Source organism: Myxococcales bacterium (assembly GCA_023898405.1).
In the GTDB taxonomy this organism is placed as follows: domain Bacteria; phylum Myxococcota; class UBA727; order UBA727; family JABDBI01.
In genome coordinates this window covers 1,605,857-1,836,542 of record CP060221.1, presented here as the reverse complement: position 1 = coordinate 1,836,542, position 230,686 = coordinate 1,605,857, and the positions used below count along the sequence as shown (strand labels likewise).

The window sequence follows — 230,686 nt, the reverse complement described above, 5'->3', positions numbered from 1 at the left end:
CTCAATGAGTTTTCATCCTTATCTCTAGAGCATTCCACTTCTCCTTCTTCTTTACTCATAAACGGAGGCTCGCTAAGGGCGGGAGCGATGATTAACCTTGGTGATGGAGCTCTTGTGATGCACAGCGGTGAGTTGAGTATGTCTCAAGAATTGCCTCAGCAAACCCTGGTGCTCAATGGCAACTATGAGCAATCTGGTGGAACATTAAAGCTCATGATTAAAAAAACCTTGGTTGAGATTCAGGATGAAAAAGAATACATCGTTAATCCTGATGGAAGCTTGATTTTGGCCGAAGATGTGCCATTTGATGAGGATAAAAAGAGGGTCGTACAAAAAATTGGCAATCCAGAATTTGTATGGACTACAGATAATATAAAAGTGAGCGGTACAGCAATACTTGGTGGGCACTTAGAAATTAGATTTGAAAGTGACGAATTATTGGTAAAAGAAGGTACCGAAGTGAGCGTAGTGAAGGCTCATAAAATTGAGGGTGCTTTTGCTTCTGTCACAAAACTACCAGGTATGATTCAGCCAAAGCTCGTCTATACACCTCAAGAGGTGATACTACGTTTTGAAAAACAAGGAAGTTTATCCGAACTTAACTTTAAGTCTGAGGAGGCGAAAACCGCAGCTCTCATTCTTGAACAACAACGTGATAATAAAAAATATTCATCACTTTTTCTTAAGTTAGGAACCATGAACGAGGATGACATAGAAGTTTACTTGCTCAATATGGTGATTAAAACTCCTGGCTATCAAAGATTATTAGGAGAATACACAAAGTCGCACATATGATTAAAGATTAGTATTCTCAATACATCGATGGTCTTTGGGATTACATATTCTTAAAGACCATCAGGATAAAAATTTCCTCGAGGTTTAATGGGCTGCGTCAAACCAGATTTTTTTGATTAGAGATCAAAGTTCTTGATAAAATATCTTGATCTTATCAAAAGCTTCGTAAGCAATACTTTGGTGAAATCTCTTGCAGCTCTTCTTATCCCTTGCCTCATACCAGTCGCTGCTATGTATTTCACCTGTTGATTTAGTTGCCTCAAATTTAAACTTGCAAAGATAGTAAATACAATCATGGGGACTAATCTGATATTCGCATTCTGGGCATTCCGCTAAAGTATCTTCGTCATAAGAAGAAAAACCAATTGGCCAGGCTACTTTATCCAGATGGGCCTTACAGCCCTTGTTTTGACAATATCCAGTAAGATTCAGGCTTGAATAGATGCTCCGCCAAGAAGGTGTGTACTCAGTATGCCATACGAATTTCCTTCTTTTTTGTTATCTAAACTCTATGCGTGCTAACTTCTCCGAAGAGAATCAAAGCGCTCTCAAAAAATACTTTTTTCGTGGTGAAATTAAAGAGGCTATAGAAAAAATATTTTCCTAAAAAGAAGACAAATAATTTCAAAAAATAATAAGAGCATCATGAAGTTAATCATGCATCCTCAAAAAGACCTTTAGTAATATCTTTGAAAAAACTCTGCCCATAAAGACAAAAACTCACTTACATTCCCCTGCTCTTGCCTTATTTTTTATAAAAGTTCATCACGTATTTTTGGTAGTGGCTAGCACATAAGATTTATTCATCTTTGTTCAACATAAATCTGACTTCCATCTTATAAAGTTCATTTTTTTCTTCTTTTTCTAGAGTGTCTTCTGAAGAATTTTTTGGACAGGGCTCTTTAGCATAGTATGCTCGAAATGACTCTGGGGTGGCGCAATGATACAATCTTTGCCCCTTGCTCGAACGTTTACCATCCATATGCTTAAAAGGACTTGTTTTTTTGGAAGCATAGGGATGAAAACGAAGCTTTCCTTTTGGCCTCATTGGCCTTTGCTTCTCAAAAATGTAGCTAGTAGGAACGTTAAAACTTTCCCACGGCTGGCTCTCAGAAGTTAAAGTATAAACTCTCTGATCTTCATTGGAAGCAAATACATAATTAGCAAACAAAAAATAACCTCTGTCAACAATCACAAAAAATAATCAATTAAGCTGGTAAATAATCTTCATAATCAAAAAAAAACTCTGGTTATTATCGCCAATAATTGTTTCTATTTGATTTATACAATTGACTAAACACATGCGCTCTTCTATGTGCCCTCCCAATGTTTCAGGCTTACTTATTTGTTCTAAAGCGTCATTAAGCGCGCTTTGTTCTTGGGTGCTAAGAGCACTTTTATTCTCCCGTAAAACATGGCTATCCATAAAACACTGGTTGATAAATTCAGCAATGCCCCCAGAGCACTTTGCATAAATTTCTTGAGCTTGCATTTTTGTCACTAACGGTGAATTTTTATATTGTTTATGCAATATATCAGTATATGCCAAAACCAAGTTTCGCGCCTCGTTTTCTATCAGGCTTAGTTCAATTGAAATATCCTGCCGCTGTTCCGCATGCAAAGAAAAAAGATAAGAACAAGAGGACGTTATAAAGGCACATAAGTAAAATATTTTTGGCATGGAAATCCTATGGTAAAAAGCATCCATGCCCATAACCCAAACTTCACTTTGTTTATTTTTAATGTTTTATTTTTTTAAGTATCTTGAGGTTTGCACTAATCTGTTGCTCGCAGGAAAATTATCGAAATTAAGAAGCTTAAAATCTCACGGTGCGGCTTTCAAAAATATTATTGTGAATATTTTTTTCTCACTAGGTCCTAGCCGCGACTACGGAGTTGCTCAAAAAAACATCCAAAAAATTTGGAAATAGTTTTAAAACAGTTTTTTATATTAGGTCTGAGGTAAGCTAAATTCTTCTTCAGCGCTGATATCTTCATCCCCCTCAGCCCTGTTATTAGCTAAACAGCATTTCTTTTTCAAATCTTGGTAAACAGCTGGGCCCACGCTCATTCCCATAGCACCGCAAATAATTGCCCCGCCAGCTAATCCCAAAACCGTAATTCCTCCAGCAATTCCTCCACCAACCTCAAAAACGAGAGGCCAACTAAAATCAGTAGAAAAAGCTTGACATAGTCCCGTGAGAGCCCCGCCAATAAATCCTCCAGCTAAACCGACTAAAGCCCCTGCTCCACCTCCTAAAGTCCCCCCAACAACACTACCCACAGAGCCGCCTGCAGCACCGCCAATAATTACTTCTGAATAACTAAAGCTATTATCACCGCAGTGTAGTGTGCCGTTCTCATGATCGAGATAACAGATTGTGCACTCATTAGTTTCTTCATTGTCTATTAAAACTTCAGTTGGATGAGTATCTATTTTGTCATATGGAGTAGCCCACGACATAAGGCTCAGTAAAAAAGTCAAGGAAAACAAATATGAGCATGTTGTTTTAGTAATCATCATTGTAGAATCCTTCGTGATTTTTTTTACAGTATGGATGGGCTGTTATCTTTAAGAATTTAAAAAATCAATATTTAGAAAAATTATTTAATTAATTTTTTTATTTTAAGTATCGATGGTAATCATATTTTTTACTGTAATTGTTCTGCTGTTTCCCTGTCATGAAGGCATTTGCCTTAATAGAATCTAGACCATCCTTGCGCATGGAATATCGATAATATTGCTCGCAAATTTTTGAGAATTCCAAGATATTTTTTTACAGCAGAAATATCCTAAAGACGTAGCCGGCAACTGTTTACAAAACAATCTCTAAGAGCCGCTTTGAAAATAATTTTTCGCTAACCAAAGAAATCATTTTTGTCCACGATCTCGTATCATTCACGTTTTGACCACCATTATTTTGATTTTAAAAATAGTTTCTAAATTTATATCTTTTAAAAAGTTAATGTGAGCGTACCATCTATCACCTCGACATGAACTTTTCCCCCCTCAGACAGATTTCCGAATAAAAGCTCTTTGGCAAGGGGTTTTTTAATTTGTTCTTGAATAATGCGAGCAAGTGGTCTTGCTCCCATTGCTGGGTCGTATCCCTTTTGAGCCAAATAATCAGTTGCATTTTCACTTAAAGTGATGGTCACATTTTTCTCTTTTAGTTGCTGCTCAAGCTCGCTGATAAATTTGCCAACGATTCTTTTTACGGTTGCAACAGAAAGCTTGGCAAAAGGAATAGTTGCATCGAGACGATTTCGAAACTCAGGAGAGAACAGAAGCTTGATCGCTTTATCATCTTGTTTTTTGGCATCTTCTTCAAAAAAACCAATGGAATGCTGTTCTCTTTGACGAGCTCCTACATTGCTCGTCATAATCAAAATCACGTGCCGAAAATCGGATGAACGCCCATTGTTATCGGTTAATTTTCCATAATCCATTACTTGCAAGAGCATATTAAAAACATCAGGATGAGCTTTTTCGATTTCATCCAACAACAAAACTGCATAAGGAGTTTTATTAATAGCATCAGTCAATAAACCGCCTTGCTCATATCCTACATAGCCAGGAGGTGCTCCCACCAAACGTGAAGCAGTATGGCGTTCCATATATTCACTCATGTCAAAGCGGATTAAACTCACCCCCAAAGATTGCGCAAGCTGCTTTGCAACTTCAGTTTTCCCTACGCCAGATGGGCCGGAAAAAAGAAAACTGCCTATGGGTTTATCCCTTTCACGCAAGCCCGCTCGTGACATTAAAATAGCATCACTAATTTTTTCGATCGCCTCATCCTGCCCATAAACATTGGATTTTAAACTTGCCTCCAAGCGCTTTAGGAGATCTTTATCATCCTGATTGACCGTACGAGAAGGAATCTGAGCAATACTCGCTACAGCATCCTCGATAGCTTTTAGATCAATATTTATCAGCTTTTTTTTCGATTGGTTTTGACTGTTAGCTAAGCGTAAACGTGCACATGCTTCATCGATCAAGTCAATCGCCTTATCGGGAAGCTTGCGTTCATGCAAAAAACGAGCCGAAAGGGCAACTGCAGCTCCCAAAGCTTCGTCAGTAATTTTGACCTGGTGAAACTCCTCATAGCGTTTTTTGATGCCGTGTAGAATTTGTTCACATTCCTGATGTGTTGGTTCATCAATATCGATCTTTTGAAAACGCCGTGCCAATGCTCGATCTTTTTCAAAATAACTTCGGTATTCCCTATAGGTAGTCGAACCAATGCAGCGCAGGTGCCCTTTAGAAAGAATTGGTTTCAAAAGATTTGATGCATCCATGCTACTTCCAGTAGTGGAACCTGCACCTATTACCGTATGAATTTCATCGATAACCATTATGGCATTTGGCTTCTTTTCCAGCGCCTTAAGCACCGCCTTCATGCGATTCTCAAAGTCCCCTCGATAACGTGCTCCTGCCAACAAAGCGCCCATGTCGAGTAAATATACTTCAGCTCCCTTCAAATATTCAGGAACCTTAGCCTCAACGATTTTACTTGCTAAACCTTCAGCAAGCGCAGTTTTTCCAACACCAGGGTCGCCCACCAAAAGGGGATTATTTTTTTTCCTGCGAGAAAGCACCTGAATTACCCGCTCGAGTTCTTTTTCTCTGCCGATAAGCTGATCAAGCTTACCTCTGCGTGCTTCTTCGGTCAGGCATAAGGTATAAAGTGAAAGCTTGGTTTTCTTTTGCCCTTGGATATCGTCATCTGAATTTTCTTCATCGATTTCATCAAGGTCTTCCCCTGGCTCTATATCTACGGCACCATGAGAAATAACCGACACCAAATCGAGACGAGAAATTCCTGCTTGCTGCATCAAAAAAACAGCATAGCTTTCATCTTCATCAAAAGCAGCTATTAATAAGTGTTCAACACTTACTTCACTCTTTCCAGCTCCAGCAATATTGACAGCGGCTCGTTGCAAAACTCTTTGCAATCCCAAGCTTGGCAGTGTTTCTACTTCAGAATTTTCAGGAAGAATATCTATCTGATGTTCCAAAAATTCCAAAAAACCAGCCCTTAAATCTTTTTTACTCACGCCAATTTGCTGCAACAGAACTTTTATCTTGGGGCTTTCAAACAATACAAAACAAAGATGCTCTACTGTAGCAAACTCATGATGACGCATTTTTGCTTCTTTCAGAGCTTTTTCAACTATTTTTTCTACTTCATGGCTTAGCATCCCACTCTCCCCTTTGTTATCCTAGCGACTAACTTCTATGCGGGCTAGCCGAGATCATCACCTTCTAACTACTTAAAAAATCTATATTTTAAAAAAGACTTATTCCTGCTCAATAGTAAGAAGCAATGGCATACCATTTTGCCGACAGTAGGATGTAACCACGTAAACTTTTGATTCTGCTATATCTTTTGTATAAATGCCGACTTTTGCTTTACCTTCTAGATGAACTTTCAACATCAATCGGTGAGCGTCTTGTGAATTTTTATGAAAAAAATTAACGAGCACATGAATAACAAATTCTTGGGTAGTAAAATCATCATTATGAAACACTATGCAATATTTTTTTGGTTCTTTGACCTCTCTCTTTTCAGCCACTAAGGTATCGCCAGAATATTCTGGTTCTTTTCTTGTTTTTTTATCATTCATAATCGATTATTTCCCTAAAGCTTTTACGATGCGAACATCATGCTAAAGCACGAACAAAGAATTTACCACCACACATTTCGAGGCCTGAACATTAACGTTAAGAGGCTGTAAAAAAAATCAATTTGGCAATTCTGGTTCAATAAATGTCGCTGTGACGAAAGTATGACGTGAAAACCTTTTTGAAAGGAAATATCATGTCGTGCTTGTATGAGACCTGTTTGTCAGATTGTGCCTGGGAGGTGATTGAGCCACTTTTTCCTGCTAACGCCAAACGAGGCAGACGTCGTGTCTATAGCTTTCGGAGCATAGTTGATGCCATATTCTATGTTTTAAAGAACGGCTGTGTGTGGCGTTGTTTACCCAATGACTTTCCTCCTCACGGTATTGTCTATCACTATTTTCGCACCTGGTCTGTTTCTGGTTTGTGGGCGGTCTTAAACTGCATTCTCGTGGCAATAGTCAGAACCTGTGCTGGCAGAGATGCAAGCCCCTCACTTGTTTCCATCGACTCCCAATCACAGACAGCGGAACCAGGAGTAGATGAGCGTGGTTTGGATGGGGGAAAGAAGATTAATGGAAGAAAGCGCCACATCGTTGTTGATACGATGGGATTGATGCTCCTATGCATTTGTACCGCAGCAAATGTATCTGATAGGGTTGCCGGCGAGGAATTGGTTACTGAGCTCAATAAGCGCGAGAAGTTTCCCAGATTAGCGAAGATTCTTGGAGATAACGCATATAAGAATTTGTCTTCAGACTTGAGAGTAGGCGTAAGCACAGAAACTGCGGAACGTTTAAAAGGGCAAAAGGGGTTTGTACCACAAATATTTCGTTGGGCCGTAGAACGAACTTTTGCTTGGCTGAATCGAAATAGGCGTCTGGTGCGTAACTATGAGAAGAATACAAAGCATCAGGAATCAATGAACTACATCGCTAATGCAAGATTATGTATCAGACGATTGGAAAATTGGCTTACCACCTGAGATTTGATTTTTTTTACAGCCTCTAAGAATTGTCATAATTTTCATTATGGACTTTCAAATTGCATGACAAATTAGAAAAACGGTCACTGGATAAGTGACCTTTTTTTATTGCTTGGTTACCGCTAATTCAAAATTTCAAGTTGTGTCACCTTTAAACGGCTTGTTCTTCGTAGACACTCTCCATCATCATTAATTGGACAATTATCCAAGCGAGAGTTGCTGGCCGGCGGAGAAAAAAATTCCCCTTGAATACGAACATTTTTATCTTTGGCATTGATCAATCTCTGATGATCGACCGACTCAGATTCTTCCAGTGGCCTAATATAACCATTGTCCTCAATTAGCCAAAACTCAAGGCCATCATAAGCCTCGAAAGACATTTCTCTGGATAACTCGCTGAAATGGAGTTGACCAGAATAAATTGGTGGAGCCCAAGGATCCTGACTACCGGGAACTGGGATGGGAAGAACATCGTCAGCTTCACCATATGTGTGTAAAGCTAAAGAGATTGAAGAAACAAAAACCAAAACTACAAAACTTAAAAGATTTTTCACGAAATCCCCCTCTGGTTACTTAAAATTTACCATCAGAACCATCAAACCTCTTCAAAAATTTTAACCTTAAAAAAAAGATCTGTTCGTTTGGAGTATACCCCAACGAGGCAGTTGAAGGTGGCCCAAAAAGTGTCACATTAGACTCAAAAATTTCCTTGTTTAACAATTGTGTTCACCACTTCTTAGAGTTAACTAAGACAATTGTTTTCAGGCTATGAGCAAATCAAAGTTTAGATTTGGGAATATTGACTTTATTGAGGCGATGGTCATAAGAGAGGGGTTTGCTGTCTTGCTGTTTTCCAAGCGCTGATAACTATACGGATTTTTCAGCCCCAACTTCTTTGCCACCTGGCCTTGAGTCATATGATTTTTGATACGTTCTTGTCGCAAAGCCATAGCAAAAGCAATTTTTGGATTGACTGGAACATCAAAAACCTCTTTTCCTCGGACGAATTTTTTGGGTTCTGGAAATATCTCTTTTGACGATTCAGGCTCGTCAAGATAAAGGTTTAAGGCTTCTTCCGCGTTTTGTTGAAGTTCTTTTTTTGTATCAGCTTGGGTAATACAACCCTTGAGCTCAACACATTCCGCCCAGTATCCTTTATTTTCTTTGTGAACTTTAAAATGGTATCGCATATTACTCACCTAACCTCTTGAGAAGGTATTTTTCTAAGCCCTTGCTTAGCTCTTTGTGCATGGGAATAGTTTCTCGCTCCTCGCCCTTTTTCATGAACACATGAGAACCTCTTTGGCGAAGTTTTTCCCAGCCAGCCTTCTCATATTTCTTCTGCATTTCTTTGCCGCTTAAAGGCATGGCAAACCCTGAATGTTTTATAACAACTCAACACCAACTATACTTGGTGATCTATTTGGTGTCAATAATCATAAAAAAGTGTAATAGTTCGATAACTTATATTGCACCCTTCATAGAGCATAGATTATATTACGGTATATGGAGCGGTAATTTGCTTGAATTTTGGTCATTTCTTGGTTGTTCTATAAACGATGGTTTAGGTGACAGATATGTTGATAGGTTATATGAGGGTTTCGAAAGCAGATGGTTCGCAAAAACTAGATCTTCAGCGCGATGCGTTGATTAATGCTGGTGTCGAAGAAAAAAATATTTATAGCGATGAAGCATCAGGCAAGCTTGATGAACGATTGGGGCTCAATGGCGCATTAAAGGCTTTGCGTAAAGGCGACGTATTGGTTGTTTGGCGACTTGATAGACTGGGTCGTTCCTTAAAGCATCTGGTTAATACGGTGCACGAGCTAACCGAGCAAGGTATAGGTTTTAAAGTGTTATCAGGCCATGGATCAGCTGTTGATACGACGACTTCTTCAGGAAAATTGGTCTTTGGTATTTTTGCCGCGTTGGCAGAATTTGAACGAGAGCTAATCTCTGAACGTACCAAAGCGGGTCTTGAGTCAGCCCGAGTCCGGGGGCGAAAGGGTGGAGCCCCGTTTAGGATGACATCCGCAAAGCTTCGTCTAGCTCAGGCAGCTATGGGTAAGGTTGAAACAAAGGTTGGCGAACTTTGTAAAGAGCTATCTATCAGCCGTCAGACGCTTTATAGGCATGTTTCTCCCCAGGGCGAACTTAGAAGTGATGGAATAAAACTAATTGAGCAACAGAATTAGGGTCATGTTACGCTTTTCCTCAAATTCGCTGAAAACCTCATTAACTGCTTAAAAATACAACGAAAATTATTGTAATATCAATGATTTTCGGTGAAATTTATTTTTAATTTAAACGATCGTTTTTTAAATAATTATTTGCCATGGTTGGATGAGTTATGACCAGTTAATCCTCGGTCAAATGACCGATAGCGGTTGTTTTTGCTAGACCGTCCAGGTAATCGTATGGGAAAGCTCTTAAATGAGCACATGTCCGCGATCGATCAATAACTCTAAAACGTATGAAAGGCATCGGCCTGAAAATACTCTTCTGTATCAAGTTATCGCCGCCAATCAAGATATTTTTTGGCTTTGCACCTGGTTTTTGAGCAGGCCCAAGAACTCATAAAAGAAATTATGAAAACTCTTAAGATTAGTAATGCTGTTTTTGCTTCAAATTACTGGTTTCGTTAGATGGGTATTTTCAAAAAAAGCGGTTTATACTACTTATAAGCACTTGCCAGGAATTTTTGTGCAACGTATTTTTTTAGGGCAGCGACATAAAAATATTATTGAGCATAAAAAAGCACATAATACAAACACCTTTTAACTGCTTTATATTTTTAGATTAATTATTTTTTAAACAGGAATTAAGCATGAAAAAAATACTTACTTTTTTCTTTTTAATAACTATCCACCTGACAAGCTTTTGTTTTAACCACAATAATCAACCACTAAAATACACCAAAGAAATACCACAAAAAGAAGTAGGAATTGCTATAAAAAAATTCAATGAAATACTGTTAGACGAATCACTGCTATTGCAAGCAAAGAAAAACCATATCAAACTCGAAAAAAATAGTTTTTTTTACTGTAAAAAAAAATTAAATATAAATAACTACATTAAAAACACACTAAACATCAACGGTCACTCGCTAAATCAGTCATCAAGTAAAACAGGATTAATACTTAAAAATAACATTGTTTTTTTGCACAAATATTTGCTAAGAAAAAAAGATACAAGCTTCCCGGAAAGCTTCTTCTTAAAAATATGGGAATTAAGGTTCGATGACTCATCATCTTCTTTATGGTTTGTACATAAAGGTATCGAAGAAAAAACAACTAATAAAACTCATACAACAAATTTTAGTATTCCTATTACTCCCGTGACATTAGAAGATTTAACATTTTTAAAAGAGTTTATGAGTCAGGAAAGTGCTCAAAAAATATTTGGTGATGATAAGCCTCCTTCATACCAGGCTCCAGAATTACTCAAGGTCTTAACTTCTGAACATTCGCAGCAAAGCGATGGCTAAAAAATAAATTAAGAGCCGTAGTGCAGTATAGGATAGGCTTAGCGAGCGATAGCCTTATTCAAATGCCGCCAATCAAGATATTTTTTGGCTTTGCACCTGGTTTTTGAGCAGGCCCAAGAACTCATAAAAGAAATTATGAAAACTCTTAAGATTAGTAATGCTGTTTTGGCTCCAAATTCCTGGGTTTCGTTAGATGGGTGTTTTCAAAAAAAGCGGTTTATACTACTTATAAGCTCCCCACCAGGCCTGCATCCTTGGCAATGTCTAAAAATAAGTGTTGACCTAGCATAGCCCGGATGGGCCTGCATAAAAGTAATAACCCCTTGTATGAACGACTTAACAACAACCGATCATGCAAGAGGTTTTTTCATGACAAAGAGAAGTAACAAGAAATATCCAAAATCTCAACCCTCATCTGCTTTTAGGCTAACACCCATGAATCCATGTGTTGCTGGCATAGACATTGGCTCTAGGTCTGTATTTATTTGTATTGGTTTTGCCGACGGTCACCAAGAGATACGCGAATATCTGACTTTCACAGAAGATCTCAAAAATATGCTGAGGTGGATCCAACAAAATGGTATCCAGAGCGTAGCGATGGAGTCCACAGGTGTGTACTGGATCCCGGTTTATGATATTTTGGCCCAAGCTGGCATAGACGTCATGCTAGTAAATGCATACTACCTCAAAACGGTGCCAGGTAGAAAAACAGACGTGAAGGATTGCCAATGGATTCAACAGTTACACGCCTATGGGTTACTGCGAGGTTCGTTTCGCCCTGATGACGAAGGGGTGATATTCCGTGGGTATGTAAGACAGAGAAGCCGTTTATTTGAGTTGGCATCGCAGCAAGTACAATTGATGCATAAAGCTCTGGTGCAAATGAATCTTCAACTCAACCACGTGGTAACAGACATTACCGGTGTTACAGGGATGAGCATCATTCGGGCGATAGTCTCTGGCGAGCGAAATCCAGTAGCCTTGGCCAAATATCGAGATTGCCGATGCAAAAAAGAAGAAAAGGAAATAGCCAAAGCTCTCGATGGCAACTATCGGCAAGAGCATCTACTAGCCTTGAAACACGCACTTGAGGCTTATGATTTTTTCCACCAGCAGGCTTTAGAATGTGAAGATGCTGTAGAGCAAATGCTGAAGAAATGGCAAGTTTCTGAACGAGCAAAAGAAGCCCTAGCTGAGATTCCAAGTTCGATGGAGGAATCTCCAACAAACCGGCGAACAGCGCGGAGGAAAACAAAATCCAATCCCAGCCCCTATCACTTTGAAGCGGATATCACTTTGGAAAAGATTCTTCACGTCAATCTCACAGATATTCCTGGTTTGGAAGCCAATAGCATTATAAAAATCCTGGCTGAAACCGGTACCGATATGTCAAAATGGCCAAGCTCGAAACACTTTGCTTCCTGGCTTGGCCTTTGCCCTGGCAATAAAATCTCCGGTGGAAAGGTTTTGAGCAGTAGGAGCAAGCCAACTGCCAATCGAGCATCACAAGCCCTGCGCCTGGCAGCCAATTCTCTCTACCGCTCTAAAACGGCCCTTGGCGCCTATTTCCGTCGAATGCGGGCAAGACTTGGTGCTCCAAAAGCAATTACAGCAACTGCCCACAAGCTTGCCAAGATCCTGTATACGATGCTGAGGGAGCGCAAGAGTTTTAACGAAGCTGGCCAACTCGCCTACGAACAGGCGTATAAAGCGAAACAATTGCTATCCTTGGAGAGGCGAGCCCAAGAACTTGGATATAAACTGATGGCCTGCTAATAATTGAAGTAATTTTACAATAACAAAACAAATTTCTCTCAACTTTAAAGGCCGGCGTAGCATTGGTGCTAAATGCCCGATTATAAGCTTGGTCAGCATAACTACCGATAATATCATTGGTGAGATTGTTTGTCAGAAGACGAATAATCATCCCGTTTTAGAAGAGTGTTCAATTTTAAAGTAGTGTGTAAGTTTTATAGAAGTTTGAATAAGAATGACATAAATCGGAAATCATCAATGTGAACTTATTTAGAAGTAGTGTGTAAGTTTTATAGAAGTTTGAATAAGAATGACATAAATCGGAAATCATCAATGTGAACTTATTTAGAAGTAGTGTGTAAGTTTTATAGAAGTTTGAATAAGAATGACATAAATCGGAAATCATCAATGTGAACTTATTTAGAAGAAGCCAACCGGTTATTTGAATTTTGCTTCATAAACTAATTTATAATCTTCTTTTAACTCATTAATTTTTATCAGAACTTGTTCAACATTTGAATCATAATCACGTTTATCTAAACTTTGTAAAAGTAATAAGATAACATTATCGTTTTTAAACAGTTCATCACGTCCATCTTGATCAGTTAGACTATTATAAATTTCATCTTTAAATGATAATTCGTGAACATAATTTTCACCATCAAAAAATGCTTGATTTTCTGCTTGCCCGTTATATTGATTGCCATCTTTTTGAAATTCATATAATGATAATGTTATCCGCTTATCATTGCTGTCTTTGATTTCATTAAATAATTTATCGTCACCAAAAACAGAACCAGCTTGAAATACACATTCTATGAACTTCTTACTTTTTTCAACTTTTATCAGAATATCAATGCCTGCTTTTTTGGCGTAAATATTAACTGGATTTTCTTCGCAATCCATTAGCATTCCAATTATTTTAGCTTGACTAGATAAACTTATAAATAATAAAAAAACAAGAACCATAAAGTTTTTACATGTCTTCATTGTGACCTCACTTTGTTAAAGTATGCCAAAAAAACAGTTGCCAATAGCCTTTTATTCTCATGCAAGGGTTAGGAAGCATAACTTTCATTTTTTAGACTTTTTACTTTTTCTTGTTTGTGAGATGGCCTTTTCAACATCATCTTTTTTTTAAACCAGCACTTTTAGCTGCTTTTTCAGCTTTTGCCAAAAGACTTTTAAATTTGCTTACTGGAGGTAATGTTATACTTTTTAAAATAATCGTATCTTCGGTAGTGCGGCAAATTTGTTGAATTCTAAATTGCGATCCCAAATTCATATCTATTTATAAACAAGCCAAGCACAATGTCATGCATGGTTTCAGACTTAGAAAAACAAATAGTTTTGCGCCCCAGTCGCTTTATCCTTGTTCGCAGAGTTAAATGTTTTCGTTCGATCTTTTGGGTGTTTTCTTTCCCAATAGAAAGATGTCGATGAGATGTGTCTTTCGTACCCGCCCCAGCCGTCAGTGAAGTAATGTTCGATTCCAAATGGTTTCAGGAGTTGTTTTAATTTCAGCAATCCGTCGTCATGATGCCTATCAATTACATAAGCCAAGACTTCACCAGTTTCATGGGAAATGGCATGCCACAGCCATCTTTGATTGCTCTTATTCTGCACAAAACTCCACATTTCGTCCGCTTCTACCTCGTCAACTTTGATGATGTCTACAGAATCAAAAGCCAAGTCATTTCGAAACAAGACAGCCGTGTTAATTTGGGTGAGCGCACAGCCTTTTTTTTAATGTGGACATCACAGTTTTCTGGGAGACGCAGAGCACTCGCGATGTATCTCTAATTCCTGCCCCATTCATAGCCATATCAAGGATCTTTTCTCTAATTTCTGCAAGCCATCCCTTATTGTCATAGCGGACAATGAAAGTTTTCCTATCGCATTTATCATTTTGACAGCAGTAGCGTTGCTTGCTGTTAGAGCTCTTGCCAAATTTAACAACGGATTTTGTGTCTTTACAGCTCGGGCATTCCAGTGGCAGGTAAACAGTCATGGCCTTCTTTCAAATCTTGTTTAAGAACAAACTCAATTTATTAAAGAAAGGAGAGAAGAAAAATAGTTCAACAAATTTGCAGCACTACCCCTTCTGCTCCACATATGCAAGCTGACAAAGTAGTTAATAATATTTAAGATATTGTGTAGAGCGGTTTCTATTAGAACGAGGATCTTTTAAGTCCTTAAAAAAATCTAAAAAACTTTCTTCTAAATTTACTGACATTTTCTTTCCTATATATAAAGAAAGAAAAATAACTATTTAACAAATTTGCGCAATTGAACTTTTTTCATGAGGTGGCCCTGTATGCTGTATTGACTATTGTTGTGTTTGTATTAGTTTAAATTTTTAATTATTTATTTCAAAACTATTTTAATTTTAGGATAATATATGCCTTATAGTAAATTTTTTTTAAATATTTTAAAATGTTTATTAATCGTAACTCAATGTAATGCTTCAGAATTTTTTCATTTACCTAATAAAAGCAATCTAAGTTTTAGCAATATAACTTCATCTTGCACAAGGGATAATTTAGAAGAGATGTTTAATGTTTTTATTGAGGAATCTTCACAACGAGTTGAACAGATTAAAAATCAGCAAATAAGGTCAATAGCTGATAAAATTATATCTTTTGCCAAACTTGATGGACATTATTACGAATCAAATGAAGATTCTTCTAATGATGGATACGAAAAAATTTTAAAAACAGAGTATTACCCATTTTTAGATAACCTACAACGCTTTGATGAAGGTTTCATTACTTCAAATGATTTTTTTACTTTTACTTTAAGTAGATATATTGATCATTTAGATGCTAGGGTTAAACAAGCAAAATTATCTCATAAAGAAGACGAACAATTTTATTTATGTATGGGTTCAGGTGGATTTTATACATCAGGTTATAAGTTAAATTTTTTCCGCGATGATAAAATTATACCTCACTATGAAGAAGCATTAAAAATGAGCTCTTTGCAATTTTTTAATAAATATACATCCTCTTGTAAAGATACAGAGCTTAAAAAATATATACAAATTTCAACTTTTAAAACTAAAATTACGAAACAATTTATAGCTGAAAAAGCTAAAATCAAGTCTTTAAAAGATAGGGTTTTGCCTTACATTGATCAAATTGATAATTTTTATATTGATATTATTTATCAATCATGGAGAATGATAGAAGATCCTTCTGAGTTAAATAATAGGACAAAAAAAATTTTGAATAATTTTAAATACCTATGGCCTGTTTTAGAAAAAGGTAAATTAGAAGAAAATAATATAGATACACTTATTAAAATTTGTGCGATAGATAAAAAAGATAATGATGAACTAAGTACGGTTTTTAATATTAGCAATACCACTAAGAAACTAAGAAAAGTTAATTTAAATAAAGAGTTAATAAATTTTCTTAAAAATAAAAAAGATGAGAGTTTGACAAAAGAATTTTCTCCTGAATCAAAAGAATTAATTGATTTATCTTCTGATATGAAAGAAGAAAACATTGTTAAAGAAGAAAAAATAGAGTCAAATATTTCTTTTTTGTCAGTTCAAGAAGTAATAAAAAATGACAGTGTTGTAAAAGAAGAGATAATATCTTTAAAAACAAGTACTAAAAATCCACAACTTTCTAGAAATATTTTAGATCCTAAATCTGATTTTAGAAGTGTATTATTAAATTCTATTGATAAAATAAAAAGTGTTAAACATATTAAATATAATAAAATTAATAATATATTTAAAAGACTGAAAGGGGAAATAAAAAATATTAATGGTTCTCATGAAACATGGGTTTTTAAAGATTATCATAATAAAGAACAAACCTTTGGCTTTTGGAGACTACATGGAAAAGATCATTACGGTCCTTGGACAAAGGCAAGCATTTTAGAGTTTTTGAATAAGCTAAATAACTAGTATTTAGATTAAGGGGCTGTAGTAGCTAAGCCCAATTAAGGGTAAGCTACTTCAATGTATAAGAGACGCAGCCGTTTAACAGTGCGCCAGCAGAGCGAACTGATAAAATTATTTGTTGCTGGTGTAACCGCCAGAGCAGCATCAGAACTGGTTATTATTCAATCTAATACAGCCAGTAATTTCTTCTTAAGGTTAAGAAAATTAATAGCCAGCAAACTTCCAAGCTATGACTTAAGCGGAGAAATTGAAGTAGATGAAAGTTATTTTGGCGGAGTTCGAAAAGGCAAGAGAGGACGTGGAGCTGGAGGTAAAGTAGCTGTTTTTGGCCTTCTTAAGCGAGGTGGCAAGGTTTACACAGCCATCATTCCTAATGCAAAAACAGAAACTCTTCTGCCTATTGTAGAAGAGAAAGTTCTTCCGGACAGCATAGTTTATACAGATACCTTTAAATCATATAATGCCTTAGATGTATCTGCATTTCACCATATGCGCATTAATCATTCCAAGCTGTTTGCTGATAAGCAAAACCATATCAATGGGATTGAGAACTTCTGGAACCAAGCCAAACGCAATCTGCGTAAGTTTAATGGGATAAAACAGGATAATTTTTATTGGTTTCTTAAGGAATGTGAATGGCGCTTCAACGGAGGCAATCACCAACAGCTTCTAAAACAGCTAAAATACTGGTATAAACACACTAAACATTAACGCTTAGCTACTACAGCCCCTTTATTATTAAATCAAAAATTAAAATTTTTTTAATAATATCTAGAAACTTATTTTAGGGAATAGCAAAATGGATCTTGGCATTGTGGCAATAACCAGCAAAAAAAATAAGCTTATTAGAGTATTATACAACATCCAAAGATCTAGATATATTTTAATCTTGATCTACAAAATGTATAATATTAAATCACTCAGCTATGAGTAACTTTAAATTAAATTTTTTTTTCGCATTGGCATACATCTTAACAATATTTAGTTGTAGCTCGGGCCAATCAAATTCTGAAACGAGTCGGCTTCAGTTAAATAGGCCGGCTCAAAAAGAACCTTCGGACGTGAGCACAACAACAAGGAAAAACATCCTAGATGATGCTATTAAACCTAAAGCCCAGCCTTCTCATAGTCCAGTTTTAAATAGCGAAAAAGACCGCACAACAACTCATGAACAAAAACCAAGTGAACAATTAAAAACTCCTTTTCTCGTTCCTAATCAGACCACCCAATCAAGCAATCCCACTGTTCACTTGAGCTACCAACAAATGTGCCAATCTTTGGTTGATGATACGCCCGCCAATGCACCCTCATTTCAGTTGGGCGAATTGCAAAATCGTTTTTTGCTGGCCCATAACAAAGACCGATCCCGCTTTGGCCAACAGCCTTTAGTTTGGAGCAATGAGCTTGCCCAACATGCGCAACGATGGGCTGATTATTTAAAAACTAACTACGCTTGTGCGATGCACCATCGTTCTGCTTTAAATCAAAGAGAAGGCAAAGAGTGGGGAGAAAATCTTGCATGGAATCAGACCAGCAAAACTATAAGCATAGGTTATTTCGCCTCCAATCCAGAAAAGCAAGTTTATGGTTGGAATAGCGAGTGCATTGATTATAATTTGGATAGCAATACGTGTCAGCCAGGAAAACAGTGCAGACATTTTACTCAAGCTTTGTGGGATAGCACTACTGAAGTGGGTTGCGGTGTTGCAGTGTGTAATGCTGGTGATGCTGGTTTTAGCAAAGGCGGCAGAGCTGAAATTTGGGTCTGCAATTATAATCCTCAAGGCAACATCACCATAACTGATCAAAATAAAATAACTACAAAACTCAGGCCTTTTAAGTTAAACCCGCCGGAGCAAGGCAAAAGATAACTCAAACTCACTTCCTACTCGGCAAACAACTTCAGACAACTCCCACAGCAGTCTAGAGGTAATCTTGTATGATAATCCTGGCTGTGGATTTTGTGTTGCTTCAGAAAATCTGCCCAGAGAGCACAACATAAATTTTCAATTTGTGAATATCCATAATGATCCAGTGCTGGCTCAAAAATATCGTCCCAACATAAACGGTATTCGTTAGCCCTTCATTTATATCGATGATACCTATCGTGGAGGCTATCCTGAACTTCAAAAGGCCATCAACAATAAAATTAATTTAAGACAAATGCACGAGCTGAAAGGTGACTAAAGATTGTTCTGTTTAAAGAAGTAGTGATTTTGGCATCTAAGAAATATTAGCAGTGTTTAGAAAGAAAAAAATTTATTTACTCCATATAATGCTTTATATTTAACAAAAAATAAGACAGATAAAATATTTTCTAAACCACTTTTTCATAAAAAAAATGAATTACTTTTAGTTTAATTTTAACATACAAAGTTTTTTGGTTTTGAGCATCCAGTGACAACAACTTATTTTTTAAGCAAAGGTCGTCATTTCTACTTGAGCAAACTAATTTAGTTTCTATCATTTTTGATGCACTATCACTGTAGTTATGCTATTGCTCTAAAAACTATTGAGCAGGGATGAGAGTATGAAATTTTTACACGCATTGATATTTTTAGGCTTTGCGAGCACTGCCTTCGTGCAAACAGCAACCGATCCTGAAAACCTCAAAAATAATGGTACTGGCCACAGCATTGGTGTTGGTGGTGCAGTATTTGATACATGGGGTTTTACCTACCGACATCACTTTAATTCAGATTTTGGTATAGTAAGCAATCTTGGTGGTTGGCTAGGTTCCTATACTGGAAGAATAGGTCTCGCCATAGGACCAAGCTATACTTTTGCCCACCATGTTTTTCCCAAATCTATCTTGCCCCACTCATCGATCAGAATTTATGCTCTCGCCTATGGGGCAGCTATTCTCTATCATGAAAAAAAGAATGCGAATGTTGGAAACCTGAATATCGGCAGTAACTCTTTTTCACTTGGTCTTGGCCTGGGTGCGGGTATTGGGGCTGAATATTTTTTCAACAAAAATTTCTCCATTCACTTAGAGCTCCCCTGGATGACAAATATGAAAATAGAATCACAAAATGGACTTGTTTTTGATAGTTCTCATCCACACTTTGGTGGTGGTATCAACTACTATTTTTAGGAGCGCATAAAACATGAAACAAAATAATATTCTTGTTGCTGTTGCTGACGGGTGTGAAGAACTGGAAACTATCAGCATTATCGACATACTCCGCAGGGCTGATTTTGGGGTCAGAGTATGCAGCATTATGGACAGACAGATCACTTGTGCACTCGGCACTAAACTTATAGCTGATTCTGTTTTTATCGACGAAGAAATCGATGATTATGATGCAATCGTTTTACCTGGTGGAACCAATGGAGCTGAAAATTTCGCGCAATATACTCCACTGCTTGAAGAGCTCAATAATTTTTTTAACAAGAAAAAAATTATTGCCGCTATCTGTGCCTCTCCTGCCATTGTATTTGCAAAACGAGGTTGGTTAGAAAACAAAAAAGCTACGTGCTACCCTGCTCTTAGGGATATGCTTCCGCACTACGTTGACAAACCAGTAGTTGTAGATGCCAATATCATCACAGGGCAAGGACCAGCAAGCGCAATGGAATTTGCTTTTGCAATTGCTCAACACTTATCCAGCCCTGAGCAAGTTTTGCAAGTTAAAAAAAATATGCTCGTAAGATAAATTTAGTATGCGGCGATTAAATCTTGCTATTTTCGTCGCATTTTTTTGCTAACCGCAGCCCTAAATATGCGGCAGGAAAATAAGCACAACACAAATCAGATACGATAAACCATAAGGGTATCGGAAGCATCAGGCTATTTATGATGCCTCCAATAAAAAATATCAGCCCAATACCCATTGCATAAATCGTGGTTCTACTACCAAGCAATCGTGCCGCAACATATGCACCTATCGTTACGGCAATAAAATGCGCCAACAAGGGAAAAATAAAATGTTTTGCAGAAAATAGAGTTATGCTTTGTTTTAGAGCCTCTAAGTTCGAAATATCAACTCCTTCAGGCAGAGGAATAAGCATAGTACCTATCAATACGACAGAACCATTTACAAAGCTTGCCAAAAGCCAGGCTAAAATCATCGAAAATATATTGATAAAAATTTTTTTCATCAAACTCCCCAAAGACTCATCTATTTTAGTAATAATTGACCTTGTTTAACAAAAAATTACATAAGACCAACGAATAAAAAGATAAAGCTTAAAAAAATCAAACAAAAAACTCTTTAACAATCATAGAACCAACACTAATAACAAATAAAAAACATCATAAATAATTTTATTGCATCAATTTCTATAAAATTTTAAATCATATACAAAGGAATATAATAACGATATCGCGCTTTTTTTAGATTTCAAAAAGCAAATAGTTTTCACCTTCAGGCGCTTGATTCTTGTGCACATAGTCAGAAGCTTCCTCTCTATTTTTGAGTGTTCACCTTTCCTATTGATAACTGCTCTGCACTAATATGACGCTCATACTATCCACAGCCATTGGTTAAAAAATGCCTTACGCTGAAAGGTTCAAGTAAGATTTTCAACTTAAGCAAGACAGCATCTTGATATTGACCAATGATATATGCCAGGGCCTCACCAGTTTCATGCTCAATGGTATGCCAAAGCCAGCGCTCATTTTGCTTGTTGCACATAAAATTCCACATCAGCTTCAACTTCTTCTATTTTGATTGGATTTACCGTACGTGAAGAAATACCATTGGTGTTATGACTTTAAATTTTTGATATTTAAGAGACCTTAAAAATACCTAAAAAATCTTAGAGACTATTTTGAAATTATTAAGCTAATGATTTTTGAGGATTTTTTTTTGATGAACAAATTAACCAAAAAGCTTTCGTTAAATACTTTAAAAACCGTTTCTAAGCTCGACTTTGGCCGAAATTGAAACGAATCGGCAGCTTCAAGAGAACATAAGATTGGAATAAGCTGATCTACCCTCAAGAGCTGCCGAGAAATGCAAAGAGCACTTCTTAAAAGATTTCATGAACAATTTTGCCGAATGCCTCAGTTCTCCTAGTCTGAGTTGGCTGAGTGAACTTCTTGCTGCAAGAATTATCACCACACGAACTTATCAAGGGTATTCGGCTTCGATCCCTACAACAGTCCCTGGCATCACCTATTTCAAAACAACCCAGGCACCATGCGGCTGTTGAATAATAGCAATAAGAATGACAACCTTATTCTTCAAGCACTTTGCCAGGCCGCATAACGTGGATGATGAAAAATTAAATCATCAAATTTCGGCCAAAGTCGAGCTAAGAAACTGTCTTGAAAATAATTTTTCACTAAGCTGAGAAAGTATTTTCAAAGCAGTTTCTTATTGCTTTATCGCCTAAAAATTATCTATGGGCGAAAAAAAGAGCGTTATAAACGCTCTTTTGTGTGCTTAATGGACTTCTAGCTATTTATGGTCAATTTCAGTGTTGCCCTGGTTTAATAAAGATTAACTTGTCCTTATGCTCTTCTTGCAGCCCAGGACCCAAAGGCAAATCGTCAGGTTTATCCAGATGGTGTTTGTAGACCTTTTCATCTCGAGGAAGGAAATTAGCTCTCTCTGAATCGATATCTGCTCGTGAGCCGACATCGAGTATCGGAAACAATATAAAAAGTGCCAAAAACAAAAATGATGAACCGGCAATTACCGCGAGAAATTTATTATCAAAAGCAAGATGCATAAATACGCCCATGACCAGCAAGGATTTAGTACCCGCAATCAATAGGGTGACCACAATGCTAAACTTGCCAAAATCATAATGCGCCAACTCAACCGTCGCTATGGTGAGAAGAACCAAAGCAAAAAATACGCCCCAATAAATCCAAACCGAATGGGCATGAGGTTTAGGTCCTTGAACCATTGAAGTGTGTGACATGAGTGACCTCTAAGCAATCAAATACAAAAGCGGAAATAAGAAAATCCAAATTACATCCACCAAGTGCCAATAAAGCCCGCCAAGCTCGATAGGCATATAGTATTGCGATGAAAAATCTCCCTTGACCGAACGAAGCAAAAGCCACGTAAGAATAATAATACCGATCAAAACGTGAATACCGTGAAGCCCGGTCATAAGAAAGTATATGCCAAAGAAGATATGAATCTGATCAGGATTTGACAGATTTCCATTAACAAAAAAATTTCCGGGCAATAAGCCAGCATGGAATTTATGAGAGTACTCAAAATATTTGATTACCAAAAATACAACAGCACATGCAATAGTTATGGCAAGATTCAATATAATGAAGTGCCGTTTATTTCTCTGTGCTGCATGGATGGCCAACACGACAGTGAGACTTGAAAACAAAAGCACGATAGTATTTATTGCCCCAAGCTTCACGTCTAATAATTTATGAGCCTCTCTAAATAAATCACCATGCATGTAGTGAAATATAGAATATGCAACAAAGAGTCCACCAAACAGCAGTATTTCCGTAGCCAAAAAAAGCCACATGCCAAGTTTGCCTGCTTCAAGCTGCTGCTGAGGCTCTGCATAATGGTCGGCCAAAGGAAATAGCGCCGCCTTTTCATTTTGTGCCATAAAAAACTCCCGCTCTTACTTTAAGCTTTCTGAAGGTTTCCGTGAATTGAATGCAGCTCATCTTCATAAATATAGGGTTCATGATTATAGATAGGTTGTTCGTCAAAGTTATGGCTGATCGGTGGAGATTGGGTATGAGTCCACTCCAAGGTCGTTGCATGAAAGGGATTGGCTGGAGCTTTCTTGCCCTTGAAAAGCGAATGCAACAGATTAAAGAGAACTACAAAAAATCCGATTCCTAATAAAAATGATCCAAACGTAGAAACTTGATGCAGTGTCTGGAATTGCTCTAGATAGCTATAATATCGACGAGGCATTCCTTGGGATCCCATAAAAAATTGAACGAAGAATGTGGTATTAAATCCTAAGAAAACTAGCCATGCTCCTAATGCACCAACTTTTTCGTTGTACATTCTTCCAAACATCTTGGGCCACCAATAGTAAATGCCGCCGATAAAAGCCATGAAAGTTCCGCCTACCATCACGTAGTGAAAGTGTGCAACAACAAAATAAGTATCATGTAAATGTATGTCTACCGAGAGCACTCCCAAAAATACTCCGGTCAATCCACCGATACAAAACAAAAACAAAAATGACAGAGCATAAAGCATAGGCGTATTAAATGAGATCGAGCCTTTATACATGGTGGCTATCCAATTATACATTTTAATCCCAGATGGAATAGCAACTAAAAATGTAAGTGCTGAAAATATCATTCCTACTAAAGCTGATTGACCTGAAGCAAACATGTGGTGCCCCCATACCAAAAAGCTAATAACGGCAATTGCTATTGATGAGTAAGCAATCAAACGATAACCAAAAATCTTTTTTTGGCTAAATGTTGTTACAAGCTCAGAGATAATAGCCATTCCCGGTAGAATCATAATGTATACAGCAGGGTGAGAATAAAACCAAAAGAAGTGCTGAAATAACACTGGATCCCCACCTAAATCAGGTGTAAAAATTCCTATACCTATCAGTCGCTCCACAATAATGAGAGCAAGGGTGATTCCCAAAACAGGCGTTGCCATAATTTGGATGATACTGGTGGCATACATTCCCCACACAAAAAGCGGCATACGAAACCAAGTCATTCCTGGTGCACGCAGCTTATGAATAGTGGCAATAAAGTTGACACCGGTAAAAATGGATGAGAAGCCCAAAATAAAAGCTCCAGTTACCATCAGTACAACTTTACCTTCCGCTGAGGTTGAATAGGGCGCATAAAAAGTCCACCCCGTATCAATTGCACCGAAGACAATCGAACAAACAGCAAATAATGAGCCTATAACATAGATGTAATAACTCATGAGATTAAGCCGAGGAAAAGCGACGTCTTTAGCACCAAGTTGCAATGGTAAAACAAAATTTCCCAGTGATGCAGGAATACCGGGGATAATAACCAAAAACACCATAATCGCACCGTGAAGCGTGAAAAATTGATTATAGGTTTTTGCATCAACGAAATTCTTGCCTGGAGTCAACAGTTCTGCTCGAAGAGCCAAAGCAAATAATCCACCTATCAAGAAGAAAAATAGAATGGAGACTAAGTACATCACCCCTATCCGCTTGTGATCGAGCGTAAGGGCCCATGATAAAAATCCTTTTTTACTATTTAAATAGTTCATCCTATGGGCATGACTATGAGTACTCATGTTATTCCTCGTTTATCTCAAAATTTATAATGTTTAATTACTCAATGATTTTATGTAGGCAATTATCCCCGAGATTTCGCGTTCATTAACTCGCCCCTGGAATGTCGGCATGATTGGTGGAAAACCTTTGGTAATCTGTTTTTGCGGGGTTAAAATTGATTGGCGAATATACTCATCGTTCACCGTAACAAAAGCCCCAGTGCTGAGTTCTTCTTTCCTGCCATATAAATCCTTAAAACTAGGCGCAAGCTTAATACTTCCATCGATCGAGTGACAAGCGACACAGCCGAGCTTGGTATAAAGTTTTTTACCAAGTTCAGGAAGTGGCATATCTAAGTTGGCAGCTTTTTGCTGTTCAACCCAATTGCTGTAAACATTTGCAGGAACAACCACAAGTTTCGCTAACATTTGGCTGTGTAAATCTCCGCAATATTCAGCACACAGTATGGGATATGTGCCTGGTTTATGAGCATTGAACCACAAAGTGGTGTAACTTCCAGGAACAACATCTTGCTTTATTCTTAAATTGGGAATGAAGAAACTATGAATCACATCTTGCGATGACATCACAAGTTTAACTGGGGTGTTCACCGGAACATAGACTTCAGTCCCAACACCTGCTACCGAGATTTCATCCTTAGGATAATCTATAGACCACTGCCACTTTTGCCCAACAACTCTAAGTTCCATAGCATCATGTGGTGGAACATATATATCGATATACTGTTTAAAGCCCCATACAAAAAGTACAGTCAGGTAGATAAACGGCAGGAATGTCCATGCAGACTCTAACCAAAAATTATGATCTTTTTGTGACTCCGCCCGTTGATGAGGTTTTTTTCTTCGATACCTGAAAATAATCAGCACCATCGGCACAATTACAGAAAGAAATAAAATGCTGCATGTGATAACCAAAAACCAAAACAGTGAATCAAGAGCCGCTGCGTGATCAGAAACAGGCTCGGGCATTACACTAAAAAGCCATTCTACTGGCACCACCATTTTGAGCAGTTCGCTTAGATTTTCCATCACTAATCCTGCACCTTTAGATCGAGGAGATCACGCGTCTTTTTTCACCGCGAAAAAATAAAATTAAGACCACACCTAAGATTAAAATCGTAACAACTCCGCACAGTCTCATCACTCCAAAAATATAAACACCATAGCGATGAGAATCAGGGTCATAATGAAAACAACTTAAAAGAACCCTATCGACAAAAGAACCTATTTTTCCATCAACTGCTTCACTAAGAGCAAGTTTTATATCTTTTGGTTCGTAGCTAATTCCAAATAATGTGCGTGAAAGAACTCCTTGCGGGGACAACACAAAAAAACCAGCGCCGTGTGCAAACTGATCAATTTTTTTGTCGTAGTAATAATTGAAACCTACGGCAGAAGCTAATCTTTGAGCTTCTGCACTTGTCGTCACATGAAAAGTCCATACTTCTTTTTCTTCTTGCGATACATCAAGAGCTGCTAAATAGGATGCTTGCTTTTTTTTAGCTAAGTCAGATTTTTCTCTCTCATCGATACTTACCGATACGATGAGATATTCTTTTCCCAGTTTATAATTTACTTTTTTGAGCCCTTCGACCAGTCCATTGAGAACCAAGGAACAAAGCATTGGACAGCCATAATATCCGAGAGTCAAAATAACTGGACGAGGATCTTTTTTTGAAAAATACTGTCCCAAGGTAACGGGTTCTCCATCTTGATTAGTCATGGCAATATCGAGCGGTATTTGTGCACCTGCCTTATCCTCGATCTGTGCATTGCGAAGTTCCTTAGGAACTAAAAGAGATCCTTCTTGTTGTGGTTCATGAACTGAATCAGCAACGGTACCTGCTGGAGTTTGCCAAAAGTTTAATATGCCAAACAACAGCGCTCCAATGCCTAAGGCCACAATACCGATTAATAAATAAAATTTAGCCATGACCTAACTACTATTCTTTACGAAGCGAACTTAGAAATCTGGCCATCGCTTCTTCTACAGGAATGTGGTTCTTATCAGGAAAAATACCTTGTTTTCCCGACAGATAAGCCTCAGACAAAGCCCTTTGATCCATAGCTTCGTGGGTCATAACTTGACCAATTTTCTGTTCCTTTTCTTCGTCAAGCTGAAAACGGAACATGATTATCAGGGCATATATGGTAACAAACAACAACACACATAAGACGAGCAGATAATATACTATGTGTCTACTCGCCTTTGGCTTCATATCGCCTTCAGCCGCTATATGATACTGATCAGACACACATCACCTCTAAATATTTTCAAACGCAAGAGATTCCTTAAGACGAGGGTCGCCCAAGGCCAAAAGCTTACGACGGCACAGCACCAATAAATAAGCGCCCAAGAAAATCAAACCGATTCCCAAAAAAGCAAGAATATCTACCATTGCTACTTGGAAATGAGTTGGCCCTTCGTGCATAGCCGGGTCGTTGTAAGCTGGAATAATCAACCAATAAAGATCGATCAAGTGCACAAAAATTACCCACAAACAATTTATGGCAAGCACCAATTTTACCCGTTTTAATACTCGTGACATGAGAGCCAAAAAGGGAATAAAGAAATTTATCACAGGAATGGCCCATGAGAGACTATCCCAGCCATTGTGCATACGGTGGGTATAAAACTCCATTTCCTCTGGGATATTTCCGTACCAATAAAGCATAAATTGACTGAACGAGATATACGCCCAGAAAATTGTAAAGCCAAACATCAGCTTACCAAGATCATGATAATGATCTTTGCTAATCGCTGTCTTGAGTACACCTATTTTTTGTAGCAGCATTGCTACCAAGGTAATAAAGGACAGACCAAAAAGGAGGCAGCCTGCAAAAAAGTAAACGCCAAAAATAGTGGAATACCAATGAGGTTGAAGCGACATCACCCAATCAAATGAAGCAAAGGTTACACTAAGACCAAAAATTATTACTGATGGCGCGCTGATAGCTTGCATTGTGGCCGTAAGTTTAAAATTATTTTTAGCATCTTGGCTTAGAGATAATCTATAAAAAATTACTCCCATCACGGCCCAAATCAACAAATACCCAAAGGACCGCATCATAAAAAAATTCTCATTGAGATAAGGCAATTTTGCTGCCAAAATTTCATCGATGTGCTCTTTATGAGTCCAGGGGAAAAGATCATGTATCGATAAAGCGATAGGGATGAAAAAAATAATGAACAAAGGAAGCAAGGCTACTGCCACCTCGGCAATACGCCGCACTGTCACTGACCAGCCAGCTCGTGTAACGTGTTGAATCAGTACAAATACGAGGCATCCTAAAGCAAGTGATAAAACAGCAATAAAGGCAAAAAGATAGCCATACATCGCTCGAGCATGATCCATTTGATATTGGACCGCCCAATAGATTAAAGACGCGATGCCAAGTCCAATAAAAACCAAAGGTAGGCGCCTTAAAAGGGATCCCTTAGGAAGCTCGGTATCAGTTAAATTTAAGGTTGTTTCCACCACGATGCACTCCTTTCTATCCATTGGCCATTTACATCCTGGCTGATTTGCAAGCTCCTTATATAGGTCACCACTGCCCAACGATCATTTTCATTGATCATGTGCTTATACGACTGCATCGTACGAATACCATTGGTAATGACATCAAAATAATGACCAGGAGCAAGTCCGTACATGTAATCACTGTGCAGAGATGTTGGCTTAACGGTCAAACGTCTTCCGACAAGCCCATCACCGTCACCGATATCAGCGTGACAGGCCGCACAGGTACGGTTAAATACTCTCTGTCCACGCTGGAGAAATTTTTCATCTATCACCAAATTTTTCGGTAGCGATCGTGCAAATTGACCATTTATTTTTCCAAAATAAAAATGCTCATCTTCTTTTAGAGCTCCTCGTGCAACTGTTCCCTCAATGGGAGCACGCATATAGGTTCCATCCTGGAAAAAATCGCTTTCTCGATATGGACGCCCTTTTTCTTGAGTATCCATATTGGGATTAACGTGGATTGGCGGTTTATCAGTAGTGTATCCTCGACAACCAACTTCGAGAAGAATCAGTAACAATAATGGCGCAAAGACTAAAAACTTTTTCATCACTTAGTTCTCCACCACTACAACCGATTTAGCACCTGTTTTACTTAAAAATTCACTCATTTTTTGTCGGTCGTACTTTTTATCTCTCGATTCGATCATGACAAAAAATGCGTCATCAGTCACTCGGGCAAAATCTTTGATATTAAAAAGCGGATGATTAAACGTCGGCAGCTTATTTAATGCAAACATTCCAAAAACCGCCGTCAATCCGCTAAATAAAACTGTTACCTCGAAGGTGATTGGTATAAAAGCAGGTATACTAAATACCGGCTTTCCTCCAATATTAAGAGGATAATCATATACCGAGCACCAAATCATGAAAAACATAGCCAAACATGCACCAGTAGTTCCAGCAACTAGTACCAGCCATGGCAAATAACTTGGTCCCAAGCCCATTGCTTTATCCAATCCATGAACAGGAAAGGGCGTGTATGAGTCAAAATTGCGAACACCTGCGTCGCGTATTTTTTCACATGCTTGATAGATGGCGTGTGGTGAATCATATTCCGCCAGTAAACCAATCTCTTTTTTCGCTCGAGTCATAACAGTATGCCTTCCTTATTATTTCTCTCAATTTCTTAATGGTGATGAGGATTTGCCGACTTCATAATAGATTTAACCTCAGCCATGGCTATCACCGGAACACGCCAAATAAACAACAAAAATAAGGTAAAGAACAAACCAAATGAACCAACCAAAAACAGCAAATCAAATTTTGTAGGAACATAGTAATGCCAGGAACTTGGCAAGAAATCCCGATTTAGCGAAGTAACTGTAATAACAAAACGCTCAAACCACATACCAATGTTCACAAATATCGAAATGATGAAACTTGCAGTAATGTTGGTACGTATCGACTTTGACCAAAACAACTGTGGTGTTATCACATTGCAGGAAACCATAATCCAATACGACCATGCATAGGGCCCAAATGCCCTGTTGATAAAAGCAAATGACTCATACTCATTTCCGCTGTACCAAGCAATAAAAAATTCCATTGCATAGGCGTAACCAACCATAGTGCCCGTAACCAAAATAATCTTGTTCATATTTTCAATGTGCTTCATAGTCACAAGATCTTTGAGCCCAAGCCACTTTCTTGCAGGCAACATAAGTGTTTGCACCATAGCAAAGCCACTAAACACCGCACCAGCAACAAAGTAAGGAGGAAAAATAGTTGTATGCCAACCAGGAAGCTGTGAAACCGCAAAGTCAAATGACACAACACTATGAACGGATAGCACAAGAGGCGCTGAAAGCGCGGCAAGTAACAAATACGCGCGTTCATAATTTACCCATGCCCTGGTAGACCCAGTCCAACCCATGGAAAAAATACCATAACCTATTTGAGCAATTTTGCTTTTTGCTCTATCTCGCAAAGTAGCGAGGTCAGGAACTAAACCTACCCACCAAAAAAGTAGAGAAATAGTAAAATAGGTACCCACAGCAAAAACGTCCCACAAAAGTGGAGAGCGAAAATTTGGCCACATGGACATCTGATTGGGTAACGGAAACATCCAATACACAGTCCAAACACGACCTACGTGCACTGCAGGAAATACAAGCGCGCAAATAACCGCAAACACCGTCATCGCTTCGGCATAACGGTTAATACTCGTTCGCCATTTTTGCCTAAACAAAAATAGAATGGCAGAAATCAGTGTTCCAGCATGCCCAATACCCACCCAAAAAACGAAGTTGACAATATCCCATGCCCAATAGACAGGTGCGGTGTTTCCCCAAATCCCCACACCTTCCCAAATCAAATAGCCTATGCCCGACAAAAACATAGTGCATAAGGCTGCTGCCACGGCAAAGCCGATCTTCCAACCAATATGCATCTGAGCAAAAGTTTTTTCCGCCGGACTACACACGATATTGGTAATATCACCGAATTTATGAGGACCACGTACCAGATCTTCACGGTGCTCTACACTTTCGGGAATCACCACGTCGCCTCTGGCGATTGTACCTGTCTTTATCTCAATTGTTTTGGATACCATCTATGCCACCAACTCAGGATGAGGATTACGAAGCTTGGACAAGTAGGACGTTCTCGGACGCACATTCAACACGTCGATCAAAGTATAATTTCTATCGACTTTTTTCAAAGCTGCCACTTTTGATTTAGGATCGTTAATATTACCGAAAACAATGGCATCGCTTGGGCACGTTTGTGCGCATGCCGGAGTCACAAGTCCATCGGTCAAGTTTTCTTGATCTCGCCCATCTCTTCTGGCAGCCATTTTAGCTTCCTGAATGCGTTGAGTACAATAAGTACATTTTTCCATCACACCGCGATAACGAACAGTCACATCAGGATTTCGTTGCAACTTCAAAGTTTTTTGTCGTTCAACAATATCCTTTTCGACATACAAATTACCCGAATGGGAAAAATCAAAATAGTTAAATCGTCGTACTTTATAAGGGCAGTTATTTGCACAATAACGCGTACCAATGCAGCGATTATAAGTCATAACGTTCAGCCCAGAACTATCATGAGAAGTTGCTGCCACCGGACACACTGGTTCACATGGAGCATTTTCACAATGCTGACAAGGAATTGGCTGAGAGATCGCCTGAGGTGCTTTCACATCACCAACAAAATAGCGATCAATTCGTATCCAGTGCATAATCCTTCCGCGGATAACCTGCTCTTTTCCTACCACCGGAATATTATTTTCACTTTGGCAGGCAATGACACAGGCATTGCACCCTGTGCATTTCGCTAAATCGATTACCATTCCCCACTGATTTCCTTTGGAATATTCCCATGGGTCGGTAATCTGCAGTGGAACTTTCTCTTTCTTCCCATGCTCCTTTACCAAAAGATTTTGAGGAATTCCCTTCTCTTTGGCATGAAGCGGTTTCTTTAAGTAATCACCTATATCAGTGACTCGAGCAGGATCTCTATTTTGCAAATGCAAAACATCCGTTTCCTGCACCACATCGGCATTCATGGCGAACTGCTCTTGTGTGGTGGCAATTCTATGAGTCTTTAAAGTTTTGTTTATTTTTGCGCCGTGAAACACCATGTTTGAATAGTCTGATAAGAGCGGATAAAGATCTACTCCCACTCCAGTACCTATGACTCCAGCATTTCTTCTACCATAGCCAAGCGTAGCAAGAACTGAGTAATCATTTAAACCTGGAACAACAAAAACTGGTAACTCAATTTTTTGCTCTCCAACGATCAGCTCAACAACATCTGCGACATAGGTATTTTTTTGTACGCCGCTTTTTATCTTATATTCACGCGCTGCCATTGGGCTCATCAGCAAAGCATTATCCCAATTTATTTTTGTCACAGGCTCTGGCAGTTCTTGTACCCAGCTGTGATTTGCCATGCGGCCATCAAGAACTTTGCGATCAAACGAAATAATAAATTCCAGATTTTCTTTATTTGGGGCTCTCGAGCTTTGAGCTTTGAATCCCTCGTAGATCTTTTGGCAATCTAATCTCAATGGACCTTGAGGAAAGGTAGAGTTGGCGACAATACCTTCGTGTATTACCTTATCGAACTGTTTAGCAAAAAGTACTGCGTCAAATTTATTTTTATAAGTCTCTTTAACCAATTCCAATGGTTTGAAAGCATTCTGTCCCACCACCTGAGCCATCAACTCAATTTTTGATCGTGCTTTGTGCAGAGGCATGATCAGTGGCTGAATAATAGTAACGCTACCATCATAAGCACGAGTATCAGAAAATTCCTCGAGGAAATGTGTTTGTGGAAGATGCCACGTACTTTCTACGGCTGTCTCATCACGATAATTTCCCAAATGGATGACAGTTTTTACTTTAGCCAAACTGGCTTTAAAGGCAAGTTTTCCAGGAGCATCGTAGACAGGATTTACTCCAAGCATGACCAAGGTATCGGTTTGACCTGATTTAAGCTCTTCGATAAGAGCTTCAGTTGAACCAGCCGCTAAATGCTGCTGAGCATCTTGGTCGTTAATATCAAGTGTATCAAAAACTTTATTAAATCCTTGGAGAGTAACATTTATGGCATGTATCATGGCGAGAATTTCAGGAGCTAAATGATCTCCACCAACAACCAAAGCTTGTCCACGATTTTGCGCAAGATCTTTAGCCATCACTAACAAAAATTTCTTATCGATACCCTTAAGCGTTGGTGGACGACTCACTATACTTGATAAACTTTTTGCCCCAGGAATGGAACTTGCAATATCCAGCCCATGGGTTGCGTGAAGTTCGTAAGCGAGCCCTTCAACTAGAGTTTTTGCTAAACCTATAGGCAAACGCAATCGATGATCGGCATTTGTTCCGGCAAGGCTGTAATCTGCCTCCACAGCGTATAGACGATTCATATTTTTTGCATCGCCAGTTTTATGAACGACTCTATTCTCTCCGTAGCCTCGCATATGACGAATACTTTGAGGAGCCAGGACAAATGGATCAGCAAATATGCTTGAAATTACTTTTGCCTTCTCAAAATGGTAACGAACTCTTTTATTTTTGCCAAACGCAATTGTTTGTGCGTTCTCAACATTTTTTTGACGCATTGGTTCATGCACAAAAAATTTAGCTTGAGGATAGATCTTTAATGTTTCTTCTTTAAGACGCAAAAATGTCGGTGATAAATCGCTATCCGAAACAAAAACAAGACCTTTTCCACCCTTTCTTTTAAGCTCCAAAAAATGCTGTGATTGAAACGAATCCCAATCGGTCCATTCAGCAGGAAGATGATCACCTGCTTTAAGGCGCACAGGGTAGCGTGATCTGTCAGGGTCATATATTTCTAATACCGATGCTTGCGCATGAGTCGTAGCTCTACCTTTACTCTCAGGGTGGGAAGGGTTCCCTTCAACTTTGGTTGGTCTTCCTTCGTGCGACTCTACCAAAATCCCCGATGCTCCAAAAGGGCCAGGTTGGGCGGTTGCAAAAAATTGCGCTATCCCTGCAGTAAAACCTTCGGGCTCTTTCACGTAAGGAAGAATTTTTTCTTCAGGCCTACGACAAGCCACTCCTCCCAAACCAGAAAGCGCAATTGAAGCTCCCATGACTTTCAGCATTGATCTTCGATCCATCGCTGAAATGTCAGTCATATCAGGAGCAAATTCATCTTCAACCGATTTCAGATATTCAGCAGTTCTTCGACGGCTATCAACTGAACGCCAGTAAGTAATTTTCTCGCCATTTTGTTCGTTCACTAATTGTTTCATCGGTGACATCCTGAACAACTTTCAACTGGCGCATTGAGCATTTTCTCTCGCTCTTGTGCCATTTTTTTATAATTTTCTGACTGATGATAATTCATGTTGGTAACTTCATTCACAGGACGAAGATTCGGAGCAGGATTGCGATGGCATTCCAAGCACCATCCCATGCTCAGCGGCTTTTCCTGACGAACTATTTGCATATGGTCAATATTTCCGTGACAACTTATGCAACCAACTCCTGCACTGATATGAGCGCTGTGATCAAAATATGCATATCCACCTATTTTGTGTACGCGTTTCCATTCGATGGGTGTGCCATTGATTCCACCACTCTGCCATGAACGCATTAATCCCGATAAAGGCAATGAATTCTTGTTGGCTTGATGCTCATGGCAATTCATGCAGGTTTGAGTAGAAGGAACACCTGCGTATGCAGATTTTTCTGCTTGAGTGTGACAATACATACAGTCAATTCCCAAGTCAGAAACATGAAGTTTATGGCTAAAAGGGATCGGCTGATGAGGTTCATAGCCCACCTCCAAATTTAGAGGCGAAAACCAATACCAAAATACAAAAACGCTAAAACCAACACCAATCACTAAAACGACAGGCAGCAGCTTTGCAACGGTATTGCTCCATTTTGGAAATATCTGCGGCATGGCAACAACCACTCTTTTTTAGCTAATGAAAACCTAAACTACTTTCTGATATACAGGTAACTAACAAATAGCAAGCCAGTATATTTCTAAAATAGCGACGATTTTGTTTACTAATTTAATGAAGAAGCAGAATATAAATACCACTTTTTCTTAAACAGCGCATGCAACGCAGGAGCAAAATCATCTGTTCATGTTAGAAAAATTTCACCACATGAAATTGAGTTCAAGCGAAAGTAGGTGAAGCTTTTCAGCATGATGACCTAAGCTGCTGTCAAAATTTTGTCGATAGGCCAGCCCAATATCGCTCTTAATTCTACCAGGCTCTACTCTCAGTGCCAAACGTGCTCCCCATAATGGAATTATTTCCCAATTTTTTAATGGGCTAAAAGGAAAGTAAAGAAAATTATTTCCTTCGCTATTAAAGAGAAAATTGATTCCCGATACAAAAAGCAATGAAAGAGAATTGTACACGGGAAACAATACTTGAGAATTAAAAAATAATTCTCCTCGCAGCTGATTCATTAAATCACTATTTTGTCCGATCAAATACAAATTCGTACCTGGCTCAATAGAGATGTTCGCATGTTTTAGTAACCAATTTTTCTGATAGACCAACGTTGGCCCTGATCGAATTGTTATACGACTACTGACAGCGCCATCTGTACCATGACTACAACGATGCCGATAACCAAATCTAAAAGACTGATCTCCCAAATTCCAATCAAAAGCAGTCAAAACCTGATAGTAAACCTGCACTAGTCTAAAGTTGATATCATTTTGATTGTCGACCAAAGTCTCCATTGTAAGCCCAGTGTGCCATAGCACTGATGGAGAAAAGTTAATGAGACCAACATCTGACATTACACGTGCTCGCCACACATGATGTTGGTTGGCGATCAGATAACGAGTAATATTTGCTTCAGATGCAAATGAATTTAAAAAGGAAACACCCTTCTTTTCTACAGCCGGAAAATGCCCTCGAAAAATAAGCGAATTGTCATCTTGAGCAGCAATAATAATCTGAGCACAACACATCAGTAGTAAATTTATCGAAATATTTTGAAACAATTTACCGCCGCTCATAAGCATTTTGCTCCTCCTTAGATGAAGCCGCTCATCATCAACTAACTTAGGAATACCAAAAAAGCTGCACAATGCAGCTTTATGGGAAAATTAATTTGCCCAACTCATTCAACAATAATCAACTTTATTTTCTTGCATCCATTTTTCTTTGGCTTGTTTTATTTCTTCTTCGTTCATTAGCAACTTATAAGTCGCGATCGCCCAACAATGCCCAAATGGATCCCGTACTTTGGCAAAACGATCACCCCAAAAAGCATCCATCAGAGGCATAACTACCTTGCAGCCTTGACCTACTGCTTGCTTAAATAAAGCATCACAATCCTCAACATAGAGCCATATGCCAACGCTCGTAGTTTTAACAGGGCCCTGTTCTGAAGTGTCTGGCCAAGCATCCGCCATCATTAAATATGAATCACCTATTTTAAGCATCGCATGCATAACTGTTTGTGGTTTATCTTCGGAATATACCAAAGATACCTCTTCGGCATCAAAAGCTCTTTGGTAAAATTGAATTGCCTTTTGGCAATCACCATTAAACCACAAGTGCGGAGTAATAGTGTGCATTCCGTGAGGTATAAAGCTTGGTGCGGGCTTTGGCATGAGGTACTCCTAAAAAATTTCTACCACTAGCTAAGAAACTATTTCAAAACAGTTTCTTAACCTATTCATAAGGCTATGAAGAAACTAAAACTCACTATTAAAACATATTGACTTCGCTCAAGCGTTCAAAAATCTTTCCTGCTGCTCTTTGAATACTCGCAGACACATCAAGCAGATCATCCCAAAGGGGAATGAGAACCTTAAGATTTTTTTCCTCTAAGCTAAGGTATGATTCACCAACCGATCCTTTCTCAAATCGAACATTTTTTAACGGTGGGGGTTCAGGCACTACATGGTAGCCCACCGGCAAAATATCCAATACACGATCTGCATTTGCAGGAAGAGGATGTGGACCAACAATATTTTGTGCGAAAAGCATTAGCCGCTCATACTCCCCAATAATTTTTGTTCTTATTGTGTGCATAGTTGGCGCAATACCTTCAAATTCAGGATAGAATGCATAATGATTATCTATGGCTACAATTAAAGCCGGATCATTAGCCGGGGTTCCGTTAAATCTATTTTGAAAAACAGCCTTGGTCGCCGCAGCAAAATAAACCCAAGGATGCCACGAGGGATACTGATCGAGCATTGTTAAAATTTCAGGTGGCAAATATAATTCAGCATCATTGCGAAGCGTCATTTGATTTACCTGAAGATTTTTAAGGTTTTCTAAAAAATCTCTCTTCAAACATATTTGTTCAATTTTATTAAAAAATCGTACGAAATCATTTTCTTGATTTTCAAAAAATTTTTCTCTTTTGTTGATCTTAAGTTCATAACTCATATCAATCAATTGTTCATAAAGCACAAATAAATTCTGAATTTCATTGATAAGCATTTCTCGCTCAATCCTCACTGGATGAAGTGCAGGATCTCTATCTAGATCATTTTTAATTTCTTGAAGTTTAGCTTGCGTAATTTTTATCCGCGTTTTTATTTTTTTATGCTGATCGCTAATAATTTTTTGTTTTAAATTTTGCGTTGTTTGTTTTTCAAGTTTTTTTAAAAAATAAAGTTTGTCAGATTCCAGGGTTCTCAAACTAGGGCTCAATCCTCGAGCTTCTTTGAAATAATACATCTGATCATTTTCAATATTTTTTGACAGATTCTTGATAGAGTCAACGATTGCCCTTGAGTTACGTATGAGACTGAGATCGTAATTGTGCTCGTGTGCACCTAGAGCTTCAAAAATTGCTTTATTTATTGCAAGCGTACTCGGATTATTATTCTTCTCAATTCTGGCATATGCATCTTTTAGAACTCTTTCGACGCTCGTCAAATTAAATTGTTCTGGAGTTTTTTTGAAAGCGAACATAACTTTCACCAAGGTTTCAGCAAATCTATCGCCATTAAAATGAGGTTCTAATTTATTCAATATCGACAAAGCAACCAAATAAGCTGAAGCCACATCAACTCCTTTTGAGCGATAGGCTTCTTTTATTGCAAAATCTTGAGGTTGCTTTGCTACCACCAATACTTTATTTTTTCCTTGACTAAAAATGTTGATCAAATCATTCACAGGTGCACCCTGGGCAAGAGCGTCAGCAAAAATCACAAAGAGATTAGCCTCATAACCATCACGAGACTTAACTGCCACTATTTTTTTACTGACCCCTCTCAAATAATTTTTCCATCCAGCAGCAGACATAGAAAAAGATACTTTTGTGTCATTTAATTTAACGTGATTGAGAGCATAGACATTATCGCTGACAAGCCCATAATTTCTTGCCAGTCCTTGTTCAACAGCTACTGATAGCGACTTGATGAAATCATCGTTTGAGTCATGAGCATAAAGTCCCATCACACGATGTTGACTCAACTGACGAATAAACGATAATAAATCACTCTCTTCGTTTACCTCTACAGGCTCAATCACTGCCGATAACTGCCCGCTAAATGCTTGCTCAATCTGAGCTTTGATTCTCGTATCATTGTTTTTTTTAGGACTTTCGTCATAGTTGCTTATTAAAACTTCTAGAGCAGTAAAAGAATCTTTTATCAGCTTAAAAATATTTTTGGTTGGTAGTGCATAGAGTTCATCAACTTTATCAACAAAACGATTTTTAAGTCCTTTAAAACCAAAAAGTGAGCTCTTTAGTTCCGATAACAGCTCAAGCAATTCTTTTTTGATTAGTTTGAGCGAGCTTATTTCATCTACCATTTGGCTGATGACACTGCTTTTAATTTTTGCTGTAGCAAGAGCCAAAACAGCACTATTCAATACATCTTCGTTTGCAAACATCACCTGTTCATTAACAGCATTGTTCAGATCATCTAAGGATTTTCTGAGCTGATGTAGATGCTCCTGGGCTTGTTTTTGCACCGTCAATTGAGAATAAAAAACACTCAGCTGATAAATTTTTTCCAAAGATATTTTTAATGTCATACCCAAGCGTTCATAATCATTCATAGCTGTTTGGGGAACATCTTTCTTAAGAGTTTCTATAGCGCCACTGACTCCATCGTCCTTAATAATTCTTTCCATTTCTATTGCAAACTTTTTGCCAGAAGCTGCACTGATCAAGGCATCGTGAATTTTTGGCTTAATATCTTTCGCTACAATATTTTCTGTTTCATCCACAAATTTATTGAGTTTGCTAAATTGCGATGTATCAAATGTGTTTTTTTGGGGTAGATTTTTAATTTCACTTAAACTTTGATTTATTTTCTCAAGTTCTTGTTCAATTTGAAAACTACCACCTACTTTAGCACTAAGACATAAGTGACCATAACTGAGGGGACCTGGCTCTATTTCCTTGTTTCTCACCTGAGCGCCATAATCGATGAGATTATTGTGGTCAAAAGCTAAATCGGCATAATCAATGCCAGGACTACAGCTATTCAAATAATAAACAACAATCAAAAAAATAGATTTCTTTATCATCTTTGCCATAATTCGCTCAATAAAAAAGGAAAAACTAAACCATAACGGTCAGTTTTTCCCTCGTCAAAGAAAAAACTCTGAGAGTTAAATAGCTAGCCCGAGGCCAAACAATACCAAAGGCTCCGCCACCTCCTTTATGAGGTTTGGCTCACCAAAGTCAAAGGGGATTTCGAATCCTACCTTCGCCGACATTGATAGACCTGAATCAAAAACTGTGTCAACTGCAGCAAAAAGTCCAGGCCGAATTCTAAAGTGACCTGTATCTTGTTCCACAAGAGTCTGCCACATATAGCCAGTCATCAGTGATGGTTCTAAAAATACTGCTGAGTGCAAATACCATTCAGTCAGACGAAAACGAGCCGCTATACCGCCAATGACTGAAAATTGTTGTGGCGCAGGTACCGTTAAGTGATCGCGAAAACGGCTATAAAGAGAAAGACTTGTCCAATCTATACCTGCCTTCAATGCAAAGGATACATATTCAAAAAATCTAAAATCATATGAAAGCATCGCGCGGCCACGGAATATAAGATCAAAATCCATAGCCAAAGCCATACGATAATTTCTTTGACGAAACCCATAATTTTTGGGATCAAGCTCTATGACAGCTTCTACCGAGCCAGGATCGAGCGTATATTCTGTAACGGTGGGTAGAGCGTCCCTTTGGGCTTCCATTTTTTTTCTTTCTTTATTTAATTTTTTCTCTTCGTTTTTCAATGCTATTTTTTGTTCATCTTCTTTTTCGGCATTTTGGCTGGCTTGCTTTATTTCGTCTTCACCTTGAGGCATGACATCTGCTTGTGTTTGAGCAAACAGCACTTCTGAATTTTCTTCGGGACTGGATGTAGCGTCTTTTGCGACCAAGCCAGAGGCCCCAACAAGCCAGATAATAAACATATTAAAAATTTTTCTTTTCATTGTCTTTTTTCCGCAAAAGCTAAAGCGCGCTTGATATCGGCGTGTTTTACTATAACAGTAATCAAGTTGAGCAACAACAATTCATCTGTCCGCTATCATATGTTAGTATTCCACATATAAAGCACGTTTATTTTACACATTTATCACGACTTATATTTTGCCTTATATTATAATGAGAATATATTAGGGCAACGTCAGCCAGAGCATTATAGTCGCTGAGTTAAAAATGCAATTCGGGCTTGTAAAAAGTGATTTTTTAACCCTGCAACACTGCCTGGCACATTGAGCTGAGGTTTATGGTGTCACCTTTTCTAGAATTTCTGAGTTGGTGACATTCCTCAAAACATAAGAAAAAAGCGGCTAAAATCCTGCAAAAAAAGCTAAACGGGGTTAAGCTCAATCGCATAAGGCGGGGTCTGTAACAGGTTTAGGGAAATTTCATGGTAAAACACACGTTACTATTTATTGTGGGCATGTTTTTATTATTCTTCGTTTCATCATGCAAAACTCCTTCAAACTATGCGAAGCGTTACCCTCTACATGAGGCAGCTAAAAATGGGGATGAAAATGAAGTCGAGCGACTATTGGCTATGGGCATAGATCCTAATACGCAAGATGAGAGAAAAGTAACTCCTTTGGATGCTGCTTCTGAAAATGGCAATATCAAAATTATTAAAATGCTTCTTAAGGCTGGTGCGAAAGTTGATATACGACAGCAAGCTGGTGAAACTCCACTTTATGGCGCTTCTGAGTACGGTAGAACAGATGCGGTTCAAATTCTTATCAAAGCTGGCGCAAAAGTTAATCAAGGTGACTACCTTGGTGCAACACCACTTCACGCTGCTGTGAGCAATAGTGAAGCAGACACAGCTCTTTTACTGCTTATTAATGGGGCAAAAGTCGATGCAAGGGACTATTTTGGACAAACTCCCTTGCATATTGCTGCGCGAGAAAATCAACTTAAGGAAATGCAAATTCTCATTAATGCCAAAGCAGACCTCAACGCAACTCGCTTGGGCACGCTTGACACTCCACTTCACCTGGCAGCGCAAAATGGTAAAAAAGGAGCGGCTGAGTTATTAGCTAAAAGCGGGGCAAAAGTTGACGCACTAGATTCAATGGGGAGAACACCTCTGCACTACGCTGCCGTGAGAGGGCACGCTGACATCATCAAAACTTTGCTTAATTTTAAAGCAGATATTAATAAGGCAGCTCAAAATGGAGACACTCCTCTTCACCTGGCAGCACAATCAGATAAAGCCAACGCAATTGCAGCTCTTATTGCGGGAGGCGCAGTGATTGATGCAAAAAATTCCAAAGGTGAAACTCCTCTTTTATTGGCAACTCGTGGACGCTACATCGACTGCATGGCAATTCTAACGAGATATGGTGCCTTGATCTCGAGCGTGGCAAAAAATAAGGACACACCCATCGGAATCGCACAAAAATTAAAAGACAAAAAATTGATCGACGTGCTCACTAAACCTCAGCCTCCCACCTTCTTTGAAAAGGTGATTGATGTGCTCCCAAAGGTTCAGGTTGATTAAAATTCACGCATCAGGCTTTTCGAGCAAAAAGTTTGCAGCGCGCACCAAAGCCGCCATTTCAACCGGCTCTGTTTTAAACAACCCTCTTAGTGCTCCTCTTTGATCAAACAATGCCAGGTGCGCCATATGCGGAATATCATAAACCCCCGGCGCATTCGGCAAATACTCACGCTCACCTAGGTGAACACGCATTTTTTCCACCACCACATCGTAAATTTCTTTTTTGCTGCCGGTAAGACAATGCCAGTTTGGGTAATCGATCCCGCTCCTCTCCATAAACTTTTTTAACACTTCAGGAGAATCTGTTTCCGGATCAACAGTGATGCTTAAAAATTCTACCTGTTCGTTTTTATCCTCAAACCGAGCATAAACCTCTTTCATAGCTTCAGTAAGCTTAGGGCAGATAGTTGGACACGAAGTAAAAAAGAAATCAGCAATAACAACTTTACCTAAACTGTCTTTTTGCCCTCTTGCTTGTCCATTTTGATCAATGAGCTGCCAAGTAGGAACCAAAACCATTGGATCTGGAGCATTGCGCCTTCTCATTGCCATTTCACGAACAATATGAAGGGAAAATATGCCGATGATAAATGCCCATAGATATGGGCTCTTCAATACTTTTTTTATTTTCATAAAAACTACTCAAGCGGACGTTTCATTACCGCCAAAATTAAAAGCATAGTAATCAAAAATGAAAAGAAGACGAGGTAAATTACTTGGAGAAAAAAATCCGGCTCTTCAACAAAAATCCCTCTAAGGGCTGATACCAAATAGCTCATCGGATTGATCCAGCCTATCTTCTCAAACCATGTTCCATCAATGGGAAACATTGCCCCTGATAAAAGCCACATGGGAATCAAAAAAACGCTCATAAAACCATGAAACGCGGCTGAAGAAGGGCTTAGCCATGCAAGTAAAACCCCCAAAAGTGCGCATGTTAATGAACCCAATAGTAAAAGTATAAGAACCCAAAAGAGTGAGATAAAAGGAATGTGGATATCAAGAAAGATCATAAGTGGTAAAAACAAGCAACTTTGCCCAAAGCCTATTAAGGTTGTCGCCAGCACTTTTCCTATAATGGCCCCCTCGAGCCCGCTGGGTGAAATGCTCACTAAGCGAAACAACCCACATTTCTTGTCTTCCACCAAGGTCAATGTGGCGTAGATTGAAGAAAAAAGAACCACTAACGCCAAAATTCCCGGGAAAAAAAACTTTACATAGCTTATTGAACTTGATTCCTTCCAAAAAAAACTACGGTGGAACCCCGCCCCGAAGACAACCAAAAATAGCAGAGGTTGCATAAGAATTCCTAACAGGCGTGATGGCTCTTTGCTCATCCTGTTGAATTCACGAACAACCAGTAAAAAAACCGTATTCTTTAGGCTGGCTTTTGTCGAACTGATCTCACAAGAGAGCATTATCTTGCTCCTTAACTAAACGTTCATATACATCTGCCATATTTGCTTCGCGCAGCGAAAACGCTTTGATAGCAGGTGAACTCAGAGCCTGCGTATCGAAACATTGCTGTAACTCATGGGGAGCAAGCCAGGTTTTAATTTTTTGATCTTCTACTTTTGTTTTTTGCCACAAAAATGAAATGCCTGAGCTTTGTTTTAAATTTTCAAGCCCATTGGCTTTAAGCTCAATTTCCACATATGAAGTGCGACATTTATCCAGAAATTGTTTGGGAGTATGAGCTGCAATAACGCATCCTTGGTGCATCATAATCAGATAATCACAGTGCAAAAAATCATCAGGATTATGACTAGAAAATAAAGCCAAAGCCTTATTGTCTTCGACATATGATTTAAGAAAATTAAAGAAACGAGTGTTCTCTTGAAAATCAAGTCCTGTTGTAGGTTCATCGAGAAATAACAAACGGGGATTATGCAAAAAGGTGCGATAAAGCTCACATCGGCGTCTCATCCCTCCCGATAATTTTTTGACGCTTATTTGTGACTCTTGGGTTAAATTAGCCTTTTGTATGAGATATTTTATCCTCTCATTGCACAGCGTAGGAGAAAGGTTCATTAATCGCGCAAAAAATTGCATATTTTCCAACACGCTCAATTTTTCATCACTGCTGGATTCTTGCAACAAAGCACCTGTGATATTTCTGACTGTTCTCTTAAGACGCCCTCGCTTATCGAGAATTGTCTGCCCACTAAGTTCTATCTTTCCACTTTGACACGGTAGTAATCCACTCAATATTTTTAATAATGTAGACTTCCCTGAACCATTGGCGCCCAAAATTCCAACGATACCAAAGTCAGCAGTGCTAAAACTTAACTCATTCAGCGCATATCTCTTTCCAAAACGATGAATGATTTTAGATAGGTGCAACATAAAAAACTCAAACAAAAGCTGAAATAATGATCAACACAAACAAAATAGTTTGATATATCAGTGAACCCTTAAATGCTCTTCTAGCCCATATATCAGTGTCCATAGTTTTATAGCCTTGATGGCAGAGCAACAAAAACCAGCCTCCTACCGTGAGTGCTCCTATGCACAAAAAATTGCCGAAAACATCAGCCCAATAAAGCACAAAGGTAGAAAAAACGAGAAGCCAGCTGGTTAATAAAATGGAGCATTTAGTCAAATCTCTACCGATAACGCGAGAGAGCACCGGAAAGCCAGCCTTTGTGTATTCCGATTCACGAAATAGACTGATGGCAAGAAAATGAGGTATCTGCCATAAAAAAGCCCATAAAAATAATGCCAGCGCTTTTTTATCGATCACCCCGGTTATGGCTATATAGCCGAGCATAACAGGCATTGCTCCAGGAACAGAGCCCACCAATAATGCTGTCCAGGAATATTGTTTTAAAGGAGTGTAACACCAAACGTAGAGCACTAAGGACGTAAGCCCCGCTACTAGAGTAAGCACATTAGTGCTTTGCCATAAGATGAAACTCGAGCTAATGGTACATAAGATACCGATAAAAACTGCCCATCGTGCATTGAGGCGCCCTGCTGGCAAGGGACGTGTCCGAGTTCTTGTCATCTTTTGGTCGTGCTCTCTTTCTAAATACATATTGAGAGCGCTTGAGCCACTTACTAAAAAAGCAATTCCTACAAGGCTAAACAAGGCTGGCCACAAGGACTGCTGAGGCCTTGCATGAAGAAGTCCACCTGCAGCCACCAATAGCGCCATAATTGTGATCTTGGGTTTGGTAAGCGCCAATAAATCACGCGCCATCAAACTATGAGCGAGAATATTATGCGAACTCATCACAGACAAAGTAATTCCCTTTTTTAGTTCCTCTAAGTTCAGTCACAAATGGGCCACCTTAAGCTCAAAAGGGGAGTTTGGCATTTTACATTGGCAACCATTGTTTTTCACCGTGCTTATATTTCTTGCTCCGACTCTGATCGCAGAAAACAAAAAATTAAACTTTATAAAAAACAATTTTTTAGACTTTACTTAGCAACTTGTTGAACATTGCTGATGTATTCCTTGCAGGAAGAGCTCGCAAGTGGGCATAAAAAAACCGCAACAAAAATGCGGTCTTATGCTTCCAAATCAATACTTTTTTAACTGGCCGATTCAAACACAAATGTCTTGCGTACCGGTACGATTCCTTTGGTTGCTCCAGGGAAACGTATGCGCTTGATAATATCAGAAATACAATTAGCAACATTGCTATCACCAAGAGTATTTTCTATCACCCTAATTTTCACCACGCGACCTTCTTCGTTAATACTCCACTCTAAGATGACTTTGCCGCGAAGTTTTGTATTAGTTTTGAGTGCACGTTCATAACATTGTTGTATTCCGCGCTCACGCCGCCTGAGTGCTAATCTAACACCTTTTTCATCAATACCACCTTTAGGTAGCACTGCCTCAGAGCCTTTAACAAAAGCCTTTGGCGCAACTGATTCTCGAGCTCCAACCTCTCCGGCAGAACCACCAGCACCAGCATCAACTTCGCCAATATCTCCGCTTACTCCTGCACCTAAAGCACCTTTCTTTCCAATTCTGGTACCTCCGCTTACACGAACGCCTCCTCGCTCAGAAAGTGCTGCTCCTAAATCCTTGCTAACAACCTCACCAGATTCAAAAACATTGGCGAGCTCACCTCCCTCAGATGCCTCTCCTATAACTCCAAGCACCCCAGCGCCAGAAAGCTGTTTTCTGACCGTAGCTCTTCTTGCCTGCTCACCTGGTTTGCCAGCCGCTGCTTTAGCTCTTGCTGCAGGTGGCGCAGCTTTAGCCGGAGCTTTTTCTTCTACAACTTGTTCTTCCTCTTTCATCTCCGGTTTAGGTTCTTCCTTTGGAGGTACTTCTTCCACGACCTTTGGCGGTGTCACCTTCTTTAGCCATGTCGCATACTCTTCTTGGCTCGGTGGCGGTGGAGGTTCCACAGTCATAACCAAAAAATAAACGCCAAGATGTAAAAGCAAGGAACCCAATAATACTTTATTAAAGAGTTGATCTAATGACCCTTCGGGCCTCGTACGTGATGCCATCTTTGCCCTCATCAAGCTTCCTTCTTGACAATCGCGAATTTGAAGTCGGCATAACCGGCTGCTGTAGCGCTCACCATAACCTTGGACAAAGTACGATAAGGCACTTTCTTATCTACAACAAAAACGATTTTCCCATCAAAACCGCCTTCCCCTTCAGTCACTTCAGCCGTTACACCTTGAAGCTTGCGCACTTCGAGCAATTTCTGTTTCAAGGCACGAATAACAAATTGACCTTCTAAGCTCCCTGTGGGCACTTCAAAATTCTGAGTTAATTCTAACACTAAGTCATCATCGACGCTGATGGTCGGCACATCAGCCACCATCATCATTTTACCATCTGGTCCAGGTTCTTTTCGTTCAGCCCCAGTGATCATAATTACGACGAGTTCTTCAACAGGCTCCTGCGCTGTTGAAATTGGCAACTGCACAGAAGGGCTTTCTACTGCCAAAGGGCTCGTAGAAAAATTCTTAATCAAGTAAACAAGTATGATGGTAATAATATCCATCAGGGAGTTTAAGGAAGGAGCTGCGGCAGCAGCAAGGCTTGATCTCCCTCTTTTTCTCCTGCGCTTAATAGCCATTTGTTCCCTATCTCCTCATATCGATAACTTAGCCAACCATTCCAGCAGCAAAGGACACCTTAGGAAATAAAATTTCCTTTTGCGCATCGAAGCGGACAGCATCCATACTTTGAACAATGGTATCAAATTTGATTTCAGGATCAGCCGTGATAGTCATCGACTGTTCATCGCGTTTATATTTTGCCGAATCAGCTTTTTTATATTCATAGAGCTTGCTCTGGAGCGTAACAAAATCAAATTCAGTTGTTCCATCAGGCAGTGTGATAACAGGGATCAACGCAAGCTTACGGCCTGGATTTTTTGGGTCATTGGCCCCCATCTTCACATCACCGTAGATGGAAATATTGAAACCTGCTTCGGTAATAAAAACGATAGCATTGAGAGGTTTTTCTTCCGTGCTCGAAGGAGCAGGACCACCTTTGGAAAGCTTCTGGGATTCCGAAGATATAAGTCCCAATGGCAATAACGCTGCCATGGTGATCAAGGCCAAAATCAGCATTAAGATGATATTCATCAGAGGAAGCATGTCCGGTTCAGGGAAAGCTTCTGAATCTCGCGAGCCGCGCTCTCTCGCCATAGTTTACTCCTTCAAATGTGGCTTTTTATTAATCCTGCTACCGTTTGCGCAAGCGCAAGACATTCTCAAGCTTTAGGGAGTAAACATCCATGTCGTCGGTAATTTTTTTGGTTGCTCCCACCAAAAGTAGATATACCATGGTCACGGGAATCGCCACAATCAAACCAAAGGCCGTTGTGTTCATCGCCACAGCAATAGATTTAGTCATCAGCACAGCCTTTTGATCAGCTGGCGCTTCGGCAACTACTCTAAATGCTTCGATCAAACCCATCACAGTACCAAGAAGACCAAGCAAAGTCGCCAGCGAAGCCAATCCACCCAAAGAGTTAGTTCTTTTCAAAAGCTGCGGAGTCACCTCAAGCGTTGCTTCTTCCACCGCGGTGGCTACAGCTTCCTCGCCTCCGTGAGCAAAGCTAATGCCATTTTTCAAGACATGGGCAAGTGCTGATTTTCCAGCTTTATCGCACAAAGCAATGGCTTCCGCATCTTGATTGTTCTTGACAGCACTGAGCACAGCCTGTCCCAATTTTTTGCCATTAGCATTAAAGACTACGTAGAGTGCGTAAATACGCTCGATGCACACAGCCAACGCAACAACGGAAACCGCTGCTATTGGCGTCATCCAGATTCCACCTTCTGTAAAAAAACTTGCAAAGCCAGCCATTGTTTTTCCCTCTTAATAAAACCAATTTTTCTCAAACAATGCGAGAATTATGTAAATGCTTGTTCTTCAAACTTCAAAAACAACAGTTGAACAACTCAACCACATAATAACAAATTTTTTTCATTTCTCTTTATTTTTTACCTAATTTAATCAATTTACAAATCAAATAAAAAATCCAATTAAAATGAAAACCTAACTTTCTTTCAAAAGTCTCCACGATCTACTTCAAAAAGCCTGCTTGTTCTAATATCTTGTTTTATTTTGGCGCTTGCATCAAATTTACTCACTTGAGTTTCAACATCAACCGAAGCTCTAGAGAGCAGTATCATTTCTCCTGGCTCATCTTTTGTACCTTGAACCTGAGAGGTTCCAAGCTCTACTACTGGAGCACTAAATAAGGTTGATGCAACAAGCAGCGCAATAAAATTTAATAAAAGCATATACTTTAACTTCATGTTTTTTCTCCGCTAACTAAACAGACAAACTATGTCAATGGAGACTTTATTTTTAAAAAGCCTTTTTGTTTTTTTAGTTAAATTTTGATGATCATTTTCAATTGTATTTTCCTATTTCGCTAACAAAGTGTATTTTTTCTCAAACTTAAGGTGTTTTCTCTTCGAGCTTGTCGTTTTCACTATCAGTCTCTTTGACTGGCTCCTTAGAATTTTGTTCTTCAACTTCGTCTGAAGTACCTTGTTCAGATTGCTCAGCCTCTGCTTGTATACTGTCTTTTTGGGTTTCTATTTTTTGTTCTAAATCTTTTAGATAGCCTTCAACTTCTTTACGTCTCTCTTTACTGATATTTGCACCCTCAAGATACTTTTTAAAATAGCTTTGTGATTGCTCTAATCTTTCCAACTCATTCAATCCATCATGCTTTAGATCATAAAAAAGTAGACCGAGATTTAAGTTAATATCTTCATCATTGGGGTTAAGCTCTCGAGCTTTGTCATAGGCTGATTTGGCTTTTTCAAATTGTTTGGCTGCCGCATAAGCATTAGCTAAATGCATAAAATTTCTGTATTCGGAAGAGAAAAGCTCAACGAGACGCTCAAGTTCCGCTATGCTTTCCTGCACTCGCCCTCGTTTAAGCAATAACAATCCATAACTTTCTAGTGATTCTTGCGTTGGTCGAAACTTTACTGCCAAACGATAAGATTCCAGGGCGTCGTGAGTTTGTTCTAAACGTGCATAGGTGTGCCCCTGCCACAGATAAAGCTCTCCATAGGAAGGCGCCAATTCTATAGCATTCTTCAAAACCCATCGAGCTGCAGCATATTCCTTTCGTTCAAAAAAAATCCTAGCCATGATAAAGAGCGCTTCAATATTTTCTGCTTGATATTCAAGTACCAATCGTGCTTGTTTTTCAGCGCTGGTAAAATCTCTTTCTAAAAAAGCTAACAGGGCAGCTGCCGAATGAGCAAAAGCTTCTTTGGGGAACTCATCGAGATAATTTTTTACCAATGCTTGAGCACTTTCCTGATCGTTTTGCTTGATCTTGCTGACTATCGCATTTTCTAAACAGGCTGGCTGAGTTTTGTTGATCTTTAGACAGGCTAAATAATTTTCTTCAGCCTGCCGTAAATCCCCCAAAGCCTCAAATGCTACTCCCCGGTTATAGTACGCTTCATAAAATCCCGGATCTATTTGCACAGCCTTGGCGAATTTATTTTCTGCATTCTTATTTTGGCCTCGTTCGAGCTCTTCTGCTCCTTCCTTAAAATAAAGGAAAGCTTGAGCTCTTTTTCCTTCTGAAATCTCAGTCAAATTATCTGGTTTAACTTGGGGCTTGCTCGAAACACAAGCCATCTCGCATAAAGCAATCATGCCTATCAATGATAAAAAGGTTATTTTTTTCACTCTGCATTCTCCTCTTTCACTGTTTCCTGAGTAACTGGAGAAATTTCTTCCACCTTTTCTTCATTGTTCTGCGGCTGCGGTATTTCTACTGCTTTTTCAACATCCGGATCCTTCTCTGCCTGATGCAATTCAAAGGCCATTCTTCCCGTGCTCAACATACGCCCTTTGCCAATAATCTCACCCCAAACAGGCTTTTCAATCACATCACCTATGCGCGGATATTTCCCAGGTTTCAAGCGATTAAGCGCTACTTGAATTTTATTGATCATCTGAGATGGCGCATCATAGGCTTCAAGAGCAATCTCATAGGCCTGAGCATCAGCCGATACGGCTTTATCCTCCAATATTACTGCTCTATCCTCAAGCAACACAATATATTCGTCGCAGGCAAAATCATCAATAACAGCTACATCTCGTGGGCATGGAGCTTTAAGCATTGACTTAGCGAGATGTTCATAAAGGGCTCCTACACGATAAAGGCTTTCAGCATTGGATAGCGGTTGCGCATATTTTTTAATGATTGCTTCATTTTTTGCTGTCAGTTGAGTCAGTTTTTTCATCATGCCTGTAAGCTGAGAGGCTTGCGCCTTACCACTACGAGCATTGATGGAAAGTCTTTTGAAGGCATCTTGTTCGGGTTTTTCCAAAAACAGCTGAGCTTGCGATGCAAAATGCGCAGCTATAGGAGATTGAAGCTTATCTGAATAGAGTTTCACGCATGATTGATAATGAGTTTTTTGTAAATTTTGGTAGCGTGTACGCTCGACCGGAGATTTTGTTTTCACAATAAGATCGCCGTAACTATCGCCGATTTGAGCATGCGCCTCAATTATAGCCGGAATTTTATCATTTTGTTTTTCATACTGCTTAATGAACTGACTCAAAATAGTAATCTGTTGCTTAATATCGCCCTGTTTTTTGTACATCAGAGCAGCGCTCAGAAGAGCATCAGGTGCTTCTGAACGAGCAGGGTATTTTTTAGCAAAAGCAACAAAGGCCGCTGTCGCATTCTTTAAATTTCCCGCAGCTTCAAAGAGAAGTGCCTTGTTGAGCATTGCATCTCCCGCAGCTTCTGACTGAGGATCTGCTTTAACAATGCCGTCGTAGGCACGAGCGGCTTCATCGAATTTGAGCATTTTCTCAAGCGCGAATGCTTCTTGAAAGCGGGCACTCTTTGCATATTGGCTCTTAGGATATTTGCTATAAAGCTCGCGATAAAGCGGAAGAGCTTCAGTGATAACTCCTGACTCTGTGACAGCACGAGCAGAATTAAAAAGCATGATGTCTGCATAGGGGTTGTTGGGATCTTCTTTAAGCAGCGTTGCAAATAATTGTGCTGACTCACGATATTTAGCTTTGGATTCTGTCAACTGATTATTTTTTTGCAGTTCATGCGCTTCTTCAAAAACCGAGCGAGCAATTTTAAATTGGGCATTTTTTTCGATCCGGGTAAATTCTTTTTCACTTCCCCCAAGCTTTTGCTCTTTGAAGTGCCTGGATAGCTCAATCACGCGACTCCATTCATTTTTTGCAATAGCATCATCGAGCACTAAGCGAGCTGCAACCGAAGCTGCTTTTGATTGTGGATAGCTATCAATAATAAAAGCAAATCTCGATAAAGCTTCATCGTCATGACCATAGACATAATAAAGAGCTGCAGCATGAAACAAAAACACTGGAACTTGTGGGTCATCAGGCGCAAGCTTTAGAAATTCATCAATGGCTGCTAAATATTCTAGACCAACTTCAGGAATTTCTTCCTTTTTCTCTCCACGTTGCTTTGAAGTAAGAGCATCAAAATCTATGCTTTTAAATCTTTTTTCCAAAGCTTCAGATTGCAAAACATGCCGATAGGTAAAAACAATGTTATAAATCGCATCGCGCCTATAATTTTCAGGCATGGGCAAAGGATAGTTGATCAAGAGCCTGTATGCATCAAGAGCAAGCCTAAAGCCTTCAGCCTCTGCCATTGATTCGGCAAAATAAAACAGGGCTTTGTGAGTATCATCCCGTTCGGGGTACTGCTCGATATAGCGAGCATATAAAATCGCTGCCTGCTTAAAATTTTCTCGGCTTTTTTCAGGGTTACTTTTCTTAAGCTCTTTTCCTTGCCTGTGGTGATAAACAGCTAAGGACAACATAGCATCACGCACAGCCTCACGAGAAAATCTCTGGGCTTCAATATTGTCTGCCATGGCATTATACCAAACGCTGCCCTTGCCATAGCGTTGGATCAAAGCTTCATTTTCACTACGAGCCTCTTGATAGCGGTGCGCGTCGTTTAGAATATCTACAATTTGAATGGCGAGCCTGGGATTATCTTTGTCATTTGTATTTAAATCGATAATGGTTCTAAGCGCTAAAATGGCGCCATCACTTTTAGACTCATCGAGCAGCTGAGATGCAAGCTCCACTAGTATATCGCGAAAATACTCGGGAGGCTTGCTTAGTCCGCCGTAGTAAGAAATGACCCGTTTGGCTAATTTTAACCCTTCCCGTTCAGCAAACTCACGTTCTGCTTTGGCTTGAACATTTTTTTGCTTAGATATTTTTAGACTGCCTTCGGCATACATTTTTTCAGAAAATGATTTAACGATGTAGCGGATGGCTTCGGCCCGAATCGAAGCAAGTCGATTATTTTTATTGAGTTCAACTATTTTGCTAAATTGAGCGATAGCCTGATCATAGCGATTAGATTGGAAATAAGCCCAAGCAGATTTATAAACGGCCTTTTCATAAAGAAGTGACTGAGTATTTTTTAATACTCGTGCATATGCATTAAGCGCGTCATCGTATTCGTCTAGATCATAAAAATATTCCCCTAAACGAAACCATACTTCATCAACATATTTGCTTTTGGGAAAGCGAGCAATAAGTTCCTGAAAACGATCCGATGCCTGATAGAAATCTCCCTCATACCACAGAGCAAGACCAAGCAAATAATAAACACTGTCCATAAAACGAAAATCTGGATATTCTTTGAGCAAGCGTTCATAGACACTAATGGTGCGAGAAAAATTTTCTTCGGGATATTCTACGTCTTTCCTGCCCTGCTCGCGCGCTGCACTGTAAGCTGCAAGTTTTTCAAAATAACTTTTTTCATCTACCTCGAAATAGCTCAAACCCAAAAAATACAATGCATCTTGTACCCGAGCGCTGTGAGGATGATATTTCAAAGCCTGTTCATAGCTTTGGATAGAATCATTCAAAGCGTGCTGAAACTTAATATCTGTATCTCCCAACTTTTGCTCGCCATAAGATTGCAAGTTATCTCGAAATTTCTTGCTGAAAAGCATACGTACTTTTAAGGCAAGTTCTTTTTTATCTTTTATGGCTTTTTCATTTTCGCCCGCTGCTTTTTGCAACATAAAAAGTTGAATTGCGCGCTCATCTTTGGGAACAAAATTGGGCTCTATCTCCTGCATGAGTTTAATTTCAGCAGTTTGTTGCTCCATTTGTGCCGGGAAATTTTTATCAGCTTCGGATTTTTCTGGACTACCTACAATTTCTGTGGGCTTTTCTACATTTTGTCGCGCCATCAAAAATGAGGGACTCAACAACAGCCCAATGCAGCAACTTAATTTTTTCAGCGACGACCTATGCTTCATAAAGCCCCACCTTCATCAAGCAAAGAGAGATCACGCTCGAACTCATTAATTTTTTTGGTTTGATATTCACTATTAGATTTTATTTGCGTTTTTAGATCGTGCATTTCTTCCTGCGCCAATTCAGCACGTTGAAATTCAGCTTGAGCCAAAACTTTATTGATAAGCTGAGCAACTCTCAGGTTGATATGACTTTGCTGGTTTTTTACCATCAATTGGTATTCTTGCTCGAGCATGCCCTGCTCTCTTTGAGCGCGCACAAGCTCAGAAATATTTTCTCGATTTTTTTTGGCGAGTGCCACAAGTTCATTTAAGCGCGCATGGCTTTCCTCTATGGATAACTTCAATGCACGAATTTCAAAAATCTCAGGTACTCCTTTCAGCAATGATTCAGGAACCCCAGGAAAAATTTCATTAACTAAACTTTTTTGAGATGAAAAATTGAGCATTAACGATGGCCATATCAGGCCTTGCCCCTTTTGAGACACTAAATTTTGATACACAGGTCGAAAATGTTCGATAAGTTGCGCATAAGCGAGGCGCCCTTCATCATAGCGTTTGCTCTTAACGTATAAAAAAGCCATCCAGGTATGAAGTTTTGGTTTTCGCCAATCGATGACGGTAGTTTTTTGATAACGCTCAAGAGCACTCAGAGCTCTTCCTATAGCCTGCTGCGCTATTTTATATCGTTCTTTTTGATTCATCTGAGCATAGATTCCCTTCCCTAAAGACGCCATCTCAGATCGCAAAACCAAGGTCCGGATAAGTTCAGAAATAGCCGTCTCTCCTACGGGACCTATGAGGGGAACCTTTTCATAAGTATCAAGAGCTAAATTAATTTGATCGCTGCTTACATAAACGCGCGCTAGAGCAATAAGAGCCATCGGTTTTATAGAATAATCCTCTGTGCTTATGGCTGGCTGATTTCCAATTTGACTAAATATTTCGATGGATTTTTGAAAATCTTTTTTATCAACATAACTAGCCCCTATCAGGTATTGGGCGCGGATATAAAATTCATTTCCTTTGGGAATTAGATTTAAAAGCTCAATAGCTTTGTTTTCATAATTTTCATCATAGAGAGCTTTGCCCAATGCATAATCCATAACGGCAGGAGTTCTTTTATGATTTTTTTTATATTCGTTATATTGATGAATCGCGTTCTTCGTATCGCCCTGTAACAACTTAATCTGGAAAAATCTTAGGTGAATCGTGGAGGCTTCTTGCGCAAACATACCAACAAGTTTTTTATAAATTGATTCAGCTTCGGCATAACGCCCAAGATAAAATAACGACTCAGCCAAGATAAATTGTTCATTAAGACTATAGTTAGTTTTTTTTTCTAACAGCAAAACTGTCGAAAAATAATCTCCTCTAGAAAACAATATTTGCGCATAAGCGCTATCTCTTGCCACTGTTTTATTGACAGGCTGCGAAAACCCAATGCTTGAAGCTAAGGCAACAAAACTAAAAGCCTTAAGATAGTTTGATCTTTTTGACTGGGGCAATAAACTTAACACCGCTTACTCCCCCGCTTTTTTTGCTTCTTCAGAATTATCCAAAGTTTGAGGACTTTCCATCACTTGATCAGAATTCTTGGGTTGCTCAGACTGTACCTGGGGCTGAGATATTTTTTTGTTTTTTTCTGCCGCAACTTCGATAGCCTTAAGCTCTCTGCAGCTTTTCTCAGGAAATATGGCGGAATCATTGGTGCCTTTAATGACCGAGCTTACTCGTGCGTAACGAGCGTTATAGGGATTGCGGCGATTGCCCCCATCAGGCATAGCAATCAAATTAACCAAGCTTGTCTGACCACTGCGAACAAAAAACTCTCTCTCAAATGAGAGACGAAATTTATAGGTTGGCCCACCCTGAACGCGCGTCTTTTCACCAAAGAGCAATGCTACATTGAGTTTGTGCCGCCCTTGAGCCAAAGGAGCTTTATAAACAATATTTTTCTCCTGCTCTTCATTGTGTTCTTGTTGAGACAAAATAGGAAGTCCATCAATGCTCAGATTTTTCGAAAGCAAATGATAATGGGAATTATCATCGTTCACATAATCAATAAGCAGTTGTCCCTGGTTGAGCACTTCCTCTTTGGATACAAGTGGCGCACCAGGCAAAAATATTGGCTTGGCCACAGGATTGAAACGTATACTTGGACTACGATAATCTTTCACTGAGAATTTTTGCGATTCAAAAAGCTCAATGTCAAGGCCAACTTCATAACCATCCCGAGTACTGATAGTAAGCTGGTTTTCGATATTTTCTATTTTATTCAACCCTTTAAATTTATTCAGCACATCATTTCTTAAACGTTGAACTTTTGCTTTTACTATTACTTCATGACAGCCCGAAGAAAGCGGCGAAAAATAAATTCGTTGATTATTGCGAGGGAGCCCGTAGTTATTTTTTCCCCCCTGAGAAACAAGTTTTTTATCCACCCATATTTCAGTAGATATGAGCTTGTATTGGGCTTGCGGCATTGCATTGAACATAGACATGCTCAGATAAAAAGCCTCATCAAAAACTTGTTTTTCTCTCTCTTGCTCCTTTGCCAAAGCAAGATCAATCTTTGCCAAAAGAATGTCTTGCTCATTCAGCCGGTTTTTTAGTGCCCCAATCTTCGCTTTGATCAAATCAGATAGATTTGGCAGCTGAATTTTTTCACCAGAAGCCGTGATGATTTCTTTATCATCAGCAACCATTTGCTTTTGGGAGGCTCGATTCTCTTGCGCCTGTAAAACCTGTGTAACCAAGAATACAGAGGCGGCTGCTATCAAGCTCAGCTTTGAATTTAGCCTATTTTGACTGTGACTAACGTCCATAGATCTGCCCCTTGTCACTTGCTTGATAATATACCTGCGGGAATAGTATTTCCTCTTATTTTCATCATATGAAATCAATTAATTTAACGAAACATAAAACATCAAACTAAAACACTTAGATATGATGACCAATTTCAATCTTTTTATGTCGCACAATTCACCATAAAATAAAAATATAAAATATATCCCACACTATTTTTTCAGTGGATAATCGGCCTCAATCTAAAAGACAGATAAAAAAGCGCAAGACAGCACGATCTTAAAATCTTGTACGGCAAAAATATAAAAGCCTCTTAAAACGTTTGAAATTTGCTTAGCTGCTGACTTCTTGACGCATCATAAGTGCACGAGCCAGGCTTAATCGATCAGCAAATTGCAGATCTCCACCCACAGGGACTCCACTGGCAATGCGTGAAATTTTTATATCGAAAGATTGCGCCTGCTCACCAATAAACAGCGCAGTAGCTTCCCCTTCTACCGAAGAAGGTGTGGCAAGAATTAGTTCTTTAATATTATTTTGAGCAAGCCTTAAGGATAGTTCATTTATTCTCAACTCTTTTGGACCAATACCATTGATAGGAGTGAGGACTCCATGAAGCACATGATAAAGTCCTTTAAAACTTGCGCATGACTCAATGGCCATAAGATCTTGAATACATGAAACCACACAAACAATGCTATCGTCGCGCCCTGGCTTTGAGCATATACTGCACTGTTCAGAATAAGCTGTGAGATTACAGCATGTACGACATTCCGTTACATTTTGCGCAACCTCAACCAAACTTTCTGCTAGATTTAAAACCCGCTCTTTTTTTTGGCCTAAAAGATGAAGAGCCAACCTTAAGGCTGTGCGTTCACCAATTCCAGGCAACAATGTCAATTCCTTGATCAAGCGGGCTACGGGATCATGCGCCACTTTACAGCCCCAAACCACCAGTGAGAGCTTTCAAATGATCAGTCATCTGAGCTAGGATTTGAGTTGAGGCATCATTGATAGCTGATTTGATTACATCTTGAATAAAATTTTTATCTTCGCTCATCAGGGCATTATCGATATCAATCGACTCAATTTCGAAATGTCCATTCATTACCACCTTCACCATTCCTGCTCCTGCTTCGCCGGTGGCCTTGTTAGTTTTTAGTTTTTCGGACATATTCTTTTGCATCTCACCAGCATTTTTAAGCATGTCAAAGATTTTTTTGGGATCAAACATCATAGACTCCATTTGTTCATTCTAAATAATCACCTAATGGTATATTGGCTCATGGAAAAGGGATTTCAATACGTCAAAGAAAAACTAAGGCAGCTAAGCACAGATGCTGGCTGCTATCTCATGAAGGATTACGATAATCGTATCTTTTATATTGGCAAGGCAAAAAATCTTCGGGCCCGCCTTAAAAGTTATTTTTCGGGTCAGGATACCCGCATTTTCGTACAATTTTTAGAGCAGATGCTGGCTGATATCGATATCATTGTCGTTCGCAATGATATTGAGGCACTTGTACTTGAGCGAGAGCTGATTAGGAAACATAAGCCGCGTTTTAATATCATGCTTAAAGATGATAAAAATTACGCTCTATTAAAAATTAAGCGAGCTAAAGACAAAGGTCGCAAGCGTGATGTGTTTCCTAAATTAGAAATTGTACGAAAAAGTTCAAAAGATCAGGCTCGCTACTTTGGCCCTTATCCTTCTGCCTCAAGCTTGCGCACAACAGTTGAACTCATCAATAAATATTTTTTGCTTAGAACCTGTCCTGATCAAGTTTTAGAAAACCGCATTCGTCCTTGTATTCAATATCAAATTGGCCGTTGTATGGCCCCATGCATTTATCAAACAGAAAGCTATCAACAAGAAATTGAAAACGTGGCCCTATTTTTGAGTGGCAATATCAAAGACATCACTGAACGCCTCAGCAAAAAAATGTGGCAATTCGCCAAAGAAGATCAATATGAAGCTGCGGCAAAGGTTCGGGATCAGCTCAGCGCCATTAAAACTGCTATGACGAGCCAAGTGGTAAGCAACGTCAACCAAAAAAAGCATCAAGATATTATTGGGCTGAGCAGAATGGGGCCCCAAGTCAGCATCGTACGAATAAAAATTCGAAATGGTACATGGCACCACAGTGACAACTATAATTTCAGCGATCAGGCTTTTCCTAGCGAAGAGATCTTGCAAAGTTTTCTAGAGCAAAGCTACGAAAAAGATCCCGACATTCCTCACGAAATTGTAGTGCCTTTGGCCATCAATGATGAACTGATAGGGCTTAGTGAAATTTTAGAAAAGCAAGCAGGACGTTTGGTACATTTTATTTATCCTCAAAAAGGAAAATTTTTAAGACTGGTTGAGATAGCCAACAAAAATGCCCAGCAAATCTTAAATGATCAAATTGCAAGCAATAACGCCAATGATCGAGCTTTACTCGCATTGCAGCAGCGATTGAATTTATCCTTGAAACCGGTTCGTATTGAGTGCATTGATATTTCTTTGATTCAGGGAAGCGAGCCCTATGGTTCCTGCGTCGTTTTTATAAATGGTCAGCCTGATAAAGCGAGCTATCGCACTTTTAGCATTAAATCGGTAAGCGGCATGGATGATTTCGCCATGATTCACGAAGTTGTTTCACGCAGAATCAAACGAGGAATTGCTGATAATAATTTGCCGGATCTTTTGTTGATCGATGGAGGCAAAGGTCAACTTAAATCCGCTATCAAGGCTATCGAAGAAGCAAATATCATTGTTAGTAAAGATTCATTGTTCGTTGCAGGTATTGCTAAAGCACGAACTCAAAAAGACTCTCAAGACTCAAACTCTATAAATGTCGAACACAGCGATGAAAGACTATTCGTGCCAAATGAAAGCGAACCCATTATCTTGGAAGCTCATACTTTTGAACGCTATCTTGTTGAACGCATTCGAGATGAAGCTCATCGCTTTGCCCTAGGCGCTCACCGAAAAAGCCGTAGCAAACGCACCCTGCACAGCGAATTGCTCGATATACCAGGAATCGGGAAAAAGCGTGCTGTCACGCTATTGCGGCACTTTGGCAGCGTAAAAAATATCAAACAAGCGCAAGCATCGGAAATTGCTCGCCTTATTCACATAAGCGAAGAAAAAGCACACAACATGCTTAAGCTTTTAAACTAAAACCATTTTTGCTTTGGCTTTTTTAGCTGTTCTTTCATAATCTTTTATGATGCTTATTAACTTTTTCTATCGTTTTATTTTTCTACATAGTTTTTACAGAAAAAAATTCAGGCGCGCTGCAGATGATGTAAGTGTATTAACATCATCTCCGGCATAAATGCTGGGAAATTCCCCGCCCCACTCAGACAAGACTATTTCAGCCTGCAGGCTTAGAGCTGCTACCCCACCGCCAAGATGTTTATGTAATCCCTGAAATAACTTAACTATTCCATTACCTCCCCAAGTAGCAAATCTAAAATAAAGCAAGCTTTTTTAACTAACCAGTAGAAAACGGTTAAAATTACCCGTAAATTCTCCAAAGAAATAGCTTAAAATTCAAAACTATAGCCCTCATTAACATAAGCTATTTAATACATCATAGTTAACGAAATCCTTCATCAAATAATGAGTAAAATATGAATTTAAAAAACATTAATTTTCAACTAATTTTATCTGTTTGCATCAACTTAATATCTACTCAGTCTTTTGCCATGAATTATTTCTCCAGTTGGTTTTCTGATAACTCTGGGCCAAAAGCAGAAGAAAATAATGCAGATGAACAGAGTATATCGGCCAAATTCATCGATGATAATAGTGACTATGCCTTTGAAGGTAAGAATCGAATATTTGAAAATTACTCGACAATAATTGAAGATTACAACCCAGATTCTAATCCTGAAGATATACATGTCAGCATGACTCCTGAGGAAATCGATGATAGACTAAATGAAGCTTTCAGTAATTTTGAGTTCAATGAACTTAGCAAAGTTAATTCTGAAGAGGAAAATAACAACGCTGAAGAGAAAAATAATAACGACGATTTTATATCAAAAAGTTTTTTTAGTGTGCCTAAGTTTAATTCTCAAGTACAAAGTTCTCACTTGGAAGACTCCAACTTGAACCAAGATTTTATGGGCGAAACTTCAGAAGACATAAATGTTCTAAAACAAAGTTTTTGTTTTAAAAATATTTCATTAAATATTGAGCACGATGTAAATAATGAAATCGAAAACAATCATAATCTAGATCTTTTTGATGAAAAATTAGATAACGATTTTGAACTTGGGATGGAAAACGGTTTTTCTAACTCAATTTTTGAAAATCCCTTAGAACAAAGTCTTACTGATAAAGAATTCGCATCGTTAATTTCAAAAGAATATTTTCCTGAAGAAGATTCTTCTGATGAAGAATTTCATAGTCAACAGGATGCTCTTTCTGCTGAGGTTAAAATAGAATCTTTGTCTTCATTTTTGCCAACTTTTGAGCCTAGCGAAAGCAATAATGATTCTTTAATATCATTTCCAACAGCCAAGGAGTTGAGTAAATCTGCTCTAAAAAGAATCGCTTTTTTTCAAACTGCGGTCTATGACGCAAGAAGAGAAAGCATTATCGGCAGCATTAACAATGCAAATAATAATTTGAATGTTCATGAAAAAATATTTTTTAGAGTATTTAAAGGTATGCGAGGTGGAAAACCCCATGAAGCCGGAATCGTTTTTCTCAAAGAAAACCGCATTTACATAGTTTATAAAGGGACCGAGAACAGTTCAGATTGGATGAAAAATTTGAGTGCTTTAAATGTTAAGCTAACTGTAAATAAATATGGCGAAAAATCATCAAAAAATGCCCTGATTAATGTGGAGCTCCATCAAGGTTTTACCGAAGCATTTTTGACCTCGTGGATTAATGTGCAAAAAGCCATAATTCAGGTAACCAAAGAATCGGGTAAAAACTTAAATGATTTATCATTTATTTTTGCCGGCCACAGTCTAGGCGGAGCGCAAGCTACCATCGGTGCTTTAGCAATAATGGGGTACAGTATTTTAGGGCAACCGATTGGGCAGCTCAACCGTATTACTAACCAGGTAAAGTTAGTGACTTTCGGTGCCCCAAAAGTATTCCTTACTAACTCAAGCAAACAAGTTGAAGAGCTGATTGGCCGCGACAATATCATTAGATTTGTTGAAAAAAATGACCCAGTTACCAAAGTTCCTACTGGAGTAATCTTGCCCTATTTGCACATGGGTATAGAGCATGTTTTTAGCGCTGATAATATAAAATCTAAAGATAACAATTGGAATAATCAAAATAAGAATATTTTTGGGAAAATGATTAATAAAGTTGGTCAGGCCGTGTCTAGCCCTCTAATTTCCCATAGCAACCAAACTTACTTTAAATATATGAACCATTATTTTAGAGGCCTAGAGACCTCTAAAACTGAACCAATATCACATGAATACAACCCAAAAATTTACAAACATAACAAAATTGAAGATCATAATTTTATGTTTATGCAATCACAAATGCTTAACTATTAATTTTTCACACATTTTCATATAAAAAAGGCCTGTTCTTTTAACAGGTCTTTTATTTTAATTTATCCTGCCCAAATCACACTTATTGTTCATTATAAATTAGCCTGAGTTTCCCTAAAAATAATTTTATAAAGCAAACAGACTTAACATAAAAATTTTGCTCTCCAGTTTTACTCTTTCCTTTATCTGTCATGCCGCGACCTGCTCCCGATACCCACTAATGACTTTAGTTCAGGACTGCCCCAGGTAAAAATTTTTAATCTTTATTTGCTGTTCTGTGACCAATTTTAAAAAATATGAATCGTTCGTTCGTATTTTTTAGTCTTAGAGGTCGCAATGAATACCTTTATTCTACGAAAGTTTTGGTATGGAGATTTTATAAAAGAAACCAAAAACATATTTGGGATTTCATTTCCAATAATGTTTTGCAAAGTAGGCTTTATGAGTATGGGCATTGTAGATGCCGCAATGCTTGGAAAATTGGGTATCAACGAACTTGCTGCAAGTGGAGTAGCACGATCTTTTTTCTTACCGCTATCAGTTTTTTTTATGGGGATTTTATTTTCTATCGATGTTTTTTCATCTCATGCCTTAGGAGCAAACAGAAAAAAAGATATAGAAAAAATATTTTTTTCCGGCATGCAAATGGCTCTTTTTTTATCGGCACTATTTTTTCTACTAACGCTTATTCTCTCGTTTGCCATTCCTTTTTTAGACTTTGAGCAACACATTATAGAATGCGCAAAAAAATACTTATTTTATCTTTCCTTCGGCACTCCTTTTTTAATTTTTAATTTAGCTATTCAAAGATTCTTACTTGCGCAGAAAATAATTACCCCGTTTATCGTGATAATCGTTGCATCAAATATTGTTAACTACTATTTAAACAAAGCGCTCATCTTTGGCGAATATGGTTTTAGTGCCTCCGGAATTATAGGGGCCGCTCATGCAACAAATATTTCAAGAATATTTGTATTCGCTGCATGTGTGGGTTTATGCGCTTATTACTTTTTGGTTATCGAAAAAGGCCTCCTTCACATTAAAAATTTATTTGCCTTTGATAAAAAAGCTATTTTAAAAATGTTTTGCTTTGGCATTCCTGGGGGAGGACAAAGAGTTTTAGAGATTGCACTGTTTTCTCTACTCACTCTCTTCTCTGCCCAGCTGACGGTCTCTGAGACCGCAGCTCATCACGTTGCCATGATCATTTTAAATTTTTGCCATAATTTCCCATTGGCACTTTCCAGCACTGCCATTTTGCGCATCGGTGGATTAATCGGCAACGGACAAAATGAGAAAGCCAAATACTCAGGCTACTGCACCATATTTTGGGGCACAACATTCATGATTGCTATTTCAAGCACTCTATTTTTTATGCCTGTCTCTGTGCTCAGTATTTTCACAACAGACCCTATGGCAATTATTTCAGGCGAAAAAATTGCATGGCTATTAGGCTGCTGTCTTATTCTGGATGGTTTCCAGGGCTGTGCTATAGGAGCATTGCGAGGAGCAGGCGATAATAAGCTTTCATTTTACGCCAGTATTATCGGCTATTACCCTATAGCTTTGGTGCTCGCCTACCTACTATGCTTTTACTTGAAGCTTGGAATAAGCGGCCTTTGGTGCGGACTTTTGTTTGGCTTTGCAGCAGTTTCTTTCATAGTCATTTCGCACTGGATAACTTTTAAACCAAAGTTGATTTTAATTTCTAACGAAGGAGATCAGGAATAAAACTGTTTCTTACTCTTTCCACTTAATAGAACATCCCATGGAAGGATGTTGTTTTTGAGGAGCCTCTTTGCCGTCAAGCAATTGTTCGATGGCATGGGCAAGTTCCCGCTGGCTAACCTGGCTCTCATCATCCCACGAATCATCCAAGCGACCGTGATAATAAAGCACGCGCTTTTGATCAAAGAGATAAAACTCAGGTGTGCACAGGGCTGAGAATGCTCGTGCAACGTCTTGCTTTTCATCTACCAAATAAGGAAAGGTGTAATTTTTTTGCTGCCAACGATCTAAGAGTTTTTCTTTGCTGTCTTCGGGATAAGCATCGGCGTTATTTGAACATATAGCAACCACTTGAATCGATCGGTTTTCAAACTCGCGAGCAAGGGCAAGCAGACGATCTTCAATGGCTTTGACGTAAGGGCAGTGATTACAAATAAAAGTAATCAACAATGCTTTGGCATCCCTAAATTCGTCTCGAGAATAATTTTTTCCATCAACACTTTCAAGATGAAAATCAGGGCAGGACATTCCTAAGAGGCTTGCAGCAGACTTGAGTAACACCATAATTATTCCCTCCTTACCATAGATAAACTCTCTTCGGATCATTAAGATCAAACCCGTTATTCGACTGGATAAAATCACAGATATTAAGCAATGGATAGGCACCAAAGATGACAGGATGATCACTCCGATGAGTCGCCACCTTAGGAGGATAGAGTTTTATATCGTGATTGCTGACACGAATATCTGTCCCCAAAGAATTATCACCAGCACCATTCAGCTGATAATCTTTGAGTTTATTATTTAAAATCAACTGCGCTTTGCTATTTTTTTTATTGTTAAAAGAAACAAAGAGGGCTCCTCCTCCAGCAATCTGCCCTGAGCGATTTTCAATAAAAGTGTTAGTACTCTCTATGCTATAGAGCGACGATGAAAATGATTTGGCATCAAGAGCCAAGGCTCCTCCAAAAATATTGGCATAATTTTTTTTGAAATGAGTATTTTCAATAACAACTTTTCCTTGAACATTGCCAAAAAATGCAGCTCCTCCATGGACGCGGGCTCTATTTTCTAAAAATTCTAAAGCGTTCAAAGTGACAAGTGAATTTTCTTTTTGAGAAATTATGGCAAGCGCGCCACCGTGCAGGCCGGTGCTTTGATTCTTTTTAAATTGCAAATCATTGAGTGAAAGCTTTGCTTTAGTATCAGCAAAATAGAGAGCTCCTCCATAGGAGAGAGATTTATTTTCACTCAGTTTCGAACTTTCAATAAAAATATCTTCTCCTTGTTTACTAAAAATTGCTCCTCCCACCTGATAGGCCTTGTTATCACTAAAATTTCCATTTTTTATCAGAATATTTTTGGAGTTTATTAGAGCAACAGCTCCTCCAAAATAAGCCTCGTTGCTTAAAATATCCGCATCAAAAAAATCCACTTTCAGCTCACTGCTTCTCACAATACTCAAAGCCCCACCGCTAGAGTTTGGCACATTTTTTCCCCCATTTTTCACTAAAGACAACTTAAGCAATTCTATGTTTTTACTGTCTTCGACATAAAGCCCTGCACCACTCGGCCGCTCACAATCGGATGAGAAACTATTATTTTCAAATCGCACATCAGACACCACACTATCAGAAACTTTTTTAAGAAATACTGCACCTCCCAATTGTGATTCTCCTCGATAAATTAATACATTTTTTAATGAAAGCTGCTTAAGGTTTTGGCCAAATAATGCTCCTCCTTGAGCAGTAGAGCCACCACTCAAAGCTTTGTTATCAAACCATCCACCACCACTGATAAAGAGATTTTCTACGGCAGCAGCATAAATGAATCCACCACTTTGAGATTGATTTCTTTGGGCTATCAAATCATTTAGATAAATATTTTTGGCATTATTAATAAAAATACCGGCTCCTTGCCCCAAAGCACATCTATTATCGACAAATCTGCAATTGTAAAAATAAATATTTTCGATCCTATCATCAAAATTGCCAGAAATTTTCACGGCGCTCGCACCTGTGACATTTCTAAAAATAATGTGGCCAGAAAAACTTATATCATTAGAGTTTCCACTGATAGTAAGCAAAGGCTTTGCTTGATGTTCGCCGTCAAGAATAACCCAATCTTTTTCCAAGAATTGATGTGGCTCTTTTTCTTGCTCTTCACCCGCCTTATAACCTCCCACAAAATGCAGGTTTTGTTTATTTTTTATGCTGAGGTTTGGGCTCTTGTACACACCAGATGCAATTATTATCGGCTCACCTTGTGAAATATTGATAGCCTGCTGAACAGTTTTAAATGCTGTCTTCCAGCTTTTTCCATCAGCCTGCCTTGCTGTGCTTGCTTGATCAACAAAAATTCCTCTCAACTGCGCTTTATTTTTCTTGAGCAATTTTTTTTGCTTAATTTCGATAGGAGTTTTAAGTTCCTGTTCATTTTTTTTACACGCTCCACCACAAAAAGATATCGCAAGCACAGAGACTTTCAGTAAAATCAAATAGTTATTGGGGCAAAACCAGCTCATCACTTTCTTCCTAAATTAAAAATATTTGTGCTCAAGAAAATTTATGTTGTTTTCTGACAGCTTAGAAAATGAGCGGCAAGAGGTTTATGCCTAGGACTATAATTTTCTATTAACTATCAAAGTATTAGCCCTGATTGACACCTATTAGTTTATAGATAGCATAGGACCACTATGAAAAAGATACTATTACTACCAACCATCTATTTAGCATCAGTAACTTTTATATCTTTTACTGTTTTAATAAAGCCATTTCTAAAAAAAACAAAAAACAAAAACCAAGATTCATATAAAAATCTTCAAAAATTTTTCTACCTTTCTAAAAGATAAAAATAGCTTTACTGCCCTTTTGTCATCCTAAAAAGTCCGTGCTAGCTCGGCTTTGTCTTTTACTTTTTGGGATAAAATTGTGACTAAAGCAAAACTCGACGATAATACCGTCTATTTGATTGATGGTTCAGGCTATATTTTTAGAGCCTATTTTGCCGTGCGCTCACTTCACTCGAAAAAAGGTATTCCTACCAACGCTGTTTATGGTTTTACCACTATGCTCTTAAAATTATTGCGGGAGCATCAACCAAAACTGCTGGCCATTGCTTTTGATCGCAAAGAGCCTACTTTTCGTCATAAAATTTATGATGGCTATAAAGCCAATCGTCCTGAACCGCCAAAGGATCTTGTCCCTCAGTTTGATTTAATTCACCAAGTTGTCGATGCCTTTAATATCAAACGCCTGAGCATGGCTGGATTTGAAGCAGACGATCTGATTGGAACAGTAGCAAAAAAATATCGCGATTTAGGGCACGAAGTAGTCATTGTGACAGGAGATAAAGATCTCATGCAGCTGGTGGGCGATAATATTTTCTTGCTCGACGAGCTAAGAGCCAGTCGCAACGGCACTGAAGAACTTATCAACAGCCAAGAAGTTAAAAATCAGCTCGGGGTTTCACCTGAACAAGTGATAGACCTACTCGCTTTGGCTGGGGATACGTCAGACAATATTCCTGGTGTTGCCGGAATCGGTAAAAAAACTGCTGTTGAACTCATCAATGAGTTTGGCCCCTTGGAAAAAATTCTCGAGATGGCTCCTCTCATAAAACAAAAATCACGTCGAGAAAAAATAATTGATGGCCATAATATGGCACTTTTATCAAAAAAACTTGTACAGATTGACTGCGACGTCGATATTGATTGTTCACTATCAGATCTCAAATACGATGGCATCGATCAAAAAAGAGCCAAAGAGCTTTTCACCGAACTTGATTTTAGTCGTTTGCTTCATGATAAGTATCTTTTTAGCCATGCAAGCGAGCATGCTTCTGCATCGTCAAAAGATGCCAACGTGGATCGCTCACTTTACCGTTCGGTATGTAGAACTGAAGAGCTCGATAAACTTCTGCGCGATATTGCGCCCGTGAAAAAAATAGCTATCGATACAGAAACCGATAATATCAATGCGATCAATGCGCACTTGATTGGGATTTCTCTTGCTTGGGGAGATAACAATGCTGCCTATATTCCTGTGAATCACGAGCCACAGGCAATACCATCACAAATTGATGAAGCCTATGTAAAAGAAAAAATATCCCTTCTTCTTTCAGATCCAAATAAAATTTTTGTGGCGCAAAATGCCAAATACGACTACACAGTGCTTTTGCTCAACGGTTATGGAAATCTTGCTATTGGCGGTGATCCAATGTTGCAAAGCTATTTGCTTCACCAAGACAATGAGCGCCACAATCTTGATGACTTGAGCCAAAAATATCTGGAACATAAAACCATAAAATACCAAGACATCACCAAGAGTGATAAGACAAGCATTTCTTTTGCCCAAGTGGATTTAAAAAATGCCACTGAATATGCGGCAGAAGATGCAGACTTAGCGCTTAGACTAGAAAAAACTTTGCTTTCTGATGTTGAAAAAGAAAAACTTTCAAAACTTTATTTTGACGTTGAGCTTCCCCTCGAGCATGTACTCGCTCACATGGAAATTCAAGGCGTTAAGATTGACACACACAAACTAGAAATTTTGGATCGTGAGCTTAATGAGCAACTCGTCTCACTTGAAGAAAAAGCATATTCACTGGCCGAAAAACCTTTTAATTTGGCAAGCCCCAAACAGGTTGGGGAAATTTTATTTGATCATCTTAAACTTCCTGTGGTCAAAAAAACCAAGACAGGATTTTCTACCGATGTTTCTGTGTTGGAAAAATTATCGGAAGCTCATGAACTGCCAAAAATTTTGCTTGAACATCGCACCTGCTCCAAACTTATCAATACCTATGTCAACACTCTTCCCAAACTTATCAATGAACGCACTGGAAGAATTCACACTTCTTACAATCAATTTGTAACTGCTACTGGTCGGCTTTCATCGAGCGACCCTAACTTGCAAAACATTCCTGCTCGCACTGCGGAAGGAAGACGCATTCGCCAAGCTTTTATTGCCGAGCCTGGTAAGGTAATTATTTCGCTCGATTATTCTCAGGTAGAACTCAGGCTCTTGGCCTTGGTAAGTCAGGATCCAGTACTGCTTGATTCTTTTGCCAAAGATGAAGACGTCCATCGACGTACCGCAAGCGAAATATTTGACGTCCCCACTGATGAGATAACAAAAGAGCAAAGAAGCGCCGCTAAAACTATCAACTTTGGTTTACTTTATGGTATGGGTGTTCATAAACTAGCAAGCACACTGTCAATCTCTCGAGAAAAAGCTAAAAGCTATTTGGAAAAATATTTCATCAAATATGCAGGCATTTTGCGTTGGAAAGAACAAGCTTTGGCCCAAGCTCATAAAGAAAAAATGGTGCGCACATTGTTTGGCAGAAAACGTTCCTTAGAGGAACTTGCTTCGAGCAACAAAATGCTCATTGCTCGAGGAGAACGTTTAGCTATCAATACTCCTATCCAAGGAACTGCTGCTGATATTATTAAGAAAGCTATGATCGATACCGATAAATTTTTACAAACCTACCCTGATGTTCATCTCATCATGCAGGTTCACGATGAGCTGGTGATAGAGGCTCCCAAAAAAGATGCGCCTATCATCGCAGAAAAAGTTGCTCAAATTATGCGACACGGACATGGATTAGATGTGGATCTTAAAGTCGACTTTGCTATTGGAGACAACTGGGAGGCAGCCCACTAAGTGAGCTGCGCCCAACTGCAGCATATATTTTTTTGCAAGCAATTTATTTACTTTATCGCTTCCATCAAACGCTTAAACACCAAATCACTGATGTCTGGATAACGAAGCTCTTTATCAATATCTTTTATTCTTTCATCAATTTTTTTGTACTTCTCAGCCAAATCCTTTTTATCTGTGGTCAACAGCTTTTGAAATTCTTCCCTAAGCGTAGCGTAATCTCTTACTTTGGAAAGATAAGGATTGTCTAAGATGTCTTTCACTCTTTTTACTTTATCTTTTGCAAGCTTTAAAATGGTTTCGTAATCCCACTTAACATCAGGATTGCCTCCGGGTTGATAGTCCCCAAGAAATTCATCATATAATTGGCGATGCGGATGTGTTTTTTTCGATGGATCTGTTATCAATTTCACCCAATCAGCATTGGTTTTTGGAAAATCTGCATTACTTACTGCGCTCTCCAGCGTCACAACAAAATTTTCGGTCTTTCCTATATTTTGTAATATCTCATTTTTTTTACGGCCATTGGCACTTTCCGCATCAGCTTTAAAAAAAATTTCATGCTTTTTGGCCCAATCGTATGCTATTTTGTTAGCTTCTAACTTACTAAGTTCTTCTTTAAGCTTTTCTTGAAAAGCTTTGAGTTCATTTTTTCTCTGTTCAGATTTTTGTTTTTCTAAGTTTGGCTTAGGCACAACAGGCTTGGTGATTGACTGAGGATCTTTATCGACATTTTTGAATATATCTTCTTCGATTCTAGCTCCATCTTCCAAAGATATATCTTTTGTTTCAGTAAATTCATGATCTTGGCCACAAGCTACAAACACAAATGGCAAAACAAGAACTAATGCTAATTTGTTCATAGTCTTCCTTTATAATTTTTTATGACAAACCAGCCTGAGGCTGGTTTTGTTCATAAAAACTATATCGCCACTACATATTTTTCTTTACAGCATCGATAGCCCTATCAAAAAGTTGTTTTATAGATCCACTAACACTTTGATCGACCATCTGCTCTGCATCGGCCCAGTGCTTGTCACTTTGATCAAATATCCAACTATCAAATTGGGCTCTTGTCACATTCATGTCCAATAAATAGATATTGATCACAACGCCACCGCTTTTAATTTGTGCATAACCATTTTTAATTCCGATATCATCACGAAATTTTTGATTTTTATAATCAGCGATTGATCCAGAACCATTATCAAAAACCACAATATTATGTTCGCTATTATTTTGATTTTTAAATTGCAAAAGATAATCAATCACCAAAGGCAAAGGTGAGTTACCATCGCTCAGATCTTTGCGAATAAGAAATCCGTCAACGATAGGTACTTGCTTAGCAGCTACTGTTAGTGCTTGGCGTTTAAAGAGGCTTAGAGATGTAATATCTCGTGGTATTAAATTGGCAAATCCACCTAACAAACTGCTTACGGATAACTGAAAATTTGAGCTATTTACTATGCCATCTATCACACGCGCTCCTGCAGGATTTCTATGGGAGCATATTTGGGGAAGTTTAATGCTTGGAGCGCCATAACAATAAGGATTAGCATCAACACTAGCAACAAAAACAAAGCGATCCTGTCCTTGATCAGAAAATTTCTTTTCTCCTATATTTGCTTTTAATGCTTTTTCAAATGCTTGTCTTCGTTGACCATCTTCATCCAGCGCTAACCTTTTCAAAGCATCAATCTGTCCCTGGTCGCCAAAGAGCAAAGGCATGGCGTTAGTTATAAGTGAATCTTTGGTCGGAAAGGCTTTGTCGACATCTCTTTTAAAATTTTCTAAAGCCTTATCACCTTGGCCAGTCATATATAAACTTGCCGCTAAAGCACCGCCAGAGAGCCCCCAATAAAGGTCAAAAAGCTCAGGGATTTTTTTTCCTGCTGCCTGTTCAAATTTTTTGCTTAAATACAAAGAGGTATAAGCATTAAGCCCTCCTCCTGGTGCAACAGCGATATTATAGGAGCCGGCCTGAGATTGCCGATTATTTTTGCTATTCTTTTGGTTTTCAGAATTTTTTTGTTCATTGCCTGTACTGCTGTCACCACTGGACTTAGAGCTTCCTAAGGGCCAATCCCCACAAGCTGATAGTCCTACAATAAAGAACATACTAAAAAAAATTTTTTTAAACATTGGTTTTATCCTGTCATTACCATACTCCTGCTGAGTTTAGAGTATGCAAGCTATTTTTCAATAGCTGTTTTAACATTTTATAAACTAAGGGACTGCTCGCTCATACTCTTTTGTTTTTTTATAAAAAATTCGGCCAGTTGAACGGGAAAGGTCGATTTCTTTAATAAAATTAGCCCGAGAATCAAGTGCAGCATCAATACTGTCTAGTAGTAAAAGTCGCAATGATTCAGGACCTTCCTTGAGGGTCTCATAGTATTGCTGCCGATCACTTCCATGAATAATCGCTAGCTCATAGCCGCCTTGCATGAGAAAACTATTCATAAAAAGACGCCCAACCTTGCCACATCCATCTAGAAAGGGAAAAATTTGCATAAAATAAAAATGAAAGAGCACCGCCTGATTAATGGGATGCTGTGTACGAAATTCAGGATCTCTGGTTTTTTCACATAGCTCTAAAAGACGATCTTTAATCTTTTCTGGCTCACAGAGTTCATGAAAATAAGCGATATGAAGAGGAGTTTGACAACGCAGTTGGCCAGGCTCTTTTCTTGGTACGCTCGCAAATAAAGCTTCGTGAGTTGCCAAAATATTCTCTATGGTAACCTCAGCTGAACGATAGACTGCACTGTTATGCCTTACTCTGGCCGCATGATTAATAAATTCCTGCAGTTTTTTTCGATGATTACGGATTTCCTGCAGTACCCTGCTGCGAATATACTGAGCATCGGTATCGGTGCTAAAAACAGAACTTATTTCATCACCGCTCACCACTAAACCTTCAAGCGCTGAATCGTGAAAAATATATGCTTGAGCACAAATTTCATTAAATGCATGTTGTTCTTCGGGCTTGAGTGTATCCAACTCCATTCGCAATTGTTCGGTTTTTTCTTCTATTGAGTAGAAACGCTCCCTCACATCAAAATCATCAAAATCGAAAACCATTTGCCCCCCGAGCAAAAAGTGAGCGTATTTATTTTACGCTGTACACTAATGGTTTTGTTGAGTTTGAAACGAACTTGTTTTAAAAAAAAATTTAATTCTTTATCAGGCTTTCTTTAAGCCAACTTGGATCTGGGATAGGACCAACCATTTTACGAATAAAAGGGAGATGAGCCGAAAATTCCCTATGGCCATGATCAATGGCGTACTGAAAAGTTTTCTTTGTAGGTACCAAATTTATAGGAGAAAGTACTTCCCGAAAAAAAATAGTTAAGTCTGAAGCTTCATGCCCTACTCTGCTATTTTCTGTTGCAAAACGCATCAGGGGATAAAAAAGAATATGCCGATTAAATCCTGGACTAAAACTATCGAGCGCCAAAGCAAATGGATCGTAGCCATCGCATATCCCCTCGGCCACAGCATTGATAGCTTCCTGCATAGGCAAATTGTCGACAAAACCACCATCAATTAAGCGAAAAATACCTTCTTTAGCAAAAAGATTGCTCACCAAAGCAATCATACGAGGGTCGTTTCTCATAATGTCATAATGAAAGATACCTGGAATAGCGGCCGAAAAACCTATGGCATCAAGTACATCAAACTCCGCTGTCAGTTCATCTCCTCCAAGATAAACAGCTTTGAGAGGTTTTTGAGCGAAATCCAAAATTAGAGAAATAACAGATTTACTTTTCCTACTTTTTTCTTTGGGGTTTTCATCAAACGCATGCGCATAAGCAGCCAACTCTTCATCATATTCTTTTGACTGAGAGCAAAGACCTGCTACACATACCCTTAAAGGTATTTCAAGATCCTTAAGACGCATGAACCTGTCTTCGTATTCAAATTCGTGCCCCACTACATCCCGCAAATATAACCTGAAGGTGGCAGGTACGCCAAACCGGCTTGGCCCCGAATAACTCTGTGCAATTTTTCCCCATGAAGTTTTCTCTACTAGCGCATCAACACCATCAAAAGAAAAGTGCTTGGTTCGAGCTCGGTATGCTCCCAATATTGCTCCCATCGATGAGCCACTGATGACACTTGGAGTAATGCCGCTTTCTTCAAGAGCGTAAAGAGCACCAACAAAAACAAATGCAGTTCCTCCTCCACCGCTCATAGTCAATGCCAAAGGCCGTCTTCGTACTGCTTCGTCCAAAATTTCCGGAGTGAGCAGTGAAAACAACGACAATAAATCTCTGCGCTCTTTTTTAGCCAATACGGTAATACTCGGAAGAAGCTCTTTAATTTTTTCTTTGTTGATCCCGTTAAGCAATGCTTCAGAAAGTAAGGCATACAATTCAGCTCGATAACGATCGCTGGCATGCCCTAAAGAAATGTCAGGATTTTTAATTCGTGTTAAACGGGCAAGCGACAACGCCCACCGCAAAGACGCGCTATCATGAGTATCAAGCCAATCAGGTTCATCGCAGAGTAGGCGCACAATTTCACATTCAATTTGTTGGATTCTTCGACGTAATTGCCTACTAGCTCCATCGTTTAGATGTCCCATAAGCTATCCTTACTTATCAATTCGATTTGATAAAACTGATCTTCTTCCACCAAAACACAGGCCTTCGGTCTAGTATAGGCTCAGTTTTTCTAAGTTGCTAGAAGATGTACTCTTTCGAAAAGGTCAAATATTTTAACCAATAACCTGGTCTACAAGAATCCATCAATATTTTATCGTAGATTGACTGGACAAGGGATATATCCAAGGCTTTAGCAATGTAGTATAGGGCTTCTTTAAATTTTCATTGAGGAGAATAAAATGGGCGTTCACGGCCAATTAGGTTTATTTTCAACTGAATCAGCACAGCAGACATCGGTCATGGAAAATGCTCCTGTAACAAGCGCTTTATCTCTCGAAGTCACTTTTAATAACTCTCCCTCAGAAAATAAGCTCAGTCCAATTTTGGAATCTATTCGAAAGGAAATAGCTAAAATCAATGGAGAGTTAAAAAATTTTTCTCTTGTGGAAGAAAAACCTTGGTTTAAAAAAACATTCATTGCTCTTGATGTAGAGACTACAGGCCTCGATGCTGCCTCCTGCCGTGTAATTGAGCTCGCTATGGTTCCATTCAATGCATCATCAAATAATAACTTTTCTCAATTATTTTCTACTGGCGAGCCTCTTCCGCCCGAAATAACACGAATCACTGGTATAAGTGATGAAATGCTTGATGGACAACCTCATTTTGGTGCAAAAGCACAACAGATTTTAGAACTTCTCAAAGATGCAGATTTTATCGTAGCCTACAATGCAAAGTTTGATCGCCCCTTTTTAGAGTCTGAACTAGCGCGTGTAGATATGGCTTTGCCGGATATCCCCTGGGTAGATCCATATATTTTTATTTGCGAACTGGATCGCTATAAGAAAGGCAAGAAACTAGTTGATGCTGCTCAAAGATGGGGCGTCACACTCAACAATGCTCACAGAGCACAGGCTGATGCCCAGGCCGCTGGAGAGTTGTTGCAAAAGATAAGCAATAAAATTGAAGCTGTTACTTTAGCCAATCTTCTTGAACAGCAAAAAATACTGAGCTGGAAACAAGCCCACAGCATGGCCGAATACAAAAAAGCCAGTGCTTGGTCTATAAATCGATAACAGAATTCAGAGCTAGTAAATCGCACAGCCAAACATGGGAGATGTTGGCACGCTGATGGGTTTAGCGCCTATAAATTGCTCGAGGGCATCTTCCAAATAAGCAATACGCCCAGATTCACCAACATCACGCTCGTTATCGATCCATCCCATGAATTGAACACGCCCTCTTTGATCAATAAGAATTGCTGTGGGTGTTCCCTTAGCTCCCAAGGCTTTTGCTATCACAGCATTATTATCACGCATCAAAGTAAGGGGAATTTGACGTTTGTTGTATTCATTCTTTACCCTTTCAAAGGATTCATTAGTATTGCTCGAAAGGTGTAGAAATTTTATTCCATGAACCCGATAACGCTCGTTTAGATCGATGACTCGCTTTTGATATCTTTTTACGCACGGACATGCTGTTTGCCAAAAAACCAAAACAGTTCCACGGTTTTTTTTATAGAGCTTAGAAAGACGATGAAACGAACCATCCGCTGCCTCTAAAGCAAGCGATGGAGTGTCGAGCTCAACAGAGCGCACACGATCAAGTTTTACATGATAGGCAGCTTGACATCCGGTCAAAAAAATTAGCAAGAGCAAAGATATCTTTTGCATTAAAACACTCCAACGCGCATACCTAAGCGCATAAAAATTTCGCTATTGGTGTTTTTTCCTAAACCATAAATCGGCATGTCAGCCCCCAGAGAACAGTTAAGTGTCATATGACTATGAAATTTCCATGCATAGACACTACTAAGACTTATCTTACGATTGGAAGAATTGCGCACTCGTTTAGCATCGTAACGAAAGGGTTCATTAAAGACAGCGCTCAAGCCAAAGCTCAGCTGGTGCATTTCAATTAACGGAAAAGATACATTTATCGACGGAGCATGCGTAGGACCGTGAGCATAACCATGCTTTTTAAAGAGTCGTGTTTCAAAGCTGTAGGTATAAGCAAATGTCCATAAAAATTTCCCAAGACTTTTTTCTACGTTGGCCCCCAAACTCAAAAGCCAAACGCCCGCCCCTGTGGACCCATTTGCTGAAAACTCAGCATTTTTTTCGCTACTCGTTCCTGTAGGCATCTGTAATGTCGAAAATAAGTTTAATCCAGGCCAATGCAAAAAATAGTTTTCCTTCACAATGGGCCAGCGTGCCCCCAGACTGAGATCTGCTAAGGCAGAAATAGTCTCTTTCGAACTTATTTTTGTACGGACAGGCAGCTTAATGAAAGGAAGGAAAAATGGAGCGAGGCGAGTCATCACTTGAAGCTCATGATTGAATTGCCACACAGGCAATGGCTCAGCTACTCCCGCCCTAAAACGAGTACTTTCGTTAAACTGACCAACAATATAGTGCGCGTCATGCGAAAGCTCTATCAGTGCTCTTTCATAAGGCAACAAACGGCCAATGCCACCGCTCGATCCCGATGCACAGCATGAGGCTTTCACGGAAGCATTCCACAACAAAACAAATAAAATAGCGCTTAGCCTTAAGATTAACATCTAGATATGAGACTTAATGAGAGCGTCAATCCGATCTTTTGATACCGCTCCAACCATCTGCTCTACCACTTGGCCATTTTTAAATAGCAATAAGGTTGGTAGCGCTCTGATACCCAAATTACCTGCAGTTTGAGGTTGTTCGTCAACATTAAGCTTGGCCACAACCGCCTGACCATTATATTTGCTTGCAAGATCTTCTAAGTGTGGAGCTATTGCGCGACATGGAGCACACCATGCAGCCCAAAAATCCACCAAAACAGGCACGTTTTGTTGTTTTACTTCTGCATCAAAATTTGAATCGGTAAGTGTTTTTATATGGGGATTATCAGACATAATGACCTCGGGTTAACTGCTGCAAAAGTAGGTGGGAAAAATATGCTCTGCAAGCCCCCCTTAATCGATTTATGATGGGCATTGACCAAAAAATTATAAACTATACAAAAAATAACTAAATGGGATTATGCCAATGACTATCAATCAAAATATCATACTCGCTATCGACACTGCATTTGAGCACGGGAGAGTAGTGGTCTTCACCCAAGACGGCCTTATTTTAAGCGACCACTCTCTTGAGCATAAAATGTCACACAGCACAGCCTTGTGCGGCACCTTAGAAACAGTTCTAAGAAATTTAAATGGCTACTCATTAAAACTTGTGATGACAGGTTTGGGGCCAGGATCTTTTGTGGGCCTTAGAATAAGTCTAGCTACGGCCTTGGGTTTCGCCTTTGGACGCTCGATCCCTATCATGGGCTTTTCTTCATCTTTGGCCTTAGCCTACTCCTGCGATAAATTGCATGACAGCTCTTCAGTCATCACTAAAGCAAGCGGCAATCTTGTGTACTTCAGTGGCTTTAGCAAAAAAGATTCACAATTGTATCAATATTCTCAAACTTTGGTTGTGGACAAAAACGAAGCCCTCAAGCATGCTGCCTCGTCATCACTTGTCATTTCTGATCAGGATAGTGGCCCGCAATCTCTCACTCTTCTTGGACCCAGCTCAAGCGGTGTGGTGCATGCCTGTCTCGATCGAGTAAACGAGTTTGGCATCATTGATGAAAGTGAAACCATCAAACCCAACTATATAAAACCCCCAAGCGTATCGACTTCTAAAAAATCTCCCGTCTGCGTGCAATTTGAGATCTAATCCTGCAGGCATTTTAGTAGATAGTACGGGTGCATAGGCTGAATAAATTCAATAAAAAAATTTTTTCAGATATTCTCAGACGTTATATTTTTTTTAGGCAATAATTTCCATTTAAAATCACTGTGTTAGGCATTTTTTTTAAATTCATGGCAGATAGGAATTGGATTTTAGAAAAAACCTGGCATAGCTTAGGAATTGCCGTAGAAAAAGAGGTGGACGCTGAGTGCATTTGCACTTGGAGGAAAGTCCGGGCACCATAGGGCGCGGTGCCGGCTAACAGCCGGTCAAGGCGACTTGAAGGATAGTGTCACAGAAAATAAACCTCCGCTATGCCGATACTTGCGACCGATGTTTCGTCTCCTCTGGGTATCGGATCACCAAGCGGAAAGGGTGAAACGGTGTGGTAAGAGCACACCGCGCATTTGGAGACAAATGCGGCACGGTAAACCCCACCCGGTGAAAGGTCATGGGGAAATCTGGGACGAAAGTTCCACACGCTGCCCGCGTGATAGATTTCTAAGGAGACCGCTCGAGGGCATTGGCAACAATGCTCCCAGATGAATGTCCATCCATCGCTGTTCAGCAATGACAGCGCGGACAGAACCCGGCTTATTACTTTTCTACGACAATGTGATGCCTCGGAGTATGCGAATACCGCCGAGGTTTTTTATTTATTTCCAATAAATTCGCACTACGAACTTGGACTGATTGCACGTTCGTTATAATTTTTAACCGCCATAATAAATCGTTTTAAGCTTGCTCGCTTCATTGGTCCCCGATAAATATGACCTCCCACAAAAATTTCACCTACTTTGGCAACATTTCTCACCTTGCGCATTGTAGTAGCATCACTCCTCAATAGGTGCATAAATTTGCTTTCGTTTTCAAGCATATCTTGGCTAAAGCGCTGGCTATCGAGTCCTATTTCTTGTGCTGCTTTGATGTAAATGGAGTCATCTATTTCGCCATCAGCATCAAACAATTTTTGTGACATGCGCCAAAAAAAATGTTTGCCTTGCAAACCTGACGCTAGGGCTGCCTTGGCCGCTTTGATACTCTCTTGTCCTCTAGGATAATGGCGAAACGAAATACGTATAATAAGCTTAAGTTGCTGATCGGCTAACAACTCCTTTAAAACACGAAAACTACGTGCACTATGGGCACTTAAGTAGTCAATAAAAACCACTACGGGAACACGAGCATTGGGATCACCATGCACATGCTTTCCCTCATCAATGGAAAAAAGCATGCGACGTTGAGTCTTTTGAGCATCTACCTTTGTTGTATCAGCCTGAGAAGGAATTTTTTGATTTACTGGTAGTTGCTGCCTGCAAGATGAAAATATTAGTCCGTATAAAATCAAAGCCAAAAATAATCGCATAATTTTACCTTATTTAACAACAGCACTGATACTACTAAAGCATTCGCTGTTTTCAAGGCGTGTAGAGTTGCTATACCACCCCCAGAAATTAACCAAGCCTTTAATCTATTCCTAGGCCTTGCTGTGCTGCGGGTGTTCAGAAATTAAAAGCTTGGTTAATTTCTAAGAGTGGTATCACCTTGAGGTCTATTTTTAGTAAATATCTTGGGCAGTTGTAGCAAAATTCATTTCTCCTATTCTTTAAAAAATAAAAATAAAACGAAATTAAAATTAAAATACACCATCATTAAATTCAAATTTTCCCCCACTTATTTCAAATGATTTCAATCCAACTTTCTCATATAAAGTATAGTTACAAAAAGAAACCATATTAAATAGGACCTAAATATATGAGTCTTTTGCGAACAAAACCTATTGGTTCCACCGACGGTGAAGGATCATTAAAACGCTGTCTCGGTGCAATGGATGTAACATTTTTAGGAGTAGGGGCAATTATTGGCGCTGGTATCTTTGTGATAACCGGTGTTGTAGCCGCAACCAGCGCAGGCCCTGCAATTATTTTAAGCTATATTGTGGCTGGTCTTGCCTGTGTTTTTGTAGCACTTTCTTATGCGGAATTGGCCGCAAGCATTGGTGGATGCGGAAGTGCATATGGCTATGCCTATGCTGGACTCGGCGAATTTATCGCTTGGATCATCGGGTGGGATTTGTTGCTTGAATATGGGCTTGGTATTTCTACTGTTGCTATCGGCTGGTCGGGCTATGTTTCAAATGCCTTAGCTTCCATGGGAATATCGCTTCCCGTAGCTCTTAGTAAAAACTTTTTTGAAGGTGGCATCATCGATTTACCAGCTTCTCTCATTATATTGCTACTTGCTGTTTTATTAAGCATTGGTACCCGTGAAAGTACGCGCTTTAACACCGTGATTGTATTCGTCAAACTTTTAGCTATTGCAACATTTATTGGTGTTTCTTTTACTCACGTCGATGGACAACACTGGCAAAGTTTTATGCCTTTTGGCTGGCATGGAGTAATGCAGGGTGCAGCTTTGGTATTTTTTGCTTACATTGGGTTTGATGCTGTTTCAACCGCCGCAGAAGAAACCATTAACCCACAAAAAAATCTTCCCATAGGAATTATTGTATCTCTCTTTGTCTGCACAGCAATTTACATGATGGTATCGGCCCTACTCACCCTGATAGTTCCTTACACATCATTGAATGTTAAATCTCCGGTAGCGGAAGTTTTACTTAACCTCGATCACCCGATTGCTGCAGGCTTTATTTCTGCAGGAGCCATTGCAGGTCTCACTACAGTGATGCTGGTTCTCTACTATGGATTCTCGCGAATATTCTTAGCTATTTCTCGGGATGGATTGCTCTCGCAGCGCTTTGCCAAAGTCCATCCAAAAACAAAAACTCCTGTCTCCATCATCATGCTTAGCGGTGTTTTTATGTCCATCATCGCAGGACTAACTCCTATTGGTAAACTTGCGGAGATGGTCAACATTGGCACACTTGCCGCATTTATTCTCGTGTGCAGCGGAGTGATCGTTCTAAGAATAAGTAAGCCTGAAATGCACAGACCTTTTAAACTTGGATTTCACCCTTTCATCCCCGTTATGGGAATTATTTTTTGCCTCTATCTAATGGTGAGCCTGCCCGCTGAAACATGGTTAAGATTCATCGTATGGATGGTGGCAGGAATAATGATCTATGCTTTCTACGGCTATAAAAATAGTCTGCTCAATCGCTCAGCATCCTCAGCTGACCAAGGTGTCAACGTGCAAAATACAGAAGAAACGTGCTAGGCTTTTAATACAAAATCCCAGAATTTAACTGAGCCTTTAATTTCTGAACACCCGCAGCAAAGCGAGGACCAGGAAGAAATTAAAAGCTCAGTTAATTTATGGGATTGGTATATGCAATGCTCTCTCGAATAAAATCTCGAAGTCCATGCTTTAAACCAATTAAATCATAGGAAATTTTTATATGATGCCTCAAGCTATGGATCTAAAATATTTTTTAACCGTCTGTAAGAGTAAAAATATTTCTCGAGCATCTGAGCTCCTAGGTTTAGCTCAGCCATCACTTAGTCTTGCAATAAAACGGCTTGAAAATTTTGCAGGTACACCTCTTTTTATTCGCTCCAAATCAGGCGTAGAGATTACCAAGGCTGGTCAACTTTTTAAGGAACGCTCTCATGAGCTACTCAGCCTTTGGGAGAATTTGTGCTCTGATATAAAAAAGCAAAGCGATCTCGTGAGTGGCCGATATTTTATCGGTACTCACATTGCCTTAGCCATAAGAATCTTACCGCCTATTTTAACTGCACTTATGAGCAAGTATCCAAACTTAGAAATATCGCTAGTACACGATCTTTCTCGAGTTATTACTGATCGAGTCATTAGTTTTGATATTGATTTTGCGATCGTAGTAAATCCAACCTATCACCCTGATTTGGTAATTCGAGAGTTTCAAAGTGATCAGGTTGGCCTCTATGTGCAGGCAAAAAACTACAACAAAGATACGCTCATTCTAGATCCTGATCTTTTGCAGTCACAAAATTTGCTCAACAGCATAAAAAAAAGAGGCTTAGATTTTAAACGCACCATCACCACTTCTTCTCTTGGCATGGTCAACGCTTTGGTAAAGGCAGGTGCGGGAGTTGGAATACTTCCGGGGCGCATAAAAAGCCCCGAGCTCGAGTTATTGGATGTATCATTGCCGCAAATTCAAGACAGCCACTGTTTGATCTATCGGGCGGACAATCAAACAAGCAATGCCGCTCGGGTGCTCAAAAAAGAACTCATGCAATTACTCGTCGATGGCTCTGAGATTCAAAGATAGAGCATGAATTTTGGCATGCATCAGTTCGCCGAGCGCCTGATAAACCAAGCGATGCCTCTTAACCTGGTTTAAACCATTAAAAGCCTCACTCACCATCATTACACTAAAGTGACCTGCCTGTGGTTGTTCTAAAGCTGCAGCATGTCCACGATGAGCATGACTGTCATCAATAACCTCTAATGAAAGTGGCTTAAATTGTTCTTGCAAAATCTTTTCAATGGCATCTTTAGTAAGACTATGGATCGACACACAAAACTCCTTAATTTTTTCACTGACTTATGATTGTGAGTTTTATTTATCAATCCCCAAAAACTTTACATATTGCGGGGCTCAAGCTTCTAGCAATAAAAACTGCTTAAAAGGTTTTTTAACAAAAAATTATGAGCAAGATCCTGGTATAGCATGGCTTTTAACTGTGTACGTAGGAACCATCAAGCGCCCAAGTCGTCGATAAGTTTGCATAATAGAAATATTCATAGCTTCTGTAAAAAAATCTCCATCTTTTCTACAGAGCTTAATTACATATTCATTGCCATCTGCACTTTTAACTTTTTCGATGTTATCAACCCTATCTATCCATTTAAGATTTTGTGCAGCTATTTGAGGAGCTGCCTCTAAAAGCACTTGAGCGATTTCCGTGCTGTTTACTTCAGATGAAGCCTGCCCTCTTAAAACTTCTGCTCCAAGAAAATGTGAGAAAATTGCCAATGGTAATAAATAGATCATAAATATGTTTCTCATAATCTTTCCTTTTTCATTTATATTAAATGAATTATTTTTTGGACCATTGTGCTTAGAAAGTATTTAACAAATGTTTTTTGAGGAAATTTTTTCGCAAAATCAACGAGGAATTTGCTAACAATATCCAGCATATTAGCAAAAATTTCTTGTTGCTTAGGGGAAAAATTAGCCTAAAATGCTTTGCTAAATACCTTTAAAACAGTCTCTTAAACTTACGAGCAAATAATTTATAAAAAAATAATATTTGGCTTTTGCAAGGCTGCTCAGCTTAAATTTTTATCCTGAGCCAAAGTTACCAATAAAAACTCTTCTATGGCATCGGAAAGCCCCATGAGTTGATACTGATCAAAGCTTTTAGTAGTTGGATCCAAAGGCAAACAAGGCAGGCGAAACATATTATCGCCAGGGTGGCAGATACCTAAAGAGTGTGTAATGGCAGCTTCATAACCGTTTATGATTAGCTTATCTACAATATCTTGGTTGTGTTTTTTTTCAAAACCCAAAGGATAATAAAACACCGGTATAAACGCCTCTCCAAACAAGAAGCTTAATTTTTCCTTTGCAGTGATGATTTCATTGTCCACCTCATCTGGATTAATTTCATAAAAAGGCCAGTGAAAATATCCAGCTGCTCCGAAGTGTACAAGAGGATTTTCCCCCAACTCTTTTAGCTGAGCTATGGTAGCAACCCGATCATGTGAAATAGTTACCGTGCTATCACCCAATGCATTCCGCATCTCTGCTAATTTTTGCTTTAAAATAGCAGGGCGACAATGAATCAAGTGATCTATAATATTTCGAGCAGCAACATTACGTTCATCGACACTAAATAACGGAAATGATCGATCAATATAACTAACAGAAAAACTCATTTTATTGCTAGAATGAAATCGATATATTATTTCTTCAACCCATTCAAACTCGCCAGTTGAAATTGAGTTTACACTGAGCATAATGCACACGGGAAGAGATAGCTTTTCTAAAATTGGCAGCAGAATTTTTAATGTTTTGACATAGGGCACCTCAAGCACAAGCACTCCATGAGAACGAACAAATTTTTGCTCTCCTTTAAGCATATCAACGGCTTCACTTAAGGAAATAAAGGGAATAGTTCTATTAATTTCCATTAATGATTTGGTTAACTTTTCAACATCAAAAGCTCGAGGGTTAACATAAAAATTATTTTGGTTTTTATTGATAATTTGGTGCAGAGAAAAAAACACTATTGATTTTCCACTTGCTGCTTCACTTAAACTATGAATGATTGATTTAGCAAATGGAACTTTACTCACGTATTGAAAAATTTTTTTTAAACTTTCTTGTGAAGTTTTTAACAACATAAATTGTTTCCCAAGCTAAAATAAAAATTTATTTGCGCCATCTTTCACCTATTTTTATTTTCACTAAAAATCATTATAAAAATACAACTATTTTCTATTTTTCAAACTATTTTCAAAGGCACGCTCAACATAGATTTTAACCATCTCTTTGCGCCACTTAGGATCATCACAGATATTGCTCTGAGGATGACACTTCTGAGCTGACTGAAGCGCCACTTCATTGATCAAACGATTATCTAGTGTTGTATGTTCCAATTGCGGAAATACAAGAACCTTAGGTTTTGCCACCAACGCATTAACAACCACCGTTAGATCTCTTACTCGCTCATGCTCGAGCATATAACTCACTCCAACACTTATGAGAGAAAAATCAATGCTCTGTCGGTGGCGCAACTTGGCAAAGCCCGTACATTTATTTTTCACTGCTTCGAAATAAACTTTGCTAACAATCTCACCATCACCAAGCTTATTATTTTTGAGACCGTTGGCTGTATAAAAATCATCCAAATCTATTTCATATTCATGGCCAGGCGACCAAATACAAAGCCGGGCCTTTAAAGCAAGCAGCACGCTTACAAGATCATTAGAACTTGCAGCAACACAGCGTTTCCCGGTTTTTATGACATGGCACACTGTACCGTCTTTTTTAAGGCAATACCCTAAAGCTGAACGCCAAAATTCACTCTGATTAAAGTATAAACAACGAGTATCAAGACAAATATTGCCCCCCACAGTTGCCATATTACGAATCTGAGGTGAAGCAATATGTGATGCCGCCTCTTTTAGCGCTGGACAATAATTCTCAAGTACATCATTAGAAATGACTTCACAAAGTTTTAAATTTGCTCCGATATAAATTTTTCCATTTTCAAATTTTACTCCATCCAGCTCCTGAATATTTTGTAAAGAAATTATGTGTTCAATATCGTAGAGGCGGTGTTTAAGATTAGGTATCAGATCTGTTCCGCCCGACATTATTTTAATTTTTTGAGAAGCTTTCTTAATACAATCGGCAAGTTGAGCCATATTCGAAGGGCTTTCAACTCTAAAGGAACTCAAGGGCAGCATGGCTCACCTTTTTTTTTAAGAGCGTCTAAGATTCGTGCTGGTGAAAACGGAAGAGAAGTCAATCTCACCCCAACAGCCGCATAAATAGCATTTGCTACAGCAGGGATAGCGCTATGAAGAGGACCTTCTCCTGCTTCTTTGGCACCATATGGACCATTTTTATCTGGTTTTTCTACAATGATCGAATGTATCGGTGGCGTATCAAGCGTTGTAGGAATACGGTAGTCGAGCAAACTTGGACCGATCAACATTCCTTTACGAGCCCCCTCTTCTTCATCCACAATAAATTGTTCAAGTACAACTTCAGCGGCCCCCATGTAGGTGCTTCCCTCTATTTGCCCCTCAACTAAAAGTGGATTGATGGCGCGACCACAATCATGCGCTACATAAATTTTATTGATGCTAATTTTTCCTGTGTTCGTATCCACACTGACATCTGCAATGTGAGCCGTACAAGAATAGGCGGGTGATGCACCAATGCTTCCTCCTCGATAGTCTCCCCCACGTTCAACCGTCCGATAGTCGCCGCTAAAAACTAAAGAACCAAAAAGGGACTCCGAATACACGAGTGCATCGTTAAAGCTCATAGATATTTCTGGAGCATCCTTGAGGAATATTCTCTCATTAGAAAAAACTAAATCACTATCATCAATCTCTTTTGAGAATCGTTCACCCAATTTTTTAGCAACAGCTTGAGAAATTTTATGACGCGCTTTTCGAAAGGCCTCCATAGCTGCATGACCCATCATCATAGTCACCCGGCTCGAATAAGCTCCCAAATCTACAGGAGTAAGATCAGTATCAGCAGTGGTAACACAGATTCTATCGCCATTAATACCAAGTTCTTCTTGCGCTATTTGAGCGAGCACAGTGGCTGCTCCTTGTCCGATATCAGACGCACCGCTGAAAATATGCAGTGCTCCACAGCGATCAAAACGAATAGAGACTGAAGATTGAGGCATATCGTTTGGGTAAACGGGATAATTAGTACCGCTGATATACATGCTGCATGCCACACCAAGCCCACGACCGTAAGAAAATTTTTTTCGCTCAGTCCATTGAGAAGCATGCGCTACTTCCGAAAGTACCTCTTCAAGCCCTAAACTTCCTACCTGCTGACCATTCACAGTTGTAGATTCAGGGCTAACAGCATTGATAAGGCGAAATTGAATGGGATCCATGTTTAATTTTTCCGCCGCCATATCGCACATTATTTCAAAAGCAAAACGCGGTTGCACTGATCCATGTCCTCGTTTAGGGCCACATGCTGGTTTGTTGGTATAATACCGAGTCGATGAAAATTGATAGCTCTTCATTCCTACCGGACCACAAAGCAATTGACCAGCATAAAATGCAGTAATCATGCCAAACGAAGCATAGGCACCACCATCTATTTCAATATTATTTTTTAGCGCAATAATTTCGCCATTATTTTTTACTCCCATGGTCATTGTTATATCCATAGGATGTCGACCCCGATGAGCAAAAAATACTTCTTCTCGCGTATAGAGAATCTTTACCGGCTTTTTCAAACGCATCGATGCTAGCGCAACTACAAACTCAAGATCAAAAGGTTCACTCTTACCACCAAAAGCACCGCCCAGCGGAGGTTGAATAACACGAATCTGATGAGCAGGTACATCTAGTACTTCAGATAAAGTTCGGTGCAAGTAATGAGGTACTTGAGTAGATGAATAAACTGTCAGTCGTCCATTAGTATCGCAATTTCCAATAGCGCAGTGTGGCTCAATAGGAGCATGCGTCGTATTGTGAAAAGAAAAATTTTCTTTCATAACTACGTCGGCTTGAGCCAAATTTTCTTCAACACTTCCAAAACTTAAATCAACATGCTTGGTGATATTTCCTATTTTCGCCCGTTCATTGACTTGTAGTGCGTCTGTAACTTTGGCCTGAGCTATCGTCAGAATACTTGGTAACACCTCATACTCTACTTTCAATTTCAACCCTGCTTCATAAGCGATGCTTTCACTGTGAGCGATAACTGCAGCTACAGCGTCACCAACATAACGTGTTTTTCCCACCGCCAAGGGATATTCATCTTTGGTCCAAGGAATCACGCCATATTTAATAGGCATATCTGCCCCAATGATCACATCCACCACACCCGGCATATCCAAAATACTCGATGTATCGATACTGATAATTCTCGCGTGAGCATGGGGACTTCGTACAATTTTACCAAAAAGCATACCTGGTAAAGAAATATCATCGGTATAACGAGTGCGCCCCAATAATTTTTCTAATGCATCTATTTTTTTACGTGAGTGCCCTACACCAAAATCAGGATGCTTATGCGTTTGAATACTCTCTTTGATGGTCGTTCCATGGGAAAAAATGCTGTTCATAGATAATTTTCGTTTTTTAGCTGAGCAATCGCTTCTTTGAGTGAATCTACTTTTTTGTTTTTCACCAATACGGCTGCCATAACTGCCATGTAGATTTTACTATAGCCAGTACATCTGCATAGGTTGCCGCTTAGTGCTTGGCGAATTTCTTCAAGACTAGGCGCATGATTTTTACTGAGTAAAGCTTTAGCCGATAAAATCATTCCTGGCTGACAAAAACCGCACTGCAAAGCGCCACACTCTTCAAAAGCTTCGAGCAAAATATCTATTCCTTTGTTCTCTGCTAGGCTTTCGATAGTAGAAATATCATCCGAGTCATTTATTAATTGAGCAAGCGTAAGACACGATAAAACAGGTTTTCCATTAGAGGCTGTAAAAAAAATCAATTTGGCAATTCTGGTTCAATAAATGTCGCTGTGACGAAAGTATGACGTGAAAACCTTTTTGAAAGGAAATATCATGTCGTGCTTGTATGAGACCTGTTTGTCAGATTGTGCCTGGGAAGTGATTGAGCCACTTTTTCCTGCTAACGCCAAACGAGGCAGACGTCGTGTCTATAGCTTTCGGAGCATAGTTGATGCCATATTCTATGTTTTAAAGAACGGCTGTGTGTGGCGTTGTTTACCCAATGACTTTCCTCCTCACGGTATTGTCTATCACTATTTTCGCACCTGGTCTGTTTCTGGTTTGTGGGCGGTCTTAAACTGCATTCTCGTGGCAATAGTCAGAACCTGTGCTGGCAGAGATGCAAGCCCCTCACTTGTTTCCATCGACTCCCAATCACAGACAGCGGAACCAGGAGTAGATGAGCGTGGTTTGGATGGGGGAAAGAAGATTAATGGAAGAAAGCGCCACATCGTTGTTGATACGATGGGATTGATGCTCCTATGCATTTGTACCGCAGCAAATGTATCTGATAGGGTTGCCGGCGAGGAATTGGTTACTGAGCTCAATAAGCGCGAGAAGTTTCCCAGATTAGCGAAGATTCTTGGAGATAACGCATATAAGAATTTGTCTTCAGGCTTGAGAGTAGGCGTAAGCACAGAAACTGCGGAACGTTTAAAAGGGCAAAAGGGGTTTGTACCACAAATATTTCGTTGGGCCGTAGAACGAACTTTTGCTTGGCTGAATCGAAATAGGCGTCTGGTGCGTAACTATGAGAAGAATACAAAGCATCAGGAATCAATGAACTACATCGCTAATGCAAGATTATGTATCAGACGATTGGAAAATTGGCTTACCACCTGAGATTTGATTTTTTTTACAGCCTCTTAAGAAGCACCGTACATGCTCCACAGTCACCTTTGTCACATCCTTGCTTGGTGCCAATCAAGTCAAGACGATATCGCAAAACACCAAGCAGAGTATCATTGGCCTCAAGTATTATCTCATGAGTGCACTTATTGACACGTAATCTATGGATGGATTTACTCACAAAGCTCTCGAATAGATAATTTTCACTCACGAAATTTTACAGCTAAAGTACTACCTTTGGTTTCAAAAAAGATTCCTAAGTACTTAGGAATCTTTTTTTAGTCCCGTCTCCAATAACAATCATGTTGAGTAAAATATGCCACAAAAAGTTAGATCTTTTGGGTGAGTAATTGAGAAAGGGCCCTAAAAATCATTTTTAAAGCCCTCTCAGCAATTTATATTTTACTTAGAGACATGCGCAGATATCTGCACCAATTATAAATGTGCAGCTCTGACTCGGATCTAAACAATCTCCTCCACACAAACCTTCGGCATTTAATCCACAACTTTCTATTACCGGTCGGCAAAAACATTTTTGATTGACTGAATCGGGAGCGCATATTGAATTATTTGGACATTCTCCGCCGCATATTCCGGTTGAATCAGGAATACTATCTTCACACAACAATGGTTCTTGTGGAGCACAACCGCATTCATTTGTTCCTGGAATAAAGCTACAGATCTCACTTGCAACTAAGCAGTCGCCTCCGCACTGACCGTCAGCATTTAAACCACATGGATTAGGTGGTTCTTTGCAATAACAGCTTTGACTGCTAAGATCTGCTATGCATTCAAGATTATCGGGGCAATCTCCGCCGCATACACCAAGAGGATCTGGTGTATTATCTTCACAAAATCGCGGTTGCTCTGGAGCACAACCACACTCATTGGTTTCAGAAATATAAATACATAAGTCGGTTGCAACAGGGCAGTCGCCTCCGCACAGACCATCAGCATTTAAACCACATGGATTAGGTGGTTCTTTGCAATAACAGCTTTGATTTGCTAGATCTGCTATACATTCAAGATTATCGGGGCAATCTCCGCCGCATACACCAAGAGGATCTGGTGTATTGTCTTCACAAAATCGCGGTTGTTCTGGAGCACAACCACACTCATTGGTTTCAGGAATATAAATACATAAGTCGGTTGCAACAGGGCAGTCGCCTCCGCATATACCTGCGGAATCAGGTACTTGATCTTCGCATTTTTTTCTGATTTTTATTTTAGTCGAAGGCACACATAGCTCTTCATCATTCAGTGCAGCAGCAAATCTAAATCCAAATTGATTTTTGAAGTGCAGTAGACGAAAGATTCTTTTTTTACTGAGCTCAAAACACATCAAATGGTTCGTCTCAACATCATTTATTATGTCAAAATATTTATCGTCATGTCGTTTGGCTACGGGATTGCATAATCTTTTTGCAATCAAGGTATCAAAAGATCTTCCTCTAAATTCATCTTTCAAATATCCGCCCTCAGTTACAATCAGCTCAGGTTTTATATCGTAACAAAGGTAGTGGTCACTGTTTTCAAGAATTTTTCGATCTTTTTTACCTTTAAAAATATGCGACTTAATCGATGGCACAAGTAATCTGCTGGGCTTGAAAGCATCAAAAGTAAAGCTGCCAAATTGATTATGAACCACAACCGTTTCATTGATGTCATAATTGGATTCAGGAAATACTTCGTATGCAGCATAATGAAGCTTTTTATTTTTTATCTCAAAAACCTGATTATTGTGTCTTTTGAGAGTGGGATTCAAATACTTGATCGGCCCCCTAACCAAAAAATCAGTCGGCTCCAAAAACTGGTCTCTTAAATTAACCATCTGCCAATGGCCATTTCTCGCCTTGATATCATAGCTAATATAATGATCCGGCTCAAAACTAAGGCTCTTCTCAGCATGTACGAGAAAAGAAAAAAAAATGGATAAAATAGATGACCACAAGATAAATTGTGTGTTCATAGCTCCCCCTAAAGAATAAAATTCTTTATCTCTTTTTTGCTTTTACCCATGGAAAAACCAAGTAGTTTAGTTCTCAACCAAAATTATTTGATTCAACTTTTGAGTAAAAAATGAGATATGTTAATGCAACAAAAATAAACGTGATCAAGCAGCAAAAGCAAGAGTAAAAAGTTTTTCTGATGTAAACGAAGAATAATTTTTGCTTTAGTTGACATCCTTGTGCATTTTCATTGTTCATTGATGCTATGTATAAATATGAAGGGCCCAGCATTGGGCCCCGTTAAAGCAATCTGTTGAACTTAAATCAATGGCTGATTTAGCCGGTAGTGCGGCAAATTTGTTGAATTCTAAATTGCGATCCCAAATTCATATCTATTTATAAACAAGCCAAGCACAATGTCATGCATGGTTTCAGACTTAGAAAAACAAATAGTTTTGCGCCCCAGTCGCTTTATCCTTGTTCGCAGAGTTAAATGTTTTCGTTCGATCTTTTGGGTGTTTTCTTTCCCAATAGAAAGATGTTTCGATGAGATGTGTCTTTCGTACCCGCCCCAGCCGTCAGTGAAGTAATGTTCGATTCCAATTGGGTGAGCGCACAGCCTTTTTTTTAATGTGGACATCACAGTTTTCTGGGAGACGCAGAGCACTCGCGATGTATCTCTAATTCCTGCCCCATTCATAGCCATATCAAGGATCTTTTCTCTAATTTCTGCAAGCCATCCCTTATTGTCATAGCGGACAATGAAAGTTTTCCTATCGCATTTATCATTTTGACAGCAGTAGCGTTGCTTGCTGTTAGAGCTCTTGCCAAATTTAACAACGGATTTTGTGTCTTTACAGCTCGGGCATTCCAGTGGCAGGTAAACAGTCATGGCCTTCCTTCAAATCTTGTTTAAGAACAAACTCAATTTATTTAAGAAAGGAGAGAAGAAAAATAGTTCAACAAATTTGACGCACTACCAAGTTGACTATCCACAGTAATCCATGACGATACCTTTTATTTTTTCTCGAGCTTGCAGAAGAACATTGATGCTTATCCACTCGTTAGCTTGATGAGCTATATCAATGGTTCCGGGGCCAAAAATAAGGCAAGGAATATCATATTCACAAAGATTTCCCGCATCAGTCGCATATGCCGCAGCTTCTTCCTGGCCTTTAGTTGTGTAGCACTCAAGAATATTAGCGAGTTTAATGTTTTCTTTTGTCATCATAGCGGGGGCACAATTTTCTAGCGTTACAGTGATACCAACTTCTTTCATAGTGCACGACTTGTAAGCTCGCTCTTTGATGCGATGGACAATATGGGGGATTGATGTGTTAGGGAGTGGTCTGAAGCCAATGCGAACAGAGGCTTCATCGGGGATAATATTAACAGCACTACCACCGTGAATTTCTCCAACATTAAGGAGCACAAAGGGACGTTTAAAATGGTTTTCAAGGCTTTTCTCTTGCTGTAATTCGTTTTCAAGCGCAAAAATGCCTGTGAGAATTTGATGCATGGCTTTGATTGCGCTTACTCCTAAAGAGGGGTCTGAGCTGTGAGCACCTTTGCCTTTAACACGAATTGAAACGGTAGCATGGCCCGCGTGCATACGAAGGACTCTAAAATCAGTAGGTTCACCAATAAGTGCTGCTTCTGGTAAATATTTAAAATAATTTTTTAACAACGGAGCCATGTGATAAGAACCCTGGCACCCCACCTCCTCGTCGTAGGTCCACAGTAATGAAAGGGGACGTGAAAGTTTTTGTAATGGCAGTTGTGAGAGTGCGACACATGTCGCTGCAATAAATCCTTTCATGTCGGTGGTACCACGTCCATAAAAACGCCCTTCTTGTTCCGTCATAATGAAAGGATCCGAATACCAATTTTGATCAGATACGGGCACCACATCAGTGTGTCCACAGAGCATAAGACCACCTTGTACTTGGGGGCCTATCTGGCACAATAGATTTGCACGCAAAGGATCATGAGGATGGGAAATGATATCCGTAGAGAACCCTAAAAGACTAAAAAAATCTCTTAAATAATTAATAAGGCTAATGTTTGGCGATAAGGACACGGTCTTAAAGGCAATTAAATCGGCTAATATTGTAAAAAGATCGCCCACAGGAATTCCCTATAATGTTCATAGTACGTCTATAACGACTAGTCATATTTAGTTAGAAGTTCTTATTTCTAAGAGCACAGGAGTTTTTTAATGCATACCCTGGTTGCCCGTAAGTAGTATAAGCCTTTTCTTCTGAAAATGCCCTTCTATCAAAACCTGCAAATTGGGGCAAAAATAACCTCGTTCTTCTCAAAAATTGGCACATATTTTACCACCATGTACTCGCCACCAATCACATTAGACATACCAGGAATACTAGACACTTTAGTTATCAATGAATTTTATACAAACATGACGACACGAATAATTTCAGCAAAAACTACACAGCAATCCACGAGAGCTGCGATAGGAAGCTTGTCCTTTGGCATTACGCCACAATGCAATATGATCATCACTAAGCTAATAAAAAAGCTTCAAAACAACTGCCTAAGCATGCAAGTGTTTTGAAGCATGATGAAGGTTCGCGTTGCTTAGATATTTCCGGGCATACCTGGGAGTCCTGGTAGACCTGGCAAACCTGGAATAGGGAATGGCAAACCACCACCGCCACCGCCACCGCCTTGGCACCAAGACTGACTTGGATCGAAGAGACACATGATTTGGCACATGAAATCGTTACCGAAAGGACAGTCGCCGCTACCTCCTCCGCCGCCTGAGCCATCACTTATTTCTACACTTACCGACCGGGCCGTATTTCCCGCACTATCACTTACATTGATGATGACACTTCCTAAAGCTTTAGCAACTAAATGCCCCTGCTCATCGACCGATGCTATGTCTGAATTATCTGAGCTAAAAGTATAGGGTCCAACACCACCCCATGCAGCAAAATCAAATTCATCGTTAACTTTGAACGTAGCTGCTGCTGGCACTACCGTTAGACTTTGGCTCGCCACAGCTTGTAGAGCATTTTTCGCATCAATTCTGGTATTGCTTGCTGTTTGAATGTCTACCTTTGCTCCAGTGCTTTGCAAAATAGATCGAGCTTGCGCTCCAGTAAGACTAATATCCAAAGATTTCATCAATGCTACTAGACCAGCAACATATGGAGTTGCCATTGAGGTTCCAGACAGTTCTTCATAACCTCCTGGCACTGTGCTTAAAATATTTTCACCGGGTGCCGCAAGATCAACTTTGCGTCCATAATTTGACCATGACGGTTTTTGATCGTTGCTGTTAGAAGCTGCTACTGAGATTATGTTTGGTGTTTGCGCATTTGCAGGATATACCTCAGTCGTATCATTGGACTTGCCATCGTTTGATGCTGCCACAACAAAAATTAGACCTTTTTCTTCAGCTTTTTGAATTGCATCAATGATTGGCTGAGCACCTGAGCGGTCAATATTTGCTCCCCAGCTAGCACTGATAATATGAGCTCCGTTATTCATGGCGTATTCGATAGCTTTTACGGAATCAAACAGGTCCCCAGAACCATTTTTATCCAAAAAACGCAAAGGCATTATTGATACGACAGGACTAATTCCACACACACCCAAACCATTGCCACATAAAGCCCCAACAATACCTGAGCAATGAGTGCCATGACCTGGATTTTGTCCGCCAGTTTCATCTGTTGGATCTTTATCTTTAGCAAAAAAATCCCAGCCATGAACATCATCGATATAACCGTTGTTGTCATCATCGACCTTATTGCCAGCTATCTCACCTGGATTTTCCCAAATGTTGCCTTTTAGATCCTCATGCGTCATATCAACACCTGTATCGATCACAGCTACAACTACTGATTTACTGCCTGGCGAAATATTCCATGCATCAGCAGCATGTATAACGTCCAAAGCCCATTGTTCAGCTCTTCTTGGATCAGAATCATCGATAAAAGCATGCAGTTTTACGTTGGGTACAACATATTCAGCGTCAAAATATTTTTTTAATTTCAACTGAGCATCTTCAGAATTTTCATCAACTTTGGCATCAACCTTGATAAGGCCCATATCCTCAGCTATGCCATTTACTTTGTAAGTATTATTTGTTGAACTTGCCAGATAATCGAAACTATATTGCAGGGGATGATTTTTCAATTTTACTATATATTCTTTAGCTATTGCTTGATTGGCGAGCAACAATATTATAGAGGTCAGAATAGCCGAAAGAGCTATTCTTCCAGGATATGTTGAAGGTCTTTTCATTACACTCCCCACAGGTTATATATGCTTTACGCAGCGCTTCTTATTCATTATCTAATTTATCGGACTAATTTCCAAAAATATTGAAGATTTAACTTTTACAGCTATAATTAAAGGAATATTTTTACACCAGAAAATGCTTATTTATTTTAAATAATATTCCCACTAAAATCGCATAAAAACAAAAACTGCTATTATGACTGTTTTTTTGGTAACTCATACTCACTTTTTTCACCATAAAAAATAATACATAAAAATAATTTTTAAAATTGTCGGCTCAATGTCGCTCCTCTCTCAATAAGAAACTTAGTCTTTAAAAAACTTCCTTTATATGAAGTGAATATCTCCTCATTACCATTAATTCATGATGGCCACTCGACTGCTTTTTTTGGGTGATTAGACTAACCAGGATTGACTCAAAAATGGGAAATTTCATGTTTCATGCGACTACAATTCTAGCGGTTAGAAAAAATGGCCATTTGGTTTTGGCAGGTGACGGACAAGTAAGTCTTGGTCAATCTATTGTAAAGGCCAATGCCAATAAATTAAGAACCTTGTGCGATGGGCAAGTTTTGGCAGGGTTCGCCGGCTCCACTGCTGATGCCTTTAAGCTTTTCGACCTCTTTGAAGCCAAGATTAAATCCCACAGTGGACAATTTGTGAGAGCCGCCGTTGAGCTAGCCAAGGAATGGCGTTCTGATCGGATTTTACGCCGTCTTGAAGCCATGCTATTGGTGGGCAATAAAGATAAAATTTTATTGATTTCTGGTACGGGTGATGTACTTGAGCCTGATTGCGATGTTCACGCAATCGGTTCGGGCGGACACTATGCTCTTGCTGCCGCACGAGCCCTATCTGAGTCAACAGAATTAGATGCACGAACCATTGCTCAAAAAGCAATGAACATAGCAGCAGATATTTGTGTGTACACCAATCATCATCACGTATTTTTGGAACTTTAATATCCTTAAGGAGAGTTTTTATGTCATCTATCGAAAAGAATTTTACTCCAAGAGAAGTTGTTTCTGAATTAGATCGCTACATCGTTGGCCAAAAACAAGCCAAAAAAGCTGTAGCTATCGCACTAAGAAATCGCTGGCGTCGCCAAAGAGTTGATAAAAAGTTGCGAGATGAAATTAGCCCCAAAAATATTATTATGATGGGGCCAACTGGATGCGGAAAAACTGAAATAGCCCGCAGACTTGCCAAGCTTGCCAACGCTCCCTTTATAAAAGTAGAGGCCACCAAATTTACTGAGGTTGGCTATGTTGGACGCGATGTTGATTCTATGGTGAGAGACTTAGTCGAGTGTTCGGTTAAAATGTGCAAGGAAAACGCTATGAAGGGTGTCGCAAGCAAAGCTGCGCAACGAGCACAAGAGCGAATACTTGATATTTTGCTGCCAGCGCCACAATCGCCTAAAACTATGCCTTTCGATCTTAGAGAAGTAGAACAGCCTACTGAGCCACCTGCCGACAAACAACACGATGAAACTCGCGAAAAAATGCGGGCGATGCTCAAAGAAGGAAAACTCGATAATAAGGAAGTTAATATTGAGGTAAGCCAAGCTTCCAACGGTCCTGTCATGCACATGTTTGGTCAAACTGGTATGGAAGATATGGCTAACCAAATCCAAGAAGCTCTTCAGGGAGCTATGGGGCGCGGACGCAAAAAGAAGAAAAAAATGACAGTGCCTGAAGCTCTAGAAGTGCTTCAATCGGAAGAAGCTGCTCGTCTGATCGATATGGAGCAGGTCCAACGGGATGCAGTAGAGATTGCCGAACAAAATGGAATTATTTTTATCGATGAAATAGATAAAGTTGCCAAAGCTGATGGAGGTAAAGGCCCTGATGTCAGTCGTGAAGGCGTACAGCGAGATATTTTGCCAATTGTTGAAGGCTCAACTGTATCTACCAAATATGGCTTTGTAAAAACTGATCATATTTTATTTATAGCAGCAGGCGCTTTCCATATTTCCAAGCCTTCAGATTTAATTCCTGAGCTGCAAGGACGTTTCCCTATCCGTGTAGAACTCGATTCTCTCAATCAAGAAGATTTTATTCGTATCTTGACCGAGCCAGAAAATAGCCTTGTCAAACAGTATAGTGCTCTTTTAAAGACCGAAGATGTGGATTTAAAATTTGAAAGCAGCGGAATTAAGAGCATTGCCCAAGTGGCCTACAATGTTAATTCCTCCCAAGAAAACATTGGAGCTCGGCGTCTTCATACCGTTATGGAGAAACTGCTAGAAGAAGAGAGTTTTTCTTCCCCTGATACACCCAACACTCAGGTTGTGATCGATGAAAAACTTGTCTTAGAGCGTCTCTCACCTATATTGAAAGACGAAGATCTCAGCAAGTACATTCTCTAAGCTCTAACACTGAATAGGAATTGCAAATAGCAATTACAACTTTAGTAATTCCTATTCCAGGCTCATTCTCTTAAAATTTTTTATAAAATATTGCAGTGGTAATGGAAGTAGTGCCATAAAGTTAACTTAAACGTGATGACTTCAGGATTGCCTTCGATAAAAGTATTCTTAAGTACTCCTTGAGCATCGTAATATTTGAGTGAAAAAGCATCAATACTATAAAGCCAATAAGGAATTCCCTCTAAAATTATCACAGCATTTGGATTTTCGGATGTGATTGTCCCAGCTTTGTATCTTGTAACTTCAAATGCTTCGCTATACATCAATTCCCTTTCGAGTAGATCACTTGTCTGCTTGATAAAATTATCAGCTTCAAGTTCATTCTGACTGTTAAGATCTATAAAATCTTTGCAAAAATCTTGAGATAATTCGAATTCTGATTTTAATTTTTCTGCAATAAAACTCAGAGATGCTTTCTTATTATTACTATTACTTCCCACAATAACACTAGAAAAAACCAGCAATAAGCAGCTTAAAAATAATCGCAAATTCATAGTTACTCCTTCCTAAAGTAATCGGAAATATTTTGGGGATAGAGTGTAGAGCAGAAATTAAAATGCCCGCTGCTTAAGAAATTTTTTATCCAACTGCTGACATCAAGGATAAAGTCTTTGTATTTCCCACTCTTGGCTATCAGATAAAGAAAAACAAAAACGGTCATGCAAGCGGCTAGGCCGCCCTTGCCAAAACTCAAAATAGCGTGGCTTTAAACAATAGCCTCCCCAGTGAGGAGGGCACGGCACCTCTATATCCTTGAAACTGCCTTGAGCCTCTTTAAAAGAAGATTCAAGCTCAGCTCTTGAAGAAAGAACCTCGCTTTGCCTCGAAACCCAAGCTCCAACTTGAGAAGAGCGAGGTCGAGTTTTGAAATATGACTCCGATTGAGCTCTGTCAGTTTTGACTACTTTTCCTTGAATGCGCACCTGTCGTTCAAAATCGGACCAAAATAAAACTAGGTGTCCACAGGGATTTTGTGCTATTTCTTGCCCTTTTGCACTTTGATAATTGGTATAAAAAACAAAACCATTCTCATCAAATTCCTTAATAAAAACCACTCGAGCATCTGCACAATTTTGTGCCGTTACAGTGGAAAATACTGCAGCATCAGGCATGTTGAGCTTAGCCATGATGGCCTCTTCCCACCACCGTTTAAATAAAGCATACGGATCTGCTCCCACGTCTTGTTCATCTAATTCTCGCTTATTAAATTCAATTCGAGGAGTTGGCATGTTCATTTATTTCTCACCTATTTTCGTCAGCACCCACCAATAATTGATAGCGTCGAGCAATAACGATGGCAAGTATCAACCAGATAACAACCAAAGCAAAAGACAGCTCTATAACATATGCACTCAAACCAATGGCAATCAAGCTGAGCAGTAAAATCGAAGAAAGACCTTTGGCTATACGATAGATAAAAATATCTATTATCCCCTTGCCCTGGGTTTTTTCTTCTCGAGACAGGGGAATATATAAAATTTCTTTAACTCCCCTCAACAAAGAATAATCCAAAGCCTTACTACTAATTTTCACCGCCAACATCAAAGCAAATTTAGGCAGAATCACAAATGCCAAAAGACAGGCCGCCAATAGAAAAGGAATACTCTTAAAAGTCGAAGCAATACCGAATAACTTGAGTATCGGGCCGGTACACAATTGAATAGCAATCCCCACAACATTTACCGTTGCATGAATATAGCCAAGCATTTCAGTGCGCATATCCGTATTGACGTAATTTTCCTGCAACATCGAGTTGAATTTAAAATCGATTAAGCCCGTCACTACCTGAACTGTGCACACCAACAAAGCCAGAGGAACCAAATACCTGCTCTGAAGCAAGGTCTTAATGCCAACTCCCATCTTTGCAGTTTTTTTAGATTCTTGTGGTTTTTCATCGCCAATGGATCGCGCGCAATAGGCAATAAAAAATCCTAATATCAGCAAAAATACCAATGACCAAAGGGCCCATCTTGATCCGACAGTTCGCGCAAAAGGACCTACAATTAAATTGCCAAATACCCCACCAAGCGAACTGACGGCCATAGCCAAACCATAGGTGTGACGAGCTGAACTTATGGAAAAAACCATGTCAGCAAAACTCCAATAGGTTTCGACCAAAACCACCATGTAAATTTCTTTCCAGACATAGAGAATAAAAATTGCAGGAATGAAACCCCAAAAATAGGCAGCCAAAAGTAGAGCCAAACTTCCTGCACAGAGAAGGGAAAGCCAACCATAAAGCGAGAGAATCGAATATCGCTGATTGATACGATTATAAATGGCTATTACGAACGCGGACAAAAAAGCCGTAAGCAACCAAGCATTTGGCAATGTGTCACTGGAATAATGCTCAAGGTAAATGGAATCGATACAAGGCCGAGCAAAAGAATAGCCAAAAATCAACAAAAAACCCATAGCATAAAGAGTGATTACTCTTTTAAGTTGGAGGGAATTGGAATTGTTCATCAGATTATAGCCTGCATAATTACAACTTTTAATTTTTTAAAATTAAGGGGCCCCTGCTGGGGAAAAGTTCATCTGTGCTGTTCCAGAAATAACCTCAAATGTCAAAGTAGGTTTTTACAGCACAGTCATTAGTTATTTTCGATAATAAAACAGGAAGATAGCAGTTACACTTATCCGGGTTTGCAAAAAATAAAAATTGACATAGATATCATGCAATAACTTATTGTAAGAAATCAGTCTTTAACAAAATATTTGATAAGAAAAACATAATAGAAAAAAACGCACCAAAAACTTTTAAATTAAAAATACAGCACAGGAAATTGAATGAAATCAAATAATTTATTTTTCACAGTTTTTTTATCCTGTTTTTTATTTCAAACTCTTATCGTTTCATCATGCAGTGATGCCCCCAACTCCTTTGTCGATCAGCCTAAAAACGGCTCTAAAAGCAGCCAAGAAGTTAAAAAGTTCACACCTGTTGAAAAACCTATCGCAAACGAGACTGAAGGACTTGAAGCTCCCGATGAAAATTACGAAAACCAAAAACTAAACCCAATAAAGGTATTAAGCCTTGATGGTGGAGGTATACGCGGCGTTCTTCTTGCAAGACTCTTACAAAAGTTTGAACAGGTCTCTGATAAAAGAATATACGAGCTCTTTGATCTTATTGCAGGAACATCTACAGGAGGATTACTCTCCTTACTGCTCACCATGCCTCTTTCAAAAGACAAGCTGCCACTGACGGTAAAAGAGGCTGAAAAATTTTATAAAGATAATGCTCGTTTAATTTTTAAATACAGCTGTTCAAATTTAATACCTAAAACCGTCTGCAGTTTGCGAGGACCCCTCTATGATGCTTTGTCCATGGAAGCACTCATACAGAAAACTTTTGGCAAAAAACTTTTTTCTGAATCTCTCATACCAACTTTACTCACAACTTTTTCTATAGAAGAAAAACAAGGTATTTCTTTGGAAAGTGATAATGCCAAATTTTCACACCTTAATGTGCTTGAAGTTGCACGCGCCACTTCGGCGGCACCCACCTTTTTTATTCCCAAGGAAGTAACTCTCATAAACTCAAACAATCGGCCTTACCAAGCATTTCTCATAGATGGCGGCATCTACAAAAATAATCCTGCTCCTTTAGCTTTTGACAAAGCTGAAAGGATTTTCGGCCGAGCTGAGATTTTACGTCGAGGGATTGTTCTTGTCTCTATTGGAACTGGCAAGGGAGTTCTCAACAGTCATAATGGTTCAAGCTTACTCAATGCTGGAGCGGCAACATGGGCTCCAGCTGTAATAGATGCCCTAATAGATGGTTCATCAAATGAAGACGAAGGAGCTATGGAAAATATCTTTGAATCCCTGCCAGGTTCCCATTATATTCGCATTCAAACCCTGCTTGATAATGCCAACTATCCCGAAATTACCGAACTCGATAGTACAACCGAAAAGACTATAGATCTCTTGTTGCAGGCAGCCGAGATCACCAAACAAAGCGCGGAATATCAGAAAGCCCTTAAGTTAATTACCAATCATGAGCTTTAGAAACTGTTTTGAAATAGGTGAGGCTTCCAAAGATAAAATCTTATGCTCAAGAGCATTTTGAGTATGTCCCCATAGCAAAGTGGTAACAGCATGAGATGAGCGTGCGGCATCACGATGCTTTGCCTTGCCAAAAACAATTTTGCCGTTATGCAAGCACCTTGTGTCATCGACAACAAAAACGTGCTTGTCCATCTGCAACAAAAGTCTTTCGAATCAACTTTATAAGAACAAATGATAATGCCCAAAGCGAGATTCGATAGCGTGAAAATAGGTGATGCCAGGGACTGTTGTAGGGATCGAAGCCGAATACCCTTGATAAGTTCGTGACTGTAGTTTTTTCGATGGTGATAATTCTTGCAGCAAGAAGTTCACTCAGCCGACTCAGACTAGGAGAACTAAGGCATTCGGCAAAATTGTTCATGAAATCTTTTATGATGTGCTCTTTTCATTTCTCGGCAGCTCTTGAGGGTAGATCAGCTTATTCCAATCTTCTGTTCTTTTGAAGCTACCGATTCGTTTCAATTTCGGCCAAAGTCGAGCTTAGGTGTTCGCTGCGTTGCGAACCACCACAATTAACCAGTAAATTAAAGACATAAAAACAATGAAAATAATAATAACAATATTCCCCATAAAACAATAAACAACTAATTATTTCTAATCACGAAAACAACATGCACACTGACAACTATTTAGGTGGCATTCATGAAGAAGATATATTTATTAGTATTATTATTTTCCTTTCATTTGGCTTTTGCTCAATCACTTGAGCCACTAAAAATAGTAAAAGAGAAAGGTGACGAACAGCTGGTAAATGGTGAAATTCCAGGTGAAATTTTTTATAATTATAGTGTTGATGGCGAGATAATATTTAAAGCTGTTGAAAGCCTGACGCAATGCGTGGACGCGCTTATTTTTGAAGCAATTGAACACGACCGCATGCTTGTGCATTTGGACTCAGAAGTAATCTATTTTTGCGAGAAGACTCTTGTTCTTAAAAATTTAATTTTGAACTGATAAGACAATGAAAGCGAGGCCATATTATATTTTCTCCTTGCCGTAGTACAGTAATGAGGGCTTTATAGGTGAAAGCTTTATTACAGTGCAGGCAGTCAAGATATTTTTTGGCCTTGCGCTTAGGTTTTGAGCAGGCTCTAGAACCCATAAAGCGGTTTTTATGTTACACTTATATTTTTTCAGTTTTTTATGTGATGAGCCCAGATAAATTATTGATAATTTTGCGCGTTGTGCTAGGAGAAATTTATTAGATATAAATAGGAAATAAAATGAGTTTTAATGTTCTGCTTTTAAGCTTTCTATCGTTGTTTTTTAGCTGTGTTAGAGTTTGGTGTGGTGATGTAGATCAAATTGATCATCATTCAATTGCTGGCGTCGACGAAATACAGTCCAATGAATATGAATTGTTGATTACCCATTTAGAAGGCGAAGCTAAATCAGAGGAAAAAATTGAAGCTATTCAGAGCTATATTAATGATCAGCAAGTAAAAAATAATGCCTTTGATGTGCAAATGTTTTTTAATTTGGCGCCGTCAGCTGACCCAAACTATGTTCATATAAACAAAAAGGGGCTGTAGTAGCTAAGCGTTAATGTTTAGTGTGTTTATACCAGTATTTTAGCTGTTTTAGAAGCTGTTGGTGATTGCCTCCGTTGAAGCGCCATTCACATTCCTTAAGAAACCAATAAAAATTATCCTGTTTTATCCCATTAAACTTACGCAGATTGCGTTTGGCTTGGTTCCAGAAGTTCTCAATCCCATTGATATGGTTTTGCTTATCAGCAAACAGCTTGGAATGATTAATGCGCATATGGTGAAATGCAGATACATCTAAGGCATTATATGATTTAAAGGTATCTGTATAAACTATGCTGTCCGGAAGAACTTTCTCTTCTACAATAGGCAGAAGAGTTTCTGTTTTTGCATTAGGAATGATGGCTGTGTAAACCTTGCCACCTCGCTTAAGAAGGCCAAAAACAGCTACTTTACCTCCAGCTCCACGTCCTCTCTTGCCTTTTCGAACTCCGCCAAAATAACTTTCATCTACTTCAATTTCTCCGCTTAAGTCATAGCTTGGAAGTTTGCTGGCTATTAATTTTCTTAACCTTAAGAAGAAATTACTGGCTGTATTAGATTGAATAATAACCAGTTCTGATGCTGCTCTGGCGGTTACACCAGCAACAAATAATTTTATCAGTTCGCTCTGCTGGCGCACTGTTAAACGGCTGCGTCTCTTATACATTGAAGTAGCTTACCCTTAATTGGGCTTAGCTACTACAGCCCCAACAAAAAAATAGGTGCTCCTGAGAATTTAAGCCCTCAACTATGTGACAAAACATTATTGCTTTTAGCTATGAGAACAGGAAGCTGGGAGCTTATGAAATATCTGCTGGATCGGCCAGAAACCATTTTTGATCCGACTAACGAAAATAGTAGCAATGTAGAAGTGCTTTTTTACTCAATCAAAGAGAATAGGAAAAATGAGTTCAAGAAATTGGTTGACTATATTGAAACAAAATTCAATCAAGAAAAATTCCTACAGGTTCTAAACAGCCCATTAGCGGGATATTCACTACTGCATTACGCACTTACAATAGATGATGACTATTACGCTAATCACTTGATTAGTGTTGGTGCTGATGTCAACTTAGCAATACAAAAGAATGGTATTCGTCCTATCCACATAGCATCTGGGCTTAGTGATACAGATAAATTGCAGCTGTTGTTGCTCAATACGAAAATTGATATCGGTGCCAAAACTACTGACAAGGGATTAAGCGCACTTCATTTTACTGCGTTAAAAAAACAAAAACGCGCAATGGAATTACTTTTAAATGATCGAAATAAAAAATATTTCAACATTAATGAACCTAGCAAATCAGGTATAACGCCGCTTGGATTTGCAGTCCTTAATTTTAAAAATGGATCGAATGATGATCAAGAAATTGTACGAATTCTTTTGGATAATGGCGCTGATGTAACAGCAGAAGATCAAAATCGCAATTCTGTTATTTCCATTGCAGTCGGTATGGGAAAAATTGACGTCGTTAAAGTCTTTCTAGAGGGCCAGCGTCAAGAGATATTGGAGAGCTTTGAGGCCAATGGTGTATTGCCAGGAATGGCATATCTATTTTCTCTTGATAACTATGTTCGGCCAATTGGAATAGCACTGAATAATCAAGATGAAATATCAAGAAATGAAATGGCGAGCTATTTGTTTTTTCTATTTGAAAATAAAGTAAAAAAAGCGATTAGTGCGGCATATGAATTGTCAGAAGAAGAGAAAGCTCAACTTTTTGAGTCAATGTCAGAACACTTAAATAATGCTGAGTCTATTGAACAATCGTTAAACAATCTATCAGTTACTAAAAACGAAGTTGGCTATAATGTGTTGCAGATGTTTGTTAATAAGGATCTTAAATGGGTATTAATAGAAGAGCTGCTAATTATCTTAAACAGTGTCCTTTACCAGCTATCAGAAAAGCAGATTAATTCTATTTTTAATACCGATGAAGAATCACTATTGAAATTGTTGCAAGACCAAAATGATGGGGGAGAGTCAGTAATACATCGAATCGTAAGAGAAAAATCAGTTCAAAAAAATATAGAGGCTCTTGCTCTAAGGATTGCCAGAGAATTTGTGCTGATATGGACAACTATTCCCGTTGACCTGCAAAAAAATCTAGTAGAATTCCATCAATCCTGGAAAAAATATCCTGTGATATCTGCTCATCCAGAAATTAATTGGCACTCGGCGATGGAAAAAATGCATAATTTTGTATCAATGGGAAAAAATGTTTTAATTGAAAAACCAGAAATGTTGAAGCGTCTTCGTTATTTATTTGATAAGCGCGAGAAGGCTTCGGAAAGCGAAAACATTGTTATTATTCATTCATCCAATAAAGGCAATAACAACAATAATAATGCGTAAGGAAGTTTTGGTTAAGAAATTTCACGGCGACTATAAGTAATTAAACCTTGAGTTTGCTGACTCCTTGATTGGAATTTTTTTAAAAAATTATAATTTCTAAGCGCTCCCCCGACCGTCAGGCCGGGGGGACTATGCAGTAAGCACAGTCGTAAATGTCTAGAAGAAGAGAACAAATTTTTTTCAGGCTAGGACGGAAACGTACGCTAAGGAAATTTTATATTGTCTGAATCATGATTTAGAGGCTGTAAAATAAATCAAAATTTAGGCGGTAAGCCACTTTTCCAATCGCTTGATGCACAAGCTTGCATGAGCGATGTAGTTCATTGATTCCTGTTGCCTTGTACTCTTCTCATAGTTACGAACCAGGCGCCGGTTTCTATTCAACCAAGCAAAAGTTCTTTCAACTGCCCAACGAAATATCTGTGGTACAAATCCCTTTTGTCCTTTCAGGCGTTCTGCCGCTTGGGTGCTTACTCCTACATTCAAACTTGAACCTACATTTAGATAGGCATTATCACTTGGCAAGATGAGAAAGTTAAGTGATGCAGAGAGTTTTATAACAAAAAAAGCCAGGTGGCTTGTAATCAGGCAACCAGGCTTTAATTAATGCATTAGTTTTTGCAGATTAGATTGAATTAATCCAATCCCGAATCTTCTCCATTTCCATAAGGTTTAAGTCATCTTGATCTAAAAGCTGTAAGGCAATATCGATTGCTTCATCAACATTGCTTTTATTCTCTTTCAAATCATTAAATTTTTCTAACAATATTTGTGTTTTATTTTTTTCAGTGAGCGGCTGGAAGTTTGAATTATTTTCAATAATGCTGCCATTCATCCAACTTTCAATTTCTATTTTTTGTTCAATGGAAAAGGACTTATTATTTTTAGCTGAATTAATAATGGTTTTAGCTGATTGAACGTTTCTATACTCGATACAGAGCTTAAAATTATTGTAGATTTTTTGCAAAGCAGGATCTAAATTGATGACATTTTTTTTCTCTATAAAATTCAAAAGCCTACTTAATTCATCATCAGGCGATTCATTGTTTGAATTATTATTAATTTTCAATAGATTTTCAGTCAATTTCTTTGCAATTCGCTTTTCAGTGTCTGAAAAATTTGGAGAACGTTCGATCGAATGTGAGAGATTTTCAGCGTAGATTATATTATTAGCCTCAATAGCGGATTTAAGTTTGGAATAGTGTTCACTAAAACAATTTATACCGCCACTTGTATCCCTAACAACCATTACTTCACCTTGCATAGCTATGTTTACACTTGAAACAAGGGCTGAATCCTCTAATTTCTCGTGGGCAATAAGGATAATGGTTTCACTAGGAGATATGTTATAACTATAAAAAAATTGTTCTTTTAAATCTCCAATGGTTGTAGTTGTATTATTCGAACAATTAACTTCCAGAATCTTATGTGCTGGATTTTTGCTAAATTGTTCAAAACCAATAAATTTAAAATTAATCTGGGTTGCATACGCAATACTTGTTGCAAACCAGATCGAACATGTTAAAATTATTATATTTTTCATTTAGTCACCTTGTAATACGCATTAGTGATAGCACAAAACGCTTTTTTGAAAACATCTACCTATACTGTTTTTTGGACCTATTGAAAAACAAGGCTCAAGGCTTTTCTCACGAGACTAGAACTGATCTCCACACTTCATTATTTCATGCTAAATTTCATTAAATATATTAATTATTAGTATACTACACTATGGAGCGAACGATGTATACTAAAATAATACTACTAATTTCAATAATATTTTTATCATATCCGCTATCTTCAAAAACAAAAGTATCTTCCATTGCAAGCCCAACTGAATTAACTGAATTTGACCTAAATATTGACGTTGCAAGTGATAATTTCTTAAGTGCAATTAAAAATCTTTTTAGCTCGATTAAAGATGCTGGAAAAAAAGCGGCCTCTTATATCAAAGGTAAGTTGTCGGGTAAACAATCCTCCGCCATGGATTCCGATGTTGAAAAATATTTTAAAGATCAAGGCATTGATTATGAACAGCTCATCGCAGACTGCAAAGAAAAAATGGAATATTTCACAAGCATAGGAATTGAAATGCGTTACCAGAAGCAACAACTGATTAACAGAATAAATGAAGGAACCTATGACTTTGGTGGAGAAAGTTTGGTATCTCGCATGAAAAACGTTGCGGAATATTGTTACGAATGAGAATAAAGGGGTTTTTGCAGTAGCCCCTATTTAAACAAGCGGATAGTCTATCTAAAGGAAAAAAATTACTTTTAAAGCCACCAATTTTTTGAGAGATTTGCCACACCTGGCCCTCCCTAACATTTGGGCCAAAGCAGCAATTCGTTGTTCAAAAAAGTTAATAGCCTCCGTTTTGCTTAAGCAAAAGCTAATTTAGAATAAAATTGACAGACATTTTGTTATTTTTATTTTCAGCTTTATTTCTGAGCATTTCTGATTCTTTTTTATTTTCCAAAAAATCTTCTTCTGCGTTATTTATTACTCCCTCACTCTTGTTTTGATCATCTATATTATTCTCATCTGCCAGCTGTGACGAATTATCTGCGTTAAAACCAGGAACAACAAAACTTAAATCTACCACACTATAAATATAATATTGAGAAGATATATCGATATTATTACTGCGGTTATTATCCGCATTAATTACATTCTATTCAGTAACCACACCAGAGCATTCTTCAATTATTATGCCACTGCTGACATTATTATTATTGTCGCCATTATTAATCGTACTATTTGGCTTAAAAATCCAGCCATTATTATTATCTGCACGGTAGGGTTTAAAAAAAATTGTTTAGTCCCAGACTGTGATGGACTGTGTTATAGAAGCAAATCATGGAGGGACAGTTTACGGGACAAGTACTTCACGGATGCGCCAGAACAACTCAGGCAGTGCGTCGAGCAATACAACATAGTAAAGAGAGCCTAGGAACGCTAGCGACACTTTATAATCTCAATATTAAAACAATTACTAAATGGAAGAAACGCAAGTTTGTTGCTGATGCTCCTATGGGGCCGAAGAATATTTGTTCGACGGTATTAAGCAAAGAGGAGGAAGCAGCTTGCGTTGCATTTCGAAGACATACTTTGTTGCCGTTGGATGATTGCCTCTACGCCTTGCAGCCGACTGTTCCTCATTTGAGCCGTTCATCATTGCATAGATGTTTTCAACGACATAGCATCAACAGATTGCCAGAAATAGAAAATGAAAAATCCTAAAAAATAAATTCAAAAGTTATCCCATAGTAAAATGAACATTGATCTTCTAGAAGCTCTCGTATACAAATTTTCGGATAGACTCCCATGTTCAGCCAAACTCATTACAAAAACTATGATAATCTCTTTCGCAAGGATGCTTTCTTGCTCGGTCTTACGCGCCGCCTTCTTCCGCAAGAGACCTATCTTTTAGCCGCACCACAACTAGAAAATCTTGGTGATGCCATAGTGAGCCAATTAATGGAGCTGGGGAACCGCGCAGATAAAAATCCCCCTTTTTTAGAAAATTGCGATGTTTTTGGTCATCGCATTGACAAGCTCCATCTTTCCCATGAGTGGCAACGAATAAAAAAATTTGCTCAACAAAATCGTTTGGTGGGTATCGGCTATGATAAGCGCTTTCGTCATGGAAGAAGAATCGTTCAAAGTGCAATGCAACTGATGTTTTCAGCCTATTCATCAAATCTAAGCTGCCCTCTAGCAATGACCGACGGCGCTATCAAAGTTTTAAATGAATATGCTCCCAAGAGCTTGAAGGAACAAGTTTTGCAAGAATTGCTTGGCAAAGAGGAAAGCGCTGCATTTTGTGGGCAGTGGATGACCGAACGTAGTGGTGGATCCGACTTAAAAAAAATTGAGACTCATGCCACCCTGGCACGCAAAGAAAGTGATCAAGAAATTTATCGGCTTTATGGACTCAAATGGTTTTGTTCAGCTATCGATAATGAATACGCCTTGGTCTTAGCGCAAATTCCCAATGAGGGACCTAGTTTATTCTTGCTAAAAGTATGGCAAAACGAACAACTCATGGAAGGCATTAAAATTGAGCGCCTTAAAAATAAACTTGGCACAAAAGCACTCCCAACTGCCGAAGTAAGACTCGAAGGCGCAACAGCCACGCTGATAGGTATTAAAGGAAGAGGAATTTTTTGCGCGTCGGGTATACTCAATATCACTCGTTACTACAATGCCCTCGCATCAGCATCGATCATCAATAGAGCATTTTTTTCTTGTCTGGCCTATGCCAAAATTCGCCATAGCTTTGGAAAAGCAATCATCGACCACCCTTTTCACTTAAAAACACTCGCTCATATTGATGCTCAAAGAACAGGTGCAGTGGCATTATGCTTTGAAATCGCCCGCCTCTTAGGCAGTATAGAGGAAGGTACGAGCAGCGAAAAAGATGGACCATTGCTCAGAGTTCTTATTCCCATCGCAAAAATTATACTTGCCAAATGGGCTATCTATGCAACAAGCGAAGCTATGGAAGCTGTGGGAGGTATTGGCTATCTGGAAGATACAGAATTTCCTCAACTATTGCGCGATGCACAGGTGCTTCCTATATGGGAAGGTACCACCAATATTTTGATCCACGATTTGTTACGTGCTCAACGAAAGGAAGGAGCACTCACTATTTTATTAAAAGAATTATGCGAGCGTGCCAACAACCTGATGATTGACGAAACTGACGCATGCCGGATATTAAAATCTCGACTTCAATTGATCAGTGAAAAGGTTATGAATGCAATTCATAAATCAGAAGATGATAGTTCTCTTTATCTGGAATCATTTGCTAGAAAAGCTGTGTTTACTATAGGAACCTGTACCGCTGCTCTCTTACTTGCTGAATCAAAGCCTTTTATAACTCAGGCTGATTCCTTTGCCTCAACGCGATTTACAACCTTTGTAGAAAATAATTTATGTGGTCATTTTTCTATGTAGTGTCGACGCCAGGGGTTGAGCATTCCTGCAATGATATTATCTGGTGAAGGAAATTTATTTGGATCGACAACACCGATAGCTTTTGGTTTTTTTCCGTTCTTCCAAGTATAACTTCCAAAAAGCAAATCCCACAATGGAACATCAGTGCCATAATGGCCTGCTTCATTTAAATCTTTGCTGTGGTGCAAGCGATGTTGTTCAGGACTTACAACAAAATAATTGAGCCAGCCGAGATAAACACATACGTTAGCATGAGAAAAATAGCCCTGCATTGTATTAAACATTCCAATAATAAAAAGGGCTTCTTCAGAAAATCCTAAGAGCATAAGAGGCAACAATGCCAAAAATCGCCGACCAAGAACATCGAGAAAATGATTGACTCCGTTATTACCAACATTCACTTTTTGTTCAACATGATGAATACCATGCACCCTCCACAACCACGGGTGTATGTGACTCACTCTATGAAAAATATATGATCCCAGGGAACTCATAATCAAAGCCAAAATAATCTCAAGCCATAACGGTAAACTACTTCGCTGAGGTGCACTATAAGCACTGATCCCATGGACAACTATAACCGCCATTCCTCCACCGAGCATAGTTATTATCAAATATACTAAATCGCGCAGCCATTCCTTGATGGTCGGGCGCCAACTCATATCGTAAGGGATAAGGGCTTCCATTATGGCTAAATAAAAAATTGTCCAGACTAAAAAAAATACATTACACATACCAAAATCGATATTTTGCTCGAAGGCTAAGAAAATCATAAAACACATAGATAAGACAAGGAACGGATAGACGAGCATAGATAGAAGAAATAGCATATTACTGCGATTATCTGGTCGTACTTCCATCATGAATTCTCCTATAAAAACTTCCTTCATCTTCAAAATGAAATATTTTTGATTCAATTTATTTGGAACAAATTATTTTTACATCGAGTTCTTTCATTGTCCCCTGCCAGATTATCACCATCAAATAAGATGCTGGGAATAATAATGACTAAAAATCACAACAACTTAAATCGAGAAAAAATTGCAATTATCGGAATGGGTTGCCGATTTCCGGGCAACGCCAACGACTATAATAAATTTTGGCAAAATCTTATTTCGGCCAAAGATTGTATTACTCCTACTCCTTCTGATCGTTACAACGCTTCTTATCACTTCAGTAAAGATAAAGGAAAAATCGGACGTCTTACGGGAGGACGCGGCGGATATATCGATGGATTTGACCAATTTGATCCTACTTTTTTTGGTATAGGCCCAAGAGAAGCAGAAAATATGGATCCTCAGCAACGAAAATTATTAGAGGTTGCCTGGGAAGCCTTAGAGGATGGTGGGCAAAAGCCATTTGAATTGGCTGGCGAAAAAGTGGGTGTGTTTATCGGAGGTTTCACCCTCGACTACAAAATAGTTCAATTTTCCGATTTAAGCTTCAATAGTATTGCAGCTCATACCGCCACCGGAACTATGATGACCTTATTGTCAAACAGAATTTCCTACTGTTTTGATTTCAAAGGCCCAAGCATGTCTGTCGATACAGCCTGCAGTTCTTCATTGGTGAGTATCCATCTTGCTTGTCAGAGTCTTCAAAGAGGAGAAAGTAAACTTGCCCTTGCTGGCGGAGTTCTCCTTCATATGACCCCGCAGTATACCGTTGCTGAATCAAAAGGAGGTTTTTTATCTCCTGAAGGAAAATCATGTACTTTTGATTCCGAAGCTAACGGCTATGTCAGAGCAGAAGGTGTGGGAATTGTTGTACTAAAAAAACTCTCTGATGCAATCAAAGATAAAAATTTAATTCACGGAGTTATCATTGGCTCAGGAGTCAATCAAGACGGACGTACTAACGGAATAACTGTACCAAACCCGGACTCTCAAACAGAGTTAATAAGACATGTCTGCCAAGAAGCAGGAATCATGCCTGGAGATTTACACTATGTGGAAGCACATGGAACATCTACTCCAGTTGGAGACCCACTTGAAGCACAAGCATTGGGACAAGTTCTCATGGAAGGTCGAAAAGAAAATTCAAAATGTTTTATTGGCTCAGTCAAAACCAATATCGGGCATACAGAAGCGGCTGCAGGGGTAGCAGGACTAATCAAAACCGTGCTGAGCATGAAGCATAAAATTATTCCTCCACATATCAATCTTAAAAATCCCAATGAAGCTATCAATCTTTCTGCACAACCATTCTCTATTCCAACAAAACCTACACCCTGGCCATCAACTGGTGGTCCTATGCGAGCTGGAGTCAATTCTTTTGGTTTTGGCGGAACCAATGCACACGTATTGCTGGAAGAAGCTCCTGAAATAATTTCTGAAAAAAAACCAGTGTTCTCTTCCGCCAAAATATTTCCAATGACAGCAAAAGATAATTCATATTTCAAAAATATGCTTCTAGAAATGAGAGATTATCTTTTAAACGAGGATCCTCCGATCGATTCGATGATTAATAGTTTGGCTCGACATCGCCAATCTCTCGATCGCAATCTTTCGTTCGTGTTTAGCTCCAAAGACGATTTACTTTCCTTATTCAATGCTTATCTCGATGGTGAAGCTCACGGAAATATCGTTGAGCACAATAGAATTGACAAAAGCATTCGGAAATTAGTCTGGGTATTTAGCGGTATGGGTCCTCAGTGGTGGGCTATGGGTCGGCATCTTTTTGATAATGAACCTGTTTACCGAGAAGTCATTGAACGCTGTGATAGGGAAATTAAAAAGCATGCTCACTGGTCTTTGATCGAGGAACTAAATGCTGATGAAAACAAATCAAATATGTCTGAAACCTGGCTTGCTCAGCCAGCAAATTTTGCCATGCAAGTTGCCCTTTGCGCCCTTTGGCGCTCTCATGGCATCACTCCAGACGCAATCGTTGGACACAGTACTGGTGAGGCCGCTGCTTTCTATGAAGCTGGGGTTTATAGCTTCGAAGATGCAGTAAAAATTATTATTCACCGCAGCCGCCTGCAACAAAAATTAATAGATACCGGTGTCATGCTGGCCGTAAGTCTAAGTGAAGAAGATGCTTTAGCACGCATAACTCCTTATCAAGAAAAAGTTTCTATCGCTGCTATCAATAGCCCCATGGGCATTACTCTTTCAGGAGAAAAAGAAGCTCTAATTGAAATTGCTCAACAACTTCAGCTCGAGCAAATATTCGCTAAATTCTTAAACGTAAAAGTTCCCTATCACAGTCCAAAAATGGATGTAATCAAAGATGATTTACTCCATAGCCTCGCTGATATCAAAGCCCAAAAAGCTCAGACTCCTTTGTACCTGAGTGGTCGAGAAGGAAAAGCTTTGGGGAGCGAGTTGAATGCTCACTATTGGTGGGACAATGTTCGCCAGCCGGTACGCTTTAGCAAAGCCATTGAAAATTTAGCTAAAGATGGATTTAATTTATTTCTTGAAATAGGACCCCACCCAGTCTTGGGATATTCCATCGAAGAATGTTTTAAAGAACTCAAAGCTTCTTGCACTATACTGGCGAGCTGCCGAAAAAAAGAAGATGAAGTAATTCGATTTAAACGATCTCTTGCAGCACTACACAATCTTGGTTTTTCTATCAACTGGGATAACATCGTTCCACCGAACACGCCGCTCAGACTTCCCTGCTACCCATGGAAAAAAGATCGCTATTGGAATGAAAGTCAAGAAGTTGCTCAAATACGTCTAGGTCACACTGATCATCCATTTCTAGGACGCAGACTTAAAAGCAGTCAACCTAGCTGGGAATTTTTACTGGATATAGAACAGCAAGTTTTTTTAGCTGATCATCGAATTGAAAATAATATCGTTTTTCCTGCTGCAGCTTATATTGAAATGGCATTTCAGGCTATGCATTCCATGAGTGGTCACTATTATGCGAGCATCACGGATATTGAATTTAAGAAAGCTTTGTTTATTCCTGAATCGGAAGTAAAACCTATTCAATTTATTTTCAACGAAGATAATGCACGTTTTAGCATATCAAGTTTAACGCCAACCCAAAAAGAATCTATCATTCATGCCTGTGGTGGCATTCGATCGCATCAGCCAAACTCTTGGCAAAATAAGGTTGACATTCAATCGATCTTTGACAGATGCATTACTCAATTTAACAAAAACCAGTGTTATAAAAAATTAGCTGATATGGGATATCACTATGGCTCTTCCTTTGCTCTTATTGAAGAGGTCGTAGTAGGAGATAAGGAATCATTAGCAAAAATTTCTCTAAACTTTAATCTAAAAAATGATTCAACAGACTATCACTTTCATCCAGCTTTGCTTGATGCATGTTTCCAAACTCTTCTTACATCAGAGATGAGTGTTACCAAAAAGCAAAAAGAAGGCATCAGGCTTCCTCTTACTATAAAAGAAATAAATGCCTTAAAGATTACCCAAGATTCTATTTGGGCTCATGCCACTATTTCATCAAGAAACAGCGACGAAATTATCGGTGATATTTCTATCTTTAACACAGAAGGAAAACTATTAGCTCAAATAAAAGAATTCAAAGCAGCCAATACCGATAAAGTTCAGACAAAAGTTCAAATATCAACCATAGATAATTGGCTCACAGAGATTAAATGGCTTGAAAACCCACTTGAGCTATCAGCAACACATCATGATGATTCAAGCTGGATAATTTTTTCTGACTCATCTTCTTTATCAAAAACTTTGTGCGCTCACCTAAAAGATAGCAATAAAAACTACCTTAACGTCGCCTTAGCCGATACATTTAGTTTTAATCAGCAAAACAATTCTGCAACTATCAATTTTAATTGCCAGCAAAGCCTCAATAATTTTTTTAAACTGCTCGCAAATTTTCCCAATAAAAAATTTATCTATCTATGTCCGCTTGATGCACCAGAATTTTCATCGTGCCGTCAAGATGATTTAAATTCAAAACAAAATTTTGCTCCTTATCCGTTGATAAGTCTTTGCCAAGAAATTCTTAAAGATAAGAATCCCTCTCAACTAATTGTGCTAACAAAAGCCACACAAAAAATTGTTTCTCCAGATAAACCTCAACCTATTGCTGCATCTTTATGGGGAATATGCCGAGTTCTTTGGCAGCAAGAGATGTCTCAGCATAAAGGAAAAATTATTGATATCGATCCTCTCGAAACCAAGCATGAAGTCATCGCTAAACTCATCATCAATGAGGCAAGCTCATTCGATGAAACTGAAGTTGCTTACCGAAATGGTGTTCGTTATGTCAATCGCCTAGAGCAAGCTCAGCACCTTACTCCTCCGCTTCCTTTAAACCTTAGAGCGGATGGAAGTTATTTGATCACAGGTGCTTTTGGGGCCCTAGGAAAGCTTATATGTCGCACCTTAATAAAACGCGGTGCACGACGATTAATTCTCATGAATCGCTCCATAATTCCCAAAAGAAAAGACTGGTTATGTTGCACCGATAAACGCGCGCTTGAGTCCATTAAATTTATTCGTGAGTTAGAAAACTTGGGAGCACATATAAGCTATGCATCGGTAGATGTCAGAGATAAAAAATCTTTAAGAGAATGGCATGAAAATTATAAAAAACTTTTTCTCCCTCCTATTCGAGGCATCTTTCATCTCGCGGGCGTTGTAAATGACACTCTCATATCAAACATGAGCCAAGATATTTTCGATTCTGCATATGATGTAAAAGTTTTTGGTTCAGCCAACCTTCATAAGGTTTTTATCGATGAGCCCATTGATCATTTCATTTTGTTTGCTTCCATAGCCTCACTTCTTACAACATCAGGACAGAGTAATTATGCAGCGGGCAATGCTTTTCTCGATTGCTTAGCTCATCATAGAAGAAGCATAGGACTCCCTGCTTTATCGATCGATTGGGGACCTTGGGCTGTCGGAATGATAGAAGAATTGGGACTTATCGATCACTATCGGAATAGCCGAGGAATGAGCTCTCTATCTCCCGAAGCTGGAATGGAGGTTTTAGAAAGAATTATATCTCAAGACAAGTCTCAAATTTGTGTAGCAACAATTATAGATTGGCCGTTATTTTTGAACTGGTATCCCCAAATTCCATGTCTGATAGGAGACATTGCTGCTGAACAAAAAAACCAAAATACTGATGAATCGGAAAATTTTATTGATCGATTTAGCTCTTTATCAGCTAAAGAGCGTTTAAAAGAACTTCAAGACTATTTCATTCATATCGTCTCAAATGTGCTTCGTATAAAAGTTAGTCAAGTTAACGTAGAGCAAAATCTAAATGAGCTCGGACTTGACTCTCTTCTTGCCATAGAACTTAGAGCGCGATTACAACGAGAACTTAAAGTTGCTCCTCCTGTAGTAAAACTTCTTAGTTCTACCAACATAAAAGAAATATGCCTTGAGCTTTATCAACAAATGGAAGAACTGCTTAACTCTCAATTTTTACAGACCACGGAGGCTATCGAAGTCTTCACAGATACCAAGGAATACCCACTCACCCACAATCAAACAGCGCTTTGGTTTCTCAAACATCTACACCCAGATGGCTTTGCTTATAATATCGGTGGTGCAGTTGAAATAAAAACTCAACTTAAACCTGAGATAATGTTTGAAGCTGTTCGAAAATTAATAAAAAGACATCCAAGTCTCAGAGCTAATTTTGTGCAAAAAAATGGGCGTGCTGTACAGTGCATATCTGATCAAATAAAAGAAGATATTAAGCTTATCAACGTAGAAAATTATTCTTGGAATGAAATTTATCAAATGATCATTGCTGAATATCGCAAACCCTACGATTTAGCATGCGATCCTTTGATGCGTTTCAGATTATTTAAGCTTGGCGAAGATCGGTGGGTAATGATGAAAGCCGTTCATCATATTATCTCCGATGCAATCTCCACCTTTACTTTCATTGAAGAACTCCTCGAGCTCTATGAAACAATGAAAAAAGGCCAGCAACTTGAGCTAGCTCCACTCAAAACAAGCTATTTGGATTTTCTCAATTGGCAAAACAAATTATTAGCCAGTCCACAAGCAAAAAAAATGCTTGATTATTGGCTATCGCATCTTCCTGAAGAAATTCCTAATTTAAATTTACCGGCAGATAAACTACGACCTATAGTTCTTAGCCACAATGGCTCTTCACATTTTTTTGTTCTTGATAAAGAGCTTAGTCAAAAAATACATAAGTTTGCACAACAACAAGGTGTAACAATATTTATGGTATTGCTGAGTGCCTACTACACTCTTTTGCATCGCTATAGCGGTCAGGATCAGATTATCGTTGGAAGCCCAGTGCTTGGAAGAACCGAAGAAGAATTCGCATCGGTCTATGGCTATTTTGTAAACCCTCTCCCTCTTTACGCTGATCTATCCAACAATCCATCGACAATTGAATTAATTCAACAAGTACAAAATACCGTCTTAAATGGACTAGATAACCAAGAATATCCTTTCGTAAAGTTAGTAGATAAGCTGGAACTAAAACACGATCCAAGCCGATCGCGCGTATTTCAAGCTATGTTCATTCTTTTAGTTCACCGAGTCGCTACCACAAAATATGGCTATCGATTGCGCTATATCGAACTTCCAGAAGAAGAAGGGCAATTTGATTTAACCATGTCAGCGTACGAAGACGAATCAGAAGGACGTTTCCATTGTGTTTTCAAATATAACAGCGATTTATTTTTTGCCTCAACCGTTGAGCGCATGGCAAAACATTTTGTAAACCTGCTCTCTTCCATGCTCAATGATCCCAAACAATCCATCTCACAGATAGAATTGCTCGATAAAAATGAAAAACGCATCATGCTCGAAGAGTGGAGCGGAGAAAAAAATCTAATTCCTCCCACTCAATCGATCATTGAAATGATCGATTATCATGCAAAAAATTCTCCTTTCACTCAGGCGTTGATAATGCCGCAGGAAAACGGGCAAGAGCTCAGCATGAATTATCAAGAGCTCTATGAAAAATCCAACCTCATTGCTGCACGATTACAAGAAATGGGAGTTGGATGTGGCTCGGTTCTAGCTCTATGTCTCTATAAATCTTTGGACTTAATTCCAATAATTTTAGGCGTACTTAAAACAGGTGCAGCTTATGTCCCTCTGGATCCACAATACCCTTCACAACGTCTAGCTTACATGCTTAATGATGTAGGCGCTCACATGGCTCTTGTTGATAATCAAGCTCTTGATAACATCAATGATTGGAACAAAAATATTATCGATATTCGCACACAAAATTGGCAGGGCGAATGTAAGAATATAACATTGATGCCATCTACAATTAGGCTCGATGATACTGCCTATATTATTTACACCTCTGGCTCGACCGGGCGCCCCAAAGCTGTAGCGATCAGTCATAGAAATTTATCTGCCATTTATAATGGTTGGAAAGATTATTACCGCTTAGAAAACGAAACCTACTGCCATGCCCAGCTTGCCAATTTTTCTTTTGATGTTTTTGCCGGAGATTATACACGTGCCTTATGCTCTGGAAAAACCTTGCTTCTTGTTGAAAAAAATATTTTGCTCAATACAGCATTGCTCTATAGCACTCTCAAGGAAAAACAGGTTGACTGTGTTGAGTTTGTTCCCGCTATTGTTCGCAGTCTCATGCGATATTGTTTTGCCTATAATAAAAACCTTGATTTCATCAAAATTTTAATTGTTGGTTCTGATGCTTGGACAATTGGTGAAATGAAACAACTTAAAATTTTGTGCCATCCTCACTGCCGTATTATCAACAGCTATGGACTCACAGAAGCAACAATTGACAGCAGCTGCTTTGAAGGTGATATCCAGCACATGAATGATTCTGCCATGGTACCCATTGGCAAAGCATTCAAGAATAGTTCGCTTTACATCCTTGATAAAAATTTCCAAGCGACAGCTATTTTGGTTATCGGAGAGTTGTGGATCGGCGGACTTGGCCTAAGCATCGGATATGTTAAAAATCAAAAACTGACTGAACAACGTTTTAAATCTATAAGCATAGAAGGTTGTGTTCATAGACTTTATCGAACAGGTGATCTTGCTTACTGGGATAGTTTTGGCAACGTGCACCTGGTTGGGCGCTTAGACAAACAAATTAAAGTAAGAGGCTATCGCATAGAAATAGGCGAGATAGAAAATACGCTTAAAGCACAAAATGAAATCGCTGATGCAATAGTTTCGCTCCATCAATCAAGCAATGGTGAATCACACTTATGTGCCTACGTAGCACCCAAAAATAATCAATCGATTGACAGGGAAAATATTAGAGCACGTCTTTGTAAAACACTACCAGTTTACATGCTGCCACAATGGATAGAAGTCATAGAAAAAATTCCTCTCTTGCCCAATCAAAAAATTGATATGAATGCTCTTCCCTCTGTGACATTAGCAAATCAAACAAAAGTTATAGAACTTCCGCAAAACTATTATGAAACAAAGATGGTCAACCATTGGCAGCGCTTACTCGATGTTCAAGTTATTGGGCTTAATGATGATTTCTTTGAAGTTGGCGGAAGCTCAATCAAATTGATCGAACTCGTCTATAACCTGCAATCCGAATTCAATATAACTATAGCCGTAAGCCAGCTTTTTAAATTATCTACGCTCTATGGCATGGCACAAACACTTGAAAATATTATCATCGGAAAAGAAGCAGGAGGAAAATCCTATGTTGCTTTCAATGATGATCAAGAAAAATTACTTTTTTGTTTTCCTCCAGCGGGAGGTCATGGACTTGTCTATCAACGACTTGCCGAGCAACTTTTTGATTACCACTTTATCTCATTTAACTATTTATCCGATACTAATAAAATCGATATGTACGCCGATCTGATTGAATCAATCGATCCCAAAGGACCTTACAATTTATTTGGCTACTCGTTGGGAGGAAATCTAGCCTTCTTAGTTGCAAGAGAGCTTGAGAGCCGTGGAAATCGGATCAACAAACTTATCATGATGGATTCATATCGCATTTCAGAAACATTTGATTTTAACAATGAACACCTTGCCGAGTTTGAAAAAGAACTTTCATCTCACTTACTAAAACATACAGGTTCTCAGATTGTGGCAAAAGAAACTTTAGAGCAAGCTCGTAGTTACATAAAATTTTGCAGCCAAACTCTCAACATCGGAAAACTTCAATGTGAGCTCGATGTTATTTCTGATGAAAATAAATTAAATTTGTACGCTCCTTCACAAAAAGGTTCCTGGTATTCAAGCTCTTCTATAACAACCGTTCATAAAGGCTTTGGCCCACATGCAGATATGTTGGATGACAAGTTTGTGAAAAAAAATGCTCGACTTACACGAACAATAATCGAGAGGGCCTAGCTGCATGGAGCCTAAAATAAAAAAAAAATCAGATGCTCCTTCAGTGATCATTATCGGAGCAGGTATCGCTGGAATGTCGGCTGGTATTTATCTGCAAATGAACGGCTTTAATACTCGCATTTACGAAAAACATGTGTTGCCTGGAGGTTGCTGCACAGCTTGGTCACGCAAAGGCTATATTTTTGATTATTGTATCGATTGGTTGATAGGAAGCGGACATGGAAATAGTGCCAACCGTGTTTGGCAAGAACTCGGTGCTCTAGATGGAAAAAAAATTAATAACTTTAATCTTTTTAACCAAGTAATAGACCAAAACAACAAAAAAGTAATTTTTTATAATGACCCCAAGCAATTAAGCCAGCATTTAAAATCCATTTCACCTCAAGACAGCGTTCTTATTGAATCGTTTTGTGGAGATTTACAAAAATTTATCAAACTTAATATCTACCCACCGCTCAAGCCAAAGAGTCTCATGAGTCTTAAAGAGCGCTTAACTGAATTATTGCAAATACTTCCGCACTTTCGACTTTTTTGGCGAACAGGTGCTACCCAAATGAAAAATTTTAGCAATAAATTTAAAGACCAAACTTTAAGAGCGGCTTTCAATTATATTTTCTTTCAAGATCCTCAGACCTTTCCCATGCTTCCTTTCCTTTACAATATGGCGTGCGCTCACAATCAAAATGCAGGATTTCCCGAAGGAGGTTCTTTAGGGCTTTCGCGATCTCTAGAACAACGTTATCTCTCATTAGGTGGTACTATTCACTATGGATCATGCGTCAATAAAATTGTGGTAGAAGATAATAAGGCCATCGGTATTAAGTTTAAAAAAGGCCCTCCTCAATTTTCTGATTACATCATCAGTGCAGCAGACGCTATTTCAGTGCTCTATGATTACTTAGATGGGCACTACATAAATCCAACTATTGATAAACTTTACAAGAATGTGATGCTAAAGCCGGGGATTTTATTTCCCAGCGTTATTTCAGTTTTTTTCGGTATAAAAATAGAAATTGGAAAAAACGAAGCCCATAGTACCACCTATCTCTTGGATAACTTAGACGCCAAATCACTTCCAGGCTGTCAACAAAACTGCATCGTTATTCAGCACCGCAGTCAATATGCTCAAGGTTTTGCCCCACAAGGGCATTCCATTATTCACTGCACTTATTTTAGTGACTTTGATTATTGGCAAGATTTAAGGCTCAAGGATAAAAAATTATATCGAGAAAAAAAATCGCAAGTTGTTAGATTTCTCACTAGATTTTTAGAGCAACGTTACCCACAAATCATCGATAACATAGAAGTGGTAGAGGTAGCGACACCAGCCACAACTAAGCGTTACACTGGAAACTTTCGAGGCAGTATATTTGGCTTCAAAGCTTTTAGTGAAGCCGAAGAAATTGCTGAGCGTTTGATAGATAAGCAGCATATGAAACTTCCAGGCTTAAAAAATTTTTATATGACTGGCCAATGGGTATTAGGTGGAGGTCTCCCACGAGCTGCTTTATCAGGAAGATATGTGGCCCAATTTCTATGCAATGACTTAAAACTGTCGTTCAATGTAAGCGAAATTAAAAATTCTTCGAATTGGAATCCAAAAAGTTTAGGCTATCTCCCCAAACTCGATTAAAAAATAAATTGTCAAGGAAAGCCCTATGTCACAGGCGCACAAAACACGAAACAGCATGATCATAATCGGGGGTGGCCTCGGAGGATTGTCGACAGGTTGCTATGCACAGATGAATGATTATGAGGCGCATATTTTAGAAATGCATGAGCTTCCTGGTGGGTGCTGCACATCGTGGGAGAGAGGACAATTTACCTTTGATTGGTGCATAAGCTGGCTTTTAGGTAGTGGACCCGGCAATGAAATGCATGACATATGGCGTGAGATAGGAGGACTTGATAACAAAGTTATTCGTCATCCTGAAATTTTTAATATTGTAAGGGCGCAAGACGGGCGCAGCGTACGATTTTATTCCGATCCTGATCGACTTGAAGCTCATTTATTAGAGCTTGCTCCCATAGATGAAAAAATCATTAGAGAGTTTTGCCAAGGGCTTAGAAAATTTATCAAGTGCATTAAGGTTTATCCTTTTTTACGACCAGTCGGACTGATGAAAACTTGGGAAAGATGGCGCATGCTCGCATCTTTTATTCCTTACTTTAATTTGATCCGAAAAACCATCAGCACTAAGATGACTGATTATTCTTTAGCTTTTAAAGACCCTCTTTTGCGCGAAGCTTTTAATTTTATTCTTTACGAGAAGCACCCTAACTTTCCCGTTTTGCCTTTTTATTTTCAGCTTGCTGCTCACGCCACCCATTCAGCCGGAGTTCCCGAAGGTGGCTCTTTGGGACTTGCACATTCTATTGAACATCGTTTTAAAAAACTTGGTGGAAAAATTTCATACAATAGCAAAGTTGAAAAAATAATCGTAGAAAACGATCGTGCTTGTGGTGTACAGCTCAGCGACGGACAAAAATTTTATGCGGACATTGTTGTAGCAGCATGCGACGGTCACTCCGTCACCCAAAAAATGCTCGATGAAAAATATTTATCTGAAACATATAAAAAGCTCTATTCGGAAACTATAAAAAAACCACAGATGGTTTTTCCTGGCTATTTCACATTGTTTTTAGCACTAGATAAAGAGCTTGAAGATATGGAATATTGCACGACTTATCTGCTAGATAAAAACTTAGCGCACCAATTGCCCGGCATTAGACACCCAAGCATCAATGTTCAACTTCGCAGTGCTCTTTATCCTGAACTATGCCCTAAAGGTAGCTCAATTATTTATGCAAGTTACTTTTGTGATATCGCACCGTGGCGGCAGCAGATTAATTCTCATGAGCAACTAAGCCGAAAAAAAAATGGTATTGAAATTCATACCCTCCCCGTTCGAAGAGGACAAAATTATCACCAGCTTAAACAAAAAACCGCTGATCTTCTGATTAATTTTCTCAACTCTCATATACACGGACTTAAAAATTCAATTATTCTTCGTGATATCACCACTCCTCTTACACAAGTTCGATATACCGCCAATTACGATGGATCGGTTTTAGGATGGCAGCCTTTTGTAGAAAGTGGCGAAACACTCGAAGAAGAAATTAAACGCATTGGACCAGGACTTCCTAAACTTAAAAATTTTTATTTTTCCGGTGTTTGGGCTACCACTGGAGGGCTTATTCGCGCTGCTGCTGCTGGACGTCACGTTATGCAATTTATTTGTCGAGATGATAAAAAAATTTTTAAAGCATCAATTGATCCTGCTGCATGTGCTCCCAGTCACCTTATTTTAAAAGAACGCCAACCTTACAAAACTACTCTTTGCAACAATACATCTCCATTAATTCCTAATGAAACTTTGGTTATAGATGAGAGGCATTGATTATGCTTTATCAAAAAAAAGTGATCGATATTTTTGGTGTACCTTTTGATATTGGCGGTGGCGCTACCAGTGGGACATCCATGGGCCCTGCTACTTTGCGTACTTTAGGACTCAAAAATAAAATTCAAACTTTAGGCTATGAAACAATCGATCGAGGAGATATCCCAAGCAACTCACAAAAAAATTTAGAACAACAAGCTGATAAACTCAGCGCTATTTCAGAAATATGCAGTTCACTCATGACTCTTACTATGCAATCATTAGATATGGAGCACACTCCTTTGATTATTGGAGGAGATCATTCCTTGGCAATCGGAAGTATCAACGGAGTCAATGCGCATCTTGGTAAATATAATAAAAAATTGGGTATTATTTGGATTGATGCTCATGGTGATAGCAACACACCTCAAAGCTCATTGACAAAGAATATTCATGGAATGCCGCTGGCTGCAATCATGGGACATGGCTATAACGAGCTGATACAATTCAATAATAATACTTCACCCATTGATCCAAAAAACATCAGCCTTATTGGAATCCGCAATCTGGATCCACAAGAACGAGATTTTATTAAAAATTCTGGTATCAATTATTTCAGCATGAAAGATATCGATGAAAAGGGTATCGCTTATGTGATTGATCAGGCTATAGATCAGCTCAGTCACAAAGTAGATGCTACTCATCTTTCTTTTGACCTTGATGCACTTGATCCACTCTATGCTCCAGGTGTCTCTGTTCCTGAAGCTGGCGGTTTAAGTTTCAGAGAGGCCCGCCTTATATTGGAATGCGCCTATCAAAGTAAAAAAATTATTTCTATGGAGTTTGTCGAGCTCAATCCCCTATTTGACACAAAAAATACAACTGCAAATCTTTGCATTGATCTGATTCAAAGTGCATTGGGAAAATCGATTATCTAAGATCATATCTAAAAATAACCAAGCCAAGATATGAAATCTCCCACTATATCTTGGTATGAAAAATAATTTGATCGTAAATTTAAACAGAAATTTTTCTTTTGAAAAACAAAATTTATTCTTTGATTCAGAACAAATTTTAATAAATATTTTTTTTACAAATGATTTTTTTTCTAAACAACAATTACTTGAAAAATTTTTACCCGAAAATGAATACCAAAGATTTCAAAAAATAAATTTATGCCAATATAGAAAAAAATGTATTACCCATCGAGCATTATTACGTTTCCAGCTTGGACTTCTATTAGGACAATGCCCAGCTTCTATAACAATCAAAACCACTCAATTTGGAAAACCATTCATCAAGAAAAGCGAAAACGAAATCGGAATTAAGTTTAACGTTTCTCATAGCGAAAATTTTGTCGCTTTTGCATTTAGTAAAAGCCGCGAAGTAGGTATAGACATCGAAGAGAAACGAGCTTTATCAATTTTTAGCGACATTGCGTCATTGGTGCTAACAAAACAAGAATTGCGTGAGCTTGATGTTTTTTTGCCAGCACAACAAAGGGAACACTTTTTACAACTGTGGACCAAAAAAGAAGCCATAAGCAAATTATGGGGCTTAGGCTTGAATTTCGATTTTAAAAAAATAGCCCTAGGATTTTCTCATTCATCACAAGAAAATTTCTTAGAGAAAAACCACTTGCAACTATTTACAATCTCCAAGCCATCTTTATTCTATGGATCCATCGCTTATGCGCCATGTTGATTTTAACTATAAAAGTCAAAATAAGCGACTTAATATTCATTAAAACACCTCTCTTTACATTATTCAAGCAATATATAAAAATAACGATTAGGAGTATTTTAAATTGATTAAAATTACAACTTTTTTTACTTTATTAATCATAAGTAGTTGTGGGGAAAACTTGCCTAATAACTCTAAAACCAAAAGCGTGCTGCCAGAACAAGAAAAAAAATTACCCAAGGCACATAACAATCCTGAGTCAAGTGAATTTAAAAACGAGCATATAACTGACCAAAAACAGCCTGCACGGCTTAATCGGGTGAATGATAAACAAAGACAGCATGGCATAAGTGAAGAATTTTCCAGAGATAATTTTAATTATGAAAACTTAGCTAAGGTAGATTGGACTAAGCCTGAAACTTATGGGGATTCTAGGCATAACCTTAGTCTTAGCAACAACCCTGCAAACATTAGTCCAAATTTTAAAATAGCTGGCATCACACCTGAAAATTATTATCACGTAAATATTCTTGGCGATGGAAATTGCTGGCTGAGAGCTTCTTGGGTTAGTTTCCTTTTACCGGTGCTAGATAAAGAGCAAGAATATCTTGAATTTATTGATCAATTATATAAATTTTACGAAAAATTTAAAGAAGTACCGGGATTTTCACATAGATATTTTGCTCAAGAATTTAAACAACTTATAGAAGTTTTAAAAAAATCATCACCTAAGAAAAGATTAGAACTTCTCAATAAATCTCACGTAGATGATTTTTTAAATTACACCTTAAGATCTTTAATTCACGCAGAAAATTACCTCAACAAATTAAATAACATAGGATTTAGCCCTGAAACATCAAATAATTACATAAAAAGCACTAAATGGAGTAACCCTTTCAGACTAGCAAACCTATTTATTCCATCACAAAAAAACTATATTAATATAATAACCAGCTCATCTGAGTCACTGGAAATTATATCAAGATCTGATTTTGGTATTTTATATTTTAATAATGACGGGTCTTACCTAGAAGAAACTAAAAATGAATTTGCTCTTCTTAAAAAATACTTTTACACAGATAAAATACATAGCCTTAAAGACTTATATCAAAGTGAATTTTTGGCAATTTTTCCTATTTACTCACCAGTTCACTATAGCGTGGCTATTAGAAAAGATCTTGCCCAACGCTATGGTCAGTAAAAACTAAATAGTATTGATACGCGCTGTCCTATATTCTGGGAATCTTAGAATTTAGTACTACACAAAGTCTACCTTCCCAGAAGTTATGTCAAAAACACAGCCAACTAATTCAACTTTTTGCTCATCCAATAATTGCTTTATAATTTTACTTTCACGACTGATAATATCCATACTTTGCAGAACATTTGCTTTGACTGCCATTGTTTCTAGTTCTTCTTTGTAGCTATCATAGTCAGTAAATTCTTTTTTAAAGCGTGAGAAATTCATACTTTTTTGTATATCTGACATCAGATGATCGAGATGCTCACATCCATAGACTTCTCTCGCAGATTTTCCTTGGTTATGCAAAGAAATCGCCGCAGAAACTGCACCGCATTTTGTATGCCCCATCACCATGATAAGCTTAGCCCCGGCAATAGAGCAGGCAAATTCTAAACTCCCCATCACGCGTTCGCTCACCACATTACCAGCAAGCCTTATACTAAAAATATCTCCTATACCCACATCAAAAATAAGTTCGACTGGTGTTCTAGAATCGATGCAGCTTAAGGTTACAGCAAGCGGATATTGTCCTTTTGCTGTTGCCAAAAGTTGACGATTAAAATCTCTGGGAATTCTTTGCCCACTGACAAATCTTTTATTGCCATCCTTCATCATTTGAAGAATTTGCTCTGAAGTTAGTGAACGCTGTAGCTCTTGATCCGTATGGATTTGGTAACGAACTTGATCTTTAATACCAAATTTATTTTCAAAACCAACCAAACTTATGTTCGTATTTTTATCGTGCGATTTTTCTTCAACAAAATTATCTATGACACGCAAAATATCAGCATCGATATACTGAGCTCCGCTTGCATCTATGATTATGGTTTTATGATCCTTGATACTTTTTAAAATATGCTCCACAGAGGTTCGGTTTAAAAAACTTACTTGGTTCGCTAGATTTATTCTTAAAACATCACCGCTGAAATATTTTTCATATATTATTTTTAACGGCCCCTTATAGTGACTGATCAGAATGAAAAAAATACTTGCACCCATCCCAAGAGCAATACCAACCAATAAATCTGTAAACAAAATACCAACCACAGTAAAAGAAAAAGGAACAAATTGATCAATGCCTTTGTCCCATATACGTTTCATATTTTTTATATTGACTAGTTTTGCTCCGGTAACTATCAAAATTGCTGCGAGACATGACAGAGGAATAGCATTAAGCCACATGGGCAAAACAAGAACCGAAATCAACAAAAAGATGCCATGAAAGATTGCTGATTTTTTTGATGAAGCTTGAGCATTAATGTTTACCGAACCTCTTACAATAACCGAAGTTACAGGCAGCCCTCCAATAAATCCTAATATTAGATTACCCACTCCCTGTGCAAATAGTTCTCGATTAGGCGGTGAAACCCGCTGAGCAGGATCAATTTTATCAACAGCTTCGAGATTCAATAGAGTTGCTAAAGAGGCAACGATAGCTAAGGATAAACCCGCAAAATAAATTTGAGGGTTTTTAAATGCGTTAAAATCAGGTGCAATAAGAACATTAAATACATTTGATATATCAGTGATAACCGGAACATTTACTCTGTGCATACTTTCAACAAATAAATTCGGTGCAAAATAAGAAAACAAATAATTTAAAATCAACCCAACAAAAACAGTCATCAGTTGGGAAGGAATTATTAAGTATTGAGCTCTTTTTTTGCTGTCGAAATAAATTAAAAACAAAAGACACACCATTCCAATCAGCAGTGAACCTGAATGCCAATTAAAAAATGATGTGAGCAATTCCGAAAATGTAGTCTGCTGATCCGGCTGAATAAAAGACATTTCCCCTTCAAAATCTTGATCCCAACCCACCAAGTGAGGAACCTGTTTCAACACCAAAATTAGGCCTATAGCAGACAACAAACCATTTATAACGCTGGATGGGAAGAAAGCTGCGATAAAACCTGCTCGCAACGCACCTATGATAATTTGCACAATACCACAAATAATAAGGGCAGCCAGAAATGCTTGGAATGATCCAAAATTATTAATTTGAATGGCAATGACAGCCGTCAGGGCAGCTGCAGGACCGCTGACACTGGTATGAGAACCGCTCAGCGCACCTACAACAATTCCTCCAATAATTCCCGCCAATAGCCCAGAAATAAGTGGAGCCTGGGATGCCAAAGCAATACCTAAACACAAAGGCAAAGCTACTAAAAAAACTACAAGACCAGCAGAAAGATCACTCAACCATGTTCTCAAAACTGAACTATTTAGAGTATTTGATTTCACCTATCCCCCCTTCTGTTTTCTGCCCGATTATCAATTTTTTAAATTTATTTATTGACCTTATAGATACGAGCAAAGCATTTTGTTTTTATTTGTATTAATCTTAAAAATATAATTTATTTTTGCGCATAGTCTTTAATAACTTTGACTGCTTCATCAACATGTTTTTGTATTTCCAATTGCGAAGAAAAAGAAAAAATAATTTTTCCATCTAAACCAACAACAAAAGTCGCTCGCCCTGGAAGAATACCCAATGTTTTTTTTACTCCATATTTTTTTCTCACCTCTCCACTTTCATCACTGAGCAGTGCAAAAGGTAAACTATGTTGGGTGGCAAATTGTTTATGGGAATCAGGAGAGTCTGCACTTATGCCAATAATTTCAACACCAAGATTTTTAAGCTCTTGGTAATTATCTCTAAATGAACATGACTGTGCGGTACATCCTGGAGTGCCATCTTTGGGATAAAAAAATAAAACGGCACCCTTACTTCCCTTCATTTTATAAAAAACTTGGCTTTCTCCATTTTGATCTGGCAAAACAAAATCTGGTGCTACTTCACCAACTTTCAGCATAAATTCTCCTTTTATTTTGTTAGGCTTAAACATACTGCATAATATCCCTTCTAAAAGCCTTTACGGCTCATAAAATTTGTCCTATAGCTTCCAAGGTTATCAATTTGCTTTTGGCAGCTTTATCACCGCTCTTACAAATAATAATGACTCACATGGCACTACCGGGGTTACTATTACAAGGCATATCCTTCACAGGTGGAAATTATGTTCTTTCTTTTTAACTTTATAATTTCACTTTTTCTTTCCTGCTCGCTTTTTGCCAAGGTTAGTGAACGAACCTTTATCGTTGATATTTTACAATTACAGCCGCAAAAATTTGAATTAAAACGCCGTTACATTGGCAGCATTACAACAGATAATTTCAGCATTTTGCGTTCAAAAGTTACAGGCACAATCGCCTCGATCGATATCCAAGCCGAGCAAAAAGTAAAAAGTGGCCAGCTTCTTGTTTCGATCAACAACCGCTCGCAAAAAGCTGCATTAGAAATTGCCATTAAAACTCACAATTCACTCAAAAACAAAGTTGCACGCCTTGAAGCGCTTAAAGCAACAAACGACATAACTAAAAATGAAGTAGATGAGGCACAACGCGAACTGCTCAATGCTCAAATGCAGCTTGAAAAAGCAAGAAAATCTCTAGAAGACACTGAAATTCGGGCACCATTTGACGGTACTGTTGGAGTTCCCCGAGTAGTTGTTGGGCAATCAGTTAAGCCTGACACAGCTATAATTTCTCTGAGAAATGGAAATTACTCCATTAGCTTTTTAGTTCCTCCAAAAAGAATCAAGGAACTAAAGATTGGGCAAGCTCTTAATGTCGATGATAAGAACGGTTCTATTACAGCGATAGAACATACGGTGGATCCAAAAACGTTGACGGGTTTTGCTAGAGCGAAGATCCAAAACTGTGAAGGCTGCATTATTGGTGAAAGTTTACTCGCCCAAGTTGTTGTAGCTCAAAATCCTCAGGCAATCGTACTGAGCCGCAATGCCATTTATTACGATAAAGGCAAAGCTTTTGTAGTCAAAGCTGTGAGTGGAAAAAATAATGAGAGCAGGGCCCAAATTACTGAAGTAGTCCTAGGCAATGAGTCAGAAGGATTGGTTGAGATAAAATCTGGACTTTCCTTAGGTGATCGTATTGTAGCTATGGATCCCAAACGCATAACTGCCAACGCGCTGCTTAAGGAAACAAAATGAAGTGGACAAATTTTTTTATCGAACGCCCAGTCACTGCGGTTGTCGTAAACATAATGTTGGTAATCTCGGGCCTTTTGGCCTTTAAAGGCTTACTGATCGATGAATATCCTCGGATTATTGTTCCTAAGCTGAGCGTTGAAACAAGTTATAGCAATGCATCAACCGAAACTATTGAAAAAGAAATCACCACACCCATTGAAGAAAAACTTTCACTTGTGGAAGGGCTTGAAAAAATAAGTTCAGAATCAAGAGCAGGACACAGCAAAATTCATCTTTGGTTTTCACCAAAAATCTCTATGGATCGGGCCTTCATTCAAGTTAATGAGCAAGTCAGCAGAATATCCGGGAAGCTGCCCAAAGAAGCTGATCCTCCTCGAATAAATCGCAGTGGCGGGGGGGAGCCTTTCCTCTATCTTACGGTAAAAAGCTCCGCCTTGATGGGAGCCGAGCTTACTCACTTTACCTCCACTCACATCAAAAATAGCTTTCAAGGTATTGATGGGCTTGCCGAAGTAAAAGTATGGGGGCCTCCCTATATCATGAGTGTTGTGCTCGATCCTCTTGCCATGCACAACCAAAATATTGAACCTGCGCAAATTGTTGAAGTGCTCAAAAAAAATGAATTACTTTTGCAAGCAGGACAAACGAAAAGTGGCCAACCCATTGATTTAGATGTCGTCGCTAGAAATCCAAGCGATTATGAACAAATGATCATCGGCAACAACTCAGGAGCTCCTGTATATTTGGGTGATATCGCCCAAATAAGGCTTATGGATGATGATCAAGAAGGTATCTTTCGGGTTGATGGCCAACGTGCAATACTGATCGCACTGGTTAAAGCAAGCGATGCCAATGTGCTCGAAGTTACCAAGGCCGTAAAAAAAATAATTCCTAAAGTCAATCGTGACCTGCGCGGCAAGGCTCATGTTTATATCGAAAGTGACAAATCAATATTTGTTAGCGAATCATTAAAAACTATTTATAAAACCATTATTGAGGCATGTATTTTAGTTTTATTAATTATATTTTTATTTCTCAGGCATGTTCGTGCAACACTGATTCCCTTGGTTACCATTCCAATATCACTTTGTGCCACCTTTTTAGCTCTGAAAATTTTTGGGCTCTCTATCAATATTATTTCCCTCTTAGCAATGGTCCTGGCAGTTGGCTTAGTGGTTGATGACGCAATTGTTGTTTTGGAAAATATTTTTCGTTACCGAGAACAAGGCTTAAGTGCACTGGAAGCAGCTAAAAAAGGTACTCAAGAAATTGGTTTTGCTATCATTGCTATGACCTTAACCTTGATGAGCGTTTTTTTACCATTAATTTTTGTGTCGGATATAACAGGTGCACTGCTGAGAGAATTTGCTATTACTTTAGCTGCAGCGGTATTTTTCTCAGGTATTGTGGCATTGAGTTTATCGCCTCTCATGTGTGCTAAACTATTGCAAAAACCTGCGCATGAAAATTCCATTGGCCGTACAATTCTTGCAGGTATCATATGGCTTGAAAAAACGTACGCTCTTTTGCTTCATCGCTTTTTTAATCACCAAAAAATTGTTTACGCATGCTTGGCGGTTGTTATTGTGTGCGGGGCTTTTGTCTATCAAAAACTTGACTCCAACCTTATTCCTAAAGAAGACCGAGGCATTATTGGAGCATCAATTCCCGATATTCCTGGCTTTGACTCCGATGACATGGACACATATGTTGATCAGGTTGAGCAACTTTTTCTCTCTCGGTCAGAAGTATTAAAAACTCTAACATCGATAAACGAAGGATACAGCCACGTAATCGCTATCTTGAAACCATGGAAAGAAAGAAAAAAACATGCCGAAACCATTGTTGAAGAGATTAGAGATGAAGTGAAACAACTGCCACTGGCAGTCTATCCTTGGAGTGATAATATAGGACTTGATGCACTACAAGACGATAGCAACTCCGATTCATCTATTGTTGTCGCCATAAAATCCCCTAAAAGCTACGTTGAAATTGAAAGGATCGCATCTGCTTTGAGCGAACGTTTTGGAAACGATGGCATCTTAAAAGATGCCCACTCCGATTTAAATATGAATCAATTATCTATAGCGGTAGTTCTAAAACGCGAAGCTCTTACTCAATTAAATATCTCAGAAAAAAATATTTCAATGGCACTTCAAACTATGAGTGATCGCATGAGAGCTTCGAGCTTTAACCTGGAAGGCCAAAGTTATTCCGTCTATCTCAGTTCTTCATCGCAGGTAAAAGATCTTGAGCTCGTTTATCTATCAACCAAAAATGGTACCCAAGTTCCCTTATCTACTGTTGCAAACATCGACTATCGAGTTCAGGCTCCTACCCTGAGGCATCTTAATCAAATGAGGACTGCCCAAGTTCTTGCCAATTTAAGTGACAGCACCAGCCTGAGCGATGCAAGAAATTACCTAGATAAAACCATTCCTGATATTGTTCCTGCCGATATGAGTGTGAGCTATGAGGGAGCTTTAGGCATGCAAGAGAGAAGCTCAAAAACTTTTGCATTGCTTTTTTTAGCCGGACTTATATTTATTTTTGCCATTATGGCCATTCAATTCGAAGATATTATCGATCCTCTCATAATTCTTTTAACCGTTCCTTTTGCTTGCATTGGAGGAGCTTTTTTGCTTTGGGTTATGGGCGAAGGAACCAACCTTTATACCCAACTAGGAATGCTTACACTGATTGGTCTGATCACCAAGCACGGAATTCTTTTGACAGAATTTGTAAGCAGCAAACGAAAAATAGGTGTTGATCTAAAATCTGCAGTTTTTGAAGCCGCGCGTTTACGTTTTCGTCCCATTATCATGACAACGGCAGCAATGGTATTAGGAGCACTTCCTCTGATTATCTCATCAGGTGCAGGCAGCGAAGCACGAAGAGCTATCGGAATCGTTATTGTTGGCGGATTAACTTTTGGTACATTATTGGTTTTGTTTGTCTTACCCATCAGTATTTATTCCGTTTACTCTTTAAGAACTCGCTTAGGCAATTAAATACCCAAGAGAAAAAAATGATACGAATTATTTTGTTACTAATATTCGCAACTAAACTCATGAGCAAAGATATTCAGGAGTTCGCCCTGAGCATCATTGCTCATCCGCCCCTTATCTCATTAAAACAAGCTCTCAATGAGGCAAAAAAACAAAATTATGACTTACAAAAAGAATACAAGCAACTTCAGATTGCAAGCAGCGCTCGGGACAAGTCTTTTGCCCCGCTTATTCCTCGTTTAGATTTTTTCTTGGCAAAAGAAGCTAAGCTTTTTCAAAATAATGAAAACGATAACGACAAGGCTGTTTTCAAGCTTGAGACAAAATTATTTGATATGAAATCATTGTTTGCAGTAAAAAGCTCAAGCGATGAGTTAAGAGCTGCAAAATACAATTATGAACAAGCTTCAAACAAAATTTTTTTTGAGGTGGCCAATGCTTACAGCGAAACACTTATCGCTCAATCTCTTGCTGTCCTTGCTCAAGAAGAGCTTGAGCAGTACCAAAAGCAATTGGAAGTCTATCAAAAAAAATTGCAAGCTGGACTTGCACGCCCTCTCGATATAAGTCGAGGGGAATATCTCTTTAATAAATCAAAAACTAACTTAATTTTGAAAAAAAGAGATTTTGAACGTAAACGCGCCCAACTTGGCGCATTAATAAGCCGTAAAGAACTTTTTCAAGTCGAAGATTTTTTGCTGGAATCACCCTATTTCGATGAAAGTCTGGAAATTTTGCAATCGCTTGCTCAAAATACAGCGGAATCGAATAGCCTTAAATTAAAATATTCTGCACAAAATTATTCTATTTTAAGCGAAGGATTTAATTATTTTCCCATCCTAAAAACCACTATCGAGGGCGGCCTACATACTCCCCCCCATGATAACTCTAGTCCATCACATGAAGCTTTCTCCAAGATAATGTTCACTATAGAATTACCTATTTTCAATCAAGGATTGCCCCATGCTGAGTTAAAAAAGAAAATAGCCCAACGCGATCTAATTGAGCTCTCACAACGAGAACTGCAACTGACAAAGCATTTGGGTATCAATGGAGTACTTGAGCAGATTCAGGCCTCTCAAGTGGCCCTAACAAGCGCAGACCTAGCACTTAAAGCTGCCAAAAAAGCCAAAAAAAGTGCAGAGCGACTCTACAAAGCTCAAGAAGCCACCGCTTTAGAATTGGTTGAAGCCAATGTAAATTTTAGCAGCGCACAAAGTCTATTTCTAAACGCCCAACTGCACCTTAAACAAAGCAAGCTCCAACTTCTTTATCTAATAGGCAAAATGAGCGAAATTGAATGAGATTTGCTCATCCAATACTGGCCAAGCTGGTTCTTTTAGTATTGCTTTTCAATAACACAATAAAAACCTCCCCACCATATTGCAATATACAAATAAAAACATATTATTAACTAATGAAAATAAATCACAATTTAATATGCCTACTTTTGCCTTTAATAAGTTACTTTTCATTATCTTTACAAGCGGCTGAATTTCCAATAGAAGAAAAATATATTCGCTTTGAAGAAAATAAAATCCAATTAGCTAAAAAGACATTCAGAAATAATGCAGGCATGAGCATCACTCTTCTTGCAGCACAGCACGTTGCTGATTCTGATTTCTATGAAGCTCATAAAATTCTATTGGAACAAGCTGATATGGTTTTATTTGAAGGAAAAGGATTGGATGAAGAGGGTAGCAAATTTAATCTTAGCGAGCTTGGTCAGCTCAATAGAAAAATAACTGACAGGCATTTTTTGGTTGCGAACGCCTTTGGTTTAAGCTACCAACTCGATTATACCGACTATCGCAAGAGCAATTTCATACACGCAGACTACAGCTTTGAGCAAACTGCCACAATGGAAAAATTTGATACTATTGAGGCTATGATTTCTCAAATCAAAAAAAATATTGAAGACATCAAAGAAAAATTCTCTCATCAGTCCAATGAGCCTCTTCAATTCTATTTTGAGCAGGAAGTAAATAAATTCAGTGAGTTAGGTATCGCCGCATACTTTTCTCAAGCTATCCCCTTCCTACTTATGGATGAGATGCAACTGAAACAAAAGATTAACAATGCCGAGTGGTATGAAAATGAATTCACTAAACGAAATCAAATTGTAGAAGAAAAACTTGCAGAAATATTAGGCAAGCAACAAACTCAATCTCAAAAAGCTCCTCATATAATAATTTATTACGGAGCAGCACACATGCCTCATTTTGAGCGAGTCATCAAAGAGAGATATTCATTTTTACCTGAAAGCCAAGAATGGTTCACTTCAATATCACTTGAATAAACACATGCTCTTTCATCCACATGAAAGAGCTTAAACATCTTCCCATTTAATCAGGCTTTTTTAACAAATTCTGATTTGAGTCGCATCGCTCCGACTCCGTCGATTTTGCAATCAATATTGTGACCATCAACGCTGTCGATGATGCGAATATTTTTTACCTTGGTGCCAATCTTGACCCCGCTTGATGATCCTTTAACCTTGAGGCTCTTAATTACGCTAACAGTATCGCCATCTTTGAGTTCATTGCCATTGACATCTCTCACAATATTTTCTTCATCATCCGCCTTAGATTCCGAAGCTTTCCATTCATGCTGGCACGATGGGCACACCAACATTCCGCGATCCTCATAGCTATATTCACCACCACACGATGGGCAGTTAGGTAGTTTATTCATTTGGCAATCCTTTTGTTTTAAATAGTAAATGCTAGACCGCGTTATGCGCATGCCTATTTAGCAGATTAAAGGAGTTTTTACGGGCTCAGCAAATATGCGCAAGAAGTGATTGGCCGTATAGAAAGTTTAATTTTAGAATGTAATGCAAAACCAAAGTCCTCTAATTTCTTTTAAGCGCTAAGATTATCCCACGCAGTATTAAATGACTGCAAAAGCTGTTTACGCTTTTCATAAGAGATAAAGGCACTTTTAAAGCCGTTCTCTAGAAATCTACGAATAGTGTTTAAGTCGAGCTTGGCGTATTCTATCATGGTCATAATTTCTTTTGTCACTGTAGTATTTGAACAGAGGCGGTTATCGGTATTGATAGAAACTCTCACCCCTCTATCTATAAAAGTTTTTAAGGGATGTTCCTCGAGAGATTGTACTGAACCAGTGTGCAAATTCGATAGCGGACAACTTTCAATTCCTACTCGATGATCCACGACATAGCGCAAAAGCTCATCATCTTCTACCAATGTTGTTCCGTGTCCAATACGATCCGCTCCTACTCTCAATGCCTGAGCAATACTCTCAGGCCCGTAACTCTCACCAGCATGAAGCGTAACGAATAAATTATTTTTTTTGGCAAGAGCAATGGCCTCTGCATGATCACTGATAGGAAAGCCCTTCTCTGGCCCAGCCATATCAAAACCAACTACACCATGATTCTTAAATTGTGCAGCAAGCTTCGCCACAGACAAAATACTTGCACCATCGCTATGTTTAAGACCACAAAGTATTTGAACAACACTAATACCAAGCTGTTCTCTTGCACACTGCGATGCGCTAATGCACGCTTCGATAACCTCCTCTTGACTTAAGCCTTTTTGTATCAAAAGATAAGGGCAGTAGCGCACCTCAAGATGCACTACATTTTCTTTTGCGGCATCCTCGCACAGTTCAAAAAATACACGCTCAATATTTTCTTTGTATTGCATCACGGCAACCAATGGCTCAAAACCCAAAAGATATTCTTCTAAGCTTTTTCTCACACCACCGTATTTATAGTGTTTCATCAAGAGTTCTGGATCGTTGCTTGGCAGTTGGACATCACAATTTTTTGCAAGTTCTATCAAGGTTTCTATTCTTAAAGAGCCATCCAAGTGACAATGAAGATCGGTTTTGGGTAATGAATGGATTAATTCATAAGAAATTCGAGACATGATCTTTCTCTCCCCAAAGAGCGCCTGACAATATTTTTTTGCCACACTAATATAAATAATTCTCAATGGCCATCAATTGTGAAGGAAGCGGCGCAGTAAAACTCATCAACTTTCTAGTCTTCGGGTGGGAAAACTCAATTGTTTCTGCATGAAGAGCCTGTCCGCACAATAAATCTATCGCTTTCACAAGCTCGATTGGCGCTAATTTATTAAGGCTTCGCGCACCACCGTAGAGATGATCGCCCAAGAGCGGGTGATTCATATCGGCAAGATGAGCGCGTATTTGGTGAGTGCGTCCAGTATAAAGTTTAACCTTTAACGAACATACTCCATGTTTTTGTGCTTGAACTTCAAAAGCCGAGTGCGCCATACGCACGTTAGAAGAAGCTATTTTGGGCACAGGCAATCGAGTAAAAAATCGCAAACGATTGTGAGGATGGCGAGCATGCCCCGTTTTTAGATCAAACCTAGTCGATTGCATCTCACCATAGGCGAAAGCTCTATAAAATTTATTGACTGCTCGATCTTTAAAATCCTGGCTAAGAATGCGTAAAGCATGCGGAGTTTTAGCAATCACTATTACTCCAGATGTATCTTTATCCAAACGATGAACAATTCCTGGTCGCTCTTGATTATGAGCCATCATCGAAGGAAAGTGATACAATAAGGCATGGCATAAAGTTCCAGTTTTAACACCTGCCCCAGGATGAACCACCAATCCTTTTGGCTTATTTATCACAGCAATCTCATCATCGCTGTACAAAATATCGAGCGGAAGCGCTTGAGGTTCAATGTGCGAAATTTCAGGAGGTGGTGGCATCATGCATACAGGCTCCCCCCCCATGAGTTTATATGAAGCCTTAATGCTCCTGTTATTGATAGTTACCAAACCATCTTTAATAAATTGACCTATTTGGGCCCGAGAAAAATCAGGACATTGGGCGCTCAAAAAAACGTCCACCCGCATACCTGCATCTTTATCCTCAGTTTTTATCAAAACAGCCGGCATTAAACCTTCCCATTTGAACGTTTTCAAAGTTTTAGCCACACTTTATACACCAAAAATCACACAAATAAATACCCATAAACAAGCAACTATTAACCCAGCAAAAAACCATAATAAAATATATTTTTTTCATTTTTTTCCACTTATATTCTATCAGTCGCTAGCATAATCCTCCCTAGCAAAGAGGTGAGCGATGGCGAGACGGGTTGTTATTGGGATTATTTTCTTTTTATCTGGCTGCTTAGATAAGGATAATTTAGCCAAATCCTCATTAGGTTCCTCGAAAGATGCCCCAGCAGATCCAAGCAGTGTTATTTCTATGGGAAGAGATGATGATGACGGCATGGCCTTAAAATGGCATATCGGAGGATAAGATCTTAGGATAACGGCTCTTTTTTAGAGCTCTGGTATTCTATTACCATGTCATAGGCCTGATTTTTTTTGATATTGAAATTATCCACTAGTTCTTTAACTATATCTTTGGTCCTAAAAGCTTGTTCGCTTCTTTTTTTTATCAGCTCTACTACTGACTCTTTCTCATCGTTAGAGACGGACCGTTCAACATCCTGAGCCTCAACAATCACAACGCATTCACCCTTTTCCACGAGTGACGGTTTTAACTCCTGCCCTAAAACTCCACGATGAAAGGTTTCAAACACTTTGGTGAGCTCTCTCGCAACTACAACCCGCCTAGGGCCCAACGCTTCAAATAAATCATCTAGTAAATTTTTGACCCGTAGAGGAGATTCGTAGATAACCAAAGCAAGCCCGCATGCTGCTGTTGATTGAAACAACTTTTTTCTCTGACTATTTTTTTTTGGCAAAAACCCCAAAAAAGCGAAACGAGTCGTATCGATACCGGCTCCCATTATGGCAGCACTTTGAGCCGAAGGTCCAGGAATAACCTCTACCTCAAAACCAGCTTTCACTACCGCTTGCACCAATAAAGAGCCAGGATCGCTAATAACAGGACAACCTGCATCAGACAGCAAAACTACCTGTTCATTTGCCTTAAGGCACTCTTCCACCACATGAGCCCGCTGCTCTTCTATTTGAGCATGACAGGAAATAATTCTACTTTGAGACTTTAAATTAATTCCCAAAAAACTTATGAGCTTACGAGCCGAACGGGTATCTTCTGCCAAAATAACATCGGCTGAACTTATGCTTGATATTGCCCTGGAGGAAATATCACCCAAGTTTCCGATTGGGGTTGCAATAATTTTGAGTTTATTCATGTAAAAGCCGGATCTAAAATATCACCTGCTCTTCTTGGCCTTTTTTTCTCCAATAGCAAATACATTCCTATATTTTTCATGACAATGCTCATATAAATCAGGATTTTCTTAAATAAAGATTCAACAGAAGCTGCATTGCAAAAACTAAAACCTTTGTTAAATACAATACATTAACAATATAAAATAATTTTACTTATCACAGCGCAATTATTATGAACTACATTAAATATACTTTTTTCTTCTCTTTTCTTTTTCTGCTAAACGCCTGTATTCAACAAAAAAATAACACTCACCAAGGCCCTTCCCTTGAAAGCGATAAAAAAGCCAAAGAAGTATGGGCTCATATTAAAAGTAAAGATTTTTCCAAGAAAGAACAAGCCCAATCAGGGTGGAAAAAAATACTAGAAACTTTGCGACTTCCCAAAGATAAAAGAGCACCTGTTGTCCAAAAACTTGTTTCATATAGAGATGATACGCAAGGAATCATCCATAAACTACTCAAAGGTAGTATCAATCAAGAACGCTCTAACGCTATTGTGACTATGCTCGATGATTTATCTAATAACGATATGAAAAAGGCGTGGCTTGAGCAGGCACACAATAATGAAGATGCTATGGCCTTGCTATTAGCTAGAAAAAATGCTCTTCAGGATGATGCCCCACAAGCTATAAAAATACTTCTCGATAAAATTCTTCCGCTAGATCTGAACACTCGCTTAGCTGCAACGAAAATATGGGACGTGGTACGTAGGGCCAATTTTGCTATTAGAGATGACAAACGGGCCTTTGCAATTGAAGTGCTCGCGCGTTTAAGCGACATGCCCACAAGCAGCACTCGCCAAAGCATAGTAAAAGCTCTTAGCAGCAAAGACGATATGGATGCTACAAAATCTGGTTTGCTACAATCAATGGTGCAAGGACCAATCGATAAAGAATTGCTAAAAATTTGTGAAATTTTTATTGAAGATCAAGGCGATAGTCAGGCCAAAAAAAATTTCGTTAATCAGAAATTGGGAAACCTTAAAGAAAGGGCTCTTCATTATCTTTTGAGTCTGAATATTTCAAAAGCTGCTGATGGTGATGGTCCCGGCGTGAGACTTTCTACCGGGGCGCTGGCAAGCGAACAGCCCTATTTAAATAATTTAATTACGTTACTGACTTTGAACGGTGCTGATAGCGGAGATCTTTATTCACACAGGCTCCCACAAGAAGCCACCGACGTGATCCTCGATGAATTAGATAAAAGTGATGACAAAAGTGTTTTTCTAAAGCTCCTTGAAGGGCGCACCGTGAATCATGAAGATTTAATGCCAATAATCGACTGGGGTATTCGAAATAAGAACAGAGCAGAGGTGCTCAAAATATTACTTACAAATAAACAATTGAAACTAAACGCTAAAAGAATACTTAAATCCAATGCTTTCATTCATGCCATTAGTACAGATATGGAAACAGTTGTTAATAATAATAACCCAAAAAAAATAAGTGGCGGATTTTTGGGAATGGGTAAAAGCCAAGAATTGTACATTGATGAAGTTGCCCTCACTAATTTTAACCGTTTACTAGAAAATGATTATGGTCTTTTAGCGCTTATAGCTGACACCGATTTTATTCAGGCTGATCAAGGTCCCCTGATCGGTATCTTAATGATTCACACAGCTAGCAAGAGAGAGCTGCCCCTCAACAAGCGAAAAGCTGTGGTACGAACCATTGCTCGAACATTAAAAGCAAAGTTGCCTCATCCTGGCCTATGGCAGGATTTGGTTTACAAAAAACTTTTAAATGGTGAAAATTCCATCGACATTCTGGTAAATGATCTTCGCATAAGCGAACAAGAGGCCAAAGATCTGCTTTTAGTAAAATAATGGCGGTCAGCCCTCATCCCAAAATGCATCCTTTATATGCTCGATTTTAAACGTTGTCTCTGATCCTGTCATGGATATGACATCAAAACGACAATCGGACATGAAGGAAAGATTTTGTAAATAAGCCTGAGCGGCTTTAATAATTTTTCTTTGTTTTGATCTTGTAACCGCTTCAAAGGGCGCACTCACAGAGTCATTTTTGCGATATTTTACTTCAACGAAAACCAGTGTCTTTTTATCTTTGGCGATGATATCTATCTCACCAAAAACATAGCTCACATTGCGAGCAACTACAGCATACCCCTGTTTTTCTAAATAACGCGCCGCATGGATTTCATAATCCTGCCCACGTTTTCTGCTCATAGCAATCTCATAGTTCTTACTGGCGCAAAGCTCTGCCTATGAATGGCGCAGGGCCCTAATCTATCGAGGGCTTCCATATGAATCTTGGTGCCATAACCTTTGTGCTGAGCAAAGCCATAACCAGGAAATTTTTTATCAAAGCCCTCCATGAGTCGATCACGATGAACTTTGGCTAAGATTGATGCGGCCATGATACTCGGCACCAAGGAATCGCCTTTGATGATGGCCTGTTGCGGCGCTTCAAATTGGCCAGGTATGGTTTTATTGCCATCTACAAGCACCACATCAAATTTTATTTTTGTCTGTATTTTGAGCACAACATTTTTCATGGCAAGAAAGGTTGCCTGCAAAATATTGATGCTGTCGATCTGAGCGGCATCAATTTCACAGATGGCCGTAACCAACGCACGCTCTTGAATCTCTAAAAAAAGCTGCTCGCGTTTTTTTTGTGTAAGTTTTTTTGAATCATCAAGCCCACTAATTGACTGATGGCGGTCAAGCACAACGCCTGCCGCCACCACCGGACCTGCCAAAGGACCACGACCCGCCTCATCGACACCTAAAATCATGCGCGAATCGTATGGATCGAAGCTTGAATCCATAGAGATAGATCTAAGCCTTTGCCATTCTCGAGAAATCTTTGCGTTCTTGAATACGTGCTTTCTTACCGCGCAATTCACGCAAGTAGTAAAGTTTTGCTCGGCGCACACGACCGGTTTGAGCAAGCTCAATCTTTTCTATACGGGGGCTTGCCAAAGGAAATACACGCTCAACACCATCACCAAAACTGATTTTGCGCACACGAATAGAAGCGCGATTACCACCGCGACGGTGAGCGATCAAAACACCTTCAAAAACCTGGGTTCGCTCTTTATCGCCTTCTGAAATGCGAAAGAATACTCGGATGGTATCACCGATACGAAAATTAGGATAATCCGAACGCACATTGGCTGCTTCGATCTTTTGAATAATGCTAGGTGCTGACATAATAATGTTTCCCGTAAACCTTTTTATTTAGTCTAGAAAATTTTTTAAGCGATAGCACATCTACTGCAGTCAAAACAAAAGATCAATGCCACCAGCTGCCCTATTTTCACAGACTTTGATTTATTCCTTCCAACTCATGCAAGCCTTATTTTATCCAAAATTTTCCACAACAACCTATCGTTATTTCATCAATTAAATTAAAATTTTCTCAACGATTTTAACTGCTTGACTAATATCTTCCATAGAGACATCGCGATGCGTCACAGCACGAAATTGGTTGTAAGCAAAGTATGAAAAGCGTAAACCCTTCTCTAAAGCGCGCTGATAAAAATTATTCGCATCATAACCATCGTTTAAGGAAAAAAAGATCATATTTGTTGAAGGCTGCTGATGTTTTAGTTTTATGGCAGGAATTTTAGAAAATCCTTCAGCCAATATTGAAGCTTTTTGATGATCAAGCGCAATATCATCTACATGATGATCCAAAGCAAAAAGCGCTGCTGCTGCAAACATACCGCTTTGCCTTAGAGATCCACCAAACATCTGTTTGAGTCTGCGAACTCTATGGAAATGTTCTTCCTCAAAAACAAGACATGCACCTGCAGGGCATCCCAAAGCCTTAGAAAAACAAATAGTGACACTATTAAAACCATGAGCGAGTTGGCTTAAAGAGCAGCCGCTCTTAACCGATGCATTAAAAATACGTGAACCGTCTAAGTGAGTTTTAAGTCGTAAATCTTTGGCGCACTCGGTCACTTCTTTGAGCTTTTCCAAAGGCCATGCCTGACCTCCACCAGCATTGGTTGTGTTTTCCACCACAAGCAAAGAAGTGCGTGGGGAATTGTAGAGTACTTTTTCACGGTAGCGTTTTTTTATATCAGCGGCACCAAAAAACCCATTTTCACTTGGAACCATCCTGGCCTGCACGTGAGAATGAAAAGCCATTGCTCCAGCCTCTGCATTAAAAACATGGCTACTTTCATAGCCGATAACTTCATCTCCTGCTTCGGTATGAAGTTTTACGGCAATCTGATTAGCCATCGTGGCTGACGGGAGAAACAAAGCAGCACTGAGGCCAAGCTTTTTTGCCATGACCTCTTCAAGTTTTTTGGTGGTAAGATCTTCTCCCAGCTGTTCATCTCCCAAAGGTGCATCAAACATTGCCTGTTTCATGACATCTGAAGGCCTGGTTGCTGTATCAGAAAAAAGATCAATGCCCTTAAACATATGAACCTCCTTAAAATTTGGGAATGAGATGATCACATGGAAGCTTGAGTAACTCACCTCGCAATTCACCCACAGTATAAAGCGATCCGCATACTAAAATATTTGCTTGATTTTTTTTTGCTTGCTCTATCAATGTTGCCCATGAAGAAAATTCTTTTATTTTTTGGGGCGCAAGCTGAGCAGCAATAAAAAATTCCTCAAGCCTGTCAAATTCCTCTCTACGTGGATTTTTTGAAAGATGCACAACTACATTTAGATATGTGTGTGCTGCTGTGAGCAAATTTATTTTTTCTTTAGTATTGGCACTTTTAAGCGATCCAAAAACCAAAATGAGCGGCTTAACGCTTATTAATTTATCGTTTTTCAGTGTAGCCACAAGTTCACTTATTCCCAATGGATTGTGAGCCCCATCAAAAATTATAGATACTCCACCGTGCACAATTTTTTCATAGCGCCCAGGCCACTGCACCTCTAAAAGAGCTTTTGATACTTTTTTATCCTCGGTCTTTAGAGCGAGCGCCTGCATCAAAGAGAGAGCAAGGCCTGCATTTTGTTTTTGGTATCTACCCTGCAACCCCAAAGGCATCTCAATCTTCTCAGACAGAATCAAGTTAAACCCTCTTTGTCTTTCTTGATCTTTTATTATCTTCCAAGCTTCCGGCCTTTGTTCAACGCACACCACCTGTTGCCCAGAATGTGCCGCAGCAATTTTTTCTGAAGTAATTGCTTCAATGCTATCGCCCAAAATATTTTGATGATCGAGCCCGATGGTACTCACCCCCAAGGCATTAGTTTTTAGAGCGGTGGTCGCATCAAGCCTACCCCCAAGCCCAGCCTCTGCAATTATCACCTGTACTTTGGCTTTTTGCGCCACATAGATAAACATAGCCAAAATGCACTCAAAAAAGCTTGCTTTCCCCTTTGGGTCTGCTTTTGTCAAAACAAAATCACAGGCTTCAATAAAATCTTCCTCGCTTATCATTTTCCCATTTATCTGTATGCGCTCTCGTGCAGTACTTAAGTGTGGACTGGTAAATACAGCAACGCTATGACCATGAGCCAACAAGAGCGATGCCAAAAAAGCCGAAGTGGAACCTTTACCATTGGTACCCACGATCTGAACACTTTTAAAATTATTTCTTTGGTAGGCAACTGCATCAAGCAAAGACTCAATCCTCTCAAGCCCCAATTTAGGGTTCGAAGTTCTTTCAAGCAATTTTTGTAATGCTTTTTGATAGGCTTTTGATTGAAAACAAGGATTAAGCATTGAGACCTCAAAAAATTCAGCTTAAATAAATCACACCTTAGCAATCCTAAAAATTAACTGAACCTTGAATTTCTTCTTTGGTCCTCGCTTTGTTGCGGGCGTTCATAAATTAAGGTTCAGCAAATTCTAAAATTGGCATTATAAAGGTGACAAAAATAATTTTTTTGTCTCTATACCGCTATTTAAAAATTCTCTAGACTTTTTTTATTTCAGCAAGGAGATCTTCTGTGACCACACTCACCTACCAAGATGCTGGTGTTGATATCACTTTTGCGGACCAAAATATCAGAAATTTACCAAGCAGTCGTTCTCATAGCCAAAACGTTATATCAAGCCCCAATGATTTTGCAGCCCTATTTTCTCTTAAGGACTTGCGAAAAAAATTTGATGAGCCCGTTCTCGTCACTAGTACCGATGGTGTTGGCACCAAAGTGCTTGCTGCCATTGAATGCGAAGCATACGAAGGGCTTGGTCAGGATCTCGTAGCCATGTGCGCCAATGATATTCTCACCAAAGGTGCTCATCCACTTTTTTTTCTTGATTATTTTGCATCTTCCAACCTTAAGAATGTGCCTTTCTCAAAGCTGATACACTCAATGGTAATCGCGTGCGATGAAATCAACTGCGCTCTTGTTGGAGGAGAAACTGCAGAAATGCCATCCATGTATGAAAATAAACATTTTGATTTGGCAGGTTTTATTGTTGGAATTGCTGAGCGTTCGCAACTTTTGGGTAGTCATCTGGTAGAAGAAGGCGATTGCATTATCGGAATTGGCTCGTCTGGTTTGCACTCCAACGGCTACTCCCTTGTTCGAAAAATCATGTTTGAAAAACTTAAACACAAAGCTAACGACGTTTTGTGGCAGAACGAAAAATATATTTCAACCGTAGCGGATGAGCTTCTTAGACCCACTACCCTCTACCACAAGTGCATCATGGCGTTGAAAGATTGTGGAGTCAATCTTCATGCTTTGGCTCATATCACAGGAGGCGGACTTTTTGGCAACGTGAGTCGCGTCATTCCCCATGGATTGTGCGCTCAACTAGATTTAAGCTCCCACAAAGTTCCTCCCATTTTTTCCTACCTTCAAAACAATGGCCCCGTCGATCAGTCTGAAATGCTCAGAACTTTTAATATGGGTATCGGTATGGTTGCCATAATAAATAAAAAACACAAAAACTTAGCACTCGACACCATAAAAGAATACAATATCAACTGCATAGAAATAGGCAAAATAACACTTTCAAAAGAAGACAAACGATGCACAATAAAAATGTAATTTTTAAAATCGCTCAGGCAATAAATTACTCTGGAAATGATTTTAAAATAGGCGTTTTGGTCTCTGGTGGGGGAAGTAACCTACAATCTCTCATAGATTTTTCAAAAACCCCCGCCGCACACTACAAAGTTGCTGCAGTAATCTCTAATGCATCTGATAATATTGCGCTGGAGCGCGCCCAAAAGGCAGGTATTCCGCACCGCCGTATCCATCACAAAGACTTTGCCAAAAAAGAAGATTTTGAAGTTGAAATGATACATTTTTTGGAGCAGGAAGAGGTGCATTTGATCGTGCTCGCAGGATTTTTGCGCGTACTTTCTAGCACATTTGTCAATTATTTTTATAATCGCATAATAAACTTGCACCCTTCGCTTCTGCCAAAATTTCCAGGACTGCACGCCATAAGACAGGCACTTGAAGCCAAGGAATCAGTTTCTGGGTGCACAGTTCATTTGGTTGATCAAGGGCTTGATACAGGCGAAATTATCGCTCAAAGCTCATGCCCAATAGAGCCAAGTGATAGCCGAGATAAGCTCGATCAAAAAATCCATCGACTGGAACATCAGCTTTTACCGCGCATAGTAAATGAAATTGCTCAAACAACACGATCACAACTTTCTTAGGTGAAAATCTTGCCGCTTTAAATTAATCAAATTAAAAATAATTCGCTCTTGATCTAAGTTTTTTTAAATTCTCTAGACAAGTAAAACCATGAAATTATTGATGACCATATGAAAAGAACAAAATCACTGTATGTTAAGCGAAGCTATGGATTTATTAGAACCAATTTGTAAATATTTGGAGTCACTCTAATGATGGTTCGCTTTTTATATTTGTTCTCTGTCTTTATTTCACTCGCTTGTTTGTCAGAAAATTTCACTGTGAAAATTCCCTTCAAGCTCCCCACACAGATCAGCAAAGAAGAGTTTCAAAACTCTCTCAATCAAATAGAGAATAATACCGTAGTGATTTCTGGTGCTGGGCCGGTGGGTTTGTTAGCAGCCTATGTGCTTGCCAAAAAAGAATACATTAAAAATATTTTGGTCTTAGAAATATGAGTCAAAATTACCTTCTTTTGCAGTGGAAATTGCTCGATTTCAAGAAATGATGGCAGTCCAAAGATTTTTTTATCGTCGATGCCCACACCGCTAATGTTGAAAATAGCAAAGAAAATATTATTTATATTGGCAATGCCCATCATAATGGCAGCCCCATCGGAGGCTTAGGCTTTTCATTGAGCGCATCTAAAGAAAATTTTGCCCTGCGTAAGCTTTCCAGAAAGTTAATAAAATATCCTCAAAATAAAATTCTGCACCTCTCTATAAATTTCACATAATACAAAGCCAGATAGCGAACTTCTGGCATTCATCGAAAATACTTTAAAGTATATTCCTAAGCCATGCGCAAAACAGTTTCTTAAAGCAGTGTCTTTTTGAAAAGTTCAACATGGCGGCCAAAATTGAAGCCACAGATGAGGGAACTAACAATGGCAAGTGCTATTGATAAATAAAGCGGTTGCGCTGGCCATTGCAAAAGCAAGTGAGCATTCAGCCACAAAGCAAAAAGGAGTCCACTCGCAGCAGAAAGCCAAAATGGCCATGAGCTAAAAACATATTTCTCGCTAACAGCAATGTTATCAATACCACCAAGACCAAATTCCAGCGACATACTCACCAAAAGCGGAATAACCATAATGGGAAAGTATGCCACCAAAGGCGCAACAAATAGACCATGAACTATCGCCCACATAATTCTTGCCCAGTCTTTTTGATTGATGCCAGTGCGCCTAAAAAGTTTATAGCTTCCTGTCACATAGTCGATGGCTGAAATCCAAGTAATAGAAATAATGACTCCCATCTGTAGAGCTAGGATAGTCTCCTTGCTTACAAAATAGGCTATAATTCCCACTAAAAAGAAAGCACAAAAAACGGGCAATACCCAAAATGGTATTGTTTTCTTTTTCAAGCGATAGATAAAAGCAACTGTGATAAATGGCAAAGAAAGACCTAAGCACACCAAAGTAAAAATGCCATAAGGCAAAACAATTGTTAAAAAAATTGTACCAAAACCACCCATCTGAATAATGGTTTTGAGTTTGCCCAGCTTACTGGTTTTAATTTGCTCCCGCCTAAATGCTACCGATGAGCGTAACGCGGTCATCAAAAGCTCGCGACTCAATAATGCACTAGCAACCCAGGCAGGAAAAATCTCCAAGGCTATCATGCTCAGAATAATAGCTGTCACAAAAATTTTATCAGCCACGGGATCGAGCAATGAACCTAGACGCGTAGGGCCTTCCTTGCGAGCCATCAAACCATCAATAAAGTCTGTGGTTCCCAAAATAATAAAAAGTGCAAACGCTATCCACCAGTCAACGGCATCGCCATAAATCAACATATAGGAAGGTATGGGTAACAAAAAAATCCGAGCCATCGTGACTTGATTGGCAGTAATACGCACACACCCTCCTATGCTGGGTAACTTGGGTACTACCCTTTTAGTAACATGATCTCATTTTTATTCAATTGTCGGTGCTTACCTACTTCAAGTTTGCTCAATTGAATGCCGGCAAAATCAGTACGCAAAATCCGCATCACAGGGTTTTCTATGCGAAAGAACATCCGTTTGATTTGGCGATATTTTCCGGAGGTGAGTGTCACCTTAAGCCAGCAATTGTGTTTAGTGGCACGATGGAATTCAATTTCAGATTTTCCAGTAGGGCCATCTTCCAAATAGATACCACGTCTTAGCTTTTCGATATCTTCTTCTTTTGGCACACCTTTTACTTTCACCAAATAGGTTTTTTTACATTTATATTTGGGATGCAATAACTTTTGTGAAAGCTCTCCGTCATTGGTGAGCAGTAAAGCTCCCTGAGCATCATAATCTAATCGCCCAATAGGAAAGATGCGCACATCTTTATATTCAGGCAGTAAATGCAAGACTGTTTTGCGATTAAAATTATCTTTTAAAGTTGTTACAACTTGAGGAGGCTTATTTAATAAAATATAAATTTTTTCTTGATTGTGCTCTGCCATCAATGGCACCGCTTGCCCATTTACATGTACGACATCTTTTTCTGAGTCTACCAATATACCGAGCTTGCAAACTTTTTTTCCATTCAAACGAATGCGCCCTTCAAGGATCATCTCTTCTACACGACGACGTGAAGCTACATTTGATCGTGCTAAAACTTTTTGTATTCTCTCGACTACCATAACTAACACCAGGTAAAATTAACTTTATTCTTTCACTGGGGTCTTCTTTTCTACATCATTTGCTTTAAGCAAAGCCTCATCCAAACTCTTCAAGGCTTCCTCGCTTAGACGCTCAACTTCAGCTGAAAACATTGGGGATTTTTTTGCTTCGGCAAATAAATCTTTTAGACTTACATTCTCAGAACTAAGGTCAATCTCATCAGTTTCTTCACCAGCACTTAAAGACTCATACTGCTTGAGCGTAGGCAAATCATTCAGTGAGTTTAAGGAAAAAAACTCCAGGAATTCTTTGGTTGTACCATAGAGAAGCGGTCTGCCAAGACCTTCAGATTTTCCTAGTATTTTCAACAACTTAAGCTGCATGAGCTTTTTGAGAGCAAAGGAACTGTCTACTCCTCTGATTTCATCTATATCAACCCGTGTTAAAGGCTGGCGATAAGCCACGATAGATAAAACTTCTACTTGTGCTTTGCTCAATTGCAGCGGCTTTTGCGCCACGATCTTTTTTACTACCAAAGCATGTTCAGGAGCAGTAGCGAAAACTAAACCTCCTGCCATATCTTTCAGCACCAACCCTCGCCCTAGTGTGCGCTCAGTACTTTCCCACCGTTCCCGTAAAAACTTCAAGGCGTGACGGACATCCTTTGCTTGAGCATTTATATCCGCAGCCTGTAAAACCTCCACCATTTTTTCAATACTCATAGGATTGCGACTTGCAAAAATCAGTGCTTCAAGCAAGGGCTCCAAATCAGGCAAAGGCTCAAGGGAAAGCTGCGAATCATCAGTCTTTTCTGTGTTCATCCGATTCTCCAGAATTATTCAAAATGCCAAGCATTTCTCCTTTCAGCGTATAAAAATTTTCCTTTCTTACCGTCATGACCAAATCATCCACCGAGGCAACTTGAAGGCGCAGTAATTTTAGCCGCGACATTTCGAGCAAAGCTAAAAATGTCACAATGACATCAATCCGCTCATAAATAGGGAAAAATCTTAAGGCATCATAAAAGCTAAACTTGGTTCTAAGCTGACAAAAATCCATCAACTCGTTAATGCGCGCAGACACGCTAATACGATCTCTTGTAATAGTATGAATGCTGTGTTTTTCAGATTTTTTTAACAAAGTCGCAAGCTTATCCACCAACTGAAAAATTTCGATGGGCGCGAGAGTCACTTCGCCTTCTGGCTCTTCTTGCTCTTCATCTTCCACTTCTTCATCAATGTGCCGATAAAAAATATCTTGGCCCAAGGTGGGACGTTTCAATAATTCTTGGCTTGCCTCTTGGTAACTCTTGTAAAGCAGCAAACGCCTAATTAATTCGCTCCGAGGATCTACCCCCTCTTCTGCCTCATCGTGCCCATCAGCTATTTGCTCTTCTTTAGGCAGCAACATCTTGCTTTTTATTTCGGCCAAGGTCGCAGCCATCACTAAAAATTCTCCAGCAACATCGAGATTGAGTTTTTTCATCTCATCAAGAGCTTCAAGATATTTAGTGGTAATCAACATTATAGGAATATCAAAAATATCCATCGAATGTTTACGAATAAGGTGCAATAAAAGATCAAGCGGGCCGTCATAGTTGGGCGTATCGATGTGAAGCATAAGAGACTCTGGCGTAGGCACAAAATCAAGTGCGTCTTTATCGCAGAATCGACCACGCGCTTTCACGCGTACCGCCGTATCACCGATCTCAATACTGGTCATTGCCAATGATTCTTTACGCTCATTCATAAATTCTAAGCCTGCTCCTTTGTCTTCTTCCTCAGTTTAGACCGGGGATGGTGCTTATCGTAAAGAGCAGTCAAATGTTTTTTATCAACATGGGTATAAATTTCAGTTGTCGCCAAGTCTGCGTGCCCCAACAAAAGCTGCAAGGCTCTTAAATTAATACCGCCTTCTAGCAAGTGGGTAGCAAAACTATGACGCAACTGGTGGGGCGATAAATCATTTCCCAGCCCAGCTAATTGAGCGTATTTCTTAATAATTTTCCAAACAGACTGGCGAGAAAGACCCAAACCGTGTTTGCGAATAAATAATAATTCCGATTGTCTTTGCCCAAGCAACCTCACTCGCGCATCCCCCAAATATGCTTCAAGCAATGACAAGGCTTTCTCATTCAAGGGCACAAGCCTTTCTTTTTGACCTTTACCGATTATGCGCAAAAAACCTAAATCAACATCAATATCGCTCAACTTTAAGCTTATAAGCTCAGAAACACGCAAGCCCGTTGCATAGAGCACACCGATTATTGCAGCATCTCTTTGACCGCGAGAACTAAAATTATTTGGCTGCGCCAATATTGAGTCAATGTTTTTTACAGAAACAGTGTGAGGAAGCGTACTCTCAACTTTTGGCAAATAAATATCTTGCGCTGGATTATCAACAATTTTCCCCTCTTTCCTTAAAAACAAGAAAAATCGTCGTAGGGCACATAAAGCCCTATGCAAACTCTTGGCAGAAATGTCTAGTTTAGTTCTTTCAGCACAAAATTGAGTGATATGATCGCGCATCACCTCCTGTACAGTGTGTACCCCTTGCTGATTTAGAAAATTGAAAAAAAATCGCAGGTCGCGCGAATAAGAAATAATTGTATTGTAAGACAAAGCTCTTTCGACTTTGCTGTAACTTAAAAATTGTTCCAAAAAAAAATCAAATTGCTTATCAACATTCATTTTTGTGCCCGAATTACACGATTTTCTAAATATTTTTTAATTCCTAAAACCATTCCTCGCGCAATATGTTCTCTAACTTTTCTATCGGCAAGCATTCGCTCTTCCTGAGTATTCGATATAAAAAATATTTCACTTAATACTGCAGGCATTCTCACAAAAAGCACATAAAAAAGTGCTTGATTGTAGCCGCGGTTATTGAGTTTTTGAGAAGGTATCACCTTGGGTAATTGCGCATGTAATCCGCGCGAAATGAGTGCTGCAAGTTGATCGCTTTCTGCCCTATTTGCACTGGCTCTTAAATCAGCGAGCACAAACTTTAGAGCGTGGGAGCCATTGCCTCCAGATTTATTTTCTCGATTAGCTAAACGATCGGCATGAGCGTTACTTGCAACATCAAGACTATAGAGTTCAAAGCCAGAGGCATCTTTGTCATCGCTGGAATTGATATGCAATGATAAAAATAAGTCGCCACCTTTACTATTTGCAGTTTTGACCCTCTCTTCAAGAGAAACGAAGCTATCGGTTTTTCTCGTCAAGACCACATCAACTTTAGGCATAATTTTTCTCAGCCAGCGACGAATCCGTAATGCAATATCCAAACTTACATCTTTTTCTTTTAATCCTAATGTGCCTACAGCACCTGCGTCTTCACCACCGTGGCCTGCATCAATAATCACTCTGCCACTCACAGCAGAAATAATATTTTTCGAAGATGAGCTTGGGGAATTTTTTAAACTTACACATGAACTTGAAACCACAATCACTGCAAAAAGTATTAAACAATATATTTTTACAAAAATAACCGACATAACTCAATCACGTCCCTAAATTCACCTCATTGAGGCTAACATAGGGAACAACTGCTCACAATAAAGCCAAAAAGCAAAAGTTAATTGGCAAATACAAAAGTAAAAAAATCACGCAACAAAACTTCCGCTTGAATCCTTCAACTTTATTATCATAAATTTAGATCTTCAAAGCCAGGACATTTATAATCAGTTTGGCAAGTTTGTTTAAGCAGGTTGATAAATTTTTTGAACCAAAATACCTGATCCCTGGATACATCAATGAGCATGAAAAACCAAAGCCGTCTGTCAATATTTGCTCTAATGATTATTGGTGCAACCGTCTTGAGCCTGTTTGGTCTCAATTACCTAGTTGAGGCTATTGCAGAGAAAAAAACTCCAGTGGCAGCGCACCGCCCTCCCTTCCCTCAAGGCAATAAATTTAACGGAAGAGATGATTCGTTGAATGAAGATGATAGCTCTACTCAGGACTCCATACCTTCAAACAATTTCGGGCGCATGAACTTAGGCAAGAGGCCCTATCCCAACTATAACAAAAAGATGCCACCAGGATTTCCTCCAAATATGAACCAACCGCCAATGCATGGCATGCCTAACCATGTGCAAAGAGGAAATCATAGCGCAAATATTCAAAGAAGTTCTCCTCCTTCACATCCTGTACAAGAGCCAAATAACCACTATGGTACTGCTCCCAATCACTTTCAACCCAATAATGCAGGACAGCCTCCTTTTCCCACCAATAACAATAATTTCAGACCTTCAGAGGAAGATATCAGACGAATGGAGATGGAGCGACGCCGCATGATGGAGTCCTTCCCTCCACCGCCTGGTTACTATAATCCTGATGATCGTTACGATGATAGCTATGATGGCCCTCCCGACGATTACTACGATGATTATGCTCCTGATTATGAAGGGAAAATTGAAAAGAAAAATAAAGATGAAGTAAAGCTCAGTCAAGCTTCTGATGAAGATGAGATTATTGACACAATCAGCGATGAACTCGACATGTTCATCGAAGATGATTATCTCTACGACATTCTAGAAGACGAAGATTAAAGATTCTATCTAAAAACCTCCCACTCCAATTTTGTTCTTCATGGAGTGGTTTTTTTATTCCTGGACTTTAATTATCACGTTTTAAAATTGTGTTAAAAATTCTGGCAATAAATTATCTCGAAACTATTAAGAAAAATAATTTTATTTGGATGTTCTGCTATCTAAACCAAAACTCATCACCGTTTGTTTTTTTGCCCCATCCCAATTTTTTATAAGATCCATAGTTTTACCCCTATGCCACAATTGCGCCTGATCCAAACTATGCTTTCCAAACAATCCGCTATTGCCCGAATCCAAAACAATTTTTAATTGAGGCGGCCTGGTCATGACTGCTTGAAAGCGCAAATTTGCACCTCTTTCAACAGGAATTCCTGATTCTGCCATAGGTGAGGTGGCAAAACCTGCTACAGGACGCTTTTTATCCGTAAAAAATTTTCCAATTAAAGCAGCACGAGCAAAAGGGCTTTTTCGTTGTAAATAATGATGCCTCCCCCAACGCCATTTCCAAGGAGATTTCCCCGCTTTTTCTATCAACTTTTGAAATGCTGGTTCACACTGAGATGCCACAAATTCATAAGCTTCTTTTTCCGCAGTACCACTGCTAGAATGCCGATAATCCAATATTTTTTTTGCAAGATCATGCTTTAAATTGTAGCTAAGCTGACCAATATGGATTACACGCTTAAGCAGATCTTTCTCAAAAGCCAAATTAAGCTTTGCTTCAAGCAGTTGCTCAATCATTATTTTGTAAGGAAGCGCTGCTAAACTATCGATGGTAAAATTTCCATCGAAGTCTTCTAAAAGTTGCGCAAACTTTTTACGAATACCAGAAGCATTATGAAATTTTTCTCGACATATTCCACCCAAGAGAGGAGACATGGTGCGCGCCTCAATCGAAGTACTATCTCGTTGTATATGAGCCAAGTCTTCAACTGAAAGCTTAGAAAATGATTTCAAATTTTTATTGATCACCTCTGAGATCCTCAAAGCTCGATAAGGTGGAGCTCCTTCTTGTCCATAAAATTTTTGCTCACCATCGTTATGGCTAAAAATATTTTGATTTGCCGTTATAATAATTCCCGAATCAGGATTGAGTTTATGGGGTTTTTCTAAAAACTTAGTCCACAATGATGAAGAGTGTCTCCCGTCAAGCGGCAAAGATGGGTGCTGACTCTTATCGCGCTTTGGAACTAAACCTGCATAGCTATAACCAACCTTACCTTCGATATCAGCAAGCACTATATTCACACCAGGCAAAGTCATAGATTGAATGTACTTATGTGCTTCTAAAATATTTTTTGCCTTTACTAATTTCCAAAATGGAATAATTAATTTTTCTTGGTGAGCTTCATAAAAACCGGTCCACATCACAGCAAACAATTCATTCTCCCCAATCAAACGGTCATGGCGAGAATCCCATACTGGTCCAAAAATACTGACGTAGTGCTCTTCATCGTGACAATTTTCTTTTTTATCCAAACAAAACTTTTGCATCCATTTTTTAAAAACATATTTTTTATTATCGACTTCATAAACCAAAGGATTAGTGCTGTCCCGTTTTATGAACACGCTATCTTGAGTATTAAGATAAGAAGCTGTCACTCCCCATGCAATAGTATTTGAGGCACCGATTAAAATTGCTGGAAGACCAACGAAGCTTGCACCACTCACACTGAAATCATCTGTCTGTATTGTTGCCAAATAAAAGTTTGACGGCCAAGTATGGCGAAGATGAGGATCGTTCATAAGCACAGCCGCATTATTTTGCATGATTCTGTCTTCTACTACCCATGCATTTGAGGCACCTTGTGAGTTTTGAATAAAATTTTCAACTTTTTTAACGGTATTGGTAAACGGCGCCAAAAAGTTACCAAGATAGCTTGGTAAAGAAAAATTTCCGTTCTTAAGCACAGATCTTCCTTTTAAAATTGCTGAGTTTTGATCATCGGTGGCTGCAAGCAAAGTCATTTTTTCTTGGGTGGGCATGGCAGACTGAGCAATTTTGAGCCGAGCCAGCTCCAAGTCTAAATCCGAGGCAAGTTGCCAGGCTTGAAGACGAGCAATAGCCAGAACCTCAACCATTCTCAGAGGTTCAAAATTAATTCCCAACAAAAAATGCTCTGCACTACGCCCGCGTTGTAATGCACCCTCATTTACACCACGCACATAAGCATCGAGCAGTTGATACTCTTCTTTGGAAAGGCGAGAAAATTGCTCATCTAATTTATAAGTGAGCGTGCGCAATTTTCTATCTGTATCGAGCGCTTTTTCACCAAATAATTCCGCTACTCTCCCGGTAGCTGCATGCCTCATTAAATCCAGCTGAAAAAGGCGATCGCGCGCATGCATAAATCCTAAAGAATAGAGCGCTGCTGTTAATGTTCTCGCTCTAATAAATGGAATGCCAAAACTATCGATGACCACATTTGCTTGGTGCTCATTTAAACGGGCATTGTCTATGAGGGGAGAATTTATCGCTCTCGGCTTAAAGACAAAAAATGGATTACATGATTGAAAAAATACAAATACTAAAAATATGATTGTTTTTCTCATAAAACTCCTTACAGCGAGCGCAGGAAAATGGCTGAATGAGAATTTTATTTTAGCAAAACAGCCTCTTAGATGATCTCAAAAACAAATGATTCTTTTATATAAAAAGTACATTGACCACTAAAATTCAAAGCTATAAACACAAAAAACCATAATAATGCAACACAAAAAAAGCGTGTAAGGTTTATATGATTTCAACGATTGCAACTAATGAAAAAAAAGGAATTTTATTAGCTATTTTATCTGGCTTACTGTTCGGCTCACTCGGTTTTTTTGGAATGAGTCTCATGAAAAGTGGGCTGAGTGTTTTTGAACTCACTTTTTGGCGGTTTTTTGTTGCTACCATTTTTATGGGATTACTCATCAGCCTCAGGCACATCAAAACTAAACCCACTGCTATAAAAAATCATCCTAAACATTTGTTGTACTCGGCACTGGTGGGCATATTTTTTTACACGACCCCGGGCATATTATTTTTCTTCTCAAGTAAACTCATTGGCACCGGGCAGGCTATGGTTATTTTTTTCGTATATCCAGCCTTTGTTATGCTCCTCAATTGGATTTTTAATAAAAAAATTATCACAGCACACTATTGGTGGTCTTTTGCCGTTATACTCACAGGTCTGATTTTTTTGATCGACCTTAATGAATTTTCCTTTGATGTGCTCGGTATTAGCATGGGACTTTTTGCTGCTCTTAGCTTCGCTATCTTTGTTTTCTTTAGCCACAAAATTAATCTTTCTGCCAGCACTTCAACTTTTATGGTTTCATTGGGCTGCAGCATCGCAGCAATAACTTTGGTGCTTTTTGAGCAGCCACTTCCTCTTCCATCACAAGCCATTCAATGGACATGGATTTTAGGAATTGGCATCTTTAGCTCCGCCCTTCCATCTTTGTTATTGCTCAAAGCTATCGACTATATTCCCACAGATAAAGCCTCACTTCTTTCAGTACTTGAGCCTATATTCACCGTTATTTTTGGTGTGATACTCCTTGATGAAAGCATGAGCCTTAAAAATGCTCTCGGTATTGTTTTCATTCTTGTAGGAGCAATGAGCATCAGTCTTAAAAAAAATACCTGAGCTGATTTCATGCTCACTCCCACTCAATGGTGCCTGGTGGTTTTTGTGTAATGTCGTAGAGCACGCGACTGATACCTACCACCTCGTTGGTGATTCTGCTCGATATTTTTTCTAAAACCTCATAGGGAAGTTTTGACCAGTCAGCAGTCATGGCATCTTCACTTTCCACGCAACGTATAACAATGCTTTCGCCATAAACCCGAGCATCTCCCATCACGCCGACACTTTTTACAGGCAATAAAATAGCAAAGCTTTGCCAAATTTTTTTGTTGTAAACCTCAGCGATATTTTTCATTTCTTCACAAACAATTGCATCAGCCCTGCGCACAAGTTCAACCCGTTCTCTTGTCACCTCTCCTGGCACACGAACGGCCAAACCTGGACCTGGAAACGGCTGACGCATCAATACTTCATTGCTGATACCTAAAAGCTTTCCTAATGCTCTTACTTCGTCTTTAAAAAGTTCTCGCAAAGGCTCAACCAATCCTAAATTCATATGTTCAGGTAATCCGCCCACATTATGATGACTTTTAATGCCATGAGATTTGCCTGATTTACTTTTAGGAGATTCTATTACATCTGGGTAAAGAGTCCCCTGTCCCAAGAATTGCGCCTTAAAATTCTTCGCTTCACTCTCAAAGGCTTCAACAAATACTCGACCAATTTCACGACGCTTTTTCTCAGGATCCGTTACTCCTGCTAGTGCTTCGAAAAATTGTTCTTGGGCATTTACCACTAACAATTCTTTTTTAAAAACTTGAAAGAAAGCTTTCTTGGTTATCTCGATTTCGTTGGCTCTATGCAAACCATGGTTCACATAGACGCACAACAATTGATCATTGATGGCCTGATGAATCAAAAACGCCGCCACCATAGAATCAACACCGCCCGATAAACCCATGATCACTCGGCCTGATCCAACTTGAGATTTAATTGATTGGATCTGCTCAGCCAAGAAATCTTTTAAATCAAAACTCTTATCCACTTTGGCAACTTTAAACAAAAAATTTGCCAAAATAGTTGTGCCGCAAGAGGTATGGCTTACTTCAGGGTGAAATTGCACACCAAACATTTTTTTGGCAGGATATTCAACCGCAGCTTGCAAACAGCTATCGCTCGATGCGACGGTTCTTAGTTCCGATGGACAAATTTTCGTCTGATCGGAGTGCGACATCCACACTTTCAATGGCGATGTGAGCGCATCGAATAAAAGACTGCTGTTATCGATGCTGATCATTCTTTGACCAAATTCCCGATGAGGAGATCTTTCAAGCTCACCCCCAAGATGTTTGATCATAAGCTGCATACCATAGCAAATACCCAAAATTGGAATGCCAAGCTTAAAAATATCGTCGTCAACATCGAGCGAATTTTTATCAAGCACAGATTCAGGACCACCAGACAAAATAATGGCAGATGGACGATCTTTCATGAGTTCATCTGCGCTGATAGACGGCATAAAAATTCTTGAAAAAACTCCAAGTTCTCGAACACGCCTAGCAATGAGCTTGGTTGTTTGAGAACCACAATCAATTACAGCTACATAACTATTCGATGACATAATCATTCTCACTTTTTTAGCTGAGCTAACCGTCTTACAAAAAAATAGCAAGAGTGTTCTCTTGCCGTATTGATCATTCCACTCAAAGGATGACTATGTCATGAAGAGCGTTTTAAAAAGTTCAAGTTTAGTATTATTTCTGGGTTTTTTAAATCGCTCTGAAGGCATCAAGAAATTTTATTGTTAGCTTTTCATAGCCAAGGGGTGCTCATGACTACCGCTCACGTGATCAATGGAAAAGCTCTCGCTGATACCATCATCACCACCATTGCTTCTCAATTGAGTGCAGGATTTCATCGCTCTCCTGGCTTGGCTTCTGTTTTGGTGGGAGAAAATCCAGCATCGAAAATTTATATTCGAAATAAAATTAGGGCTGCCCAACGAGCCGGAATTAGCAGTTTTCATCACCAACTTGATCAAAACACTTCCGAGCATGAATTGCTCGCTTTGATCGATAAATTAAATACTGATGAACATGTAGACGGAATTTTGGTTCAGATGCCCCTCCCTCCCCAAATATCCGCACAAAAAATTATAGAAACAATTGATCCTCAAAAAGATGTCGATGGATTTCACCCCATGAACTTAGGACACCTCATGAGTGGAGTTAAATCCAGCATTGCTTGTACCCCTTTAGGTGTCATGCACATGCTTAAAAGCATCAACTGCAATTTATCTGGAAAACATGCTGTAGTTGTGGGACGCAGTACCATCGTTGGCAAGCCTATGGCGCAACTCTTATTGCAAAAAGATGCAACAGTCACAGTATGCCATTCTAAAACCGATCCTCTTTCGCACTTCACCAGACAAGCAGATATTGTGATCGCTGCAGTAGGAAAAGCAAAACTGCTCAATGAACATCATATTAAGAAGGACGCCATTGTTATTGATGTTGGCATCAACCGAGATGAGCACAACAAATTGTGCGGCGATGTTGATTTTGATGTGGTTAAAAATATTGCTTCATACATCAGCCCTGTCCCAGGTGGCGTTGGACCTCTCACCATTGCTATGCTGCTTAACAATACGTGGGATAAATTTGCAGGAAAATTTTCATGACAGCAAAAAAAACTCCTCTTTATAATTGTCACCAAAAATGCGGTGCTCACATGGTAGAGTTTGCTCAAACTTTATTACCAGTGCGTTACCAAAGTGAAAAAGAAGAGCACCTGGCGGTAAGAAATCACGTCGGTATGTTTGATGTAAGCCACATGGGAGAATTTTTTGTTAGCGGAAATGAAGCCGAAAAATTTTTAAACTACACCCTGTCAAATAATGTTGAAAAACTTAAAAACAACCAGGCTCATTACTCGTTGATGCTCAACATCAACGGAGGCATAATCGACGATCTTATCGTCTATAAAATTTCACCGACTAATTTTTTGCTCTGCGTCAATGCCGCTAATATTGATAATGATTGGAAATGGCTCAAGGGCATGAGCTCAGATTTTGACCTTAATCTTGAAAATGCTTCCGATCGCTATGCTCAAATAGCACTGCAAGGTCCAAAAAGCATAGAGATCCTGCAACATCTCTGCGATGGACCACTCCCCGATCGCTTTCATTTTTCTCAAATAAATATTTCCTCTATGGCAGTACTGATCGCGCGCACTGGATACACGGGTGAAGATGGCGTAGAAATCTTTGTTGCCAATGATAATGCACAGGATCTTTGGAATATATTTTTAAACCATTCAGTACGCCCATGTGGACTTGCCGCACGTGATTCTTTGCGACTTGAAGCTGGCATGCTCCTTCATGGATCGGACATGGATGAGAATACAACGCCGCTTGAAGCGCGCCTTTCTTTTGCTGTTGATTTTTCTAAAAAATTTATTGGCAAAGATGCACTGATATTACAAAAAACGCAGGGACTGCAAAAAAAATTATTTGGCTTTCGTCTCAATGAGCGAGGAATTGCACGAGCTGGCTTTAAAATTTTTGATAAACATCAAAACCAGATTGGAAAAGTCAGCTCTGGCACATGGCCTCCAAGCCAAACCCAAGCCATTGGTCTTGCCTTTTGTACAGCTACAGACTTAAAAAATGGTGATGAAATTTACATTGATATCCGCGGTCGTCTTAGCAAAGCCTCTGTGGCCAAAACAAAATTTATTAGTTGATAGGAGCACGCATGACAAAAATAATTCCTGATGATCGGCTTTTTAGCGAAGAGCATGAATGGGTAAAAATTCAAGGTGATGAAGCAATCTTTGGAATCAGTGACTATGCTCAAAGTTGCTTGGGCGATGTAGTGTATGTAGAACTGCCTGACTGCGGAAAAGAAATTGACCAAGGAAAAGCTATCGGAGTTGTTGAAAGTGTTAAAGCTGTGAGCGATATTTTTGCTCCACTCTCTGGAACAGTACTGGCTGTCAATCACACGATTATCGATACGCCCGAACAGATCAATAGAGACCCTTATGGCGAAGGATGGATGTTAAAAATTAAACTACATGATCCAAGTCAAAGCAAAAAATTGCTTAATAGCAAGGCTTACGAAGAACTGCTTGAAAAAGAAGCTAAATAATTTTTAAGCATTTTCAAAACAGTTTCCCAACGGAAAGCAGTGATCGTGAAAAAATTATCGCTCATCTTTATTTTAGCCTCTATGCTTGTTGCTTGTTTTTCCATAAAGCAACAACCTATTCATCGAGGACAACATTTTATAGTGATTGGGTGCTCTTCTGCTGGCTATTTTGCCGTAAAAGAGCTTGAGAAACTTGCTCCAGATTCCGTTATCACCTGCATCGATCAGGATGCAGATCAAAGCTACAAAAGAACTTCACTTGCAGCACTTGTGAGCGGAAAGAAAACTTCCTCTGATATAGAAATGCTCCCGCCGATATCAAAAGAAAAAATTTTTTTTGATGGCAAAGTTATCGCTATAAACAGAGCGCAAAAAAAAATTATATTGGCAAACAAACAAGAAATTAATTACGACAAACTTCTTATCACTACAGGAACTCACCCATTAGCTCCTGCTCACCTTGAACACGTGTTTTTATTGCCAAATGTTGTGCACTTTAACTCTCAAGGAGATGTTCGAGCTATTTCAAAAATTATCAGCACAAAAAAACGGGTGTTGATCGTTGGTACAGGTTTACGATCACTTGAGCTTGCCGATGCACTCTCTCACATAAAACCTCCTCTCACCATAAGCTTACTCGCGCGCAACAATAGATTTCTAGGTACAAAGAGCGATAGTCGTGCTGATAAATTTATTATGCAACGTGCTTTGGCCAAAGGAATTAATTTGATTAATGATGGTCAAATTGAGAATATCTTTCGCCACGTCAACGATGGTCTTAAAGTGAAGATGAGCGATGGGAGCATAATTGAAACAGATCTCGTCATATTTGCCATTGGAAATCGCCCCAATAGTGAACTTGCTAAAGCCGCAGGTCTAGCGCTTACAAAAAATAATGGCATCAAGACTGATACTTATCTCAACACCAGCGATCCACATATTTTTGCTGCCGGCGACGTTGCAAGTTTTATTGATCCATTAAGCAAAGAATATATTCAAAGCAGCAAATGGCTTGCAGCTAAAGAGCAAGGAATTGTAGCCGCACATAACATGCTTGGGCAAAAGAAATCTTATACTCTTAATCCTCCATCCTATGCTTCATCTTTTTTTGAATTGAGCATTTTTACAGCGGGATCTGTTCGAGAAAATAAATTTGATAATAATTCATTTATTGATGTTTCGCCCCACCATTATTTTCGGGTGATATTAAAAAACCAACGCATAAAAGCATTTATTTTTTTATGGGAAAAAAACCACAAAAAACCAGATATTCTATTCATCAAAAATAAATTCATCGCTCAATCTCCAATCGGAATGAATGAACTCAAAGAAAAACTTCTCAATTTTGCAAAAAAATAGGTTTTTTCAATGACAATTATGCCTCATGGGCAGTAAATAAATTTTTGGGATTTTTATATTCTTATTTTTTAAATCCAGACAAAAACCTAATTTTTATTGGTGATAATGGCCAAGGATATCTTTATAGCGCAATCTTGATTAGGAGTTTCTTTCCACAAGTTCTTACACTCATTCATGATGTAAAGCCCGATGGAAAAACACCTCTAAGCATTAGTGTGGATGAAAAATCAAAATCCATACTTGGGAATTTGGTATGGCTCTATTTTGGATCCCCGCCTGCGCGGGGATGACAAGTAATGCAGGTATAACAAGTGAGCGTGACTAAGAATAATTTTTAAGGTCGCTAAAAAATTACTTTCAAAAGTATATCTAAGCTTGGTCGCAATCAATTATCTCTTTGAGAGTAACAAGAATTTTTTCAAATTGGGCCGATGAAAAATCACTTCTTGCGCATACCATCAACCAGTCATCAAAACCAATTCCACATTGGACAGAAAGCTCTTTGGCTTTTCTTTGCGCATCGTGAGCAGAAATATTTCTGAACTTCACTCCATGCCAACAGCCTTGCCCTCGATGATGTTCATTATCAAATAATTCCTGAAGTTGAGATGAAAATTGTTGAATAAGCCTAAGTGATCGCTCTGATGCAGCTAACAAATAATGGTATGCACGATTAATTGAAATCTCATCGCCATCCCAAGTTGAAATAAGTGTAAGAGGTTTTTCAACGAAATAATTATCATCAACAAATACATGTCCCAGTTGCCCACCAGTATACCACCACACCATATTGGCTTTTACCGACAAACTATCGCTTAAAAATAAAGTTTTCCCTGAGCGTCCCAATGATGACGTTGTTTCAACAAAAACGAGAGGAATAGAAGTTTGTTTGCGAATATCATCAAGTTTTTGTAAAAATTCATCATCGAAACTCAAAGCTGATTTTTCTCCCATGAGTTCCACTACAAAAGCCAAAATCTTATTGCTTGGAGTAGTTTTTAGAATCTGTTGGATTTGATTCAAACTTTCATGAGCGCCAACAATTTGCGGATGAGCAACATGTGGCCAATCAAACCATTTGAAAGGTTTGCTCTGTCCTTGATCGTGACTAAGCGATCGTGCTGCAGCAGTGATATTTCCCAACCATTGATGACTAAAACCGATCACCATATCTGCTTCGAGTCTATGATAACGAATACTTCTAAGTCCCTTATCAACAACCTCGTCACGTCCCGAAGTGAAATAGCTATGTTTTAAATGTTTTGGCATAAGCGCACGCAAGAGCTCGCTATAGCGAATTAGATTGGGCGTTGCCCAATTTGAGAGCGTTAGTTTTGATCCTGTAAAAGCACGGAAATAATTATTTCTAAGATCACGCTCCAATCCTTTGGGAATACTATGAAAAGCTGGCTGAATAGTATTGCTGCAATCAAGAGTTTGCTCAGTCATTAGGCTATCGCATATATGCTCGCTTTTTTTAAGCGGTAAACGATAATACAAAGCTTTGGCTTTTTCGGCACCGTACTGATTGTCATAAATTGCCACAGAATAAGCGCCAAGCTGTTCATTGATATGGGTCATGGCTTGAGCACGATCCAAACGATTTCTTCCTGTCAAAAAGTGATAGCGCTCATGCCCATCTTCTTTTTTCATTTTTTTGACACGTCGTATCTGCTCATTTTTTAAAATTCTACCCAAACCTCGACCTCTAACACGAGGATCCACACTAAGATTAGCCGAATAAAATGTATTATTTTTATTGCGCATTGAGTCTTGTAATGGCCCATCGATGTTTGCGTATTCTAGAGGGCCTCCAATAATGTAGCCCCCGACAAAACTGTGACCTTCATGCTTGCATTTTACCAAAAGACCAAGACTTGATTCGTAGCTTAGCCACTCCCTCAACTTATCCATGCTGTCTCTTCTACCTTCTTCGTAGGTATTTTTTTCTATTGCATGGATCTCATCGATGTGGTCATCAAAATTACCAGTTGTAAGTTCAATTAATTCAACTTCGCCTAGCTGCACTAGGTCATCTTCGTCATTGATGATAGGAACTGCTGTTCTTTTAAAACTATGACCTTCTTGCATGTCTACTAATGCTACAAATAATTTTTTAAATAAAGAATTAATAATTTGTTCACCAGTGGTCATGTTGAGCCGAAAACGCAAAGTTTTTTCACCAGCAATATATGCCATAAACCCCCTTTCAAAACGCTGATTTATCAAATCATTTGCGAGTTTCGAGGTGGGCATATCAAATGCAAAAGCAAACCCACATGCGCGCGTATTTTGCACCAAGTCTGGAAAATTTTCTTGCAAGCGTTTCAATTCTTTCTTTGCTTGTGCCTCGGTAGTAATAGCCATCGAAGTAGTTATAACTTTGGCCTGCAAAAGACCTCGCTTAAGTTGAATAACATGGGGACTATAATCGCGATGGTTATCCCACACACTCATAACTATACCAAGCTGAGCTTTTTTTCCTAAGCTGATGCAATCGGGATAATCGCGTTTACCATTAGCATCTTTGAGATCAAACTGTTGATGCCAAAAAAATTTCTGCCCCAAATGAAAACCAGTCTGAACTTCATCAAAAATCAAAGGAACTTTTAAACCACGGGTTAGCGCTCGCAGATAATTAAAAAACCTATAAGATGCGTAGCGATCACCGCCTTCGCACTGCATGGGCTCTACGATGACGGCACAAATATTGCCATGCTCGACCTCTTCCTTCACTCGCCTAAGACTATGTATTTCCAAATCAAGCAAGCTATCAGAGTCTTCAACCTGTGGAATTATTCCTAAAGATAAATCTCTAAGATGATCGAGATTTACCTTTGGTTGCTCAGTAATATCGTCCATTTTTGGAAAAGGAACAAAATGCGCCTCGAAACCTTCAAACATGAATGGTCCACGCTTTTCTTTATTGTAGGTGGCTTGCAAGGCCATGATGGTACGTCCATGAAATGCACCTTCAAAAGCTATGATGCGAGTTCCTCCAGGCCCATGTTGTCGACATAGATCAAAGGAAATTTCATTTGCTTCTGCACCAGAGGCTCCGTAGGATACTGACTTGAAAATATGATCAGATTGGTGATGAAGAAAATCTTCTAATTGTTTTTTTGCCAGCACAGCATTATAGGCTGCATCCGATAAATCATTTTCCTGATTGGAAAGATCGTAGTTTTGTGCAAGTTCACCATCGAAATCTCCTCGATCGTAAGAATTTTGTAATGTATCGGCATTGAAACCTGCGCCGATAGTTGCAATTTGACTTGCTGCATCAAATAAAATTAGCGGCTCATCATCCACACTGGCAAGATAAGCTCCTCGGCTTCGATAGAGATCTGCGACTGGTGCCTTTTTCTCTTTAGGTACAAAATTTCCTTGGTACAAACGATCAAGCATTGCTCGGGAACGAGGAATTTGCATATCCTTAGGTATGGCAATTTTTAATGGTTTATATTTAGAAATATTTAAACCTGTTTTTGCGCAGACTTCTTCCAAATATTTTTTTAAATTATTTATACAATCATCAGCATTTTTTATAAAATTCAAATTAAATTTTAGATATTTTTCATCGATAACAACTGCATCGGCAAAAATTTTAGATATACCTATGTAAAATTCATGTGAAAATTCTTTAAAGTCTGCAAATGAATTTTTTAAATAAATTAATTTATTTTGAGCAGCTGCTTCGCTGTTTATGCCAAAAAGTTCAAAGATTTTTTCGATTTCATGACGAGTATTAATGATATTTACACGCGTGTGAGACAGAGCTGAATCATTTAATAATTTTTTAAGCTCAGAAGAAGCACTACTTTCACCATAGGCCAAAGATGTAAGTGCTACAGGATAGGTTGTGTAACGAACAGCATCGATACCAGCAGGTCGTTGATTACCGCTTTTGTTAACTCCTCCAAAAGGCATCTGCCCATAAGCACCATTAGTAGATCGATTGAAATTGAGAACTCCACATTTTGTCTCACTGTACATCTTCTCAAAATTTGATTGGTCGATGCTAAAAAGAGAATTAGAAAGCCCATATGGACTCTGATTGATGCGTACAATAGCTTGATCTAAGTTCTGAAAAGATTCAAGTGCAATATTGGGACCAAAAAGTTCCTCACTTAAATAGCCTCCGATTGGATGTTCCCCACATACCTGATAGATCGACGGTGTGACAAAGGCACCCCCTTCGAGAACTTGAGATTCCAATAAGACTTCTACACCTTCTTCTTTTGCGCGTATAAGGCCACGCTGAAATTTTTCGAGCGCTTGCTTTGTGGCTAGCGGACCGAACATAGCTTGATTATTTTCTGTATCGGGCTTGAGTTTTTTACTCACATCTATCAATAAAGCGCGAAATTGTTCGAAAATATTTTGTTGCACAAGAACTCTGCTGGTGGCCGTGCAGCGTTGTCCCGTCGTCAAAAAAGATCCTTGAATTATTTCAAACAGCGCTTGTTCAATGTGGGCATCGTCCATCACGACTGAAAAGTTTTTTCCTCCCAACTCAAGTGCTATAATTTTATGCGGCTGATCGAGTAGAGCCTCTTGAATTTTTCGTCCGGTATTATAGCTGCCGGTAAACAAAACTCCGTCGATGTGCGGGTGAATGGATAATTTATGAGCAATACTGCCATCGCCCTGAACCATGTTCACCACGCCTTTGGGAAATTGCGCTTGTAGGAAACATTGAGCGTAGATCTCTCCCACTTGTGGACATATTTCCGAAGGTTTTATGACCACGGTGTTTCCGCTAAGAAGACTAGGAATTACGTGAGCATTTACTAAATGTGCAGGAAAATTATAAGGGCCGATTACAGCTAAAACTCCCTGTTTATGATGACGCGTCTGTGAACGGAGTTGATAGAGCGACTCATCTTGAATACGCTCAAGACCATGATTGATCATCAGATCGATGCGAGCAGATAAACTCTTTGCCTCTGTCAATGCCTCACTTTTGATCTTGCCCATTTCGTCTGATATGGCCTGAGCTATTTGAGCTTCATTTTTTTGAAAAACTTCCTTAAGTCGCATGAGATACTCAATGCGTTTTTCCAAACCTATATAATCCCATGATTTCATGGAATTTTTTGCTGCTTCAACCGCTTCATTTACGTGAGATACATCTGTTGTGGTGCGAAAAACAGGCACATAATTGCTGCTTGGATTTTTGCTTTCCAATGCTATGCTGCCTTCTTTAAATGAACCGTTTATGACATTTCCTTGACCAAGTTTACAAGCCATTGGCGCCTCCCTCAGGTATGAACTCGAAATAATGTCAAAAGGAATTTAATATGTGTGGAATTGTTGGATACATTGGAGAACAGAATGCAAAAACCATTATCATTAAGGGGCTCGAACGTCTAGAATATCGAGGTTATGATTCTTCGGGTATCGCAATAAATGAAAATAATTCTTTTGTCACTTTAAAAAAAACTGTTGGTAAACTTGGAGCGCTTAAAAACCATATTGAAAACCTCAATCTTAATGGCCACCAGGCCATTGGCCATACTCGCTGGGCCACCCATGGAGCCCCAAGCGATGTCAATGCTCACCCACACAAATACGGACGCGTTTCGGTAGTTCATAACGGTATTATTGAAAATTTTAGCGAATTAAAACATCGCCTGCAGACGAAGGGGCATAACTTCTCTTCTTCCACCGATACCGAAGTAGTTGCCCACATTCTCAATAGCCTATTAGATGAGGGCATCGAGATGCTCAGTGCTCTGCAACGTATCAGCGATATTTTACGCGGTACCTACTCTTTGGGAATTTTGCTCGATGGTGATAATGAGCGCCTCTATTTTATAAAAAATGGTTCTCCTCTCATTGTTGCTCGGGGAGATAATGAATCTTTTTTTGCATCCGATCAAATGGCTTTGGTTGATTTTAAGCCTGATTATTATCCGCTCAAAGACGGCGATTATGGTTTTATCAGTAAAACAACTGTAGAGATTTATGACCTTTTAGGAAAACGCAAAGATTGCCACTTTTTACCCCTCAAAGCTCAAGCCGAGAATATTGAACGCATGGGCCATAAACATTTTATGCATAAAGAAATTTTTGAACAGCCCGAAGTCATCGAACGTGTACTTTTAGGACGTATTAAAAATGGATTAATCGATCTTGATAATTTTGGACTGAAATTCGAAGGGATGAAACACATAAGTCGCATTCATATTATTGCATGCGGCAGCTCATACATAGCCGGGCTCATCGCTAAACCTGCTTTGGAAACTGCTTTAGGTATTCCTGTCGAAGTAGAAATTGCCAGTGAATATCGCTATCGCACAACACTTAGCAATAGCTCAACCTTGGTAATAGCTATTTCTCAATCAGGAGAAACCGCTGATACGCTAGCTGCATTGGACAAAGCCCTAAGTGAAGGCGCTTTATGCGTGTCAGTTTGTAATGTATTGGGCTCAGCTATTCCTCGTGTTTGCGAAAATAGTGGAGGAAATCTCTATCTCAATGCTGGACCCGAAATATCCGTTGCATCTACCAAAGCATTTTTGGCACAAGTAGTAGCTTTGAAATTATTAACCTTAGCCTTGGAAAAATATTTTACTCCTCAATCTCCTCATGAAGAATCACAAAAGGTTCAGGCTTTTTTTCAATTAAAAAACGCAATTATGCACATGCTTGAACAAGATGAAGCTATAAGCAAAATTGCTTTTGCTCTCATGCACCAACCGCGAATGTTATTTTTGGGACGAGGAGAACTTTTACCGGTAGCGCTAGAGGGAGCTTTGAAAATGAAAGAACTCTCCTATATTTTTGCCGAAGGTTATGCTGCGGGAGAACTGAAGCACGGACCCATAGCCACTATCGATCCACAGATGCCTGTTGTCATTGCTTTTTCCAATGATATTTTGGGAGTCAAAACATTAAGCAATCTTTTTGAAGTCAAAGCTCGTGGTGCTTGTGTAATTTCCGTTGCCCCTAAAAATGCAGTTGATGTACAAGAAGCTTCCGATTACTTTATTCCCCTAGAACATTGTGATGAATTCCTTTTGCCTATTCTTGCAACTGTTCCCTTGCAATTATTGGCTTACCACCTGAGTAATCACAAAGGTATTGACGTGGACAAACCAAGAAATTTGGCTAAAAGTGTCACCGTTGAATAATTAACCTCACAGATTGAAATTAAAAAATATATTTGAAAAAAACCTCTACACAACTTTCAAAGATTTATCTCCGATAGAAAGCCTATCGTAATGGTTTGAGCTGCTATTTGGAGAATAATCTATGAAAATTTATAAAAATTTTGTTTTCCTAAGTTTTCTTATCTTTTTGTTGAGCCCCTTTTTGGCTCATGCTCTCGAACAGGAAACTACAGATAAACCTGAATTTGTCTTTGCTATTTTGGCTACTTATCGGACACGAGAGAATCTCGTCGATAAAGCGCTGGAACAAAATATTCTTGCCTACAATATAAATTTCAATTCTGAAATAGATTTTGAAAAAGGCGTTATGAGAAAAGTTTTCCAACGAGATAAAAATAAGCGCTGGATAAGGGCAAGTGAGGCTCCCTTACCAGATGTTGTCTATGATTTTGGTGTGTATAAAAATAATCCCAAAAATAAAGAAAAAGCCAAACTTCTCAAAGCTCAGCTCCATGATTTAGGTATTCCTTTTATTAATCCAGAAACAGACACAATGGAACCTGTCAACAATAAACGTTTGTTTGCTAAAATCATGGCAAAAAATAATATTCCTCATCCGAAAACACATACATTTTCTAAAAGAAATCTAAAAAATATGTATAAAAAATATGACCAACTCTACATAAAACCAACTTTTGGCAGCAAAGGATACGGCATCATAACTATTGAAAAATCTCCAAATTTATCGACTTTTTCTATTGGGTATAAAATAAAAAATAAAAAAGAAAAAAAATGGGTAACTATTCGAGAAGAGAATATTAACAAGAAAAAACTCTATGCCAAGGTCAGTGAAGCTCGAAAAAAAATCAAGCAAACTAACGCTCGCTATATCATTCAACAAGGAATACTCACTTATAAATATCAGGACAAGTTAACAGACTTTCGCTTTAATGTGCAACGCGGGGAGCTCGGAGTGCAAAAGGTAAGTGGATATCAGATGCGTATAGGAGGTAACTTGGCTCAAGGTGGAAGACCTGGAAACAGTCAAATCGTTCTACAACCTCTAGAACTAGACAAAGATATAGATCACGGAGATCTTATCCAGAAGTGCAATCACATCGCGATTCTCACCGCGACTGCTTTAGAAAAAAAACTAAAACAAAAAATTGGTGATATTGGAATCGATATTGTGTTGGATACAGCAGGAAATCCATACGTCGTCGAAGCTAATGGTAAGAATGGCTTTATGAGTACCTATATAGAAAAAAACCCACAAGTTGACACCCTATTTGGTCTTCCTCCAGCACTAGAAGAATGTAAACAGCTTGATGGAGCTCACGAAGATGCCCTCCTTGAGTATGCTCGCTTCCTATCACAAAGCAGCAAGGATTTTGCTAGCAGTAATTCTTAAACTCATGTCATTATTTTCTTGGACACGATCCACTTTTGGCGTGTCCAAATACCAAATTCATCATTCAGCACATCTAAATTTTCAAACTACAGGTTTTTTTGTTCCTAACTGGTCTCTATTTATACTGTTATTTTCGTATTTTTTGTTTATAAAAATTATAAAGTTACGCTCACTTTCGCCAAATACCTTAATGTAATTCCCACATTTAGAAAATCTCACCTGGTAAGTTTTAAAATTAGGTTCCACTTTAACTTTTTCATCAAGAACGTATAAACCTGCATCATTAATATCATAAAAAAGTAAGTAATTACCTGAAGAGCAACATAGCAATAATGAATCCGTAGGAGAAAAAGTTAGATCTCTAATACATGGACCTACATCTTGAAGGTCAGAATTTTCATAATTTTTACTTTCACCAGATGGATATTTAATGTTGATCCCTAAGCGACAGATTTTTTCTGCAACATAGCTTTCACCATTAATAACCTTTGATGTTAATGCATGATCCTCAAATTCCACGTATTCATTTGGTTGTGAAATAATTTCCCAATTAGCCAGCAGACTTACTGGAAATAACAGAGCACCAAAAAAAAATAAACTTTTCATAAAAGCATCCTTTAGCAACAACAATATCGACAAGGTAAAATTCACATTACTTTTGTCTAGGGATTGAAGCCAGAAAGCGGAGTAAGATCATTACAAACTAATGCTGTAATTTGCATCTTCTAGTAACTCTTCGTGAGCAATACCTGAACACGCTATGGTGGAACGTTGATTAATATCCATTACAACGGTTCCACAGGTAGTTGTTTTGTGAGGATAATTTTTATCGGGCGCTATTGAAACAGATCTTAATGCAAGAAAAACTTTTTTTGGGCTTGAAAGATCTTCATGTCCAATAACCCCTTGCAAGTGTTCAAGGCGCCATAGAGTATTTGATCCCTTGCGGATCATGTGAGTCTTTCTCATTTCTGCATCAAGGCAGTGATTGGTATGAAAATACTTCTTGCTCGCATCATCGCAGATTATCTTCTTTTTGGTGCCGCTCAATTCAATACCAAAAAAATTATTTTCATCAACAACTGCATAATGTCGTCCAGAACTACTGGGACATTTCATAATTTCCTCTTTGGCACTTTGTGCATTTTTACACATCAGTATTTTTCTTACCAAAGCAGGCCACAACACACCTATACGTGCATCAAAACTGCTGAGATTATTAATAGCAACCCCAACACCATGCTTATTTAGACCCATCATTCCCAAACAGCCAACAATACTAAACGCCAAACAATCTTTAACTTTGAGCATGATGATATAAGGCTGGGCACTTCCATGAATATCCCATGTTTGCCCCAGTACGGGCCCATTATGAGTGGGGCTATAAATTATTGAGCAACCGCTGTTAGCCTCGGTGGCATCACTATCTTTTGACAAATCGTGATGAGCATTAGGCATAATATCTCGCAAATCGGTGTAGTGATTTAAGACGATCAAGTGCTCAAGAGATACATTACTTGCATCTGAAATGCCTTTTAATTCCAAAAATAGCTCTTTGTCAAAATCATACAGAGGCCGGATGTGTTTATGAGCAAGCTCTAAGATATCTTTCGTTTTTTTAAAATGTGAGCTTATACGCATACGCTCCATTCTAATCGAAGCAAGTTCACCTATTTCACGTCTGTATGTCTCACCATGCTGATGACCTATTGCCAAAGAGTCATCGGCTTCTAGCTCTAGTACGCGTAAAATTTGTGAGTGCATTGCTTGCTCCTGTTGTCTGCTTCATTAAATTTCATCGGCCCTCGTTATTAAAAATTACAAATTTATTTTTTTTAAACAAGCAGCGAGCACGTAACAAAATTTTATACACCATGGCAAATAATTGCCGAGCAAGCAAAAATTTTATGGAATAAGAAATTATTTTCGAATCCTGCAATACTACAAACACATCCATACTCAGGTTGTTGGAGTTCTCCATGCTTGATGAAAATTTTCTAGGCGACCGCTACAAAAAACATGTTTTTATTCCCTGGCATAAACAAGCAGATATTAGCCCGCAAAAGATAAAAGAAGCTTGCGGCATCTATCTCACTCTCGATTCTGGTGAGCGCTTAATCGATATGAAATCACAAGCATTTTGTGCAAACTTAGGACACAGCCATAAAGGTATGCAACAAGCCATCGCCCATGCTGCTCAAAATGCACAAGTTCTCAGTTCTGAATGGCTTTGTCAGGAGCGCCTGCATCTTGCACAAGATCTTATTCACATAGCACCTAAAAATAATTCTCAACAACTTGAAAAAGTATTTTTTACTCTGGGCGGTGCTGAAGCAAATGAAAACGCTATCAAAATTGCCCGCATGGTAACTAAACGACACAAAATAATTACACGCTTTCGCTCTTATCATGGAGCCACAATCGCCACTATCAATTTAAGCGGCGATTATCGACGCATTCCAGTTGACTACGCTATGAGTGGAGTCATTCGATTTCCCGATCCCTACCCTCGTGGCAGTGGTCAGCACATCGATACCGTAAGACTTTTAGAAGAGATCATCGAAATAGAAGGCGCAGAAACAATCGCTGCTATTATGCTAGAGGGAATCACTGGTGCCAATGGTGTTTTCGTTCCCCCAAAAGACTATTGGCCAAGAATCAGAAAAATTTGCGACGACAATGGAATTATTCTTATCGCTGATGAAGTTTTGTCAGGATTTTGTCGAACTGGAGAATGGTTTGGTGTTGATCACTTTAAAGTTGTGCCCGATATCATGACGCTTTCCAAAGGTTTAACGGCAGGCTACATGCCTTTAGGAGCCTTGCTGGTAAATAAAAATATAGCTGATCATTTTGATCACGAGGTACTCTCGTGCGGACTTACTCAATACGGCCATTCCCTCTCATGTACAGCTGCCCGAGCTGCTATAGGGTTTTATGAAAGTGAAAATATTTTAACTAATGTAAAAGCTCGCGGACTTGAACTTGATCATGCTTTGAAAGAGCTTGCCAAAAATAATCCACTGATCGCTGAAACGCGCTCAATCGGTTTACTGAGCGCTCTTGATCTACAAAAAGCAAACCAAGAGCCTTTGGTTCCCTACCGCGCGAGCAAAGAAGAGCTCAAGCCAGCAATGATTGTACAAAATGCTTTGAAGAAGCAAGGAATCTCGGCACTGGTGCGCTTTTCTACCATTATCCTGGCCCCTCCCTTGATCATCAATAAAAATGAATTGCAGCTGGCTCTAGAAAAAATTACAGATGCTCTTAGAGACTGTTTTGAAAATTATTTTTCGCTGCGCTGAGAAAGCATTTTTGTCTACAATTACTTGTCATCCCCGCGCAGGCGGGGATGACAAGGGACAGCAGTCAAAATGATAGGTGGTCCATCGCACCTTGGCTTGCTTAAAGAAATCAAAAAAACAATAAAGGATTAAAAATAACTATTTATACTATTTATATTTAGTTAGCGATTGTAACTATTTTACTAAAACGGTTTAGAAACACCGCGATTTTGATTTTTAAAACAGTCCCTTAATGCCGCTTACAAAGTACTTTGTTTTTGAAATATTACACAGCATGGGAATTTTATTCTAATTTCGAAAAATCAATTCGAGGGTAGGGCGTAGCCTGATATTTTTGTTTCAGATAACAAAAGAGCTCGTCGTCAGTCATATTATCCAAGTTGCAATCGGGAACCATGTGCTGTTCTTGTTCCTGATTGACATTCACAACAAGGACTTCAGCATTAAGAGGAGCTTGTAATTTTAAAGGACATTTAATTTTTGTTCCTTTGACAATAGTTTTTTGAGGACCTTTTATAGGTTTTTTATCTTTTATTTTTATTTTTTTAGCGCTCTTACCTACCCTCATATAATCACCAGCTATCAGCATGGATCTTTGCTCATCGAGCTCTCTTACTAAAAATTCTGGGTTTTCATATTTCTCAGGATTTTTGCCTATAGCCATAATTCTCTGATTAACGGCTTGAAACTGTCTATGAGGCCATCGCTTAATTCCATTTTGTCGACATATTTTCTTTAGCAAAGTCGTACAAATACTAAGCTCATTTGCCGCGTCCTTTATTGGTAAATGATAGAGACTGGCAAGATCTTCTTTCGTCAGATCGTAAGGCAATTTGTTGTCTAAAAGCCTTTTATCCATTGAAAAAATGGCAAAAGAGCCGATCAGCAAAGACAAAATTAATATTTTTTTCATCTATACTCCGCCATAAAAAATCAAACCTAGTAACAATACATTTAAAACTGATAATGCTTTCCCAATATGTCTACAATTGTAGAGACACATGGAGTTAGGGGAGCAAAAAATCTCATATCAAATATTTAAACATTTTTTTTGCTTGGTTGTGCCAACATAAAATTTTTGGGGTTAATTTTTTTATTTCCCTGTTGAACCTCATAATGCAGATGAGCTCCTCGACATCGTTTTCCGGTATTTCCCAAAAGCCCGATGATCTCTCCTTGCTTCACATGCTGTCCATTTAACACCATCAATTCTTTCATGTGAGCAAAACGAGTAACAAAACCAGAAGGATGCCTAATCTCAACTTTTTTGCCAAAATCTCTGTGATAATTTGCCCTGATCACAACGCCGTCAGCAGGTGAATGGATGGGAGTTCCAAGAGCTCCTGCAATATCAATACCATCATGACGCCTTCTTTTCTTACTGAAAGGATCGATTCTTACACCGAAATTACTGGAAATATAGCCTTGAGCAGGAATAAGACTCGGCACAATTTGAAGCATATTTTCCAGATAAAGCGCGCGACTGAGCAGCAGAGAATTTTCATTTTTACTTTGATAAACATCAAGATCGAGCTTTACCAATGAAACTTCAGGGTTGAGTGCAAAAGTCGATTGATTTTCCTTGCCAAAATTTTTCGTAGCAGTTCTCATGAGTGAAGCTGCTAATTTTATGGCTGTCAGATTGTCAATTGCATTGAGCTTACTGGCGATTTGGCTTTGGAATGATCTGATCTCATCCTGCGACTCATGCAGTTGCGCAACACGCGTATCGATCCACTCAATTTTTTCTCTAAGTGCACTATTTTCTTTCAAAAGATTTTTTATGTAAATATTTTTTTTATTAAGAGATACACTCTGAATAATTGTTATGAGTGTTAAAAAAAATACTATAGCGTACAAAAAATAGCGCGATAAAAAATTTATTGTTCTAAAATTAATTCCCATAAAATACCCATCTTGGCTGAGTAGATGAGCTTATGCCATGGTATTTTATTAAGAGCAATCCACATTTACAAGCTGACCTGAACTAAGATAGCTGTAATATTATCATCACCGCCATTTTTATTGGAATTCTCTATCATCTTATTAATTGCAAAATCAGGTCTTAATGAATTAATTAAACCAACAATTTCACTATCTATAAGCATGTTATTTAAACCATCTGTACACAGCAAAAAGAAATCACCTTTTTTAACCGATAAGGAAAAATGATCGGCTGATACTGTTTTATTATGGCCAATAGCTCTAGTGATAATATTTCTAAGTGCACTTGTGCGTGCTTCATCTGGGCTCATAATTCCAGCTTGGACTTGTTCATTGACCAAAGAATGATCACTAGTAAGCTGATGAATTTGATTATTCCTAATGCAATAAATTCGGCTGTCACCAACATGAGCTATATGCGCTCTTCCATTTTTTACGGCAAGCATGCTAAGCGTTGTACCCATTCCTCTCAAATCGAGATTATCTTGGCTTGCATTAAAAACTCTAAGAGCAGCATTCGCTACAGCACGGGAAAGAGCTTCGCTTATCTCACAACCTTTATCGTATTCACGAATAAATTCACGAGTCGCACTTTCGATAGCAAGCTTTGATGCATGATCGCCAGCGCGATGCCCGCCCATGCCATCGGCAACCACGTAAAGGCCAATCTCATCACTGGCAAAATAACAGTCTTCGTTAGAGCTTCTTTTGCGACCAATATCGCTTTTTGCCCAGGAAATAAGGCTCGCCAAAACAGCGCCCCACACATAAAAGAAAAAGGTTATTGCCTTGGAATCTATTAGCTTGATTAACAATCCGCAAGAGACCAAGGATTGAAGTTTTACAGGAGTTTAGGATTACATAAGAGTGTGGTTCAACTTTTAATTAAGCATCAGTAAAAACAACAAAAAATAAGACACCGAAGTTCACTCATGGTTAATGATAGAAATCAGCGAAAAAAAAACTGCATTAAAAAATAGGAAAATTCTATGACGACAAAGGAAAAATTCTTGGATGTAGGATCTCCACTAAAAAAACAAAATAAATTTGATCTCATATTTTCAAAGCGATCCTTGACTGCACAAAAAAAGCTACTCAGCCATCAAGATAAAAAAAATCTTTTACAAGGAATGCTTGTTACCAGAGCCACCGATAATGCCTTAAAACACATATTTTTATCGGGAGAAATAAAATATTTAGACAAGAGTTTTCAAGGCAAGGGTTTTCGTTCGCTAGGCCAGGAGGCTATCTATGGCGCAGCATATTGGCTCAAGCGAACAAAAATATCAGGTCAGTATCAAGGTGATATTGTAGCGCCATTAATTCGTGATCTTGGAGTTTTTTTGTGCTGCAGCGATCTTGATATAGAAGCCGCTCTTAATGCCCAAGCCGGAAAAATAGGCCTGCCATGCCAAGGAAGAGATTTACACTTAGGTGATTATACAAAAGGCATACTCACACCTGCAGCTCCCCTGGCCATAGCTACCTCTACTCTTATTGGGTTGGCTCTAAGCTTTAAAATAAAAAATCTTCCTCGCATAGCACTCAGTTTTATTGGTGAAGGTGGATCTTCTTTGGGGGAATGGCATGAAGCGATCAACTTTGCCGCAGTAAAAAAACTGCCCATGATTTTTTGCATTGAAAACAATCAAACAGCCTTATCAACACCGCTCAAGGAACAAAGTCGTGTAAATTCTTTTGCAGATAAAGCTGCAGGCTACGGAATTCCTTCCATAGTTTTAGATGGTAATGATGTATGTGAACTTGCAGCTGGATTTAAACTCGTTTGTGACTTCGTTCGCACAGGTAATGGGCCTGTGCTGGTTGAAGTAATAACTATGCGCATGTGTGGACACGCTCATCACGACGACATGCTTTACCTAGGATCCGAACCGAAGCTTAGCTTTGAAATTCCTGCGCTTAACAATCGTACTAAAGACCAAGGCTACGTCGATTCTTCACTTTACGAAGCATGGCGTAAAAAAGATCCTATTACTAATTTTAAAAATACTTTGTTGACAGAAAAGATCATCACCGAAAATTCTTATGAAAATATGAAAAACAAAGCGCTTGAAAAAGTTCAAACAGCCCTTGAATCCATCAAAACACGAGCCTGGCCTCAACTTGAAAACGAAGATGATGAGAGTTTAGTTTATAAGCGCCCCTATCACTTCAATGCACCTCAGAACAAAAAATCTGAGCATTATTTTTTTGATAAGCAGGGATCAACTTATTTGCAAGCAATCTCTCAAGCCGTCAACAGTGCTTTTACGCAGTGGCCTGAATGTTTCCTGATAGGCGAAGATGTAGCATTACCTTACGGCAATGCTTTTATGATGTTTAAATCAACACCTCAAAAATTTGCTGATAGATTTATCAACACTCCCATCAGCGAAAGCGCTATCGTTGGTGCCTGCGCGGGCATGTCACTCGCTGGCATCAAGGCCATCGGAGAAATTCAATTCAACGATTTTATTGCCTGCGCAATGAATCAAGTTGCAAACAATGTTGCTAAACATTATTTCCGTACCGGACTCAATCTGCCTTTGGTTCTACGAATGCCATATGGCGGATTACGCAGGGCTGGACCTTTTCACTCTCAAGACTCCTCAGCTTGGTTTTATCGCTGCCACGGTCTAAAAATAATGGCACCCAGCACCCCTATCGATGCTTATTTTATGCTTTTAAAAGCCATAGAAGATCCTGATCCAGTACTATTTTATGAACATATTAATCTCTATAGAGATCCTAATATAAAACAAATTATTCCTAAACAATCAAACAATACTGCTGGCGCCATGATTATTAAACCAGGATCAGATATAACTATAATCTCTTATGGAGCCTATGTTCACAAAGCATTTAATGCAGCACAAATCCTGTTTAATAAAGACAAAATAAATGCTGAAATTATTGATTTACGCTATCTCAAACCCATTGATTTTGCCACCTGTTATGCCAGCATAAAAAAAACGAGCAAAGTGTTGCTACTCACTGAAGACTCTCAGCAAGGAAGCCTCATGGAAAATATAGCGGGCAGATTGGGACAAGATATGTTTCACCATCTCGATGCCCCAGTTACGGTGCTAGGTTCCCGTAATATACCTGTTCCCTATGCGCCCTCTTTGGAAGATGAGTATCTTGTGAGTGAAAAAACCATCATTGAAAATGTACGTAAGCTCGTTAAATTTTAAGGAGTTGAAGTGCTTTCGTTATCGACCATGCAGCAGAGCATGAAGGAGCGTCTGTCTGTAATAAAAAATAAAACAGATAGAAATAAATTACTGGTTCATGAAATCTACGCTTCTATTCAAGGCGAAAGTTCTCACATGGGCCTTCCCTGTGTTTTTGTTCGCACAACAGGGTGTCATTTACGCTGCTCTTATTGTGATACTCAACATGCTTTTTTTGATGGCAAAGAGATGGACCTCAAGGAAATCATCGATAAAGTACTTTCGTTTGCTATCCCTAAGGTTGAGCTCACCGGTGGTGAGCCCTTGCTACAGCCCGCAAGTTTTAAATTATTGGATGCATTGGTAGATTGCGGCCTGGATGTTCTTTTGGAAACGTCTGGCGCCGTATCGATCAAGAATGTCAATCGGAAGGTCAAAGTTATTTTGGATGTAAAAACACCTTCTTCATCGGAATGCAATAAAAATGTGCTTGCCAATCTGGATCTTTTGTGGCCCGGATGTGAAGTAAAATTTGTCATCGCAACTGAAGAAGATTATCGCTTTGCCAAAGAATTTGTGAAAACTCATAAACTTTCTGAGCGCACCCATGTTCTCTTTTCTCCTGTTCTCTCTTCGATCAGGGCTACCGATTTAGCTGATATGATCATACAAGATAAACTCAATGTTCGCTTTCAAATGCAGCTTCATCGAATATTATGGGGAGAAGAGCCGGGAAAATAATTGTTTACATATGGTGCTCATAAAAGCTTGTTAAGAGACAGGACGGAAAGCACACAAACTCGGTTGCCAACATCGAAGTTAAAAAGTATTTCAGACCTGTTTGTGTCTTAGAGACTGTTTTGAAAATATTTACCAAGCCTTTTTGTCCATTTTTCTTGTGGTCTACAATAATTTTTTGGCAATATGCTCGATATTCCCTGAAGTTTTTTTGTTGGCAACAAAAAAAGTATCCTTAAAAAATCATTCGGCATCTATTTACAAAACACTTTCTCAGTTAGTTCCTAACAGCTGCCACAAGTAAGGCGGTTTTTTTATTCAAGCTTTTCGGAGAAAATTATGCTTAAAGCTCATTTAGTTGATCTTGCGGTTAAAACTATTTACCGCGCTCAAGAAACCAAAGAAAAAATCAAAAAAAATCTCAAAGCCGACGTTGTACAAGCCTACGTTAGCACTATTAAAGATGTTGCGGTATGGGCCATAGAAAACCATTTAAAATCTGAAACAAAAAATCAGAATAATTCGCCAAAAAATGATGCAAAATCTCAAAATACCCAAAACACTTCTGAACCAGTCAAAAGCCCAGCCCCAAAAACCGTTAAAAAAATTCGCAAGAGCTCCATACGCCCGGCCAACGAAATTATTTCAACTCGAGCCGAACAAATCATGCAACATTTAAAAAAATCTAAAGCAAAGATGGTCAAAAGTACGGAAGAGATTAACGGCAAAAAAAGCTTGGCCTATCTGGTATGGTCTTTAGGTCATGCAAAGCGCGCCAAAATAAAAAATGGTATTTCCATTCATGATGTAAGCGCCCTCTTGTACCGTGCAAGCAAAATTGAATTGTACCCCATCAATATTTCTAGGGTCGTTCACAGCAATCAGAATTTGCTTAAACAGGTGGGACAAGAAAAATCAACTAAGACGTATCTTTTAACTGAGCTTGGAGAAAAAACTTTCCAAGAAAAATTTCTCTAACAAACTGAAATTGCACTGAAAAATTTTTGAGCGCCAGCTATCTTTAGGAATTTTCTTTTTGATAGCTGCGCTCTTTTTTGCATTCAGATTTTAACCCACTGATATCATTATTTTTTTTCTTTTGTGCCAAACAGAAGCTCCGTTGTTAGGTAATCGTGTGGAGACTTCTTGATGGTAATGGCTTATGAAAACTGATCATATTATTACGATGCTCAAAAATAATCGCGACATGTGTATCGAAACTCTGCGAATTTATTTGGGAATTGGATTGATTTTAAAGGGCTTGCAGTTTCTTTTTAATCATCAGCTTGCCACCGAATATATGAACCGCTTATCTCTGCCTTTTTTCGACTTTTTATCCATCCACCTCATAGTAGTTATTCATTTGGCGGGCGGTTTTTTACTTGCTATCGGCCTGATTACCAGAATCGCAGCATTGATACAGGTGCCACTTTTATTTGGCGCGATTTTCTTCGTCCATATGCAGCAGGGCCTTTTTTCTAAGGAGCAAAGCCTAGAATTTGTTATCCTCGTCCTTTTTTTGCTACTGATATTTTCCGTCTACGGCGGGGGGCGACTATCGGTCGATTATTACCTCGAAAAAAGAAAGAAAAGAAAAATATCCTGAGCAAGCTGATTAAGTTCTATCTTTTGCCGCATGGTTCTGGCATCGGCGAGCCATATCGTTTAAGTAATCTTCCAAAAAATCAATCAGGTCTTCTTCAGCATTTTGCTTTCGTTTGCGTAGAGCAAAGTCTATACAATCAGAAAGCGACGGCCGCCCTCTTAAGCCATCAAGCGACCAATATCTCTGACGCCATAATTGACCAAACATAAGTAAAAGAGCTTCTTTTTCTTGATTATTTAGAAATGCTGTCAATATTTCACCCTCCTCATCACCTACAACACATGAGATTGTAGAAAATGAGGACGAGGCGAGCAAATTTTATGAAAACTTTGAGACTATTGATTCAAAAATTTCTAATTTACAAACTTAGAGACTGTTTTAAACTCTACCAAGCATAACCTAAGCTTATATCGTAGCCATAAGTAAATTCATAACGAGCAGAGTTAGCATACAGTTTTTTAGCTATGGAGTTTTTTTCTTTTAAGCGATTGGCAAGTCCATCCTCTACCTTTGGCTCATTTTTTAGGTGGAAGCCCATGCCGGCTGAAAGGGCAGTGCTTAGATAAAAACCATTATCCCAATACCAGCTGTATCCTGCAAGCAGCGTAGGCAAGAGGCTTATCCTGTTGCTATCTACAAGACTTCCCTGCTGAGCCGACAATTTAAATTTATTGATCGACACCTCGATACGGGGCTCGACAAAAAAGCCATCTACCAAACCATTCCTATTGAGCAAAAAACGCGCACCAAGTCCTCCGCCTCCAAAAAGCAAAGATGACTCATAGCTATCATGGGCAATCACCGCCATGGTTTTAAAAGACGAAAGCTTGGTCCAGTCGGTTCCAAAAAAGAATGGCAGCGTAATAGCAAGGTAATCCTTGAGCTTATAATGCAACGATCCGTTTAACGAAGCGTGAACGGCTGATACGGGATTTACTGAAAAAGTAAACTTTCTGGCTTTATTTTGAGCAAAACCAACAGTCGATAAGCTCATAAAAATAATTGCCGCAATGATTTTTTTTTGCATAATTCTCCTCGTGATAAAGATTAAAGATACGGATAGTTGATGCTCTTTTACCTGTCTAGTTAGTTAGGTAAGGAGACGAAATCAGAATGATAAAGAACACGCTTTTGGCGTTAAATAGGGAGAAAAATTTTTATGAAAACCCGTTTAATCATTGTTTGTTTCTTGGCTCTTTCCTTTTCGCTTTTAAGCGCAAAACCTTCCGATTATTCTTTTTCATTTAAAGATGATTTTTCTATTGAAATAACAAAGAATGAAAAATTTAAACTGCATTTAGTAGGACACAAAGACGAAGTACTCGCTGCTGCTTATGACCCAATTCGTAATCAGATAGTTTCGTACTCAAAAGATAACACAATTAATATCTGGGATAGTCGTAAGGGTAGATTACTAAAAAGCTTTAATACGACCCTCAGAGCTTCGCCCATTTCAGCTCATATTGATGCTAACAATTATGAAATAGTGATAAACACTTCAAGCCAACGATTCTTAGTACCCTTGGCAAGCTCTGATGTTAGACATCGGACTCATTATGTGACGGAAGATCAAATAGATATTTGTGGCCTTATTGAACTTGCTCTCCCTCTTTTTATCTATTCCCGTCTGTAACGGAAATGCCTATCGCTACTTGATCTTTGTCTATCATCATATCGATCTGAAGAACTGCTTTGGTCACGACTTCGACTAAAGCGGTTTTGAATATCCCTAATGTCATCTAAAAGATAGCGCGGTGCCTCTCTATACATCTCATCAAAAGAATTATTGAGATCAAAATAAATATCTGAAGTTAATCGATAAGATTCATCAGCGATTTTCTTTAATTGCTCAATATCGCTGTTGGACATGGCTATATTTGCATCCACCTGCCCTAAAATAATAGCTGCACTCAAATTGATTTTGCTTACCCACTGAAGCCGGCTTCGGTCAACAAGATCAGTGAGTCTGGCTCCCTGAGAATCTGACACCGCAGACATTTTACGAAAGAGTTTTGCTATTAAGTTTAAGCGATATGTTTCATTTTCTTGCAAAGGCTCATCGATACGTTCGGCACGCATCAAACTAAAAACAACTTCTGGAGAAATATCATCGATACACGTACTCCTATCATCGCGATTTGGCAGGGCTGTGAGCGGTGTCTGATAAGTTTTTTGTGGAGTAGGCACAACAGTGACCGTTCTTATGGGAATTCCTGCAAATTTTGCCATGAGCATGCTCGACTGCACAAAAAGCATAAAAAATGCGATAACTATCGATAAATTCATAACTATTTCCCTAAAAAATAATTCAGATTTAGCAAATATACTTCAGCATGACCTAACATCTGAAAGATAAATTTTCAGATTAAAAAAATTTCCCCTTCAGATTTTTTCTAAAACTGTCATAAGTCTTTGGTCTAACCTATTTTTGAGATCAACTTATGATTTTATCCGACCAAGCAATCAAAGAAGAAATAAGCAAGGGCAGCATTGTCATCGAACCATTTAGAGAGAACTGTCTAGGAACAAATAGCTATGATGTGCACTTAGCCAAAACTTTGGCACTCTATGATGTCACTGTGCTTGATGCCAAAAAAGCTAATCCCATCACTTATTTTGAAATTCCTGCTGAAGGATATGTCTTAACACCGGATAAACTCTATCTTGGCGTGACTGAGGAATATACCGAAACTCTTCATCATGTTCCTTTCTTAGAAGGAAAATCTAGCGTCGGGCGCCTTGGGATTGATATTCATGCCACTGCTGGCAAGGGTGATGTTGGTTTTAAAAATTATTGGACTTTGGAAATATCGGTAAAAATGCCCGTACGCGTCTATGCTGGCATGCCCATCGGACAAATAATTTATTTCGAAACCAAGGGCGCGGTCCTCACACCCTATGACCGCAAGGCAAGCGCCAAATATAACGAGAAAAGCCCCCTGCCAAAAGAATCGCAGATGTGGCGAAATTTCTGATCCTTTCAGCTTTTGGCTATAAGAGACTTTTTCGAAAATAATTTTTTGCCCAAGCTCCTAGCCATGCTGCGGCAAAAAATTTAAGCAGAGCGACAAAAGTCAGCTGTGGTACCAGTATCTAACAGTCGAGGCAAGGTAATTTGTGAACACCAAAGCCAATTAAATGAAAAGTATTTAACGAAGCCTTTTTGCTTATTGCTCTGTGATGAACAAAAAAAATTTCCTCAAAAATCATTTGCTTAATACTTGCAAAACAGTCTCCTAGATCAAATGAAATAAAGGATAGCCCAAGCAAAGTTGAACTAGATTTCTTCATAGTGGTAACTCCAAAATTTATGAAAGTAAAAATAAGCCCTCAGGGCAACTCAATGGTTTTAATATTGGAGTCAAGTAACTATGGTGCTGCACAGTAATTCTGTAGATCTGCTATAAAAAACTCACTGTTGTTGGTTTTTTGCTCACTTCTTCGCGAGTGGAGTACCTAAGGCAGTATTAAAAAAGGGAAGTCCATGTTCAAACGTGTACTAGTGGCCAACCGTGGCGAGATTGCCAGACGAATTATTCGCACCCTCACGAAGATGGGTATCGAGTCGGTAGCAATTTTTAGCGAGGCAGACAAAGACTGTGCCTATTTAAAAGAAGCCAACAAAAGCATCTGCATTGGACCGAGCATAGCTAAAGAAAGTTACCTTTGTGAGGATGCTATTTTGCAAGCGGCTCTACAGAATGAATGCGATGCGCTCCATCCTGGATTTGGATTTTTATCAGAGAATGCAATCTTTGCAGCGAGATGTGCTCAGCAAAAACTGAGTTTCATCGGACCATCTCCCCATCACCTATCCTTGATGGGAAATAAAGCAAAAGCGCGATCGGTTATGGCAGATCTAGGGGTACCAACACTTATTGGTTCTAAAGATATTTTGGAAAACTCAGAAGAGGCCTTAAGCAAAGCCTCTGAGTTGGGCTATCCGGTGCTTTTGAAAGCTCGCTCTGGCGGTGGCGGCAAAGGTATGCGTTTGGTCAATAACTTTCAAGAAATGCCCAATGCATTTATGGAAGCAAGCAGAGAAGCTCAGGCATCATTCAATGACGAAAAACTCTATGTAGAAAAATATATCAAGCAAGCTCGCCACATTGAGTTTCAAGTTTTATGTGATCACTTTGACAATGTGATGTGCCTTGGTGAACGCGAATGCTCAGTGCAAAGACGCAATCAAAAATTATTAGAGGAAACTCCCGCCAATGGCCTGAGTGAAGAACTTAGAAAAAGCATCATAGATATTATCACCGTTGCACTCAAAAAAATCGGCTACCATAATGCTGGAACATTGGAATTTTTACTAAGCGATGATGGCCGCCTTTATTTTATGGAAATGAATACACGCATTCAGGTGGAGCATGGCATCAGCGAACTTGTCACAGGTATTGATATTGTTGAATGGCAAGTGCGCATTGCTGCTAATGAAATGATTACATTAAAGCAAGATGAAATTAATTTTCATGGTCATGCAATCGAGTGTCGTATCAATTCTGAAGATCCTGCTCATGATTTTGCTCCTAGTCCAGGAAAAATCACCCACCTTCACCTACCTCCATCAAATTTTACAGGCCCTGTGCGTATCGACACCTATGTGATTGATAATTTTAATATCGTGCCCTTTTATGATTCAATGTTAGCCAAGGTCCTCACTCATGGAGCAACACGAGAAGAAGCCCTTGCTTTGATGGAAAAAACTCTTGATGAAATCTCGATTCAAGGCATAAAAACCACCATCGACTTTCATAAAGCCATTTTGGCAAACAACGATTTTAGAAAAGGCAGCTACGACTGCAGCTTTATCGAAAAAAATATTTCTAGCCTCTTATCAAAATTCTAGGAGCGTGTGATGGCCAAACTTTTTTTTCATCCTCTCGGTAGCGCCATAGATGTAGAAGATCAAAGCTTTCAAGAAAACTGCAAAGACATGGCCTCGCTTGAAGAAACACTTACTCAAAAGCGTATCTCTGTGAAAAACGGTTGGGGAAAAAAATATCAGGAACGCGTTCAAGCAAAAAATAAACTCACCGCCTATCAACGGCTTGAATCACTGTGCGATGCTAAGGAAAAAATTCTTTTCATCAATAGTTTTGTCAATGATGGAATTATGTTTGGTGAGGGTTCACAACAAAAAACCTGTCCTAATGCGGGAGTGCTCACTGCATTTGTACAGATTCATGACCGCTGGACCATAGTCATTGCCAATGACAACACCGTTGCATCTGGCGCATGGTGGCCAAAAACGCCTGAAAAAATCATCCGCGCTCAGGAAATTGCCTTAAAACTTAGCCTGCCCGTAATTTATTTGGTTGATTGCTCCGGACTTTTTTTACCAGAACAAAGCAAAAGCTTTCCAGGAAAAACCGGGGCTGGTCATATTTTTAAAATGAATAGCCTCCTTAGTAATCAAGGGATCCCGCAGATAGCGGGAGTCTGCGGTGATTGTATTGCTGGAGGCGGATATATGCCTATCATATCTGATCGCGTCTACATGACTGAGCAGGCATACATGGTGATTGCTGGTGCAGCCCTTATCCGCGGGGCTAAAAGCCAACACCTAAGTTCTCATGATATCGGCGGTCCTCATGTGCACGTACATATTTCCAACTGTGCCGATGAAAGAGTGCCTGATGATCACACCATGCTGATAAAAATTCGTGAAGAGATAAGAAAACTTCCAAGCAGTGCAAATACGTACTATAGAAGTGATAGTTCAAGTGAACCACCTAAATATGCAACAAAGGAAATCGCTGGCATTCTGCCAATATCACCCAAAAAAAGTTATGACATCAGACAGGTGATTGCTCGCCTCATCGATGACAGTCTCTTTTGGGAATTTGATAAAGAAAAAGGCCAAGAGGTGGTATGTGGCATTGCAAAAGTATCTGGACTTTTTGTTGGTTTTTTAGCCAATTCTCAAGAATTATTTGCTCACCCCGAAAAATTTGGCCAACAACGTCCTGGGGGAATTTTATATCGTGACGGAGTAAAAAAATTATCCCGTTTTTGTCGTGTACTCAATGATGATGGTATTCCCATGGTGTGGCTACAAGATGTTTCAGGTTTTGATGTTGGAGCAGAAGCTGAAAAGCAAGGACTGCTCAGCTACGGATCGAGCTTGATCTATGCCAACTCAACCCATAACACTCCCATGATGACTGTCTTACTAAGAAAAGCTTCGGGTGCTGGCTATTACGCCATGGCCGGTATGCCTTATGATCCTGTATTACAAATCAGCACTCCATGCTCTAGGCTTGCGGTCATGGAAGGACAAACTTTAGCGATTGGCGCATTCAATACCAAGCTCGATGATAATTTTGCCATTATGAGCAAAGATCCTGAAGAACGAAAACAGATCGAAGCAGGTATGAACCAGGTAATCGAACGCATCGAAAGGGATATGGATCCTTACAAAGCCGCACTTAATCTCGATACCGATGAAGTGGTAGCAGTTGGAGAAATCCGCCGCTATTTGGAATGCTTTGTCGAATGCACATACCAAAATATTGGCAAGAGAAGAATAAAAAATTCTCGCATTTGGTCATTACACGATATGGATCAGTAGAATTTTGTAAACAGTTTCCAAAGGTGAGCAATGTCTAGAAAATTAGTATGTCCTATTGAGATTGTCGATGATCACATAAAAATTTTAAGCCCACGCATCGGAATTTTCAAAGCACAAAAAAAAAATGAAAATAAAATAAGCGGTGGGGAAATTTTTGGCCAACTCTTTATCCTAGGGCAGAATTACTCTCTCGTTTTGCCACCACAGCTTTCAGGCCGAATAAAAAGCTTCTCGTCCAATGAAAATATCTTTGATGTGGCTTTCAAAGATGAAATTATGACTGTCCTTGCTGAAAATTTAACCACATCACAAAAAAAAGAATCGAGTCAACATACCCATGACTCCTACATCAAAGCAAGCATGGATGGGCTTTTCTATATTTCTCCTTCTCCTCAAAGTCCGCCCTTTGTAAAAATAGGTGATGAAATAAAACCAGGCCAAACGATAGGTCTTATAGAAGTGATGAAAAGTTTTTATCCTATGAAATATCAAGGCAACACCAGCGTTTGCTTGGTAGATATCTTAATCGAAAATGCCACACCCATAAGCTGTGGCATAAAAATTTATAGAGTCAAATAACAAAAAAACTTGATACCCTTAATACATTTAATCAAGTTTTTCTAAGCTAAGGAAGCGACCTCTAACAATATCTAAAAATACTCGAGTAACTTCATTGTCCTTATCAAGAACATCGATTGCATATGCGGGCTCATCATCTTTTAAAGTAAGCTCAATGGATTTTACTGAATCGCTGTTGGAAACTTTATCAAGCGCATTTTTTTTTGCTTGTTCTTCATTGAAATTAATTTTTAGCTCTGGATAGCTAATATTCATGCTTGCACTCGAATGATTATCTTCGATTCTTGTAAGTTCAACCTTTCCAAAACTATCCGGTATAAGCTCAGCTGAAAAATTTCCTACATCTTTGCAATAGTATCGTTGAAACTGTCGAGGATGATCACCCAATATATAATTTCCTATTTTCAGACAGTTATTTAATTGACCGCGGATACGGGGAAAATTCTCTCCGACAGCTAGTACTTCGGCTTTTTCTTGATCACTTCCGTTAAAAGAGACTGCAAATTCTTCTCCCACCTTCGGGGCGCCAGGTATGAAAATGCCAGCTTTTGCGTTGTTTTCTTCGGCAAACCATTCTCTACCCCGGCTTTTTAAATAGCCTCCAAAAATATTAAGCTCCTGTTGGCCCAAATGCCAGACATTGCCACTTTCATCCTGCGCAAACCAATCCTTAGCATCGCTTACTAAGCTTCCATCGTGCCATTCTCTGCTCCAGGTAGCAAAAGCTTCGACCCCGGCAATTTCTCTTTTTTGGTCTGTAGCAAGAATCTCCTTATGAATTTTTACGCCATCAGCACTAACACCATCGTAGAAATATTTACGTCCTGGGCTCAGACTAAAAAAGGGATTGCTTACATCTGAAATAAAATTATCAGGTTGAAACTCTGGAGATGTTTTTTCTTCTTTGATTTGTTTGTTATCGATTTCTGAATTTTCTGCCCACTCTGCTGTTCTTCCTGCAAGCTCTATATTTTTAGCTTCTTGACAACCTGCATTGAAAATTAATAGCAGCACATAAAATTGTGATTGCTTCAAAATATCCCCCCAAAATTAAAAGCACCATCACCATTTTAGAAAGGCTTTGAAACTTAGCAAAAAATATGCAAAAAACCAAAAGAAGGTCTGGGATATTTGAGATTGTTTTGCAAACGGTGAGCTATATTTTTGTTTAAATTTTTGGCTTCCTAAAGTGCACTGCAAAGCAAAACACTCTTTTAGAGCCACGTAAAAATATTTTTCATGACTTAGAGACTGTTTTAAACAGCTTTTACACTTGATAAAGTCCTGCTCCCCAAACGAAGCCTGCTCCAATGGCAAGCATAAGAATCAAATCACCCTCATTAATTTTATGAGCTCGATTTGCTTCATCATAAGCAAGCAACAACGAAGCAGCTGAAGTATTGGCGCATTTATCAAGATTGATTAAAAAGCGTTCCATGGGCAGCTCCATCCGCTTAGCGATGGCTTCAATAATTCGTAAGTTTGCCTGATGAGGTACCGCAAAACTGATGTCGGAGTTTTTTACATTATTTTGAGATAATAGTTTATCGATAGCATCGCACAGGGCGCGAACAGCAAATTTGAACGTCTCTTGCCCTTTCATATGAATTTTATGAGATCGTTCTTTGATAACTGCCTCGTCTACTGGGTTGAGACTGCCTCCACTGGGAATCCAAATATTTTTTTGCTGGCTTCCATCTGAATACAAATCTATATCGATAAAACCACTTTTTTTGGTGCTTCGGCTTAAAACCGCGGCCGATGCACCATCACCAAATAAAACAGCCGTATTACGATCACGCCAGTCTACAAGACAGGATAGGGTTTCTGATGTCACTAATAAAATATTTTTATAGATTCCGCTTTTAATAAATGCATGTGCAATATTGAGCCCATAAATGGATCCCGCGCAAGCTGCACTTATATCAAAAGCGGCAGCATGGTGAGCCCCTAATTTTTCCTGAATCAAACAAGCCGCCGATGGTAATCGATAATCAGCTGTGCACGTGCCCACAATGATTAAGTCTAAATCTGTTGGCAAAACCCCTGCCATATCTAAAGCTTTTTTGGCTGCATTGGTGCCCATTTGAGAGCAACTTTCACTTGCAATATCAGCGCAGTGTCGCTGCTTAATACCTGTCCTTGAGCTAATCCACTCATCCGAAGTATCGAGCGTTTTTGATAAGTCAGTATTGGTAATAATTTTTTTTGGTAAATAAGAGCCTGTGCCAACTATTTCTGAGAACATGAACACCTTCAAACAAAACTTTAAACCAAAAGATTTGCTCACAATAAAAAAAGACAAGAGAAAAATATGTCAGTATCGAGCCTTTTACCCATCGCTTTATCGCTATGTGAGGGCCTCGACTGTTAGCAAATACAAGCTGCCATCAATGCAATGAACAAATCTTCAGGATAGTCATCAAAAATTTTGCTACATGAAAAAACGCGACAGGCAAAGAGAGTTGCCGGCCGCGTTTTTAGGCTTAGATGTGACGTGGGTTTTAGAAACCGCCCATTCCGCCCATTCCGCCCATTCCTCCCATGCCGCCCATTCCGCCGGCAGGAGCTGCGTGAGCTTCCTTCTTATCTGCTTTCTCAGCTACCATGGCTTCAGTTGTCAACAATAGAGAAGCGATGGAAACAGCATTTTGCAAAGCTGTGCGAGTTACTTTGGTTGGATCCAAAATACCTGCGCTGAGCAAATCTTCATATGTTTCTGTTGCAGCATTAAAACCAAAAGCACCAGTATTTTCGCATACTTTGTTAAGCACAATTGAGCCTTCGTGGCCTGCGTTCATAGCAATCATGCGCAATGGCTCTTCAATAGCACGACGCAAAAGCTCAATACCGAATTTTTCTTCTGCATCAACGGAAACTTGATCAAGAGCTGTACGAGCACGAACCAAAGCGATACCACCACCAGGAACGATACCTTCTTCGACTGCTGCACGAGTTGCATGCAATGCATCTTCCACGCGTGCTTTTTTCTCTTTCATTTCGACTTCAGTAGCAGCACCAACTCGAATCACTGCAACACCGCCAGCCATTTTAGCCAAGCGTTCTTGCAATTTTTCACGATCATAATCGGAGGTTGTATCTTCGATTTGAGCGCGAACTTGCTTAATGCGAGCAGCGATTGCCTCTTTGGAACCTGCGCCATCAACGATAGTTGTATTATCTTTATCAACCGTTACATTCTTAGCTGTACCAAGATCAGCAACAGTAACGCTGTCAAGTTTACGTCCCATATCTTCAGAGATAAAGGTTGCTCCAGTCAGGGTAGCAATGTCTTCCAGCATAGCTTTTCTGCGATCACCAAAACCAGGAGCTTTTACCGCACAAATGTTAAGCGTGCCGCGCAGTTTATTGACTACCAAAGTTGCCAAAGCTTCGCCTTCAACATCTTCAGCAATGATCAACAACGGTTTAGAGGATTTAGCTACTTGCTCCAACAATGGCAGCATATCTTTAAGATTTGAAACTTTCTTTTCAAATACCAAGATAAAAGGATCGCTCAAAACAGCTTCCATACGCTCAGGGTTGGTTACAAAATATGGAGAGAGGTAACCGCGGTCGAATTGCATACCCTCTACTACTTCCAATGAAGTTTCAAGTCCTTTTGCTTCTTCAACGGTGATAACTCCTTCTTTGCCTACTTTTTCCATTGCTTCAGCAATAATTTCACCAATGGTGCTATCGCCATTGGCTGAAATTTTACCAACTTGAGCAATTTCTTTATGATCTTTGATTGGCTTGGAGATATTTCTCAACTCAGCAACCATAGCAGCAGTACCTTTATCAAGGCCACGCTTAATACCCATTGGGTTATGGCCAGCCGCTACAAGCTTGGCACCTTCCTTGCACACTGCTTGAGCAAGTACGGTAGCTGTGGTTGTACCATCACCAGCACAATCGGAAGTCTTTGATGCAACTTCCTTCACCATCTGGGCGCCCATATTTTCAAACTTGCAATCAAGTTCAATTTCTTTCGCAACGGTCACGCCGTCTTTAGTAATAGTCGGAGCACCCCAGCTTTTTTCGATCACAACATTTCGACCTTTAGGTCCCAAAGTCACCTTTACAGCATTAGCGAGTTTATTTACTCCGTTAAGCAATTTTTCACGTGCATTAACATCAAATAAAATTTCTTTTGCAGCCATTCTTTACCTCGTTTTTTTCAAAAATAGTTAAGCCAAAATTCCTAAAATATCGTCTTCTCTCAAAAGCAAAAAGCTCATGCCTTCGAGTTTTACTTCAGTTTCAGCATATTTAGCGAAAAGTACGCGATCACCAACTTGTACTGTCATAGCTTTCACTTGGCCGTTATCAAAACTGCGACCTGGTCCGCACGCTACAACTTCACCTTCAAGAGGCTTTTCTTTGGCGCTGTCGGGAATAATAATGCCACCTTTAGTTTTTTCTTCACTGTCGATTCTTTTTACCAGTACACGATCACTAAGAGGTTTAAGTTTAATTGCCATAAAAACTCCTTAATCAATAAAACGTTGAGCAGCGCTAGGTCCGCTCGATCAAAAAACGGTTTCATTTATAAAGACCGTTTGGTGGATCGCAGGATCCGCCGCGCCTTAGGGTAGTCGCATGAGTAAGTCGGTCAAGGGACAAATTCAGGAGAAAAATTTTGCCTCAAATAAAAAACTAGCACGCTCATCAAATGATTATTAGGATTAAAAGAGCCCTTCTTTCATTTTAGGTTGCAATATCAAATTGTTACCATAACCTGCGGGAGTATTAAGACATGCTCGTTACAGCCTACAGCATGCAAGCATATTTTAGAGAAGCATTAGAAGCTGCTATTCGTAATTCCAATACCCAAATGACGGAATCTGCCCAGGCTTATATTGTCCATTTACTTAATGAATTTTGCCGTTCTGAGGTCGTTTTTGCAGGAACAGACTATGGCGCTAAACCAAACATGGCCCAACTTTTAGAACGAGCGCTTTTAGCTCAAGATGGCGAAGCACAAAGAATATTTCGCCATTTGGGCGATACCTCACTGTATTTATTAGGTTTTTTTCAAGAATCCACCGTGCAGCGCATTGTATCTCAAAGCTATTATCGGGATATGGGATCTCAGGCCTATCTACACGCTTCAACGATGGCCAAAGCTCACTCAGCACATACCGCTGCCCTATTCTATGAATTGTCCGAAAGATTCGATGACATAGTAAAGGTCGTTGAAATTATATCTCGTTACAATAAAAATTCCGAAGAAAATTAAGCCATTTGATACTTAAAGGCTCAAGCTTAAGATCTAAAAGCATATTTATCGTTCCAGGTACGTTGCTATCGGCCGCGCTTCTGCTATATGTGGAGCGCGGCTAGGCCTTGTGTAGTGAATGTATCAAATAAATCATAGGCTTGGTGTTAAACTTGGATTTAAGGAGAATGACAATGGCATCACGAGAGCATATGCGTGAATACGAGACAATCTACGTAATGCGCCCAGAGCTCGACGACAGCGCGGCTAAAGATTTCATGCTGGGCAAAAAAGAGCTTATTGAAAAACTTGGTGGAAAGAATTTAAAAGTGACTGCCATGGGCCGCAAAAAATTGGCATGGGAATGTCAAAAGCAGACTCGCGGTATTTATGTACATCACCACTTTCTTGGTAAACCAGGCATTGTGAAAGATTTTGATTTGGCCCTAAGCCTCGATGACAATGTCCTTATTCGCCATAGTGTTGTTTTAAAAAGTGACGTAGATCCTTCACTTGCCAAAGTTGAAGAAGATGTTTTGACTCCTCCGGTATTTAAGGAAAAACGTGAGTTTTCAGATCGTCGCCCTGGCCGATTTAATAGTGAGTATGAAGGTCGCAGAGGACGTGATTACGATTCAGACAATTATGATGATTCATCTTCTGATGATGATGATGATAACTAAAAATTTAATTTTTTTGCGGCGTTTTTAAATTGTATTGAAGTAAAAAAAGCGCTGTGGAGGCAATAATGGCAAGTAGAGTTCAAGCAATTTTGGCGCGTGATGTGGCTAATCTTGGGTGTGTGGGCGACATTGTAAAGGTAGCGCCAGGATATTTAAGAAATTGGTTATTGCCTCAACGTTTGGCAATGCCAGTAACCAAATCCCGTTTGGTACAGTTCGAACATCAGAAAAGAATTATCATGCATCAGTTAGCAAAACTGAAGGCCAATTCAGAAAATATTCGTGATCGCATTGAAGTTCAAAAGTTCACTATTGAAGTAAAAGCTGGTGAGCAGGGTAAACTCTTTGGTTCAGTGGGTGCTCGTGATATTGAAGCAAGCCTCAAAGAGCATGGCTTCGACGTTGATCATCGCAATATCAAGTTGGAAAACGGCCCCTTAAAGACTATTGGTCTTCACGAAGTGCCAGTACGTCTTGAAGGCGATGTAATGGCTAAGATAAAAGTCATTCTTGCTGCTATTGAGGAGCCTAAGCCCGCCGCCTCTGATGAAGAAGGCGAAGAAGTCAGCCCTCAGCAAGAATCTGCAAATGATGATTCTCAGGAAGCAGCTTCGAGCGAAGAATAGTACATTGGCTTCTCTGTTAAAAAATCCCCATGTTTTATCTTCATAGAAAAACATGGGTTTTTTTGTGCAGATCGGCAAAACCTATTTCAAAATAGTTAAATATAATCATGCCTTGTCGCTAAAAAAAATATTTTGCCCACTATCACTTGTGATCCACGCGAAGACAGGGATCCAGTAAAAACTGTTAAGTAGCATAAGTCATTGCATTGAGGATTATTTTCTTCAATGTTAAAAAAGCATCACTAATGGCACTAAGAGAATAAGTATGGTTCTCTATCTCGCTTCTCGCCTGCGCGAGGATAACAATTAATGCAAGCTAAAATCGCTCAAACCTAAGAGCGTATCTAAAAAACAATTTTATATGACTTATGCTTGGATACTTATGAATGTCTGATGTACTGCGCACGTGCTCTCTTAGAAAGAGTGGCAAACTTGAACTTTTTAAATACGTTCTAAAAAATTATCATTTCTCTTTATTAATCATTGCGAAAAAGAGACAAAAAAGCATCCTGAATTATTTTTCAAGCATTCCTTTAACTGTCTTGTTTTTTCTTTCTTGCTTTTATCACTTGAGGATTTCTAGCTATGGCCAAACTATTCCTAGGAACTTCCCTGTTAATGGTAGAACCACCAGCGATATAGGAATTTTCTCCAATTGCCAGCGGAGCAATCAAGGTAGTGTTGGATCCGATAAAGCTCTTATTGCCTATGACAGTTCGATGTTTATCCTTGCCGTCATAATTGCATGTGATCGATCCCGCTCCAATATTACAATTTTCACCGATATCAGCATCCCCAATGTATGAAAGATGCCCTGCTTTTACCCCTTGCTTTAAACGAGAGCGCTTGATCTCAACAAAGTTACCTACCTTAACGTTTTTTTCCAGGCGAGCTTCCGGTCGCAAACGGGCAAAAGGACCGAGCTCAACACTCTCACCAACGTAGGCCTGTTCACAGCACGTATAAGGGTAAAGATGAGCATGAGCTTCGATCAGTGTATCTTTGACAACGCAACCGTTTTCAATAATGACCTGCTCACCCACGTGAGTTTCGCCCCGCAGGTGTACTCCAGGATAAACAATCACATCTTTGGCAAAACTGACGCTATCTTCGACATAGGTCGTATGAGCATCAATGAAGGTCACACCCTTGTGCATCCAATACTCAAGCAAACGGCGATTGAGTACCTGTTGAGCAAAGGCTAACTGAATGCGGTCATTGACGCCATGCATTTCTTCAAAGGGTATTTCAATGCTTTCGATAGGTGCATTTTGCGGATTATTTTTTATACTGAGCGCTACCAGATCGGTAAGGCAATACTCACCTTTAATATTATTGTTTTTTACAGCGCCAATATTTTTGTGAAGAAAATCATAAGAAAAAACATAGACACCCACATTTACTTCATTAATTTTCTTCTCTTCGCACGATGCAGCATATTCCTCTACGATTGCACATAACTCATGGGATTCGTTGCGAACAATGCGACCATAACCCGTTGGTTTAGGCGCCTGTGCAGTAAAAAGTGCCAAAGGCGCATGACCCATCTCTTGGAGATTTATCAGTTTTAGTAATGATTCTTTGCGAAGAAGCGGAGTATCACCATAAAGCACCAACACGCTTGAACAATTTTCATCCAAGGCTTCCATCGCGGCTCTAACAGCACCACCCGTACCATTTGGACTTTCCTGATACACAAACTGTATAGAATCATGAAAGTGAGAGCGAAACACCGCTTCTACATCTTTGGCAAGATGGCTGAGCACTACAATAGGTTTTAGGGACGTGGTTTCTAAAGCATTTTTGATCGACCAATAGCCAAGAGGACGGCCACAAATTTCATGCACCATTTTGCTTCGAGAACTATTCATTCTTGTGCCAACGCCGGCACATAAAATGATGCTTGCTACGCTCATGCTCATATCCTTTTTACCAGTAAATCAGAGAGACTTTTTTGAATATATTTTTTAGAAATTATTCATCTTTTTCTTTCAGAACAGTCCCGTGGCCACCATAGCAGTGTGGCCAAAAAATGCAGCTCCCTGCTCAGCACATTAATTAAGAAATAAATTTAATTTTATTTGTTATAGCTTGATAAAACATGAGCGTGCGAGAAGACTATGACAACTTATGAAGTAAATTTTGATTGTTTGGCTGGCCCAACCCACCATTTTGGCGGACTGAGTCTGGGAAACCTTGCATCGTATAAAAATAAGTCTCGTTCGTCCAACCCGCGCGCTGCGGCTTTGCAGGGATTAAATAAAATGAAATTCCTGAGCGATCGTGGATTTAAACAAGCCATTTTGCCCCCTCACCCTCGACCACATTTTTTAAGTTTGAAAAAACTTGGATTCAATGGAAATGCTCAACAGATATGCGAGAAAGCTTTAAAAAATATTCCAGCTTTATTCTCCAAGCTGAGTTCCTCATCTTTTATGTGGGCAGCCAATGCTGCTACTTTCTCACCCAGTATAGACTCCCAAGACAACAAAGCTCACATCACCCCTGCCAATCTCATCACTATGTTCCACCGCAGCATCGAGGCAGATTTCAGTCAGCAATTATTCCAACAAATATTTTCTGACAAAAATAAATTCGTCGTTCATGCGCCATTGCCAGCACATGATATTTTTAGTGATGAAGGAGCAGCTAACCATAACCGCTTATGTCCAAACCATGGCCATAAGGGAATACAGATTTTTGTCTGGAGCAAAGTTGCAGATTCATCCTCGCAAAAAAGTAAAATATTCCCTGCACGCCAATCGCAGTTGGCATGTGATGCTCTAGCACGCCTCCATCTACTTCAGCAGGATTTTGTTATCAAATTAGAGCAAAACCCATTTGCCATTGACAATGGTGCCTTTCATAACGATGTAGTTGCGGTGACTAATGAGTCTGTTTTTTTGCTTCACGAGTACGCAGTGCTCGATCAAGAACAAAAACTCAAACAACTGTTACTGCATTATGAAACTACCTATGGCAAAAAAATTTGTATCATCGAAGTATCCAACCAAGAATTGCCAATAAAAGATGCCGTAAGCTCTTACCTATTTAATTCGCAATTACTGAGCAAGCCCGATGGTAATATGTTACTTTTTGCTCCCACCGATTGCCAGAGCAACGTGCATGCTAAACAAGCCATCAAAAATATTATCGATGCTAAAAATCCAATAAATGAATGTGCTTTCTTTGATGTATCTCAAAGTATGGCCAATGGTGGTGGACCCGCATGTTTGCGCTTGCGTATAGCTTTGAGGCAGGATGAAATCAATGCGCTCCACCCAGGAATTATCTTTAACGATCGTTTGTGTGCACAGCTCGAAAGCATCATTGAAAGATATTACCCTACAGAATTTATTCTAGAAGATTTGCTCGACAAAAATTTTTTGCTCGATTGCAATTACGCCTTAGAAGAAATCTATAAAACTTTGGATCTTAAAATTTTAGAAAATTTTTTAGGCTAATCTTTATAGAAAATTTTATTTTTTTGATTATTTCTACTTCATGATTAAGCGGCAAAAAAACGTATACTTCTCAGGGTTCTTGTCTCGCAGAAATCGCTAAAAATTAGTCAAAATTTCGGATCACATAAGCTGAAAAATAACCATTAAATCAATATCTAAATTTGATGAATTAATTTTATTTGAGTATGCTTATGAACCGCTTACTTTCATTATTTTTCTCTACAATTTTAGTAGTTTTTTCAGCAAGTTCCCTCAACTCGCAAAGCTTCTCAACGGCGGATGCGCAAAAATTGATACTTGTTGAACGTCATGCTGACTTTTACTGGGGGCAATCCTGGGTGGGTTCTGCACTAAACTTTGTACAAAACGGAGCAAAATACACCTATCACTTGGGAAACTACACAGTCGATATCAGCAAACGGACCTATGAATCCATCAAATCACTGCCGGGTACTTTTAGCAAAGATGATTTCAACGGCTTAGCTGGTGAAATTTATTCTCTGGTCGCAGATCAGGTCGCTGACCATGCCATTGATGTTTTGCTTGGAACTTTCGTCAGCACATTGACAGGTCTTGACCCAGCTGGAGCGGGCCTTGTTCTTGATGAAGCTGCTAAATTTCTAGCAGGTGAGCTAGCAGACAAAATGGGCGTTAAAGAGTTGCCAGCAAATGTTTCAACCAAGCTTTACAAATTTGTTAAGAGCTACAAAAAATAAAAAATCACGCAATGTGGCGGAGCAGACACATGCGTGATGCTGGCTAAAATAAGATTTTGTCATCAATCATTTCTTGGCATTGATCTTCACATCGCTCTAAAACTTGTGATACCTGCTCCAGCTCATTTGCGTTTTCTTTTTGCTCTAAAATAATCTTTCGCAAAAAATTTTCGAATGCAACTTCTGATTTCTGCTCACTAGCTGCAAAACAAGCTTCCATATATTCACGGTTTGAGGGGAAGGCAACTGCATCAATACCTGAGCCCATCAAAATAATATTCATTATGGCTCTAGCAGTTCTTCCATTGCCATCTTTAAATGGATGTAAATTGACGAACTCCACGTGAAAATATGCTGCCGCATGAATTGGATCCTGTTTAAGTTTGGTTAAAACTTTTTTCCTTAACTTAGAGATTTTCTTACTAAAATCTTCTTGTGAAAGGGTTGGGATATAGAAAAAATTCTTCTTTAAAAAGTCAAATTCATGACTACGATTGCTCATCATCACGAGCTCGAATGATAGCCCTATTTTTTCTTCAATACTTAGTTTTTCTATGTCTTTAAGATTTTTTTGGGTGACTTGGGGATAAGCTTTTTTCATTTCAGCAACGATATTATCTACAGTCTTCATAAAGTTATAGAACGATTGTAAATTTTCTGGCTGATGAGCCTTAAGATAGCTTTCCCACTCGCCATACTTACTTGGAAATTCAAAATTAAGTCTAATAATCTCCGTACCATCTTTAAAGTTTCTAAATTCACTTAAATAGCCTTGCCCAAGAAAATAAGTATGGATGAACTTTATATTTTTTTCAAAATCAGCTGCTCCTTCTGCTAATAGTTTATCAATTGGATTATTTTCCAAGCTAAAAAATTCTTCTAAGATGAAGTTCCAAGCTAAATCAGATAATTCTCGATCGAACACACTACTTTCTTCTTGAGGGGCATCAAATTCCCAAGTCCTCTTATATTCCTGAGAAGGGAAGCATAAAATATCACCATTTTCGTTAGCCTTCATAAAATTTTTTTCATAACAATCGCTCATGAGACTTTCCATTCCACCTTTAAGCGATTTGATCTTGCCTGAGTAAATTCCAGGATGAACAAATCCTTGCACGAAAGAGAAAATCTCTCCTTTAGGAGTTAGTTTTTGATACTTAACGCAAGGAACCTCCGAAAGTTGAGCAACTCCGTAAGGAGCCGGAAGCTGACGATTAAGCCTAACTGTTTTTTTGGGAATCGCTCCAGGCATTTGGGTCGTGTCTGGTGCTAAAGACCAATATACAAGCGAAACAGTTAAAGCGAGTACAGCAACCCCAGCTGCATTTTTACAAGTGAGCTGATTAAAGAGGAGATTTGTTTCACTGTGTCCTGTCCTAGCAGGCTTTCTTTTATAATTATGTGCTTGCTGTTGCTGGGTTTGATAATTATTTGCTGCCCAATCTCTACTTTTCCTTCCTCTAGCAGCGTGAGAAGAGCTCGCAATAAAAATTACTAAAAATACAAAAGTAAAATTCTTTTTAATGGTTGCTGAGTACATATTTAAACAATCCCTTTCAAAGAAAATATTTAGAAGAAGTTAAATAGCGTCAAAAAAAATCTTTTCGCCATAATTAGTCCGCTTAGTATAAACGGAGAAAATTAGAGAAGGCCAATGTTTACAAGAAAATTAATCAATCCCTTCTCCACTCTAAGAAAAATCTCATTGAATTAGTAATGAATCAATTTTACCAAGCTGATACTTCTAACTCTTTTTGAGAATTTTTATGCTGTGATTAATAAAACAAATAAATTTATCAATATCGTTGCTCAAATTATTTTTTATTTATCACCGACTCACGAGATAAAAAGCCTTGGAAAATATTTAGCAAAAATAACCTGAGCACGAGTGTTCTCTTGAGTATTTTTCTCACTCAAGGAATTAATTTAACTGTTTTTTACTGTTGTGTTCATCTGTGAGTAAAAATTTTAACAAAGCCTTTTCTATGCTCTTTTTTTTAAAATTGATTTAACTTTATTTTTTGCCCCAAAGTTATCTTGCCCTCCATAAAACAATGGCACGTTCATTGAGGGGGACTAACTATGATTGGCTTGCGCATTGGCGCCATATTTTTTTATTTTATTTCTCAAAGCTCGCATATTTTTGCTACTACTTACTCGATTAGAGAAAAATTAAATAATTTTATTGTCGATACACAATATATTGATGAAACAAGCGATAGGAAAAATGGCACATGGCCAATTGAGGTAAGAGGACGAGAAAACACATCACTGATATTTTTAGAGGCTGATATATTTTTTCCCTTGCAAACTTCTTTATCACTCTTAAGAACTCAACAATTTTACCCTGTAAAAAATTTATCAAACATAAATGCCCATCTTTACAGGCAGACACAAAACTACTTTCAAGACACTTTTTTTTCTAGCAGAACTTTTGGCAGCATCGCCTTTTGGCCTCTCATGGAAATTGAGCCACAAAAATTTATTCATAACTTTGGTAGCGATAAAAAAATTCTCGAAAGTTTCGATAACCTGAACATACTCAACGATATAGACACGAGCTCTCGCTACTTTTTATGGCTAAGCAATCAAAATAGATCGCATCCCTTTATAGATGCATTTTTAACAACAAGTTCAAATAATATTGATCAAAATAATGGCGCTTATAAAACATGGATACACAATAAAAACAAAAAAAATCTCCCCAATAATACCGACTGTGTCGTCAATCTCAATGTAGTTTCTGCGCTAAAAAGTTATGAGCGTTTAGCAAATATTCAACTTCCAAAAAAAAATAAAATAGCCAATGAAAGTGCTTGTCTCGCAATCAACCGAATGCTCAATCAAAAAAATCTTTTATCTTGTTCACATTACTATGATCGATTAACAGAGCTGATTTTGGCTTACGCCCTTGCCTATAAAGAAGCTCCTAAGTGCCTGAATGATTCCCTGGCAATCATGCAAAAAGCTTTATTAGAAGAAGCCATTCGAGTTATCAATGATAAAAACAGCCAGACAGATGAGCTCTCTGAAATAATTATTTCCCTCGCTCACCTTCCACCTTCAAAAGCAATGAGCCTTGAACATCACTACGCTATGAGCGAAATTTTGCGTGAGCAGCTAAAAGTGAAGCTTATTCAAGATGAAGAGGCTGCATATGCCAAGGCTTCGAGCGCTTTTATTGGTGCATTTTCCAAAGAAACTTTTGATTGGTATTCAAAAGCATACAGCAGTGCACTTGCATTAGAAGCTTTGAGCACTCCTCAAAACTAACCTTAGAGCGTAACCAAAAATTCCAATCTCCCCTGTTTTCTGCTTCGGTTTCGTGCTTGGAGCTCGTATCGCATTGTTGATATACAAGGGGAGTGGAATTTTTGGTTCTTTGTTTCTTATGAATCTAACGCCAGCGGGCTTTTCAATGTCATTAATAAAATTACCAAGAATTATTTTTTTAAATCTTTTTGCTTAGGAACTATATTTGGCGTTTCCATTTTAGAAGAGTAGCGAATAAGCCCTTGCTGCTCTTCAATTAACTCTGACATCAAGTTTTCATCCTGACAAAGCAGAACTGATTCGGTCCACGTAGTTGCCGATGAATCAAAGTTAAAACTTCCAATTGATGCGGCTATACCATCGAAATTCCATATTTTGCCGTGAGTCCAATGCGGATAAATATAGATGTTAAAACCACTCATATTGACCGAGTCAAATAATGCTTTGGCCGTCGATATTGCAGTTTTTTTACCAAGAGGATTGTAGCCAAAAGATTCTTGCATGGACTTAAGTATGTTAAAGGGTCCTGAACTGGGTAAAATTGTCGAATCAACAAAACCATTTCCATTAGTTAGAATGTGAATTTGCACACCACGCTGTTTTTTTGCTCCTAGCATATCGAGCAACAATTCTGTCCTTATTTTATCGTCTTTATCAAGCATATCTACCTGTGGAATTTCAGCGTAAATATAATTATTTGCATGCCGCACATAATGTTTGTAAGACTCTAGAACCTCAAATGAATTTAGTCTTGGATTTTGGCCCACAAATCGGCAAAGCCCCTGCCTGTTCTCTCTAAACCATTTTTCATAGTTTCTTGCTCCGCTTAATCCCATAGCCCGACTTTCATTGATTTTTTTAGAAACCAATTTACGATATACATCCATTTGGCTTTGGTTCTTAAAATCTCCATTTTCATCCTTTACAAATAGGTCTATTATTCTTTGTGCCATCTGATAAACGACCGGACCTTGGACGAGAATATCAGTATCGCGAAAGTTTTCATCCTTTCCATTGGAATTGGCCCATCCCGAAGAAACATTTTGACCACCGGTGATTCCATATTTGAGATCAACCACCATAATTTTGTCATGAAGCCAGGTTCCTTTTTGACCTGTGAGTCCGCGAGACAAACTATATAATTTCCCTTGCGATGTATAAAAAACATTGGGACGAAGATTTAAAAGTTCCATTTCTTTCCCAAATAGTTTTTTCGTAAAGTATCGAGTGTCACTCAGCGCAGCACAACTTCCCTCAAGCGTAGCCAATTGATACTTGCTATAAGTTAAATCGCCGTTTAGAAGCACTTTAACGTCAACGCCGCGCAGAACCGCATCATCCAAAGCTCTAAACATTTCTAAGCCTGCTTGATCACAAACGATTTGCAAATAAGAGATATAAATCGAATTCTTAGCGCCTTTAATTAATTCCATTTTTTTGGCAAAAGATTGACCATTATAAAGCATTTGAAAACTATTGTTGGCAGTAAGTTCTGAGCCAGAAATTTGGTCTAGTTCCTTGTGAAATTTTTCAGTCAAAAAAGCCGAATTTTTGCTCTGAATTTTGGAAAAATGAAAGCTTAGATTATTTTTTTCTAAATTATCACCAAGAACAGCTTTTACCCACTCACTTTTTGAACTCTTGTATTTATCGTTATCTTCAATATAATTTTTAACACTAACTAAATATTCAAAATCGCTATTTTTTTCAGCCCTCAAAGAAAAGGTATAAATCAATAAAAAAAACAAATAAAATCTAGGCAAATAAATCATAACATTTACCACCCACTACAATAATTCGATTAAAAAACAAATTAAAACCATCCAATAATCATAATCAATTAACATAAAATAAGCAGATTAAGATCTAAAGCGTAAGGTTACTAAAATTTCTACAGATTATTAGATGGGTTATTAAATTATTGAGTTTAGTATTCTTGCCCGTGCATTTAAAAACATCTTTTTCGGATCAATTTCATGAAATACATACCCCCCAAAGCTACAGCTTGGAGTCGTATTTTTTTCTGTGATTTGGAATTGTGATGAAATATCCTATACTCAAGCTCTTAGCTGGATTTTTATTGTTTAGCAGCTCACTAACCTTTGTTAGAGCTCATACTGTTGAAATAATTGCAGTACGTCATGGTGAATCGCTAAATAACGTGCTTTCACAAAAAAAAGCTCCTATCAGCTTTTTTATTTCAATGTTTGAGCAGGGGGATGCACGAGCTAGAACTGAAACAACTTTTCATAACCCTGTTCTTTCCACAGAAGGAAGAAAACAGGCAATCGAACTTAATACCATACTTTTTCCCAACAATAGCGATCCTGGAAACATCGTTTCATCGCCTGGAAAAAACACGGTGCTTTTTGTTTCACCATTAAACCGCACTATTCAAACTGCGCTTTTAGTTTTTGGCAGCATTCCTTTTTCTGCTGGAGTAAGGATGTTGGCGAACCCACTCATAACGGAGCACAGAAAATCAGTTTCCGAAGACGGGTTTATAGATGCTGCCCGCCCCATAAACCTCTTTGATCTTGAAATTGAAAAGCTTGAAAAAAACAACCATCTTTCGCGTAGCGATAAAAATTCGATTCAATTCCATAATTGGGCTCATACATTCAAGGAGAGTCTTAAAGATTGTTGCGATGGCAAACAATGGTGGCCAAAAGGTCCGGTAGAAAGTGAAGAAGACGTTGGAAATCGCATTTCGCTCTTTAAAAACGAGTTAGAAAAATTACCGCCAAATTCTCGAGTACTTCTTGTTTCTCATGGAACTTTCCTAAGAGCTCTATTTTTTGGTTTGCCAGAGATGAAAAACAAAAATTATCATATCCGAAACGTAGGGATGCTCACTGGCACGTTTGACACGAACACTAAAGAATTTGTCAAAGATTCTATCGCTTGTTTTGATCCCAATAAAAAAATGGTAGCCTCAGGCTTAGATCCAAATGCTATTTGCTTCGACAAATTGGCTCGAAACGAAAGTATTGTGGTCGATAAAGGGCCCGTCTACGAGATAGACAAGTCTCCTCCGCTTTTAAGCCAATGGCAGACTCGCCAGCTGAATATTTTTAAACAAGATGGTCTGGTTGGTATAACCTGGGCAGAAGAAGGCTCCACAAGTGTTGCTAAAATAAAAGGAGCAGCACAGATCGTAGGTGCTACAGAAAATTGCTCAATTCCTTCCAAGTGGACTAAAGATCGAGAGACACTATGTCTCATCATTCAGCGTGTAAAACTTGATCCAAAATACGGACCTCTCTGGGAAAAAATAGAGGAAGGTACAAAGTGGGAAATACTGCGCCTTAGTTGGAAAAACACTAACTCAGATGCATCAAAATTACTTAATGGGCTTTTTAAGAACTAAAGAATTTTTCTAGGAAGGGGGTACGCCCCCTGGAAAAATGCTTAACTTGAATAATTTAAATACGCTCTTAGTTCGCACCGCTGATTAAGAGACTATTGAAATTAATTTCTAAGAATTGTCTCATTGTTACTCCCTCAATCAAACTTTAATAATTGCAATTTCTCTTTAAGGTTAAAAATTTCCATTAACTCTTGATCTTTTTTTCGCTGGCGTTCTATGCGAGCAGCTTCTTTAGCATCTTTGAGCTGTTGTTTATAAGCTTTATAACGAGCTTTGCGCTCTTCCTTAACTTTAGCCTTCATGGCTTGATATTCAGGATCATTTTCCCGATCCGCCTTGGCTTTTTGATAGGCGGCTTTGCGCAAAGCTTTGAGTTTTTCTTTATCCATAACTTTTCTTCAACTAATTCATCGTCCTAAGGCCATAGCTTTAAGATCGCTATTATTGATCATATCGCGACAAAATTTTTCCGCCCCCCTGCCTATGGCATACAAAGGAACATTCACACCGGTATGCTGAGCGACACTCTTTGGATTATCATCGTAATTGGCCGATGTCCAACGCACAGAAGGAATACAGCCCTGGCTGCCGAGACATTGTGTTTTATCTTCTTCAATCACCAATCCACCTGTTTCATGATCGGCAGTCAAAACAACCAGGGTATCGGGATTATCCTGCACAAAATTTTCTAAAACTTTGGCGGTGCGTTCCATTTCTCGCATCTCTTGAATCAATGCAACTATGGCCGATGGAGATTCTTTGCTGGCATCGATAAATTTATTATTATGACCAATCATATCGGTCAGAGAACTTTCCACCATCAGAAAAAATCCATTGTCATTTTTTTTGAGTATTTTAAGTGCAGCATCGGTCATCTGCGATAAGTGAGGAATCTTGTATTCGGCAAATGTTTCAGCCGGCGTTATTTCCAAAGGCAAACCGGTTTTTAGGGAAAATTTTCCTGGTATCATCTCATATTGTCCAAAGCCACCATAAACGTAGGGGCAATCTTTATTAGTGCAATTATTTCCTTGCTCAATGGTATCAGCAAGACTTTTAAGAGTATCAGCGGTATGCACCATGGAATATTTTGCTAAAGAATTTCGCGCCGCTTGGCGATGATCAGGAGTATCGGCTCCCAAAATTAAATTGGGCAAAGATCCTTGAAATATATCGCGCAAAATTTCTTCGGTCATTGTTCTATGTTCAGTGTGAGCAACAAAAGCTGCTGGGGTAGCATCGGTAAAAAGCTTGGTAGCAATAATGCCTGTGCTTTTGCCCTGGCGCTTGGCAATTTCTAAAATGCTTTCAATATCGGTATGTTGATAAGCGCTGTTCTTGCTCACCACACCATTTTTGACTTTTACTCCAGTGGCCATGGCGGTAGCTCCCGCCGCACTATCGGTTATGTGGGGAGAATCCTTTACGCAAACACCATCGATATCAGCGCCATCAACAGCACAGGTGGTAACCTGAGATGAACAAGGAAATTTTTCATAGGCCAAATTTTGCTGTCCATTATAAATGCGCGCTGCTTTGACATATTCAAAACCCATGCCATCCACAATCATAAAAATAATATTTTTGGGCTGTTGCGAGTAATGCCATTTTTGTTGTGAAGATATCATTCGCACGCTACTGCAAGAGGTAAGCACAATCACAGCAAACACAATCGTGGCTAAACATTTTTTCATGAATTTCCCTTTGAATGAGCCCAAAAAGCTTTTCAAAGTAAATATGAAATTTATGTAACATTTGGATGTAGCAGAAAAAGTAAAGCCCAAAAGCACACCCAAATAATTTTATTTGGTTTTCTCGCGCTTAAATAGTTCACGCAGAAACCTTCCAGTATGACTCGTTTTATGGCGACTGACTTCCTCTGGTGTTCCATCAACAACAATCTTACCGCCACCCGATCCACCTTCGGGACCTAAATCGATCACATGATCGCAAAATTTAACTACGTCGAGATTATGTTCAATAACCACAACACTATTGCCCTGCTCTACCAACTCATCGAGTACCGAGAGCAATTGTTTGACATCATGAAAGTGAAGCCCGGTTGTCGGTTCATCGAGAATGTAGAGAGTTTTTCCGGTGGCCCGTTTGGCAAGCTCTTTGCTCAACTTTATTCTTTGGGCTTCACCGCCAGACAAGGTTGTCGCTTGCTGCCCTAAATGAATGTAACCCAAACCAACCCTCTCGAGCGTTTCTAATTTTTTCTTGATCTGTGGCACTGCACTAAAAAATGCCAATGCCTCAGAAACCGTCATCTCTAAAATATCGGCAATAGATTTTTCTTTATAGACAACAGCCAAAGTCTCGCGATTAAAACGCTTTCCTTTGCACTCATCGCACACGACATAGACGTCTGGCAAAAAGTTCATTTCAATGCGAACAACGCCCCCGCCTTTACACGCTTCACAGCGACCACCTTTCACATTGAATGAAAAGCGCCCAGCACTAAATCCTCGCATTTGCGATTCAGGAAGTTGAGCAAATAAATTTCGAATAATATCAAAAACTCCGGTATAGGTCACCGGATTTGAACGGGGCGTGCGGCCAATGGGAGATTGATCAATATCGATCACCTTGTCGATAAATTTCAGTCCATCGATACCATCGTGAGGTAAAACATCTGCTCCGCTGCCATAAAAATAACGAGATAATTCAGCATAGAGCGTATCAATGATGAGAGAACTTTTTCCTGATCCTGAAACACCGGTGATAGCCGTCATAACTCCCAAAGGAATAGATAGATCAACTCCTTGTAAATTATTTCCGTGAGCATTTTTGATCGTGATAAATTTTTTACTTCCTTCGCGCCGAGACTCAGGGGTATGAATAGAAATTTTTCGACTTAAATATTGTCCGGTCAGTGAATTTTTATTCTTACTGATGGCGCTTGGTTTTCCATGTGCTACCACTTCACCGCCTTGATGCCCCGCTCCTGGCCCCATATCTACTACATAATCTGCTGCTAAAATGGTATCTTCATCGTGCTCCACCACCAAAACGGTGTTACCGATGTCGCGCAAATTTTTCAGCGTGTTGAGCAATTTTTCATTATCTCGTTGGTGTAAACCAATGCTGGGCTCATCGAGCACATAGAGCACCCCAACCAAAGCAGAACCAATTTGTGTGGCCAATCGAATACGCTGCGCCTCACCACCGGACAAAGTTCGAGCAGTTCGGTTGAGGGTCAAATAGCCAAGCCCAACTGCTTCTAAAAACGAAAGTCGGGCACGCACTTCTTTGAGAATTGGATCGGCAATCACGTGATACTTGCTCTCAATTTTAAGTTGAGCAAAAAATTGAAGCGCATCATTGATCGATAAGGCCGTAACACTATGAATGGCTTGACCGTCGATCTTTACCGCTCGAGCTTCTTTACAAACACGCGCCCCTAGACATGCAGGGCAAACGTCGCGACTCATATAATTTTCAAGTTCTTCTCGAATAGTTTCATTGTCTGTCTCGGCAAATCTGCGCTGAAGTTGGTTAACCAACCCTTCATAGACACGATTAAAGCGATGCGTTCTGCGACTTTTTTCACCTTTAAAAACAAATTCAACGCGCCTATCACTGCCAAATAAAATTACATCCCTCACTTTTTTGGCTAACTTATTCCAAGGTACGTCCAAGGATCCGCCGTAAGCTTCAGCCACCGATAAAGCTTGCTGATAATAATAGCCTTTAACATTGGCCGAATAAGGCGAGATAGCGCCTTCAAGCAAAGAAAGTTTTGGGTTTTTAATTATTTTTTCTTCAGTAAAATGTAGAAAATTTCCCAAACCATTGCATTCAGAACACGCTCCTTGAGGTGCGTTGAAAGAAAACATTCTGGGCTCAATTTCCGGAAAAGAAATTCCGCAGTCGATACAGCCAAAATGCTCGCTCAAAAGTTCATCACTGCTTTTATCTCCATCGTAAGTGACGATGATAACCATTCCGCCCGATTTTTTGAGGGCAAGCTCAATGGCTTCGGCAATACGAGAACGCTCCGATTGACGAATCTCCATACGATCCACCACCAGATCGATAGAGTGTTTGGTTTTGGCGTTGAGCTCGATATCTTCTTCCAAATAGCGCACTTCACCATCGACCCTCACGCGCACAAAACCTTCTTTTTGCAATTTAGAAAGCTCAGCCTTATGCTCACCTTTTTTGGCACGAATAATAGGCGATAAAATACTGATGCGCTTTCCTTCGCCCATTTCCATCACGCTGTCACAAATGGCGCTGGCTGATTTTTTAGCGATTGGCTTGCCACACTGATAACAAAAAGGCTGGCCGATGCGAGCAAAAAGCAAACGGAAATAATCATAAATTTCTGTGACGGTAGCTACCGTTGAGCGAGGATTTTTACTGGTAGTTTTTTGTTCGATGCTGATTGCTGGGGATAGACCTTCTATCAGATCAACATCGGGTTTATCTTGAAGCTGTAAAAACTGGCGAGCATAACTCGAAAGGGATTCGACATATCGTCTTTGACCTTCTGCATAAATCGTATCAAAAGCCAAAGAACTCTTGCCAGAACCCGATAATCCTGTAATCACAATCAATCGATCGCGAGGAAGACAGACATCGATATTTTTTAAGTTATGAACTCGTGCACCTTTCACTCGTATGTTCGATATGCCTGTCATAGAAATTCCTTGCAATATGAGATAAGCCTTAAGAAACTGATTATTTAGTACATTGAATAAGGAAGCACCAGAGCATGAGCCACAATATCATTATATTATTTGGTGGTGAATCCAATGAACGATTGGTTTCTGTCGCATCAGCACAGTATTTAGCGAGAGCACTTAAACACGCTCTCCTGTGGTATTGGCATAAAAATGGCACACTCTATCAGGTGGAATCTGCTGAACTCTTAGCACATAAAAATCCTTTCACCGAAGAATTCTCCCCTTCTAAGTCATTGATTTTCAGAAATATTGTAGATGCCATCAACAGCGATGCAGCACAAGATCATGTCTTTATTTTGGCACTCCACGGCGGCAGTGGAGAAAACGGCTCTATACAAGAACTCCTAGAAAAAGCCAACCGCGCTTACACTGGCTCTGATGCCAAAAGCTCTCGTGTCGCTTTTGATAAGTTAGCAACCAAAAAAGCGCTGGATAATTTCCCAATAAAAATGGCTGCTCAACATCTGTTGGACGGCAATAACGCCAACAGTCTCGAAAAACAACTCACTGATTTCATGGATGAATTTGGCGCAATAGTAGTAAAGCCAAGCTGTGGGGGCTCTTCTTTAGGCTGCTCCATAGTAAAAATAAAAGCGCAGTTCGAGAAGGTGATTGAAGAAATTTTAAAAAATCCTCAAGAAATTTATTTTTGCGAACAAATGATTGATGGGCGCGAATTGAGCGTTGGTGTGATTGAAACTTTGGCTAACGAGCTAACTCCCCTACCTGTCACAGAAATTTGTGTAGATAAAAGCCGTTGCTTTGACTATCAGGGCAAATATTTAGGAGCTGGGAGCAAAGAAATTACCCCAGCAGATATTCCTCAAAATATAGCGTTGGAAGCTCAAAGATTAGCAGCTGCTGCCCACCGCGCCCTCTCTTTGTACGGCTATTCGCGCACAGATATTATCGTGAACGATAAGGGCTTATATTTTTTGGAAATCAATACCTTACCTGGCCTGTCTCAGCGCTCATTTATTCCCCAACAGCTAGCTGCTGCTCACATAAGCGCTACTGAATTTTTGCATCAACAGATAAAACTTGCCCAACTTCGCCAGCAGTTTTGCAAGTGAAATCGCTCGAGCCCAGTTGGCATCAGGCTAAAAAATTATATGCTCGCTCAGATGAACTATAAAGTCTCTCAACGAATGAACGATCAAGAAGTACTCGATAGAATTATTTATCGAGATGCCATGATTTTAGCTCTTAACAAACCTTCAGGAATTCCGGTACATGCGGCTAATGGCGGCCGTCACAATCTTGAACAATATTTTCATCTCTTACAATTTGGTCTGCCACAAAAACCTCATCTGGCTCATCGCCTCGACTTGGGTACCAGCGGGTGTTTAGTTTTGGCTCGTCACGCTCAAAGCGCACGTAGACTTTTGCAATTATTTAGTGAAGGCCTGGTAAAAAAAAGCTATGTGGCCATGGTTCACGGTGTAGTTTTGGCCGATGAAGGTCGTATCGATGTCGCTTTAAGCAAACAATCCCCTGAAAAAAAACATTGGTGGATGAAGGCCGATGTCAACGGAAAATTCAATGCACTCACTGAGTTTTCAGTCATCGAGCGCTATCATGATAAAACTCTGCTCAAACTCACACCTCACACCGGAAGAACTCATCAGTTGCGTGTGCACTGTGCTTATTTGGGACATCCCATCATTGGTGATTATATCTATGGGGTTGATAAAGAGGCCGAAAGACAAAAAAAACTTCATCTTCACGCTGAATCTATAGAGCTCCCTCTATACCCAAAAAAAGAAATTATAAAAATTAATGCTCCACTACCGTCTCATATGAGCAATTAATTTTACAACCAAATCAACTTCAAAAAACAAACAATAATTACTTACAACACTTATTGCAATTATAAAACAACAATATACAATCCAGAAAACCTCAACATTAAGACGATTTTTATGTTTTTTATTAATAATATTTTTTATTGCGCATTTTTAATTTCTATTTCCGCTTTTTGTGAATCTATAAGTTTTTCCCTGGCTGGACGTAACTATTTCGTAAGCATCTCTGATCAAGCTTTTAAACATATAAGCTTAGGACAAAGAACTGCTGATGGTTTTTCTGGCGGCCACAGTTGGACGTACTACTACGAAACTCATATTAAGGGTGACCCAGAAGCAAAGGTTTTTTTTGATACCAATCTTGGTGCCTACATTGTAGGATCCAGCAAGGGCGATTCGCTGATCGATATTATTCAGAAATTACAACGCAGAGAGCGGCCACATTATCATTCTTTATTTGCATCAGAAATTTTAAACCAGAAGTTTATTCTTAATTCCTTTAAAAGAGCGATTCTTTTACAAGAAATAAAAAATGAAAAGCATTTTGATGGCAATCTTTTCTATGTAGAACATGATGGCTTTAAAGTTGCCGGTTATTTTGAACATACAGGTGACCATTACGAGATTAAGACATTTTTTCCAGATCTTTGCTGGTATTACCGCTTAGAGCTTGGAGCTTCAGATGCACATTTTGATATCTCACGATTCTTAAAATATGTAATCGATCCCAATGATAGCAAAAAAGGTGTATGGGTGCGTAATGGTGTACTAGAATCAGAGCTGACTCAAGACTTAAAAAGCGAAGGATACCCTACTCCTATTGCGGCAGTGTCTACCCTAACCTCAGGAAAAAAATTAACTCCTCAATTATTTTTATCCTTTGAGCAATTTGAAAATTTCTTGAGAGCCCACTATTTGACGCAAAATCAAAATGAATTTATTGAAGATCCCTTTAATTTCATGTTCAATGACCCGCAAAACCCAACAGAGGCTGAATATGCTGCTCTATTGGGCATGCTCAAATTTAGTCTGAGTCAAGATCTACAATCTAGTTACAATTTTGAAAGCAAAATTAAAAAAACTCCTAAAAATACAAAACTAAACACGAAAATTTTTATCCTAAAAAGAAATTTCAAAGAAGTTCTCAAAGAATATAATACTCTAGTAGTGCCTTTATTGAGTCCAAAAGATATCGAGAAAAAAATACGTACAGTTAATCTTCCATCCAAAAACTTTTATCATTTATTTATGAAAAATTTACTTTCCTTATACGCAGCTACTCTTTGTCTTGAAAGCGACCAAAACATTGAAGGGATTGAATGGGACTGGCGTTCGGCAAGTAAGCGTTTTTATGACAACTTTGTTGTGCGCTTACTTAAGGGCAATAATGAACTGCTCGCTCGTTTGCAGCGTGAAAATTTAATTTTTAGTATTGAGAGAGGATCTATGATTATCCAAGAGAAAAAGCTTTCAGTATCCATTTTGACGCTCAATCATGTCCCAGACACTCAAGAGCTCTACAAAGAAGTTAAAGAAAGAATTGTTCGTAATATCTTGATATTTTCCGAGCCACAAAAACTTGTGGATATTAATTTTGAAGATCTTTTAAGTTATCAATAAGAAAGCCTAATTTTTAGGCTGATTTAGGGAGCTCAACAGGCTCCCTTGCTTTTATTTCACAGATAAATTTTTGAAAACTGCATTTTTTTTTAAAGGCCTTGGTGCACGAGCTATCATAAAAAAGAAAATTTTTATTTTTACGGTACAAAAAATTGATTGGATAATTCGTGAAACAAAATCTCAGCATACAGATCATCATTGGCATAATTATCGGGGCTTTTTTAGCAATTTATTTCCCTAGCCTTATCACCTATCTAAAGCCCATAGGTACAGCATTTGTGATGCTGATGCAAATGCCAGTCCTGTTATTTATGTTGTGCTCCATCATCGTGGGGATTGGTCATCTTGATCTAAAAGATGGGAAACTTCTTTTTGGCTACAGCTTAATTTTTCTTTTGGGCAGCTGGCTTATCACGCGCCTTAGCACCTTTATCATTCCACTTGCCTTTCCTCCCTTTCATGCTGTCGATAAATTCTCAAGTCCCGGTGCAAACTACCAATCCATAAGCCTCATCGACACCTTTATTCCACAAAATCCTTTTAAATCATTGGCACAAGGAAGCCTGTCTTCAGTAATTGTTTTTGCTATATTTTTTGCCATTGCACTTTCTAGAGTTAAAAAACCCACACCATTGCTCAATAGTTTTAAGGCAGCTCAAGAAGCCGCTATGATCATTGTCAACTGGATCGTCAAACTTTCGCTTTTAGGCTCTCTTTGTCTGAGTGCTTCTGCTACTCAATCCATAGCTATGACAAATATCCCTGAAATTCGTTTTTATTATTACGCTTTTATTTTTGGCACCATCTTTGTTTCTTCTCTCCTCATTCCTTTGATCGTGACCATCTTTACTCCCACCAGTTATCGTCAACTCATGTCTCCGATATTGCCAGCATTATTGCTGGCTTTTATCAGCGGCAACGCAGTCATCACCTTGCCTTTAGTTTTAAGCAGTCTGCAAAGACACATGCCTCTTTTAGGTTTTGACAAACAAAAATTTCGTGGTTTTATCAACACGCTGGTACCACTCACCTTTACTTTTCCCATCTCAGCGAAGCTTTTTAACGTGCTATTTATTTATTTCACCAGTTGGTATTACAGCAGTGACGCACTCACGCCGGATATTATTGAGCTTTCCACTTTAAGCCTGCTTACTTCCTTTGGCTCATCCCCAGAAGGTATTGGTTACCTGCTCGATAGCGTGCATCTCCCCAAAGACGCCATCGATCTTTTTATTCCTACTATGCCTATCACCGCTAAATTTATGGCGCTTGCCAATGTAGCATCCATTGTGAGTATGTGCTTTTTTACCGTCAGCTCATGGGAAAAACGCCTGACCTTTAATTTCAAAAAATTACTTATTACTCTTGCCATAGCGACCATGGGATATGGTGCCTGGTTTTTATTGATAAACTCTTTAAATACACCGGTGCCGCAAAAAACACCTGCATATCTCAGACAAAATATAAGCGATCCTCTGCCATATAAAATAATTGAAGACATTAAAAAAATTTCTCCGCTCAAAAGCAAGCACGTATTTTCTCACATCAAAAAATCAAAAACTCTTCGAGTTGGGTTTTCATCTGACAACATGCCCTATTCATATTTTAATGCTCAACATGATCTCGTTGGTTTTGATATTGAGTTAATGCATGGCTTAGCAAAAGATTTAGGTCTTAGGTCAATTAATTTTGTCAACTACCAAAATGATCCAGCTAATCTTTTGGAAAGTGGCCTAATCGATATTGCCGTATCTGCTTTAAGGCCTCAAAAAAATCTGCTCAATACCATAAGCATTTCTCAACCTTACCTAATCGGCTCCTACGTGCTGATTACACCCGATTATCTTAACAGTGATGCAAAAAATATCGACCCCAATACACCCATTTTTACGATCGAGAATTTTCAGCAACAGGCATCACAATTATTTCCCCACAGCACGATTAAAATCATAAAAAATATTCAAGAATTTCTCATTAGAGAAAACCCAAAACTTTTACTGTGGGCCCTGCCTGAAGCGCTCACGATAACTACTATTTACCCACAATACAGCATTATCGAAGATGATCGTTTTCCCTCCGATTACTTAACATTTGCAGCACCATCACATACTGATCAGTGGACGAAATTCATCAATAACTGGATAGAGCTCAAAAAATCACAAGGCGTGATAGAGCAGCTCTATAAAAAATGGTTTTTATTTAAGTGAGGCAGGCAAAATCACTCGAGCAAAAAATATTTTCACAGCTGTTTGCCCAAGGAATCCCAAAGTGGATAAGTTAAAATGGCTTTTTCCACAAACTCATTGAATGGAGTTTGAAACTGTGCCAGATCAGCAGCTCTAAAATTTTCGTTGTCTGGACTTGCTCTTGCTGGAAAGAAATTTGGGCCGAACACAATCCCCAAATTCATTGCATCCATTTTTGTCATATTCGATTTAAACAATAGATGGTGCAAATGTTTAAAAATTTGCTTAAACAGTGGTTTTTTAGCTGTTTCTAAGCTCGGTAATAAATCTCTCACCATGAACCTTCCAAATTGTGTTTCTCCAGCAATTTTAGAAATGTCCTCTTTCGCTGCTTCCAAACATGAATCAAAGAGTTCATATTTAATGAATTCGCTCACTAAAACATATTGCTTAACCGCAGTGGCAAGTGCAAAAAGGTCTATTGGTTTGAATTTTTTGATCTTGAATGAATGCTTTTTGAGTTTGGCAAGATACTTCTTTTCAATGTCGTGCCGCCCTGACTGTCGGTAGATTCCTTCAGTCGCATTTTCTTCCATATAATTAAGAGCCGCTTGTAAATTTTCCTGTTTTGGTTTTGAGGCATGTCCACCGGTTGATAAAAAATGAACTTCTAAAAACATCAAAACGAATAGTGAAAAAGAATGGCGCATCTATTTCCTCACGAATTTTATTTAACTTACTTAATTAGCTTGCAATGCAAGCTAAGAATTCTCATAGAATAGCGCGCCGTCCATAAATTTAATTGTTAATTTCTTACTAATTGATAAGAAAACAACAGGATGAGCGTGTAATACCAACTTTATAAATCACCTGATTGGCTAGTAGTAATGCCACTAACTGCCAACCAAATAAGTGTTTTCATTATTGCTATAATTTTTATGAGCTGTTACTCTATTTTTTTTCAGCGATATTTTCTCAAAATAATAACCGCATTAGCTCCGCCAAATCCAAAAGAATTAGACATGGCAACTTCTACCGTGCCTGTTCTTGCCTTATTAGGAATGTAATCAAGATCACACTGAGGATCTGGGTATTCCAAATTAATGGTAGGAGGCATCATATCGGTTTTAATAGCCATAGCGCTAAAGACACCTTCAACACCTCCCGCAGCCCCCAATAAGTGGCCTGTCATGGATTTGGTAGATGAAACAGGCACCTGATAAGCATGATCGCCAAATACACTTTTGATAGCGATTGTTTCATACTTATCATTTAAAGGCGTACTTGTTCCGTGAGCATTGATGTAGCTTATATCCTTAGGAGAAAGATTCGCGCACGCTAATGCCTGCCTTATCGCTCGCTGTGCGCCTTCGCCATTTTCGGAAGGAGCTGTGATATGATGTGCATCGCATGTCGATCCATAGCCAACTAATTCTGCGATAATCGGTGCATTGCGTTTTTTTGCATGCTCAAGCTCTTCCAGAATAAAAATGCCTGCTCCTTCTCCCATCACAAAACCATCTCTCGTTTTATCAAAGGGACGACTTGCTTTTTTAGGTTGATCATTTTTGCTAGAACACAATGCATGCATGGAATTAAAACCAGCTGCAGACATAGGGTGAAGAGCGCTTTCGGCGCCGCCACACAGCATTAAATCTGCACGACCATACTTTATGTGAGAAAATGCTTCACCAATGGCGTGTGTACCTGAAGCGCACGCTGAAACCACGCTCCAATTATCAAGGCGCAGATTACGCCGAATGGCTATTTGTCCTGGTGCAAGATTGGATATGGTGCCAGGAATAAAAAAAGGCGAAACTCTTCTTGGTCCCTTTTCAAGAAGAGCATCGTAGTTGTCGGTAAAAACTTCCATTCCGATCATGCCAACACCCAAAACACAACCTGCACGATTACCCATTTCATCGTCAAGCTTGTCCGGAAGCTGAGCCATGCGCCAGGCTTCTTGACTTGCGGCCATAGCCAAATGAATGAAACGCCCCATGCGGCGAATATCTTTTTTAGGCTCGATAAAATTTGCAGGATCAAAATTTTTTACTTCACCACCTATGGTGACACCTAAGTTTTCATTTGCCCATTTATTTTCAGCCCATGCATGGATTGTGTTGATACCACTTTTTCCTTCGAGCAAAGCTGTCCAACTTTCTTCTACAGTATTGCCCACCGGACATAATACTCCAAGGCCAGTCACTACCACTCGTCGAGTCATCATTTGGCTCCTAATAAAAAATCTCGCCATCAAGACGAGTATTATGACAGATCGAGCGTCATTGCGATAACCACAATGACAAATCAATTATTAAAGATTGTTTTTTAAATAAGCAATTACATCATTGACCGTGCGAATTTTTTCGGCTTCTTCATCTGGAATTTCCGTTTCAAACTCTTCTTCCATTGCCATGATAAGTTCTACAATATCCAAAGAATCAGCACCGAGATCTTCGATAAACTTCGCATCAGGTTTGATTTGTTCTTCTGAAACTCCCAACTGATCTGAAATAATACTGCAAACTCTTTCTTCAATAGCCTGTGACATTACGTCTCTCCTTTTTATAATTTAAATATAAAGTCCACCATTTACCGACAACACTTGACCAGTAATATAGTCAGATTGATCGGAAACTAAAAAAGCCACCGCATTAGCAATATCTTGGGGCAAGCCCACTCGTTTTAATGGGATCTGCTCTAAGACATTTTCCATGCCTTTTTGCAAAATATCTTTAGTCATATCGGTTGCAATATAACCAGGGGTTACGGCATTAACTAAAATATTTCTGGAAGCCAATTCTCTTGCTAAAGATTTAGTCATTCCGATCAAACCAGCCTTGGCCGCAGCATAGACGCTTTGTCCGGCATTTCCCATTTGACCCACCACGCTTGAAATATTGACTATTTTCCCGTAGCGATTTTTCATCATGTATTTGCTGCATGCCTTAGTGCAGTTAAATGCACCTTTCAAGTTGATATTGATTTGGCGTTCAAAATCTTCAGATTTAAGCCGCATGATCAATCCATCAACAGCAATCCCGGCATTGTTGACCAGGATATCAATGGATCCGAAATCATTTTTTATGGCCTCAATACTTTTTTCTACCGCTGTCTCATCTGAAACATCAAAACCCATCGAACAAGATTTTTTTTGATGAGCACCCATCAAAGCAAGAGTCTCATCCGCCTGAGTTTTGTTGTTAGCGTAGTTAACAATAACATTCGCTCCACACTGAGCAAGTTTGATTGCTACTGCACGGCCAATACCTCGACTTGCCCCAGTCACCAGAGCAACCTTAGAATCCAGACTCATAGTCAACCTCTAAAATTTTAGTGTTTCTAAATCATTGAAGCTATCGATATTGTAAATAAGGCTTTCTTTATCTATTTTTTTGACAATTCCTGACAGAGTATTTTTAGGACCAAATTCGATAAAAGTTTTGTTGTGGGCATTAAGCTGTGATGCTGTGGCAATACATTCACTGAATCTCACGGGACTTATAATCTGCTCAATAAGCAATGATTTAATTCTCTCTTTTGCTTTTTCAGGCTGGGCAGAAACATTAGAAACAACAGGAAATTGCGCATCAGAGAATTTAATTCCATCGAGCACCGCGGTCATACGTTGTTGCACTGGTTTCATCAACGCACAATGAAAAGGCGCACTCACCATCAGCTCAACAACTCTCTTGGCCCCTGCTGCTTTTAATTTTTCACAAACTTTCTGCACACCTTCTTTAGTGCCTGCAATAACTGTTTGTAAAGGTCCATTGAAATTGGCACAAGCAGCATACTCATCATCAGTTTTTTCACTGTGTTCTTGAACAATACTACAAATTTTATCAACTTCTAATCCCAAAATTGCGGCCATCGCCCCTTGGCCCTGAGGAACAGCTTCTTGCATAAGTGTTCCGCGCACATGGACAGCCCTGATGGCATCGGAAAAATTCACTACTCCTGCTGCAACTAAAGCACTGTATTCTCCCAAGGAATGACCAACGGCACAGTCGATATTTAGATTGTAACGGGATTTAAAATGCAAAAAAGCCGATACCGAATGCAAAAGTATAGCGGGCTGGGCAATAGCTGTTCGGGTAAGTTCTTCTTGGGAACCACTTTGCATTATTGAACTTAGACGAAGGGACAATGTATCCTCCGCCTCTTTCAACAGCAATATTCCTAATTCAGTATTAAAAAGTCCAGATCCCATTCCCACATATTGTGAGCCCTGACCAGGAAATAGTAAGCACAAATTCATAAAAACCCTCTTACACACGAAAGCTCTATGATGCCGCCCATGCAAGGTTTTAATTGTATTCTCGGACTTTGTCGCAAAATGGCATTGCCCGGTCAATACCTATTAATTTTTTGCGGTTCAAAAGACCTTTTTCAAAAAATTTAACAAGTCAACTAGAAAATTTTTTGGATATTTTTTCGAACTATCCCGCAGCCGAAACAAGGACTTGGTCAGAAAAATTATGTAATCAATTTCCTTCTTAAGTAAAACCATCAATAATTTTATAAAAGTTTTTTAGACAAGCGAGTCTCTCGAAACTTGTTTTTTTGATCGTTCAAGTTCATACAAAGTTTCTAAAACTGCAGATTCTTCTACGCCATCCATTTCCCATGGTTTTTCTAAACCGCCTCGTATCATTTTGGTAATTTGCGCTGCGCGAAAACCATCCATAAAGCGGTGATCGATGGTCGCTGTCAGATCCAACATCGGACGAATAACAATTTCATCATTGATAACCACAGGGCGTTTTTTAATTTCTGGTATGGCCAAATAAACGGGGACTCTAGCAAAAGGTGTTGGTGGAGCATAGCCTTCATCGATACCAAACATTCCTACACTTGTAATAACACACGATCCAAAAGGAAATTTTTGTAGTCCCAAGAATCCAACATTGAGCCCTGCTGCACCCGTGATATAACCAGAAAGCCATAGCACAAAGCGCACCATCCACGTAGGCATTCTTTGAATTAACTTTTTGGATTTCTCAAATTCGTTATCATCTCCTGAACGGAGTTTGAGCGCACCCTGTTTGAGCTCGCGAGCTATGGCTGCAGTATTTTTTTCATCCACCTTTTGAAGTTTAAATTTGGCAAGATCTTTTCCATCATCCAAAGCAACCAAAAAAGCTAAGTCAACTGTTTTATGAGGATAATAGCGCCCAAAAAATATTCGACCATTTAAATCTGGACACTGAGAAAAGGCCAGGCCAGTAGCGCGTCCTACCAAATGAGTGACCGTAATTTTTTCATTGGTAGTTGCTCGCAAATACTGAATATATTTGAGCGCATTTCCCATATCGATGCACATCTTGCCATAGATATTACCCTCTTTAGGGGACGACCATGTGGCAATGGCTATTTTTCGTCTGAGTGAGGTGTGATATGTCATGCTATTCCTCTGATATAGAATTTCCTAGATGGTGCGCAATTTGATAGGCTTCTAAGTTTAATTCTGTACTTGCTGAAGTCTTCATGTCTTTAATTTTGACACGCCCATTTTTTATTTCCTCTTGGCCAACAACTGCAACAAAAGAAGCCTTAAGTTTATCCGCTCGACGCATCATGGCTTTCATGCTCTTAGGCTGCAAAGGGAAATCAGCAGCAATATTCATTTTTCTAAGCGCATAAGCCAAAGATTTGACAATTTTTTGTCCATCTTGGTCTGCACCTATCAAAGAAATTTTCGGTCCTTCATTGTTGCTTTCGCCATCTTCTAACAAAAGCGCTAATCGCTCTATGCCGCCGGCACAACCAATGGCGGGAAGATCAATTTTATTGCCCAAAGTTAAAAATAATCCGTCGTAACGACCACCGGCAGCGATGGTATTTTGTGCCCCTAAACCCTCTTTAGCCACAAACTCAAAAACTGTTCGATTGTAATAATCAAGACCACGAACTAAATTGTGCTCGATAGAAAAATTTATATTGATATCACTGAGTCCAAACAAAACCTGATCGAAATGCGTACGCGATTCTACTCCTAGTGAATCAATACTTTTAGGAGCATCCTTAATAATTTCTTTGCAGCCATCGTTTTTGCAATCCAAAATACGTAAAGGATTAAGGTCAAGCCTTCTTTGGCAGTCATTGCACAGCAAAAGTTTTTTATCGGTCAAATAGTCTTTCAAGTGTATTTTATAGCTGTTGCGCTCTTCATTGGTACCGAGACTATTTATTTTAAGCTCAATATTTTTTGGCCCAAGCCTATCGAAAAGATGTTGTACCATAGCCATTATTTCAACATCGGCTGCAGGCTCACTCACTCCGAATAATTCAATGCCATATTGATGAAACTGTCGCAGCCGCCCCTTTTGCGGTCGTTCTTTGCGAAACATCGGCCCAATATAATAAAGTTTTTCCTGACTATCGGCACTGATACCACCACGCTCGATCAAAGCACGCACTACTGCTGCTGTATTTTCTGGTCGCAAACAATAAGTGTGATCACCATCAGGAACGATAAACATTTCTTTTTCTACGATATCGGTAGTTTCACCAATGCCTCGTTTAAACAAAGCAAGATCTTCTAAAATGGGAGTGCGAATTTCTTGGTAAGCATAAAGAGGAAAGATGGACTTGATTGCATCTTCAATTTTTTGCCAAAGATGAAGCTCTTTGGGAAACAAATCATTCATTCCTCTCACTGCTTTGGCAACTACCATAACCTAGCCTTCCTGATAATTTTTTTGAGCTTCATTCACAAGCTCAATGGTTTTGTCACACACTTCTTGTATCGTCATGTGCGATGTATCAATAACTTTGGCATCATGCGCTTTTTGCATGGGTGCCGCCATGCGATTTTTATCGCGCTCATCACGTTTTTCAATGGACTCAAGGATTTCATCAAAGCTCACTTCTTTGTGCATTTTTTGAATTTCTTCAAAACGCCTCATAGCGCGAGTCTTAGAGTTGGCCGTAATAAAAATTTTTAATCCCGCTTTGGGAAATACTACCGTACCAATATCTCGTCCCTCATAGATTGCACCGCCTTTAATGTGAGTCACCACATCCCTTTGCAGCTGCAATAATTGAGTTCGAACCAGCTGATGTTGACTCACAACAGACGCTAAGCCGCTAATTTTTTCTTGCCGAAGTTCGCGCTCAACTTTATGACCATCGAGTAAAATCTGGGTACATGCATTTTTTTCATCGATGGCCAACTTTAAGTGACAAGTCAAATTTGCCAGCCCTTGCTCATCGTAAGCATCTATTCCGTGCTGAATAGCAAGCACAGCAAGAGCTCGATAAATCGCTCCCGTATCCACATAAATAAAATTTAATTTTTTTGCCACCAAACGAGCTACAGAACTTTTGCCCGTTCCGGCAGGACCATCGATCGCAACTATAAATGCCATGAGTAAACCAAAAAAATAGTAAGCAAGTAGTTCATACTCTTAACAGTGTTCACAACCAAGCGGGTTTAGAAACTGTTTCACAAATAGTTGACTAGAAAGCGGTTTAAAATTTTTCTAATTTATTTCACAACAATATTAATAATCTCTTTTATGAACAACTAAAAAACAGGGATTGCTAAGAAAAACATGAGTGATACAATACTACTAACGTTTATACATCAAACAAAATTTAGGATAAAATTAATGAAATTAATTAACTTATTATCAATACTTTTTATTGTCTCATGTAGCAATGAAAAACCATCTTCTTCAGATAACCCAAATAACAAACAGCCCATCAAGGATGATAATCAAGTAAACTATTTAGCCAGACCCAATCAGAGCAGAAGCGACCAACGACAGCTTCAGAACTTTGATTGCAGCTCTATCAAAAATAGCTGCGTAAGTTCTTTAAACTGGGGATTAATCGAAATAAGCAGCCCTTTGGGAAAAAAATCCTATAAAGACGCCATTGTATGGTGGCAGGGCTCTAAAGAGTGGAACTGGAAAATTGGAGATGTTCATCATAAGCCTGGCATCACAGTTGAAGCTTTAGATCAGCTTTTAAGCATTCAAAATATCAGCGATATTATTTTTAGCCGCGGCATGGAGGGTGTTTTGCAGGTGCCGCAAAAAACTATAGATGCGGCTCTTAGCAAAGGCATCAAAGTGCATGTGGCATTTACCAGAGATGCCGCTGAACTTTACAATAAGTTGCTTAAAGAAGGTAAAAACGTCGGCGCCTTTTTTCACTCTACCTGTTAGCTTTCGTCAAAAAAATTTAGGAATAAAAAATTTTATTTGCCCACTTTTTTTAAATTTTATGCGGAAATTCTTGTTCAAGCGGAAAGATAACGCGAAAGCCAGGCTCCAAAATCTGCCCTAAAGGATTTTTTGATAGCTCACTCGAAAATACTTTTTGGCGTAGCTCCAATAGTTTTTGAAAGTGAGTCTCGAAATTATCATTGTCCATCAGCTCAATGCGATAATTATCTATATTTTGTCTATGAAATTTCTCGAAAGATTTTTCATCAGATAAAATTTTTGCCAGTTGTGTAAATTTTTCTACACCGGATAGATGTAAATTATTTATAAAATTAGACATCCAATCTTGGCCGTTATCATCGGGAACAAATCTTAGAAGTTGGCATCTCTCATCTGACAAAACAGGATTTTTAAAGTCAAACATCAAAATATCTTTTACATGTTTCAAGGAAATTATTTTATTTTTTACTAAATTCTCTATGATAAATTTTTCAACAAAAGATTTTACTGGTGTAAGCCACATGTGATCGGCATCTTGCAAATTTGTTTCAGGGAAAAATAAATTATATTTTTTTAAATAGACTTTATACATTGATGCTGAAAAACTCAGCGAAAACTTTTCAATCAATTCGCTGGAAAAAAAATCTAAGGGTAAAAAAATCTCATCTACCTGATCAAATATTCCAAACTGACTGGAACGCAGATTTATCTCGCTTGTACAAAATAAAGGTCTCAACTGCTCGGGCAGACTAAGACGTGCGCGTGCCTCAATATATTTTTTTGAACTCAATAATTTTTCATTGGCCTTTATAACTTCTTGGGCAAGAAACCCGGCATCCTTAAGCCTATCAACTTTTTGTTGAATCTTTGCTGACAAAGCATTTGGCGCAAAGATCAGCTGTTTTTTTTCAGTCCACCAATCATTGTAGGGAGCATCTATTTCTTTCATGATAGGACCGCCCGAATTATGACAGGCCGAGCAGCGCATACGTATACCAAATTTTCTACTTTCTTTGGGAACTTGTCGATAAAGAAATTCATTATCTAAAAGAGCATCGAGGGAATCACCGCGATAGTACCATTGGGCTCTATCACCCAGTCCGATAAGTTCATAAAAGTTATAGACTTCTTTTTTAATATCAAAACTAATAGCTTCGATGACGAGCTTCTTGTAAGAGGGCGACTGATCAAGGAGAATTTCTCCATCAACCCTATGACTAAAGTGGCCAAAAAATATTTCCGAAGTAAAAGATTGCCCATCCACAAGAATAGTTTTTGTAGTCATTTCAAAAAAGCTAAAACTGCCAAGAGCAGGATTTCTGCGCCCTCGATTTGCCACCATAAATGTATCGATAGAGTTGGGATCGTCCTTGATGAGCTCTGATAATTGTTCGACATTCTGCGGGCAAGCTTGAGCTTCTGTAAGTTCTAAAAATAAAGCATCATATTGTTTTTTTGATACTTGCCCTTGAGAATTTTTAACAATGCAGGGAGCAGCCCCTACTTTTAAACAAAAAAACCAAAACAGGGCGAATAAAATTTTATTCATTGTCATCTCCAAAAATTCTATAAAACCACTTAAAAACCTCTCTAGACTTTTTATTTTGCTCAAAGTTAGCAAAAAATATTTTTATCATTGTTGATTTTTAGTGGCTTCCAATCTCAAAGAGAATTTCTGCTCGAAATGATTAATAGACCTCTAAACTGTTTGAGGTGCATTTATAATTTCTTTCATGCCCAAAAAAAGTTTTTTAAGCTCATGCTCAGTGCCCACCGATATGCGAATATATTCAGGCAGACCAAAGCTCGCCATAGGTCGAACCGCAATATTTTTTTGCATCAATGCTTGGTGAATCTCGTTTATCTGAGGCATATGGGGAGCACGCTTAGCCAAAATAAAATTGGTTACTCCATCATGAACACTAAATCCCAAATCACTCAACTCTTGTACGAGCTTTGGTTTATGCAAGAGATTGTGCTCGATACTTCTTTTGACATGATCTGGATCTTCGAGTGAAGCGATGGTTGCAAACTGTACAGCAACATTGACATTAAATGGATCTCGAACGCGGCATAAAATATCAATGATATTTTTATCACCCACCGCAAAACCAAGCCGCATTCCAGCAAGAGCATAAATTTTGCTCATGGTTCGAAGCACAATGGTTCTGGGCCGCGTGTGAATATATTTCAGGGCATTAGGATAATCTTTTGCCACAACGTATTCGCTATAAGCTTCGTCCATTATTAAAACGAGATCGGAAGGAAGCTTCGCAATAAAATCATCAAGATCTTTTTCATTGATATAATTTCCTGTTGGATTATTAGGATTCGCTAAAAATAATACCTTGATGGGGATCTCATTTTTTTGATGAATACGTTTGAGCATCGCTTCTAAGTCGAAGGACATATCCTTGAGCACATCCACTTTTACTTCATTTACCCCCTGAGCTATAGCGGCCTGCTGATACATGATAAATGTCGGCCACCCTGACATTATGGCTTCTTTCTTGGACACCAAACCTCGCACTAAATTTACAATTATTTCAGTAGTGCCATTGCCTAGAGCAACGTGGTCAGGTGTAATAGAAAATTCCGATAGATGCTGGCAAATTTTTTTGATTACCTCAGCTCGTTTATTGTTCGGATAAAGATGTGCAAATCCAACGCTTTTTTTAATAGCTTCCATCGCTGCCTGTGATGGACCTAAACAATTTTCATTTGATGCAAGTTCCGCCCAAAACCCCCCTAACTCTCCTCCAATATGACCAGGAACATAGGGTGTCATCGACATGATATGTGATTCAGCAAGTTTCAACATGATTAAAGCCCCCAAAAGCAACTCTAATCGATTAGTGTTTAATTTGCTTTTTTATTATTTAATAAAGCTGTTTTTTTACTGGTGAACAAAAAATTTGAGGCTTACAAGCTGGAGATTTATCGCATGATTTTTTCTTGCTAGATCATCGTCTTTGGCTGGGAAATCGTTTGAAAATATGCAAGAAATATAGAGCGCCAAAAATTTATTGTTAGAAACGGGACAAGATAAGAAGGCTTTGGTAATTATTTTCAAAAAAGTTTTTAAATATGCCACCGATAAAATTGTTCTTTTTTAAACCAGGTAGTTTGCTGCTTGGAATATTGCCTGTGGCGTATAAAAACTCTTTCTTGTGCTTCTTCTAGCGATATTTTGTTATCGATCACCAACAATGCTTCATGATAACCCATCACATTTAAAGCCCAATGCTCTACTCCCACTATGTTTCTCAGCGCTTTTGCCTCATTAAGCAAACCTTCATCAAACATACGCTCGACACGGGACTTGAGTTTTTCTAACAACTTATCTCGCACGCAAAATTTCATGATCCAACGAGCTTTAAGCTGAGTTTTTTTTTCATAAAAACTTTGACGAATCTTTGATGGAGCCTTGCCGGTCTGCCGATAAATTTCAAGCGCACGGATAATACGATAGCGGTCTTGCGCTCTAATAAACTCGGCACTGTTCTTATCGATTCGAATCAATTCTTGATAGAGCTTATCCAAACCTATTCGATCACACTCTTCTTCGAGCTCTTGGACAATTTGTGGATTTGATTTTGGCACATCGCCCGTGCCATAACGCAAAGCGCGCAAGTAAAGCCCAGTCCCGCCGACTATGATCGGCCGCATACCACGTTCCTGTATTTCATTGATAGTTTTTTTAGCAAAGGCAACAAAATATCCTGCATCCACCTTAGTAGTTGAAGGATCTACACAGTTAAATCCATGATGAGGAACTTCTTCACATTCCTTTTTAGAAGGACTTGCCGTGCCAATATGCATATGTTGATAAAATTGGCGAGAATCAGCACAGATAATTTCTCCGCCATACTTCTTTGCCCATTTTAAAGCCAAAGCAGATTTTCCGCTGCCGGTTGGGCCGGCAATAATAATGGGCTTCACGTTCGGTCGAACCATTTTTTTAACTCGCTTTTAGAAAAATTCTTGATAATAGGTCGACCGTGAGGACAGTGCGCTGCAAAAGGAATTTTATCCAAATCGTCCAGCAACGCAGAAATTTGCTCATTGCTCATCATCTGCCCAGCTCTGACCGAGCCATGGCATGCCATGGTAGCACAGACATGATCAAAAATTTTATCTACAGACTCGGCCCTTCCTAATAAAAGAAATTCCGAAAGAATATCTTTTACCAACTCCTGCGCATCAATATTTTTCATAAAATCTGGTAAAGCACGAATCACCACACTAGATTCACCAAAAACTTCCATCTCAATACCAAACTCATGAAAATCTTCTATGTGTGATTCAGCAAGCATCATATCGTGATGCTCTAAATCAAGTTTGATTGGAATTAAAAGTGGAGATGACACCACCCCTTTATTTTTTTGTGAACGCAAATATTCAAAGGTCACTCTCTCGTGCGCTGCATGCTGGTCAAGCACAACCATTCCTTCCTCGCTTTCACATAAAAGATAGGTAAGGCACAGCTGCCCAATCACTTTTAAATCAGCAAATTTTCTAGCAGGCAAAAGATGTTTACTTTCATAAACGAAGCCCTTTTTTATTTCGGGCTGTAACTCAAGCGCTTGTTGTGAGTCTTTTATACTCGGCTCAGATGTGCTCGATAATAAAAAATCCATAGTCTTAAGCGATTCTCGTCGCTCATTTTGAAATTCCTTTGAACTTTCTATCACGGGAAGCACTGCTGATTCAGCTGCAGGGAGTGATGAGTGTGCTCTT

At 39.0% G+C, this 230,686-nt stretch carries 199 protein-coding genes, 1 other RNA gene and 1 pseudogene (2 of these 201 cut by a window edge); 77 read left to right on the top strand and 124 right to left on the bottom strand.

The window, feature by feature from the left end:
* On the top strand, positions 1-795 hold the 3' portion of the coding sequence (locus H6731_08325) for a trypsin-like serine protease (protein USN50264.1). 1,773 nt of this gene lie to the left of the window's left edge; 795 of the gene's 2,568 nt are visible here — the last part of the coding sequence; its start codon lies off the left edge, out of view; it ends in the stop codon at positions 793-795.
* A gap of 799 nt (positions 796-1,594) precedes the next feature.
* On the opposite strand, the gene H6731_08320 is transcribed toward H6731_08325, so the two are convergent.
* The 5 genes from H6731_08320 to H6731_08300 all read right to left on the bottom strand — a co-directional run bounded on the left by H6731_08320 (position 1,595) and on the right by H6731_08300 (position 6,426).
* Entirely contained in the window at positions 1,595-1,843 is a 249-nt protein-coding gene (locus tag H6731_08320; protein USN50263.1) for a hypothetical protein, read from the bottom strand.
* 156 nt (positions 1,844-1,999) lie between these two features.
* Entirely contained in the window at positions 2,000-2,476 is a 477-nt protein-coding gene (locus H6731_08315; GenBank protein USN50262.1) for a hypothetical protein, read from the bottom strand.
* A gap of 270 nt (positions 2,477-2,746) precedes the next feature.
* Positions 2,747-3,319, bottom strand: a complete 573-nt coding sequence (locus H6731_08310; GenBank protein USN50261.1) for a hypothetical protein — start codon at positions 3,317-3,319, stop codon at positions 2,747-2,749.
* Positions 3,320-3,750: 431 nt separating this feature from the next.
* Positions 3,751-6,000, bottom strand: coding sequence for an ATP-dependent Clp protease ATP-binding subunit ClpA (gene clpA / locus H6731_08305; GenBank protein USN50260.1), 2,250 nt, complete (start codon positions 5,998-6,000; stop codon positions 3,751-3,753).
* 99 nt (positions 6,001-6,099) lie between these two features.
* Positions 6,100-6,426 (bottom strand): ATP-dependent Clp protease adaptor ClpS, encoded by a 327-nt coding sequence (locus H6731_08300; GenBank protein USN50259.1) that lies wholly within the window; start codon positions 6,424-6,426, stop codon positions 6,100-6,102.
* A gap of 167 nt (positions 6,427-6,593) precedes the next feature.
* On the opposite strand from H6731_08300, the gene H6731_08295 reads away from it, so the two are divergent.
* Positions 6,594-7,409 (top strand): IS5 family transposase, encoded by an 816-nt coding sequence (locus tag H6731_08295; GenBank protein USN50258.1) that lies wholly within the window; start codon positions 6,594-6,596, stop codon positions 7,407-7,409.
* A gap of 122 nt (positions 7,410-7,531) precedes the next feature.
* Here H6731_08295 and H6731_08290 read toward each other — a convergent pair whose 3' ends face one another.
* The 3 genes from H6731_08290 to H6731_08280 form a co-directional block, all read right to left on the bottom strand.
* Positions 7,532-7,963, bottom strand: coding sequence for a hypothetical protein (locus H6731_08290; GenBank protein USN50257.1), 432 nt, complete (start codon positions 7,961-7,963; stop codon positions 7,532-7,534).
* 207 nt (positions 7,964-8,170) lie between these two features.
* The gene (locus tag H6731_08285; GenBank protein USN50256.1) at positions 8,171-8,599 is read right to left on the bottom strand and encodes a type II toxin-antitoxin system HicB family antitoxin; all 429 of its coding nucleotides are present in this window, start codon (positions 8,597-8,599) and stop codon (positions 8,171-8,173) included.
* Between the two features lies 1 nt (position 8,600).
* Positions 8,601-8,756, bottom strand: a complete 156-nt coding sequence (locus H6731_08280) for a type II toxin-antitoxin system HicA family toxin (protein ID USN51966.1) — start codon at positions 8,754-8,756, stop codon at positions 8,601-8,603.
* 230 nt (positions 8,757-8,986) lie between these two features.
* Here H6731_08280 and H6731_08275 point away from each other — a divergent pair, with 230 nt between their 5' ends.
* From H6731_08275 to H6731_08265, 3 genes are all read left to right on the top strand, one after another.
* Positions 8,987-9,604, top strand: coding sequence for a recombinase family protein (locus H6731_08275; protein USN50255.1), 618 nt, complete (start codon positions 8,987-8,989; stop codon positions 9,602-9,604).
* A 632-nt stretch (positions 9,605-10,236) separates the two neighbouring features.
* Positions 10,237-10,896, top strand: a complete 660-nt coding sequence (locus H6731_08270) for a hypothetical protein (protein USN50254.1) — start codon at positions 10,237-10,239, stop codon at positions 10,894-10,896.
* Positions 10,897-11,265: 369 nt separating this feature from the next.
* Positions 11,266-12,672: an IS110 family transposase gene (locus H6731_08265; GenBank protein USN50253.1), complete on the top strand. Its 1,407-nt coding sequence runs from the start codon at positions 11,266-11,268 to the stop codon at positions 12,670-12,672.
* A 417-nt stretch (positions 12,673-13,089) separates the two neighbouring features.
* On the opposite strand, the gene H6731_08260 is transcribed toward H6731_08265, so the two are convergent.
* The 3 genes from H6731_08260 to H6731_08250 form a co-directional block, all read right to left on the bottom strand.
* Positions 13,090-13,641, bottom strand: a complete 552-nt coding sequence (locus H6731_08260; GenBank protein ID USN50252.1) for a hypothetical protein — start codon at positions 13,639-13,641, stop codon at positions 13,090-13,092.
* A gap of 342 nt (positions 13,642-13,983) precedes the next feature.
* Positions 13,984-14,358, bottom strand: coding sequence for a hypothetical protein (locus H6731_08255; protein ID USN50251.1), 375 nt, complete (start codon positions 14,356-14,358; stop codon positions 13,984-13,986).
* Positions 14,359-14,368: 10 nt separating this feature from the next.
* Complete coding sequence (locus H6731_08250; GenBank protein ID USN50250.1) at positions 14,369-14,662, bottom strand: IS1 family transposase; 294 nt, start codon at positions 14,660-14,662, stop codon at positions 14,369-14,371.
* A 390-nt stretch (positions 14,663-15,052) separates the two neighbouring features.
* Between H6731_08250 and H6731_08245 the strand changes: the two genes are divergently transcribed.
* The 6 genes from H6731_08245 to H6731_08220 all read left to right on the top strand — a co-directional run bounded on the left by H6731_08245 (position 15,053) and on the right by H6731_08220 (position 20,226).
* Positions 15,053-16,570, top strand: coding sequence for a hypothetical protein (locus H6731_08245; protein USN50249.1), 1,518 nt, complete (start codon positions 15,053-15,055; stop codon positions 16,568-16,570).
* A 54-nt stretch (positions 16,571-16,624) separates the two neighbouring features.
* On the top strand, positions 16,625-17,278 hold the full coding sequence (locus H6731_08240) for an IS1595 family transposase (GenBank protein ID USN50248.1): 654 nt from the start codon (positions 16,625-16,627) through the stop codon (positions 17,276-17,278).
* Positions 17,279-17,628: 350 nt separating this feature from the next.
* A complete protein-coding gene (locus H6731_08235; protein USN50247.1) occupies positions 17,629-18,438 on the top strand; it encodes a hypothetical protein in 810 nt (269 codons plus the stop codon).
* A 64-nt stretch (positions 18,439-18,502) separates the two neighbouring features.
* Positions 18,503-18,646, top strand: a complete 144-nt coding sequence (locus tag H6731_08230) for a hypothetical protein (GenBank protein USN50246.1) — start codon at positions 18,503-18,505, stop codon at positions 18,644-18,646.
* 451 nt (positions 18,647-19,097) lie between these two features.
* On the top strand, positions 19,098-19,664 hold the full coding sequence (locus H6731_08225) for a hypothetical protein (protein ID USN50245.1): 567 nt from the start codon (positions 19,098-19,100) through the stop codon (positions 19,662-19,664).
* A gap of 13 nt (positions 19,665-19,677) precedes the next feature.
* On the top strand, positions 19,678-20,226 hold the full coding sequence (locus tag H6731_08220) for a DJ-1/PfpI family protein (GenBank protein ID USN50244.1): 549 nt from the start codon (positions 19,678-19,680) through the stop codon (positions 20,224-20,226).
* Positions 20,227-20,242: 16 nt separating this feature from the next.
* On the opposite strand, the gene H6731_08215 is transcribed toward H6731_08220, so the two are convergent.
* Together H6731_08215 and H6731_08210 are read right to left on the bottom strand one after the other, a co-directional pair.
* Positions 20,243-20,671 carry a hypothetical protein gene (locus H6731_08215; protein ID USN50243.1) on the bottom strand — a complete coding sequence of 143 codons (429 nt, stop codon included), beginning with the start codon at positions 20,669-20,671 and terminating at the stop codon, positions 20,243-20,245.
* A gap of 368 nt (positions 20,672-21,039) precedes the next feature.
* Positions 21,040-21,219, bottom strand: a complete 180-nt coding sequence (locus H6731_08210) for a hypothetical protein (protein USN50242.1) — start codon at positions 21,217-21,219, stop codon at positions 21,040-21,042.
* 337 nt (positions 21,220-21,556) lie between these two features.
* On the opposite strand from H6731_08210, the gene H6731_08205 reads away from it, so the two are divergent.
* On the top strand, positions 21,557-21,727 hold the full coding sequence (locus H6731_08205) for a hypothetical protein (protein USN50241.1): 171 nt from the start codon (positions 21,557-21,559) through the stop codon (positions 21,725-21,727).
* Positions 21,728-21,991: 264 nt separating this feature from the next.
* On the opposite strand, the gene H6731_08200 is transcribed toward H6731_08205, so the two are convergent.
* The 16 genes from H6731_08200 to H6731_08125 form a co-directional block, all read right to left on the bottom strand.
* Entirely contained in the window at positions 21,992-22,444 is a 453-nt protein-coding gene (locus tag H6731_08200; GenBank protein ID USN50240.1) for a cytochrome C oxidase subunit IV family protein, read from the bottom strand.
* 9 nt (positions 22,445-22,453) lie between these two features.
* A complete protein-coding gene (locus tag H6731_08195) occupies positions 22,454-23,107 on the bottom strand; it encodes a cytochrome c oxidase subunit 3 family protein (protein USN50239.1) in 654 nt (217 codons plus the stop codon).
* A gap of 20 nt (positions 23,108-23,127) precedes the next feature.
* Positions 23,128-24,762 (bottom strand): cytochrome c oxidase subunit I, encoded by a 1,635-nt coding sequence (ctaD, locus tag H6731_08190; protein ID USN50238.1) that lies wholly within the window; start codon positions 24,760-24,762, stop codon positions 23,128-23,130.
* Positions 24,763-24,795: 33 nt separating this feature from the next.
* Complete coding sequence (coxB, locus tag H6731_08185) at positions 24,796-25,791, bottom strand: cytochrome c oxidase subunit II (GenBank protein ID USN50237.1); 996 nt, start codon at positions 25,789-25,791, stop codon at positions 24,796-24,798.
* A gap of 16 nt (positions 25,792-25,807) precedes the next feature.
* Positions 25,808-26,695, bottom strand: coding sequence for an SCO family protein (locus H6731_08180; protein ID USN50236.1), 888 nt, complete (start codon positions 26,693-26,695; stop codon positions 25,808-25,810).
* A 10-nt stretch (positions 26,696-26,705) separates the two neighbouring features.
* The gene (locus tag H6731_08175) at positions 26,706-27,017 is read right to left on the bottom strand and encodes a hypothetical protein (protein USN50235.1); all 312 of its coding nucleotides are present in this window, start codon (positions 27,015-27,017) and stop codon (positions 26,706-26,708) included.
* Between the two features lie 9 nt (positions 27,018-27,026).
* Positions 27,027-28,244, bottom strand: a complete 1,218-nt coding sequence (locus tag H6731_08170) for a hypothetical protein (protein USN50234.1) — start codon at positions 28,242-28,244, stop codon at positions 27,027-27,029.
* A complete protein-coding gene (locus H6731_08165) occupies positions 28,226-28,837 on the bottom strand; it encodes a cytochrome c (protein ID USN50233.1) in 612 nt (203 codons plus the stop codon). The genes H6731_08170 and H6731_08165 overlap by 19 nt, the downstream gene beginning before the upstream one ends.
* 3 nt (positions 28,838-28,840) lie before the next feature.
* Positions 28,841-29,380: a DUF3341 domain-containing protein gene (locus H6731_08160; GenBank protein USN50232.1), complete on the bottom strand. Its 540-nt coding sequence runs from the start codon at positions 29,378-29,380 to the stop codon at positions 28,841-28,843.
* A gap of 35 nt (positions 29,381-29,415) precedes the next feature.
* Positions 29,416-30,840 carry a polysulfide reductase NrfD gene (nrfD, locus tag H6731_08155; protein USN50231.1) on the bottom strand — a complete coding sequence of 475 codons (1,425 nt, stop codon included), beginning with the start codon at positions 30,838-30,840 and terminating at the stop codon, positions 29,416-29,418.
* Positions 30,841-34,020 carry a TAT-variant-translocated molybdopterin oxidoreductase gene (locus H6731_08150; GenBank protein USN50230.1) on the bottom strand — a complete coding sequence of 1,060 codons (3,180 nt, stop codon included), beginning with the start codon at positions 34,018-34,020 and terminating at the stop codon, positions 30,841-30,843.
* A complete protein-coding gene (locus H6731_08145) occupies positions 34,017-34,676 on the bottom strand; it encodes a cytochrome c3 family protein (protein USN50229.1) in 660 nt (219 codons plus the stop codon). The genes H6731_08150 and H6731_08145 overlap by 4 nt, the downstream gene beginning before the upstream one ends.
* Positions 34,677-34,880: 204 nt before the next feature.
* A complete protein-coding gene (locus tag H6731_08140) occupies positions 34,881-35,759 on the bottom strand; it encodes a hypothetical protein (protein USN50228.1) in 879 nt (292 codons plus the stop codon).
* Positions 35,760-35,867: 108 nt separating this feature from the next.
* On the bottom strand, positions 35,868-36,359 hold the full coding sequence (locus H6731_08135; protein USN50227.1) for a VOC family protein: 492 nt from the start codon (positions 36,357-36,359) through the stop codon (positions 35,868-35,870).
* 97 nt (positions 36,360-36,456) lie between these two features.
* Entirely contained in the window at positions 36,457-39,255 is a 2,799-nt protein-coding gene (locus H6731_08130; protein ID USN50226.1) for a hypothetical protein, read from the bottom strand.
* A 75-nt stretch (positions 39,256-39,330) separates the two neighbouring features.
* Positions 39,331-40,164, bottom strand: coding sequence for a hypothetical protein (locus H6731_08125; GenBank protein ID USN50225.1), 834 nt, complete (start codon positions 40,162-40,164; stop codon positions 39,331-39,333).
* 440 nt (positions 40,165-40,604) lie between these two features.
* On the opposite strand from H6731_08125, the gene H6731_08120 reads away from it, so the two are divergent.
* Positions 40,605-41,711 carry an ankyrin repeat domain-containing protein gene (locus H6731_08120; GenBank protein USN50224.1) on the top strand — a complete coding sequence of 369 codons (1,107 nt, stop codon included), beginning with the start codon at positions 40,605-40,607 and terminating at the stop codon, positions 41,709-41,711.
* Between the two features lie 3 nt (positions 41,712-41,714).
* Here the strand turns inward: H6731_08120 and H6731_08115 are convergent, their stop codons facing one another.
* The 15 genes from H6731_08115 to H6731_08045 all read right to left on the bottom strand — a co-directional run bounded on the left by H6731_08115 (position 41,715) and on the right by H6731_08045 (position 57,516).
* Positions 41,715-42,344, bottom strand: coding sequence for an SCO family protein (locus H6731_08115; GenBank protein USN50223.1), 630 nt, complete (start codon positions 42,342-42,344; stop codon positions 41,715-41,717).
* Positions 42,345-42,349: 5 nt separating this feature from the next.
* The gene (locus H6731_08110; GenBank protein USN50222.1) at positions 42,350-43,129 is read right to left on the bottom strand and encodes an ABC transporter permease; all 780 of its coding nucleotides are present in this window, start codon (positions 43,127-43,129) and stop codon (positions 42,350-42,352) included.
* Positions 43,116-44,057, bottom strand: a complete 942-nt coding sequence (locus H6731_08105; protein ID USN50221.1) for an ABC transporter ATP-binding protein — start codon at positions 44,055-44,057, stop codon at positions 43,116-43,118. Before H6731_08105 ends, H6731_08110 begins: the two co-directional genes overlap by 14 nt.
* Before the next feature lie 7 nt (positions 44,058-44,064).
* Positions 44,065-44,949: a protoheme IX farnesyltransferase gene (cyoE, locus tag H6731_08100; GenBank protein ID USN50220.1), complete on the bottom strand. Its 885-nt coding sequence runs from the start codon at positions 44,947-44,949 to the stop codon at positions 44,065-44,067.
* A 299-nt stretch (positions 44,950-45,248) separates the two neighbouring features.
* Positions 45,249-46,184 (bottom strand): AgmX/PglI C-terminal domain-containing protein, encoded by a 936-nt coding sequence (locus tag H6731_08095; protein USN50219.1) that lies wholly within the window; start codon positions 46,182-46,184, stop codon positions 45,249-45,251.
* Between the two features lie 11 nt (positions 46,185-46,195).
* On the bottom strand, positions 46,196-46,765 hold the full coding sequence (locus tag H6731_08090) for a biopolymer transporter ExbD (protein USN50218.1): 570 nt from the start codon (positions 46,763-46,765) through the stop codon (positions 46,196-46,198).
* Between the two features lie 28 nt (positions 46,766-46,793).
* Complete coding sequence (locus H6731_08085) at positions 46,794-47,342, bottom strand: hypothetical protein (GenBank protein USN50217.1); 549 nt, start codon at positions 47,340-47,342, stop codon at positions 46,794-46,796.
* A gap of 37 nt (positions 47,343-47,379) precedes the next feature.
* Positions 47,380-48,006 (bottom strand): MotA/TolQ/ExbB proton channel family protein, encoded by a 627-nt coding sequence (locus tag H6731_08080; protein USN50216.1) that lies wholly within the window; start codon positions 48,004-48,006, stop codon positions 47,380-47,382.
* 203 nt (positions 48,007-48,209) lie between these two features.
* Positions 48,210-48,461, bottom strand: a complete 252-nt coding sequence (locus tag H6731_08075; GenBank protein ID USN50215.1) for a hypothetical protein — start codon at positions 48,459-48,461, stop codon at positions 48,210-48,212.
* A gap of 145 nt (positions 48,462-48,606) precedes the next feature.
* On the bottom strand, positions 48,607-49,866 hold the full coding sequence (locus H6731_08070) for a tetratricopeptide repeat protein (GenBank protein USN50214.1): 1,260 nt from the start codon (positions 49,864-49,866) through the stop codon (positions 48,607-48,609).
* Positions 49,863-53,474: a tetratricopeptide repeat protein gene (locus H6731_08065; GenBank protein ID USN50213.1), complete on the bottom strand. Its 3,612-nt coding sequence runs from the start codon at positions 53,472-53,474 to the stop codon at positions 49,863-49,865. Before H6731_08065 ends, H6731_08070 begins: the two co-directional genes overlap by 4 nt.
* A complete protein-coding gene (locus H6731_08060) occupies positions 53,471-54,991 on the bottom strand; it encodes a hypothetical protein (protein ID USN50212.1) in 1,521 nt (506 codons plus the stop codon). The genes H6731_08065 and H6731_08060 overlap by 4 nt, the downstream gene beginning before the upstream one ends.
* 3 nt (positions 54,992-54,994) lie before the next feature.
* A complete protein-coding gene (locus tag H6731_08055; protein USN50211.1) occupies positions 54,995-56,299 on the bottom strand; it encodes a hypothetical protein in 1,305 nt (434 codons plus the stop codon).
* A 313-nt stretch (positions 56,300-56,612) separates the two neighbouring features.
* Positions 56,613-57,215, bottom strand: a complete 603-nt coding sequence (gene recR, locus H6731_08050; protein USN50210.1) for a recombination protein RecR — start codon at positions 57,213-57,215, stop codon at positions 56,613-56,615.
* 1 nt (position 57,216) lies between these two features.
* A complete protein-coding gene (locus tag H6731_08045) occupies positions 57,217-57,516 on the bottom strand; it encodes a YbaB/EbfC family nucleoid-associated protein (protein USN50209.1) in 300 nt (99 codons plus the stop codon).
* Positions 57,517-57,564: 48 nt separating this feature from the next.
* On the opposite strand from H6731_08045, the gene uvrC reads away from it, so the two are divergent.
* From uvrC to H6731_08030, 3 genes are all read left to right on the top strand, one after another.
* Positions 57,565-59,445, top strand: a complete 1,881-nt coding sequence (gene uvrC / locus H6731_08040; protein ID USN50208.1) for an excinuclease ABC subunit UvrC — start codon at positions 57,565-57,567, stop codon at positions 59,443-59,445.
* 455 nt (positions 59,446-59,900) lie between these two features.
* Positions 59,901-61,802, top strand: coding sequence for a lipase family protein (locus H6731_08035; GenBank protein ID USN50207.1), 1,902 nt, complete (start codon positions 59,901-59,903; stop codon positions 61,800-61,802).
* A 333-nt stretch (positions 61,803-62,135) separates the two neighbouring features.
* Entirely contained in the window at positions 62,136-63,530 is a 1,395-nt protein-coding gene (locus H6731_08030) for an MATE family efflux transporter (protein USN50206.1), read from the top strand.
* A 9-nt stretch (positions 63,531-63,539) separates the two neighbouring features.
* Here H6731_08030 and H6731_08025 read toward each other — a convergent pair whose 3' ends face one another.
* Together H6731_08025 and H6731_08020 are read right to left on the bottom strand one after the other, a co-directional pair.
* Positions 63,540-64,091 carry a thioredoxin family protein gene (locus tag H6731_08025; GenBank protein ID USN50205.1) on the bottom strand — a complete coding sequence of 184 codons (552 nt, stop codon included), beginning with the start codon at positions 64,089-64,091 and terminating at the stop codon, positions 63,540-63,542.
* A 13-nt stretch (positions 64,092-64,104) separates the two neighbouring features.
* A complete protein-coding gene (locus tag H6731_08020) occupies positions 64,105-66,051 on the bottom strand; it encodes a hypothetical protein (GenBank protein USN50204.1) in 1,947 nt (648 codons plus the stop codon).
* Positions 66,052-66,457: 406 nt separating this feature from the next.
* Between H6731_08020 and polA the strand changes: the two genes are divergently transcribed.
* Positions 66,458-69,196 carry a DNA polymerase I gene (polA, locus tag H6731_08015; GenBank protein USN50203.1) on the top strand — a complete coding sequence of 913 codons (2,739 nt, stop codon included), beginning with the start codon at positions 66,458-66,460 and terminating at the stop codon, positions 69,194-69,196.
* Positions 69,197-69,243: 47 nt separating this feature from the next.
* On the opposite strand, the gene H6731_08010 is transcribed toward polA, so the two are convergent.
* The 4 genes from H6731_08010 to H6731_07995 form a co-directional block, all read right to left on the bottom strand.
* Positions 69,244-70,056, bottom strand: a complete 813-nt coding sequence (locus H6731_08010; GenBank protein ID USN50202.1) for a hypothetical protein — start codon at positions 70,054-70,056, stop codon at positions 69,244-69,246.
* Between the two features lie 70 nt (positions 70,057-70,126).
* Complete coding sequence (locus H6731_08005) at positions 70,127-71,335, bottom strand: hypothetical protein (protein USN50201.1); 1,209 nt, start codon at positions 71,333-71,335, stop codon at positions 70,127-70,129.
* 84 nt (positions 71,336-71,419) lie between these two features.
* Entirely contained in the window at positions 71,420-72,277 is an 858-nt protein-coding gene (locus tag H6731_08000) for a Fic family protein (protein ID USN50200.1), read from the bottom strand.
* Between the two features lie 91 nt (positions 72,278-72,368).
* The gene (locus H6731_07995) at positions 72,369-73,784 is read right to left on the bottom strand and encodes a patatin-like phospholipase family protein (protein USN50199.1); all 1,416 of its coding nucleotides are present in this window, start codon (positions 73,782-73,784) and stop codon (positions 72,369-72,371) included.
* Between the two features lie 258 nt (positions 73,785-74,042).
* On the opposite strand from H6731_07995, the gene H6731_07990 reads away from it, so the two are divergent.
* Positions 74,043-74,879: a 3'-5' exonuclease gene (locus H6731_07990; GenBank protein USN50198.1), complete on the top strand. Its 837-nt coding sequence runs from the start codon at positions 74,043-74,045 to the stop codon at positions 74,877-74,879.
* 12 nt (positions 74,880-74,891) lie between these two features.
* Here the strand turns inward: H6731_07990 and H6731_07985 are convergent, their stop codons facing one another.
* The 3 genes from H6731_07985 to trxA are packed head-to-tail and all read right to left on the bottom strand — an operon-like array spanning position 74,892 to position 76,699.
* The gene (locus H6731_07985) at positions 74,892-75,476 is read right to left on the bottom strand and encodes a redoxin domain-containing protein (GenBank protein USN50197.1); all 585 of its coding nucleotides are present in this window, start codon (positions 75,474-75,476) and stop codon (positions 74,892-74,894) included.
* Positions 75,476-76,312 carry a hypothetical protein gene (locus H6731_07980; protein ID USN50196.1) on the bottom strand — a complete coding sequence of 279 codons (837 nt, stop codon included), beginning with the start codon at positions 76,310-76,312 and terminating at the stop codon, positions 75,476-75,478. Before H6731_07980 ends, H6731_07985 begins: the two co-directional genes overlap by 1 nt.
* A gap of 54 nt (positions 76,313-76,366) precedes the next feature.
* Entirely contained in the window at positions 76,367-76,699 is a 333-nt protein-coding gene (gene trxA / locus H6731_07975) for a thioredoxin (protein USN50195.1), read from the bottom strand.
* Positions 76,700-76,832: 133 nt separating this feature from the next.
* On the opposite strand from trxA, the gene tsaB reads away from it, so the two are divergent.
* Positions 76,833-77,513 (top strand): tRNA (adenosine(37)-N6)-threonylcarbamoyltransferase complex dimerization subunit type 1 TsaB, encoded by a 681-nt coding sequence (tsaB, locus tag H6731_07970; GenBank protein ID USN50194.1) that lies wholly within the window; start codon positions 76,833-76,835, stop codon positions 77,511-77,513.
* Between the two features lie 200 nt (positions 77,514-77,713).
* An RNA gene (gene rnpB / locus H6731_07965) (RNase P RNA component class A) lies at positions 77,714-78,141 on the top strand.
* Between the two features lie 63 nt (positions 78,142-78,204).
* On the opposite strand, the gene H6731_07960 is transcribed toward rnpB, so the two are convergent.
* The gene (locus H6731_07960; GenBank protein USN50193.1) at positions 78,205-78,894 is read right to left on the bottom strand and encodes a thioredoxin domain-containing protein; all 690 of its coding nucleotides are present in this window, start codon (positions 78,892-78,894) and stop codon (positions 78,205-78,207) included.
* A 389-nt stretch (positions 78,895-79,283) separates the two neighbouring features.
* Here H6731_07960 and H6731_07955 point away from each other — a divergent pair, with 389 nt between their 5' ends.
* Complete coding sequence (locus H6731_07955) at positions 79,284-80,705, top strand: amino acid permease (GenBank protein ID USN50192.1); 1,422 nt, start codon at positions 79,284-79,286, stop codon at positions 80,703-80,705.
* A gap of 181 nt (positions 80,706-80,886) precedes the next feature.
* Positions 80,887-81,744, top strand: coding sequence for a LysR family transcriptional regulator (locus H6731_07950; GenBank protein USN50191.1), 858 nt, complete (start codon positions 80,887-80,889; stop codon positions 81,742-81,744).
* Here H6731_07950 and H6731_07945 read toward each other — a convergent pair.
* The 6 genes from H6731_07945 to H6731_07920 all read right to left on the bottom strand — a co-directional run bounded on the left by H6731_07945 (position 81,712) and on the right by H6731_07920 (position 87,654).
* The gene (locus H6731_07945; protein ID USN51965.1) at positions 81,712-81,987 is read right to left on the bottom strand and encodes a BolA family transcriptional regulator; all 276 of its coding nucleotides are present in this window, start codon (positions 81,985-81,987) and stop codon (positions 81,712-81,714) included. The two genes, H6731_07950 and H6731_07945, sit on opposite strands and share 33 nt — an antisense overlap.
* Before the next feature lie 135 nt (positions 81,988-82,122).
* Complete coding sequence (locus H6731_07940) at positions 82,123-82,485, bottom strand: hypothetical protein (GenBank protein USN50190.1); 363 nt, start codon at positions 82,483-82,485, stop codon at positions 82,123-82,125.
* 263 nt (positions 82,486-82,748) lie between these two features.
* Positions 82,749-83,825, bottom strand: coding sequence for a hypothetical protein (locus H6731_07935; protein USN50189.1), 1,077 nt, complete (start codon positions 83,823-83,825; stop codon positions 82,749-82,751).
* Between the two features lie 87 nt (positions 83,826-83,912).
* Positions 83,913-84,893: an FAD binding domain-containing protein gene (locus H6731_07930; protein USN50188.1), complete on the bottom strand. Its 981-nt coding sequence runs from the start codon at positions 84,891-84,893 to the stop codon at positions 83,913-83,915.
* Positions 84,881-87,259: a molybdopterin-dependent oxidoreductase gene (locus H6731_07925; protein USN50187.1), complete on the bottom strand. Its 2,379-nt coding sequence runs from the start codon at positions 87,257-87,259 to the stop codon at positions 84,881-84,883. The genes H6731_07930 and H6731_07925 overlap by 13 nt, the downstream gene beginning before the upstream one ends.
* Entirely contained in the window at positions 87,256-87,654 is a 399-nt protein-coding gene (locus tag H6731_07920; protein ID USN51964.1) for a hypothetical protein, read from the bottom strand. Before H6731_07920 ends, H6731_07925 begins: the two co-directional genes overlap by 4 nt.
* Before the next feature lie 37 nt (positions 87,655-87,691).
* On the opposite strand from H6731_07920, the gene H6731_07915 reads away from it, so the two are divergent.
* Complete coding sequence (locus H6731_07915; GenBank protein ID USN50186.1) at positions 87,692-88,507, top strand: IS5 family transposase; 816 nt, start codon at positions 87,692-87,694, stop codon at positions 88,505-88,507.
* Positions 88,508-88,520: 13 nt separating this feature from the next.
* Here the strand turns inward: H6731_07915 and H6731_07910 are convergent, their stop codons facing one another.
* From H6731_07910 to H6731_07890, 5 genes are all read right to left on the bottom strand, one after another.
* Positions 88,521-88,694: a 2Fe-2S iron-sulfur cluster binding domain-containing protein gene (locus H6731_07910; protein USN50185.1), complete on the bottom strand. Its 174-nt coding sequence runs from the start codon at positions 88,692-88,694 to the stop codon at positions 88,521-88,523.
* 225 nt (positions 88,695-88,919) lie between these two features.
* Positions 88,920-90,482, bottom strand: a complete 1,563-nt coding sequence (locus H6731_07905; protein ID USN50184.1) for a hypothetical protein — start codon at positions 90,480-90,482, stop codon at positions 88,920-88,922.
* Between the two features lie 347 nt (positions 90,483-90,829).
* Positions 90,830-91,354, bottom strand: a complete 525-nt coding sequence (locus tag H6731_07900) for a hypothetical protein (GenBank protein USN50183.1) — start codon at positions 91,352-91,354, stop codon at positions 90,830-90,832.
* A 96-nt stretch (positions 91,355-91,450) separates the two neighbouring features.
* The gene (argE, locus tag H6731_07895) at positions 91,451-92,590 is read right to left on the bottom strand and encodes an acetylornithine deacetylase (protein ID USN50182.1); all 1,140 of its coding nucleotides are present in this window, start codon (positions 92,588-92,590) and stop codon (positions 91,451-91,453) included.
* 470 nt (positions 92,591-93,060) lie between these two features.
* Complete coding sequence (locus H6731_07890) at positions 93,061-94,737, bottom strand: S8 family serine peptidase (GenBank protein ID USN50181.1); 1,677 nt, start codon at positions 94,735-94,737, stop codon at positions 93,061-93,063.
* Positions 94,738-95,156: 419 nt separating this feature from the next.
* On the opposite strand from H6731_07890, the gene hslV reads away from it, so the two are divergent.
* A complete protein-coding gene (gene hslV, locus H6731_07885; protein USN50180.1) occupies positions 95,157-95,696 on the top strand; it encodes an ATP-dependent protease subunit HslV in 540 nt (179 codons plus the stop codon).
* 29 nt (positions 95,697-95,725) lie between these two features.
* Entirely contained in the window at positions 95,726-97,105 is a 1,380-nt protein-coding gene (gene hslU, locus H6731_07880) for an ATP-dependent protease ATPase subunit HslU (GenBank protein USN51963.1), read from the top strand.
* A gap of 80 nt (positions 97,106-97,185) precedes the next feature.
* Here hslU and H6731_07875 read toward each other — a convergent pair whose 3' ends face one another.
* The 3 genes from H6731_07875 to H6731_07865 form a co-directional block, all read right to left on the bottom strand.
* Entirely contained in the window at positions 97,186-97,659 is a 474-nt protein-coding gene (locus tag H6731_07875) for a hypothetical protein (GenBank protein ID USN50179.1), read from the bottom strand.
* A gap of 102 nt (positions 97,660-97,761) precedes the next feature.
* Positions 97,762-98,400 (bottom strand): pyridoxamine 5'-phosphate oxidase, encoded by a 639-nt coding sequence (gene pdxH / locus H6731_07870; GenBank protein ID USN50178.1) that lies wholly within the window; start codon positions 98,398-98,400, stop codon positions 97,762-97,764.
* A 7-nt stretch (positions 98,401-98,407) separates the two neighbouring features.
* Complete coding sequence (locus tag H6731_07865) at positions 98,408-99,631, bottom strand: hypothetical protein (protein ID USN50177.1); 1,224 nt, start codon at positions 99,629-99,631, stop codon at positions 98,408-98,410.
* Between the two features lie 324 nt (positions 99,632-99,955).
* Here H6731_07865 and H6731_07860 point away from each other — a divergent pair, with 324 nt between their 5' ends.
* Positions 99,956-101,179, top strand: a complete 1,224-nt coding sequence (locus tag H6731_07860; protein ID USN50176.1) for a patatin-like phospholipase family protein — start codon at positions 99,956-99,958, stop codon at positions 101,177-101,179.
* Positions 101,180-101,342: 163 nt separating this feature from the next.
* On the opposite strand, the gene H6731_07855 is transcribed toward H6731_07860, so the two are convergent.
* Positions 101,343-101,600 (bottom strand): hypothetical protein, encoded by a 258-nt coding sequence (locus tag H6731_07855; protein ID USN50175.1) that lies wholly within the window; start codon positions 101,598-101,600, stop codon positions 101,343-101,345.
* Between the two features lie 281 nt (positions 101,601-101,881).
* Between H6731_07855 and H6731_07850 the strand changes: the two genes are divergently transcribed.
* Positions 101,882-102,193: a hypothetical protein gene (locus H6731_07850; protein ID USN50174.1), complete on the top strand. Its 312-nt coding sequence runs from the start codon at positions 101,882-101,884 to the stop codon at positions 102,191-102,193.
* A gap of 269 nt (positions 102,194-102,462) precedes the next feature.
* The gene (locus H6731_07845) at positions 102,463-102,771 is read left to right on the top strand and encodes a hypothetical protein (GenBank protein ID USN50173.1); all 309 of its coding nucleotides are present in this window, start codon (positions 102,463-102,465) and stop codon (positions 102,769-102,771) included.
* A gap of 10 nt (positions 102,772-102,781) precedes the next feature.
* On the opposite strand, the gene H6731_07840 is transcribed toward H6731_07845, so the two are convergent.
* Complete coding sequence (locus H6731_07840; protein ID USN50172.1) at positions 102,782-103,435, bottom strand: IS1595 family transposase; 654 nt, start codon at positions 103,433-103,435, stop codon at positions 102,782-102,784.
* 99 nt (positions 103,436-103,534) lie between these two features.
* Between H6731_07840 and H6731_07835 the strand changes: the two genes are divergently transcribed.
* Positions 103,535-105,124, top strand: coding sequence for an ankyrin repeat domain-containing protein (locus tag H6731_07835; GenBank protein USN50171.1), 1,590 nt, complete (start codon positions 103,535-103,537; stop codon positions 105,122-105,124).
* A gap of 261 nt (positions 105,125-105,385) precedes the next feature.
* On the opposite strand, the gene H6731_07830 is transcribed toward H6731_07835, so the two are convergent.
* Positions 105,386-105,610 (bottom strand): transposase, encoded by a 225-nt coding sequence (locus H6731_07830; protein ID USN50170.1) that lies wholly within the window; start codon positions 105,608-105,610, stop codon positions 105,386-105,388.
* A gap of 139 nt (positions 105,611-105,749) precedes the next feature.
* A complete protein-coding gene (locus H6731_07825) occupies positions 105,750-106,667 on the bottom strand; it encodes a hypothetical protein (GenBank protein ID USN50169.1) in 918 nt (305 codons plus the stop codon).
* Between the two features lie 200 nt (positions 106,668-106,867).
* Here H6731_07825 and H6731_07820 point away from each other — a divergent pair, with 200 nt between their 5' ends.
* Positions 106,868-107,329, top strand: coding sequence for a hypothetical protein (locus H6731_07820; GenBank protein ID USN50168.1), 462 nt, complete (start codon positions 106,868-106,870; stop codon positions 107,327-107,329).
* Between the two features lie 187 nt (positions 107,330-107,516).
* On the opposite strand, the gene H6731_07815 is transcribed toward H6731_07820, so the two are convergent.
* Positions 107,517-107,729, bottom strand: a complete 213-nt coding sequence (locus H6731_07815) for a hypothetical protein (protein USN50167.1) — start codon at positions 107,727-107,729, stop codon at positions 107,517-107,519.
* A gap of 254 nt (positions 107,730-107,983) precedes the next feature.
* Between H6731_07815 and H6731_07810 the strand changes: the two are divergent.
* Positions 107,984-108,393: pseudogene (locus tag H6731_07810) on the top strand (IS481 family transposase).
* 58 nt (positions 108,394-108,451) lie between these two features.
* Complete coding sequence (locus H6731_07805; protein ID USN50166.1) at positions 108,452-110,086, top strand: acyl-CoA dehydrogenase family protein; 1,635 nt, start codon at positions 108,452-108,454, stop codon at positions 110,084-110,086.
* On the opposite strand, the gene H6731_07800 is transcribed toward H6731_07805, so the two are convergent.
* Entirely contained in the window at positions 110,071-110,949 is an 879-nt protein-coding gene (locus H6731_07800) for a sterol desaturase family protein (protein ID USN50165.1), read from the bottom strand. The genes H6731_07805 and H6731_07800 overlap by 16 nt on opposite strands.
* A gap of 141 nt (positions 110,950-111,090) precedes the next feature.
* On the opposite strand from H6731_07800, the gene H6731_07795 reads away from it, so the two are divergent.
* From H6731_07795 to H6731_07770, 6 genes are all read left to right on the top strand, one after another.
* A complete protein-coding gene (locus tag H6731_07795; protein ID USN50164.1) occupies positions 111,091-120,360 on the top strand; it encodes an amino acid adenylation domain-containing protein in 9,270 nt (3,089 codons plus the stop codon).
* A gap of 4 nt (positions 120,361-120,364) precedes the next feature.
* The gene (locus H6731_07790) at positions 120,365-121,993 is read left to right on the top strand and encodes an NAD(P)/FAD-dependent oxidoreductase (protein USN50163.1); all 1,629 of its coding nucleotides are present in this window, start codon (positions 120,365-120,367) and stop codon (positions 121,991-121,993) included.
* A 25-nt stretch (positions 121,994-122,018) separates the two neighbouring features.
* Entirely contained in the window at positions 122,019-123,761 is a 1,743-nt protein-coding gene (locus tag H6731_07785; GenBank protein USN50162.1) for an NAD(P)/FAD-dependent oxidoreductase, read from the top strand.
* A 2-nt stretch (positions 123,762-123,763) separates the two neighbouring features.
* Positions 123,764-124,678, top strand: a complete 915-nt coding sequence (rocF, locus tag H6731_07780) for an arginase (protein ID USN50161.1) — start codon at positions 123,764-123,766, stop codon at positions 124,676-124,678.
* 55 nt (positions 124,679-124,733) lie between these two features.
* The gene (locus tag H6731_07775; GenBank protein ID USN50160.1) at positions 124,734-125,444 is read left to right on the top strand and encodes a 4'-phosphopantetheinyl transferase superfamily protein; all 711 of its coding nucleotides are present in this window, start codon (positions 124,734-124,736) and stop codon (positions 125,442-125,444) included.
* A gap of 103 nt (positions 125,445-125,547) precedes the next feature.
* A complete protein-coding gene (locus H6731_07770) occupies positions 125,548-126,624 on the top strand; it encodes a hypothetical protein (GenBank protein ID USN50159.1) in 1,077 nt (358 codons plus the stop codon).
* Positions 126,625-126,681: 57 nt separating this feature from the next.
* On the opposite strand, the gene H6731_07765 is transcribed toward H6731_07770, so the two are convergent.
* Both H6731_07765 and H6731_07760 read right to left on the bottom strand, forming a co-directional pair.
* Complete coding sequence (locus tag H6731_07765) at positions 126,682-128,880, bottom strand: bifunctional SulP family inorganic anion transporter/carbonic anhydrase (protein USN51962.1); 2,199 nt, start codon at positions 128,878-128,880, stop codon at positions 126,682-126,684.
* 143 nt (positions 128,881-129,023) lie between these two features.
* Positions 129,024-129,482, bottom strand: a complete 459-nt coding sequence (locus H6731_07760; GenBank protein ID USN50158.1) for a peroxiredoxin — start codon at positions 129,480-129,482, stop codon at positions 129,024-129,026.
* 204 nt (positions 129,483-129,686) lie between these two features.
* On the opposite strand from H6731_07760, the gene H6731_07755 reads away from it, so the two are divergent.
* The 4 genes from H6731_07755 to H6731_07740 all read left to right on the top strand — a co-directional run bounded on the left by H6731_07755 (position 129,687) and on the right by H6731_07740 (position 135,989).
* Positions 129,687-130,682 (top strand): efflux RND transporter periplasmic adaptor subunit, encoded by a 996-nt coding sequence (locus H6731_07755; GenBank protein USN50157.1) that lies wholly within the window; start codon positions 129,687-129,689, stop codon positions 130,680-130,682.
* A complete protein-coding gene (locus tag H6731_07750; GenBank protein ID USN50156.1) occupies positions 130,679-133,693 on the top strand; it encodes an efflux RND transporter permease subunit in 3,015 nt (1,004 codons plus the stop codon). The genes H6731_07755 and H6731_07750 overlap by 4 nt, the downstream gene beginning before the upstream one ends.
* A 17-nt stretch (positions 133,694-133,710) precedes the next feature.
* A complete protein-coding gene (locus tag H6731_07745) occupies positions 133,711-134,994 on the top strand; it encodes a TolC family protein (GenBank protein USN50155.1) in 1,284 nt (427 codons plus the stop codon).
* A 113-nt stretch (positions 134,995-135,107) separates the two neighbouring features.
* Positions 135,108-135,989: a hypothetical protein gene (locus H6731_07740; GenBank protein USN50154.1), complete on the top strand. Its 882-nt coding sequence runs from the start codon at positions 135,108-135,110 to the stop codon at positions 135,987-135,989.
* A gap of 50 nt (positions 135,990-136,039) precedes the next feature.
* On the opposite strand, the gene H6731_07735 is transcribed toward H6731_07740, so the two are convergent.
* The 3 genes from H6731_07735 to H6731_07725 form a co-directional block, all read right to left on the bottom strand.
* Entirely contained in the window at positions 136,040-136,384 is a 345-nt protein-coding gene (locus H6731_07735) for an alkylphosphonate utilization protein (GenBank protein ID USN50153.1), read from the bottom strand.
* A gap of 170 nt (positions 136,385-136,554) precedes the next feature.
* Positions 136,555-137,589, bottom strand: a complete 1,035-nt coding sequence (gene add / locus H6731_07730) for an adenosine deaminase (GenBank protein ID USN50152.1) — start codon at positions 137,587-137,589, stop codon at positions 136,555-136,557.
* A gap of 46 nt (positions 137,590-137,635) precedes the next feature.
* Entirely contained in the window at positions 137,636-138,598 is a 963-nt protein-coding gene (locus H6731_07725) for an RluA family pseudouridine synthase (GenBank protein USN50151.1), read from the bottom strand.
* A 190-nt stretch (positions 138,599-138,788) separates the two neighbouring features.
* Between H6731_07725 and H6731_07720 the strand changes: the two genes are divergently transcribed.
* Positions 138,789-138,968: a hypothetical protein gene (locus H6731_07720; protein USN50150.1), complete on the top strand. Its 180-nt coding sequence runs from the start codon at positions 138,789-138,791 to the stop codon at positions 138,966-138,968.
* A gap of 4 nt (positions 138,969-138,972) precedes the next feature.
* Here the strand turns inward: H6731_07720 and rsmI are convergent, their stop codons facing one another.
* Positions 138,973-139,833, bottom strand: coding sequence for a 16S rRNA (cytidine(1402)-2'-O)-methyltransferase (gene rsmI / locus H6731_07715; GenBank protein USN50149.1), 861 nt, complete (start codon positions 139,831-139,833; stop codon positions 138,973-138,975).
* A gap of 212 nt (positions 139,834-140,045) precedes the next feature.
* On the opposite strand from rsmI, the gene H6731_07710 reads away from it, so the two are divergent.
* A complete protein-coding gene (locus H6731_07710) occupies positions 140,046-141,698 on the top strand; it encodes a hypothetical protein (GenBank protein ID USN50148.1) in 1,653 nt (550 codons plus the stop codon).
* 6 nt (positions 141,699-141,704) lie between these two features.
* Here the strand turns inward: H6731_07710 and H6731_07705 are convergent, their stop codons facing one another.
* The 5 genes from H6731_07705 to H6731_07685 all read right to left on the bottom strand — a co-directional run bounded on the left by H6731_07705 (position 141,705) and on the right by H6731_07685 (position 145,542).
* Positions 141,705-142,061 carry a YraN family protein gene (locus H6731_07705; protein USN50147.1) on the bottom strand — a complete coding sequence of 119 codons (357 nt, stop codon included), beginning with the start codon at positions 142,059-142,061 and terminating at the stop codon, positions 141,705-141,707.
* Complete coding sequence (locus H6731_07700; protein USN50146.1) at positions 142,058-142,741, bottom strand: ribonuclease HII; 684 nt, start codon at positions 142,739-142,741, stop codon at positions 142,058-142,060. The genes H6731_07705 and H6731_07700 overlap by 4 nt, the downstream gene beginning before the upstream one ends.
* Complete coding sequence (rplS, locus tag H6731_07695) at positions 142,674-143,048, bottom strand: 50S ribosomal protein L19 (GenBank protein ID USN50145.1); 375 nt, start codon at positions 143,046-143,048, stop codon at positions 142,674-142,676. The genes H6731_07700 and rplS overlap by 68 nt, the downstream gene beginning before the upstream one ends.
* A gap of 192 nt (positions 143,049-143,240) precedes the next feature.
* Positions 143,241-144,275: an aminotransferase class I/II-fold pyridoxal phosphate-dependent enzyme gene (locus tag H6731_07690; GenBank protein ID USN50144.1), complete on the bottom strand. Its 1,035-nt coding sequence runs from the start codon at positions 144,273-144,275 to the stop codon at positions 143,241-143,243.
* Positions 144,276-144,285: 10 nt separating this feature from the next.
* Positions 144,286-145,542, bottom strand: a complete 1,257-nt coding sequence (locus H6731_07685) for a hypothetical protein (GenBank protein ID USN50143.1) — start codon at positions 145,540-145,542, stop codon at positions 144,286-144,288.
* 227 nt (positions 145,543-145,769) lie between these two features.
* On the opposite strand from H6731_07685, the gene H6731_07680 reads away from it, so the two are divergent.
* The 3 genes from H6731_07680 (at position 145,770) to H6731_07670 (ending at position 147,880) form a co-directional block, all read left to right on the top strand.
* Positions 145,770-146,822, top strand: coding sequence for a phosphoribosylformylglycinamidine cyclo-ligase (locus H6731_07680; GenBank protein USN50142.1), 1,053 nt, complete (start codon positions 145,770-145,772; stop codon positions 146,820-146,822).
* Positions 146,804-147,445 (top strand): phosphoribosylglycinamide formyltransferase, encoded by a 642-nt coding sequence (gene purN / locus H6731_07675; GenBank protein ID USN50141.1) that lies wholly within the window; start codon positions 146,804-146,806, stop codon positions 147,443-147,445. Before H6731_07680 ends, purN begins: the two co-directional genes overlap by 19 nt.
* A 189-nt stretch (positions 147,446-147,634) precedes the next feature.
* Entirely contained in the window at positions 147,635-147,880 is a 246-nt protein-coding gene (locus H6731_07670) for a hypothetical protein (protein ID USN50140.1), read from the top strand.
* A gap of 358 nt (positions 147,881-148,238) precedes the next feature.
* On the opposite strand, the gene H6731_07665 is transcribed toward H6731_07670, so the two are convergent.
* Genes H6731_07665 through H6731_07640 form a run of 6 tightly spaced genes read right to left on the bottom strand, consistent with a single transcriptional unit; the run spans position 148,239 to position 153,519 of the window.
* Positions 148,239-149,282 (bottom strand): CDP-alcohol phosphatidyltransferase family protein, encoded by a 1,044-nt coding sequence (locus H6731_07665; protein ID USN50139.1) that lies wholly within the window; start codon positions 149,280-149,282, stop codon positions 148,239-148,241.
* Between the two features lie 29 nt (positions 149,283-149,311).
* On the bottom strand, positions 149,312-150,040 hold the full coding sequence (locus H6731_07660) for an rRNA pseudouridine synthase (GenBank protein ID USN50138.1): 729 nt from the start codon (positions 150,038-150,040) through the stop codon (positions 149,312-149,314).
* 24 nt (positions 150,041-150,064) lie between these two features.
* Entirely contained in the window at positions 150,065-150,841 is a 777-nt protein-coding gene (scpB, locus tag H6731_07655; protein USN50137.1) for an SMC-Scp complex subunit ScpB, read from the bottom strand.
* Positions 150,822-151,769, bottom strand: coding sequence for a segregation/condensation protein A (locus H6731_07650; protein ID USN50136.1), 948 nt, complete (start codon positions 151,767-151,769; stop codon positions 150,822-150,824). The genes scpB and H6731_07650 overlap by 20 nt, the downstream gene beginning before the upstream one ends.
* Before the next feature lie 5 nt (positions 151,770-151,774).
* Entirely contained in the window at positions 151,775-152,710 is a 936-nt protein-coding gene (xerD, locus tag H6731_07645; GenBank protein USN50135.1) for a site-specific tyrosine recombinase XerD, read from the bottom strand.
* A complete protein-coding gene (locus H6731_07640) occupies positions 152,707-153,519 on the bottom strand; it encodes an N-acetylmuramoyl-L-alanine amidase (protein ID USN50134.1) in 813 nt (270 codons plus the stop codon). Before H6731_07640 ends, xerD begins: the two co-directional genes overlap by 4 nt.
* A gap of 258 nt (positions 153,520-153,777) precedes the next feature.
* Here H6731_07640 and H6731_07635 point away from each other — a divergent pair, with 258 nt between their 5' ends.
* Positions 153,778-154,575: a hypothetical protein gene (locus H6731_07635; GenBank protein ID USN50133.1), complete on the top strand. Its 798-nt coding sequence runs from the start codon at positions 153,778-153,780 to the stop codon at positions 154,573-154,575.
* Between the two features lie 141 nt (positions 154,576-154,716).
* On the opposite strand, the gene H6731_07630 is transcribed toward H6731_07635, so the two are convergent.
* Positions 154,717-157,128: a penicillin acylase family protein gene (locus H6731_07630; GenBank protein USN50132.1), complete on the bottom strand. Its 2,412-nt coding sequence runs from the start codon at positions 157,126-157,128 to the stop codon at positions 154,717-154,719.
* A gap of 185 nt (positions 157,129-157,313) precedes the next feature.
* On the opposite strand from H6731_07630, the gene H6731_07625 reads away from it, so the two are divergent.
* Positions 157,314-158,207, top strand: a complete 894-nt coding sequence (locus tag H6731_07625; protein ID USN50131.1) for a DMT family transporter — start codon at positions 157,314-157,316, stop codon at positions 158,205-158,207.
* A gap of 13 nt (positions 158,208-158,220) precedes the next feature.
* Here H6731_07625 and guaA read toward each other — a convergent pair whose 3' ends face one another.
* A complete protein-coding gene (guaA, locus tag H6731_07620; protein USN50130.1) occupies positions 158,221-159,774 on the bottom strand; it encodes a glutamine-hydrolyzing GMP synthase in 1,554 nt (517 codons plus the stop codon).
* A 198-nt stretch (positions 159,775-159,972) separates the two neighbouring features.
* On the opposite strand from guaA, the gene folD reads away from it, so the two are divergent.
* The 4 genes from folD to H6731_07600 are packed head-to-tail and all read left to right on the top strand — an operon-like array spanning position 159,973 to position 163,657.
* Entirely contained in the window at positions 159,973-160,827 is an 855-nt protein-coding gene (gene folD, locus H6731_07615; protein ID USN51961.1) for a bifunctional methylenetetrahydrofolate dehydrogenase/methenyltetrahydrofolate cyclohydrolase FolD, read from the top strand.
* Positions 160,824-161,891 carry a glycine cleavage system aminomethyltransferase GcvT gene (gcvT, locus tag H6731_07610; protein ID USN50129.1) on the top strand — a complete coding sequence of 356 codons (1,068 nt, stop codon included), beginning with the start codon at positions 160,824-160,826 and terminating at the stop codon, positions 161,889-161,891. Before folD ends, gcvT begins: the two co-directional genes overlap by 4 nt.
* A gap of 11 nt (positions 161,892-161,902) precedes the next feature.
* Positions 161,903-162,298, top strand: coding sequence for a glycine cleavage system protein GcvH (gene gcvH / locus H6731_07605; GenBank protein ID USN50128.1), 396 nt, complete (start codon positions 161,903-161,905; stop codon positions 162,296-162,298).
* A gap of 45 nt (positions 162,299-162,343) precedes the next feature.
* Entirely contained in the window at positions 162,344-163,657 is a 1,314-nt protein-coding gene (locus H6731_07600; protein ID USN50127.1) for an NAD(P)/FAD-dependent oxidoreductase, read from the top strand.
* Positions 163,658-164,026: 369 nt separating this feature from the next.
* Here the strand turns inward: H6731_07600 and H6731_07595 are convergent, their stop codons facing one another.
* Positions 164,027-168,910, bottom strand: coding sequence for an aldehyde dehydrogenase family protein (locus H6731_07595; GenBank protein ID USN50126.1), 4,884 nt, complete (start codon positions 168,908-168,910; stop codon positions 164,027-164,029).
* 50 nt (positions 168,911-168,960) lie between these two features.
* Here H6731_07595 and glmS point away from each other — a divergent pair, with 50 nt between their 5' ends.
* The gene (gene glmS, locus H6731_07590; GenBank protein USN50125.1) at positions 168,961-170,796 is read left to right on the top strand and encodes a glutamine--fructose-6-phosphate transaminase (isomerizing); all 1,836 of its coding nucleotides are present in this window, start codon (positions 168,961-168,963) and stop codon (positions 170,794-170,796) included.
* 121 nt (positions 170,797-170,917) lie between these two features.
* Positions 170,918-172,186, top strand: coding sequence for a YheC/YheD family protein (locus tag H6731_07585; protein ID USN50124.1), 1,269 nt, complete (start codon positions 170,918-170,920; stop codon positions 172,184-172,186).
* Positions 172,187-172,267: 81 nt separating this feature from the next.
* On the opposite strand, the gene H6731_07580 is transcribed toward H6731_07585, so the two are convergent.
* The gene (locus H6731_07580; GenBank protein ID USN50123.1) at positions 172,268-172,792 is read right to left on the bottom strand and encodes a hypothetical protein; all 525 of its coding nucleotides are present in this window, start codon (positions 172,790-172,792) and stop codon (positions 172,268-172,270) included.
* A 90-nt stretch (positions 172,793-172,882) separates the two neighbouring features.
* The gene (locus tag H6731_07575; GenBank protein ID USN50122.1) at positions 172,883-173,950 is read right to left on the bottom strand and encodes a hypothetical protein; all 1,068 of its coding nucleotides are present in this window, start codon (positions 173,948-173,950) and stop codon (positions 172,883-172,885) included.
* A gap of 215 nt (positions 173,951-174,165) precedes the next feature.
* On the opposite strand from H6731_07575, the gene H6731_07570 reads away from it, so the two are divergent.
* Positions 174,166-175,491, top strand: a complete 1,326-nt coding sequence (locus H6731_07570) for an aminotransferase class III-fold pyridoxal phosphate-dependent enzyme (protein ID USN50121.1) — start codon at positions 174,166-174,168, stop codon at positions 175,489-175,491.
* A 283-nt stretch (positions 175,492-175,774) separates the two neighbouring features.
* Here the strand turns inward: H6731_07570 and H6731_07565 are convergent, their stop codons facing one another.
* The 3 genes from H6731_07565 to H6731_07555 all read right to left on the bottom strand — a co-directional run bounded on the left by H6731_07565 (position 175,775) and on the right by H6731_07555 (position 178,187).
* Positions 175,775-176,404 (bottom strand): RWP-RK domain-containing protein, encoded by a 630-nt coding sequence (locus H6731_07565; GenBank protein USN50120.1) that lies wholly within the window; start codon positions 176,402-176,404, stop codon positions 175,775-175,777.
* 125 nt (positions 176,405-176,529) lie between these two features.
* Positions 176,530-177,396 carry a M23 family metallopeptidase gene (locus H6731_07560; protein ID USN50119.1) on the bottom strand — a complete coding sequence of 289 codons (867 nt, stop codon included), beginning with the start codon at positions 177,394-177,396 and terminating at the stop codon, positions 176,530-176,532.
* Positions 177,397-177,461: 65 nt separating this feature from the next.
* Positions 177,462-178,187: a Stp1/IreP family PP2C-type Ser/Thr phosphatase gene (locus H6731_07555; protein USN50118.1), complete on the bottom strand. Its 726-nt coding sequence runs from the start codon at positions 178,185-178,187 to the stop codon at positions 177,462-177,464.
* A 237-nt stretch (positions 178,188-178,424) separates the two neighbouring features.
* On the opposite strand from H6731_07555, the gene H6731_07550 reads away from it, so the two are divergent.
* The 4 genes from H6731_07550 (at position 178,425) to H6731_07535 (ending at position 182,952) form a co-directional block, all read left to right on the top strand.
* Positions 178,425-180,629 (top strand): hypothetical protein, encoded by a 2,205-nt coding sequence (locus H6731_07550; GenBank protein USN50117.1) that lies wholly within the window; start codon positions 178,425-178,427, stop codon positions 180,627-180,629.
* Between the two features lie 39 nt (positions 180,630-180,668).
* Positions 180,669-181,349 carry a radical SAM protein gene (locus H6731_07545; GenBank protein ID USN51960.1) on the top strand — a complete coding sequence of 227 codons (681 nt, stop codon included), beginning with the start codon at positions 180,669-180,671 and terminating at the stop codon, positions 181,347-181,349.
* A gap of 336 nt (positions 181,350-181,685) precedes the next feature.
* Positions 181,686-182,324 carry a hypothetical protein gene (locus H6731_07540; protein ID USN50116.1) on the top strand — a complete coding sequence of 213 codons (639 nt, stop codon included), beginning with the start codon at positions 181,686-181,688 and terminating at the stop codon, positions 182,322-182,324.
* 184 nt (positions 182,325-182,508) lie between these two features.
* The gene (locus H6731_07535) at positions 182,509-182,952 is read left to right on the top strand and encodes a DoxX family protein (protein USN50115.1); all 444 of its coding nucleotides are present in this window, start codon (positions 182,509-182,511) and stop codon (positions 182,950-182,952) included.
* A 9-nt stretch (positions 182,953-182,961) separates the two neighbouring features.
* Here the strand turns inward: H6731_07535 and H6731_07530 are convergent, their stop codons facing one another.
* Together H6731_07530 and H6731_07525 are read right to left on the bottom strand one after the other, a co-directional pair.
* Positions 182,962-183,204, bottom strand: a complete 243-nt coding sequence (locus H6731_07530; protein ID USN50114.1) for a hypothetical protein — start codon at positions 183,202-183,204, stop codon at positions 182,962-182,964.
* Positions 183,205-183,337: 133 nt separating this feature from the next.
* Complete coding sequence (locus H6731_07525; GenBank protein USN50113.1) at positions 183,338-183,979, bottom strand: hypothetical protein; 642 nt, start codon at positions 183,977-183,979, stop codon at positions 183,338-183,340.
* Positions 183,980-184,111: 132 nt separating this feature from the next.
* On the opposite strand from H6731_07525, the gene H6731_07520 reads away from it, so the two are divergent.
* On the top strand, positions 184,112-184,585 hold the full coding sequence (locus H6731_07520) for a hypothetical protein (protein USN50112.1): 474 nt from the start codon (positions 184,112-184,114) through the stop codon (positions 184,583-184,585).
* On the opposite strand, the gene H6731_07515 is transcribed toward H6731_07520, so the two are convergent.
* Positions 184,570-185,238, bottom strand: a complete 669-nt coding sequence (locus tag H6731_07515) for a hypothetical protein (protein ID USN50111.1) — start codon at positions 185,236-185,238, stop codon at positions 184,570-184,572. The two genes, H6731_07520 and H6731_07515, sit on opposite strands and share 16 nt — an antisense overlap.
* Before the next feature lie 155 nt (positions 185,239-185,393).
* Here H6731_07515 and H6731_07510 point away from each other — a divergent pair, with 155 nt between their 5' ends.
* The 4 genes from H6731_07510 (at position 185,394) to H6731_07495 (ending at position 190,108) form a co-directional block, all read left to right on the top strand.
* On the top strand, positions 185,394-185,927 hold the full coding sequence (locus H6731_07510) for a dCTP deaminase (protein USN50110.1): 534 nt from the start codon (positions 185,394-185,396) through the stop codon (positions 185,925-185,927).
* A gap of 509 nt (positions 185,928-186,436) precedes the next feature.
* Entirely contained in the window at positions 186,437-187,804 is a 1,368-nt protein-coding gene (locus tag H6731_07505) for an acetyl-CoA carboxylase biotin carboxylase subunit (protein USN50109.1), read from the top strand.
* Positions 187,805-187,813: 9 nt separating this feature from the next.
* On the top strand, positions 187,814-189,529 hold the full coding sequence (locus H6731_07500; GenBank protein ID USN50108.1) for a propionyl-CoA carboxylase: 1,716 nt from the start codon (positions 187,814-187,816) through the stop codon (positions 189,527-189,529).
* 30 nt (positions 189,530-189,559) lie between these two features.
* The gene (locus H6731_07495; GenBank protein USN50107.1) at positions 189,560-190,108 is read left to right on the top strand and encodes a hypothetical protein; all 549 of its coding nucleotides are present in this window, start codon (positions 189,560-189,562) and stop codon (positions 190,106-190,108) included.
* A 27-nt stretch (positions 190,109-190,135) separates the two neighbouring features.
* Here H6731_07495 and H6731_07490 read toward each other — a convergent pair whose 3' ends face one another.
* The 4 genes from H6731_07490 to groES form a co-directional block, all read right to left on the bottom strand.
* Positions 190,136-191,143 (bottom strand): hypothetical protein, encoded by a 1,008-nt coding sequence (locus tag H6731_07490; GenBank protein USN50106.1) that lies wholly within the window; start codon positions 191,141-191,143, stop codon positions 190,136-190,138.
* Between the two features lie 232 nt (positions 191,144-191,375).
* Positions 191,376-192,356: a ketoacyl-ACP synthase III gene (locus H6731_07485; protein ID USN50105.1), complete on the bottom strand. Its 981-nt coding sequence runs from the start codon at positions 192,354-192,356 to the stop codon at positions 191,376-191,378.
* A 256-nt stretch (positions 192,357-192,612) separates the two neighbouring features.
* Entirely contained in the window at positions 192,613-194,271 is a 1,659-nt protein-coding gene (gene groL / locus H6731_07480; protein ID USN50104.1) for a chaperonin GroEL, read from the bottom strand.
* A gap of 27 nt (positions 194,272-194,298) precedes the next feature.
* Complete coding sequence (gene groES / locus H6731_07475; GenBank protein USN51959.1) at positions 194,299-194,586, bottom strand: co-chaperone GroES; 288 nt, start codon at positions 194,584-194,586, stop codon at positions 194,299-194,301.
* A 281-nt stretch (positions 194,587-194,867) separates the two neighbouring features.
* On the opposite strand from groES, the gene H6731_07470 reads away from it, so the two are divergent.
* The 3 genes from H6731_07470 (at position 194,868) to H6731_07460 (ending at position 196,638) form a co-directional block, all read left to right on the top strand.
* Positions 194,868-195,350 (top strand): hypothetical protein, encoded by a 483-nt coding sequence (locus H6731_07470; GenBank protein ID USN50103.1) that lies wholly within the window; start codon positions 194,868-194,870, stop codon positions 195,348-195,350.
* A 173-nt stretch (positions 195,351-195,523) separates the two neighbouring features.
* Positions 195,524-196,012, top strand: a complete 489-nt coding sequence (rpsF, locus tag H6731_07465) for a 30S ribosomal protein S6 (GenBank protein ID USN50102.1) — start codon at positions 195,524-195,526, stop codon at positions 196,010-196,012.
* Between the two features lie 65 nt (positions 196,013-196,077).
* Positions 196,078-196,638, top strand: a complete 561-nt coding sequence (locus H6731_07460) for a 50S ribosomal protein L9 (protein ID USN50101.1) — start codon at positions 196,078-196,080, stop codon at positions 196,636-196,638.
* Between the two features lie 533 nt (positions 196,639-197,171).
* Here the strand turns inward: H6731_07460 and glmU are convergent.
* Entirely contained in the window at positions 197,172-198,554 is a 1,383-nt protein-coding gene (gene glmU, locus H6731_07455; protein USN50100.1) for a bifunctional UDP-N-acetylglucosamine diphosphorylase/glucosamine-1-phosphate N-acetyltransferase GlmU, read from the bottom strand.
* A 204-nt stretch (positions 198,555-198,758) separates the two neighbouring features.
* Here glmU and H6731_07450 point away from each other — a divergent pair, with 204 nt between their 5' ends.
* Together H6731_07450 and H6731_07445 are read left to right on the top strand one after the other, a co-directional pair.
* A complete protein-coding gene (locus tag H6731_07450; protein ID USN50099.1) occupies positions 198,759-200,102 on the top strand; it encodes an N-succinylarginine dihydrolase in 1,344 nt (447 codons plus the stop codon).
* A gap of 191 nt (positions 200,103-200,293) precedes the next feature.
* The gene (locus H6731_07445; GenBank protein USN50098.1) at positions 200,294-200,818 is read left to right on the top strand and encodes a hypothetical protein; all 525 of its coding nucleotides are present in this window, start codon (positions 200,294-200,296) and stop codon (positions 200,816-200,818) included.
* 43 nt (positions 200,819-200,861) lie between these two features.
* On the opposite strand, the gene H6731_07440 is transcribed toward H6731_07445, so the two are convergent.
* Entirely contained in the window at positions 200,862-201,836 is a 975-nt protein-coding gene (locus tag H6731_07440; GenBank protein ID USN50097.1) for a Fic family protein, read from the bottom strand.
* 1,064 nt (positions 201,837-202,900) lie between these two features.
* Between H6731_07440 and H6731_07435 the strand changes: the two genes are divergently transcribed.
* Positions 202,901-204,091 carry a hypothetical protein gene (locus H6731_07435; protein USN50096.1) on the top strand — a complete coding sequence of 397 codons (1,191 nt, stop codon included), beginning with the start codon at positions 202,901-202,903 and terminating at the stop codon, positions 204,089-204,091.
* Positions 204,092-204,261: 170 nt separating this feature from the next.
* On the opposite strand, the gene H6731_07430 is transcribed toward H6731_07435, so the two are convergent.
* Complete coding sequence (locus H6731_07430) at positions 204,262-205,863, bottom strand: phosphatidylserine/phosphatidylglycerophosphate/cardiolipin synthase family protein (protein USN50095.1); 1,602 nt, start codon at positions 205,861-205,863, stop codon at positions 204,262-204,264.
* 269 nt (positions 205,864-206,132) lie between these two features.
* On the opposite strand from H6731_07430, the gene H6731_07425 reads away from it, so the two are divergent.
* Positions 206,133-207,461, top strand: a complete 1,329-nt coding sequence (locus H6731_07425) for a histidine phosphatase family protein (GenBank protein USN50094.1) — start codon at positions 206,133-206,135, stop codon at positions 207,459-207,461.
* 134 nt (positions 207,462-207,595) lie between these two features.
* On the opposite strand, the gene H6731_07420 is transcribed toward H6731_07425, so the two are convergent.
* The 3 genes from H6731_07420 to uvrA all read right to left on the bottom strand — a co-directional run bounded on the left by H6731_07420 (position 207,596) and on the right by uvrA (position 212,110).
* Positions 207,596-207,850 carry a hypothetical protein gene (locus H6731_07420; protein ID USN50093.1) on the bottom strand — a complete coding sequence of 85 codons (255 nt, stop codon included), beginning with the start codon at positions 207,848-207,850 and terminating at the stop codon, positions 207,596-207,598.
* A gap of 18 nt (positions 207,851-207,868) precedes the next feature.
* A complete protein-coding gene (locus H6731_07415) occupies positions 207,869-209,155 on the bottom strand; it encodes an alkaline phosphatase (protein ID USN50092.1) in 1,287 nt (428 codons plus the stop codon).
* Positions 209,156-209,263: 108 nt separating this feature from the next.
* On the bottom strand, positions 209,264-212,110 hold the full coding sequence (gene uvrA, locus H6731_07410) for an excinuclease ABC subunit UvrA (protein USN50091.1): 2,847 nt from the start codon (positions 212,108-212,110) through the stop codon (positions 209,264-209,266).
* A 74-nt stretch (positions 212,111-212,184) separates the two neighbouring features.
* Between uvrA and H6731_07405 the strand changes: the two genes are divergently transcribed.
* The 4 genes from H6731_07405 to H6731_07390 all read left to right on the top strand — a co-directional run bounded on the left by H6731_07405 (position 212,185) and on the right by H6731_07390 (position 217,787).
* The gene (locus H6731_07405) at positions 212,185-213,228 is read left to right on the top strand and encodes an ATP-grasp domain-containing protein (GenBank protein ID USN50090.1); all 1,044 of its coding nucleotides are present in this window, start codon (positions 212,185-212,187) and stop codon (positions 213,226-213,228) included.
* 75 nt (positions 213,229-213,303) lie between these two features.
* Positions 213,304-213,966, top strand: a complete 663-nt coding sequence (locus H6731_07400; protein USN51958.1) for an RluA family pseudouridine synthase — start codon at positions 213,304-213,306, stop codon at positions 213,964-213,966.
* Between the two features lie 111 nt (positions 213,967-214,077).
* Complete coding sequence (locus tag H6731_07395; GenBank protein USN50089.1) at positions 214,078-215,580, top strand: hypothetical protein; 1,503 nt, start codon at positions 214,078-214,080, stop codon at positions 215,578-215,580.
* A gap of 167 nt (positions 215,581-215,747) precedes the next feature.
* Entirely contained in the window at positions 215,748-217,787 is a 2,040-nt protein-coding gene (locus tag H6731_07390; GenBank protein USN50088.1) for a cation:dicarboxylase symporter family transporter, read from the top strand.
* A gap of 32 nt (positions 217,788-217,819) precedes the next feature.
* On the opposite strand, the gene H6731_07385 is transcribed toward H6731_07390, so the two are convergent.
* From H6731_07385 to H6731_07350, 8 genes are all read right to left on the bottom strand, one after another.
* Positions 217,820-218,476 (bottom strand): hypothetical protein, encoded by a 657-nt coding sequence (locus H6731_07385; GenBank protein USN50087.1) that lies wholly within the window; start codon positions 218,474-218,476, stop codon positions 217,820-217,822.
* Positions 218,477-218,727: 251 nt separating this feature from the next.
* Positions 218,728-219,993 (bottom strand): beta-ketoacyl-ACP synthase II, encoded by a 1,266-nt coding sequence (fabF, locus tag H6731_07380; GenBank protein ID USN51957.1) that lies wholly within the window; start codon positions 219,991-219,993, stop codon positions 218,728-218,730.
* A 90-nt stretch (positions 219,994-220,083) separates the two neighbouring features.
* Entirely contained in the window at positions 220,084-220,320 is a 237-nt protein-coding gene (acpP, locus tag H6731_07375; protein ID USN50086.1) for an acyl carrier protein, read from the bottom strand.
* A gap of 21 nt (positions 220,321-220,341) precedes the next feature.
* On the bottom strand, positions 220,342-221,085 hold the full coding sequence (fabG, locus tag H6731_07370; GenBank protein USN50085.1) for a 3-oxoacyl-[acyl-carrier-protein] reductase: 744 nt from the start codon (positions 221,083-221,085) through the stop codon (positions 220,342-220,344).
* A gap of 9 nt (positions 221,086-221,094) precedes the next feature.
* Positions 221,095-222,030, bottom strand: coding sequence for an ACP S-malonyltransferase (gene fabD, locus H6731_07365; protein ID USN50084.1), 936 nt, complete (start codon positions 222,028-222,030; stop codon positions 221,095-221,097).
* 273 nt (positions 222,031-222,303) lie between these two features.
* Positions 222,304-223,176 (bottom strand): 2-oxo acid dehydrogenase subunit E2, encoded by an 873-nt coding sequence (locus H6731_07360; GenBank protein ID USN50083.1) that lies wholly within the window; start codon positions 223,174-223,176, stop codon positions 222,304-222,306.
* 1 nt (position 223,177) lies between these two features.
* The gene (locus tag H6731_07355; GenBank protein ID USN50082.1) at positions 223,178-224,449 is read right to left on the bottom strand and encodes a histidine--tRNA ligase; all 1,272 of its coding nucleotides are present in this window, start codon (positions 224,447-224,449) and stop codon (positions 223,178-223,180) included.
* 3 nt (positions 224,450-224,452) lie between these two features.
* Positions 224,453-225,142 carry a (d)CMP kinase gene (locus H6731_07350; protein USN50081.1) on the bottom strand — a complete coding sequence of 230 codons (690 nt, stop codon included), beginning with the start codon at positions 225,140-225,142 and terminating at the stop codon, positions 224,453-224,455.
* 243 nt (positions 225,143-225,385) lie between these two features.
* On the opposite strand from H6731_07350, the gene H6731_07345 reads away from it, so the two are divergent.
* Positions 225,386-225,946 carry a hypothetical protein gene (locus H6731_07345; GenBank protein ID USN50080.1) on the top strand — a complete coding sequence of 187 codons (561 nt, stop codon included), beginning with the start codon at positions 225,386-225,388 and terminating at the stop codon, positions 225,944-225,946.
* Between the two features lie 49 nt (positions 225,947-225,995).
* Here H6731_07345 and H6731_07340 read toward each other — a convergent pair whose 3' ends face one another.
* The 4 genes from H6731_07340 to mutL all read right to left on the bottom strand — a co-directional run.
* Entirely contained in the window at positions 225,996-227,495 is a 1,500-nt protein-coding gene (locus tag H6731_07340) for a hypothetical protein (GenBank protein ID USN50079.1), read from the bottom strand.
* A 150-nt stretch (positions 227,496-227,645) separates the two neighbouring features.
* Complete coding sequence (locus H6731_07335; protein ID USN50078.1) at positions 227,646-228,767, bottom strand: aminotransferase class I/II-fold pyridoxal phosphate-dependent enzyme; 1,122 nt, start codon at positions 228,765-228,767, stop codon at positions 227,646-227,648.
* 260 nt (positions 228,768-229,027) lie between these two features.
* Positions 229,028-229,903, bottom strand: a complete 876-nt coding sequence (gene miaA, locus H6731_07330; protein ID USN50077.1) for a tRNA (adenosine(37)-N6)-dimethylallyltransferase MiaA — start codon at positions 229,901-229,903, stop codon at positions 229,028-229,030.
* Positions 229,885-230,686: the 3' portion of a DNA mismatch repair endonuclease MutL gene (gene mutL / locus H6731_07325; protein ID USN50076.1), read on the bottom strand. 998 nt of this gene lie beyond the right edge of the window; only the last 802 of its 1,800 coding nucleotides appear in the window; its start codon lies beyond the right edge, outside the window; the stop codon is at positions 229,885-229,887. The genes miaA and mutL overlap by 19 nt, the downstream gene beginning before the upstream one ends.

Excerpts from the sequence above, each read along its gene's own strand:
- H6731_08320 (USN50263.1), bottom strand. The coding sequence starts at position 1,843 with ATGAGGCCAAAAGGAAAGCTTCGTTTTCATCCCTATGCTTCCAAAAAA.
- H6731_08315 (USN50262.1), bottom strand. The coding sequence starts at position 2,476 with ATGCCAAAAATATTTTACTTATGTGCCTTTATAACGTCCTCTTGTTCT.
- H6731_08310 (USN50261.1), bottom strand. The coding sequence starts at position 3,319 with ATGATGATTACTAAAACAACATGCTCATATTTGTTTTCCTTGACTTTT.
- clpA (USN50260.1), bottom strand. The coding sequence starts at position 6,000 with ATGCTAAGCCATGAAGTAGAAAAAATAGTTGAAAAAGCTCTGAAAGAA.
- H6731_08300 (USN50259.1), bottom strand. The coding sequence starts at position 6,426 with ATGAATGATAAAAAAACAAGAAAAGAACCAGAATATTCTGGCGATACC.
- H6731_08285 (USN50256.1), bottom strand. The coding sequence starts at position 8,599 with ATGCGATACCATTTTAAAGTTCACAAAGAAAATAAAGGATACTGGGCG.
- H6731_08280 (USN51966.1), bottom strand. The coding sequence starts at position 8,756 with ATGCAGAAGAAATATGAGAAGGCTGGCTGGGAAAAACTTCGCCAAAGA.
- H6731_08275 (USN50255.1), top strand. The coding sequence starts at position 8,987 with ATGTTGATAGGTTATATGAGGGTTTCGAAAGCAGATGGTTCGCAAAAA.
- H6731_08270 (USN50254.1), top strand. The coding sequence starts at position 10,237 with ATGAAAAAAATACTTACTTTTTTCTTTTTAATAACTATCCACCTGACA.
- H6731_08265 (USN50253.1), top strand. The coding sequence starts at position 11,266 with ATGACAAAGAGAAGTAACAAGAAATATCCAAAATCTCAACCCTCATCT.
- H6731_08260 (USN50252.1), bottom strand. The coding sequence starts at position 13,641 with ATGAAGACATGTAAAAACTTTATGGTTCTTGTTTTTTTATTATTTATA.
- H6731_08250 (USN50250.1), bottom strand. The coding sequence starts at position 14,662 with ATGACTGTTTACCTGCCACTGGAATGCCCGAGCTGTAAAGACACAAAA.
- H6731_08245 (USN50249.1), top strand. The coding sequence starts at position 15,053 with ATGCCTTATAGTAAATTTTTTTTAAATATTTTAAAATGTTTATTAATC.
- H6731_08240 (USN50248.1), top strand. The coding sequence starts at position 16,625 with ATGTATAAGAGACGCAGCCGTTTAACAGTGCGCCAGCAGAGCGAACTG.
- H6731_08225 (USN50245.1), top strand. The coding sequence starts at position 19,098 with ATGAAATTTTTACACGCATTGATATTTTTAGGCTTTGCGAGCACTGCC.
- H6731_08220 (USN50244.1), top strand. The coding sequence starts at position 19,678 with ATGAAACAAAATAATATTCTTGTTGCTGTTGCTGACGGGTGTGAAGAA.
- H6731_08215 (USN50243.1), bottom strand. The coding sequence starts at position 20,671 with ATGAAAAAAATTTTTATCAATATATTTTCGATGATTTTAGCCTGGCTT.
- H6731_08210 (USN50242.1), bottom strand. The coding sequence starts at position 21,219 with ATGTGGAATTTTATGTGCAACAAGCAAAATGAGCGCTGGCTTTGGCAT.
- H6731_08205 (USN50241.1), top strand. The coding sequence starts at position 21,557 with ATGAACAATTTTGCCGAATGCCTCAGTTCTCCTAGTCTGAGTTGGCTG.
- H6731_08200 (USN50240.1), bottom strand. The coding sequence starts at position 22,444 with ATGTCACACACTTCAATGGTTCAAGGACCTAAACCTCATGCCCATTCG.
- H6731_08195 (USN50239.1), bottom strand. The coding sequence starts at position 23,107 with ATGGCACAAAATGAAAAGGCGGCGCTATTTCCTTTGGCCGACCATTAT.
- ctaD (USN50238.1), bottom strand. The coding sequence starts at position 24,762 with ATGAGTACTCATAGTCATGCCCATAGGATGAACTATTTAAATAGTAAA.
- coxB (USN50237.1), bottom strand. The coding sequence starts at position 25,791 with ATGGAAAATCTAAGCGAACTGCTCAAAATGGTGGTGCCAGTAGAATGG.
- H6731_08180 (USN50236.1), bottom strand. The coding sequence starts at position 26,695 with ATGGCTAAATTTTATTTATTAATCGGTATTGTGGCCTTAGGCATTGGA.
- H6731_08165 (USN50233.1), bottom strand. The coding sequence starts at position 28,837 with ATGAAAAAGTTTTTAGTCTTTGCGCCATTATTGTTACTGATTCTTCTC.
- H6731_08160 (USN50232.1), bottom strand. The coding sequence starts at position 29,380 with ATGACTCGAGCGAAAAAAGAGATTGGTTTACTGGCGGAATATGATTCA.
- nrfD (USN50231.1), bottom strand. The coding sequence starts at position 30,840 with ATGGTATCCAAAACAATTGAGATAAAGACAGGTACAATCGCCAGAGGC.
- H6731_08150 (USN50230.1), bottom strand. The coding sequence starts at position 34,020 with ATGAAACAATTAGTGAACGAACAAAATGGCGAGAAAATTACTTACTGG.
- H6731_08145 (USN50229.1), bottom strand. The coding sequence starts at position 34,676 with ATGCCGCAGATATTTCCAAAATGGAGCAATACCGTTGCAAAGCTGCTG.
- H6731_08140 (USN50228.1), bottom strand. The coding sequence starts at position 35,759 with ATGAGCGGCGGTAAATTGTTTCAAAATATTTCGATAAATTTACTACTG.
- H6731_08135 (USN50227.1), bottom strand. The coding sequence starts at position 36,359 with ATGCCAAAGCCCGCACCAAGCTTTATACCTCACGGAATGCACACTATT.
- H6731_08130 (USN50226.1), bottom strand. The coding sequence starts at position 39,255 with ATGGCAAAGATGATAAAGAAATCTATTTTTTTGATTGTTGTTTATTAT.
- H6731_08125 (USN50225.1), bottom strand. The coding sequence starts at position 40,164 with ATGAAAAGAAAAATTTTTAATATGTTTATTATCTGGCTTGTTGGGGCC.
- H6731_08120 (USN50224.1), top strand. The coding sequence starts at position 40,605 with ATGGTAAAACACACGTTACTATTTATTGTGGGCATGTTTTTATTATTC.
- H6731_08115 (USN50223.1), bottom strand. The coding sequence starts at position 42,344 with ATGAAAATAAAAAAAGTATTGAAGAGCCCATATCTATGGGCATTTATC.
- H6731_08110 (USN50222.1), bottom strand. The coding sequence starts at position 43,129 with ATGCTCTCTTGTGAGATCAGTTCGACAAAAGCCAGCCTAAAGAATACG.
- H6731_08105 (USN50221.1), bottom strand. The coding sequence starts at position 44,057 with ATGTTGCACCTATCTAAAATCATTCATCGTTTTGGAAAGAGATATGCG.
- H6731_08095 (USN50219.1), bottom strand. The coding sequence starts at position 46,184 with ATGGCATCACGTACGAGGCCCGAAGGGTCATTAGATCAACTCTTTAAT.
- H6731_08090 (USN50218.1), bottom strand. The coding sequence starts at position 46,765 with ATGGCTATTAAGCGCAGGAGAAAAAGAGGGAGATCAAGCCTTGCTGCT.
- H6731_08085 (USN50217.1), bottom strand. The coding sequence starts at position 47,342 with ATGGCGAGAGAGCGCGGCTCGCGAGATTCAGAAGCTTTCCCTGAACCG.
- H6731_08080 (USN50216.1), bottom strand. The coding sequence starts at position 48,006 with ATGGCTGGCTTTGCAAGTTTTTTTACAGAAGGTGGAATCTGGATGACG.
- H6731_08075 (USN50215.1), bottom strand. The coding sequence starts at position 48,461 with ATGAAGTTAAAGTATATGCTTTTATTAAATTTTATTGCGCTGCTTGTT.
- H6731_08065 (USN50213.1), bottom strand. The coding sequence starts at position 53,474 with ATGAAGCATAGGTCGTCGCTGAAAAAATTAAGTTGCTGCATTGGGCTG.
- H6731_08055 (USN50211.1), bottom strand. The coding sequence starts at position 56,299 with ATGGACGTTAGTCACAGTCAAAATAGGCTAAATTCAAAGCTGAGCTTG.
- H6731_08045 (USN50209.1), bottom strand. The coding sequence starts at position 57,516 with ATGATGTTTGATCCCAAAAAAATCTTTGACATGCTTAAAAATGCTGGT.
- uvrC (USN50208.1), top strand. The coding sequence starts at position 57,565 with ATGGAAAAGGGATTTCAATACGTCAAAGAAAAACTAAGGCAGCTAAGC.
- H6731_08035 (USN50207.1), top strand. The coding sequence starts at position 59,901 with ATGAATTTAAAAAACATTAATTTTCAACTAATTTTATCTGTTTGCATC.
- H6731_08030 (USN50206.1), top strand. The coding sequence starts at position 62,136 with ATGAATACCTTTATTCTACGAAAGTTTTGGTATGGAGATTTTATAAAA.
- H6731_08025 (USN50205.1), bottom strand. The coding sequence starts at position 64,091 with ATGGTGTTACTCAAGTCTGCTGCAAGCCTCTTAGGAATGTCCTGCCCT.
- H6731_08020 (USN50204.1), bottom strand. The coding sequence starts at position 66,051 with ATGAGCTGGTTTTGCCCCAATAACTATTTGATTTTACTGAAAGTCTCT.
- H6731_08010 (USN50202.1), bottom strand. The coding sequence starts at position 70,056 with ATGAACAAATTAGCATTAGTTCTTGTTTTGCCATTTGTGTTTGTAGCT.
- H6731_08005 (USN50201.1), bottom strand. The coding sequence starts at position 71,335 with ATGTTTAAAAAAATTTTTTTTAGTATGTTCTTTATTGTAGGACTATCA.
- H6731_08000 (USN50200.1), bottom strand. The coding sequence starts at position 72,277 with ATGGTTTTCGATTTTGATGATTTTGATGTGAGGGAGCGTTTCTACTCA.
- H6731_07995 (USN50199.1), bottom strand. The coding sequence starts at position 73,784 with ATGGGACATCTAAACGATGGAGCTAGTAGGCAATTACGTCGAAGAATC.
- H6731_07990 (USN50198.1), top strand. The coding sequence starts at position 74,043 with ATGGGCGTTCACGGCCAATTAGGTTTATTTTCAACTGAATCAGCACAG.
- H6731_07985 (USN50197.1), bottom strand. The coding sequence starts at position 75,476 with ATGCAAAAGATATCTTTGCTCTTGCTAATTTTTTTGACCGGATGTCAA.
- trxA (USN50195.1), bottom strand. The coding sequence starts at position 76,699 with ATGTCTGATAATCCCCATATAAAAACACTTACCGATTCAAATTTTGAT.
- tsaB (USN50194.1), top strand. The coding sequence starts at position 76,833 with ATGACTATCAATCAAAATATCATACTCGCTATCGACACTGCATTTGAG.
- H6731_07960 (USN50193.1), bottom strand. The coding sequence starts at position 78,894 with ATGCGATTATTTTTGGCTTTGATTTTATACGGACTAATATTTTCATCT.
- H6731_07955 (USN50192.1), top strand. The coding sequence starts at position 79,284 with ATGAGTCTTTTGCGAACAAAACCTATTGGTTCCACCGACGGTGAAGGA.
- H6731_07950 (USN50191.1), top strand. The coding sequence starts at position 80,887 with ATGATGCCTCAAGCTATGGATCTAAAATATTTTTTAACCGTCTGTAAG.
- H6731_07940 (USN50190.1), bottom strand. The coding sequence starts at position 82,485 with ATGAGAAACATATTTATGATCTATTTATTACCATTGGCAATTTTCTCA.
- H6731_07935 (USN50189.1), bottom strand. The coding sequence starts at position 83,825 with ATGTTGTTAAAAACTTCACAAGAAAGTTTAAAAAAAATTTTTCAATAC.
- H6731_07930 (USN50188.1), bottom strand. The coding sequence starts at position 84,893 with ATGCTGCCCTTGAGTTCCTTTAGAGTTGAAAGCCCTTCGAATATGGCT.
- H6731_07925 (USN50187.1), bottom strand. The coding sequence starts at position 87,259 with ATGAACAGCATTTTTTCCCATGGAACGACCATCAAAGAGAGTATTCAA.
- H6731_07905 (USN50184.1), bottom strand. The coding sequence starts at position 90,482 with ATGAACACACAATTTATCTTGTGGTCATCTATTTTATCCATTTTTTTT.
- H6731_07900 (USN50183.1), bottom strand. The coding sequence starts at position 91,354 with ATGACTGTTTACCTGCCACTGGAATGCCCGAGCTGTAAAGACACAAAA.
- H6731_07890 (USN50181.1), bottom strand. The coding sequence starts at position 94,737 with ATGAAAAGACCTTCAACATATCCTGGAAGAATAGCTCTTTCGGCTATT.
- hslV (USN50180.1), top strand. The coding sequence starts at position 95,157 with ATGGGAAATTTCATGTTTCATGCGACTACAATTCTAGCGGTTAGAAAA.
- H6731_07875 (USN50179.1), bottom strand. The coding sequence starts at position 97,659 with ATGAATTTGCGATTATTTTTAAGCTGCTTATTGCTGGTTTTTTCTAGT.
- pdxH (USN50178.1), bottom strand. The coding sequence starts at position 98,400 with ATGAACATGCCAACTCCTCGAATTGAATTTAATAAGCGAGAATTAGAT.
- H6731_07865 (USN50177.1), bottom strand. The coding sequence starts at position 99,631 with ATGAACAATTCCAATTCCCTCCAACTTAAAAGAGTAATCACTCTTTAT.
- H6731_07860 (USN50176.1), top strand. The coding sequence starts at position 99,956 with ATGAAATCAAATAATTTATTTTTCACAGTTTTTTTATCCTGTTTTTTA.
- H6731_07855 (USN50175.1), bottom strand. The coding sequence starts at position 101,600 with ATGAACAATTTTGCCGAATGCCTTAGTTCTCCTAGTCTGAGTCGGCTG.
- H6731_07850 (USN50174.1), top strand. The coding sequence starts at position 101,882 with ATGAAGAAGATATATTTATTAGTATTATTATTTTCCTTTCATTTGGCT.
- H6731_07845 (USN50173.1), top strand. The coding sequence starts at position 102,463 with ATGAGTTTTAATGTTCTGCTTTTAAGCTTTCTATCGTTGTTTTTTAGC.
- H6731_07840 (USN50172.1), bottom strand. The coding sequence starts at position 103,435 with ATGTATAAGAGACGCAGCCGTTTAACAGTGCGCCAGCAGAGCGAACTG.
- H6731_07825 (USN50169.1), bottom strand. The coding sequence starts at position 106,667 with ATGAAAAATATAATAATTTTAACATGTTCGATCTGGTTTGCAACAAGT.
- H6731_07820 (USN50168.1), top strand. The coding sequence starts at position 106,868 with ATGTATACTAAAATAATACTACTAATTTCAATAATATTTTTATCATAT.
- H6731_07805 (USN50166.1), top strand. The coding sequence starts at position 108,452 with ATGTTCAGCCAAACTCATTACAAAAACTATGATAATCTCTTTCGCAAG.
- H6731_07800 (USN50165.1), bottom strand. The coding sequence starts at position 110,949 with ATGATGGAAGTACGACCAGATAATCGCAGTAATATGCTATTTCTTCTA.
- H6731_07795 (USN50164.1), top strand. The coding sequence starts at position 111,091 with ATGACTAAAAATCACAACAACTTAAATCGAGAAAAAATTGCAATTATC.
- H6731_07790 (USN50163.1), top strand. The coding sequence starts at position 120,365 with ATGGAGCCTAAAATAAAAAAAAAATCAGATGCTCCTTCAGTGATCATT.
- H6731_07785 (USN50162.1), top strand. The coding sequence starts at position 122,019 with ATGTCACAGGCGCACAAAACACGAAACAGCATGATCATAATCGGGGGT.
- rocF (USN50161.1), top strand. The coding sequence starts at position 123,764 with ATGCTTTATCAAAAAAAAGTGATCGATATTTTTGGTGTACCTTTTGAT.
- H6731_07775 (USN50160.1), top strand. The coding sequence starts at position 124,734 with ATGAAAAATAATTTGATCGTAAATTTAAACAGAAATTTTTCTTTTGAA.
- H6731_07760 (USN50158.1), bottom strand. The coding sequence starts at position 129,482 with ATGCTGAAAGTTGGTGAAGTAGCACCAGATTTTGTTTTGCCAGATCAA.
- H6731_07755 (USN50157.1), top strand. The coding sequence starts at position 129,687 with ATGTTCTTTCTTTTTAACTTTATAATTTCACTTTTTCTTTCCTGCTCG.
- H6731_07750 (USN50156.1), top strand. The coding sequence starts at position 130,679 with ATGAAGTGGACAAATTTTTTTATCGAACGCCCAGTCACTGCGGTTGTC.
- H6731_07745 (USN50155.1), top strand. The coding sequence starts at position 133,711 with ATGATACGAATTATTTTGTTACTAATATTCGCAACTAAACTCATGAGC.
- H6731_07740 (USN50154.1), top strand. The coding sequence starts at position 135,108 with ATGAAAATAAATCACAATTTAATATGCCTACTTTTGCCTTTAATAAGT.
- H6731_07735 (USN50153.1), bottom strand. The coding sequence starts at position 136,384 with ATGAATAAACTACCTAACTGCCCATCGTGTGGTGGTGAATATAGCTAT.
- add (USN50152.1), bottom strand. The coding sequence starts at position 137,589 with ATGTCTCGAATTTCTTATGAATTAATCCATTCATTACCCAAAACCGAT.
- H6731_07725 (USN50151.1), bottom strand. The coding sequence starts at position 138,598 with ATGCCGGCTGTTTTGATAAAAACTGAGGATAAAGATGCAGGTATGCGG.
- H6731_07720 (USN50150.1), top strand. The coding sequence starts at position 138,789 with ATGGCGAGACGGGTTGTTATTGGGATTATTTTCTTTTTATCTGGCTGC.
- rsmI (USN50149.1), bottom strand. The coding sequence starts at position 139,833 with ATGAATAAACTCAAAATTATTGCAACCCCAATCGGAAACTTGGGTGAT.
- H6731_07710 (USN50148.1), top strand. The coding sequence starts at position 140,046 with ATGAACTACATTAAATATACTTTTTTCTTCTCTTTTCTTTTTCTGCTA.
- H6731_07705 (USN50147.1), bottom strand. The coding sequence starts at position 142,061 with ATGAGCAGAAAACGTGGGCAGGATTATGAAATCCATGCGGCGCGTTAT.
- rplS (USN50145.1), bottom strand. The coding sequence starts at position 143,048 with ATGTCAGCACCTAGCATTATTCAAAAGATCGAAGCAGCCAATGTGCGT.
- H6731_07690 (USN50144.1), bottom strand. The coding sequence starts at position 144,275 with ATGTTTAAGGGCATTGATCTTTTTTCTGATACAGCAACCAGGCCTTCA.
- H6731_07685 (USN50143.1), bottom strand. The coding sequence starts at position 145,542 with ATGCTTAATCCTTGTTTTCAATCAAAAGCCTATCAAAAAGCATTACAA.
- purN (USN50141.1), top strand. The coding sequence starts at position 146,804 with ATGCACAATAAAAATGTAATTTTTAAAATCGCTCAGGCAATAAATTAC.
- H6731_07670 (USN50140.1), top strand. The coding sequence starts at position 147,635 with ATGATGGTTCGCTTTTTATATTTGTTCTCTGTCTTTATTTCACTCGCT.
- H6731_07660 (USN50138.1), bottom strand. The coding sequence starts at position 150,040 with ATGGTAGTCGAGAGAATACAAAAAGTTTTAGCACGATCAAATGTAGCT.
- scpB (USN50137.1), bottom strand. The coding sequence starts at position 150,841 with ATGAACACAGAAAAGACTGATGATTCGCAGCTTTCCCTTGAGCCTTTG.
- H6731_07650 (USN50136.1), bottom strand. The coding sequence starts at position 151,769 with ATGAATGAGCGTAAAGAATCATTGGCAATGACCAGTATTGAGATCGGT.
- xerD (USN50135.1), bottom strand. The coding sequence starts at position 152,710 with ATGAATGTTGATAAGCAATTTGATTTTTTTTTGGAACAATTTTTAAGT.
- H6731_07640 (USN50134.1), bottom strand. The coding sequence starts at position 153,519 with ATGTCGGTTATTTTTGTAAAAATATATTGTTTAATACTTTTTGCAGTG.
- H6731_07635 (USN50133.1), top strand. The coding sequence starts at position 153,778 with ATGAGCATGAAAAACCAAAGCCGTCTGTCAATATTTGCTCTAATGATT.
- H6731_07630 (USN50132.1), bottom strand. The coding sequence starts at position 157,128 with ATGAGAAAAACAATCATATTTTTAGTATTTGTATTTTTTCAATCATGT.
- H6731_07625 (USN50131.1), top strand. The coding sequence starts at position 157,314 with ATGATTTCAACGATTGCAACTAATGAAAAAAAAGGAATTTTATTAGCT.
- guaA (USN50130.1), bottom strand. The coding sequence starts at position 159,774 with ATGATTATGTCATCGAATAGTTATGTAGCTGTAATTGATTGTGGTTCT.
- gcvT (USN50129.1), top strand. The coding sequence starts at position 160,824 with ATGACAGCAAAAAAAACTCCTCTTTATAATTGTCACCAAAAATGCGGT.
- gcvH (USN50128.1), top strand. The coding sequence starts at position 161,903 with ATGACAAAAATAATTCCTGATGATCGGCTTTTTAGCGAAGAGCATGAA.
- H6731_07595 (USN50126.1), bottom strand. The coding sequence starts at position 168,910 with ATGGCTTGTAAACTTGGTCAAGGAAATGTCATAAACGGTTCATTTAAA.
- glmS (USN50125.1), top strand. The coding sequence starts at position 168,961 with ATGTGTGGAATTGTTGGATACATTGGAGAACAGAATGCAAAAACCATT.
- H6731_07585 (USN50124.1), top strand. The coding sequence starts at position 170,918 with ATGAAAATTTATAAAAATTTTGTTTTCCTAAGTTTTCTTATCTTTTTG.
- H6731_07580 (USN50123.1), bottom strand. The coding sequence starts at position 172,792 with ATGAAAAGTTTATTTTTTTTTGGTGCTCTGTTATTTCCAGTAAGTCTG.
- H6731_07575 (USN50122.1), bottom strand. The coding sequence starts at position 173,950 with ATGCACTCACAAATTTTACGCGTACTAGAGCTAGAAGCCGATGACTCT.
- H6731_07570 (USN50121.1), top strand. The coding sequence starts at position 174,166 with ATGCTTGATGAAAATTTTCTAGGCGACCGCTACAAAAAACATGTTTTT.
- H6731_07565 (USN50120.1), bottom strand. The coding sequence starts at position 176,404 with ATGAAAAAAATATTAATTTTGTCTTTGCTGATCGGCTCTTTTGCCATT.
- H6731_07560 (USN50119.1), bottom strand. The coding sequence starts at position 177,396 with ATGGGAATTAATTTTAGAACAATAAATTTTTTATCGCGCTATTTTTTG.
- H6731_07550 (USN50117.1), top strand. The coding sequence starts at position 178,425 with ATGACGACAAAGGAAAAATTCTTGGATGTAGGATCTCCACTAAAAAAA.
- H6731_07545 (USN51960.1), top strand. The coding sequence starts at position 180,669 with ATGAAGGAGCGTCTGTCTGTAATAAAAAATAAAACAGATAGAAATAAA.
- H6731_07540 (USN50116.1), top strand. The coding sequence starts at position 181,686 with ATGCTTAAAGCTCATTTAGTTGATCTTGCGGTTAAAACTATTTACCGC.
- H6731_07535 (USN50115.1), top strand. The coding sequence starts at position 182,509 with ATGAAAACTGATCATATTATTACGATGCTCAAAAATAATCGCGACATG.
- H6731_07525 (USN50113.1), bottom strand. The coding sequence starts at position 183,979 with ATGCAAAAAAAAATCATTGCGGCAATTATTTTTATGAGCTTATCGACT.
- H6731_07520 (USN50112.1), top strand. The coding sequence starts at position 184,112 with ATGAAAACCCGTTTAATCATTGTTTGTTTCTTGGCTCTTTCCTTTTCG.
- H6731_07515 (USN50111.1), bottom strand. The coding sequence starts at position 185,238 with ATGAATTTATCGATAGTTATCGCATTTTTTATGCTTTTTGTGCAGTCG.
- H6731_07510 (USN50110.1), top strand. The coding sequence starts at position 185,394 with ATGATTTTATCCGACCAAGCAATCAAAGAAGAAATAAGCAAGGGCAGC.
- H6731_07505 (USN50109.1), top strand. The coding sequence starts at position 186,437 with ATGTTCAAACGTGTACTAGTGGCCAACCGTGGCGAGATTGCCAGACGA.
- H6731_07500 (USN50108.1), top strand. The coding sequence starts at position 187,814 with ATGGCCAAACTTTTTTTTCATCCTCTCGGTAGCGCCATAGATGTAGAA.
- H6731_07495 (USN50107.1), top strand. The coding sequence starts at position 189,560 with ATGTCTAGAAAATTAGTATGTCCTATTGAGATTGTCGATGATCACATA.
- H6731_07485 (USN50105.1), bottom strand. The coding sequence starts at position 192,356 with ATGTTCTCAGAAATAGTTGGCACAGGCTCTTATTTACCAAAAAAAATT.
- groL (USN50104.1), bottom strand. The coding sequence starts at position 194,271 with ATGGCTGCAAAAGAAATTTTATTTGATGTTAATGCACGTGAAAAATTG.
- H6731_07470 (USN50103.1), top strand. The coding sequence starts at position 194,868 with ATGCTCGTTACAGCCTACAGCATGCAAGCATATTTTAGAGAAGCATTA.
- rpsF (USN50102.1), top strand. The coding sequence starts at position 195,524 with ATGGCATCACGAGAGCATATGCGTGAATACGAGACAATCTACGTAATG.
- H6731_07460 (USN50101.1), top strand. The coding sequence starts at position 196,078 with ATGGCAAGTAGAGTTCAAGCAATTTTGGCGCGTGATGTGGCTAATCTT.
- glmU (USN50100.1), bottom strand. The coding sequence starts at position 198,554 with ATGAGCGTAGCAAGCATCATTTTATGTGCCGGCGTTGGCACAAGAATG.
- H6731_07450 (USN50099.1), top strand. The coding sequence starts at position 198,759 with ATGACAACTTATGAAGTAAATTTTGATTGTTTGGCTGGCCCAACCCAC.
- H6731_07445 (USN50098.1), top strand. The coding sequence starts at position 200,294 with ATGAACCGCTTACTTTCATTATTTTTCTCTACAATTTTAGTAGTTTTT.
- H6731_07440 (USN50097.1), bottom strand. The coding sequence starts at position 201,836 with ATGAAGGCTAACGAAAATGGTGATATTTTATGCTTCCCTTCTCAGGAA.
- H6731_07435 (USN50096.1), top strand. The coding sequence starts at position 202,901 with ATGATTGGCTTGCGCATTGGCGCCATATTTTTTTATTTTATTTCTCAA.
- H6731_07430 (USN50095.1), bottom strand. The coding sequence starts at position 205,863 with ATGATTTATTTGCCTAGATTTTATTTGTTTTTTTTATTGATTTATACC.
- H6731_07425 (USN50094.1), top strand. The coding sequence starts at position 206,133 with ATGAAATATCCTATACTCAAGCTCTTAGCTGGATTTTTATTGTTTAGC.
- H6731_07420 (USN50093.1), bottom strand. The coding sequence starts at position 207,850 with ATGGATAAAGAAAAACTCAAAGCTTTGCGCAAAGCCGCCTATCAAAAA.
- H6731_07415 (USN50092.1), bottom strand. The coding sequence starts at position 209,155 with ATGAAAAAATGTTTAGCCACGATTGTGTTTGCTGTGATTGTGCTTACC.
- uvrA (USN50091.1), bottom strand. The coding sequence starts at position 212,110 with ATGACAGGCATATCGAACATACGAGTGAAAGGTGCACGAGTTCATAAC.
- H6731_07405 (USN50090.1), top strand. The coding sequence starts at position 212,185 with ATGAGCCACAATATCATTATATTATTTGGTGGTGAATCCAATGAACGA.
- H6731_07400 (USN51958.1), top strand. The coding sequence starts at position 213,304 with ATGAACGATCAAGAAGTACTCGATAGAATTATTTATCGAGATGCCATG.
- H6731_07395 (USN50089.1), top strand. The coding sequence starts at position 214,078 with ATGTTTTTTATTAATAATATTTTTTATTGCGCATTTTTAATTTCTATT.
- H6731_07385 (USN50087.1), bottom strand. The coding sequence starts at position 218,476 with ATGCGCCATTCTTTTTCACTATTCGTTTTGATGTTTTTAGAAGTTCAT.
- fabF (USN51957.1), bottom strand. The coding sequence starts at position 219,993 with ATGACTCGACGAGTGGTAGTGACTGGCCTTGGAGTATTATGTCCGGTG.
- acpP (USN50086.1), bottom strand. The coding sequence starts at position 220,320 with ATGTCACAGGCTATTGAAGAAAGAGTTTGCAGTATTATTTCAGATCAG.
- fabG (USN50085.1), bottom strand. The coding sequence starts at position 221,085 with ATGAGTCTGGATTCTAAGGTTGCTCTGGTGACTGGGGCAAGTCGAGGT.
- fabD (USN50084.1), bottom strand. The coding sequence starts at position 222,030 with ATGAATTTGTGCTTACTATTTCCTGGTCAGGGCTCACAATATGTGGGA.
- H6731_07360 (USN50083.1), bottom strand. The coding sequence starts at position 223,176 with ATGACATATCACACCTCACTCAGACGAAAAATAGCCATTGCCACATGG.
- H6731_07355 (USN50082.1), bottom strand. The coding sequence starts at position 224,449 with ATGGTAGTTGCCAAAGCAGTGAGAGGAATGAATGATTTGTTTCCCAAA.
- H6731_07350 (USN50081.1), bottom strand. The coding sequence starts at position 225,142 with ATGGCATTTATAGTTGCGATCGATGGTCCTGCCGGAACGGGCAAAAGT.
- H6731_07345 (USN50080.1), top strand. The coding sequence starts at position 225,386 with ATGAAATTAATTAACTTATTATCAATACTTTTTATTGTCTCATGTAGC.
- H6731_07340 (USN50079.1), bottom strand. The coding sequence starts at position 227,495 with ATGAATAAAATTTTATTCGCCCTGTTTTGGTTTTTTTGTTTAAAAGTA.
- H6731_07335 (USN50078.1), bottom strand. The coding sequence starts at position 228,767 with ATGTTGAAACTTGCTGAATCACATATCATGTCGATGACACCCTATGTT.
- miaA (USN50077.1), bottom strand. The coding sequence starts at position 229,903 with ATGGTTCGACCGAACGTGAAGCCCATTATTATTGCCGGCCCAACCGGC.